The sequence below is a fragment of the Pseudomonas sp. G11 genome (assembly GCF_029457515.1).
GTDB classification, from domain to species: Bacteria; Pseudomonadota; Gammaproteobacteria; order Pseudomonadales; family Pseudomonadaceae; genus Aquipseudomonas; species Aquipseudomonas gorinensis.
On record NZ_CP120377.1, the window covers coordinates 2225128 to 2451781 of the forward strand.

Here is a 226654-nt window from a genome sequence, read left to right on the forward strand (position 1 = left end):
AAGAGGGGGAGGCACATTGCCAGCGACTATAGCTGGGGCGGCATAGTCGTTTAAAGATTAAAAAGAACTTTGCTTATTCCACTTTCTTAAAAAGATTGCTGCCGCAGCGCGAGCAAAATGCTGCGTTGGGCTCGTGGCTGTCCTTCTTGCACACCGGGCAGTCGGTGTGCAGTTGCTCGCCACGCATGGCACTGGCCAGCTCCGCGGTAAAAATACCCGTGGGCACGGCAATGATCGAGTAACCGGTGATCATCACCAGCGAGGAAATCACCTGGCCCAGCGGTGTCTTTGGCACGATATCGCCGAAGCCCACGGTGGTCAGGGTCACGATCGCCCAATAGATGCCTTTGGGGATACTGGTAAAGCCGTGTTCCGGGCCTTCGATCACGTACATCAAGGTGCCGAACACCGTCACCAGGGTGCACACGCTCACCAGGAACACCACAATCTTCTGCTTGCTGCCGCGCAGCGCCGCCATCAGGTAGTTGGCCTGCTTGAGGTAGGGGCTGAGCTTGAGCACGCGGAAAATCCGCAGCATGCGGATGATGCGGATGATCAGCAGGTACTGCGCGTCGCTGTAATACAGCGCAAGGATGCCGGGCACGATGGCGAGCAAATCCACCAGCCCGTAAAAGCTGAAGGCGTAGCGCAACGGCTTGGGCGAGCAGTACAGGCGCAACCCGTACTCGATCAGGAAGATCAGCGTAAAGCCCCATTCAATGTAGGCCAGCACATCGGCGTAGTTCTGGTGGATCTGGTCGATGCTGTCGAGCATCACGATCACCAGGCTGGCGAGGATGATCAACAGCAGGATGCCGTCGAAGCGCCGTCCGGCGACGGTGTCGCTCTGAAAAACCATGACGTAGAGTCGCTGACGCCAGTCGTTGTTGCTGTCCATAAAGCCCGCCTGAATCGAATATCGAGCAAGCCTAGGGGGATTCAAAGGGGCTGTCCATGCGCGGTTTCCGAAGCACGCGAAGGCTGGCGCGCACCAGCCAGCAGGCGAGGATGAACGGCGCGGTCAGCGCTGGCAGGTGCAGGGCGGCAAAGCCGGGCGTGAGGATGATGGTCAGCAGGATGCCAAGCAGCGGCAGCCACGCTTGGCAACGCACCTGGCTGAGCGCCAACGCCGCCAGCGCAGGGTTGTAGCTGTGCAGGCCGAGCAGGGCGCTGGTGGGCTCCTTCAGCCACAGCGCAAGCAGCACGCCGGCACTGGTGCCGGTCAAGGCCCATATCGCGGAGCGTCGATTCGCCAGCCACAGGCCGAGGGCAATCAGGGCGCCGGCCTGGGGCTGATCCAACAGCATGATTTGCGCGAGCCCGGTCAACGGCGCGGCGCTGAGGGAAACGATGTCGGGTTGGGCCGGGGTAAGCGTGCTCGCGGGGACTGTTCCCAGCAGCAACCAACCCAGGCCGACAAAAGGCGCGGTATAGGCCGGCAAGTCATCGGGCTGGCTGGCGCGTTTCAACCATTGCCGCATCAGGATCGCACTCAAGCCGCCGCACGCCAGGATCAACGGTGGCAGCACGGCCGTCCAGGCGAACTGCTGACTGATCAACACGCCCACTAACACGCCGTTGTAGCTATAAAGCCCGGCCTGGCGCTCAGCCTTGGGATAACCGCGACGCTGGGCCGTGAGCAAGCCCGCCACGCCACCCAGCAGCGCGCCACCGAGCAAAGCCGGGGCGCCGATCAGGATTGCCAGCAGGCACAGCAGGCCGCACAGCGGATGGCGTTGCAGGACAATCTGGCTGAAGCCGTTGAGCAGGGCTTCGGCCCAGTCGGGGCAGGTTGGGTTGGGCATGGTGGGTATTCAGTGGGACCGAGTTGCCCCCGATGGGGCCCTGACAGGCGCTAGATCAGCGTCTCGATGCGCAGCGAGTTGGTCGACCCCGGCTGCCCAAATGGCACCCCGGCGGTAATCACCAAGGTATCCCCGCGTTGCGCCATGCCCTGGGCCTGGGCGATCTCCAGCGCCGTCGAGCACACTTCATCCACCTGGCGCAGCCGGTCATTGACCACCGAGTGCACGCCCCACGCCACGCTCAAGCGTCGCGCGGTCGAGAGGTTCGGCGTGAGGTTGAGGATCGGCGCCACCGGCCGTTCCCGCGCCGCGCGCAAGCTGGAGCTGCCCGACTCGCTGTAGTTCACCAGCACCGCCACCGGCAGGATGCTGCTGATGCGCCGGATCGCGCAGCTGATGGCATCCGACACCGTGGCATCCGCCTTGGGCCGGCTGACGTCGAGTTGGGCCTGGTAGTCCGGGCCGTTTTCCACCTGGCGGATGATCTTGCTCATCATCTGCACGGCTTCCAGTGGGTACTCGCCCGACGCCGTCTCCGCCGACAGCATCACCGCATCTGCGCCTTCGGCTACCGCATTGGCAACATCGGTGACTTCGGCGCGGGTCGGCGCCGGGGAGAAGCGCATGGATTCAAGCATCTGCGTGGCCACCACCACCGGTTTGCCCAACTGGCGGCAGGTGCTGATGATGTCCTTCTGGATTTGCGGCACGCTTTCGGCCGGTACCTCCACGCCCAAGTCGCCTCTGGCCACCATGATCGCATCGCTCAGTTCGGCAATTTCGTGCAGGCGCTGCACGGCCGAAGGCTTCTCGATCTTGGCCATCAGGAAGGCTTTGTCGCCAATCAGCTCGCGGGCTTCGCGGATGTCTTCCGGGCGCTGTACGAATGACAGTGCCACCCAGTCCACGCCCAGCTCCAGGCCGAAACTCAGGTCACGACGATCCTTGGCGGTCAGCGGGCTGAGTTCCAGCAGCGCCTGTGGGACGTTCACGCCTTTGCGGTCAGACAGTTCGCCGCCATTGAGTACGGTGGTGTCGATGGCATCGGTGTGCCTGGTGATCACCCGCAGGCGCAGTTTGCCGTCGTCCAGCAGCAGGTCCATGCCCGGTTCCAGGGCCTTGATGATTTCCGGGTGGGGCAGGTTGACCCGGCACTGGTCACCCGGCGTCGGGTCCAGGTCCAGGCGCAACGCCTGGCCACGCACCAGTTGCACTTTGCCCTCGGCAAAACGCCCGACCCGCAGCTTCGGCCCTTGCAGGTCCATGAGGATGCCCAACGGGTAATTGAGCTGGCGCTCCACCTGGCGAATCCATTGGTAGCGCTGGGCGTGATCGGCATGCTCGCCGTGGCTGAAGTTGAGGCGGAAGATATTCACCCCGGCTTCCACCAGTTCGCGGATGTGATCGATACCGTCGGTGGCCGGGCCCAGGGTGGCGAGGATTTTGACTTTCTTGTCAGGCGTCATGTTGGGCAGTCTCAAGAATCAGAATGGCGCGAAAATCGTTGACGTTGGTGCGGGTCGGTTCGGTGATGATCAAGCCGTCGAGGGCGGCGAAGTAGCCGTAGCCGTTGTTGTTATCCAACTCATCGCTGGCTGAAAGGCCCAGCGCTTCGGCACGCGCGTAACTGCACGGGGTCATGATGGCGCCGGCGTTGTCTTCCGAGCCGTCGATGCCGTCAGTGTCGCCGGCCAGGGCGTACACGCCGGGCAAGCCCTTGAGGCTATCGGTGAGGCTCAGCAGGAATTCCGCATTGCGCCCGCCACGGCCATCGCCACGTACGGTGACGGTGGTTTCGCCCCCCGAGAGGATCACGCACGGCGCCGCCAGCGGTTGGCCGTGCTGCACGATCTGCCGCGCGATACCGGCGTGCACCTTGGCCACCTCCCGCGCTTCGCCCTCGAGGTCGCCGAGGATCAGCGGGCTGAAACCGGCCTGGCGCACTTTAACCGCGACGGCTTCCAGGGATTGCTGGGGGCGGGCGATCAGTTGGAAGTGGCTGCGGGTCAGTATCGGGTCGCCGGGCTTGATGGTTTCTGACGCCGGGTTTTGCAACCAGCTGCGCACGGATGCCGGGGTGTCGATGCCGTAGCGGTTGAGGATCGCCAGGGCCTGTTGTGACGTACTTGGGTCGCCAACGGTCGGGCCGGAAGCGATGACCGTGGCCTGGTCACCCGGCACATCGGAAATTGCATAGGTATAGACCGTCGCCGGCCAGGCGGCCTTGGCCAGCCGCCCGCCCTTGATCGCCGAGAGATGCTTGCGTACGCAGTTCATCTCGCCGATGGTCGCGCCGGACTTGAGCAGGGCCTTGTTGACGGCCTGTTTGTCGGCCAGGCTGATGCCTTCGGCGGGCAGGGCCAGCAGGGCAGAGCCGCCACCAGAGAGCAGGAAGATCACGCGATCGTCTTCGCCAAGGTGGCTGATCAGTTCGAGCACTCGCTTGGCCACGGCCAGTCCGGCCGCATCCGGGACCGGATGCGCGGCTTCGACCACTTCGATTTTCTGGCACGGCGCGCCGTGGCCATAGCGGGTGACCACCAGGCCGCTGACTTCACCTTGCCAGCAATTTTCCACCACCAGCGCCATGGCGGCCGCGGCTTTGCCGGCGCCGATCACGATCACCCGACCGCTGCGGTCGGCGGGCAGGTAGGGTTCAAGGACTTGCCGGGGGTGGGCAGCGTCGATGGCTGTGGCAAACAGCTCGCGAAGCAGGTGTTGCGGATCGACCGACATAAGCGGGCTCCGGGGAATTTTTATTATTGGAAAGGTGGTGCAACCTGTAGGAGCGAGCTTGCTCGCGAAGGTCGTTAACGATAACGCGGGTAACCTGATACCCAGTGGCGCTCTCGGGTTTTTCGCGAGCGCGCTCGCTCCTACAGGGGACTGTGTAGAGGGGTTATTTATCGCGAATCGAGAAATTCGCCATATGCTCCAACCCCTTGATCAACGCCGAGTGATCCCAGTTACCGCCGCCAATCGCCGTGCAGGTGCTGAATACCTGTTGGGTGCCGGCGGTGTTCGGCAGGTTGATCCCCAGTTCCTTGGCCCCGGCCAGCGCCAGGTTCAGGTCCTTCTGATGCAGGTTGATGCGAAAGCCCGGATCGAAGGTGCCCTTGATCATGCGTTCGCCGTGCACTTCGAGGATCTTCGACGAGGCAAAGCCACCCATCAGCGCTTCACGTACCTTGGCCGGGTCGGCGCCGTTTTTGGCCGCGAACAGCAGCGCTTCGGCCACCGCCTGGATATTCAGCGCGACGATGATCTGGTTGGCCACCTTGGCGGTCTGGCCATCGCCATTGCCACCGACCAGGGTGATGTTCTTGCCCATGGCCTGGAACAGCGGCAGGGCACGCTCAAAGGTCTGCGGTTCGCCGCCGACCATGATGCTCAAGGTGCCGGCCTTGGCGCCGACTTCACCGCCGGACACCGGGGCATCCAGGTACTGTGCGCCGGTCTCGTTGATCTTGGCGGCGAACGCTTTGGTCGCAGTGGGCGAGATCGAGCTCATGTCGATCACCACCTTGTTCGGCGACAACCCGGCAGCCACGCCGTCGGCGCGGAACAGCACGTCATCGACCTGCGGGGTGTCGGGCACCATGACGATGATGAACTCGGCTTCCTGGGCAACTTGCTGCGGGTTGGCCAGGGCCACGGCACCGGCTGCGATCAGTGCTTCTGGCGCCTTGCCGTGATGCTCGGACAGGAACAGTTGGTGACCGGCTTTTTGCAGGTTGGCAGCCATGGGTTGGCCCATGATGCCGGTGCCGATAAATCCGATTTTAGCCATGATGAAATCCTCTTTTTATTAGCGCGGTCCGCCAGACACCGCAGATTCAAGGTGGGAGGGGGCTTGCTCCCGATAGCGGTGTGTTAGACGAAATGGTGTTGACTGACTCGCCGCCATCGGGGGCAAGCCCCCGCCCACATTTTGGTTTTGGGTGGTGCCTGTCAGATGGCGTTATGGGTTTTGAGCCAACCCAAACCCGCTTCGGTGGTGGTCAACGGCTTGTACTCACAGCCCACCCAACCCTGGTACCCAATCCGATCCAGATGTTCGAACAGGAAGCGATAGTTGATCTCCCCAGTCCCCGGCTCATTACGCCCCGGGTTATCCGCCAGCTGGATATGGTTGATCTCACTCAGGTGCGCGGCCATGGTGCGGGCCAGATCACCTTCCATGATTTGCATGTGATAGATGTCGTATTGCAGGAACAGGTTGGCACTGCCCACCTGCTCGCGGATCGACAGGGCCTGGGCGGTGTTATTCAGGTAGAAGCCTGGAATATCACGGGTATTGATCGCCTCCATCACCAGCTTGATGCCCACTGCTTGCAGTTTGTCGGCGGCGTACTTGAGGTTGGCGACAAAGGTTTTTTCCAGGGTTGCATCATCAACGCCCTGGGGCCGGATACCCGCCAGGCAGTTGACCTGCGTATTACCCAGCACCTGGGCATAGGCGATGGCCAAGTTGACCCCCGCGCGGAATTCCTCGACCCGATCCGGGTGGCAGGCCAGGCCGCGTTCGCCCTTGGCCCAGTCACCGGCCGGCAGGTTGAACAGCACTTGGGTCAGGCCATGGGCATCCAACTGTGCCTTGATGTCGGCTGAGCTGAACTCGTAGGGGAACAGGTATTCCACCCCACTGAAGCCTGCCTCGGCAGCGGCTTTGAAGCGAGCAAGAAAGTCCTGTTCGGTAAACAGCATGGACAGGTTGGCGGCGAAGCGCGGCATAGGGTTCTCCTTAATCGAGCAGGGAAATGGCGGTCGGCGCATCATTGCCGACCAAGGCCAGGTCTTCGAATTCATTGACGGCGTTGATCTCGGTGCCCATGGAAATATTGGTCACGCGCTCCAGAATAATCTCAACGATCACCGGGACCTTGAATTCTTCGATCATCGCCTCGGCCTTGCGCAACGCCGGCGCAATCTGGCTCGGCTCGAACACGCGCAGGGCCTTGCACCCCAGGCCTTCGGCAACCGCGACGTGGTCCACGCCATAGCCGTTGAGTTCCGGGGCGTTGAGGTTGTCGAAGGACAGCTGCACGCAGTAGTCCATTTCAAAGCCACGCTGGGCCTGGCGGATCAGCCCCAGGTAGGAGTTGTTCACCACCACGTGGATGTACGGCAGCTTGAACTGCGCGCCCACGGCCAGCTCTTCGATCATGAACTGGAAGTCATAGTCGCCGGACAGCGCCACCACTTTGCGGCTCGGGTCGGCCTTGACCACGCCCAGCGCTGCCGGGATGGTCCAGCCCAATGGGCCAGCCTGGCCGCAGTTGATCCAATGGCGTGGCTGGTAGACGTGCAGGAATTGCGCGCCGGCAATCTGCGACAGGCCGATGGTGCTGACGTAGCAGGTGTCTTTGCCGAACACCTGGTTCATCTCTTCGTACACCCGTTGCGGCTTGACCGGCACGTTGTCGAAGTGGGTCTTGCGGTGCAGGGTGGCTTTGCGCTGCTGGCAATCATGCAGCCAGGCGCTGCGGTCCTTGAGTAAGCCTGCGGCTTTCCACTCGCGGGCCACTTCGATAAACATCGTCAGGGCGGCGCCCGCGTCGGAAACAATACCCAGGTCGGGGGTGAAGACGCGGCCGATCTGCGTCGGCTCGATGTCGACGTGAATGAATTTACGCCCCTGGGTGTACACCTCCACCGAGCCCGTGTGGCGGTTGGCCCAGCGGTTGCCGATGCCCAGCACCACATCTGACTTGAGCAGCGTGGCGTTGCCGTAACGGTGGGAGGTTTGCAGGCCGACCATGCCCACCATCAGCGGGTGATCGTCCGGGATGGTGCCCCAGCCCATCAGGGTCGGGATCACTGGAATGCCGGTCAGCTCGGCGAACTCCACCAGCAGCTCGCTGGCGTCGGCGTTGATCACGCCGCCACCGCTTACCAGCAGCGGGCGTTCGGCCTGGTCCAGCAGTGCCAGGGCTTTCTCCACCTGGATGCGTGTGGCCAGGGGTTTGGCCAGGGGCAGTGGCTGGTAGGCGTCGATATCGAATTCGATCTCGGCCATCTGCACGTCGAACGGCAGGTCGATCAGCACCGGACCGGGGCGGCCGGAGCGCATTTCGTAGAAGGCTTTCTGGAACGCGTAGGGCACCTGGCCGGGTTCCAGGACGGTGGTTGCCCATTTGGTCACCGGCTTGACGATGCTGGTGATGTCCACGGCCTGGAAGTCTTCCTTGTGCATGCGTGCCCGCGGCGCCTGGCCGGTGATGCACAGGATCGGGATCGAGTCGGCCGAGGCGCTGTAGAGGCCGGTGACCATATCGGTGCCCGCCGGGCCCGAAGTGCCGATGCACACGCCGATATTGCCGGCCTTGGTGCGGGTGTAGCCCTCGGCCATGTGCGAGGCGCCTTCAACGTGGCGAGCAAGGACGTGATCGATGCCACCCACTTTCTGCAAGGCCGAATACAGTGGGTTGATCGCGGCGCCTGGGATACCGAAGGCGGTGTCCACGCCTTCACGGCGCATCACTAAAACGGCGGCTTCGATTGCTCTCATTTTGCTCATTGTTTTGGTGCCTCTTGCGTTTTGTAATTGTATACAAGTGGTGTTTGTCCAAAGTGTATTCACGGCGAGCGACATAGGTCAATGCATTTTATGTGCGGTCCTTTGCGTTCGTCGGAAGGCAGTTTTTCGACGGATGGAGGGTTTGTTAAGAAATATTGTATACAATAAATAAAATAATTGTGTTCTATTTGTTTGATCGAGCATCTGATCAAACAGACCTCCACGGCGTTACCCATAACAAGATAAGGACGGCACCATGAGCGCTTTAACCTTGAAAATTGCCACCCAACTGGCCAGCCAGGCCCTTACCGCTGGCCGTACGATTTCAGCCGCGCCGCTGACCATCGCGGTACTGGACAGCGGCGGTCACTTGATCACCTTGCAACGGGAAGACGGTGCCAGCCTGCTGCGCCCGCAAATCGCCATCGGCAAGGCCTGGGGGGCGATCGCCTTGGGCAAAGGCTCACGCCTGCTGGCGCTGGATGCGCAGCAGCGCCCGGCGTTTATCGCGGCGTTGAACAGCCTGGGGCAGGGCAGCGTGGTGCCGGCACCGGGCGGGGTGTTGATTCGCGATCAGGCGGGGTTGGTGTTGGGGGCGATCGGGATCAGTGGGGATACGTCGGATATTGACGAGCAGTGTGCGATCACGGCGATCGAGGGGGTGGGGTTGATGGCGGATGCGGGGGTGTCAGCTTGAGGATTGGGTGACTGTCAGGGCCTCATCGGGGGCAAGCCCCTCCCACATTTTGAACTGCGAACATGGTCAAAATTGTGGGAGGGGGCTTGCCCCCGATTGGCCCAGGCCCCCCGGTGTATCAGTCCGGCTCACACCCCTTGAGCACCAACCGAATAATCGTCTGCGCCGCGGCTTCATAATCGGCCTCATCCAGCTTGGCTTTGCCGGTCACCGCCGAGATCTGCCAGTCAAAATCCGCATATGTCTGCGTCGCCGCCCAGATGCTGAACATCAGGTGATTTGGATCGATCGGTGCAATCAACCCGCGATCCACCCAGCTCTGGATGCAGTCGATATTGTGCTTGGCCTGGGCGTTGAGCTGTTCAACCTGCTCGGTGCTCAGGTGCGGGGCGCCATGCATGATTTCGCTGGCGAACACCTTGGAGGCGAACGGCAGGTCGCGGGAGATACGGATTTTCGAGCGGATGTAGTTGCTGAGCACCACCGAAGGCTCACCCTCGGGGTTGAACGGCGTGGAAGCCGCCAGGATCGGCTCGATAATGCTCTCGAGCACCTCGCGGTAGAGGTTGTCCTTGGACTTGAAGTAGTAATAGACGTTGGGCTTGGGCAACCCGGCCTTGGCGGCGATGTCGCTGGTCTTGGTCGCGGCGAAGCCCTTGTCGGCAAACTCCTCGCTGGCCGCCCGCAGGATCTTTTCTTTGTTGCGCTCGCGAATGGTGCTCATAAAGTGCTCAGTCTCACAGATACTGTTTTTTTTTGACGGCGTCTGTTGCCGCCATTCTGCGTCGCCGCTCCTCCCCCTAGCGAGCTATGAGTCGTCGCGGCTCCTTGCCTGACGACAACAGCCACTCGCCAAAAGAGAAACGTATCTATGAAACTGAGCACGGGATGTTTCCTTGCCAGGACAGGCGGTCGGGCATGGTAGCACCGGCTTCGCGCGAGCCTCAAGAATGCGCCATTGCCGCGCTTTCCCTGGGCTGCGTTTGCCATTACCGTATCGGCTCTTTTGCAGTGGTCGATTGCCGATGGACACCTCTGAAAAAAACGTGATTACGTCCCTGGATGTGGCCCGGCATGCCGGTGTTTCGCGCTCGGCGGTGTCGCGCACGTTCACCCCGGGTGCCAGCGTGGCCCCCGCCACCCGCGAAAAGGTGCTGGCCTCGGCCAAGGCCCTGGGTTATCAGGTCAATATGATTGCCCGCACCATGAACAAGGGCAGCAGCAACTTTGTCGGTGTGGTCACTGCCGGTTTCGACAGTGCGTTTCGCGCCAGCCTCTTGAGCCCCATCGCCCATAGCCTGAGCCGTCGTGGCTTGATGCCCTTGTTGATGAATGCCGATGACCCGGCGCAGCTTGAGCAGTCGTTGCATGCGTTGCTCAGCTACCAGATTGCCGGGGTGATCCTGACCTCGGCCTCGCCGCCGTTGTCGGTGGTCCAGCATTACCTGGATCGGCAGATTCCGGTGGCGATGATCAACCGTGGCCATGAACTGGCCGGGGCTGAAGTGGTGGGCAGTGATAACCGCGCCGGTGGGCGTATGGCTGCCGATGCCTTGCTCAAGGGCGGCGCGCGGCGCCTGGCGTTTGTGGGCCAGGGCGCGCATAACTTCAGCAGCCGCGAGCGCTGGCTGGGGTTTTCCCAGCGCCTGGCCGAGGTGGGGGTCGAGGCGCAGACGGTGTTTAATGAAACCCCGGGTTATCAGGGCGGCATGCAGGCGTTGCTGGCGTTGTTCAGCCAGGGGGAGGGACCGGACGCGATCTTCTGTGCAACCGATATGCTGGCACTCGGGGTGATGGACGCATTGCGCTTTACGTTGCACCTCCAGGTGCCGCAACAGGTGCAGGTGATCGGCTTTGACGATATCGCCCAGGCTGCGCAATTGGCCTACGACCTGACCACCGTGCGCCAGGACAGTGTGCAACTGGCGCAACGCGCCGTCGGTGCTATTGTCGCGCGGGGGGAGAACTTCATGCGGGTCGCTGAATTCGAGCCGGTGCCTGTGACCTTGATCGAACGCGGCACGACGAAAATTCAGAAATAAAATTTCAATAATAGCTTGAAGAGAAAATTTATTTCGTGTTGTATGGGCAGTAATCGGTGAATGGCCGGCCTCCCCAAAAAGGCGTGCCTTCACTTTTTTTTCCCGAACGATTGCACACGTGTGCAATCGACGCTGAAGGTAAGGCTTATGACACAAGCAGAGACATTACCGCGCCTCGATCATCTGGCCGCGCGTTACGCGCTGGTGCGTCAGGTCGCGATGGAAGCCGCGCGGCGTGGCATGACGTATTACCAGCAGCGCGAGCAATTGCATGTTGAACATAAAGGGGCTGTCCCCCAGGACGTGGTCAGCATCGCCGACCGCGAGTTGGAGGTGTTTATCAAGGCGCGCCTGGCCGAGCAGTTTCCCGAGGATGGCTTCGTGGGCGAGGAGGGCGGCGCGGCCGGCTTGCAAGCGCGTTGTGTGTGGGTGGTCGACCCCATTGACGGTACCAGTTGCTTCGTCAATGGCCTGCACACCTGGTGCGTGTCCATCGGCCTGCTGGTGGACGGTCAACCCTGGCTCGGTGCCGTGGCCGACGCCAACCACAACGAGCTGTTCCACGCCTGCCGCGGCCTGGGCGCCTATGTGAATGACACGCCGATCCGGGTCAGCCCGGCCGCCGATATTCGATACGGTGTGACCGGCGTCGGCACCTCCCACCGGCGTGGCAAGGAGCACTTCATCCCGTTTCTCACTGGCTTGCTGGAGGGCGGCGGCATGTTTATTCGCAATGGTTCCGGCGCGCTGATGATCGCCTACGTCGCGGCTGGGCGCCTGGTGGGCTACTACGAAACCCATATCAACAGTTGGGATTGTGCGGCGGGGTTGGTGCTGGTCAGTGAAGCCGGTGGCCGTTGCAGCGATTTCCTGCGCGGTGATGGTCTGCTCGGCGGCAACCCGTTGCTGGTGGCCAGCGCCCAGGTGTACCCGCAACTGGCCGAGTTGATCGGCCCGTCACTGGAGGCTTGAGCCCTTTTTACGATCTGCGTTTGAACGTACAGCGAATAATAACAATAGGAGACTGTCCGCCATGAATTCCCTGCTGTCCTTGTTCCATGCCGCGCCTGCGCGACCTCTGGTGGCCGACCCCGATGGGCGACGTTTTCGCCGGGTGCGTTGGCTGACCTTTTTATCCATGTCCCTGAGCTATGCGCTGTTCTACGTGTGCCGGCTGTCCTTCAATGTGGCCAAGCCGGCGCTGGTGGGGCAGAACCTGCTCAGCCCAACGCAACTGGGCATGATCGGTTCCGCGCTGTTCTTCACCTATGCCGTGGGTAAGCTGGTCAACGGCTTCCTGGCCGACCATGCCAATGTGCGGCGCTTCATGATGCTCGGGTTGTTGATCAGCGCGGTGGTCAACGCCTGCATGGGCCTGACCACCAACGCGATCATTCTCACCCTGGCCTGGGGTCTGAACGGTTGGGCCCAGTCCATGGGCGTGGGGCCGTGCGTGGTGTCGTTGTCGCGCTGGTACGCCGACAAGGAGCGCGGCACGTTCTATGGCTTCTGGTCGATTGCCCACAGCCTGGGCGAGGCGTTGACCTACATCGCAGTCGCCGCCGTGATCGTCACCTGGGGCTGGCAGTACGGCTATTTCCTGGCGACTGCCATGGGCGTGCTCGGTATGTTGCTGATCTACCTGTTCATGGCCGACTCGCCGCAGAGCGCAGGCTTTGCAGAAGTGGACGGTGGCCGCGAAGAAGTGCTGTTGAAGACCGTCGGCAAGTGGGGCGCGCAATTGGCACTCCTGAAAAATCCGGCGCTGTGGCTGCTGGCCCTGGCCTCCTGCCTGATGTATATCGGCCGCTATGCGGTGATTTCCTGGGGCGTGTTCTTCCTTGAAAACGCCAAGGGCTACAACACATTGTCGGCTTCGGCGCTGATCTCCATCACCGGTGTATTCGGCATTGTCGGCACGGGCCTCAGTGGGCTGGTGTCCGATCGCTTCTTCGATGGCCGGCGTCATGGCCTGGCGATCCTGTTCGGCTTGATGAACAGTGCGTCGCTGGGGATGTTTCTGTTCCTGCCTGGGGGCCACTACTGGCTGGATGCGCTGGCCATGATGTTGTTCGGCCTTTCCATGGGCGCGTTGCTGTGTTTTCTCGGCGGCTTGATGGCCGTGGACATTGCCGCCAAAAGCGCAGCCGGTGCAGCGCTGGGCATGATCGGCATTGCCAGCTACGCCGGGGCAGCGGCGGGCGAGATTCTCACCGGGGTGTTGATCGAACACGGCACCACCCTGGCCCAGGACGGCAGCAAGCTGTACGACTTCCATACCCTGTCGCTGTTCTGGCTGGGCGCTTCGCTGATTTCGGTATTGATGACCGCGCTGTTTTCCGGGCAAGTTCACCGCCGTAAACGAAAACAACAGCTTTTGATCGATACCCCGTTAACTAACTGACTACCTCTTGGTTTCACCCGTTCCGAGTCATCGGAAGCCGTACCGCTGTGCGCGTAAAACAGCAAAGTTGTCGTGTCATCCACAATAAAAATAACAGGTAAAAACATGAAGAAATTGAGCGCTGGACATCATAAGAAAGCATTAAGGCGATATTCGTTTATTGGTCTGGTCATTGCCTCTAGCACCACCCAGGCGCTGGAACTGGACTACCAGCACCAGTATTCGGAAGTGGAGCGTGAGCATAAGGACAAGGTGATGCTGACCCAGGCCCTGGACAATGGCCTGGCGTTCTCCTTCGAAGCGGTGATGGCCACCGCGCCTGACAGCGACGGCCAGCCGGGCAAGGCGTTTTCGCGGCTGACCAAGGAAGAACTCAAGGCCAAGGTCAAGTACAGCCACAAGTTGGGGGCCAAGTGGAAGGTCAAGCCCAAGTTCACCTATGCCGACGGCAAGGATAAGAAATCCTATAAGCCGTCGTTGAAAGTATCCTATGCCATCACTGATAAGTTCTCCATTACCCCGGGGTATTACCACAAACTCACGCGGTATGACGAAGAGGGCAAGGCGGATAAACACGACGATGCGCTGGAGTTGGGCGCCAAGTACAAGTTTGGCCTGTTGTCGGTCGGTGTCGGGCGCAAGCAGATATACAGCAATCAGATTGTCTTCGACGGTACACGCCAGAATTACAGCAATAAGCTGCTGTTCGAATACAAACTCACCAACTACTTGACCCCATACCTGGAAGTGGCCGACGTGTATGTCGACAAGAACACTGACCAGCGCCAGGCCCGCTACCGCGTGGGCTTCTCCTACGAATTCTGATGAAAGGAACCTGAGCATGACCCTATTCAATCGTATGGGCCTGGCTGCGGCTGCGCTGACGCTATGCACCGGCCTCCAGGCTGCCGAAGCCAGCCATTACGTGCTGGAAAAAGCCGTGCAGGTCAGCCGCCATGGCGTGCGCTCACCCACCGATACCGACAAGCTGGTCAAAGCTACCGGCCGTGCCTGGACCCCATGGCTGGTGCAGGATGGCGAACTGACCGGCCATGGCTACCTGGCCGCCAGTTACATGGGCGCCTGGCAAGCGGCGTATTACCGCGATGCCGGCCTGTTGGCCAGTGGCTGTCCGCAAGCTGGGAGCCTGGTCGCCGTGGCCAGTCCCAAGCAGCGCACGCGTTCCACCGCCGCCGCGCTGCTCGATGGCATGTTCCCCGGCTGCGGCGAAAAAGCCCTTGCACGCAACAAGCCAGACCCGTTGTTCCAGACAGATGAAATGCCTTTCGCCAAGATCGACCCGGCCATCGCCAAGGCCCAGATCCTGCAAGCCCTGGGCGGTAACCTGCAAGCCGCCGAGGAGCGCCTGCGCCCGGACCTGGAGCGCCTGAAAAACGCGGTGTGCGAAGTGGGCAAGGCGTGCCCGTTCTTCGACACGCCATGGGCCTTGAAAGAAGGGGATGGCGGGCGGTTCAAGATCAAGGGGCTGGATAAGGCGTCGTCGATGGCCGAGACCATTCGCCTGCAGTACAGCGAGGGCATGCCCCTGACCGATGTCGCCTTCGGCCATGCTCGCGATGCTGCGCAAGTCTCGGCCCTGGGGCGTCTGCACCGGGCCAAATACGACTTCATCAACGACACGCCGCACATTGCCAGCCGTGGCGGCTCGCAGTTGATGAACCAGATTGTGCTGGCCCTGGAACAGGGCACTCCCTTGGAGAAAAATGATCCGCTGGGCAACCCGCCGCCGGCGCGCCTGTTGATGCTGGTGGCCCACGACACCAATATCTCGCACCTGCGCACGATGCTCGGGTTTACCTGGCAACTTGGCGAGTATCAGCCGGGCAATATCCCGCCCACCGGCACCTTGGCGTTCGAGCGCTACCGCGACACCCAGACCGGTGAGCGCTTTATCCGCACGCGGTTTATCACCCAGGGCATGGATCAGATACGCGCCCTGCAACGTCTGGGGCCTGAGCATCCACCGTTGCAAGCCGACTTCGATCAGCCAGGCTGCCAGCACACCGCTGTTGGTACCCTGTGCCCGATGGCGCAGTTTGTCGAGCGCACGGGTCGCGCCATTGACCGCACGGCGCTGACCGCTTACCGCTATCCCTGATCCGGCATGGCCATTCCCGTTCGTCCAGCGTGGGAATGGCCCTCCGTAGACCCGACACAGGACACCGTTATGTTCGCTTGCTTCGTACGATTGACCCCCTTGTTACTGGCCGGTCTGGTTTCACTCCAGACCCAGGCCGCGCCCGCCGACGGTTTTGTGCTGGACAAGGTGGTGCAGGTCAGCCGCCACGGCGTACGCCCGCCCACCGACAGTGCGAAACTGGCCAAGGTCACCGGTCGCGGGTTGCCCAATTGGTCGGTGCCGGATGGGCATTTGACCGGCCACGGTTACGCAGCGGCCGTGGAGATGGGCCGCTATCGTGGCCAGGTCTTGCGCGCCGCCGGCCTGCTGCCCAATGGCTGCCCGGCGCCCGGTGAAGTGTTTGTGCGCGCCAGCCCCCTGCAACGCACCCAGGCCACGGCGTCGGCGTTGCTCGATGGCCTGTTTCCTGGCTGCGGGTTGCAACCGAGCGTGGTGCAGGGCGATAAGGATGCGCTGTTCCAGGCCGACAAAATGCCTTTCGCTCGCCTGGACCCGCAGCGCGCTGAAGACAGCGTGCTGGCCCGCATGGGCGGTAGCGTGGCCGGTGCTCAAGCCCGTTACCACGAGGCTGAACAGCAATTGCGCAAGGTGATCTGCGGTACGTCCGGCGCGTGTGCCTACGCGGCTGAGCCTTGGCAATTGACCCAGGATGAAGACGGTCGCCTGGCGATCAAGGGGTTGAACACCCAAGCCAACCTCGGCGAGACCTTTCGCCTGGAGTACAGCGAAGGCTTGCCGCTGGATCAAGTCGCCTTTGGCCATGGGCGCAGTGCGCAGCAGGTGTCTCAACTGACTGCGTTGACCAAGGCCAAGTACGACTTCATCAACGACAGCCTGTACATCGCCAGCCGCGGTGGTTCGCAACTGATGAACCAGATTTCCCTGGCGCTCAAACAAGGCACGCCACAGGCCGCGCCAGACCCCCTGGGCATGCCGCCCGACGCGCGTTTCACCCTGCTGGTGGCCCATGACACCAATATTTCCTACCTGCGCACGCTGCTGGGGTTTCGCTGGACCCTGGGGGACTACCTGGAGGGCAATATCCCGCCGGTGGGCAGCCTGCAATTCGAGCGCTACAAGCAGGTCGCGAGCGGGCGCTATTTCCTGCGGGTGGCGTTCGAGGCGCAGTCCCTGGAGCAGATTCGTCAGTTGACGCCGTTGTCGATGTCTCAGCCGCCGTTACACGCCGATATGGCCGGTGCTGAGGGCTGTGTCGACACAAACGCGGGCGTACTGTGTCCATTAGCCAGTGCCTTGCAACGGCTGGATCGAAACATCGATCGCACCGCGCTGACGCCTTACCACTATCCATAACCCCCCGAGCCTCCTATCCTCGGCAAAACTTTTCCGAGGAGCGGAACATGGCAGGAAGCAGCTTACTGGTACTGATCGACGACATCGCCGCCGTCCTCGACGATGTCGCCCTGATGACCAAGATGGCCGCCAAGAAGACCGCCGGCGTGCTCGGCGATGACTTGGCGCTCAACGCCCAGCAAGTTTCCGGTGTGCGCGCCGAACGGGAAATTCCGGTGGTGTGGGCGGTGGCCAAGGGCTCGTTTATCAACAAGTTGATCCTGGTGCCCACTGCGCTGTTGATCAGTGCCTTCGCGCCCTGGGCGGTGACGCCGTTGTTGATGCTCGGCGGCGCCTACCTGTGTTTCGAAGGCTTTGAGAAACTCGCGCATAAATTCCTGCACAGCAAAGCTGAAGACCAGGCCGAACACACGCAATTGGTCGAAGCCGTGGCCGACCCGGCAACCGATCTGGTGGCCTTTGAAAAGGACAAGATCAAAGGGGCGATCCGCACCGACTTTATCCTCTCGGCGGAAATCATCGCTATTACCCTCGGCACCGTGGCCGATGCGCCCTTGATGCAACAGGTGATCGTGCTGTCGGGCATTGCCATTGTCATGACCATCGGCGTCTACGGACTGGTGGCCGGTATCGTCAAGCTGGATGACTTGGGCCTGTGGCTCACCCAGAAGCCCGGCCAGATGGCGCGCAGTATCGGCGGCGGGATCCTGCGGGCGGCGCCGTACATGATGAAGAGCTTGTCGGTGATAGGGACGGCGGCGATGTTCCTGGTCGGCGGCGGCATCCTGACCCATGGCGTGCCGGTGGTGCATCACTGGATCGAGGGCGTGAGCCAGAGCACCGGTGGATTGGCGTGGTTGATGCCGACGTTACTGAATGCGGTGGCGGGGGTTATCGCTGGGGCGCTCGTATTGGCGCTGGTCAGCGTGGTGGGCAAGATCTGGAAAGCGCTCAAGGCATAAATCGCCGACACAAAAAAAGGCCATTCAATCGAATGGCCTTTTTTGTCGGCGTTATTTACTCGGCAATCTGCAACTTGCGTGATTCGGTATAGATGTAGCGCACCTTCTCGTACTCGAACGGCGAGTTCATCTGACCGTAGCGGAAGCTGGTCTGGTAGCGCTTGTCCACGGCACGCAGGGCCCAGATTTCCGGGTGGTTGGAGCTGACTTCGGAGACGTTCAGGAAGTTGATCTCGGTTTCGGCACCGTAGTCGACGATCAGGCCGGTGGTGTCGCGCAGGTTCGACGGGCCGAAGATCGGCAGCACCAGGTAGGCGCCGCCGGGTACGCCGTAGAAGCCCAGGGTCTGGCCGAAGTCTTCGCTCTGGCGCGGCAGGCCCATGGCGGTAGCCGGGTCCCACAGGCCGGCGATGCCGATGGTGGTGTTGAGCAACAGGCGCCCGGTGGTTTCCAGGGAGCGATGGCCCTTGAGCTGCAACAGGCTGTTCAACAGATTGGGGACGTCGCCCAGGTTGTTGAAGAAGTTGCTCACGCCGGTCCGCAGGAAGCTTGGCGTGACGTAGCGGTAACCGTCGACCACCGGCAGGAACACCCATTGGTCGAAGCGGTAGTTGAAGTGGTAAACGCGGCGGTTCCACGACTCCAGCGGGTCATACACGTTGAGTGCGGTGAGCGACGAACGCTCGAACTCGCGTTGGTCCAGGCCCGGGTTGAACTTGAGTTTGGTCAGCGGTTCCTTGAAACCGTCGGAATCTACTACGGTCGGTGTGTGGGCCTTGCTGTTGTCGGCATTGGCCACGCCTGCGCACATTAAAGCGGCGAGCAGAAGAAGATATTTAGCCACGGAAGAACTCCAGCATGGCGTCGGCGTTGACGCGGTAATTGAGGTTGCCGCAGTGGCCGCCCAGTGGGTAGACGGTCAAGCGATCGCCGAAGGTTTTACGTAGGAAACCGAGGTCGCCGGGGCCCAGGATCACGTCGTCGGCATTGTGCATGACGGCAATTTTCGGGCTGTCGTGCAGGTAGTCCTTGAGGGCGTACAGGCTGACCTGGTCAACCAGTTGCAACAGACTGCCGCCATCGGAGCGGGCGCGCCACATCGGGATTACCTGCTCAGTGAGGTAGCAGTCGAAGTCGCATTGCAGCGCACGCTTGAGGAATGGCGTGAGGCTGGTGCCTTCGGTGATCGGGTACTTCGGCGGGATGATCAGGCCGCGGCGGTTGATCAGGTCCGAGGTGAAGGCGATGTCGGCCGCCGAGAAGCGAAACGAGGTGCCGATCAGCATGGCCATCTGTTCGTTGGTCAGGTGCTGCTTGGAGTTCTGGAAGTCGTAGAGCAGGGCATCGTTGAGGTCGATGTAGCCCTTTTGCTGGAAGTAGCGGGTCAGTTTATTCAGCACCAGCTCATAGAAAGTGGTGGTGTTGTTGATGCCCTTGACCTCGGTCTGTACCAGCTTGTCGAGGTTGGTGACCGAGGTATACAGGTTGACCGGTGGGTTAAGCAGCAGCACTTTCTTGAAGTTGAAGCTGCGACGGGTCTCGTCGAGCTTGCTGACAAACGCCGCGTCCAGGGCGCCAAGGCTGTAGCCGGTAAGGTAGAAGTCGGTCACCGGCAGCGAGGCGTTCTGTGCGCGCACGGCCTGCATCACGCGGTACATATCTTCGGCATCTTCCTGGCTGATGCCGGGGGTGGCGAAGCGCGAAGCCGAGGCGATGAAGTCGAAGCTGGTCGGCGAAGACAATTGCACCACGTGGTAGCCGGCCTGGTAATACAGCTTTTTCAGGTACTCGTTGATGCTGCTGTCAAAGCGCGCGCCGGTGCCGGCGATCAGGAAGATCAGCGGCGCGGCGCGATCCTGCTTGGCGATGCGGTAGGTCAGTTTCTTCACCGCCCAGAAATTGTCGGGCAGGCTGAATTCGCGCTCGGGGCGCATGTTCAGGGTGTAGTCGGACTGGTTGATCTCGTCGTCGGTCGGCAGTTTGGGCCGAAGGTCAGGCGGAGTGGTGGCGATGGTCGCTTCGAACGGGTTCGTCAAAGGGAAGCCATAGCTGGCTTGGTCAATGTCGACGGCCAGTGCTGACGCACTCAAAAATAGGCTGCCCAGCAAGGCAGCACAGCGCAAGGAACGGAGCATGACTTAATCCCTAAGAGGAAACGTGCTGAATGAAGTTCGCAGGCTATGACCACCGCGTTGCCACCGAAGTGCCAGCCTTCGGCACGAAAAGTCGGAAAAAAACGTCGGAATCGGGGTAATAGTCGGCAGACGATACACTTTGCCACGTATTGGTGAACACTAATTGTGTGTATGTATCTTGCTAACGGCCGCTGGCGCATTAAGCTGAGCGCCGTTTTTGCCTTTCGGAGTGCTCCATGTCCCGCCGCTTGCCGTTGATCCTGCTGCTTATCGCCCTGCCGTTATGGCTGGCTGCCAGTTATGCCGCACGTTACGGCTTCATGGAGGATGGCCAGTGGGTTGGCATCTGTGCCGATGAGGCCAGCCGCTGGGAATGCCAGGTGCGGTCGAACCTGGGCTTGATGATTCACTTCAAAGTGATGGGCTGGGCTGCGTTGGTGACCTCGGTGCTGGCGTTTTTCGTGCCGGGTCGTGCGGGGTGGGGCTTGGCCGTGTTGGGCCTGGTGTTCGGGTTCCCGGCCCTGGCGTTGTACAACACCACGTTTGCGGTGTTTGCGGTAGTGATTGCCGGGTTGCGGTTGGTCAGGCAGCCGCGGGGCGCCTGATAGGGCTGATCCGAAGCGTAGCCCCCTCCCACATTTGTAAGGAGAGGGCGACAGCCGATGGCGGTCTTAAGCCTTGCGCATCCGCAAGCACCGCCACAAGGCCACTACCATCAACACGCTGACCAGCGCCCAGCCCCATGCCTGCTGGTTGAACAGCCCTTCGCGGTACAGCTGCGGCGCAATGCCGGCACCGATGATAAAGGTCAGCAGGGCAATTTCCCGGCGCGGCCCGGTCACCGGGCGAACCAGATAGACCAAGGCGGGCAGTACCAGCGCGGCACTTGGGAAGCTGCGATAACGTGGGTCGAACACCAGTGCCAGCATCATCACCGCGCCCGCGAACCCGGCCGTCGCCACCAGCCAACCGGCGCGGTGCTCCAGCCAGTCGAAGGCACGCGCGCGCCAACCATGGCGAGTGCTCAGGGCCAGGGCGGCATGGGCCAGCACCAGCAGGTTCAGCGCCACCAGCAAGCCGGCCCATACCCACTCATCATTAAAGCGTGCGGTCACGCGGGTGAGTTCGGCCCAGGTGCCGATAGAGCAGGCCGCGACGCCCCCCAGCAGCGGCAACAACCAGGCAGCGCGGGTGCTGCGGACGCGGCCACCGAGCACCAGGGTACCCAGCAGGATAAGCCCGCCCATGCCCAGCCATAGTGGCCAGTACGGCACATTGGTCACCGGGCCAGCAAGGATGCCCTTGTCCTGGCGATCCGCATCGAACAGGCCCCAGTAGCCGCCTACGGCACCTTCGCTGGCGCGCTTCCACGGTTGGTCGAAGGCTTCGATCAGGTTGTAGCGCCAGCCGTTGGCCTCAGCCATGGCGACAAAACCACGCATGAACTTGGCTTCATTGACTCGGCTCGGCACGGCGGTTTCGCGCTGGCGGCCTTCGCTCGGCCAGCCGGTCTCGCCGATCATCACGTCCTTGGGGGCGAACTTATTGCCGAAGGTCTGGCGCACATCCCCTACATGCTTGAGCGCCTGGTCGATGCCCGACGGGTCATCTTCCCAGTACGGCAGCAGGTGAATGGTCAGGAAATCCACCGCCGGGGCGATTTCCGGGTGTTGCAGCCAGAACTCCCAGACATCGGCGTAGGTGACCGGCTGCTTGATCTGGCTTTTGACTTTATGGATCAGCTTCACCAACTGCGCGGCGGTGACTTCCTTGCGCAGCAGGGTTTCGTTGCCGACGATCACCGAGGTCACCACGTCGGCGTTGGCATTGGCCGAGGCGATCAGGGCGTCGACTTCTTTCTCGGTGTCGACGGGGTTGCTGTTGACCCAGGCGCCGATCATCAACTTCAACCCATGCTTGCGCGCCAGGTCCGGCAAGGCTTCCAGGCCGGTCATGGAATAGGTGCGGATGCATTCGAAGCGGGTGGCGAGCAGGGCCAGGTCGGCGTCCATGCGCTCGGGGCGCAGCGTGAACGGCTGGTCGAACGGCGATTGGTCCTTGTCGAATGGCGTGTAGGACGCACATTGCAGTTTGTGGCTGGCGCTGGCGACGTCCGGCAGGACCACCGGCCGGCCGAGGCCATACCAGTAGCCGACAAGGGCAAGCACGGCAAGGATCAGGGCGAAGCAATAGGGCAGGGCAGGGAAGCGGGCATTGGCGGGCATGGTCGGCTTATCTGGGGGAGCAAAGGCGCGCATCTTACCCGGATTTAGCCCGTCCCAGTGCAGCAGCATAATTTTGACATGCAAAGTTCGGGCGGGATTGTGGCGCTATGTCCTACAAAATGACTTGCTGGCGATGTGATGTCGTTTCTTGCTTACCTGAGGTCGCGGACAGAGCAGGTCGAAGATTGGCGCAGGTTGATGATCGAAGTGTCAGCACTCCACTGATGTCGCAACAGCCGAATCGATGCGCGTGAAGGGGGCGCGGTGCACCACATAACAACAGGTTGACGTCGCTCGGCATCCGTCGGGCGCAGCACTTTCGGGGAAGTACTATGAAGATGCGACGACTCTTGGGCGCAGCTGCCACTCTGGTAGTTGCGATGGGCTCCACACTGGCCAGCGCCGACAGCAAGACCCTGAGCATCGGCTACGTGGACGGCTGGTCCGACAGCGTTGCCACCACCCATGTGGCGGCAGAGGTGATCAAGGAAAAGCTCGGTTATGACGTGAAACTGCAAGCGGTCGCCACCGGGATCATGTGGCAGGGTGTGGCCACCGGCAAGCTCGACGCCATGCTCTCCGCCTGGCTGCCCGTGACGCACGGTGAGTACTGGGCCAAGAACAAGGACAAGGTGGTCGACTACGGCCCCAACTTCAAGGATGCGAAGATCGGCCTGATCGTGCCGGAGTACGTCAAGGCCAAGTCCATCGAAGACCTCAAGACCGATACCACCTTCAAGAACAAGATCGTTGGGATTGACGCCGGTTCAGGCGTGATGCTCAAGACCGACGAAGCCATCAAGGCTTATGGTCTGGACTACAAGCTGCAAGCCAGCTCCGGCGCCGCAATGATCGCCGAACTGACCCGTGCCGAAGACAAGCAGGAATCCATCGCGGTCACCGGTTGGGTGCCACACTGGATGTTCGCCAAGTGGAAACTGCGTTTCCTGGACGATCCAAAAGGGATTTATGGTGCTGCTGAAACCGTCAACAGCATCGGCAGCAAGGGCCTGGAGAAGAAAGCGCCGGAAGTCGCGGCCTTCCTGAAGAAATTCCAATGGGCCTCCAAGGACGAAATCGGCGAAGTCATGCTGGCCATTCAAGAGGGCGCCAAGCCTGATGCAGCGGCCAAGGATTGGGTTGCAAAGCACCCTGAGCGTGTAGCCGAGTGGATCGGTAAGTAACAGACCCTGATATACCCTTGTGGGAGGGGGCTTGCCCCCGATGGCAATCTGTCAGCTATCGATGTGCTGGCTGACACACTGTCATCGGGGGCAAGCCCCCTCCCACATTAATTTCATCCCCTGCAAATCCTCCTGCATTCTCCCGATCCCTCGCTACACTCGATCTAAGACTAAGGTCGTCTGGAACCTCTACGGCAGCCGCATACAGTGGATACGTTCCAATAATAAAAAAGCTGTGCTGCGAGGATAAAAACAATGAACGACAGCATTTACCTCTCGATTCAAAACAGCCCGCGCTTCAAGGAGCTGGTGAGAAAAAGGGAAAGGTTCGCCTGGATTCTCTCGGCGATCATGCTAGGGCTTTACTCCGGATTCATCCTGTTGATCGCCTACGGGCCGCAAATACTGGGCGCCAAACTCAGCCCCGGTTCATCCATCACCTGGGGAATCCCCATCGGTGTCGGGCTGATTGTCTCGGCCTTTGTCCTCACCGGCATCTACGTACGACGCGCCAACGGCGAATTCGACGACCTGAACAATGCGATTCTCAAGGAGGCTGCGCAATGATCCGTCGTCTATTGGCTGTATTCGGCGCTTCGGTCTTCGCGCCCGCTGTCTGGGCGGCGGATGCATTGACCGGTGAAGTGCACAAACAACCGCTGAATATTCCAGCGATCCTGATGTTCGTGGCCTTTGTCGGCGCGACATTGTGCATTACCTATTGGGCGTCCAAGCGCAACAAGTCGGCGGCCGACTACTACGCGGCCGGCGGCAAGATCACCGGTTTCCAGAACGGCCTGGCGATTGCCGGCGACTATATGTCGGCCGCGTCCTTCCTGGGGATTTCCGCACTGGTCTACACCTCCGGCTACGATGGCCTGATCTACTCGATCGGCTTCCTGGTGGGCTGGCCGATCATTTTGTTCCTGATCGCCGAGCGCCTGCGTAACCTGGGCAAATACACGTTTGCCGACGTGGCGTCCTACCGCCTCGGGCAAACCCAGATCCGCAGCCTGTCGGCGTGTGGCTCGCTGGTGGTGGTTGCGTTCTACCTGATTGCGCAGATGGTTGGCGCGGGCAAGCTGATCCAGCTGCTGTTCGGCCTGGATTACCATGTGGCGGTAATCCTGGTGGGTATCCTGATGTGCATGTACGTGCTGTTCGGCGGCATGCTGGCAACCACCTGGGTGCAGATCATCAAGGCCGTGCTGCTGTTGTCCGGTGCCTCGTTCATGGCGCTGATGGTGATGAAGCACGTTAACTTCGACTTCAACATGCTGTTTTCCGAGGCGATCAAGGTTCACCCTAAAGGTGAGGCGATCATGAGCCCCGGCGGTTTGGTGAAAGACCCGATCTCGGCATTGTCCCTGGGCCTGGCGCTGATGTTCGGTACTGCCGGCCTGCCGCACATCCTGATGCGCTTCTTCACGGTGAGCGATGCCAAGGAAGCGCGTAAGAGCGTGCTGTATGCCACTGGCTTTATCGGCTACTTCTACATCCTGACCTTCATCATCGGCTTCGGCGCGATCCTGCTGGTCAGTACCAACCCGGCGTTCAAGGATGCGGCAGGTGCCTTGCTGGGCGGTAACAACATGGCGGCGGTGCACCTGGCCAATGCGGTGGGCGGCAGTATCTTCCTGGGCTTCATCTCGGCCGTGGCGTTTGCCACCATCCTGGCAGTGGTAGCCGGCTTGACCCTCGCGGGTGCCTCGGCGGTGTCCCATGACCTGTACGCCAGTGTGATCAGGAAAGGCAGGGTCAACGAGAAGGACGAGATCCGCGTCTCGAAGATCACCACCATCGCCCTGGCGGTGCTGGCTATCGGCCTGGGTATCCTGTTCGAAAGCCAGAACATTGCGTTCATGGTCGGCCTGGCGTTCTCCATCGCCGCCAGCTGTAACTTCCCGGTGTTGCTGCTTTCCATGTACTGGAAGAATCTCACCACCCGTGGCGCGATGATCGGCGGCTGGTTAGGCCTGGTCAGCGCGGTGGGCCTGATGATCCTGGGGCCAACCATTTGGGTCTCGATCCTGCACCATGAGAAAGCGATCTTCCCGTACGAATATCCGGCGTTGTTCTCGATGATCATTGCGTTCATCGGTATCTGGTTCTTCTCCATCACCGACAAGTCGGCGGCGGCAGTCAAGGAACGTGCGCTGTACTTCCCGCAGTTTGTGCGTTCGCAGACTGGCCTGGGGGCGAGTGGGGCGGTTTCTCACTAAGGTAGTAGCTGGATAAGGAAATGCCCCGGTCGAAAGGCCGGGGCATTTTTTTGTCTGGGGTTCCGGGTTGTCTGTACCAATGTCATCGGGGGCAAGTCCCCTCTCACCGTTAACCGAGTACATCATTTGGAATGCAGTTCAATGTGGGAGGGGGGCTTGCCCCCGATGGCGGTAGACCAGGCGGCACAAACAAAAACGGCCTCCACTGAGGGAGGCCGTTTTCGGTGCAACTAAGCGATGCTTACTTGCGATCTTCCAGCTTGGTGATGTCACGCGACTCGTAGCCGGTGTACAGCTGGCGCGGGCGGCCAATCTTGTACGGGCTGGAGAGCATTTCTTTCCAGTGGGAGATCCAGCCCACGGTCCGCGCCAGGGCGAAGATCACGGTGAACATGCTGGTTGGAATGCCGATCGCCTTGAGGATGATCCCCGAGTAGAAGTCGACGTTCGGGTACAGCGAGCGTTCGATGAAGTACGGGTCGGTCAGGGCGATCTCTTCCAGGCGCATGGCCAGTTCGAGTTGCGGATCGTTGTTGATGCCCAGTTCCTTCAGCACTTCGTCGCAGGTCTGCTTCATGACGGTGGCGCGTGGGTCGCGGTTCTTGTAGACCCGGTGACCGAAGCCCATCAACTTGAACGGATCGTTCTTGTCCTTGGCCTTGGCGATGAACTTGTCGATGTTCGAGACATCGCCGATTTCATCGAGCATGGTCAGTACGGCTTCGTTTGCACCGCCGTGGGCAGGGCCCCACAGTGCGGCGATACCGGCGGCAATACAGGCGAACGGGTTGGCACCCGAAGAGCCTGCCAGGCGCACGGTAGAGGTGGAGGCGTTCTGCTCGTGGTCGGCGTGGAGGATGAAGATCCGGTCCATTGCCTTGGCGAGTACCGGGCTGATCGGTTTGATCTCGCACGGGGTGTTGAACATCATGTGCAGGAAGTTTTCCGCGTACGTCAGGTCGTTGCGCGGGTACATCATGGGTTGTCCCATGGAGTACTTGTAAACCATTGCGGCCAGGGTCGGCATCTTGGCAACCAGGCGGATCGCGGAAATTTCGCGATGCTGCGGGTTATTGATGTCGAGGGAGTCGTGATAGAAGGCAGACAGGGCGCCAACCACACCGCACATGACGGCCATCGGGTGGGCGTCGCGGCGGAAGCCGTTGAAGAAGGTCTTCAACTGCTCGTGAACCATGGTGTGGTTCTTGACGGTGCTGACGAACTGGGCTTTTTGCTCGGCTGTTGGCAGTTCGCCATTTAGCAGCAGGTAGCAGGTTTCCAGGTAGTCCGATTTTTCAGCCAGTTGCTCGATCGGGTAGCCCCGGTGCAGCAAAATGCCATTATCGCCATCGATATAGGTGATCTTCGACTCGCAAGAGGCGGTCGACATGAAGCCTGGGTCGAAAGTGAAACGGCCCGTGGCCGTCAGGCCCCGTACGTCGATAACATCGGGACCAACGGTGCCGGTTAAAATGGGCAGCTCGACGGGGGCTGCGCCCTCGATGATCAACTGCGCTTTTTTGTCAGCCATGTGGCCTCCTATTTATGCTTCAAATCATCAGACAGACCCCCCACGCAGGGCCCGCACCACTATAGTGAGATAAATTCAGATGTCAATTTGCCTAAAGTCTTGCTCCAGAAGGCTTTAACCGTACTTTTTCCTCGAAATTGACTGCCATTTACGCCTTTTATCCCGCCAGCGCAATCCGCTATTAGGGTGAGGTGCGCGCGTTGTCATTAGTAACCTAACTGTCTATACTCGGCCACCGACCGCCAAGGGCTTTTGGGCTTGCTTTCATTGGGGGTCGCACTCCCTGGGTGGTGCTTACCTGACCAGTGCACTCCCCTACAACTTTGCCCTGATTGTTAGGGGCTCTTCAGTGTGAAAAAAAAGCCGTGAAGAATAGCCAACGACCTGTAAACCTTGACCTAAGGACCATCAAACTCCCCATCACCGGCGTTACGTCGTTCCTGCACCGTGTTTCCGGCATCATCCTGTTCCTGGGCCTGGGCATCATGCTTTATGCATTGAGCAAATCCCTGGGTTCCGAGGAAGGTTATGCCGAGGTGAAGGCATGCTTGACCAGCCCGCTGGCCAAGTTCGTAGCATGGGGCCTCCTGTCCGCTCTGCTTTATCACCTGGTAGCCGGCGTGCGCCACTTGATTATGGATATGGGCATCGGTGAGACGCTGGAAGGCGGCCGCCGCGGCTCGAAAATCGTCATCGCCATTTCCGTGGTGCTGATCGTTCTGGCAGGAGTTTGGATATGGTAACCAGCGTAACGAATCTGTCGCGTTCGGGCCTCTATGACTGGATGGCACAGCGTGTGTCTGCGGTCGTTCTCGCGGCTTATTTCATTTTCCTGATCGGATACCTCGTCGCAAACCCGGGCATTGGCTATGAGCAATGGCACGGGTTGTTTTCCCACAATGCGATGCGAATCTTCAGTCTGCTGGCCCTTGTAGCCCTGGGCGCTCACGCCTGGGTCGGCATGTGGACCATCGCGACCGACTACCTGACGCCGATGGCGCTGGGCAAGCCCGCGACCGCAGTACGGTTTCTCTTCCAGGCAGTATGCGGCGTCGCGATGTTCGCTTACTTCGTCTGGGGTGTGCAGATTCTTTGGGGTATCTGATCCATGGCTAACATTCCAACTATTTCCTTCGACGCCATCATTATTGGTGGTGGCGGTGCTGGCATGCGCGCAGCGCTGCAGCTGGCTCAGGGCGGTCACAAGACTGCCGTGATCACCAAGGTGTTCCCGACGCGTTCCCATACCGTATCGGCCCAGGGTGGCATCACCTGCGCCATCGCGTCTGCCGACCCGAACGATGACTGGCGCTGGCACATGTACGATACCGTCAAGGGTTCCGACTACATCGGTGACCAGGACGCTATCGAATACATGTGTCAGGAAGGCCCGGCCGCGGTGTTCGAGCTGGACCACATGGGCCTGCCGTTCTCCCGTACCGAGCAGGGCCGTATCTACCAGCGTCCATTCGGCGGCCAGTCGAAGGATTACGGTAAAGGCGGCCAGGCTGCCCGTACATGCGCCGCCTCCGACCGTACCGGTCACGCGTTGCTGCACACCCTTTATCAGGGCAACCTGAAAGCCGGCACCACGTTCCTGAACGAGTACTACGCGGTTGACCTGGTGAAAAACCAGGACGGCGCATTCGTCGGCGTGATCGCCATCTGCATCGAAACCGGTGAAACCACCTATATCCGCGCCAAGGCGACTGTTCTGGCGACCGGTGGTGCAGGCCGTATCTACGCTTCGACTACCAATGCCCTGATCAACACCGGTGACGGCGTCGGCATGGCACTGCGTGCTGGCGTGCCGGTACAGGACATCGAAATGTGGCAGTTCCACCCGACCGGTATTGCCGGCGCTGGTGTACTGGTTACCGAAGGTTGCCGTGGTGAAGGTGGCTACCTGATCAACAAGAACGGCGAGCGTTTCATGGAGCGCTATGCTCCGAACGCGAAAGACCTTGCCGGTCGTGACGTTGTAGCCCGTTCGATGGTCAAGGAAATCATTGCCGGTAACGGCTGTGGCCCGAATGGCGATCACGTGCTGCTCAAGCTCGATCACCTTGGCGAAGAAGTGCTGCACAGCCGCCTGCCAGGTATTTGCGAGCTGTCCAAGACCTTCGCGCACGTTGATCCGGTCGTTGCCCCGGTTCCGGTTGTTCCGACTTGCCACTATATGATGGGCGGTGTTCCGACCAACATTCATGGCCAGGCGATCACCCAGAACGCAGACGGTGTGGACGAGATCATCCATGGTCTGTTCGCCGTGGGCGAAGTGGCTTGCGTATCGGTTCACGGCGCCAACCGCCTGGGCGGCAACTCGCTGCTCGACCTGGTGGTATTCGGTCGTGCTGCTGGCCTGCACCTGGAAAAGGCGCTGACCGACGGCATCGAATACGATGACGCTACCGACGCCAACATCGAAGCGGCCCTGGCACGTCTGACCGCTCTGAACGAGCGTACTGATGGCGAGGACGTGGCTACCCTGCGTCGCGAGCTGCAAAGCTGCATGCAGAACTACTTCGGTGTATTCCGTACTGGCGAATACATGCAGAAGGGTATTGCCCAGCTGGCTGACCTGCGCAAGCGTATCGCCAACGTCAAGATCAACGATAAGAGCCAGGCGTTCAACACCGCTCGTATCGAAGCCCTTGAGCTGCAAAACCTGCTGGAAGTGGCCGAAGCGACTGCGATTGCCGCTGAGGTTCGTAAGGAATCCCGTGGTGCTCACGCTCGTGAAGACTATGAAGATCGCGATGACGAGAACTGGCTGTGCCACACCCTGTACTTCCCGGGTGAAAAGCGCGTTGCCAAGCGTGCCGTGAACTTCTCGCCGAAGACGGTTCCGACGTTTGAACCGAAGATTCGGACTTACTAAGGGTGGCTGCCATGTTGAAAGTCAGTGTTTATCGCTACAACCCTGATCAGGACGCTGCGCCGTTCATGCAGGAGTTCCAGGTCGATACCGGTGGTAAAGACCTGATGGTGCTGGATGTATTGGCCCTGATCAAAGAGCAGGACGAAGGTTTCTCCTATCGTCGCTCTTGCCGTGAAGGTGTGTGCGGGTCCGACGGCATGAACATCAACGGCAAGAACGGCCTGGCGTGCATCACGCCGCTGTCCGCCGTTGTTAAAGGCAACAAGCTGATCGTTCGTCCACTGCCAGGTTTGCCGGTTATCCGTGACCTGGTCGTCGATATGAGCATCTTCTACAAGCAATACGAGAAAGTTAAGCCATTCCTGCAGAACGACACGCCGGCTCCGGCCATCGAACGTCTGCAGTCCCCGGAAGAGCGTGAAAAGCTCGATGGCCTGTACGAGTGCATCCTGTGCGCTTGCTGCTCGACGTCGTGCCCATCCTTCTGGTGGAACCCGGACAAGTTCCTGGGCCCAGCCGCTCTGCTGCAAGCGTACCGCTTCCTGGCAGACAGCCGTGACACCAAGACTGCCGAGCGTCTGGCTTCACTGGATGACCCGTTCAGCGTATTCCGCTGCCGCGGGATCATGAACTGCGTCAACGTATGTCCCAAAGGCTTGAACCCGACTAAAGCCATTGGTCACATCCGTAACATGTTGCTGCAAAGCGGCGTGTAACTGACGTTGTAGCAAAGCAGGACCGTTGTGCCCGTAAATGCTGCGGCGCAGGCTTCAACCGGCGCCGTAGTTTTAACTTGAGCAGCGACTTACAAAGCCGCGGCTCTTATTTTGAAGAAATGAGACAAGCAGGGGCATTCGGGTTGGTACCCGAACTATCAGCGTGATCCTAAGTGGCTTGTTTTGGTCGCTGCACTTGGCCTTTTGCAAGCAAACTCGGTGTTTTCGCCGGTGGTGTCCCCAAATCGAGGGTGACCAAGCATGCAAGAAAGCGTGATGCAGCGCATGTGGAACAGCGGCTATCTTTCAGGTGGTAACGCTGCCTATGTGGAAGAGCTTTATGAGCTCTACCTGCACGACCCTAACGCTGTGCCAGAAGAATGGCGCACCAAATTTCAGACGTTGTCTTCAGACGGCAACGCTGCCACCGATGTATCGCACGCAACAATTCGCGATCAGTTCGTGCTGCTGGCAAAGAACCAGCGCCGCGCCCAGCCGGTTTCCGCCGCAAGCGTGAGCAGTGAGCACGAGAAGAAGCAAGTTGAAGTACTGCGACTGATCCAGGCCTACCGTATGCGTGGCCACCAGGCGGCCCAGCTCGACCCGCTGGGGCTCTGGAAGCGTCCTGCACCTGCAGACCTGTCGATCAATCATTACGGCTTGACCAATGCCGATCTTGATACGACCTTCCGTGCCGGCGACCTGTTCATCGGCAAAGAGGAAGCGAGCCTACGCGAAATTCACGAAGCGTTGCAGCAGACATATTGCCGCACCATCGGCGCTGAGTTTACGCACATCACCGATTCCGAACAGCGCCACTGGTTCCAGCACCGCCTCGAAGGCGTGCGTGGCCGTCCGGTGTTGTCCGCCGATGTGCGCAGCCACCTGCTTGAGCGTGTGACCGCAGCCGAAGGTCTCGAAAAATACCTGGGCACCAAATACCCGGGCACCAAGCGTTTCGGCCTGGAAGGCGGCGAGAGCCTGATTCCGATGCTCGATGAGCTGATCCAGCGTTCCGGTTCCTACGGCACCAAGGAAATCGTGATCGGCATGGCCCACCGTGGCCGCTTGAACGTGCTGGTCAACACCTTTGGCAAGAACCCGCGCGAGCTGTTCGACGAGTTCGAAGGCAAGAAGAAGGTCGAGCTGGGTTCCGGTGACGTTAAATACCACCAGGGCTTCTCGTCCAACGTGATGACCACCGGCGGTGAAGTTCACCTGGCCATGGCCTTCAACCCATCCCACCTGGAAATCGTTTCTCCAGTGGTCGAGGGTTCGGTCCGTGCTCGCCAGGATCGTCGTAACGATTCCACCGGTGAAAAGGTCCTGCCGATTTCCATCCACGGTGACGCGGCATTCGCCGGTCAAGGCGTGGTCCTGGAAACCTTCCAGATGTCGCAGACTCGCGGCTTCAAGACCGGCGGCACCGTTCACATCGTCATCAACAACCAGGTGGGCTTCACCATCAGCAACCCGTTGGACGCGCGTTCCACCGAGTACGCCACCGACGTTGCCAAGATGATCCAGGCGCCGATCCTCCATGTGAATGGTGATGATCCGGAAGCCGTGCTGTTCGTGACCCAACTGGCTGTCGACTACCGCATGCAGTTCAAGCGTGACGTGGTGATCGACCTGGTTTGCTACCGCCGTCGCGGTCACAACGAAGCCGATGAACCAAGCGGCACCCAGCCGTTGATGTACCAGCAGATCACCAAGCAGCGCACCACCCGTGAGCTGTATGCCGAAAGCCTGATCAAGGCCGGTATCGTTGATGATGCGCGTGTTCAGGCGAAGATCGATGAATACCGCAACGCGCTGGACAATGGTCTGCATGTAGTAAAAAGCCTGGTCAAAGAGCCGAACAAAGAGCTGTTCGTTGATTGGCGTCCGTACCTGGGTCACACCTGGACGGCGCGTCACGACACCTCGTTCGATCTGAAGACCCTGCAGGAACTGTCCGCCAAGCTGCTGGAAATCCCGGATGGCTTCGTGGTACAGCGCCAGGTTGCGAAGATCTACGAAGACCGTCAGAAGATGCAAGCCGGCGGCCTGCCGATCAACTGGGGTTATGCCGAAACCATGGCGTACGCGACCCTGGCGTTCGAAGGTCACCCGATCCGCATGACCGGCCAGGACATCGGCCGTGGTACGTTCTCGCACCGTCACGCGGTATTGCACAACCAGAAAGACGCGGGCACCTACATCCCGTTGCAGAACCTGTACGAAGGCCAGCCACGTTTCGACCTGTACGATTCGTTCCTGTCCGAAGAAGCCGTACTGGCGTTCGAATACGGTTACTCGACCACTACGCCTAACGCGCTGGTGATCTGGGAAGCCCAGTTCGGCGACTTCGCCAACGGCGCACAAGTGGTGATCGACCAGTTCATCACCAGCGGTGAGCACAAGTGGGGCCGTCTGTGCGGTCTGACCATGCTGCTGCCACACGGTTATGAAGGTCAGGGCCCGGAGCACTCCTCGGCCCGTCTGGAGCGTTACCTGCAGCTGTGCGCCGAGCACAACATCCAGGTGTGCGTGCCGACCACCCCGGCGCAGATCTACCACTTGCTGCGTCGCCAGGTGATCCGCCCGTTGCGCAAGCCGCTGGTAGTGCTGACCCCGAAATCGCTGCTGCGTCACAAATTGGCCATCTCGACCCTGGAAGATCTGGCGGATGGTTCGTTCCAGACCGTGATTCCAGAAATCGATACGCTGGACGCCGCCAAGGTCACTCGCCTGATCCTGTGCAGCGGCAAGGTCTACTACGATCTGCTGGAAAAACGCCGTGCCGAAGGCCGCGAAGACATCGCCATCGTGCGTATCGAGCAGCTTTACCCGTTCCCGGAAGATGACCTGATGGAGATCATCGCGCCTTACACCAACCTCACGAATGTCGTGTGGTGTCAGGAAGAACCGATGAACCAGGGCGCGTGGTACAGCAGCCAGCATCACCTGCGTCGCAGCATCGGTAACCACAACAAGGCCCTGGGCCTGGAGTATGCCGGTCGTGATGCTTCTGCTGCACCTGCTTGTGGTTATGCGTCGATGCACGCCGAGCAGCAGGAAAAACTGCTGCAAGATGCTTTCACTGTTTAACGCCTTCGCGCTGACTGAAACCGAATTTTAAGGACCCACAGATAATGGCTATCGAAATCAAAGCCCCGTCATTCCCGGAATCGGTTGCCGATGGCACCGTTGCCACCTGGCACAAGAAACCGGGCGAGGCCGTCAAGCGTGACGACCTGATCGTCGACATCGAGACTGACAAAGTCGTACTGGAAGTGTTGGCCGAAGCCGACGGCGTCCTGGGCGCAATCGTTGCCAACGAGGGCGACACCGTCCTGTCCAACCAGGTCCTGGGCTCGATCGAAGAGGGCAGTGCCGCCGCCGCTCCAGCCGCCGCTGCACCGGCTGTCGCTGCTTCGGCTCCAGCTGCCGCACCGGCTGCTGGTGGTGAAGACCCAATCGCTGCCCCGGCTGCGCGCCAGCTGGCGGAAGAAAACGGCATCAACCTGGCTTCCATCAAAGGCACTGGCAAAGACGGCCGTGTGACCAAGGAAGACGTGGTTGCTGCGGTTGAAGCCAAGAAAAACGCTCCGGCTGCCGCGCCTGCCAAGGCTGCTGCCCCAGCTGCCGCTGCGCCTGTGTTCGCTGCCGGCGACCGCACCGAGAAGCGCGTACCGATGACCCGCGTGCGTGCCACCGTGGCCAAGCGCCTGGTTGAAGCCCAGTCGAACATGGCGATGCTGACCACGTTCAACGAAGTCGACATGACCGAAGTCATGGCCCTGCGTTCGAAGTACAAGGATCTGTTCGAGAAGTCCCACAACGGCGTGCGCCTGGGCTTCATGTCGTTCTTTGTGAAAGCGGCCACCGAAGCGCTGAAGCGCTTCCCGGCAGTCAACGCTTCCATCGACGGCAGCGACATCGTCTACCACGGCTATGCAGACATCGGCGTTGCCGTGTCCAGCGACCGTGGCCTGGTGGTTCCGGTTCTGCGTAACGCCGAGCTGATGAGCCTGGCTGAAATCGAAGGCGGCATCGCCGGCTTCGGCAAGAAGGCCCGTGACGGCAAGCTGACCATCGACGAGATGACCGGTGGTACCTTCACCATCACCAACGGTGGTACCTTCGGTTCGATGATGTCGACACCGATCGTCAACCCGCCACAAGCCGCAATCCTGGGCATGCACAACATCATCCAGCGTCCGATGGCCATCAACGGCCAAGTCGTGATCCGCCCAATGATGTACCTGGCGCTGTCGTACGATCACCGCCTGATCGATGGTAAAGAAGCCGTGACTTTCCTGGTGACCATCAAGAACCTGCTGGAAGACCCGGCTCGTCTGCTGCTGGATATCTGATAGAAGCAGCTGCAGGCCTCGAGTGACAGGCTGCCGGAGAAGGCAGCCGGGCTTGGGGCTTGCGGCTTGAAAGCTTGCTGCTAAATAGAGGAACTATTTTCATGTCGCAGAAATTTGACGTTGTAGTGATTGGTGCAGGCCCTGGCGGCTATGTTGCCGCCATCAAGGCCGCACAATTGGGCCTCTCGACTGCTTGCATCGAAAAATACACCGACAAGGAAGGCAAACTGGCATTGGGCGGTACCTGCCTGAACGTTGGTTGCATTCCTTCCAAGGCGCTGCTGGACAGCTCCTGGAAATTCCACGAAGCGCAAAGCGGTTTTGCCATCCACGGCATCAACCACGCTGGCGTGACCATGGACGTACCCGCGATGGTCGGCCGTAAAGCCAACATCGTCAAAGGCCTGACCTCTGGCGTTGCGACCCTGTTCAAGGCCAACGGCGTCACTTCCCTGCAAGGCCACGGCAAACTGCTGGCCGGCAAGAAAGTTGAAATCACCAAGCCAGATGGTTCGGTAGAAATCATCGAAGCCGAGAACGTGATCCTGGCGCCAGGTTCGCGTCCAATCGACATTCCACCGGCACCTGTTGACCAGAAAGTCATCGTTGATTCGACTGGCGCCCTGGAATTCCAAGCCGTGCCTAAGCGCCTGGGCGTGATCGGCGCTGGCGTGATCGGCCTGGAGCTGGGTTCCGTCTGGTCCCGCCTGGGTTCCCAGGTCACCGTGCTCGAAGCCCTGGACACGTTCCTGCTGGCCGCCGATACCGCGGTGTCCAAGGAAGCGCTGAAAACCCTGACCAAGCAAGGTCTGGACATCAAGCTGGGCGCTCGCGTGACCGGCTCGAAGGTTAACGGCGAAGAAGTCGTTGTGACCTACACCGACAAGGATGGCGAACAGACCATCACGTTCGACAAGCTGATCGTCGCCGTGGGTCGTCGTCCAGTGACCACCGACCTGCTGGCTTCCGACAGCGGCGTGAACATCGACGAGCGTGGCTTCATCCACGTTGACGATCACTGCGCTACCACCGTTCCTGGCGTCTACGCCATTGGCGACGTGGTTCGCGGCATGATGCTCGCGCACAAGGCTTCCGAAGAAGGCATCATGGTTGTCGAGCGCATCAAGGGCCATAAAACCCAGATGAACTACGACCTGATCCCATCGGTTATCTACACCCACCCGGAAATTGCATGGGTCGGCAAGAACGAACAGCAGTTGAAAGCTGAAGGCGTTGAAGTTAACGTCGGCACCTTCCCGTTTGCCGCTTCTGGCCGTGCCATGGCAGCCAACGACACCGGTGGTTTTGTCAAAGTCATCGCTGATGCCAAGACTGACCGCGTATTGGGCGTCCACGTGATTGGCCCAGGCGCAGCAGAGCTGGTTCAGCAGGGCGCAATCGGTATGGAATTCGGCACCAGTGCCGAGGACATCGGCATGATGGTCTTCTCCCATCCGACCCTGTCCGAAGCGTTGCACGAAGCCGCGCTGGCAGTGAATGGCCATGCCATCCACATCGCCAACAAGAAGAAGCGCTGAACGAGATAATAAGAAACCACGGCGGTTGCCCGTCGTGAGCCTTGCGCGCAAGACTCACCGCGGAATATCCGCTGGACGCAGTCTTGCGCAGCTTGACCGGGCCCAAGTCCGGCAAGTTGCGTAAGCAGCAGTCACAGGTGGCGCGGCACTCATAATGAGCGCAGCGCCGAATGCGCAGTACCTAACGAAGACGGTAAAAAGCATGAATCTTCACGAGTATCAGGGTAAGCAGCTGTTCGCTGAATACGGCCTGCCAGTTTCCAAGGGCTACGCAGTAGACACCCCGGAAGCAGCAGCAGAAGCTTGCGACAAAATCGGCGGCACTGAATGGGTTGTCAAAGCCCAGGTCCACGCTGGTGGTCGCGGTAAAGCGGGCGGCGTTAAGCTGGTTCGCAGCAAAGAAGACGCCAAGGCCTTCGCACAGCAGTGGCTGGGCAAGCGTCTGGTGACTTACCAGACTGATGCCAATGGCCAGCCAGTCACCAAGATCCTGGTTGAATCGTGCACTGATATCGCTAAAGAGCTGTACCTGGGCGCTGTCGTTGACCGTTCGAGCCGTCGCATCGTGTTCATGGCTTCCACCGAAGGTGGCGTGGACATCGAGAAGATCGCTCACGAAACCCCAGAAAAAATTCTGAAAGCCACGATCGATCCACTGGTTGGCGCTCAGCCATTCCAGGGTCGCGAGCTGGCTTTCCAGCTGGGCCTGGAAGGCAAGCAAGTTGCCCAGTTCGCCAAGATCTTCGTAGGTCTGGCCAAACTGTTCCAGGATCACGATCTGGCCCTGCTGGAAGTGAACCCGCTGGTGATCAAGGCTGACGGCGATCTGCACTGCCTCGACGCCAAGATCAACATCGACGCCAACGCCATGTACCGTCAGCCTAAGCTGAAGACTTTCCACGATCCGTCGCAGGACGATCCGCGCGAAGCGCACGCTGCCAAGTTCGAACTGAACTACGTAGCCCTGGAAGGTAACATCGGTTGCATGGTCAACGGTGCCGGCCTGGCCATGGGTACCATGGACATCGTCAACCTGCATGGCGGCAAACCAGCCAACTTCCTCGACGTAGGCGGTGGTGCTACCAAAGAACGCGTAACCGAAGCCTTCAAGATCATCCTGTCCGACTCCAACGTCGCTGCAGTACTGGTCAACATCTTCGGCGGCATCGTTCGTTGCGACATGATTGCCGAAGGCATCATCGGTGCAGTGAAAGAAGTCGGCGTTAAAATCCCGGTTGTTGTTCGCCTTGAAGGCAACAACGCTGAACTGGGCGCTAAAGTACTGGCAGAAAGCGGTTTGAACATCATCGCGGCTACCAGCCTGACCGACGCTGCTCAACAAGTTGTCAAAGCTGCGGAGGGCAAATAATGAGCGTCCTGATCAATAAAGACACCAAAGTTATCTGCCAGGGTATTACCGGTTCGCAAGGTAGTTTCCACACCCAGCAAGCCATCGAATACGGCACCAAGATGGTTGGCGGCGTAACGCCGGGCAAAGGCGGCACCGAGCACCTGGGCCTGCCCGTGTTCAACACCGTGAAAGACGCTGTAGCTGCCACTGGCGCCACCGCCAGCGTGATCTACGTTCCAGCTCCTTTCTGCAAGGACTCGATCCTGGAAGCGGCATTCGGCGGCATCAAGCTGATCGTGTGCATCACCGAAGGCATTCCTACCCTGGACATGCTGGACGCTAAAGTTAAGTGCGACGAGCTGGGCGTAGTCCTGATCGGCCCTAACTGCCCAGGCGTGATCACTCCAGGCGAATGCAAGATCGGCATCATGCCAGGTCACATTCACTTGCCAGGTAAAGTCGGTATCGTTTCCCGTTCCGGCACCCTGACCTACGAAGCTGTGAAGCAGACCACTGACGCCGGTTTCGGTCAGTCGACTTGCGTCGGCATCGGCGGTGACCCGATTCCAGGTTCGAACTTCATCGACATCCTGAAATTGTTCCAGGAAGACCCGAAGACCGAAGCGATCGTGATGATCGGTGAGATCGGCGGTTCGGCTGAAGAAGAAGCGGCTGCCTACATCAAGGCACACGTGACCAAGCCGGTTGTTTCCTACATCGCTGGTGTGACTGCCCCTGCTGGCAAGCGCATGGGCCATGCTGGCGCAATCATCTCTGGCGGCAAAGGCACTGCAGACGAGAAATTCGCTGCACTGCAAGACGCAGGCGTTAAAACCGTGCGTTCGCTGGCAGACATCGGCAAGGCCCTGGCCGAGCTGACCGGTTGGGCTGTCAAGTAAGCCTCGCGCTTAACTGACGCTTTACCAGGCAAAGGCCACCTTCGGGTGGCCTTTGTGCGTTCTGAGTTTGTTCATTTGCCTGTATTGCCAAATTAGGTATGAAAACGCGACATGAAAGTGTCGCTTATCGGACAGTCCGCCCCGCAACAGTGCGTTCGTCAGGCTAATTCTGTACCCTAGCCGCCTCTTTATGCGCCGACATCCCAAAAGGAAGCCGCGCGCTAGACCCGTCGGTCCCCATAAGGGCCGGCCGTATTTCCCTCATCCATAGGGAATCCCTCTCTAAATTCCGATTCAGTAGTGTGGTATTTCCTCAAATGAAAGTGTTGAAAAGCCAGGATATCCTGGCGTTGGGCTTCATGACTTTTGCCCTGTTCGTGGGCGCTGGCAACATCATTTTCCCGCCTATCGTTGGTTTGCAGTCCGGGCCTCATGTCTGGATGGCGGCGTTGGGCTTCCTGATCACTGCGGTCGGCTTGCCGGTGGTCACCGTGATTGCCCTGGCCAAGGTCGGTGGCGGCATGGACGCATTGAGCAGCCCGATCGGCAAGATCGCCGGCGGCCTGCTCGCGGCGGCGGCGTACCTGGCGGTAGGGCCGCTGTTCGCCACCCCGCGTACCGCGACCGTGTCTTTTGAAGTGGGCCTGGCGCCGCTGACCGGCGAGAGCCCGCTGGCGTTGTTCCTCTACAGCTCGGTGTATTTCCTGGTGGTGTTCTTTGTCTCCCTGTACCCAGGCCGGCTCCTGGACACCGTGGGTCGCTTCCTGGCGCCGCTGAAGATCATCGCGCTGGCCATCCTCGGCATTGCCGCGTTTGCCCTGCCGGCCGGTGAGGTGGGTGTCGCCACCCCGGAATACGTTGCTGCACCGTTCTCTCAAGGCTTTATCAATGGTTACCTGACCATGGATACCCTGGGGGCACTGGTGTTTGGCATTGTGATCGTCAATGCGATCCGTTCCCGTGGTGTTGAATCGCCCAAGTTGATCACCCGCTACGCGATCATTGCCGGGTTGATTGCGGGCGTAGGTTTGGCGCTGGTGTACATCAGTTTGTTCCGCCTCGGGGCGGGCAGCCATGAAGTCGCTGCTGGCGCAGCCAATGGTGCGGCTGTATTGCACGCCTATGTGCAACACACCTTCGGCTCCCTGGGCAGTGGTTTCCTGGCGGTGTTGATTTCGCTCGCGTGCCTGGTCACCGCCGTCGGCCTGACGTGCGCTTGCGCCGAGTACTTCAGCAAAATCCTGCCCCTGTCCTACAAGACCCTGGTAGTGATCCTGGCGCTGTTCTCGCTGTTCGTGTCGAACCTGGGGTTGACCAAGCTGATTGCGTTCTCGATCCCGGTACTCACCGCGATCTACCCGCCGTGCATCGTGCTGGTGGCCTTGAGCTTCTGCAAAGACTTCTGGCAGGAGCAGGGCCGTATCGTCGGGCCGGTGATGCTGGTGTCGTTTATCTTTGGCTGCATCGACGCGCTCAAGGGCGCCGGCCTGGCGGGCTGGATGCCTTCGCAGCTGGCGAACCTGCCGCTGAGCGAGCAAGGCCTGGCCTGGCTGGTGCCGTCGGTGATGACGCTGGGTGTGGCGGTCGTCATTGATCGCATGCTGGGTAAGCGCAGCGAAGCCATCGCGTAACACGCGGGTTTCATGCAATACAGAAATGCCCCGTATCAATCGATACGGGGCATTTTTTATGCTTTATGAAACTACACCTTCTAAAGTTGGAACTGGATCAGTGTGGGAGGGGGCAAGTCCATCCCACCTTTGAACCGCATTCCGCCATCATTCACCCTGTAATAGGACCCGCATGTCGTTCGTCGAAGCCAATCAGATCCACCTGCTTGCTGCCCTCTGGTTCATCCTGTGTTGGGGTGGCTACACCCGTTATGCCACCTGGAAAGCCCGAGACACCGCGTGCCTGGCCAGCGTGCTGCATTTGTATCGCGAGGACTGGATGCGCCGCATGCTGCTGCGTGACAACCGGATCGCCGACGCCAGCGTGATCGGCAATCTGGAGCGTAATGCCTCATTTTTCGCCTCCAGCACCTTGATCATCCTCGCCGGCATTCTCACGGTGCTGGGTGCTTCCGAGCGGGCGGTGTCATTGCTGGCGGACATCCCCATGGTGCAGCAGGCCTCCCAGGGCATGTCGGAGATCAAGCTGCTCTGCCTGGCGCTGGTCTTCGTCTATGCCTTCTTCACCTTCAGTTGGTGCATGCGCCAGTACAACTTTGCAGCGGTGCTGGTAGGTTCGGCGCCGATGATCGGCGAGCGGCATGTGTCCGAGCAGGAGCGAAAGGCATTTGCCTTGCGAGCGGCACGGGTTATCTCGATGGCAGCCAATCAGTTCAACTTCGGCCTGCGTTCTTATTACTTCGGCATGACCATGCTGGCGTGGTTTGTCAGCCCGTGGTTATTCATGTTGATGAGCGGCGGGGTGGTGCTGGTGCTGTATCGCCGAGAGTTTCATTCCGACGTACTGCAAGTGATGGTGTATACCCAGACGGATACGCCACCTCCTGAAGCGCTCAAAGAAGTGGCTTAGGCTGGATCAGCGTATTAATACGGAGAGTAAAGAACAGCAGACAAAGTAAAGCCCGCTATTTAAGCGGGCTTTCTTTTTGCAGCGAAGCTAATTCAAGCCGCGGTCTCAAGAACCGGTGGCTGGGGTAGCGGGTGCAGCTTCTTTCGCAGCGGCTGCGTTCGATTCAGCCTGAGCTTTGGCAGCATCGGCGTTTTCTTTCGCAGCGTCGTTCACTTTATCCTGAGCTTTGGCCATATCTTTCTGAGCTTGCTCAGAATGCGCGGCGGCATCTTGGGCTTTGTCTTCGGATTTTTTATCGCAGGCAGCGAGACCGAGGGCAGCGGCCAACATCATGGAAATAGCTAAAGTCTTGCGCATGGGGTGTTTCTCCTTATTGAAGATATCTACTGGCCTTTCGAACGTGGGGGGCCAGCATTAGTTCCTTTTATTGCGTAGATATATAAACCTCGCGCGCCAAGGAACTTTCGCCCGTGGCGCCCACTCCGCGGATCAACACTAATAAGAGTCTGGAACGAATGACCGAAAATCCACTGTTAGCGCGTGCCACACGCTTTGTATCGGCGTTGCGCCATTGTCAGGTCCTGGGTATTACCGTTCATCACGCAGATGGAGAGGGTATGACGCTGGTCCTGCCCTACGGGCCGCACATAGTCGGAGACCCCCTGAGCGGGGTGATCCATGGCGGCGCCTTGACCTCGTTGATGGACACTGCCTGCGGCATGGCCACCCTGTGTGTCTTGCCGGAATTCGAGGTGTGTCCGACCCTGGATCTGCGTGTGGACTACATGCATCCGGCCGAACCGCACAAGCCGGTGTACGGCTTCGCCCAGTGCTACCGGGTGACCAGCGATGTGATCTTTACCCGTGGCTTCGCCTATCAGGACGACCCCCAGCAGCCCATTGCCCATGTGGTGGGCACGTTCATGCGCATGGGTAAACGCCTCAAGGGCACGCAGGGATTGGGCAGCACTGTCCAGGGAGAGAAAGCATGACGCACCGGTTCAAAACCCGACTCGAACAAGCCCATCAGCGCGGTAACTACGCGGTGCTGCTCGACCTGATCCCCTACGCCAGGCTGATCGGCATCGAGTGCACCCGCCTGGGCGATGAATTGTTGTTCCGCATGCCGGCCAACCAGGACAACATTGGTAACCCCATATTGCCGGCACTGCACGGTGGCGTGATTGCCGGCTTTATGGAACTGTCGGCGGCGTTGCACCTGCTGGTGTTTACCGGTGCGCCGGGGCTGCCGAAGATTATCGATTTCTCCCTGGATTACCTGCGTGCCGGGCAGTTTCGCGACACCTATGCCAAATGCCAGGTATGGCGCCAGGGCCGTCGCGTGGCCAATGTGGCGATCACCGCCTGGCAAAGCACCCCAGCGGAACCGATTGCCACTGCGCGTGCGCATTTCAAGATTGAGGAAGTGGCCCGCCCTTGAAATCCTGGTCTTAGCCCCCAACTTTGATGACAACCCGCCGCCAACCCTCTAGGGCGCGGCCACTGCCATCCAATTGGAGTTTGATGACCATGAGTGTGGAAACTCAAAAGGAAACCCTGGGCTTCCAGACCGAGGTGAAGCAACTGCTGCACCTCATGATCCATTCGCTGTATTCCAACAAGGAAATCTTCCTTCGCGAATTGATCTCGAACGCCTCTGACGCTGTCGACAAATTACGTTTCGAAGCCCTGTCCAAGCCTGAGTTGCTGGAAGGCGGCGCGGAACTGAAAATCCGTGTGAGCTTCGACAAGGACGCCAAGACCGTCACCCTCGAAGACAACGGTATCGGCATGAGCCGCGAAGAAGCGATTACCCACCTGGGGACCATCGCCAAATCCGGCACCGCTGACTTCATGAAAAACCTCTCGGGTGACCAGAAGAAAGATTCGCACCTGATCGGCCAGTTCGGCGTGGGCTTCTACTCCGCCTTCATCGTCGCCGACAAGGTCGAAGTGTTCAGCCGTCGCGCCGGCCTTGACGCCAGCGAAGGCGTGCATTGGGCTTCGAAAGGCGAGGGCGAGTTTGAAATCGCCACGATCGACAAGGCTGACCGCGGGACCCGCATCGTGCTGCACCTCAAGCCCGGTGAAGACGAGTTCGCCGATGGCTGGCGCCTGCGCAACATTATCAAGAAGTACTCCGACCACATCGCTCTGCCGATCGAATTGCCGAAAGAGCAGGCTGCTGCCGAAGGCGAAGAAGCGCCAGCGGTTGAGTGGGAAACCGTCAACCGCGCCAGCGCGCTGTGGACCCGTCCGCGTACCGAGATCAAGGACGAGGAATACCAGGAGTTCTACAAGCACATCGGTCACGACTACGAAAACCCGCTGAGCTGGAGCCACAACAAGGTTGAAGGCAAGCTGGAATACAGCTCGCTGCTGTACGTGCCGGCCCGTGCGCCGTTCGACCTGTACCAGCGTGAAGCGCCGAAGGGCCTGAAGCTCTACGTGCAGCGGGTGTTCGTGATGGACCAGGCAGAGTCGTTCCTGCCGCTGTACCTGCGCTTTATCAAGGGCGTGGTCGACTCCAATGACCTGTCGTTGAACGTGTCGCGGGAAATCCTGCAGAAAGATCCGATTATCGACTCCATGAAGTCGGCGCTGACCAAGCGCGTGCTCGACATGCTGGAAAAACTGGCGAAGAACGAGCCTGAGCAATACAAGGGCTTCTGGAAAAACTTCGGCCAGGTCATGAAAGAAGGTCCGGCAGAAGACTTCGCTAACAAGGAAAAAATCGCCGGCCTGCTGCGCTTCGCATCCACCCAGGGTGACGACGGCGAGCAAGTGGTGTCCCTGGCCGAGTACCTGGCGCGCGCCAAGGAAGGCCAGGACAAGATCTACTACCTGACTGGCGAAACCTACGCTCAGGTCAAGAACAGCCCGCACCTGGAAGTCTTCCGCAAGAAAGGCATCGAAGTGCTGCTGCTGACCGACCGCATCGATGAGTGGCTGATGAGCTACCTCAACGAATTCGACGGCAAATCTTTCGTCGATGTGGCGCGTGGCGACCTGGACCTGGGTAACCTGGACTCTGAAGAAGAGAAGAAAGAGGCCGAAGAAGTCGCCAAGGCCAAAGAAGGCCTGGTTGAGCGGATCAAGGCGTCCTTGGGGGATGCGGTCAGTGAAGTGCGGGTCTCCCACCGTCTGACCGACTCCCCGGCGATCCTGGCTATTGGTGAGCAGGACCTGGGCATGCAGATGCGCCAGATCCTCGAGGCCAGCGGCCAGAAGGTGCCGGATTCCAAGCCGATCTTCGAATTCAACCCGGCTCACCCGCTGATCGAGAAACTCGACGGCGAGCAGAGCGAAGAGCGGTTTGGCGACCTGTCGCACATCCTCTTCGACCAGGCGGCCCTGGCCGCTGGCGACAGCCTGAAAGACCCGGCCGCCTATGTGCGCCGACTGAACAAGCTGTTGGTTGAACTGTCGGTTTAACACCGTTGTAGAAAAACCCGCTTCGGCGGGTTTTTTCGTTTGGAGGCGCGAGCAAGCTCGTTCCTACAGCCCATTTCCGTTCTAGTGATCTTCAACTGGAGAAAATGATGAGCCAAGTCACCGTGCGTTCCGTGGTCTATCAGATTGATGGCCAGTCTTATGAAAGCCGCCTGGCGTTTGATGCCAGCCACAAAGGTCCGTTGCCAGGCCTGCTGATGGCGCCGAACTGGATGGGTGTGAGTGCGGGTGCCGAGGAGATCGCCAAGCGCGTTGCCGCCAAGGGCTACGTGGTGCTGATCGCCGACCTGTATGGGCAAAAGGTTCGCCCATCGAATGGTGATGAAGCCGGCGCGGCGATGATGCCATTGAAAAACGACCGCCCGTTGCTGAATAAGCGTATGCAGGCAGCCTTGGAGCAGTTGCAGGGCCAGGCCGAAGCCGCCGTGGATACCTCGAAGCTGGCGACCTTCGGTTTCTGCTTTGGTGGTTGCTGCTCGTTGGAACTGGCGCGTACCGGTGCGCCGTTGAAGGCTGCAGTGTCGTTCCACGGCACCCTCGATACGCCGAACCCGGCGGATGCCAAGAACATCAAGGGCTCGGTGCTGGTGTTGCATGGCGCTAGCGACCCGTTGGTGCCCAAGGAGCAGTTGCCGGCCTTCGAAGATGAAATGAACGCGGCCGGTGTGGATTGGCAACTGCTGAGCTACGGCGGCGCGGTGCATTCGTTCACCGATCCGCACGCCAATGTGCCGGGCATGATGATGTACGACGCGAAGACCGCTGCGCGGGCTTTCCAGTCGATGCACAACTTGCTGGATGAAGTGTTCAAGGGCTAAATCTTCAGCGTCTGTTCCGGCCTGATCGGGGGCACGCGCCTTCCCACACTTGATTGGATTCACACGGTCAAAATGTGGGAGGGGCGGTGCGACGATTCGACTTGCCCCCGATAGCTATCTCACAGGCAACTCAATTCTTTCTGACTCCCCCGGCACCGTCGGCCAATCCCCTGCGGCCCAGCGCTGCCTGGCCTGCTCAATCCTGGCCGGGTCACTCGCGACAAAATTCCAGTTGATCCTTCGCGGCCCATCCAGCGGCGCGCCGCCAAACACCACCAGGTGGCAATCGCTCTCGACAGACAGCGTCATTTCCTGGCCGGCTGGCAATACCACCAGGCTGTGCACCTCAAGTGGCTCACCGTCCAACTGAGCTTCACCCGCCAGTACGTACACCGCGCGTTCCTCGTGTTCATCCGGGATCAGCAAGGTAGTGGCCGGCTGCATCTGCACCTCGGCATACAACGTGGGCGATAGCACCGGTACCGGCGATGTGAGGCAGAAGCCACTGCCGGCGATCAAGCGGATCTGTACGCCCAGATTGTCACTCACTGGCAGGCTTGCCGCGGGGTGATGGCTGTAATGGCCAGGTCCGCTCTCATGATCCTTGGGCGAGGCCAGCCACACTTGCAGGCCGTGCAGGTTGGATCCCTTGGTCTTGAGCGGCTCCGGCGTGCGTTCGATGTGGGCAATCGCGCTGCCGGCGGTCATCCAGCTGACATCGCCAGCTTGCACCACCTGGTCCGACCCTAGGCTGTCCTTATGCTGCAATGCGCCGTCGAACAGGTAGGTGAGGGTGGACAGCCCGATATGCGGGTGCTGGCGGACATTCATGCCGCTGCCCGGTGCATAGTGGGTGGGCAGCATATGGTCGAAGAACACAAAGGGTCCGACACTGCGGCATTCGCGCGACGGCAGCGGGCGCAGGATGGGTTGGCCTTCGACATCTTCGGCGCGAGGGCGGATCACGGTGAGGGTGGTCATGGTGCGTCCCAGTCTGAGCGGGTTAGATGATGCAGAGCATAACCCGCTCGACGGGAGGTTGCTGCTATTGGCTGAAGGCGCCTTCGGACAATTGAGTCTCAATGGTGACTTCGGCGGTAGTCATCAGCTTGTGTACCGGGCAACGGTCGGCAACACGGTGCAATTCGTTGCGCTGCTCGTCGGTGAGCACGCCCTTGAGGGTCAGCTTGACGTTGAGCTTGTACTTGCCCTTTTGCTCCTCGGTCGCATCGTGGGTGACTTCCACGGTGACGCCCGTCAGCGGGATGTCCTTTTTCTGTGCATAGAGCTTGACGGTCAAGGCCTTGCAGGACGCCAGTGCGGCATCGAAATAATCGTGGGGAGAGGGCGCTGAATCGTCGCCCCCAAGGCTTTTGGGCAGGTCGGTGAACAGCTCATGGTTATTGATATTGACGCTGTGACGAAAGTTATCGTGGTTCAGCGTGTTGACGGTAACAGGCATGGCAAACCTCACTAAGGGGGCAGGATGAAGGTCTTGCAGTTATAGAGCATGCTGGCACTTAGGTGTTCCGTGTTTTTCGTGATGAACCCGGATGTATCACCCAAGGTCTACCCGTATCAGCCCCTATCGAGGTGTTACCGTGCCCTGGACCCGCCTGAGTCTAGCCCTGTTGCTCGCTGCCAGCAGCCTTGCCGTACAGGCTCGCGATTATGCCTACAGCGATGCGCACCTGCATTACGTGGACTTCTTCCAGGAAACGGCGGGCATGGACAAGCTGCTCAAGGCGATGGCGGATAATCGCATTGAGCATGTGATGATTTCCGGCATCCCTGTGGCGAAGAAATGGCATGAAGACGAACCCAAGCGCCCGCGCTACTACGCCGGCGATGACGCGGATGCCTACTGGTACAGCGCCACCGATGTCATCGTCGCGGCAGCGATCAATGCACTGACGCCGGAGCAACGCTCGCGCTTTCATCCGTTTCTTTCCGGCTTCAACCCCAACGACAAGAATTCCGCCGCCCATATCCAGCGTATGCTCGACCTCAACCCGGGGCTGTGGCAAGGCATTGGCGAAGTGTTTACCCGGCATGATGACCTGACCGCGCTGACTTCCGGTGATACACCGCGGGCCAATAACGAAGCCATGACGCGCATCTATCACCTGGCCGCCGAAAATGACCTGCCGGTGATGTTGCATTCCAACATCACCTCCAAGCGCGAGCGCAACCCGCTGTACCTCGCTGAAGTCGAACAACCGCTGCGTAATCATCCGCACACTCGGTTTATCTGGGCCCATGCCGGTACCAGCAAGGAAATCCATCGCCATCAGGTGCAGATGGATTTTTTGCTGCCCACGCTGAGCCGCCTGCTGGAGGCGTACCCCAATCTGTATATCGACCTGTCCTGGAGCATGCTCACGCCGTATTTGCTCGATGAGGCGGGTAAGCCCCGGCCGGAATGGGTTGCGCTGGTAGAGCGCTTCCCGGAGCGCTTTATGCTGGGGTCGGATGTGGTAGGGCGTTTCAACAAGCTGGGTAAGGAAATGCGGGGCTTTGATCCCTTCCTGAATGCGTTGCCTGAGGAGGTTGCGCACAAGGTGGCGCGGGATAACTTTCTGGCCATCCTGCCCAAGCCCCGTCGCGGCGGTTAGATTGAGGCGGGCGTGCTCGCGATGCAGTCGACACCGTTTGAGATTTCATCAGCCAAAAAAAAGCCCCGAACCAGTCGGGGCTTTTTCATGTGATCAACCTGCGGGGCTTACTTGCCCTGCCAGCGTTTCAGCACCAGGGTGGCGTTAGTGCCGCCGAAGCCGAAGCTGTTGCTCATCACGGTGTCGACTTTTACGTTTTCCACGGTCTTGGTCAGGATCGGCATATCGGCCACGACCGGGTCGATCTCTTCGATATTGGCCGAACCGGCCATGAAGTTGCCTTCCATCATCAGCAGGCAGTAGATCGCTTCGTGAACGCCGGCGGCACCCAGGGAGTGACCGGACAGGCTCTTGGTCGAGCTGATGGCCGGGGCCTTGTCACCGAATACCGCACGTACGCCTTCCATTTCCTTGGCATCGCCGACCGGAGTCGAGGTGCCGTGGGTGTTCAGGTAGTCGATCGGGGTATCCACGGTTGCCATTGCCATCTGCATGCAGCGGATGGCGCCTTCGCCGCTTGGCGCAACCATGTCGTAACCATCGGAAGTGGCGCCGTAGCCGACGATTTCCGCGTAGATCTTCGCACCACGGGCCAGGGCGTGTTCCAGCTCCTCGACTACGACCATGCCGCCGCCGCCGGCGATGACGAAACCGTCACGCTTGGCGTCGTAGGCGCGGGAGGCTTTTTCCGGGGTGTCGTTGTACTGGGTGGACAGGGCGCCCATGGCGTCGAACAGGAACGACTGGCTCCAATGTTCTTCTTCACCGCCACCGGCGAACACGATGTCCTGCTTGCCCAGTTGGATCTGCTCAACGGCAGTACCGATGCAGTGAGCACTGGTCGCGCATGCGGAGGAGATCGAGTAGTTCACGCCCTTGATCTGGAACGGCGTGGCCAGGCAGGCGGAAACGGTGCTGCCCATGGTCCGCGTAACGCGGTACGGGCCAACGCGCTTCACGCCTTTTTCGCGCAGGATGTCCAGCGCTTCCATCTGGTTCAGGGTGGACGCGCCGCCGGAGCCGGCGATCAGGCCGGTGCGCACGTTCGAGACCTGGTCAGGGCTCAGGCCGGAGTCGGCGATCGCATCTTTCATGGCCAGGTAGGCGTAGGCGGCAGCGTGGCCGACGAAGCGGTAGATCTTGCGATCAATCAATTCTTCGAGGGGCAGGTCGATGGAGCCGGAAACCTGGCTACGCAGACCCATTTCGGCATATTCCGGGTTGAATCGGATGCCAGGGCGACTTGCACGCAGGTTAGCGGTGACGGTCTCTTTGTCATTGCCCAGGCAAGAAACGATGCCCAGACCAGTGATAACGACGCGGCGCATGCGGATAACCCTTAAAAGTTGTCAGTGGAAGTGAATACGCCGACCCGAAGGCCTTCGGCAGTATAGATCTCGCGACCGTCGACGCTCACCGAACCATCGGCGATGGCCAGGTTCAGCTTGCCCCGGAGGACGCGCTTGATCTGAATGTTGTAGGTGACTTTCTTGGCGGTCGGCAGGACCTGGCCAAAGAACTTCACTTCGCCCGAACCCAGGGCGCGACCGCGGCCCGGCAGACCTTGCCAGCCGAGGAAGAAACCGACCAGCTGCCACATGGCGTCAAGGCCCAGGCAGCCCGGCATGACAGGATCGCCTTCGAAATGGCAGGCGAAGAACCACAGGTCCGGGGTGATATCCAGCTCGGCGACCAATTCACCTTTGCCGTACTTGCCACCCTCTTCGCTGATATGGGTGATGCGATCCACCATCAGCATGTTCGGGGCGGGCAGTTGCGCGTTACCTGGGCCGAACAGCTCACCGCGACTGCAGCGCAGCAGGTCTTCCCGAGTAAAGGCGTTTTGTTTGGTCATGCGAGCTCCTCAATAATCCCATGCGGCAGGGTAGGGCAAATCTTCCCGAACCGACTGAAGCGTTCATGCCTCATCTCGGCAGCCTACACATAGACTATTGCGTTGTAGTGAAAGTCACAGCGTCAAGGCACTGAATGTACACTTGTTCACTGAAATTTTAAACCGGACCCGTTTATAGGCCCGTTCGGGTGCCTAAGACTGCCGCACTTTCGTGTTTCACGCCAGTCGGACTTGGCTGATGGCGCTGAGCTATTGCACCCAGCGCTGCAGGATTTGCTGCAAATCCGTGCGTTTGAACGGCTTGGCCAGGTAATCGTTCATTCCGGCAGCGAGGCAGGCTTCACGGTCGCCCTGCAAGGCATTGGCGGTGAGGGCGATTATCGGCAGGTCGGCGCAGCCCGGCAGTTGGCGAATCTGCCGGGTGGCCTCGTAGCCGTCGATCAGCGGCAGTCGGCAATCCATCAGGATCGCGGTGAATATGAGGCTCTCGGCGCTGCGGATCGCTTCGGCGCCGTCGGTGGCCAGGCTCACCTCGAATCCGAGGCTGCGCAGCATGGCTTCGACCACCGTGCGGTTGACCGGGTTGTCCTCCACCAGCAGCACGTGCCGGCCTTCGCCGGCGCCGGCTTTGCCTTCGGCATCCTGGGCAATGGCCGGCAGGCTGTGCTGGTCGATGGCCAGGGGGATTTCCAGGGTAAACACCGAGCCACGGCCTTCTTCGCTCTGGGCCCGCAGGGTGCCCCCCATGCGTTCGGCCAGGGTCCGGGCGATTGGCAGGCCCAGGCCGGTGCCGCCGTAACGTCTTGAAATGGAACTGTCAGCCTGCTGGAACGCGTCGAACATCAACTCCAGGCGCTCGGCAGAAATGCCGATACCGCTGTCGCGCACGGTGCAGGTAAACCATAGCAGTTCATGGTCGAGGGTTTGCCATTGGGGTTCGACGCTGACCGTGCCGTGCTCGGTGAACTTCAGGGCATTGCCGATCAGGTTCACCAGGATCTGGCGGATACGCGTGGGGTCGCCCAGCACCCGCAACGCCCCCATGCCAGGCGGAATCGGTAGGGTCAGGGCCAGCCCGCGCTGTTGGGCGCTGTGCTGGAAGGCCTGGGCACAGCTATTGATCAGGTCCGCCAGGTTGAATGGAATATGTTCCAGCTCCAGGGCGGCGCGTTCGATGCGCGAGAAGTCGAGGATGTCATTGATGACCTTGAGCAAATGCTCGGTGGACTCGGACGCCAGCGCCGCGTATTCGGTCTGCTCCTCGGTCATTTCGGTGGTTTCCAGCAGTTGCAGCATGCCCAGCACCCCGTTCATGGGCGTGCGCAGCTCATGGCTCATCATTGCCAGGAATTCCGACTTGGCGTTGTTTGCCCGTTCAGCTTCCTCCCGGGTCTGGATCAACTGGGCCATGGCCTGCTGCTGTTCGCGACTGGCCTGGTTGAGGCCTGCGGCCAGGTTGTTGATATGCCGAGACAGGTCGCCCAGCTCCGAATCATCCACAATCGGCAGCGGCGTCTTGTAGTCGCCTTGCTGGATGGCTTTTACCGCGTTGCCCATCGCGCTGATCGGTTGCGACAGGCTCGCCGCCAGGCGCCTGGCGAGCAGGAAGGTAAACAGCAGGGCGAAGAGGGCCAGGATGCCGGCCTTGAATAGGATCTCCTGCTGGCGCTGGCTGAAGGCGTCGTTGGACATGCCGACGATCACCCGACCCAGGTAGTCGGCGCGGGGAGCCTTGGGTTCGTTGAGGTTGTCCTGGAAAAAGTCATTGCCCAGCTGGATATGTTGCAGGCGAATCGGCGCCTGGAACACTTTTACCGACAGCGAGCGGTCGTGTTTTTCCGAGGGTTGTTCGACGTACACCAGGATGTTCTCAGCGCTGTCCTGGATCTCCAGAAAGCGCACATGGGGGGTGGCCAGCGTCGCGCGCAGCAGGCTGTCGAGCACGTCGTTGTTGCCGGAGATCACCCCGTATTCGGTGGCGGGGGCCAGTTGGTTGGCGATCAATTGGCCGGTGTGGTCCAGTTCCTGGCGCAGGTCCTGGATACGCACGAAGGTGAAGAAACTGATCAGCAGCAATGTCAGCAACAGCGCCGGGCCCAGGGTGATGAGCTGGGTGCGGGTGTTGATGTCCCAACGACGACGCAGAGTCATGGGCGTTTTTCTCCTTCGGCCAGGCGGGCGGCGACGTTGGCTTCGTCGACCTGTTCGATGCCCAGTGAGCGTGCGACTTGCGGGTTGCCCACCACTTTGAAGTGTTCCGGGTACAGCGCGCGCGGCCAATTGGCCGGCGAATGGTCAAGCAGGCGGTCGAGCACGGCGAGCCAGTCGGCCTGGTCACTGTAGGTGCTGGCCAGGCTGCCAGCCTTGACGAACCCGGCGTTGGGGCCCACCAGCGGCAATTGCCGGGCGTAGCTGCTCAGCAGCAGGTTCTTCGCGGTTTTCGGGTTATACAGCTGCGGGTCGTCGAGGCCGAGCAGCACGTCACTGTTCTTGAACAGGTTCAACAACGGCCGGCTGTCATTAATGTTGTCCCACCGCTGCGGCACGATCTCCAGGCCCAGGGGCGCTGCGTACTGGGTCAGCTCAGGGAGCAGGAATTCGCTGTCGGTGCCGTAAAGCACGCCGATGCGCCGCGCCTGGGGCAGGATGCCGGTGATCAGGCGTAACTGACGATCCAGGGGCGGGTCGCTCCAGAGCAGGCTGATCCTGGCGGGCAGGTTGCTGCCCAGGCGTTGCCGGGCTTGCAGGCGGCTGATACGCAAGACCAGGGTCGGCGGGCCCTGGGTGTCCTGCAGGCGCCAGTCGAGGCCGGGCAGGTCCAGCAGGATCAGGCGGGTGCCGGCGGGCAAACGGTTCGGCGCCGGCAGGTCCTTGAGGGGAGTAAAGGTCACGTGGTCTTCGGGACGCTGGCGGGCCAGTGCCTGGGCGAAGGCCTGGACGCCCGTGCCGTCTTCGGCGGCGGTCAGCAGGATGTCGGCACCCCAGGCCGACCCGGTCAGCAGCAGGCATGCCAGCAGCACACAGCGCTGGCAAAACCTTGAGATAAAAAAGAGGGTCATCCTTGACTGATCGCCCATGTCAGAACTCTAACTCCGCGCTGAAGTAGAGTACGTGGCGATGGTCATAATTGTTATCGGCCCAGGTGGTGGGCTGGTTGTCGAGGCGTGTTTGCAACATACCGGCCAGCTCCACGTTGGCTTTGCCCAGGGCAAGGCGCTTGGCCACCCGCAGGTCGACCCGTTCGAAGCGATATTGGTTGAGTGCGTCGTCGCCATAGTAGAACAGCGCGCTGGACCAGCCTTGCCCCCATTCGCGCAGCCAGCCCGCCGAGCCGCTGTTGCGCGCAGTCTGCGCCTTGTCCCGCGGGTTGCTGGTGGTGGCGTCGACGTAAGCGTAGGTGAGCCGCAGGCGGTCGGCGTTGCTCATGCGCCAGTCGAACTGTGATTCGGCGCCGGTAAACCGCGAACTGTTGGCGTTGCTGGCAATGTATTGGTTATTGCGCAACGGCGAGCTGATCATGTCGGTGATTTCGTCGTAGAACAGTTTCACGTCCATGTTCAGTCCGAGGTCGGCAAAAAAGCCGTTATAGCCCAGTTCCCGTGATTTCATCAGCTCTTTATCGAGGTTTCCGGGGCCGCGTGTCACTACAAAGTATTGCCCGGAATTCTGCCCGTAGGTCGGGGAGCTGAGGTTGGTGACGCGGTAGCTCCAGTTGACGTTGTTCTCGAACATGTCCGGGGAACGGATGGCTTCGGAGTACACCGCGCGCAGGCCGTGGCGCGGGTTGATCAGGTAGTTGACCGCCACCCGTGGCGTCAGCGAGTTGCCGCTCAGGTGGGTGTCTTCATACATGGCACCGCCTTGCAGCAACCAGTGTTCGCTGGCGCGCCATTCCAGTTGGCCGAACAGGCGCCAGGTGGTGTCGTCCAGGGTGCCATTGAAATAGGTGTCGGAGTCGGCGCGGTCGTAGCGATAGTTCATGCCGCTGACCAGGCGCAGGCTGTCGGAGAGGCTCAGGGTGTCCTGGACCTCCAGGTCGTAGCGGCTTTCGCGAGTGCTCTGGTCGATATTGCCGCATACCGGGTCTTTACCACCATCGCCCCATTGCCTCAGCACTTGCTCGGCTAGCGCCTGCTCGGCGCTACTGCCAGGCGGTGGCTTGTCTGGAGTGTAAGCGTCCATGTGCCGGGCCAACTGTTCGGCGTAGTTGGGGTTCAGTTGCCACAGGCGGGTCAGCTCCGGGCTGAACGACACCTTGGCGTCACAGGCTTTCCAGACCTGCCGGCGGTCCCATTGTTGCGCTGAGCCCTGGACGTAGAGGCTGTGCTCGGGGTTGAAATCGAAGTTCCAGCGCAGCGAGCCGGCATAGTCCTTGGCAGTGACGTCGGAGTTGTCACCGCCTTCGGTAATCCCGGCAAATACAGGTGTGTAGGTATAGGGACGCTGGTTGGTCCCTTCCTTGGCGTTCAGTTGCCAGTCGATACTCTGTTGCGCGTTCAATGTCTGGCTGACCGCCAGGCTGAAGCGGTTAAGACGCCGACCGTCACGGCGGTCGGCGCCCACGGCATCGCTGTCGAAGCCATCGTCCTGCTGCCCGGACATGGACAGGCGCAAGTCACCGGTTTCCCAGCCCACGCCCTGGCTGGCATAGAAATCGTTGATCCCCCGTTCGCCACGAACCACTTTCACCCGCGTGCCATGGCTATTGGCCGGCGCGCGCGTGAGGATATTGACCACGGCCATCAACGCGTTGGCGCCGTAACTGACCGTATTGGGCCCACGGAACACTTCGATGCGCTCGATATCCTCCATGGCCACCGGGATATCGCTCCAGTCCACGGTTGCCAGGCCCGCGCGGTACACCGAGCGTCCGTCGATCAGCACTTGCATGCGTCGCGCATCGCTGGCGCTGGTGCCGTGGTAGTTCACTGCCGCCTGGTTACCGGTGGTGTAGCCCACCATCATCCCCGGCACCAGCCGCAGCAGCTCGGCGATGTCTCGCGCACCACTGGCCTTGATCAGCTCGCTGTCGATCACGGTCATGCTGCCGGGCACGGCGGCGGCCGATTGCTTGAGGCGCGTGGCGGTGAGGACCTGGGGCAGCGGCTGGCTGTCGAGGAACAGGTCGTCGGCACACACAGCGCCGCTGAACAGCAGCAACCACCACAGGGATGAACGGGGAGGAGGGCCCAAATACACGGCACGGCCTTGATAATTACGGATAGCCGCCCATGTTAACTGAGGCGGGGCCATTTGCCAGTCGCCACCCTTGCAATTACTTCACACAGGCATGGCATTTTCCGACAGGCGTGCGAATTGACACGGGGGCTGGCCGCAAGCGGGTCGGCCCGTATAATGCCGCCATCGCCACTGGTATGGATTAACGGATTGCATATGACTGAACAGCGCCCTATTGCGGTCCTGGGAGGCGGAAGTTTTGGTACCGCCGTGGCTAACCTGCTGGCTGAGAACGGTCACCCGGTGCGTCAGTGGATGCGTGATCCCGAGCAGGCCGAGGCCATTCGCGTGCATCGGGAAAACCCCCGTTACCTCAAAGGCATCAAGATTCATCCGGCGGTCGAGCCGGTTACCGACTTGCAGGCCACGCTGGAGGCGTGCGAGCTGTGCTTCGTCGCGCTGCCTTCCAGCGCCTTGCGTTCGGTGCTGGCGCCGCATGCCGAGCGCCTGGCGGGCAAGCTGCTGGTCAGCCTGACCAAGGGCATCGAAGCGCACACCTTCAAGCTGATGAGCGAAATTCTCGAGGAGATCGCTCCGCAGGCGCGCATTGGCGTGTTGTCCGGGCCGAACCTGGCGCGGGAAGTGGCGGAGCACGCGCTGACCGCCACGGTGATCGCCAGTGAAGACGAAGCGCTCTGCGAGCGTGTCCAGGCGGTACTGCATGGCCGGACCTTCCGGGTCTATGCCAGTGGCGACCGCTTCGGTGTCGAACTGGGCGGTGCGCTGAAAAACGTCTACGCCATCATCGCCGGCATGGCGGTGGCCCTGGGCATGGGGGAAAACACCAAGAGCATGCTGATCACTCGCGCCCTGGCGGAAATGACCCGTTTTGCGGTGAACCAGGGGGCCAATCCGATGACCTTCCTGGGCCTGGCGGGCGTGGGCGACTTGATCGTCACCTGTTCGTCGCCCAAGAGCCGTAACTACCAGGTTGGCTTTGCGCTCGGCCAGGGTTTGAGCCTGGAAGACGCCGTCACACGCCTGGGTGAAGTGGCCGAAGGGGTCAATACCCTCAAGGTGCTGAAGGCCAAGGCCCAGGAAGTCGGGGTGTATATGCCGCTGGTGGCCGGCTTGCATGCGATCCTGTTTGAGGGGCGCACCTTGAACCAGGTCATCGAGTTGCTGATGCGCGCCGAGCCGAAAACCGATGTCGACTTTATTTCCACCAGTGGTTTCAACTGAGGAACGCGTCATGAACGATCCGAAAGCAGCTCCCAAGTACGAATCCATTGCCTTGCGCATCCTGTGGATGCTGGTGTTTGCCCTGGTGTGGCAAGTGGCGCAGTTCCTGCTCGGTGCGCTGGTGGTGGTGCAGTTGGTTTACCGCCTGGTCTACGGCGCACCGAACCTGGGCCTGATGAACTTTGGCGATAGCCTCAGCCAGTTTCTCGCGCAGATCGGCCGCTTTGGCAGCTTCCACACCGAACAAAAGCCATGGCCGTTCGCCGATTGGCCAACCCCGCGCGCGCCGGAAGGTGAAGCCGCCCACAGCGTGCCGCCGGCACCGCACCCGGTGCGCGACGAGGAGCCGAAGCTATGAAGTTGTGGGTGTTGCGTCACGGTGAGGCCGAGGGCCATGCCCGTACCGATGCCGAGCGCGAACTCACCGAGCATGGCCGTGCCGAGGTGTTGCGCAGTGCGGCGCACCTGATCGGCCAGCCTGTGGACGCGATCATTGCCAGCCCGTACGTGCGGGCGCAGCAAACTGCGCAGTTGGTGCGGCAGGCGTTGGGTTTTGAAGCGGACATCCGCACGGTGCCTTGGCTCACGCCGGAGGGCAATCCGCTGGAGGTTCTGAACAAGCTCGACAGCGATGACAATGTGCTGCTGGTCAGCCATCAGCCCCTGGTCGGCAGCTTGATCAGCTTTCTGCAGCATGGTCATCAGCGTCAGCCGCAGCCCATGCACACCGCCAGCCTGGCGGAGCTAGAGGGCGACTTCCCGTTGGCGGGGCTGATGAGCCTGGTCAGTGTGAAGAATCCGTAGGCTTTCTCGCGGCTTTGTGTGTGCTATATAGTCAACCAAGCAAGTGCTTGGTTGGCTATCGCCGGATCACAAAGGAGCGCGTCCCATGCCTGTCGCTTTTCGTTTGCCGTTGCAAGTCTTCTACGAACGTGAAGCGCGGCACCCGCGCCAACCTTTTCTTGTCCAGCCCATCGGGGGTGGTGCGGTACAGACCCTCACCTGGGGCGATGTCGGCCACCAGGCACGCTGCGCTGCGCATTGGCTGCGCGCCAGGGAGCTGCCCCAGGGCTCGCATATCGCTCTGATCTCGAAAAACTGCGCGCACTGGATCATCGCTGACCTCGCGATATGGATGACGGGGCATGTCTCGGTGCCGCTCTATCCCAACCTCACCGCCGATTCCGTTACCCATGTGCTGCAGCATTCCGAGGCCGTGCTGGTATTCATCGGCAAGCTCGATGACTGGCCGACCATGGCCCCCGGCGTGCCTGCCGGCATGCCCACCATCAGCCTGCCGCTTTGCCCGGCCGGCGACTTTGATTACCGCTGGGCCGACCTGCAAGCCTGTTCACCGATCCAGGATGATCCGCTACCGCCGGCCTCGGCCCTCGCCACCATCATTTATACCTCCGGCACCACCGGCCTGCCCAAAGGCGTGATGCACAGCTTCGGCGCCCTGGGCTTTGCCGCTACGCACGGCACTGAGTTGTTTGGCCTGGGGGAGGGCGATCGGCTGTTGTCCTACCTGCCGCTGTGCCATGTGGCGGAGCGGATGTTTGTGGAAATGGCTTCTATCTATACCGGGCAAACCGTTTATTTCGCTGAAAGCCTCGATACTTTTCTGACGGATCTGCGTCGGGCGCGGCCCACGGCGTTGTTTGGCGTACCGCGTATCTGGACCAAATTCCAGATGGGCGTCTATGCCAGGATCCCGGGAAAGCGCCTGGACAGGTTGTTGCGCCTGCCATTTATCGGTAAGCGCGTGGGCCATAAAGTCCTCGCCGGCCTGGGGCTCGACGCGCTGCGCATTGCACTCTCCGGCGCGGCGCCCGTACCTGAGGCCTTGCTGCGCTGGTATCAGCGCCTGGGTCTGGATGTGCTGGAGGTGTATGGCATGACCGAGAACTGTGGCTACTCCCATGTGTGCCGCCCTGGCCAGCAGAAGATCGGCTGGATCGGCCTGCCGTGCCCCGGCGTTGAAGTGCGCATTGACCAGGCCGGTGAAGTGCAGGTGCGTAGTGGCGCGACCATGCTGGGCTACTTCAAGGACGCGCAAAGAACGGCTGAAGTGCTGACCGAGGATGGCTTCCTGCGCACTGGCGACAAGGGGGAGCAGGACGCCGACGGCCGCCTGCGCCTGACCGGACGGCTCAAGGAAATCTTCAAGACCAGCAAAGGCAAATACGTGGCCCCGGCACCGATTGAAAACCGCCTGGCCGAACATGCGCGCATCGAACAGGTATGTGTGGTCGGTGACGGCCTTACCGCGCCCATGGGCCTGTGCGTGCTGTCAACGGTGGGCCAGCCCGATGCGCGCCATGCCTTGCAGGACAGCCTCGAGCGTTGGCTGGAACAGGTCAACGCGGCCTTGGACAAACATGAGCGTTTGCGGCAGTTGGTGGTGGTAAAAGACACCTGGGCGGTAGAAAACGGCTTTCTGACGCCGACCCTGAAGATCAAGCGCAACGTGATTGAATCGACTTACGGTCCACAGTTTCAGGTGTGGAGCGAGCGCACCGAAGTGATTCTGTGGCAGGATTAGGGCCATCATAAAACCAACAAGGACAACGGTATGAGCCTGTGGCGCACCCAACCCAATATCGAGCAACTCAACGCGAGCCAGAAAAACACCATTGGTGAGTTGCTGGATATTCGTTTCGAAAGTTTCGACGACGAGTCCCTGACCGCCAGCATGGTGGTTGACCATCGCACCCACCAGCCCTACGGCTTGCTGCACGGCGGGGCGTCGGTGGTGCTGGCCGAAAGTGTCGGCTCCATGGCCGCCTACCTGTGCATCGATGCCAGCAAGTTCTATTGCGTGGGCCTGGAGGTCAACGCCAACCACCTGCGCGGGGTGCGCAGCGGGCGGGTGACGGCGGTGGCCAAGGCGATTCATATCGGCCGCACCACGCAGGTGTGGGACATCCGCCTGACCAACGATGAAGGCAAGACCAGTTGTGTCTCGCGCCTGACCATGGCCGTGGTGCCCCTGGGCGAGACCCCGCCGGCGCGATAGGCGTGGCGTGAGTGTCATCATTCCTGGCGGTTACGGTCATTGCTGTCCGAGCCAGGCGTGGGACAATCAGTGTCTGTTTTTTGTCGATGGAACCGGTATGTCGCAGCCTGTGTTTTTTGCCCACGCCAATGGCTTTCCTTCCGCTACCTACGGCAAGCTGTTTGCCGCCCTGGCGCCGGAATATGCCGTGGCCCATCTGCCGCAGCACGGCCACGACCCCAGGTTCCCAGTGGACGATAACTGGCAGAACCTGGTGGACGAACTGATCCACCATCTGGAGCAACAGCCAGAACCGGTGTGGGGGGTAGGCCATTCCCTGGGCGGTGTACTGCATTTGCATGCGGCCATGCGCTGCCCGCAGCTGTATCGCGGTGTGGTGATGCTCGATTCGCCAGTGCTGACCCGCGCGGACCGTTGGGTGATCCGTGCCGCCAAGCGCTTTGGCTTTATCGATCGCCTCACGCCGGCCGGGCGCACCCTGGGGCGTCGCGAAGAGTTCACAGACCTGGAGGCCGCGCGCAGTTATTTCGCGGGCAAGACCCTGTTTCGCGGCTTCGACCCGGAATGCTTCGACGCCTATCTGCAACACGGCCTGCACCAGGTGGGTGATCGCCTGCGCCTGCGGTTTGACCCCGCTACCGAAATCAGCATCTACCGAGGCGTGCCCCACACCAGCCCAGGTCAGGTGCGCCAGTTGAAAGTGCCCTTGGCAGTGGTGCGAGGTCGCCAGAGCCGGGTGGTGATGCGTCATCATGCCAGCGGCGTCGACCGCTTGCCCATGGGCGAAATGCTCACCATGCCGGGCGGCCACATGTTTCCCCTTGAACGCCCCCAGGACACTGCAACCTTGATCAAGAACCTGTTCACTCGTTGGCAGACCCGCGAGCGCAGTTGCGCATGAGTACGCCGGTCGAAGAGGTTCGCCTGAGCTTGCCGCATATCGAATTGGCGGCGCACCTGTTCGGCCCCGAGGATGGCGTGCCGGTGATCGCCCTGCATGGCTGGCTGGATAATGCCAACAGCTTTGCGCGGTTGGCGCCGAAGCTGCAGGGCTTGCGCATCGTCGCACTGGACATGGCCGGGCACGGGCATTCGGCGCATCGCCCTGTCGGAGCCGGTTATGCCTTGTGGGATTATGTCTTTGACGTGCTGCAAGTCGCCGAGCAACTTGGCTGGAAACGTTTTGCATTACTTGGCCACTCTCTAGGCGCCATCGTCTCGTTGGTACTGGCCGGCGCCTTGCCGGAGCGCGTGACGCACCTGGGGTTGATCGACGGCGTGATCCCGCCGACCGCCAGTGGCGAGAATGCCGCTGAGCGCCTGGGCATGGCGTTGCAGGCGCAACTGAACCTGCGGGACAAGCGCAAACCGGTCTACAGCACCCTGGAGCGTGCGGTCGAGGCGCGCATGAAAGGGGTGGTGGCTGTCAGCCGCGAAGCCGCGGAACTGCTGGCCCAGCGCGGTTTGATGCCGGTGCCGGGCGGTTACACGTGGCGTACCGACAGCCGCCTGACCCTGGCGTCGCCGATGCGTCTGACTGATGAGCAGGCGATGGCGTTCGTGCGCAGAGTGAGTTGCCCTACGCAATTGGTGGTCGCGGCTGACGGCATGCTGGCGAAACATTCCGAATTGCTTTCTCAACTACCCTTTACGGTCACAACGCTGCCGGGAGGCCATCATTTACACCTGAATGATGAGCCGGGCGCGGTCCTTGTTGCAGACTGTTTCAATCGGTTCTTCCACGCGCCTTGACTTGGCGCGGGCAACTGCCGAGGCTGGGCGGATTGAAAGGGAGTCAACCATGTACGATCTCAACACCGATCTTGAAACTGCTGTGACCTCCGATGGCCAGGGCTTGCCGATCCGATGAGCCTGCGTAAAGGATGTATCCGTGCCCTCGGCCTGTGCTGTTTCAGCCCCTTGGTGTTCGCCGCCGATGTGCCGGGAAGCCAGGATTTACCTGCCGTGTCCCGCCAGGTTGATGCGCAAATCGTCGATTACCGCCCCGCTGAAGAAAAGGAACGCATCTACCCCATGGGCGCGATCCGCAAGATCAGCGGCCAACTGCGCTACGAAGGCCAGGCCACTGCCCGCGGGCGAACCACGGCGATCACCTATGAACTGCCCGCCGAACACACCTCCAGCGCCGCTTTCACTGCCACGCGCGAAGCCTTGCAGGCCAAGGGCGCGCAACTGCTGTTCTGGTGCCAGGCCCGCGATTGCGGCGAAAGCAGCCTGTGGGCCAATGAAGTGTTCGGTAATGCCAAGCTGGTCGGCGCCGACGGCCAGCAGGAGTACCTGCTCTTGCGCCTGGCCGCCCCGCAGGAAAACTCCCTCGTGGCGCTGTACGGCATCACCCGGGGCAATCGCCGGGCTTATCTGCATGTCGAGCAAATAGACGCCGGCGCACCGCTCGGCGAGCTGCTGCCAACCTCCGCCACGCTGTTGCGAGAGCTGAAAAGCACCGGCGAACTGGACTTCCCGACCTTGGGCACAGACCCTGACGCCACCTGGTTGACCTTGATATCCCGCGGGTTGAACCTCGACACCACCTTGCGTGTCAGTTTGACCGGCCCTACTGCCGAAGCGTGGCGCCAGGCCCTGGTTGACAGCGGTGTGCGGGCTACGCGGCTGGAGACCGGCACGGATCAAGCCAAGGGTCTGCACCTGCATCTGATACGCTGACCGTAACAGGGCGAACGGACCCGTGCCGTTCGCCTAAGCTCTCCTCCTACAGCCTTTTGCTAGAGATACCCCATGCTCAATAACGATCGCCTGCTGGTGCAAATCCTGCTGCTGGTGCTGTTCGGTGCCAGCTTCTGGGTGATGGCGCCGTTTTGGTCGGCGCTGTTCTGGGGCGCGGTGCTGGCGTTTGCCAGTTGGCCGCTGATGCGTCTGCTCACCCGTTGGCTCGGCGGTCGTGAATCCCTGGCCGCCGGCATCCTGACCCTGGGCTGGATGCTGCTGGTGGCGGTGCCATTGGTGTGGCTCGGGTTCAACCTGGCGGACCATGTGCGTGATGCGGTGGCGCTGATCAAGGATATTCAGGTCGACGGTTTGCCCGCGGCGCCGACCTGGCTGGGTTCGATCCCGTTTGTCGGCGAGCGGTTGGTGGCGATGTGGGACAGCATTGACCAGCAGGGCGCGGCGCTGATGGTCAGCCTCAAGCCGTACCTGGGGCAGGTCGGGAATTGGCTGCTGGCGCGCAGTGCGCAGATCGGCGGCGGCATTCTGGAGCTGACCCTGAGCCTGGTGTTCGTGTTCTTTTTCTATCGTGACGGGCCGCGCCTGGCGATGTTCGTGCACCGCTTGCTGGAGCGCCTGATTGGTGACCGTGCCGGTTATTACATCGAGTTGGTGGCTGGCACCGTGCAGCGCGTGGTCAACGGCGTAATCGGTACCGCCGCCGCCCAGGCGTTGCTGGCGCTGATCGGCTTCCTGATCGCCGGTGTGCCGGGCGCACTGGTATTGGGTATTGTCACCTTCCTGCTCAGCCTGATCCCCATGGGGCCACCGCTGGTGTGGATTCCGGCCACGGCCTGGCTGGCGTGGAAGGGCGATTACACGTATGCGGTGTTCCTCGGCGTGTGGGGCACGTTCATCATCAGCGGCGTGGACAACGTGCTCAAGCCGTACCTGATTAGCCGTGGCGGCAACCTGCCGCTGGTTATCGTGCTGCTTGGGGTGTTCGGCGGGTTGATCGCCTTTGGCTTTATCGGCCTGTTTATCGGCCCGACCCTGTTGGCGGTGGCGTACAGCCTCTTGATGGATTGGAGCGCGACCCAGGCCCAGGGGCGGCGTGATGACAAAACGCTGTAGAGGCTTGCAGTCGCTACGGCTTCAACTCCCCCTAGCGGCGGGGGAGCCACATGACGGCGGTGAGGCCGCCGCCCGGAGTGTCTTCCAGGCTCAGGCGGCCGCCGAGGCGCTCTACCGCGTCCTTGGCGATTGTCATCCCCAGGCCGACGCCGCCGGAGTTGCGGTTGCGTGAGCCTTCCAGCCGATAGAACGGTTCGAACACCGCTTCGCGTTTATCCGCCGCAATCCCCGGCCCGTGGTCGATCACACGGATAATCAGGGCCTCGCGGCTATCCTGCAGTTCCACACGCGCCGTGCCAGCGTAGCGCAGGGCGTTGTCGATCAGGTTGTTCAGGCAGGAGCGCAGCGCCATGGGCTGCACCTGCAAAGGCGCGCAGGTGCCGGCAAACTGCACATCGGAACCTTGGTCCTGGGCGTTCTCGCTGAGGGACTCCACCAGTGCCTGGACGTCGAGCCAATGTCGGGTTTCGCTGGTGCGTTGTTCGTGCAGGTAGCTCAAGGTAGCGTCGAGCATGCCGATCATGTCGTCCAGGTCCTGGCGCATCTGGCCTTGCAGCTTGGTGTCTTCGATCTGCTCCAGGCGCAGCTTGAGGCGTGACAGCGGGGTGCGCAGGTCATGGGAGACCGCGCCGAGCATGCGTGCACGCTGGCTGACCTGCTCGCGAATGCGCTTTTGCATCAGGTTGAAGGTCGATGCCGCCTGTCGGGCTTCCCTGGGGCCGGATTCGTCGAGGGGCGGGCTGTCGAGGTCGAGGCTCAAGCGTTCGGCCGCCGCACTCAGGCGCTGGATCGGTCGGCTCAACAGTTTGGCGCCGTACCAGGCCGCGATGATCAACGAGATGAACTGAAACGTCAGCGGTACCACCGGGCCACCAAACCACGGGCGACGATGCTTGTGCAGGGGCTTCATCGTGCCATCGGGCTGCTGCACAAAGGTTTCTGCAGGCGGTGGCGGCGGCGGGCCGTAGTGGTGAAACCAAAAGAACGCCAGGCCATGGGCCAGCACAATCGCAATCAGCAACACGCCGAACAGCCTGCCGAACAGCGTGTTGAAGGTGTTGCGCATCAGCCGATATCCCGCGCGTCGAACAGGTAGCCTTCACCACGCACGGTCTTGATCAATTGCGGTGCCTTCGGGTCATCGCCCAGCTTCTGGCGCAGGCGTGAAACCAGCAAGTCGATGCTGCGATCAAACGCCTCGATAGAGCGCCCACGGGCGGCATCCAGCAATTGTTCGCGGCTGAGCACCCGACGCGGCCGCTCGATAAATACCCACAGCAGGCGGAATTCGGCGTTGGACAGCGGTACCACCAGGCCATCGTCGGCCACCAGTTGGCGCAGCACACTGTTCAGGCGCCAACTGTCGAAGCGGATGTTGGCGCGCTGCTCAGTGCGGTCATCGCGTACCCGGCGCAGGATGGTCTGGATACGCGCGACCAGCTCACGGGGTTCGAACGGCTTGGACATATAGTCGTCGGCGCCCAGCTCCAGGCCGATGATGCGGTCAGTGGGTTCGCAGCGGGCGGTGAGCATCAGGATCGGGATATCCGATTCGGCGCGCAGCCAGCGGCACAGCGACAGGCCGTCTTCGCCCGGCAGCATCAGGTCGAGCACCACCACGTCGAACGTTTCCGCTTGCATGGCCACGCGCATCGCGGCGCCGTCGGTCACGCCGCTGGCGAGAATATTGAAACGCGCCAGATAGTCGATCAGCAGTTCTCGGATCGGCACATCGTCGTCTACGATCAGCGCTCGGGTATTCCAGCGCTTTTCATCGGCGATCACCGCGCTTTTTTGCTCGTCGTTCACAGAAGCCGAAGGGGTATGCATAGTGCGATCATCTGCCTGGTTGTAGCGGTCAGCATAGGCGCCCAGCCCCATGGCTGGAAGTGCTGCACGGTGGGTCGTGCGGGCGAGCCTAGCCTTGGGGCGTGTTGAGGGCATGTCGTGAATGTATCGGCTTTGAAATAATTCGCCGAAAAGGCCTGTCCGACGGCGCCTGGTCAGTATTTACCGATCATCGGATCCCGCAACGGCGCCGCTTGCGCTACAATCCGCGCCGATTTCGACTTGCCTGAGAGCCTATTCCAATGTCCGTCTGCCAGACTCCTATCATCGTCGCCCTGGATTACCCCACCCGTGACGCCGCACTGAAGCTGGCTGATCAGTTGGACCCGAAGCTTTGCCGGGTCAAAGTCGGCAAGGAACTCTTCACCAGTTGCGCCGCGGAAATTGTCGGCACCCTGCGTGACAAAGGCTTCGAAGTGTTCCTTGACCTGAAATTCCACGACATCCCCAACACCACTGCGATGGCGGTCAAGGCTGCGGCTGAAATGGGCGTGTGGATGGTCAACGTGCACTGCTCCGGCGGCCTGCGCATGATGACAGCCTGCCGCGAAGTGCTGGAACAGCGCAGCGGCCCCAAACCCTTGCTGATCGGTGTCACCGTGCTGACCAGCATGGAGCGTGAAGACCTGGCCGGCATCGGCCTGGACATCGAGCCTCAGGAACAAGTGCTGCGCCTGGCCGCCCTGGCCGACAAAGCCGGCCTGGATGGCCTGGTTTGCTCGGCGCTGGAAGCCCGGGCCCTGAAGACCGCTCACCCGTCGCTGCAACTGGTGACCCCGGGCATTCGCCCGGCGGGCAGTGCCCAGGATGACCAGCGTCGTATCCTGACGCCGCGTCAGGCACTGGATGCAGGCTCTGATTACCTGGTGATCGGCCGTCCGATCAGCCAGGCAGCCGATCCGGCCAAAGCGTTGGCGGCGGTAGTGGCCGAGATCGCCTGATCAGTCACCGATCAAAAATATGGGAGGGGGCAAGCCCTTCCCATATTTACAGCGGTTGTCGATCAGTCGACCTTGAGCACCAACTTGCCAAAGTTTTCCCCGTTGAACAGCTTCATCAGCGTCTCCGGGAATGTCTCCAGCCCCTCCACGATATCTTCCTTGCTCTTGAGCTTGCCCTGGGCCATCCAGCTGGCCATTTCCTGCCCGGCCGCCGCAAAGTTCGCCGCATGGTCCATCACCACGAAGCCTTCCATACGCGCGCGATTGACCAGCAATGACAGATAATTGGCCGGACCTTTCACGGCCTCCTTATTGTTGTACTGGCTGATGGCGCCGCAAATCACCACACGGGCTTTGAGTGCCAGGCGGCTGAGCACGGCGTCGAGAATATCGCCGCCGACGTTATCGAAATACACATCCACGCCTTTGGGGCACTCGCGCTTGAGAGCGGCGGGCACGTCTTCGTTCTTGTAGTCGATGGCGGCGTCGAAGCCCAGCTCATCCACCAGGAACTTGCACTTGTCGGCACCGCCGGCAATGCCTACCACGCGACAGCCTTTGATCTTGGCGATCTGCCCGGCAATGCTGCCGACCGCGCCGGCCGCGCCGGAGATCACCACCGTTTCGCCAGCCTTGGGCGCGCCGGTGTCCAGCAGGGCAAAGTAGGCGGTCATGCCGGTCATGCCCAGTGCCGAGAGGTAGCGGGGCAGGGGCGCGAGTTGCGGGTCGACCTTATAGAAACCACGCGGCTCGCCCAGAAAGTAATCCTGCACGCCCAGGGCACCGTTTACGTAGTCCCCCACTGCAAAGTTCGGGTTGTTCGAGGCAATCACCTTGCCCACGCCCAGCGCACGCATGACTTCGCCGATACCGACGGGGGGAATGTAGGATTTGCCCTCATTCATCCAGCCGCGCATGGCCGGGTCGAGGGACAGGTATTCGTTGTGCACCAGCACCTGCCCTTCCTGGGGCGTGCCCACGGGCACTTCCTGGTAGGTGAAGGTTTCCCGCGTGGCTGCGCCGACCGGGCGTTTGGCAAGCAGGAACTGGCGGTTGGTCTGGGCGGTCATGGCAAGGACTCTTTAGAAATGAACCTGAGTGATAGACCCAAGATGGCCTGGAAGCAAGGTTGTCCGAGGCGGGCGAATGCCCGCCGATAGGCCGTGATGATAGTGCACCACGACGCCTTATCACTGCGACGCATACAGCCTCAACCGGCCTTCTGATAGTGCTGACGCGCCTATCCGGCTGTTGGCTAGACTCGTCCCACGGTAACTTTTCCTAAAGGACATCCTCCATGAGCATGACGTTTTCCGGCCAGGTCGCCCTGGTCACTGGCGCCGCCGCCGGTATCGGCCGCGCGACCGCCCTGGCATTCGCAGGTGAAGGCTTGAAGGTCGTGGTAGCCGACCTGGATGTGGCAGGGGGCGAGGGCACCGTCGAGCTGATCCGGCAGGCCGGTGGTGAAGCGCTGTTTGTGCGTTGCAACGTCACGCTTGAAGCGGATGTGCAGCAACTGATGGCGCAGACCGTCGCCGTGTATGGCCGCCTGGACTATGCCTTCAACAATGCGGGCATCGAGATCGAGAAGGGCAAGCTGGCCGACGGCAGCCTGGATGAGTTCGACGCCATCATGGGCGTCAACGTGAAAGGGGTTTGGCTGTGCATGAAGTACCAACTGCCGTTGCTGCTGGCCCAGGGCGGCGGTGCGATCGTCAATACCGCATCGGTGGCGGGGTTGGGCGCGGCGCCGAAGATGAGCATCTACGCTGCCTCCAAGCATGCGGTGATCGGCCTGACGAAGTCGGCGGCCATCGAATATGCGAAAAAGAAAATTCGTGTCAACGCGGTATGCCCGGCGGTGATTGATACCGATATGTTCCGCCGTGCCTATGAAGCCGACCCGCGCAAAGCCGAATTTGCAGCGGCCATGCATCCGGTAGGGCGCATCGGCAAGGTCGAGGAAATCGCCAGCGCCGTGTTGTACCTGTGCAGTGATGGGGCTGCCTTCACAACTGGCCATGCGCTCGCGGTGGACGGTGGCGCGACGGCAATCTAGGACTCCGTGCAGCGCGCCATTCGAAAAGGCATGAGGCGCTGTGGGGCGTTTCCAGAGCTGGCAAAGCGCCGCGTGTGAATGTGTATCACCAGGTAAATAAGCTAATAAAATCAATACTTTAATAAAAGTTGTCGGCCGGTTTGGCTGGGCTTCTGTGCTTAACTGTTTGAGGTTGAATAACAGACAGTTGAAGTGAGTGGCTCATGGATTTAGGGATCGATCGACAAGCCCTTGTACCGGTGGTGCAGCAAATCGTCAGTGCGGTGGCGGAATGGATTCGCAAGAGCGGGGTCAGCCCCGGTACCCGCTTGCCGTCCATCCGCCAGTTGGCCCTCGACAACTTGCTCAGCCAGTCCAGTGTCATCGAGGCATTCGAACGCATGGTGGCCCAAGGGGTGCTGGCCTCGAAACAGGGGGCGGGGTTCGTGGTCGCGCGTCCTCCCACCGTCCACGAATACCACTGGTATGAAGGCGCGGAACGGGAATGGGGGGACTTTACCGATAGCCCATTGGGTGAACTGAAACTGGGGTGTGGCTGGTTGCCGGACGCCTGGCGCGAAAGTGATGACATCAGCTATGCGATTCGCGAAATCTGTCGCACCGATACCGGCGGTTTGTTCAACTACAGTACGCCGCTGGGGTTGCCGGCGTTGCGCGAGCAGTTGCTCAAGCGCCTGACCCAGATCCGCGTGGCCACCAGCCTCGATCGCATTCTCACCACCCAGGGCGCCAGCCATGCCCAGGACCTGTTGATACGCACCTTGCTCAAGGCGGGCGACACCGTCGTGGTCGAGACCCCAGGCTATGGCAACCTCTATCGCCAATTGGCGCATCATGGCGTCACGTTGCTGGAAGTGCCTCGGACCCGTGGCGGCCCGGACATCCCGGCGCTGGAGGCGCTGCTGCAACGGCATCACCCCACGTGCCTGTTCATCAACAGCCTCTATCACAACCCCACCGGCACCAGCCTGTGCCGCGCGGTCGCCGAGCGTTTGCTCGAACTGGCACGCCGCGAGGATTTCCTGATCATCGAAGAGGATGTCTACGGCGACCTGCAACACGCCAGCTGCACGCGACTGTCGGCGCTGCCCCATGATGACCGGGTCATCTATGTCTCGAGTTTTTCCAAGACCCTCAGTAGCGCCTTGCGGGTGGGCTACCTCAGCGCCAGCACCGCGCTCATTGCCCGCTTGGCTCACCTCAAGACCCTGACCGGCATCGGTACTTCGCGCTTTGCCGAGGCGGTGGTTGCCACGTTGCTGGCCAATGGTACCTACCGCAAGTGGGTGCAGCGCCTGCGCAAACGCCTGGGCACGCAGATGACCGCCACCTTGCAGGTACTGGAGGATGAGGAATGGCAGGTGTTTGCCGTGCCGGCCGGCGGGATGTTCCTGTGGGTGCGGCCTGCCGTGGCGGATCGTTCGCGGCTGCAGGCATATGCGCGCAAGTTCGGCGTCTTGTTGTCACCGGGGGCGCTGTTCAACCCGACGGGTGAATCCAGTGAGTGGCTGCGCATCAATGTGGCCTATGCTGATGATCAACGGGCACTTGCGTTATTCCGCGCCTTGGGCCCTACCAGATCGACCTCGACCATTCTGAAAACGACGAGCGTGTAGCTTTTTGCCATTATTCCGGCGCCAACAGCTTGTGCTCAATGCCTTGGGGTTGCGAATCTCGCTTCTTGTAAACCGGGCTTATGGCATCTGCCATTGCAAGAGGATTCAAGTGCAATGATTTCGGCCGTGCAACGACGTTTCGCCAACCTCGGTATGGCGAAAAAACTGGGCTTGGGCTTCCTTCTTGTCCTGCTGCTGACAGCTTTGGTGGCGGCCATCGGTGTGTGGTCCCTGCAAACCGTTGGCCAGCGTTTCGAAGGCCTCAAGGCAATGTCTTCGCTCAACAACGGCCTGTTCAAGGTGCGCTTGATCGAGCAGGACTACGCGCTGCACGCCGACCCCAAGGCTGTCGATGCCCTGCATGAGAGCGTCGACGCGTTGGCGGCGCTGGCGGCCAGGCTCAAGGCAGAGTCCGCCGCCAATGTGCCAGTGATGACCGATGTGGAGCAGGCCCTGGCGGCTTATCGCAAGGCATTCGATGAGTTTGTCGAGCTGACCCAAACCAAGGACCTGGCCCTGGAAATGGCCACTTGGTCGGTGTCCAGCGTGGCCAATAACCTCGACGTGTTGCAGGCCGGCCTGGCGGACGATGGCGCGTATGGTCTCAAGGAGAGCCAGGGCAAGGAAGGTGCCGAGTTTATCGAGCAGGCGGGGCAGGTCAGCCAGGTCTCGCGCCTGATGTTGCAAGCCATGAACGAAGCCCATGTGCGCCTCGACCAGAGCCGCAAGGCCGACGCCGATGACTCTCAGCAGGGCAAGATCGAGCAGGCCGACCAGGCCCTGGCCCAGGTCGAACAACTGAAAACTTCGGTCAAGGACCCGGGTTACCAGACGGTGCTTAACGAAGTGTCCGGGCATATTGCCTCGTTCAGTGAAAAGCTCGGTGAATACACCGGCCTGCTGGCCCAGGAAAAGGTGGTCTACAAGCAGTTGCATGACCGCGCCGATCAAGTGGTCAGCCGAGTCAACCAGGCCTACGCCACCGAAGACCAATCGATGCAGGCGCAACTGAAGGAAAGCGCGATGTTGATCGTTGGCTCGTCAGCCTTGGCATTGTTGGTGGGGCTGATCGCTGCCTGGGTGATCACCCGGTTGATCGTGGCGCCGCTGCGAAGTGTGATTGCGGTGGCCCAGCAGATTGCCGCCGGAGACCTGAGTGGGCGCATGGAGGTTGATCGCCGCGATGAGATCGGCCAACTGATGCAGGCCATGCAGCAGATGGGCAATGGCCTTAGCCATATGGTCAGCGGGTTGCAGGCGGGTATTGAGCAACTGGCCAGTTCGGCGCATACGTTATCCAGCGTGACTGAGCAGACCAACGTCGAGGTCAGCAGCCAGAAGGAAGAAACCGAGCAAGTGGCGACCGCGATGAACCAGATGACCGCCACGGTGCACGATGTGGCGCGCAACGCCGAGGAGGCTGCACAAGCGGCGCAGACGGCGGATGACAAGGTCGACAGTGGCCAGCAGGTGGTACGCCAGAGTTTGCAGCGCATAGAGTTGCTGGCCACCTCCAGCGCCCACGCCAGTGCCAGCATCGACAGCCTGAGTACGGAAATCCAGAACATCGGCACGGTGTTGAGCGTGATCAAAAGCGTGGCCGAACAGACCAACTTGCTCGCCTTGAATGCGGCAATCGAAGCGGCCCGAGCCGGCGAGCAAGGCCGTGGTTTTGCGGTGGTGGCCGATGAAGTGCGCGCGCTGGCCAAGCGCACCCAGCAGTCGACCGAGGAAATCGAGCGTCTGGTCAGCACTCTGCGTGCTGCGGCGCAGTCGTCGGTGCAGCAGATCCAGCAGAGTGGCGAGCTGGTGAAACTGGCGGTGAGCGATGCGCTGGAAACCGAAAGCGCCTTGGGCAGCATTGCCGTCGCGGTGTCATTGATCCAGCAGATGAACCAACAGATCGCCGCCGCTGCCGAGCAGCAGAGCTCGGTGGCCGAAGAGATCAATCGCAGTGTCACCAGCATCCGCGCGAGTGCCGATCAATCGGCATTGAGTATGCAAGGCAACGCCGCGTCGAGCATCCAGCTGGCGCAGTTGGGGGCGGAGCTGAAGGGGATGGTGGGGCACTTCCGCCTTTGATCGCCGCGTGCTGGCGGCGATCAAAGGGCAGGGCAATCAGGCGTGGTTGGCGAGGAAGGTCAGCAGGGCTTCATTGACGAAGTCCGGATTCTCCCGGCTGGAGATATGCCCGGCGTTTGGGATCAGGGTCAGGCCGCAGCCAATCAACTTGGCCATGGCGTCGGACTCGGCGGGTGGGCGCGGTTTGTCCTGCTCGCCGCACATCACCAGGGTGGTGTCGGCATCCAGGCGTGGCAATTGCTCCAGCACATCCGAGCGGCTGAAGATCAGCCGGCCCAGGGGCACGATGCTGTGCAGCAGGCGTTCCCGGGAGAATGACTGCAGGGCCCTGCGATAGTCCTGGTACAGCGCGGATTCGCGGTCGATGCCGGGGCGGAAGAAGATCGGCGCGATGACATCCAGCAAGGGCTCGGGGATCGCGCCGGTGTCTTCGATCATCTTGAACAGCGAGAAATAGTACTGGCGCGTGGCTTCGGGCTCGGCGCCGAGGTAGGTGTCCATCAGCACCAGGCTGTTGACGCGCCCAGGTGCCTGCAACGCCAGGCGTGCGCCCCACATGCCGCCGACCGACAGGCCGACCAGGTTGACCTGGGCAATTTCCAACTGGTCGAGCAGGGCCAGGGCCTGGCGCGCCAGGTCGTCGAGGGAGCGGGTTGACGCGGGCAGCGGGCCCGACTCGCCGTGCCCCCACAGTTCGGGGACGAGCACGCGGTACTGTTGCGACAGGGCTTCAATCTGCGGCGCCCACATATCGCGATCCCACAGGTAGCTTGAACCCAGGAGCACCGCTGGGCCGTTACCCAGGTCGAGATAGTGCAGCGGTTGTCCATCAATCACGGCGACAGGCATAGCAGGCCTCTAACTTCACGGAGTGAGGGGCACTTTTTTACGCTAGTCGAGAGCGGGGGGATAGGTACAAAGTGATGGCATGTGGCGACGGCGGTCGCCACATGGCGGTGGGGATCAGTCGTAGATGACTTTCTTCTTCCACTCGGCGTCGGCGTCGACGACTTTCAGGCCTTCCGTCAGTTCGTTGACTTCGTCTTCGGCAGGCTTGCTGTTGGTCAGCACCGTGGAGTTGGCGCGAGCCAGCTGCGACTCCAGCAATTGCAGCTGCGCACTGTACAGCACCGGTTCGGGCTGTTTGCGCAGGTACTGTACGCCACGTTCGAAGGCCAGGCGTGCCTGGCCCGGCTGGCCTTGCTGCAAGGCATGCTGGCCGAGGTTATTGAAGAACTCGATATGCAGCAGCACCAGGATATGCCGAATTTCCTTTATCCAGTGCTTGGCCTCGTTGGTCGGCAGGAAACCATCCTGGGCGGCGCGGGTGACCTGGCCGTGCAGGGCTTCCAGCAGGAAACGCACGTCCTTGGCTTTGGTTTCGGTCTGGATCGGGGCGGGCGGGTTGTTGACCGGAATCGACTCACCCTGGGCCACCAGGGCATTGAGCTCGGCGATCCGTGCCTTGACCGCGGCGTTGGTCCTATTGAGGTGCAACAGGCGTTGGTTGACGTTGAGTTCCAGGCGGGTCAGCAACAACTTGAGCGCCGGGGTCATCAACTGGCCAGGGAAAGTCTCGGTGATTTCACCGCAGCGACGCAGCCGATCATTGAGTTCGATCTCGGTGCGCTTCTTTTCCAGTTTGTTGTTTTCCACCACGTGGTTCATGTAGCCAATGGCGATCAGTATTACGATCCCGGCTATTACCAGCAGGGTGATCATGAGTGGTGTCACCGGTGTGACCTCTTTATAGGGTTTGCTGTTGAGTGTAGTGACTGGAACAACCGACGGATAGGACTCTTCGACCAGTTGCCCAGGTAGTTTCTTCTATATAGGTCAGCGCTCCCTGCATGGATGCACATTGCCATCATTTGCTGGAGCGAACTATAGCGTCTTGTAGGGCGTCAGAATATAGGCGTCAAGGGGCGGACGGGCAGAATGCCTGAGCAGGCCGGTAAACGGGGGCGAAGTCATTGATTTAAATAAATTTATCCTTGGGGGTTGACGACCTTTCAATCCATCCATAGAATGCGCGCCACTTACAGCGTAAAGCACACAGCGAAACGCGGTAGGGAGTGAATGTTGTACGTGTGTCCCCTTCGTCTAGTGGCCTAGGACACCGCCCTTTCACGGCGGTAACAGGGGTTCGAGTCCCCTAGGGGACGCCAATGCGGGAATAGCTCAGTTGGTAGAGCACGACCTTGCCAAGGTCGGGGTCGCGAGTTCGAGTCTCGTTTCCCGCTCCAGATAGTGATCTACAGACTTCTACTGACGTCTGTAAGTCGTTGAAAAGAGGGGCTTTGGCCCCTTTTTTCATTCCAGCGAGCGCCACGGAAATCCACCCACAGCTACCGTTTTTGAGTGACCAATTGAGGCACAAGAATACGGTTGGGACGGCTACCGGATAGTTGCTGGGGCTGAGCGGGAACCATGACGAGCATTAGGCCTAAGTCATAACTTAGGAGCCTCGAAATGGCACTCTCTGATCTGACAGTCCGGCAGGCAAGAACCACCGGCAAGCGCTACACCCTCTCCGATAACGACTGCCTGGGCCTGATGGTCTCTGCCGCAGGCGGCAAGTCGTGGATCTTCCGATACTACTGGCTGGGCAAGCAAAAGCGCATGTCCCTGGGTGGCTATCCCGCCCTCAGTCTGCGCGAGGCCCGCGCCGAGCGGGACAAGGCTCAGGTTCTGCTCGCCAAGGGCATTGATCCCCAAATCGAACGCGACCAGCGCCGGCACGCGGCCAAGCTGGCGGGCGAATACACCTTCAAGAACGTCTTCGATGCTTGGGTCGAGCATCGCCGCAAGGAACTCAAGGAAGGCCGTCAGAGCACGCTTTCGCAGATCCTGCGCATCTTCAACAAGGACGTGCTGCCTACCCTGGGGAAGATGTCGATCTACGACATTCGACGGCCCCAGCTCGTGGGCGTCGTGGCGGCGATCGAGAAACGCAAGGCGTTCACCACCGCCGAGAAGGTCCGCACCTGGTTCAACCAGATGTTCCGCTATGCCCTGGTCATCGCCGAAGGGCTGGAAGTCAATCCGGCCGCGGACCTGGACGTGGTGGCCGAGCCCAAGCCCCCGGTGGCCCACAACCCCTATCTGCACCTGCCCGAGCTGCCCGAGTTCCTTCAGAAGCTCCGGCGCTACAACCCCCGGGGCTGGCAGACCCAGCTTGGCGTCCGGCTGCTGTTCCTGACGGGGGTGCGCACGGGCGAGTTGCGCCTGGCCGAGCCTGAGCAATTCGACCTCGACCGCGGCTTGTGGATCATCCCGCCGCAGGTCGTCAAGCAACTCCAGGACGAAATGCGCAAGGCCGGCAAGCGGCCGCAGGACGTGCCGCCCTACATCGTGCCCCTGTCCCTGCAGGCCATCGAGATCGTGCGCTATCTCCTGGGCGTGATGCGTCCAGCGCAGAAGTACCTGCTGTCGCATCGCAGCGAACTCAAGAAGCGCATCAGCGAGAACACCCTCAACAAGGCCGTGCAGCTCATGGGCTACGAGGGGCGCCTGACCGGCCACGGCATCCGCGGCACCATCTCGACCGCGCTCAACGAGATCGGATACCCGAAGATTTGGGTGGACGCTCAGCTTTCGCACTCCGACCCCAACAAGGTGAGTTCGGCCTACAACCACGCCAAGTACGTGGAGCCTCGGCGTCGCATGATGCAGGACTGGGCAGACCGTCTTGACCTGCTCGAACAGGGTGAAGTCGAAGCCGCGAGCGCGCATCTGACCATCCGTATCGACGGGGTGCCGGCAATGGCGGAAGTGGAGGAAGTGGTGGGCGCGGTCTCCACGACTGCTGAGCCTGTTGTCCCCGGCGTGCCGCCCGTGGTGGCCACGCCTATCGTCGTGACCCCCAACAGCGGCGGAATCATGTTCCAGCGGCTGTCGCAGGTGCCGCCGCCTCCGGTGCATGCCCCGGAGCCGGAAGTCTCCGCGATCCAGCGCGAGCGCGAGGAAATGCTGGCCATCTACGAGTCGCCGAACAATCTGCCGGTCCCGCTGTTCGGCAAGCTGGCCGGGAAGTCCAAGGACCAGATCAACCGCGAGCTGAAGGCGGGCAAGCTGCTGTCGATCAGCCTGGGCAACCGGGGGCAGCGGGTTCCCGACTGGCAACTGGTGCCGCTCAAGCACAAGCTGGCCCAAGTGCTCATGAACCAATGCCCGCACGCCGATTCGTGGGACCTGTACCGCATGCTGACCCAGCCTCACCCCGACCTGGGTGATCGTGCGGCCATTGATGCGGTCACGCCAACGAACGTGCCCGCAATCATCCGGGTTCTCATGGGCGACTACCAGCACCATGCGGATGTGCCCGAGGCCGTTGCCCCGCGGCCCATCCCCGAGGACGTGCGGCAGAGCGTCCGCCGACTGGTGGACAGCGCAGCGGTGCTTGAAGGGGTCTAGTCCGGTCTAGTCCCATGCTGCAACCTATGGCCGGGATGAGACGGCTCCGGCCTATAGGAGTGCCTGCTACAGGGCGCCTGCCTCGGCGATCTGCAGCGCCCTGCGCTCGAAACGCTTGGCAGCAGAATCTGCTTGCGCGTGGGGCCGTTGGAGGTACGTCACGATCTCATAGGGGCCATCGGCGAGCGGTCGCATGCTTACCCCCCATTGATGGGCACGCTCGATGCGCGATTGCGCGCATACGCCGATGCCGTAGCCGGCTGAAACCCACAGCGCCATCATCTCGAATGAAGTTGCAGGCAGGATGTTCTCTTGGTCCACTGGCATCAGGGAGGCCAACCTCTCGTCCAGCAAGGGACAAGCCTCCGCCTGCCAGCGATAGATTGGATAGTCCTGAAGATCGGAGATGGTGAGCTTCGCCTGATCAACCAAACGGAACCGCGGTGGTATCGCGACGGCCATGCTTTCGCACCACAGCCTCCGGCTACTCGTCAGGTGATCCCCCGCACTGCTAAGAGATAGCCCCGCGTCGTAGCGGCCCTCATGCAGGCCCGTTACCAGCTCTTGATCCGAAACTTCACGCACGGCGATCGCGACACCCGGCTCGTGCGCTCGCTGCAGTGCAAGCAGCGCCGACAGCCGTGAAGACGGCACACCTGGCGCTATGGCGAGTGTGAAATTCGGGGACGGTCTGATGGCGTTGTGCATGGATGCCCCCAAGAGGCAACGGGATCGAAAAGAGCAGCCGACATCATACTCAAGAGATATCTTTAACGTGGTTAAAGATCAGTGATTCCATGACGCTTCTGCGAATGCAGAAGCGCACTATTCGGCCTGGACGGCCCGCCGGAGTAACCACCTATGAGTCCGCACCGGCGTTGGCGTTCGGGCAAGCGGTGCGAGCCGCTCGCCTGGCTCAGGGGATTGCTCAGGATGAGTTCGCGGGCTTGGCGGGGATCGCGCGCTCGCACATGGGCAAGATTGAGCGCGGCGAGCACATGCCGACACTCGCTCTCATTCTAAAAATTTCCCTGGCTCTCAAGATCAGCTCGGCCGAACTGATGACGGCCACGGAGCGCAACCTCTACCTTCAGGGCGATGCGTGACGCCGGATGTGGCGCAGGCGTCGTAGCTAATCGCTCTTTGGCGAACGCAAACGCTCGATGAAGCGCTCTACGGGTGCGGATAGTCCGCTACCGCCTTCGGGCCGAAGCAGGTAGGTGATGATGACGGCCGAATCGAGCGCCAACGGCCGGATCACCACGTCGGGACGTTGACACGCCGCGATTCGGGTCGCCGTTGCGAAGCCGATGCCGTAACCAGCTCCGACCAATGTGAGCATCATGTCCAGCGACGAGACATGCTCAACGATGGTGGACTCGCGCTCCAGGGGATGTAGCAGCCGGGTCAATTCGCGGCAGTAGCCCTCGCAAAGCTGCGGATCGCACATCACCAGCGGGTAACTCACGAGTTCACGTAGCGACACTTCCTTGTGGGCCAGCAACGGGTGCCGGATCGGCACGGTCACCACCAGCGGGTCCTGCCAGATGGGCTCCGTCACCAGTCCGTCGCCGACGTCCGCGGTGTGTGCGAAACCGATCGCGAAGTCGCCGGATCGCAGTCCCCGCAACTGTTCCGCCAGGGTGACCTCGGAGAGCCGTATTTCGATCTCCGGCTCCTCCTGGCGGCACAGGGCAAGAAGTGCAGACAGCCGCGGGTCGATGGCGCCATCGGAGATGGCGATGCGCACGCTGCCTCTTAGGCCTGCGGCGATCGCCCTGACGTTTTCTCGTGCCTGCTCCAGGTTGGTGAACAGCCTGCGAATGTCCTGAAGGAAGGTGGTGCCCGCTGGCGTCAACCGCGTTCCCCGCCGATCGCGGTCAAAGAGCAGCACCCCCAGTTCGTCTTCCAATTCCTTGATCGTGCGGGACAGCGGCGGCTGCTCGATGTGCAAGCGCTCCGCAGCACGGGTGAAATGCAGCTCTTCGGCGAGAGCCACGAAGCAGCGCAAATGACGAAGTTCCATGGGCACGTCCTTCAGCAATCCTGGTCATTGGGTTGGCCACGGCGCATTGCTGCCGAAGTGCGCTTAGAGGGGGCGACGTAGTGCTGGGTCCCTCTTCAGGGCGAGGAAAAAGGCCATCGGTGTATCTGAATAAGAATACATATGTTCATGTATTAACTCAAGTCAAGGGCGGTAGCAACTGTTTCGGAACGTGACGCCGAAGCCAACCCGCTCAATGCTTGAGCGGCTAAGGCAGTACTGACGCCAAAGTAGCGCGAGCCCACAGAGGGGCTCGCGAGATGTAGGACTGAAGGCGCTCTGCCTTCATGGAAAGGCCCAAATCAGGCCGGGTTGATTTCCAACGAGCCACGGTTGATCTGGTCGCGTTCCATCGACTCGAACAAGGCACCGAAGTTTCCTTCGCCGAAGCCCTCGCGGTAGTTGCCCTTGCGCTCGATGAACTCGAAGAACACCGGGCCAAGCAGCGGCTCGGAGAATATCTGCAGCAGCAGGCGGGGCTGGCCGCCTTCGGTCGTGCCGTCGAGCAGAATGCCGCGCGCCTGCAACTCGGGTACGGGCTGGCCATGGCCGGGCAGGCGCTTTTCCAAGTTTGCGTAATAGATGTCGTTGGGGGCGGTCAGCAGCGGGATACCGGCCATCTGCACGCGGTCGAGCGCATCGAGTAGGTTGTCGCACAGCAGGGCGATGTGCTGGATGCCCTCGCCGCTGAACTGCATCAAGAATTCCTCAATCTGGCCGCCGCCCTGGCGTGCTTCCTCGTTCAGCGGGATGCGGATCAGGCCGTCCGGCGCGCTCATCGCCTTGGAGGCTAGGCCGGTGTACTCGCCGTTGATGTCGAAGTAGCGGATCTCTTGGAAGTTGAAGAACTTCGTGTAGAAGTCGGCCCAGTACTCCGACTCGCACAAGCGCAATCCCATGGACGTGTTCCGCGCGTCTGTCCAGAACTGGCCAGAGGTTGTGGAGTGCCATGCGCTGACCGGCGACATGGACTATCTGCTGCGGGTGGTCGTCATGGACATGGCTCACTACTCCCGCTTCGTGCTCGACACGCTGCTCAAGCACCCCAGCGTGCAGGACTGCAAGACCAGCTTCGTGCTGGATCGCGTAAAGAGCACCACGGCCTTGCCCCTATGAGCATTCGGCCGGTTGGTGTGGCGGGGATGCAAATAGCGATTGACCTTCCAACGGTGGCAAGGAGCACACTTCAAACACCCCAACCCGAAAGGAGTTTTCCATGCAATTCCATCTCGAAGACATGACCTGCGGCGGCTGCGCCCGCACTGTGACGAAAACGATCCAAATGATCGACCCCAACGCCAAGATCGTCACGGACCCGCCGACCCGCCGTGTCGAGGTCCAGACCTCGGCCTCGCAAGAGCAGATCGCCGCGGCCCTGAGCGAAGCTGGCTTCCCGCCGCGCGCGCAGTAACACCGCATCGTGGCCGGCATGCACACAGGACGGCCGATGCGAGCACGTGCGCTGCGCCGTACCTGGCGCGGCGCTCAGTGCATCCCAAGGTAGGCCGACCTTGGCCACAGGGCCATCGCCACCATCATCAGGTTCTCGGTCAGGGACACGAAGCCCAGCGGCACGTTGCTGTCCCCGCCCACGCAGGCGCACTTGAGTTCCCGGCGATCGACATAGACCGCCTTGAAAACCGACACGGCCCCGACGGTCCCGATGAACAGCGCCAACGGAATCGACACCCACATCCCCACGCCCGCGACCATCTGGACGCCTGCGATGGCCTCCGCGAACGGGTAGAAATAGGCATACCGAACCCAGCGCTTGGCCAGCAGGTCGTCGCGAAGCCGTCCACGTCCTTGAGCTTCTGCAGCGCCAGGAGGCACATGGCAAAGGCCACGAACCACTCTGCCGCCTGAATGCTCTAGACTTGGCCGAAGGCCGCCCAGCTCGCCGCCAGCGCCATTGCGGCCGCCGTGGCGAACAGCGCGATCACAGGGGTCTAGGTCACGGCGTTCTTGTCCTTCACGGACATGCCGAAGAATTTGCGTAGGTCGTCGTAGCCGCCCACGCGCCGCCCGTTTATGAAGACCTGGGGCGTGGTCTCGATGCCATGCTCCTTCTTGAACGCATCCGTCTGCTCGCGGCTTGCCAAGTGTTTGTCCTCGACCTCGTAGCCCTTGCGGTTGAGCAGATCGAGCGACTTCAGCCCGTAGGGGCAGGTATGGCCGGGCATGACCATTCGGTAGAGCGTGGCTAGCTTGGGCGCAGACATGCAGGACTTCTCCTGTGGGACTTTCCATGGGCCGGCCGTCACGGATTTAAGGACGTTGATGACCTTTCCAGCCTAACCGACGACCGTGCAAAGGGAGTGTAGACACCTGGCTCGCGGGTTGGTCTGGCCCACGGGTTGGTTATCTGGCGGCAATGCCGTCAGTCCTCCATCTGCCAGAGCAACCCTGCCGCAGGCCGGTGCGCCTGAGGCAGCACGCAGGCTCCTAGTGGTTCTCCTTGGCATGGTTGATCGTGTACTTGGGGATCTCGACGGTCAGGTCTTCGGTCGCAACGATGGCCTGGCAGCTCAGCCGCGACTGCGCCTCCAGTCCCCAGGCCCGGTCGAGCAGATCGTCCTCGCATTCCTCGACTTCGTTTAGAGAATCGAACCCCTTGCGCACGATGCAGTGACAGGTCGTGCAGGCACAGCTCATGTCGCAGGCATGCTCGATCTCGATGCCGTTGTCCAGCAGGGCCTCGCAGATCGAAGTGCCTGCTGGCACGTTCAGTTCGGCTCCCTCAGGCGCCAGTTCAGGATGGGGCAAGACGGTGATTTTGGGCATATCTCTCCTGGCTGCTCAGTGCGCACACGGCTTTTTTCCTGCTGCGTTGGCTCGCGCGCGGCGCGGCACTGCGCCAGTGCGCGCTTCGGGCTTGTTGTCACTGATATCGGGCTGCTCCAGCGTGTGCAGGATCGGGCAGTCGGGCCGTTCGTCGCCGGCGCAACACCGGATCAGCGCCTTGAGCGTCGCGGCCATCTCCAGCATGCTCTCGATGCGCCGGTCCAACTCGTCGATGTGTTGCTGGGCCAGACGCTTTACATCAGCACTCTGGCGCGACTTGTCATTCCACAGTCCCAGCAAGTCCGTGATCTCGGCCACCGAGAAGCCGAGGTCGCGCGAACGCCGGATGAAATGCAACCGGTGAACGTCGTCCTGGGTATAGGCGCGGTAGCCCGAATCGGTGCGGTCAGCCGGAGGGATCAGACCGATTTGCTCGTAGTAGCGGATCATTTTGGCCGAGACCTTCGAGGCCTTGGATGCTTCACCGATGTTCATGGTGTTCCTCCTTTCTCAATGAGCGGTATCCGCCGCCAGCGGCGGCTGGAAGCGGCGCAGGCGCAGCGCGTTGCCGAGCACGAACACGCTGGACAGCGCCATCGCGCCAGCCGCGAAGATCGGCGACAACAGCACACCGTATGCGGGGTACAGGACGCCAGCGGCCACCGGGATCAGGGCCGTGTTGTAGCCAAACGCCCAGAACAGGTTCTGGCGGATGTTGCCGATGGTCGCCTTGGACAGCGCGATGGCGTTGGGCACGCCCTGCAGGTTGCCCGACATCAGCACTACGTCGGCCGACTCCACCGCCACGTCGGTGCCGGTGCCGATGGCCAGGCCCACGTCGGCCTCGGCCAGCGCCGGGGCGTCGTTGATGCCGTCGCCCACGTAGGCGATCTGGCCGTGGCTGGCTTTCAGCCGGCGCACGGCTTCGACCTTGCCCTCGGGCAGCACTTCGGCCACCACCTCGTCGATGCCCAGTTGCTTGGCGATGGCCTGCGCGGTACGCGCGTTGTCGCCGGTGATCATCGCCACCTTCAGGCCGAGCTGGTGCAACGCGGCAATGGCCGCGGGCGTGCTGGACTTGATCGGATCGGCCACCGCGATGATGGCGGCCAGCCGGCCGTCGATCGCGGCGTACAGCGGTGACTTGCCCTCGTTGCCCAGGCGCTCGGCCGTGCGAGCGAAGCTGCCCACGTCCAACCCCAGCTCACGCATGAAGCGATCGGCACCGACCTCGACACGCGCGCCGTCCACGGTGGCGCGCACGCCCATGCCCGTGACCGAATCGAAGTCTGTCATCGTCGGCAGCGCGATGCCACCTTCCACGGCCGACTCGACGATGGCGCGTGCGATCGGATGCTCCGAGCGCGATTCGACAGCGGCGACCTTCGCCAGCACCTGGTTGCGGTCAAAGCCGTCGGCAATCTCCAGGTCGGTCAGGACCGGGCGGCCCTCGGTCAGCGTGCCGGTCTTGTCCACGGCCACCACCTTGGCGTCCTTGAGCAGTTGCAGGGCTTCACCCTTGCGGAACAGCACGCCCATCTCGGCGCCCCGGCCCGTGCCGACCATGATGGAGGTCGGCGTCGCCAAACCCATGGCGCAAGGGCAGGCAATGATCAGCACCGCCACGGCATTGACCAGCGCGAAGGACAGCGCGGGCGACGGGCCGAACACCAGCCAGACCAGGAAGGTCAGCACCGCGGCCAGCATGACGGCGGGCACGAACCACAGCGTCACCTTGTCCACCACGGCCTGGATCGGCAGCTTGGAACCTTGCGCCTGCTCGACCATGCGGATGATCTGCGCCAGCATGGTCTGACCGCCCACGGCGGTGGCACGCAGCGTCAGCGCACCCTTCTGGTTGACGGTGCCGCCGACCACGGTGCTGCCTTCCGCCTTTTCGACGGGAATCGGCTCGCCGGTGATCATCGACTCGTCCACGAAGCTGCGGCCCTCGGTCACTTCACCATCGACCGGCACGCGCTCGCCGGGGCGCACTTCCACGATGTCGCCCTGCGCCACGTCGTTGATCGGGATGTCCACGATGCGGCCGTCGCGCAGCACGTGCGCCTCCTTGGCCTGCAGGCCGATCAGGCGCTTGATGGCCTCGGAGGTGCGGCCCTTGGCCCGTGCCTCAAGAAAGCGGCCCAGCAGGATCAGCGCCACGATGACGGCTGCCGCCTCGTAGTACACGTTCACCGTGCCGGCCGGCAGCAGACTGGGCGCGAACGTGGCGACCATCGAATAACCGAAGGCCGCGGCCGTGCCGACCGCGACCAGCGAGTTCATGTCGGGACCCAGGCGGAACAGCGCCGGGAAGCCCTTCTCATAGAAGCGCCAGCCCGGAATGGCGAGCACCAGCAGGGTCAGCACGAACTGCAGATACCAGCTCTGCTGGATGCCAATGGTGGAAGCCACCCACTCGTGCATGCCGGGAATCATGTGCGAGCCCATTTCGAGCACGAACACAGGCAGCGCCAGCACGGCGGCCAGGGTCAGGTCGCGCTTGAGTTCGGCGCGCTCGGCGTCCTTTTTCTCGGCAGCTTCCTCGTCGGCCTGCATGCCTGTATCGACCGGGCTGGCCTCGTAGCCGACCTTATCGACAGCAGCAATCAGATCCTGCACGGATGCTACGCCACGCACGGTAGCGCGCTCGGTCGCCAGATTGACCACAGCCTCAGTGACGCCCGGCACCGCCTTGAGCGCCTTCTCGACGCGGCCCACGCACGAAGCGCAGGTCATGCCTCCGATCGCCAGCTCGATGGTGCCCTGAGGCACGTCGTACCCTACCTTCTCGATCGCCTGGATCAGCGCCATGCGATCGACAGGACGGTTCAGGCGAATGTCCGCTCGCTCGGTGGCGAGATTGACAGACACGCTTGCCACGCCCTCGACCTTGGCAAGGGCGGCCTCGACTCGGCCGACACAGCTTGCGCAGGTCATGCCCTCGATGGGCAGGCTGATTGCCGCTGCTTGGGCGCCAGCACTACTCGTTGTTGCCATGCTCATGGTGTGCTTCCCATAGTTGAAATTCGACATGGAGGGAGCTTAGGGTTTACCATCGTGGGAAGGTCAAGCGCTTTTTCGGATGCTGTCAGGTTTCAGAAATGACCCGGTGCACGGGGAACGGAGGCCTTGCCTGCCAGGCTCGCACTGGTTCTTTGCTGCGCGCGCCTAAGCGGCCGCTGCCTTGTTAATTCTGAAGGGCGAAAACAGCCATTCGAGGTTAGGAAATATTTTAAAAATGAATACAAGTAAGCCATTCAGTACCCCACCGAAGGGTCCCAGCGCCGATTTGGAATCGCTGTCACAGAATGACGTGACCATCTTGGCTGAGACATTCCGCCTCCTGGGTGACCCGTCCCGGCTGAGAATCATGCTGTGCTGCATGAAAGGCTCTTCCTCGGTCGGGGACATCGCTGAAACCCTCGAACTCTCGCAGTCGCTGGTGAGCCACCACCTGCGGCTGCTGCGCGGTGCTCGCCTGGTCAAGGGCGTGCGCCAAGCCAAACAGATCTTCTATGAGGTGGCGGACAAGCACGTGAACCAGGTGCTGCTGGATATGGCCACCCACATCGCGGAAGACCACAACGACGAGTAACTGTTGGGCATAGCATGCCGTTGCGGCGTGGCCTACGTTCCATGGCGATATGCGCCCCACCGCCCGCAGCTGCGTTCGGTGAGGTGGTTTGGATGCCGCTTCCGATCAATCAGAAGTTGAGCGCGCGCTTGTCCACGGCCAGCGAGGCCTCTTTGAACGTCTCGGAGAGGGTCGGATGGGCAAAGCAGATGCGGGCGATGTCTTCGCTGCTGGCCTTGAACGCCATGGCGATCACGGCCTCGGCCACCAGTTCACTGGCCTGCGGGCCGACCACATGCACGCCGAGTATCTCATCAGTGGCAGGATCGGCGATCACCTTGACGAGGCCCGGCGTGTCGCCCAGCGCACGCGCGCGGCCATTGGCCATGAACGGGAAGGAACCGATTCGATAGGCGGTGCCCTGCTCTTTGAGCTGCTGCTCGGTGCGGCCTACCCAGGCAATCTCTGGGCTGGTGTAGATGACGTTGGGGATCGTATTGAAATCGACGTGACCGTGCTGGCCGGCAATGCGCTCGGCCACTGCGACACCTTCCTCTTCCGCCTTGTGCGCCAACATCGGGCCACGCACCACGTCACCGATGGCCCAGATGCCGGGCACACTGGTGCGGCATTCATCGTCCACCAGCACGGCGCCGCGCTCATCCAGTTGGAGTCCCACGGCGGCCGGATTCAGGCCTTCGGTGTTGGGCACACGGCCGATAGCCACGATCACTTTGTCTGCCTGCAAGGACTGCGTCTGGCCCTGGCTGTCGGTGTAGTGAATAGTCACGCCAGCCTCGGTTGCATTGACTTCGCGAACCTTCGCACCTAGTTCGATCTTCAGGCCTTGCTTGTCGAACGCCTTCTTCGCCTCCTTGGCGATGGCTTGGTCGACGATTGGCAGGAAGCTGGGCAAGCCTTCGAGGATCGTGACATCCGCCCCCAGGCGGCGCCAAACGGAGCCCAGCTCCAGGCCGATCACGCCGGCACCGATGACGGCCAACCGATCGGGCACGGCCGCGATGTCCAGCGCGCCGTCGTTGGAGAGCACGACCCGCTCATCGAACGGTAGGTTGGGGAGTGGCCGCACGTTGGAGCCTGTGGCAACGATGATCTGCTTGCCCACCAAGGTAACAGCCTCATCGGCGGCGACGCTCACCTCGAAGCCACCATCGACAGTCCTGGTGAAAGACGCCAGGCCGTTGAAAAACTGGACCTTGTTTTTGCGGAACAGATAAAGGATGCCTTCGTTGCTGGACTTCACGACCTGATTCTTACGTTCCAACATCGTGGTCACATCCATGCGCAGATCACCCGTGGAGATGCCGTGCGTGCCAAAGTGGTGCTTGGCTTGTTCAAAGTTCTCTGACGACTGCAGTAGCGCTTTCGAAGGGATACAACCGATGTTGTTGCAGGTGCCGCCAGGTGCTGGCTTTCCGTCCTTGTTCTTCCAGGCATCTACACAAGCGACCTTCATGCCTAATTGGGCAGCGCGAATGGCCGCGATGTATCCGCCTGGGCCGGCACCGATAACAATGACGTCGAAATGCATTTCCATGATTTACATCTCCAAAGTTTTTGAGGAAATAGTGAGCGCCTATGTCGCGCCTTTTGTCAGGTGGTCGCCAGATTACAGCTCGTTCCCTGACGATCACGTTGAACACTACGGCAGAACGAACCGGGCGCTCGCGGTATTGCCCCCACGTTCGACTTGGACGACGGCCTTCGTGCCCTTGGCTGCGGCGAAGGTCCCGCTGCCTTCGAGGCGGCTTCCGTCCGCGGCAGGCGTGAGTTGCACCTCCTGCTTTTGTGAGCCGGTCAACAGTGTGAGCTTGGCTTTGGTGTTGCTTACATTGACCTGCTTGCCGTGGTCGCGCAGGTAGAGTTGCGCTGCTGCGGGCTGAACGACCAACTCGTAGTCCACGTCCCGGACTTCGGTCACGACGCCACCATGCAGCGGCTTGTGGTCATGCGCGTGGTCATGGTCGCCTGCGGCGAAGGCGGTGACGGATGCCAGGGCGAGGGCGGTGCCGGCCGTGAGGGAACGAAATCGAACAGACATGAAAGCTCCTATAGGGTTACGGTGGTTGAAATCGGGTGACAGAAGGCGTTGCATCAGAATGCCTCCGCGTCGCGGTCGTCCAGCAGGCGTTCGGCAGGCTTGCGGCCGAACAGCCAGAACATGGCGGGTGTAAGGAAGGTGTCTAGCAGCGTGGAGCTGACCAGCCCCGAGAAGATCACCACCGCGACGGGGTGCAGGATCTCAGTACCGGGTCGGGACGCCTCGAACAGCAGCGGGGCCAGCGCGAAGGCCGTGACCAGCGCGGTCATCAGAACCGGGGAAAGCCGTTCGAGCGAGCCACGCACGATCATCTTCTGGTCGAAGTCCTCGCCCTCCATGCGCATGAGGTTGAGGTAGTGGCTCACCTTCAGGATGCCGTTGCGCACAGAAATACCCGCGAGCGTGATGAAGCCGACCAGGGCGGCCACGGACAACGGCTGGCCAGACAGCCACAGCCCCAACACGGCGCCGACCAGGGCCAATGGAATGTTCACCATGATGAGCGCTGATAGGACGACCGACTTGTAGCGCGTGTACAACACCACGAACATGAGCGTCAGGGAGACGATGGACAGCAGGCCCACCAGTCGCGAGGCTTCCTCTTGTGCCTGGAACTGGCCGCCCAGCGTGATGAAGTAGCCTTCGGGCAAGCGCACTTCTTGGACGACGCTGCGTATGTCGGCCACTACTTCGGACAGCGGCCGTCCCTGAGCGTTGGCCGACAAAACTATGCGTCGACGGCCATCGTCGCGGCTGACCTGGTTGGGGCCGTCGCTGTCTTCGATGGTGGCAAGGCGCGACAACGGGACCCGACCCATGGGCGTGTCGATGAGGATGCGGCTCAAGCCCTCAATCGACCGCGCCTGCTCGGGCAGGCGAACCACCAGCGCGAAGCGGCGGTTGCCCTCGATGACCTCGGTGATCTTTTCGCCTTCGACCAGGCTTTGCAGCGTGGACAGAATTTGCGGTGCGGCCACGCCGTAGCGTCCCGCCGCCGCATAATCCACGCGGATTTTGATCTGCGGCGCTAGGACCTGCTTTTCGATCTCCAGGTCAGCAAGCCCCGGAATTCCGGCCAGCTTGGCGCGCAGCAGATCCGCCTGCCCGCGCAGGACGTCCAGGTCCTCGCCGAACACCTTGATGGCGATCTGCGAGCGCACCCCCGACAACATGTGGTCGATGCGGTGCGAGATCGGCTGGCCAATGCCGATGGAGCCGGGCAAGTGAGCCAGACGCGAACGGATGTCGGCGGTGATCTCCTCCATGGAGCGCTTTAGCTCCGAGGCGGGCAGCAGGCCCACGTCCAGCTCGCTGACATGCACGCCTTCGGCATGCTCGTCCAGCTCGGCCCGTCCGCTGCGCCGGCCCACGTGCTGCACCTCTGGCACCTGCGCGACCAGCAGCTCGGCTTGCTGGGCAAGCGCCGAAGATTCGGCCAGCGTCACACCGGGATTCAGGCGCAGGCCCACCAGCAACGTTCCTTCATTGAACGGGGGCAGGAACGTGGTCGGGAAGAATGGCACCGCGGCGACAGCCAGTGTGACAGCCACAGCGGCCATGCCAAGGGCGGCACGCGGCCGCTGCAAGACCCGCTGCAGGCCGCCCTGATAGCGCGTCTTCAACCAGGCTAGAAGCCGAGTGTCGCCATGGTCCAGCGTCCTCATCTTGGGCAGCAGGTAGTACGAAAGCACCGGAGTGACCGTCACAGAGACCAGCAGCGAGGCCAGCGTGGAGACGATGAAGGCGATGCCCAGCGGCACGAACAAGCGCCCCTCCATCCCCGGCAGCGCGAACAGGGGCAGGAACACCAGCACAATGATCATCGTGGCGTAGAGAATCGCCGAGCGAACCTCCATCGAGGCCCTGGCAACGATGACCAGGGGCGTCAGCCGGTTCTCAGGGTGGCGGGTGCGGTCCTCCTTGAGCCGCCGCATGATGTTCTCCACATCGACCACAGCATCGTCCACGAGACCGCCGATGGCGATCGCCAGCCCACCGAGCGTCATGGTGTTGATTGATAGGCCGAAATAGTGGAACACCAGCCCGGTCACGAAGATCGAGGCAGGAATCGCGGTCAACGCGATCACCAGGGGGCGCAAAGTGCCCAGGAAGAAGAACAGGATCACCGCCACGAAGACCGATGCGCCGATGAGCTTGCCTTGCAGCGTGCTGATGGACGCCTCGATGAAGTTGGCTTGTCGGAAGGTCACCTGTGGCTCGGCCATGCCAGCCGGCAGTGAGCCCTTCATGTCCGCCAACGCTGACTCGATCGAGCGGGTCAGTGCAATCGTATCGGCCGTGGGCTGCTTTTGGATGCCCAGGATCACGGCTGGCAGGCCCTCGAAGCCCGCATCGCCGCGCTTGATGGCTGGCGCAAACTGAACATCGGCGACCTGGTGGAGCAGGATGGGTTGGCCCGCACGCACCGCGAGAGGCAGGTTACGCAGGTCGTCGAGTCGGGACGTGCGGCCCAGGTTGCGGATCAGGTACTCGCGGCCATTGATCTCCAGGAAGCCGCCGGAAGTGTTCGCGGAGAAGCCCTTGAGAGCCGCATCCAGATCGGACGCAGTCACGCCCAGCTCTGACATTCGCGTGGTGTTGGGCTGGACCTGGAACTGACGGACCTCGCCTCCGATCGGGATGACTTGGGCAACACCAGGTATGGCCATCAGCCGGGGGCGTAGCACCCAGTCCGCGTACTCGCGAGTGTCCATGGCCGACAGCGGCGGGGCTGCGTTCTTCTGCCCTGAGGGCTTGGCACCGATGGGGATTGCAATCTGCATGATCTCGCCCATCACTGAGCTGATTGGCCCCATAGTGGGCGTCACGCCCGGGGCTAGCCCTTCCTCCATGGACGTCAGGCGTTCGGAGACCATCTGGCGCGCCCGGAAGATGTCGGTCTTCCAGTCAAATGTCACGTAGATGAAGGAAAGCCCGGCGCTGGAGACCGAGCGCACGCTTTCGACGCTGGGCAGGCCGTTCATGGCCGTTTCGAGCGGGAACGTGATGAGTTGCTCGACTTCTTCGGCAGCCATGCCGCCAGCCTCCGTCATGAGAGTGACGGTCGGCTTGTTGAGATCGGGAAAGACATCTACCGGCGTGCGCGTCAGGGTGAACGCGCCATACGCCATCAGCACCAGCGCCCCGATGATGACCAGGAGCCGGTTTCGTAAGCTATTTTCGAGAAGCCACTTGAACATGGAATGGTGCCCCTCAACGAACTTGATTGATCAGGGACGCGCCCTCGACAACCACGCGGTCGCCGTCCGCCAGGCCCGAAGTGACAGCGATGGATGCACCATCCAAAGGAGTGATGTTCACGACACGCGGCTCGAAGCGCTCGGCCTGGTCTTTGACCCAGACGATGTTCTGGTTGGCAGGGTTCTTCATCAGCGCACCGGAAGGCACGCGGTAGCCAGGTACCGTCGTCGCCTCTTGCACGAAGACCACCACCGGCATACCGACCGCCAAGCGCGAGAGGCTTTCGCTGGTGCCCTTGAACAGCATGGGCAGGGCCTGCTCGCGCAGGCTGCTGGCGGCACCGACGAAGCTCAGCGGCACCTTCTGACCGCCTACTGCGAGTGCAGCACCGGCCAGGTTCTGTGCCATTGCCGGATCGTAGGCAAGCGCCTCGATGCGCAGTTGGGTCGGATCGACCACCTCAAACACCAGTTCGCGCGCATCCACGACCTGCCCGGCAACTGCGGGGCTGGATGCGATGACGCCGCTGACTGGGGCCTTCAGTACGTCCCTGCCGGCGAGGCCCCCGCTCAAGGCGCGGGCGCGTTCGGTCAGGCTGTTCACTTCGCTTTCGGCTGCTTCGATCTCCTTGCGGGGCACGGTCTCCGACAGCTCGCGCAGCCGGGCCAAGCGCTTCTGCGCGAGCGCTTGGCCCGCACGCAGCTCGGCAACCTGGGCCATCTGGCCTGAGCGCTCCAGCACACCGCTGGCCGGTTCGATGTAAGCCAGCACCTGGCCCTTGCGCACGGATTGGCCGATCTGCGGCAGACCATCCGGCCCGGGCACCAGCCGGCCCATTACCATTGCCTGGACCTTGCCGCCTGTCGTCGGGTCCATGATTACTTTGCCAGCCAGTTCATGGCTGCGGGCCAAGGGCTCCTGCTTGATCAGCTGGGTGCGTACACCGATCTGACGTTGCGACGGTTTCGGAAGAAACACGCTGCCATCAGGCTGGCGCTGGGGGCCATTGGAAGACGCAGCCGGCGCTTCGTCGCCGTGGTCATGGCCGTCGTGAGCGAACGCGGGAGCAGCCAGAGCCAATGCAGCCGCCATGGCCGTCGTCATTAGGAAACGGAAGTTGCGCTTCATGCTGCACCTCGCAGTGCACCGTTGGTGCGTGTACGTCTGCGCAGCGCCCACGCTAGGACACCGACGCCGAGGACTGCGGCACCGCCACCTAGTACGACCACACGGCCGGATGCGACGGCATGCTCGTGTTCGGCGTCTTCGCTATGAACATCGAGAACGCCCGTCAACAGGTCCGATTGGCCCTGCGCAGTAATAGTGGCCATGATTGAGGTCTCGCCATCGGATAGCGGCTCAGTCAGATCGGCCTCGAACTCTCCAACCCCGTGTGAGCTGACCTTTACCTGTTGACCACCCAGCTCGAGGGTCAGCTCGCCATCGGTCACCGGCCGGTTGTCGGCAGCATGGTCGAGGTAGAGTGTGAGACGCTGGCCGTTCAGCACACCCACCAGTTCGAAGTCATCGGAAACTGCGGCAAAGCGCGGAAGCGCGGCCGCTGCGGGGGCAGGAGCGGCTTCGCCATGGTCATGGCCGTCGCCGGCCCACGTTGCGCTACTGCCAAGCAGGAGGCTGGACAAGGCAGCTGCACGCCAGAAAGAGGATTGCGACATTTCTAAGGTTCCAGGATGGTTGAGCGCGCGCCGATCAGCGCGTGCCGGAGATGTCAGTGAAAGTCTCGGTCGGCTGCGGCAGCGTGCCTTGTGCCTGCAACAGGGACGAGATGGCCGCGGCATGCTCCACCTTGGCGAGCAGCGCCGCGCGCTCGGCCTCGGTGGCCTCCTGCTCGATGCGAAGGCGTGTCGGCATGTCCGTCTCGCCCATCGCGAACGACTTTTGGTAGAAGGTGCGCGTTTGTTGGGCTAGTCGCTGGCGCTCCGAAGCGGCCTGCATCTGGGTGCTGGTTGCCAGTTCGCGCGATTGGGCAGTTCGAATTTCCGAGAGTAGCCGGGTGCGCTGGGCCGCGAGTGCCGACTCAGCCTCCAGTGCCTGCGCATTGGCGCTGGACAATTACTCGGTATGACGGCTACCCGTACCGAAGGGAATGCGCACACCCACCGTGATCGTCTGGTTGTAGCGTTCGCCGTAGCCGCCCCGATCCCGCGTGGTCGCCAGGGTCAGTTCGGGGTTGGCGTACTTCTGATGGGACACCAGTTCCGCAGAGCGGCGGGCCGCCAGCGCCTTGTGCTGCAGTTCCAGCAGCGCAGGGTGGTTACCCAACAACGCGCCGGACGGCTGTGCCGATGCCGGTTGAACTCGGACACCTGACTGCTCCGGCTGCGCGGAATCGGCCTGCGACGGGATACTCTCGATGCCGGTCAGTGCCAACAACGCCTCGCGCTGCGTGATTTCTTCGGCCTGAGCAATGGCCAGGGCACTACGAGCCGACGCCAAGGCGCCATCGGCCTGGTTTCTGTCGGCTTGCGCCAGGTCGCCCGCGCGAACCCGGCGAGCCACATCTTGCGCCAACTCGTCCGCGCTGCGGGTGCGATCCTGCGCCGCCACCAATTCGGCCTGGGCACGCTGCCATGCCCACCATGCCTGGCGAACCTGTCCGGCCGTGCGTAGCTTGGCGGCCAGCATCCGGCTGGATAGCGCGAGGCTTTCCGCGTCCGCCCAGCGTGCCGACGAGGCGCGCTCACCAGGCATCCAAAGGGGAATAGCCACCCCGACTTCATATTCGCGCTGTCCGTTGCGGTTGTTGAACCGATCAGTTTTGGTGGAGGCTTCCAGCGCCATCGGACCTGCCACCCAACTGCCGGCCGTCTCTTGGCGTGCTTGGGCGGCCTGCTGCCAGGCGCCTTCTCCAGCGGCTTCTGGCTGCCGCTGCCAAGCTGACTCCCACAATTGGGCGACCATGTGGCTGTCTGGTCTGGATGGGACGTGAGGGGCGGCTACTGGCTGGGCTAGCACGGTGCCGGCCCAAAGCGTGGATACCGCCCATATCCATCCCTTGCGTATGTCTTTGCGAAGCATTCAATTCTCCATCGGTGTTGCATCAGTACTTACCCCCGGCTGGGTGTTCTCTTTCCGAGCAAGTGCTTGTCGTTGAAAAGCCACTGTTCACTGGCTTAGATATGAACAATTGTATATCTATTCATATGAATGGGAAAGAAAACCTTACATCCTTTGAGCACCAATCGCCTTAGAGAGGGCGTCGGGCGCAAGACATCGAGAGGCGAGGTGGGGCTAATCCACTGCGCAAACAGCTATGCAGACTCCTTGAGCATATCCCCCGGGGGGGGATATGATTGCTGCATGAAAGAGATGCACAAGCACACCAGCCACCCAGATCTCGTGAAACGGCTCAAGCGCGCCGAGGGTCATCTGCGACACGTCATCGGGATGATCGAAGGAGAAGAAACCTGCCTGGACATCGCTCGCCAGCTCGCTGCGGTGGAGAGCGCCGTCACAGCGGCCAAGCGCGTCCTGATCCATGACCACATCGACCACTGCCTATCTCATGATGAGGACTCCGTTCTAGCCGAAATGAAGGCGCTAACCAGACTGCTCTGAGGTCTCTCGATGCTCTCCGTCCTAAAGAACCGCACCTACCGCCACCTGTTCACCGCGCAGGTGATCGCACTCGTCGGCACAGGCCTGATGACGGTAGCGCTCGGCCTACTTGCCTACGAGCTGGCCGGGGCCGATGCAGGTGCGGTGCTCGGGTCGGCGCTGGCTATCAAGATGCTGGCCTATGTGGGAGTCGCTCCAGTCGCACAGGCCTTCGCCGACCAGTTCCCGCGACGGTCATTGCTCGTAGCGCTGGACCTGGTACGAGCGGTTGTCGCGATCTGTTTGCCCTTTGTCACCGAGGTCTGGCAGATCTATCTGCTGATCTTTGTCCTGCAAGCGGCATCCGCCGGCTTCACGCCGACTTTCCAAGCCACTATCCCGGACATCCTTCCCGATGAAGAGGACTACACGAAGGCGCTGTCGCTGTCCCGGCTGGCCTATGACCTGGAAAGCCTGATTTCCCCGATGCTGGCTGCTGCGCTGCTGACCGTCATCAGCTTTCACAACCTGTTCGCGGGAACAGTGCTCGGTTTCCTCGTTTCAGCCGCGCTCGTGGTCAGCGTGCGGTTGCCCACAACTATTCCCGGACCGCGCCGCGGCATTTGGGATCGCACGACCCGCGGCACACGCATCTATCTCGCTACGCCACGCCTGCGGGGCCTGCTGGCGATCAGCTTGGCCGTCTCGGCGGCGGGCGCCATGGTGATCGTGAACACGGTGGTTCTCGTGAAGGCGCGCTTTGGCCTAGGCGAGGTCGAAGTGGCGTCGGCACTGGCGGCATTCGGAGGCGGTTCGATGGTGGCAGCCTTCGTTCTGCCATCCTTACTGGAAAAGGTGGCCGACCGAACCGCGATGCTCACCGGCGCTACCGTACTGGTCGTGGGCACGGGGATCGGCGCACTGCTGCCGAGCTATGCATTGTTGCTGCCGCTGTGGTTGATCATCGGCTTTGGCTACAGCGTGGCGCAAACGCCATCCGGCCGTCTTCTGCGCCGCTCGGCCCATGCCGAGGACCGTCCTGCGATCTTCGCGGCACACTTCGCGCTGTCGCACGCCTGTTGGCTCATCTGCTACCCACTTGCCGGCCGCTTCGGCGCGGTCATGGGCTTGCCATCGACCTTCATTGTCATGTCCCTGGTCGGCTTGGCCGGCGTGGCGCTGACGCTCTGGCTGTGGCCGGCCAGCGACCCTTCTGACGTGGCGCATGACCACCCCAGCTTGCCGCCGGATCACCCTCATTTACGCACACACGCAGACCAAGGCAGGCACCATCACCAGCTGATTCTGGATGACCTGCACCGTATCTGGCCGAAAGGATAGGCACATTTTCTCGTTGCGGCATCACAACGCATGGCTTCGGAGGCTGAGAAGGGTGAGCGAAAATATATCACATGAACACATATTCATGTGTTATATTTCGCCATAGTCAAACACTCAACCAGCAGAGGCGCCCATGTCCCAATCCAATGCACATGACCATGGTCACGACCATGATCACGACCACACCCCCACAGTGACGAGCGCCAACGAGCGCAAGGTTCTGGTTTCCTTCTTCCTGATCTTCGGCTTCATGCTCGTGGAAGCTGTCGGCGGCGTGCTGTCGGGCTCGCTAGCCCTACTTGCCGATGCTGGCCACATGCTGACCGACGCCGTGGCACTTGCCCTGGCTTACGCTGCCTTCCGATTCGGTCGCCGCGCAGCCGACAGCAAACGCACATTCGGTTACCTGCGCTTCGAGGTCATCGCCGGCTTCCTGAACGCCGTGACCCTGTTCGCGATCGTCGCATGGATCGCCTACGAGGCGTGGGAGCGGCTGCAGGCGCCGCCCGTCATCCTCGCCGGCCCGATGATGATCGTCGCCGTGCTCGGCTTACTGATCAACGTCCTCGTGCTGTGGATCATGACCCGCGGCGAAACCGATCACGTCAATGTGAAAGGTGCCATCCTCCACGTGATGGGTGACCTGCTCGGCTCTGTCGGCGCCATCGTTGCAGCGATCGTCATCTACTTCACCGGCTGGACTCCGATCGACCCCATCCTGTCGGTTCTAGTAGCGGCGTTGATTCTGCGCAGCGCCTGGAAGCTCCTGGCCAAGTCGATCCATATCCTGTTGGAGGGTGCGCCAGAGGACGCTTCGCCGGAAAAGGTGGAACAAGGCCTGATGAGCACTGTGCCCGGCCTGGCGGCTGTCAGCCATGTTCACGTGTGGCAACTCACTTCCGGTCGCACGATGGCCACGCTACACGTTCGACCCAACGTGGACGAGGAGGCGCGAGCTGTGGTCAAGCGCGTCGAGGCGGTGCTGCGAGAGCAGTTCAGCATCGAACACGCCACAGTCGGAATCGACTGGAACTCGGAGGCTGACGAGAACATCTGCAGCCTGCAACCCACGACAGGCCGTCAGGACCACAGCGGCCACGACCACAGTGAGCACAATCATGACCATGACCACTCCGCTCCCGGTCACAAGCATTGAGGCCGTGCTAGACGGTTCGCAGTTCACTTGAGGGTTTGAATCCATGACATCCCGCAAAACCACCAGCGCCGCTATTGTGCAATGTTCGACCTCTAACCACGGCACGACCACTGATGTCCTCGCACTATCGCAAAGTGACGTCGCTGTTCTGGCAGAGACCTTCCGCCTGCTGGGCGACCAATCGCGATTGAAAATCCTGTTGCAGTGCATGCGCGGATCGGTCGCAGTGGGCGACATTGCTGGCTCGCTAGACCTGTCGCAGTCCTTGGTCAGCCATCACCTGCGCCTGTTGCGCGGCGCGCGCCTCGTGCGCGGCGAGCGCCAAGCCAAGCACATCTTCTACGGCATTGCCGACCAGCACGTCAGCCAGGTACTCCAGGACATGGCGGTTCACATTTCGGAGGACAGACACGACGATTGACTGAACATGTGAGTGCGCGCCGGCCTACGCCTTCAAGGGGTAGGCTTTTTTTGGCTATTAATCTAGAGAGACACCGGCGCGCCTTGCTGAATGCCTAGAAGACCCCAAGCAAAAAGCACTCTAAAAATAAACACTTGAACATATCTTCATGTGTGTTATTATTTGTCTACGGGGTATCCGAAAGGCGTAAGGACCACGCCATTATTTTTAACGTCAAGGAGTATTGACCATGTCCAAGAAAATTCGCTTTGCTGTTCTGCTTTCCGCACTTTTTGCTGCTGGAGTAAACGCTCAACCGTTCGCCGCAGATATGACACGGCAACAGGTCCAGGAGGATCTGGCTGCTTGGAGGCAATCTGGGTTGGAAGCGTTGTCTCGCGGCGAAAGCGGCCCGGATACGTTCAGCCCTCAATACCAGGCTGCCTTTCAGCGCTACTTGCAATTGACCCAAGGTGATATGTATCAGGCGCCCTCAGCAGGAAAGACTCGTGCTGAAGTGATGGCTGATTTGGAACTGTGGAAAATCTCCGGCATGCACGCGTTCACCTCGCGCGGAATCACCACCGCTTCGCACACCCAAGCCTACCAACAAGCCTACGAGAGCCATCTCCAGCTCAAGCTGGGTGCGGCTTACAAGGCTCCGGTGGCATTGACTCGTGCTCAAGTAAAGAGTGATTTGGCAGATTGGCAGGTTGCGGGAATGGCTGGATTCTGGGCTGGTGAGCAGACGCCTGATACCTATAGTGATGCCTACCGCACCGCATTTGAAACCTACCAGATGCTGCGCAACAAAAAATGACTTAATGGCAGCTGCATAAAGCAGCGGTCGGATGGTTCAGCCAGAAAGAGATTCTTTCTTTTTTTTGAATAAACATACAAACAAGTGTTCATTTGTTTGCATAACATTCCGATCGCTGATTTGTGCGTCCTGCCACGGCGATTACTCAGAGAACCAGGAGATTGATATGTCTTTGGAAACATTGGACGGCACAGGAGCGCAGGACGAACAACTGGGCTTTCGGGTCGAAGGTATGGATTGCGCCAGTTGCGTCGGCAAGATTGAAACAGCGCTTGGTCGAATTGATGGCGTATCAAATGTACAGGTTAATTTTACAAATGAGACGCTGACGTTGACGCGCAGCACAAGTAGCCGAAATACTGCACGCGACATTGCCAAGAAAATCCGGTCCCTGGGCTTCGACGTGCAGGCACTGCCCGCGTCCGAAATGTCCGCAGCACCTGCACCGTGCCATGCGGCCCACGCGCATGACCACGCCGGCTGCGGCGGCCACCATGACCATGGGCATGCCCACGACCACGGGCACGATCATTCGCACGGCAAAGCGTGCGGTGATGACCATGGGCATGGCCATGCTCACGGCCATGCCCATGCCCATGACCACGGTCACGATCACGGGGCCTGCAGCGGGCATGACCATGCGCCGGCCTCTGCCTCCCGTGGAGCACCCAGCACGCCCCCCAACGTGTCCATGCGCGTCGAGGGCATGGACTGCGCCAGTTGCGTCGGCAAGATCGAAACGGCGCTCGCTCGCATGGATGGCGTGTCCGATGCCCGCATAAACTTCACCGCAGAAACGCTGGAATTGACGCTCGCGTCTGGCGGCCCCACGCAGCTCGGCCACATCGAGAAGACCATCAAGAGCCTGGGCTTCGGCGTCTCCGACGTGCGCCGCCATGATGGCTCAGCACCCGCGGCCCCAGCAGCAGCATCGACGGCGCGCCATCAGCGCTGGTGGCAGACGAAGAAAGGCAAGCACGTGCTGGGCCTGGGCGGCCTGATGGGCTCGGCCTACGCGATCGCGCAGTTCGTTCCTGGCTACGCTGAATGGATCTTCGCCGCTGCGGTGATCGCGGGCGTGCTGCCGTTCGCTCGCAAAGCCTTCGCGCTGGCTGTGTCAGGCTCGCCGTTCTCTATCGAAACGCTGATGGTCGTCGCCTCGCTGGGCGCGCTCGTGATAGGCGAGGCCGAGGAAGCTGCTGCCGTGGTGTTCCTGTTCGCGATCGGCGAGCTGCTGGAAAGCGTGGCCGCCGGCCGCGCGCGCGCCGGCATCAAGGCGCTGGCCTCCCTGGTGCCTAAGACGGCGGTACTGCTCGATGCCGCGGGCGGGCAGCGCGAAGTGCCCGCCGCTTCCCTGCGCGTGAGCGACCGCGTGCTGGTGCGCCCTGGTGACCGGGTGCCTGCGGACGGCAAGATCCTCCGCGGTGAAAGCAGCCTGGACGAGTCGCCTATCACCGGCGAGTCCGTACCGCGTCAAAAGGCTATCGGTGCCGACGTGTTCGCCGGCTCCATCAACGTCGATGGCGTGCTCGAAGTACAAGTCGAGAAGACGGCATCGGACAACACCATTTCTCGCATCATCCAACTGGTGGAGCAGGCGCAGTCCTCCAAGGCGCCCACGGCTCGCTTCATCGAAAAGTTCAGCCGCTACTACACCCCTGCCGTCATGGCCATCGCGGCGTTGATCGTGGTGGTTCCGCCACTTGCCATGGGTGGCGACTGGGGTACCTGGCTGTACCGCGGCCTCGCACTGCTGTTGATTGCCTGCCCATGTGCGCTGGTGCTCTCCACACCGGCGGCCATCGCCTCGGGCCTTGCGGTGGCCACGCGACGGGGCCTGCTGATCAAGGGTGGCAACGCGTTGGAAACCATCGGCCGCGTGCGCGCCATTGCCTTCGACAAGACTGGCACGCTGACCGAGGGCAAGCCGCGCATCACCGAGGTCCTGCCCTTCGGGCTGTTCAAGCATCAACAGGTCCTTGCGCTTGCCGCCGCTGTCGAGTCCGGCTCAAACCATCCCTTGGCGAAGGCCATTGTCGCCCATGCCAAGAGCCTGGACGTGGCGATTCCCCAGGCCACGGGCGCATCGGCCATTGCCGGCAAGGCGGTGCGCGCCACCGTGAACGGCAGTGCGCTCGCTGTCGGATCGCCCGCCCATGCGGAACAGACGGCCACGCTGACAGCCGCGCACCGCAGGGAAATCGACAAGCTGGAGGATGGCGGCAAGACCGTGGTGGTCCTGTTCGACGAAGCCAGCAAGAACGTTCTGGGCCTGCTGGCCCTGCGCGACGAGCCCCGCCGCGACGCGCGCGAAGGCGTGGCCCAGCTCAACGCCATGGGCGTGCGCTCGGTCATGCTGACCGGCGACAACCGCCGCACCGCGCAGGCGATCGCCGGCAAGCTGGGCATCGAGTGGGAGGCCGAGCTGCTGCCGCAGGACAAGCTGCGCTTGGTCAACGAGATGAAGCGTGATGCCAAGGTGGCGATGGTCGGCGACGGCATCAACGACGCGCCGGCCCTGGCGACCGCCGACGTGGGTATCGCCATGGGCGGCGGCACGGACGTGGCGCTGGAAACCGCCGATGCCGCGCTGCTCAAGAGCCGCGTCACGGACGTGGCCCACCTGGTGGCCCTGTCGCGGGCGACGATGGCCAACATTCACCAAAACGTCGTATTCGCCATTGGCCTCAAGGGCTTGTTCCTGGTCACCACCGTGTTGGGTATCACCGGCTTGTGGGTTGCCGTGCTGGCCGACACCGGCGCCACGGCCCTGGTCACGCTGAACGCACTGCGCCTGCTGCGCTTCAAGGGCGCGCCGGAGGCCAACCACGGCGACGACGCCGGGCGTCCCACCACCTTGTCCGTGCCGTCTGCCCGCTGAGGCAACAAGAGGGCTTGACCTTGCCGTCGTTGTAACGCCTAGCCTCCACACAAATGTCTGCAGAGCGCTTCGGAAGGGCCGGAGTCCTGCATCCAAGAAAGGGTCACTTCCATGCGTAAAAAAAATCAGAATCATTGTGGTGGCAGGCGTCATCGCAGCCGTCGGGGGGATAGCGATCGCTGCCCGCGACGCCAAGGACGAGGGCAAGGCCGCGGCGCCCCCGGCGGGCGCGCCGATGGCGCCGCAGGTGCCCGTGGCCGAGGTCATTACCCGCACGGTCGCGCCATCGGCCGAGTACACCGGCTTCCTGGCCGCGCCCAAGACCGTCGAGCTGCGCTCGCGGGTCGGCGGCGCCGTCGATGCGGTGAGCGTTCCCGAAGGTAGCCTCGTGCGCAAGGGCCAACTGCTGTTCCAGATCGACCCGAGGCCGTTCCAGGTTGCGCTCGACACGGCCGTGGCGCAACTGCGTCAGGCCGAGGTGCTGGCCAGCCAGGCCCAGGCCGACTTTGACCGCGCCGAGCGCCTGGTGGCGACCGGCGCCGTCGCGCGCAAGACCTATGACGATGCCGCCTCCGCACGCAACGCGCGCCAGGCTCAGGTGCAGGCGGCTAAGGCCGCCGTTGCTGCGGCTCAGCTGGACCTGTCCTACGCCCGCGTCACTGCGCCCATCGCCGGGCGCGTCGACCGCGTGCTCGTGACCGAGGGCAACTTGGTCAGCGGTGGCGGCGCCGGCGCGGCCACGCTGCTGACCACGATCGTATCCATCGACCCGTTGCACGTGTACTTCGACATTGATGAGGCCACCTATCTCAACGTCGTCAGCCGCTCGCGGCCCGCTGCGGGCGCCGGTAGCAAGGCTTCGCTGCCCGTGCAGGTCGGGCTGACCACGGACAAGGGTTTCCCGCACAGGGGCGCGCTCGACTTCGTGGGCAACACCATTGACCGAAGCACCGGCACGATCCGCGCGCGCGCCGTTGTGCCCAACCCGGATGGGCGCATGGCACCCGGCATGTTCGCCCGGGCCAAGCTGTCCACCGGCGCGGCGCGCGAGGCCGTCCTGATCGACGATCAGGCCGTGGGCACCGACCAAGGGCGCAACTACGTGCTGGTCGTGGGCGAGAACAACCAGGCCCAGTACCGGCCCATCGAACTGGGGCCGGTGGTGGACGGGCTGCGCGTCATCAACGGCGGCCTGCAGGCCGGTGAGAAGATCATCATCAAGGGCCTCGTGCGCCCCGGCATGGCGGTCACGCCGCGCATGGTGCCCATGCAGGCGCCCGCGGCACCGGCCGCCGGCGCGACCGGCGCGACCAAGGCTGCGGCAAACGCTCCGGCTCCCGCTGCGGCGCCTGCCAAGGCCGGTGGCGCGGACCCCGCCAAGGCTGACGGCGCGGCCGGCTCGGCGGAGGCCCGCAAATGAATTTCCCCCGCTTCTTCATCAACCGGCCGATCTTCGCCATCGTCCTGTCGGTGCTGATGCTGATCGCGGGCGCGATCAGCTATTTCCAGCTCCCCCTGAGCGAGTACCCCCAGGTCACGCCGCCGACGGTGCAGGTCACCGCCAGCTATCCCGGCGCCAACCCGCAGGTGATCGCCGACACCGTGGCATCGCCGCTGGAGCAGGCGGTCAACGGCGTGGAAGGCATGATGTACATGCAGTCCCAGATGTCCACGGACGGGCGGATGGTGCTGACCATCTCGTTCGAGCAGCACATCGACCCCGACGTCGCGCAGATCCAGGTGCAGAACCGCGTCTCACGCGCGCTGCCCCGGTTGCCGCCCGAGGTCCAGCGCATCGGCGTGGTCACCGACAAGACCGCGCCCGATATTCTCATGGTGGTGCATATGCTCTCGCCGGGGGACCGCTACGACCCGCTGTACGTGTCCAACTACGCGATGCTCAACGTGCGCGACGAACTGGCGCGCCTGCCGGGCATCGCCAACGTGATCATCGGCGGTGAAGGCGAGTACGCAATGCGCGTCTGGCTCGACCCCGAGAAGGTCGCATCGCGGGGCATGACCGCCAGCGATGTGGTCGCCGCCATCCGCGAGCAGAACGTGCAGGTCGCAGCCGGCTCGATCGGCCAGCAGCCGAATGCGTCGGCCGCCTTCCAGGTCAGCGTCAATGCGCTGGGGCGCCTGACCACCGAAGAGCAGTTCGGCGACATCGTGATCAAGGCCGGCGCCAACGGCCAGGTGACCCGCCTGCGCGACGTCGCACGCCTGGAACTGGGCTCGGACAACTACACCATGCGCGGCCAGCTCGACGGCGAGAACGCGGTCGGCCTGCAAATCCTGATGACGCCCGGCTCCAATGCCCTGGACACGTCCAGCGCGGTGCGCGCGACGATGGAGCGGCTGCAGGCCAAGTTCCCCGAAGGCATCGAGTACAAGATCGCCTACGACCCCACAGTCTTCGTGCGCGCCTCGCTCCAGTCCGTCGCCGTCACGCTGCTGGAGGCCATCCTCCTGGTGGTGATCGTGGTGGTGCTGTTCCTGCAATCTTGGCGCGCGTCGATCATTCCACTGATCGCCGTGCCGGTCTCGCTGGTCGGCACGTTCGCGGTGATGCACATGTTCGGCTTCTCGCTGAACACGCTGTCGCTGTTTGGCCTCGTGCTCTCCATCGGCATCGTGGTGGATGACGCCATCGTGGTGGTGGAGAACGTGGAGCGCCACATGGCGCTGGGCGAATCGCCCAAGGATGCGGCGCGCAAGGCGATGGATGAAGTGACTGGCCCGATCCTGGCCATCACCTCGGTGCTGGCAGCGGTCTTCATCCCCTCGGCGTTCCTGTCGGGGCTGCAGGGCGAGTTCTATCGCCAGTTCGCGCTGACCATCGCGTTCTCGACCATCCTGTCGGCGATCAACTCGCTTACGCTGTCGCCAGCGCTGGCCGCCATCCTGCTCAAGCCGCACCACGGCGCGGCCAAGCCCGATCGTCTCACGCGCATCATCGACGGCGTGTTCGGCGGCTTCTTCCGCCGCTTCAACCGCTTCTTCGATCGCGCCTCGAATTCCTACGTCGGGGGCGTGCGCCGCGCGGTGCGCGGCAGCGCCATCGTGCTGCTGCTCTACGTCGGCTTCCTGGGCCTGACCTGGCTGGGCTTCCACAAGGTGCCTGCGGGCTTCGTGCCGGCCCAGGACAAGTACTATCTCGTGGGCATCGCCCAGCTTCCGACCGGCGCCTCGCTGGATCGCACCGAGGCGGTCGTCAAGGAGATGACCAAGATCGCACTGGCTGAGCCGGGCGTCGAGAGCGTGGTGGCCTTCCCGGGCCTGTCGGTCAATGGACCGGTGAACCAGCCGAACACCGCGCTGATGTTCGCCATGCTCAAGCCCTTCGATGAGCGCAAGGACCCGTCGCTGTCGGCCTTCGCCATCCAGGGCAAGCTCATGGGCAAGTTCAGCCAGATCCCGGACGGCTTCGTTGGCATCTTCCCGCCGCCGCCGGTGCCGGGCCTGGGTTCGATGGGCGGCTTCAAGCTGCAGATCGAGGACCGGGCGGGCCTGGGTCCCGAGGCGCTTGCGCAGGCACAGGGCCAGATCATGGGCAAGGCCATGCAGGCGCCCGAGCTGGCGAACATGCTCGCCAGCTTCCAGACCAATGCGCCGCAGTTGCAGGTGGACATCGACCGGGTGAAGGCCAAGTCGCAGGGCGTATCGCTGACCGAGGTGTTCGACACCCTGCAGGTCAACCTTGGCTCGCTCTACGTCAACGACTTCAACCGCTTCGGTCGCACCTACCGGGTCATGGCCCAGGCCGATGCGCAGTTCCGCATGCAGGCTGAGGACATAGGCATGCTCAAGGTGCGCAATGCAGCGGGCGACATGATCCCGCTGAGCGCGATCGCGACCATCGAGCGCAGTTCCGGCCCCGACCGGGTGATGCATTACAACGGCTTTCCCTCGGCCGACATCAGCGGCGGGCCAGCGCCGGGCTACTCGTCCGGCCAGGCCACCGCCGCGATTGAGAAGATCGTGAGCGAATCGCTGCCGGACGGTATGACCTACGAATGGACGGACCTGACTTTCCAGGAAAAACGGGTTGGCAACACGGCGATCTACATCTTCGCGCTGGCGGTGCTGCTCGCCTTCCTGTTCCTGGCGGCCCAGTACAACAGTTGGTCGCTGCCGTTCGCTGTGCTGCTGATTGCACCCATGGCGCTGCTCTCGGCGATCGCCGGCGTCTGGCTCTCTGGGGGCGACAACAACATCTTCACGCAGATCGGTTTCGTGGTGCTGGTCGGCCTGGCTGCCAAGAACGCGATCCTGATCGTGGAGTTCGCCCGCGCGAAGGAAAGCGAAGGGGCCGATCCGCTGGCAGCCGTGCTCGAAGCCGCGCGCTTGCGGCTGCGCCCGATCTTGATGACGTCGTTCGCCTTCATCGCTGGCGTGGTGCCGCTGGTGCTGGCCAGCGGTGCGGGCGCCGAGATGCGCCACGCCATGGGCATCGCGGTGTTCGCCGGCATGCTGGGCGTGACGGTATTCGGCCTGGTGCTGACGCCGGTGTTCTACGTTGTGGTGCGCAAGCTGGCGCTGCGCCGCGAAGCGCGCCATGCCCGTGGCGGCATGACCGACCAGCACGCATGACGGCCAGGAGGACATACGACATGAAAACATCTTTCGCATTCACACGACCCGCCAGGACGCTGGCGCCGCTCGCCCTCGCGGCGGCGCTGGCTGGCTGCTCCATGGCACCGAAGTATGACCGGCCCGCAGCGCCGATCGACACGGCCTATCCCTCGGGCGCGGCCTATGTGGAACTGGCGGCCGCGACGCCCGACGACGCGATCACGGCCGAGATCGGTTGGCGGGACTTCTTCCGCGACCCGCTGCTGCAGCAGTTGATCGGCATTTCGCTGGAGAACAACCGCGACATGCACAAAGCCGCGCTCAACGTGGAGGCGGCTCAGGCGCTGTACCGTATCCAGCGTGCCGAGATGCTGCCGAACCTGGGCGTTTCCGCCCGCGGCGCGTCAGAGCGCGTACCGGCCGACCTCAGTACCACGGGGCAAAGCGACGTGCTCCGGCGCTACGACGTGGCCGGGGTGACGGCCGCCTGGGAGCTGGACCTGTGGGGCCGCATCCGCAGCCTCAACGACCGGGCGCTGGCGTCCTACCTGGCCCTCGACGAGACCCGCATCGCCACGCAGATGAGCCTGGTGTCCGAGGTGGCCAGCGCCTACCTCACGCTGCGCGCCGACCAGGAACTGCTGCGCCTGACGAGCGACACCCTCGCCACACAGAAGCGCTCCTATGACCTGACCACCCAACTGGTGGAAGCGGGAAATTCCACGCAGCTCGACCTGCGCCGCGCGGAGATCGCGCTGCGCACCGCCGAGGCCAACCGCGCCGCCTACACGCGGCAGGCGGCCAAGGACCGCAACGCGCTGGTGCTGCTGCTGGGCCAGCCGCTGACGCCGGAGCTGTCCCGGCAGCTTGACGAGGCCGTGGCGCTGCCGGACGACATCGTGCCGACCGACCTGCCGAGCGGCCTGCCGTCCGAACTGCTCGCGCGTCGGCCGGACATCCGCGCCGCCGAGCAGATGCTGATCGGCGCCAACGCCAACATCGGCGCGGCGCGGGCCGCGTTCTTCCCGACGATTAGCCTCACGGGCTCGGCGGGCACGGCCAGCGCTTCGCTGGACGGCCTGTTCGATTCGGGCTCGCGGGCCTGGAGCTTCCTGCCGCAGATCACGCTGCCCATCTTCCGCGGCGGCGCGTTGCGAGCCAATCTGGACGTGGCACAGGTACAAAAGAGGATCGAAATCGCCAACTACGAGAAGTCTATCCAGGCGGCCTTTGCTGAGGTGGCTGACGGCTTGGCGGGCAAGCGCACGCTTGATGAGCAGATCCGCTCGGAGCAGCTCCTGGTAGCGGCTAGCCAGAAAGCCTACCAACTAGCCGAGCAACGCTTCCAGGAAGGCGTGGACGACAACCTCACCTTGCTCGATGCGCAACGCACACAGTACGGTGCGCAGCAGACCCTGGTGCGCACGCGCCTGACGCGGCTGAACAACCTCATCCACCTCTACAAGGCGCTGGGTGGCGGCTGGACTGAGCACACGGTGCAATCGGGCGCCACCGGGCAACCATCCGCCCGGTCGCCGGGATAAGGGCTATGCGCAACGGCGGCGTTCCCCATCGTTGCGCACGGAGAACCGGATGAGGATCGGTGAACTTGCGCGCTTGACGGGCACCCCCCCGGAGAACATTCGGTTCTACGAGCGGGAGGGCCTGTTGCAAGCCCCGGAGCGGTCACGCAACAACTATCGGCGCTATGGCCCGGCCCATGTCGAACGGCTTCACCTGATTCGCAACTACCGTGCCTCGGGAATCGGCCTGGATGACGTGCGCCGCCTACTGGGTTGGGCACATGAGGGGTTCCTGGAACCTGAGCTGCTAAGGCAGGCTGTCCAAGGCCATCTCGCCTGTGTTGAGGAACGCATGGAGCAACTGATCCAGGTGAAAGAGCACCTGCTCGCATTGGCCCTGCACGGTGCTGCTTCCGCCGGGGCTTCCGAGGATGGACCGGCTCGCGATGGTTCGTGAGCATCGCATGTCCATATAACTGAATATATATTCATGCGTGTAATATTTCCGGCCAGACAAACGAATAAGAAAGACGCCCATGACCGACCAGAGCATCACGCGCCGAAACATCGGCGTTCTCACCGCCGCGCAGGCGCTCGGCGGCGCCAGCGCGCCCATCGTGATGTCGCTGGGTGGGCTGGTCGGCCAGCAGCTTGCCAAGAATTCGGCCTGGATCACCTTGCCCGTGAGTCTGTTCGGCCTGGGTCTTGCCATCGGCACCTTGCCTGCCGCCTTCATCATGCGGCACCATGGCCGCCGCAACGGATACGTGGTGGGGGTCGGCTTCGGCGTGGCCTCGGGCCTGATCGCCGCGTTGGGCATCATGCTGGCCTCGTTCTGGATCTTCTGCGCCGGCACCTTCCTGGCGGGCTTCTACGGCGCGTATGTGCAGAGCTACCGCTTCGCAGCCGCCGACACCGCCGAGGACGCGCTTAAGGCCAAGGCCATTTCCTGGGTCATGGTGGGCGGTCTCGCGGGCGCCATCATCGGGCCGCAGTTGGTGATCTTCACGCGCGATGCGGTAGCGGGCACGCCCTACGTTGGCAGCTTCCTCAGCCAGGCGCTGCTGCCGCTGATCGCCTTGCCGATCCTGCTGATGCTGCGCACGCCGAGCCAGACCCAGGCCGAAGCAGTCGCCGATAGCGGTCGGACGGTGCTGCAGCTCTTGGCGATGCCGCGCTATCTGCTGGCCGTGGCTGCGGGCGTGGTGTCCTATGGGGTGATGGCGTTCGTGATGACGGCCGCGCCGGTGGCGATGGTCAACCACGGGCATTCGGTGGACAACGCCGCCCTAGGAATACAGTGGCACCTGCTGGCGATGTTCGGGCCGAGCTTTTTCACAGGACGACTGATGGTGCGCTACGGCAAGGAGCGCGTGACCGCCGTCGGCATGGTGCTGCTCGCCGCCTCCGGGGTGGTGGCCCTGGGCGGGCTCGGCCTGTCCCACTTCTGGGGCTCGCTGGCGCTGCTGGGCATCGGCTGGAACTTCAGCTTCATCGGCGCGACGGCGATGGTCACCGATTGCCACACCCCGGCCGAGCGCAGCAAGGCGCAGGGCATGAACGATTTCTTCGTCTTCGCCGCCACGGCGGCCGTGTCGTTCCTCGCGGGATCGATCCTGCACAGCTCGGGCTGGCAGGCGGTCAACTGGATGATCTTCCCGGCCCTGGCGCTGATCCTGGTGCCGCTGCTGTGGCAGGCCGCGCGAAAGCCGGCGCTGCCAGCTCCGGTCTGATCGGAGCGGTGCAAGAGGCGCTCCGCGCAGTGGGTCGCCTCGGCCGCTACAGCACCTGCTTCCACTGGCGCAGCCTCGACAGCGCGTCGTCGTAGGCGGTGGAGGTGAAGAACTGGATCTTGCGCCCGAGGGTCTTCATCGGGCTCAACGCGGGATCGAAAAGCGAGGCGTTCGAATGGTGCGCCACGCAGTCGAGCACCCGGTCCTGTCCCTCCGTGAGCATGGCTTCCAGCTCGCGAAGGTCTCTGCCCGCGAAACGGCGCTGGAAGCCGGCAGAAAGACGCTCGGCCCGCTGCGCCATCGCACTCGGCGAGTAAAAGGACGCCGAAGGTCCAGGCGTCCGATCATGCGCGAACTGCAGGATCATCGTGTTCCAGACGATGACGTCCACCAGGATCATTGCAGCGCTGGTGTGACGGCGCTGTTCTTGCCAGATCATGGCGATGTGCCTGTAGTGGTCCGCGGGGACCGTGGCGGTTACCACCTCCAGCTTTCGGTGGCTGGTGCGAACCTTATCTAGGAGTTCTTGTTTTGTAGTCGGTAGCTTCATTCGGAATCCTTAATCCATTGAGAATGCGCGTGTTTGTTGGTCGGCATGCGCTCCCCTATTCGAGTGTTGAGATAACGCATGCGTAACACTGAGTATTCCGACGTGGCTAGTTGCGCTCCCTGCGACTAATAAGCCACTGATGGCACTATGGGGCTTGCCATCGTTGTAACGTCAAGCGGGTGATGCGCGACTGCTCGGCGAGGTCAGCTATTCATGGAACGCCGAATGCACGGGTCCGACTTGTGCTACGGCTGAAGCTGCTTCTGCATGGTGTTGTGGTTGTAGTAATCGCTTGCGTAGACAATTTTTCCGTTCAAAACGCGGAAAAAACTCGCACCGAAATAACTGATATTCGTGCTGGAGGGTGACGTCTCGCCACTGTTTCTCTTGGTGGCGGTGAATTCCCATTCAATCGCTACGCCATCGTCGGATGAAATCGGTTGCGAGCGGATTTTCATTTTTCGATCAGGCAAAATTTGCTTCAGAAACTGCGAGACTTCGGTGATGGATTCCGGCCCGGTGCGGGGTACTTCATTACTAGTATTGAAATAGACGACGTTGGAGTCGAGAACTTTTTTCATATCATTGGTTTTCCCGCTATTCCAAGCTTCAAGGTATTGTCGAACCACTTTCACATTCTCTGGCTCTTGTGCTTCCTGCGAGGTGGCGCTATAGGCGAACGGGGCCAGGATAAGAAACATGGCTCCCAACGCCTGCACTGAGCGATGGCGCAGGCCCTTTGACGATTGAAATGAATGGGATGCCCAAGTGTGCTGCATGTGTTTCATAGCCGAGATTTTCTAAAGTCTGTTGAAATGAAGCCCGATTCAAAAAAATCGGTAGGTAATTTCTCTGCCATTAAGCTAATAAGGTTATGCTGTGATTGACTCCGAGTTGCTGTAACGGGACAACGGATTTCTATATGTACTTCGGTGAATAATGTCGGTTAATAGCGTTGGTGAGATGGTGTATCCCTGTGTCGGTAATTGGCTCGAGACTTGGGCTAATTGATTGTGCTCTGCTTGGTGGATTGCGCGGTTTCGGAAGGGGTTTCTGGATAAGCCGTTTGCCACCCCCCACCTAATGCCTTGGCTAGGCTGACCATGTTGAGCGCTTTCTTGGCCTTACTTTCGATCAACTGGTCTTCAGCCAAATAAAGCGACCGTTCGGCGGTTAGCAACGTTAGGTAATCAATCGTTCCAACCTTGCGTTCTCTCAAGGCGCGATCGTAGGTCAGTTGGCTGTCTTCCTGTGCCCTCATCAAGGACTCCTCGCGAACACCTTCCTGATGGGTTTGGGTCAACGCATCTTCGACATCGCGGAAAGCGATCTGGACCTTTCGCTGGTAGTCCAGCCTTTGGCCTTCCGTGGTTGCCTTCGCGGCACGAATGCGCGCCTCGCGTTGCCCTGAGTCAAACAAAGTTTCCGAGCCTGCCAGCGTCACGCTCCAGATCAGGCTCCCGGCTGAAAAAAGTGAACCGTAACCGCTCGCCGCTGTTCCCAGTGTCAGTGGGATCCGGAAGCGGGGAAAGAGATCGGCAACGGCGACATTGGCTTTGGCTGTTGCCGCGGCAAGTTTTCGTTCCGCTGCCCGAATGTCGGGTCGATCCCGTAGAACCTGGGAGGGAATGGACACAGGCAACGCTGGGGGGGCGGGAACCGGAGAGGTGGATTGCGCCAACTCGACTTGCCAATCGCCGGGAAATCCGCCGACGAGAACGGCAATTGCGTGAGAATGTTTGCTCACCCTGGCATGCCAGATCGGCAACTGCGCGACCGCGGCCTGCCATTCCGCGTGTGCCTGCGTGAGACTAGATGCGTCAACGATCCCTGCACTGCGAAGACGCACATTCGTGTCGTAGGTGGCCTTAGTACGTGCGACATTGCGTTCAGCGATCGCCAAGCGCTGTTGCTCCGAACGCAGCTCGATGTAGTTTGACGCAATTTCGGCCAGCAGGCTCGTGAGAATGGCCCGCCGATCCTCCTCAATGCTTCCTGCGGTAGCATCAGCCGCCTCAATAGACTGCTTGATTCGCCCGAACAGATCAGGCTCCCAACTTGCCTCAAACTCGACTGTTTGGGCGTTAGACACGCCAATTCCTCTAGGCCAATCAACGAGTGGACTACTGCGTTGATCCAAGGTACTCGCTGCAATGCCTAACTTCGGCCCACGATCCGCAGAAATGGCATCGCGCTCGGCGCGCGCTGCCAGCAGGCGCTGCGAGGCGATTTTGAGGTCAAGATTGTTTGCAAGCGCGCGGTCAACGAGACGATTGAGTAGAGGGTCGTTGAAGGCTTTCCACCACGTCTGAAGCTCGGCCACATTGTCGGAGGCATGCTGCATTTTCTCCTGCTCGGCCCAAGCGTTCGGCACGAGTGGTACCGGCTTTTCGTAGCGAACGGCGTGAGGAACTGCACAACCGGATAACAATGCGAGGACGATGGCAGCTGTAATTGGAATTCGCATGGCAACCTCACAGGACCTGTTGAGCCCAAGCGAGCAGACGCCCCTTGGGGATTGACGTGCCCACGGCAACACTGCACGTCATGCCGGCAGCAAGCCTCACGTCGGGAGGCACCTTGTCGATATGCACACGCACCGGGATGCGTTGGGCCAGTCGAATCCAGGTGAAGACTGGACTGACGCTCGGCAGGCCATGCTGATCGGAGTAGTCGTTGGTGTCCGCCACGCCGCGACCAATACTGGAAACGTGACCTTGGATCAGTGAATCGAAGCCCATGAGACGAATTTGCGCTTGGTCTCCGGGAGCGATATGCCTGAGCTTGGTTTCCTCGAAATATCCGGTAATCCAGAAACTGTCCGGATCTAGGATCGCGACCTTGCTGGTACCCTTGGTCGCATAGTCGCCAGTGCGTAGGTGGAGATTTGTGATATAGCCGTCAACGGGTGCCACGACCGTCGCTCGCCTGACATCTAGCTCGGCTTTGGCCAGCTCAGCTCGTACACGATCCACTGCCGCCCGCACTGCACGCACGTCACCGTTGGCTTGATCGATTCTTTCGTTGGCGATGATGTCGCCACCGAGCGTATTGCGCCGTTTAGCAAGATTCATCTTAATTGCGAGGTCGGCTTCATGCTGCTCAAGCTCAGCCTTCTTCTCCATAACTTCAAGTTCGAGATCCTCAGTGTCAAGCCGGTAGAGCACGTCTCCCCGGTTCACATGCTGGTTGTCCTTGATCGCGACTTCGACAACGGTGCCGGAAACTTCCGGGGCAATCTGTACAACTTCGGCACTCACGCGCCCGTCGCGCGTCCAAGGGGAAACTACATACTCGCGCCATAGCACCGAGATCAGCCATGCCATTCCAGCGACTGCCAGAAGCGTGAGAGAAATCCTGAATAGAGGTTTTAATGTCATTTTCATAGAAGACTCGGAATCAGAATAAAAGGACGAAGGCTGTGATGATCGATACGAGTAGGGAGAACTCAAACAATGCCGGATGCCAAAAAAGCCGTATCACGCCTGTCCTCGCCAGCACCGGGCGGATTCCGAGAAATAGCAGCCACGCTACGACGATGTAGAAGAGCAGCGGAGGCATGTAAATGCCCGCGACTGAAAATTCACTTAACATTGCGAGTTTCTATCGTTGGTGGCGAACCAGTCGCCGTGAAGTTCGACTAACCCACCCATATCTCGGATGCAGGCGGAAATACGATGGATAGCCCTTCGATTCGTCTGGTGGGTATCTGCAGAAGCGTGGACGACTTCACTGATAACGGCCAGACGCTTGCCCGTCCCTTGCGTGGGATTCCCGGCCTCGTTCAACGCCTCGGACGCTTGTTGTCGCACCGAGGCGGGCACCTCAGTATCCTGCAGCGTTAGGTGCAGCCTCGCCGAGGACCGACCTAAATGCAGCACACCAACACACTTGCTCAGCAGCGTAGAGGCGTAATCTTTATCTCCTTTTAGGTTCGCCACAATCCCGGCCAATCGATGGTGCTGCAGGTGTTCCCACACTAGCCGCGGCCCGCTGTATCCGCTACTGATCAACTGGCGGACATCGTTGCGAATCGCATTGCTTAAGCGGCCGGCATTTCTGCGCGGATCGTGCGGTAGGATCAGTTTTAGGACATAGACGGTTGCGATAACTGCGATCATCCAGCCAAGCGCGTAATTGAAGAACGCTGACATGTCGTAACTCATCAGGTTTTTCTCTCCAATCAGCGTGTTGAAGGCGACCAGGTATCCCATTCCGGCAAACGCATAGTTTGGTTTCGTGATTGCGTAGAAGCCAGCGATCCAGAATGGCAGCATCACAGCGATCATCAACGGAAAGCCCTGCACATGTGGTAGCAGGAAAAATCCGCATAAGAAGGCAGGCGCTATGGCTGCCGCCGTACCTTTGACGAAGGACACTGCGCCTGCAACCGGGTTGCCTGTCATCGCCATGAGAATGCCGTAAGGAGCAAGCAGCAAGATCGCAGTTTGCCAATTGCGCCAGCCCGTCAGCAAACCCAGTTCGCCGACGAGAGTGATGAAGATCAGTGCGCGGATTCCGTTTTTGATCGCGCTATGCCAGTCCCGATGAAAGCGAAAGCTGGCAGTACGGTGCGCACGCGGGCTGTGCAGTTGGACCAACCCGATGAGTGCAGCCTCCCAGTCGCTGATCACTTCTATCAGACGGTCCAGTTTGATGAGTGCGGTGGAACTTCCTCCTTGCGACTCGGTCTCGTCCACCATCCGGTTTAGCCTTCGACGAAGCTGAGCCACTTTTTTAAGGGCCTCTTTAAGTTGGCTTTCTTCGCCACTCTCGACCAGCTCGATGGCTTGGGCTAGCAACTCGACAGTTTGGCCCGCTGCCGCGCGCTGGGTGTGGTCTTCCATATCCAGTCGTATGGAGGACTCCGTCGCTCCTAGGAGTGCGCCAAAGAGTGCGGCCAGGCCATCCCTGACGGCAACGGCACGAACGGCGACCTCCGGTGACTCCGCGCGGCTGACTTCGAGGAGGTCGTCAATGGCAAACAGTGCGGCGATCTGCTCGGGTGTGGCTTGGGAGGCAGGTTCGCCGCCATTACGAGTCCGCGCAAGGATGAGCCGACCCACTTTCCCCAATTGCAAAGCGATGGCCGACTCCAGCTTCTCACGTGTTGCACGGCGTGAGAACAGGGCGCTGACCACGCCAAGACAGACGACACCGACTGCAACAGTCGCTATACGGGTTGCCACACCGTTGAAGGCATGTGCGGGATTTTCCAGTACCTCATAAGCCGCGAACCCAACGGTGTAGCCAAGGACCGCAAAGGTGGTCGAGCGGAAGTGGCGCGATACGGTCGCCGCAGCGCTGCACATGCCCAGCCACAGGCCATAGCCGATCAGAAAGAGTGCCGGCGCCTGAATGGTCAGACCCAGCAGAACGATAGCGGCAATCCCGCCAATGATCGTTCCGGCCAGGCGCGACGCGCCCTTGCCGAGCGTGGCACCTTGACTTGCGCTGGCGACGAGCATGACCGAGTTCGCCGCTGAATAGGCGCGGTCTAGTTGGAGCGAATAGGCCACGGCATAAGTCAGCGCGACCGCAGCCGCGGAGCGGAATACATAGGCCCAACCCGGCGTAAGCACGTTCACAGAAGTCAGCGCCGTGAGCGCATGTTGCGCATAGCTCCGACCTTTCAGAAGCAACATGTTCATTGATATTTAGATCCGTGGGCTCGAGGCTCAGGCAAGCCAATCGTTAGGAGTCGTTGAGCAATATGAATGATTGCAACTATTGCTATTTAAACATACTAACATCCTATGTATAGGAAGGGAAGTGACAGCCTAGGAAGGGGGGCATGGCGAGATCGCCACACGTGTAGCGCTGCGTTTGGGGGCGGCTTTCACAGCCGAGGCATTCGAATGTTTGCGGTCGCCGGAGGCCGTGTGGAAACCCCTTGTCAACTTGAAGATACGTCCGGTAAAGTTTGCGGACGTATTGAACGCAGAGGTCAACATGCCCAGATACATCGAGAGTCAAGACAGGCAGCAGGTCATGCTGCTGCCGGAGTGCCTGGGCGGCTCATGAACGAGTTGGAGTTGCGGCCTTGGAGTTCAGCGGCATACAGCCCCCCTCCAACGCCCCTCTGCGCTGTTGAAGCTCCACCTATGCGGTTAGATGCATCACCAGATGCGAATGCGCTATTATTGGGTGAATCCATGTTGGATGATCCTATCTTTTGAGTATTACCGAATCGCGATGACTGATGGCACCACACTTCCGCACGCGCCGAGGCGCTCCCTGGTCGACACGACGATTGAGCTGATCCGCCGTCAGATCGAGAATGGCGTCTGGCCGGTGGGTGAGAAGATTCCGAAAGAGCAGGAACTGGCTGACATGTTGAACGTAGCTCGCAACACCGTGCGGGAAGCTATTCGCGTGCTGTCGCATGGGCAGGTGCTTGAAGTTCGGCAAGGAGATGGCACCTATGTGCGCACCAATGTCGATCCTGTCGAGGTCGTGCGTCGTATTGGCCGTTCGAGCCTGCGCGAGCACCTTGCGCTACGCTGCATGCTCGAAATCGAATCCGCGCGGCTGGCAGCTATCAACCGCTCCAAGGCGGACTTGGCGATGTTGCGCCGTCTCCTGAAGGCGCGCGGGGAGCAAAGCGATCATGAATCGCGCGCCTTGTTCGTGGACGCCGACACGGCCTTTCACTGTGCCATTGCGCGGGTATGCGGCAATAATGCGCTGTCCGAGTTGTACCGCTACTTTTCGAACTCCGTTCGAATGAACACTTTGGCCGTACTGGAGGATGAAGACTTGCCTGAGCCTGGCCTGGATGTCCATGAGGCGATCGTCGATGCGATCGAATGCCAAGACCCAGACGGAGCCGCAGAGGCTGTGCGTAATGTCATGGCACCGCTGGTCACCGCGCTGAATCATCGTTCGGCGTAAGGCGAACTGCCCCCGTTTCACCCCAATACGGAGCCTTGCCGATCCTTCGCCGTCGACACGCCGGGTGCTCAGGTTAGTCGCGCCTTTAAGCAGTTTTGTTCAGAACGATCCGGAAGACCACATCCAGCTTGTCGTGGGGCAGGAAGCAGCATCACGAGACTTCTATCGGGCGATAGGATTCACTGCAGCTTGCACATTTCTCGCTCCATCGTCAGGCTATCTTGTCGCCCGACGATGGATAGCGAGGGATAGATCGTGCAGTCAGAGCTTGTAGCTCAGCGTCAGCATAAAGTTGCGCGGCGCGCCATAGACGACTTGGTTGTAGAACCCGCTCATAAGCGTGTAGCGCCGATCGGTTAGGTTGTTGACGGTCAGCATCAGGTCTATGTTGCGTGTTGCCCGATACTTGGCCATCAGGGATGGCTAGTGCGTAAGATTTCTGTTCCACATTGACGCTGGCACCTTGCGGGTTTGTTGCGCTCTGGTAAGTGCCGCTTTGCCACGTCACCCCCCCGCCAACGGTCAACTTAGACCAATCGCCGGGAAGCCGATAGGTGGTGAATAGACGCGCAGTTGTGCGCGGAAGGTACGCACTTAGCCGCTCGCCCGTAGCGTCAGTGGAATTGAAGTGGGCAACGCCCCCATAGATGTTCCAGTCATCGGCCAGTTCCCCCTGGAGGTCGAATTCGACACCTCTCGACTTTGTCCCATTCACGGTGTGATACGCCCACGTACCATTTGGTAGTGCGTAGTTTTCCGCCTGCGCCAAGTTATCGAGCCGCGTTTCAAACAAGGCGATCGAAGCATTCAGGCGCCCGTCTAAATATTCACCCTTCAACCCGACTTCGGTGTTTTTCCCATTGGTTGGCGGGAGCACCTGGTTGTTGACATTCCGGTAAGACGACTGCGGATTGAAAATTTCCGTGTAACTCGCATAGGCTGAGTAAGTGTCGTTGATGTCGTACACGACACCTGCATATGGGGTGAACTTGGCAGTCTTTTTGTAATGCGTAGATGTGATGCCGTCGAATTCGTCGAGTTTATAGTTGTTGAATCGCCCGCCTAGAATAGCTTTCAGGGAATCCGTTAGGGAAAGGCGCACGGCGCCATAGACGCCGCTTTGTTCGATAGTGGTATGCGTGCTGGTGAAACCGTTCGCTGCGAAATTTGGTTCAGGATACTGGCCGTCATAGCCGAAAATACTCGGCATAGGCGTTAAAGGATAAACAAATCCACTGTTGTATTCATCCTCCGTTCGACGAGACGCCAGAACCCCTAGGACCAGTTCATGCTTGCGGCCAAGTAACTCGAATGGACCACTGACCATTGTATCGAAGCTGTTCTGCCTGGACGGAGTTGAATCAGAGATCGCCAGCGGGATCATCCCCAAGCCAGTGTCTCGGTCTGGATAACCGAGTGGCGAGAGGAGTCGAGCATTGGACTTCGACCGCTGATTGGTAATGGTCGCGTTCAGTTTCCAGCCATTTTCGAATCCGTGTTCGATACCAATGAACGCGTTTTCTAACCGGTTGTCCCAGCGGGCCCAATCAGGCGCCATGGATTTCGAGCGCGACCAATTTGTGTTTGATCCATCGCTAAACCAAAGCGGCACGCCGCCCCAGGTGACGCCTTTGGGCTTGATGTCCTGATAGTCATAGCCCATGCTCAGCACGGTATCGGGAGTGAGATCGACCTCGACTAAACCAAAGAAGGCGTTCTTCTTCTGCTGGTATCGATCTTGATATGAATGCCGATCTTGAGTGACGCCCACGATTCTGGCGCGAACACGGCCATCCTCGGTCATCGGAGTGGAGACATCTAGCATGCTGCGATAGTTGTCCCATGATCCTGCGCTCACCGAGGCATTTGCTTGGAACTCGCGCGTCGGCCTCTTTCTCACCAGGTTGATCGATGCAGACGGGTTGCCTGCGCCCGTGAGCAAGCCCGTGGCGCCGCGCACGATTTCGATGCGGTCATAGAAGGCCGTGTCTAGAAAGCTTGCGCCATTGACGAAGCCGGTCGGGATACCGTCGTATTGGAAGCTATCAATAGAAAAGCCCCTTGCATGGAAAGTCACTTGCTCGCTGCCCAAGGTGCGAGAGCCGACGCCTGTTGACTGTGCTAAGGCATCCTGAATTGTGTTGAGCTGCTGATCCTCCATGTGCTGCCGGGTTATGACAGTTACAGCCTGGGGCGTGTCCCTGATGGCAAGTGGCAGTCGCGTGGCGGCAGACGTGCGTGGTGTGGTGTAGGAATTTGAACCTTCGGTGGTCTCCGAGGAGGTTTCCCCGGTGACCGTTACCGCTGGGAGCGTTACAGCCTCAGGCACCTCGCCCTTTCCCGGGTCACCCAGCCCTTGTGCATCTGCCCCTGGCGCGGCCAGCACCAGCGCGAGACTGAACGGGCCGATGACCTTGCGACCCACGTAATTCGTGCTTGTAGCACGCGATTTATGTTCTGACTTTTTCATGGCGCGGGCCGCTCATACCGAATCGTTCATGCGACCACCGGCGAGAACGTGCCGGCCCAGACTCTCTGCCTCGTCACGGCTGGCGCGCGCGGCTTGCGGCGTGCCAAAGGCCTTTACGAGCATCGGCAGCATTTCCTCCAACTGCGCTCGCTTGGTCGGTTCGGGTTCTACATGTATGAGCGCCAGCAAGATGCCGTCCAGCATCTCCTTGTGGCTTTTCAGCCAAGCACCGCGCATGACGCGATCGTCGTGTGCCTCGTCCGGCCCGCCTGCGACGTAGATGAGGACAAAGGGCTTGCCGCGAGCGAGGAACTCATCCATCTCCGCGCACCAGGGGGCGCCGTAGCCTTCGTAGATGCTGGAGCCTTCGAATCGGACTATAGGGAAGTCGCTGGCGTCGTGAACTTTTGGCTGTTGCTGTTGCGACATGGTCTATTCCTTTCAGTTGATTTACATCCTAACATCCTACCTTATATTGAGATCTATTCGCAATTGGAAAATGGTTACTTGTCCTAGTGTTGCATCCGGGCACATGTGAGTCCGCCATATTGACCTTCCAACCATTGGAAGCAATACAGTGACCACATCATCAAGGTCCAAGGAGAATTTTCATGAATCTAAACAAGCTCAGTCTCATGTTCATTGCTGGCGCCGTGCTGGTTGCTGGAGGTTTGACAGTCGTCCAAAGCGGCCTGGAGTCCTCCGGCAAAATTGAACCGCCGACCAGTGCCAGCGGCGGACATGGGCATGACATACCTTCCAGCATGTCCGCGATCAATAGCCCCTCCACCATTGCCTATCGTGCCGTGACCAATGAGATGCACGCGGGAATGGGAGCGCAGTTCACTGGCAACGCCGACGGCGATTTCATGCGCGGCATGATCCCGCATCACCAGGGCGCGATCGACATGGCCAAGGTGGCGCTGCAGTACGGCAAGGACCCGGAGGTTCGCAAGCTCGCCCAGGACGTCATCACCGCGCAGGAAGACGAGATCGCCATGATGAAAAAGTGGCTGGGCGACAACGGCCAGCAGGCGACGACCGGCAGCTCGGGCGATGCCTCGACGGCCGCCTATCGTGCCGGCAACGACCGCATGCATGCGGACATGATGATCGACTTCAGCGGCGACGCAGATGTGGATTTCATGCGCGGCATGATCCCACACCACCAGGGCGCGATCGACATGGCCAAGGTGGCGCTTCAATACGGCAAAGATCCAGAGGTCAGCAAGCTGGCCCAGGAAGTCATAACCGCGCAGGAAGGCGAGATTGCCATGATGAAGAGCTGGCTAGCCGCTCGGGGCAAGTGAAGGTGCGACTATGCCCCAGGCCAACACCCCGTACATCCTCATCTACAGCACTCCGACGTGCCCGGACTGCCGGGCGCTGAAGGCGTGGCTGTCCCAGCAGGGCATCGCGTTTGAAGAGCGCGACCTGACCGACCCGAAGATTTCCGCGGAGGCTAAGTCACGAACCGGCGTGCGTGTGGCCCCGATCACGATCGTCGGCGACGACGTGTTCTATGGCACCTTCGCGAGCCAGAAGCCGAGGCTGATGAAGGCGCTCGGTCTTCAGTGAACCGCTGAAGGAAGACCGTGGTCACAGGCGGAGTCGCCGGTGCGGACCCCAGACCCTGTAAGCGCTGTTGCGGACGCGTCTGCACGCAAAGTCCAAGACCGTGGGGCATTCTTCGCCGACGACGCTCGGAGCTTTCACCTGCGGTCGTTGACATCACGAGAGGAAGTTTTATGCGATCGATATCATCAGCCACCTCCCTGCACGTCGCCATTTCGGAGGGCATCACAGTCGCCAACGACCTGCCGTTCGTGCTGTTCGGCGGCATCAACGTCATCGAGGATCTCGATACGACCCTGGCTGCGGCCGAGCACTTCGTGGAGGTGACGCGCAAGCTGGAAATACCCTTCGTTTTCAAGGCGTCATTCGACAAGGCCAATCGCTCGTCGATCCATTCTTTCCGAGGTGTCGGCCTGGACGAAGGGTTGCGGGTCCTCGATGCGGTCAAGTCGCGGTTCGGATGCCCAGTCTTGACCGACGTGCATGAGGTTGAGCAGGCCGTGCAGGTCGCAGCCATTGCCGATGTACTGCAAGTTCCGGCCTTCCTGGCCCGGCAGACCGATCTGGTGGTCGCCATTGCTCGCACCGGTCGGGTAGTGAATGTCAAGAAGCCGCAGTTCCTGAGCCCGGGCCAGATCAGGCATGTCGTCCACAAACTGCACGAGGCTGGCAACCCGCGCGTCCTGTTGTGCGAGCGTGGCACGCAGTTCGGCTACGACAATCTCGTCGTGGACATGCTGGGCTTCCGCGAAATGAGCCTTGCCAGCGGTGGCCTGCCACTGGTGTTCGACGTCACCCATAGCCTGCAGCGGCGAGAAGCGGATGCGTTGGCTTCGGGTGGGCGTCGCCAACAGTTGCCCGAACTCGCGCGGGCCGGCATGGCGGTCGGCATCGGCGGTTTGTTCCTCGAAGCACACGCCGACCCGGCGCATGCACGCTGTGACGGACCCAGCGCTCTGCCACTGGACGCGCTCGAACCGCTGCTGCGGCAGGTCAAGGTGGTGGACCAACTCGTCAAGTCGTTCGAGCCTCTTCGGATCGACTGAAGCCTGCCACCCGCTCAAACAGAACGTGTGGCACTTCCCCCTTAGTCGGCTATTTGAGCGACAGATAAGGATTGTTCGGTGGAACGGCATCGAATATGTGCGATGGATCTTCGAGCAAATATCCATGCACCTGGCGCGTTTTGCGAGGCCCCATGACCTCGCACGTCCTGATGTTCAGACCCGATGGCTGTTTCCTGTGGAGTCCGAGTTTTTCAAAGCGCTTCTGCACCCACTGCCAGTTCTGCAGGGCCGCGTCCTTTGCAAGCGGCCCAATGTTTGGATGCTCTTGTGCGTAGCGCTGGAAAATACCAGGGCTGATCAGGTAAACCGTGTCGGACACGGTATGTACCAGGGCCTTGGCGTCATTGATGATGAGCTTGCGGGTCTGGACGGCCTGTTTCAGCCAGGCCATGAAATGCTCGCCCGATGGCCGCCCGGTAAATGAGGCGGAATCGTGCGCGGCAGGCGCGGCGGTCGGCGCCGAAGGACCAGGGGCCGATGCGGGATGGTCGAGCGGCGCCGCTGCATCGTCGGCACCCTCTGGCGGGGCTTCGACGGACTGCTCCGGCTCAGGCGTTGCCTCGAACATCGCCAGCATGCTTTCCAGCGGGTCGGCCGGATTGCGCTGCGGGCTGGGAGGTATGGCGCGACTCCCGCCCGACTGATCTGGATGGCTGCTTGCTGCAGGCTCCTTCTCTGTTGCCGCCGCTGTTCCGGGTCGCAGTGCAGCGTCGTGCGCGGACGGGCGCGGCCCGTCCTCGGCCTCGCCGGCGTTGTCCACGGTCACGGTTCCCGCAAATGGGCTGGGTCGCTCCGAGGGCTCCCAGATCAGCGCCGGGGCCAGGCGCAGGAGCGTGAAGGCATGGGACCAGCCACTCTCACTGGTAATAGTTGCGCGCCAGATGGCCTTGCCGGAGGCGGTGGGCTGCAACATGGCATGATCCTGTAGCACGTTGAACACGGCCGTGTTGTTCGCGGGGATGCCATCGACCCCCTGGGACAGCAGGTGCGCGCGCAGCTTGTCCGAGACTGTCTTGCTCACCAGCCACAGCGCGTCCTCGGTGAGCCAGCCATCGGAGGCTTCGGGCTGGTTCAGTTTCAGCTCTTCCTTGAGCAGGTAGCGCAGCCCGTTGACCAGCTTGCGTTGGAGCGAGTGCTTGGGCGCGGCCATGGCACGCGCGGGATCGCCGCCCAATTCCTGAGCGACGGAGGCGCGGTCAGCCTGCACGACCAGCTCGCCCAGTACCCCGGCGTGCTCGTACTGCCCGGCCAGAACGTAGAGTAGCGGCGCCCACAGGGAAGGATAGCCACTGAGCCAGTCCAGCAGATCGCGGTCGAGCAGTTGCCGGTAGAGCAAGCCTGTCGCGGCGCTATGGAGCCGGTACTCGCGGTCGTCGCGGTAGCGGAAGCGGTACGGTTGGCGCAGCGGGCCGTGCCATGGGTGCCAGGTGCTCCCGTCGGCCAGCTCGACGTGCAGATCGACGGCAACCTTGCCGATGTCATGAAGCAGTGCGGCATAGGCGACGGCCGCAGTCCAGGCTTCGGCCTGCGCCGCTTGGTCTTCGGGGCTGGCCCCGATGGGCAGCAAATGGGACTGCCGCAGCTTCAGGCTGTAGGCGACGATTTCGAGGCCGTGATCGAGCATACCGCCCGGGTAGGCGTGGTGGTGCGCTTCGGAGGCCGGGAAGACCTGGACCAGCTCGGCGTATCGCTCCAGTGGCGCGCGGTACAGGGTGGCGAACTGCCGGCGCGAGAGCGAGGTGCGCTGCCAGATGTGTTCCAGCAGCTTCTGCCGGCGCGGGGTGGCCAGCAGCGATGCGGCCGACTCCGGCCGCATCAACCCTTTCGGGAGGTCGATGGCGGGGGCTGGAGACGTCGCGGCAGCGACCGGAGGCCGTTTCCGCTGGAACAGGGAGAGCATGTCGATGTCCTGATAGCGGGCCGGGCGGGAGGCCTTTTTGCCTTTTCGGGATAGGGCCTTTCCCCTTGCATCCCATTCCCTTGCCGTTTCGACCCTTTGGCCTTTCACCGTTTCGGTATAGCTGGGCCTGAGTTGCGGCTCCAGCGTCAATGCGGAACCCGCACGAATGGATTGGACGGCGAATTGGCGCTGGCCCCGGCCTATGCTGCCGGGACGCTACACCGCCAGGTGGGCTCCCACTCAGGCGATCAAGTTGACAAAGGCGACAAAGGCGACTAGAGTGAGTCTTGTCTCAAACCTACCTGGGAGTTGACCATGCCCACTGCGATCGAATTCATTGCCGACCGGCTGCCGCGCGTCACGGTGGAGGATGTGCGACGCTTCGCCGATACCGTCGAAATCCGGGATGCCCCGGCTTTCGCGGCCGAGTTGCAGGCGTTCATCCACGAGCGCGTGGAGGCTGTGACGCTGCCCGCTAACCTGGAAGGTGAAACGGTGGCGCAGGCCTTGCAGCGCAAGGCGGCCGCGTTGCGCTCCGACACGCGCTGGGCACCGACTGAAACCGACGTCCAGAGAGGCCGCGCCGTGCTGCTGGAAGCCTTCAATCAGCCGGACAACCTGCCGCCTGCCGAGTTCGCCAAGCTGGCGGACAAGTCGCGCCAGCAAATCTACAAGGACATCCTCGCCCGTCGGCTACTGGCGCTGAACGTGGGGCCGCGCGGCCAGAAGCTGCCCGACTGGCAGCTCGACCCGGTGAAGCAGCAGTTGACCCAAACCGTGCTCCAGGAGGTCGAGGGCATCGACCACTGGACGATCTACAGCGCGCTGTCCGAGCCGCTCGAAGGCTTGGGCGGTCGCTCGCCGGTGGATGCGGTGACGCATGGCACGATCGATGACGTGGCCGAGGCCGTGTTCAACGTGCTGGGCGTCCAGGTGCATTGAAGCGAGATCGCCATGAGCCACGAGCTGCCTTCGTTCCTGATCGATGACGGTGAACTGCTCCAGCATGTGAGCCGCGTCGTCTATCGGGGCAGCCCGCTGTACTATGGCCGCAGCAGCACGAATCGCTACGATGACCCGGCGGGGGCCTACGGCGTGCTCTACCTGGGGCGCGACCTGCCCACGGCGCTGATGGAGTCGGTGTTTCACAAGCACCAGTGGCTTGCGGACACGCAACGCTCGATCGCGCTGAAAGAAGTCCAAGCCCGGATGGTGCGCGCAGTAGGCGTGATGGACGACGTGCTTCTGGCCGATATCACGACGCCGGGCGTCATGGCGGGCTACTTCGGCCTGAACCTAGAGCAGTTGGCCAGCCGCGACTACACGCACACGCAGCAGGTGTCCGCCCAGGTGCATGCGATGCTCGCAGATGACGGCCAGGCGCTGTTCGACGGGGTGCTCTATCCGTCGCGCAACAACTATCCCGCTAAGAGCATCGCCCTGTTCGAGCGTGCGGGAGCGAAGGTTGGCGTCATCGAGGACATCGACCTGGTGGACCACGTGGACTGGCCGCATTTTGTTGCCACCTACCGCATCGGCGTTGAACCTGACCCCGGCCCGGTGGGGCCGGATGACGAAGCGTCCTGAAGCAGCAAGAAAACACATTGAAGCCGCAAACCGAATGAAGTGGAGCAAACTGGAATAGGCATTCCTTAACAGCAGGATACGACCATGAACACGACGACCCGCACCAGCACCGCAGAACGCCTCGGCCGCGCCTTTGGCCGCGGATGGCGCGCCTATGCGCGCGGCGAACGGCGGGCGTCGAATTGGCTGGTATTCAGGGGTGTGCCGCGAGCTGGTGCTACCGCACTTGTGTGGGTCTTCAAGCTGGCTGTGCTCGGGGTGCTGCTCTACGTTGCTTTCTGGTTCGCACTCGTGCTGCTGGGCGTGGTGGTGGCAGGATGGGCTATGAATCAGCACCATCCCGATGAAGAAGGGTTTGAACTGCAGTACCCAACCATTGAGGAACTGCGGGCCACGCCTGGCTACGATCCCAACCTGTACAACGATACCTCCCACGAGATGTACCAAGACGACTGACGCCGAAGGTCATTCGATCATTTGAGCTTGCCGCCTGAGACAGCACCTGCTCCTTTGCCGCCAGCGCTTCCTGCATCCTTTGTGGCAGTGGCGAAGGTGTTGGCGATTGCACCGGCACGTACACCGACCCAGGTGAGTGCGCCAATCCAGAACGTAGGCAGGACGATGAACATGGTGCCCATGACGAACATCAGAAGCATGTCGCCAAAGGCATTGTTCAATCCCACCAGCGGGTCGAAGTTGGTGTGCGGCCGATTCCACCCGAAGCCCCAGCCGTAAAGCGCATCGAGGATGGTGCTGTCGATCCAGCGGGCGAGCTGGAACCAGAAGTCCACGAAGAACAGCGCGAACTGCACGACGCTGACGGTGACGACCGTTTTCAGGTCATAGGTGCCGATGACCAGCACGAGCGGGATGCAGATGACCAGCGCCATCTTGAGCAAGGCGAGGACCATGGGCAGAGCCTGTCTCACGACGTCCATGGCAGGAAACGCGGCAATCGCGCCGACTGCCATGCCGACGTCGCCCGTGGCGCGCGTCACGATGTTCGGCAGGGTCTTGTCGATCTGGCCGCCGTAGTCCGTATAGACGCTGCCCTGGTTCAACTTCTGCTGCCGCGGGGAGGCGATGGCGCGGATCACCGAGTCGTCCACCTCGGCCCGGCTCAGGAACCCGGCCCAGCCCGCCAGGCGATTCAGCAGGCTCGGGTCCACCTGTCCCAGCAGGCGTGCCCGCAGGCCGTTGCTGCCATCGGCCCACCACTGCCTACAGTTCGGATAGCCGCCGCCGCTGGCCACCTGCGCAAGCCCGGCATCGCGGTTGCTGTCGTAGGGCCAGTCGTCGCGCGGCGTGCTGGAACGGTACGTGTCGTAGTAGCCGTTGGTGTCGGTGAAGAACCTCGATCCGATCCAGGTCACGTCGTGCATCTGCTGCTCATCGAGCTGAGGGCGCTGCATGAACAGTTTGGCCCGCGCAGGCCCATAGCAATCCCGCGAGAAGTCCGCCACTTCCTGGGCCAGCACCGGGTCGTCAATGCGGGTCGCGTCGATCTCCATGCGCATTTGCCGCAGGTCCGTACCACATGGGATCGCCGCCACCGAGGCGCTCGTGACAGCGCGCGAGAGCGCGTGCATGAAGGCCCACCAGACCGGCACCTTCGCGGACTGGTTGTTGATGGTGCTGAAGGACTGTGACCAGCCGGTATCCGTGGGCTGTGGCACGCTGACCTGGCACTGGGCCGAGCGCGAGCTGTCGTACTGGATGGTGTTGAGGTCCACGTCGATGAACGGAATGCCCGCGAACATCACCACCACGATGGCGACGAAGACCCGGTTCTCGATGCGGACGGCCGAGAGCAAGCCCTTGTTGCCTTCGTCGGCACCTTCCGCACGGGCCTTCAGCCACTCCTGCACGATGATGGCGACGAAAGGCAGCGCGAATACCCCGCTGGACACCAGCACCGCCCAGATGCCGTTGTTGACGATCCAGGACACGAGGGTGAGGTAGTACTCCAGATAGTCGGTCGTGAAGAGCGTCATGGTCCCGATCTCCCCTCAAGCGGCCTCCATCAACAGGCTGGTTTCCAGCGCGACGATGGCGACGACGCTGGCGACCTCGGTGCGGATCAGCCGGCGCCGCGCCTGCCCATCTGTCCCGCTTTGGTCTTCGCGGGCGAGCACCCGGCGGCGCATCCAGAACCATCCATAGGCCGTTGCCGCGTACACGCACAGCCGCCAGATGAAGAAATACCCTGCGGAGGCCGTCAGCCACCGTTCCCAGCCTGCAACGCTGCCGACTAGGTAGATGCCCGCGACGTTCGCCCCCACGGCGGCGGCAACGATCAGCACCAGCCACAGCAGCGTCTTCGCCGCGCGCCGGCTGAACAACCAGCGCAGCGGCCGCCAGGCCATGCGCGCCGGGCTCATGGCCGACTCCCCGGGTTGCCCTTCTGGAGCTGGTCGAGACGGTCCGGCACAGGATCGCCCTCGTAGATGCCGCGCGAGCCGGCCGCACGTGCGCCGTGGCGCTGGATGATCGCCATGGGTGAGTTGTTCGCCAGCTCGCGCCGCAGCTCCAGTTCGGTCTTGAGGTTGCGAATCTCACGGTCGAGCGTGTCGCTCTCGTGGTTCACCGCCTCAACGGCAAGCTCGTTGGCCGCGACGTTGGGCTCCTTCTTGCCCGTGAGCAGCGTGCGCTGCAGCAGCAGCGCTTTCTCCAGCACGGACGCCAGCGCGACTTCGGACGCCAAGCGCTGCGACAGCAGGTGCTGGTCGGGCTCGTCGCGCAGCGCCTCGATCACGCCGCGCGTGATCGGCAGCGACGCGCTGCCAGCTTCGCGCAGGTTCTCCGGCGTCGTGTTCTTGGCCTTGGTCACCAGGTCCTGGAGCGCCTGCAGCTTGGCGTCGTACTCCTCCTGGATCAGCGGCGTGAGCCCGACGCCCGGCGTCGTCTCGGTCTTGGTGCAGGCATCGCACGTGCGCTGCTCCTTCTCGCCGAGCACGCGCGTGGCCCACTCGACGGCGGCCTGCGGAGAGGCCCAGGTCTGGCACGAGAGGCTGCTGCAACTGGCCGGCGCGATGGATGAGGTGTCGGTCACGCCGCGGCCGTTGACCAGGTTGTAGCCGGCGCGGGTGACATCGCCGACGACCTTGATCGCGGGCTGGCCGGAGCCGCCCGCGTTGCTGCCCCCGACCCACGGCACGCCGTCATTGCCGCGGCGCGTCTCGGCTTGCTCGATGGCCGAGACCGCATCCGTGCTCGACACGGCATCGCGCAGCGCCAGCCCTTCGGCCATCTGGCTCCAGCCGAGCTGGCCGCCCGCCATTTCGGCCATCTTCTCGGCCATGGCACGGCACGTCAGCTTGCTGCGGTCGAAATCGAGTCGCGCCTGCAGCACGCCATTGGTGAGCAGGTTGTACAAACCGGGATCGGCCCGCTGGATGATCAGCGCGGGCAACGATGCCACCGCACTGGTGGCACTCTGGATCACCGACGACATGATTTGCTGGAAGCCGTTGGTGATGCCGTTAAGTTGGTTCTTCAACGTGGTCTGGATGCTCATGTCGCCGCAGATCAAGTTGCTGTTCCAACCCACGCCGACACCGAGAGAGCGCATGCCGGCCGCACGGCCCATCGACACGGCGTTGCCGCCACCGATCGAGTACATGACGTCATCGCCGATGACACTGCCGCTGGTCTGGTAGCCCAGTTGACCCCAGGCCACGCCGCTGCCCAGCGCGAGGGCGCCGGCCAGCGCCAGGACGATCTCCGTGCGACGTGCCCGGCGGGAGAACGGATTGAATGCAGGACGGAACTTCATGGCACCACCTCAGAGAAAATCGACGCTGCCCAGGAACACTTGGCCCCGGCGTTCGCAGCAGGCATACGGCCGCCACAGCGCCCATGCGTAGTCGCCTTGCTGCGCCTGGGTAAGAAAGCCGCTGCGCGGGAAGACCGTGCAGGACGACGACAGGACGGGCGTGAGTTCTTGCCACTTTCCGGTCGAGGCATCGCCCTCCATCAGCGCGCCTGCCGGCCAGTAGCCGTCGCGGGAGTTGGCAAGCAACGGCTGATAGACGTGGATCTGCCCCCGGCGCGTGACCACATCGCCTGCACGCTGGGCCACCACTGCGCCGGCCTTGAAGTCGTCGGTCTGGTGCAGGAAGCCGCCACGGGGATACACGTTGCCCCACAGGTTCATCGTGGTGCGTGCGCCGACCTCACGCCGGCCCGGAATCAGCGCTTCCGGGTAGGCCATCTCGGGCACGTTGTAGCGCCAGGCCAGCGTGTCCAAGGTGCTGAGCAAGTACGGCATGAACGCCGTGCCCGCGCCCTCGCAGAAGTAACCCGACGACGAGACGAACTGGTTGAACACCTCGACGCCGGGGTGGCCGATAACGTCCGAGTTTTTGAACTTGGCGAGGTTGTTTTCGTGATCCTCGTTCGTGGTTCCATCGCCGCCCGCTTGGGCGGACGGGTTGGGCGTGCTCATTGCCCGGACCTCGACCCAGGGGTTTTCGCCGGTATTCGAGTACGACGACACCACCGCATCGGGGATGTAGTGGCGCACCTTGATGGACGTGCGCACCGTGCAGCCGGTCCAGGTGCAATAGAGCCAGTAGCAGATGCCAACGACGCGGTATTCGAGGCAGTCGGGTGACGCTACCGAGCCGACGATGGTGGCAGTGTTGAGGGCGTAGCTGCCCGTGGCGCTGAGCAGCAGCAACGAAGCCACGCCAGCATGCAGACGGCGCATCAGGTCGAATGGTCGGGTCACGGCTGGGTCCTCCGGTGCTGCTCGATGCGCGCGACAGCGCGAGCCACATCCGACTCGCCATAGACCACATAGCGCCTGTCCACCACCACGGCCGGGAGGCTGGTGATGCCGAGACTCCATGCGTCGGTAACGCTTTGGTATGCGGAAGCGATGCGTCGCTGCAGATCGGCACCGCCGCCATTCAGCCGGCGCTTGACGATGGCCGTCGCCTGTTCGGGGTCGGTGGGCAGTCCCGCGGAAAGCTCCGCTTCAATCCTGTGGGCTTCGTTCAGTTCGATCAGCCGCTCGCCGCCCATGGTCTTGACCGGGTGGCGGCTGTCGGTGACGACCACCACGTCGGCGGCGAAGGTGGCCGGGCTGAAAACGGCCAGGGCTGCCGGCAGCGCCACGGCCAGGCCGAGGGTTCGCCAGCCCGGCGCGAACCTGGAAAGAGATGCTGGCATGTCGCGTGCCCTTGAAGTTGATCAGAGCAGTAGTCAAACGCGAAGCCGACGCGGCCCCAACAAACAATGCGCATCGCGCACTGCCCGCATACCTGCTTGTCTCGCGCCCATGAAAAAGCGGAGGCCGAAGCCTCCGCGTGGATCAAGGAGCGGGCTACAGCAGACCGGATTCCGCGAACGAGTATGGAGCGCCTTGGCCGACGATGATGTGGTCCAACACTCGCACATCGATGAGCGCCAACGCAGCCTTCAGTCGGTCGGTCAAAGCGCGATCCGAGCTCGACGGCTCAGTGCATCCCGAGGGATGCTGGTGCGAAAAAATCACCGCGCCGGCATTCAGCTCCAATGCACGCTGCACGACAGCGCGCGGATAAACTGCAGTCGAATCGAGCGTGCCCTTGAACATCGGCTCATAGGCCAACACCCGGTGCTGGCTGTTCATGAACACGATGGCGAACACTTCGTTCGGTTCTGCGACGAGTTTCAGACGCAGATAGTCCTTCACGGCCTGTGGCTGGCCAAGAAGCGGCCCGGCCTTGAAAACACGTTGTTCCAGCAGCGCGATGGCCTGCCGGATGATCCAATCATCAGATTGGGACGCTGGGGCAAAACGTGGCTCCACGCAGGAGTCATTTACGACGAGAGACATGGCGGACCTCCAGAATGTGAACGGAGGACGCCACCCCAGGAGGGCAAGCCCTCCTGGGGATGGAAACAGCGGAACAAGGTGCATCCACCACCGCGCAGCGGTGATTGTTCGCAGCCAGGATGCGAAGCGAACGGGTAGCGGTCAGTGCGGCAAGCCGCGCCGTAGCCTCCAAGACCGAGGGCTACCTGGGCATGTCGCCGACAACGTCGGCAGGCATTTCGGATGTGGGGATGGTGGGTGCGGCCGCCGTGTCGCTGGCCGAGTTCCCGGTCGCCAGCATGTCAATGGCCGACAGCAAGGCATCGCCCTCGATCGGCCCCTGCAGCAGGATGGTCTGACCCGTCTGGCGATCGAGCAGCCGCAGCGACGGCGTGGCGGTCACACCGCTCTTGGTGGCTTCAGCGGCCTGGGCGCGAATAAGCACATCTGGCCGCTCGCTCGCCAGGCACCGCTCGACGGCCGGCGTCGATGCGGGGTAGCGCAGGCCATCGGGCAAGCCCTGGCCGTCGCTGCGCGTGTGGGCATAGACCCATTCGATCGCCTGCCAGAACGCCGCATGCCCGCCACCTTCGGCGGCGCACTCGGCCAGACGCGCCTCGGCCGACGCGGCGGGCTCGTGTGCGGCCAGCGGCTGGTGGTGCCATTGCAGGGCCACGTCGGTGTTGTTGCCGACCCAGCGCTTGAGCTGCGGGAAATACTCCCGGCAGAACGGACATTCCAGGTCGGCATAGAGCGTCAGCGTGAAGCGGCCCTCTGGGTTGCCCATCTGCCAGGGTGACCCCGGCGTCTGCGTCATGCTGACCGGCGAGGGCGACGGCGCTGAGGATTCATCGGGCGACCGGGGGACGAGCCAGATCAACAGCAATGCGACCAATGCAGCGGCCAAGGCCCAGGGCCAGCGGGGACGCCCGTTGCGACGGCGGAACACCTGGACCTGCATCGGAATGGAAGGACGTTTCGGTTCCATGGCGTTCTCCGGCTTAGTAGGGCAGTTCCAGGGCTGGCGAATCGATGCCGCGTGCCTGGTCGATCTTCTCGGCCACCTTGAAGGCCGCCTCCAGTTCGGAGCAGCCGTATTGCTGCATGAGCTGGTAGCGCTCGGCCTTCTCTTCGGGTTCGGTCTGCGCGAGCGCGAGGTACAGGCTCGGCGGCACGGCACGGAACAGCACTTCCATGCTCTTGGAGAGGATGACGCCCTCGGTGAATTTCCCCGCCTCTTTGCGCGCCGACAACATTAGCGCCTTCTGTGCTGGGCTGAGTTCGCGGAACCGCGCGATCTTCTCCACCTCATCCGGGGGCATCGACAAGCAGATCCACCACTCGATCATGTTGAGCATGGGCTCAGCTGCGCGCGGCAGATCGTCGATGTTCTGCGTGGCCAACCAGAACCATGCGCCCAGCTTGCGCCACATCTTCGTGATCTTGACCACGTAGGGCGCGAGCAGTGGGTTCTTCGTGATGATGTGTCCTTCGTCGGTGACGTTGATGATCGGGCGTCCAAGGTATTGGTCGCGCTCGGCGATGTTGTTCACCGTGCTGATCAGGCTGATGTAAGCGATGGAGAGCTGCGCGTTGTAGCCCTCGCGGGCGTATGTCGCGAGGTCAACCAAGGTGATGTCGGCTTCGGGCCACGGCGTGCCGTCGCGGTCGAACATTTCGCCGTCCGTGCCTTGACAGAACATGTCCATCGCATCCGCCATCTCCAGCAGCCGCACGCGGCGCATTTCGGGCAGCGTCGGGTCCTGGCCGCGGGCGCGCAACGCGTTGCGCACGTCGCGCGTAAGCACCGTGCGTTTGTCGGCCACGCAGTGCTCGGCGGCGTCGAGGATGCACTGACGGATCAGCGAGCGGTCAGCCCGTGTCATCCGGGCTTCCTCCTTGTCCTCTCCGCCCGTGATCATCAGCCGCGCCGTGATCTCCAGTTCGCCGAGCACGTCGCGCTGCTCGTCCGCCTCCATGGCCGAGGCATCTGGTGGCGGGTCTTCATCCAGCGCGTCGGCGTCGAGCGTCTGCACGTCGCTGGGCGTCTCGATCAGCCGACGCGCGTCTGCGAATGGCGCGAGGCTGATGCCCGAACCTGGGGCCAGCTTGACCCGGTTTACCGTCAGCCCGAGCCTGCGTGCGAAGTCGCTGAACAGGCCGAAGCTGTTGCCAGCCTCCACGATGAACAGCCGCGGTCGGTAGATGGCCGTGACCTGATTCAAGAGGTTGTTGAGCGTGGCGCTCTTGCCGGAGCCGGTGGGGCCGAACAGGAACAGATGGGCGTTCATCTGCCGATCCAGGCGGCTGAGCGGGTCGAAGGTGATCGGCCCGCCACCGCGGTTGAACATCGTGATGCCCGGGTGCCCCGTACCTTGAGCGCGGCCCCACACCGGCGACAGGTTCGCCGCGTGCTGAGCGAACATCAGTTGGGTGTACCACTTGCGCCGATCCTGGCCGGGGTTGTAGCAGCATGGCAGCCACCGCAAGTAGCTGTTGAGCGGCGCCACCTCGTCGTCCTCGCGCACCGGCTGCAAGCCAGCATTGAGCATCACGTTCGCCAGGTCCAGGCCGCGCCGGTCCAGTTCCGCTTCGTCGCGTCCGCGCAGGTAGAATGCCAGCGTCCCCCGGTAGAGCTTGTGCGCGCTGCCGATGAGGGAGCGGGCTTCCTGCACGTCCTTCAACGTCTGCTCCGACGCCAGCGTCTCGCCCACGGCCTTCTTCGCCAGGTGGTTGAGATCCGCTTCCAGGACATCCTGCGGCGTGGCGACCATCGTGAGACACAGCAAGGTGTCTTCCGGCATCTGGTCGAACAGCGTGTTGATGGCATCCCCTTTGCGGGTCTCGCCGGTCAGGTGTCCGGTGCCGGGCGGCATGCGCAGCCGGTCGGTGATCAGCACGCGGTGCGGCATGCCGTCGAAATACCAGGTGCCGTGCTCCACGTCGGAGCGTGGCTGGCCGAAGAACAGCCGCTGACTGAAATCCCGCCCGCTCGCCAGCTCGATTTCGCCGGCCTCGCTTTCTTCGGTGCTGTCGGGGTAGCGCGCCAGTGCATAGAAGCGCTCCTGATCCTCGGCTCCAGGCCCGAGCATCGCGGGGCGCGGATTGAACCACCGCAGCAGCCAGTCGTGGACGTCGGCTGCGACCATGCGCCGTGCCTGGATGCCGGCGTTCGCCAGGCCGCCGCACAGGCGGTCGCAGACGATGTTCAGCATCTGCTCGGGCGTCTGGCCGCGGCGGCTTGCCTGCCCGGTGGCACGGCGATAGATCACCATGCGCACCCGCCGCGTCTGGCCGCGCCAGCGCAGCCGCGTGACCACCGTGTCCTCGAACAGGCCGCCCGGCTTGGCGACCGCGCGCAGATGGTGGCCGAAGAAGCGCAGGTAGAACTCGGTGAACGCAGTATCGCGGGCGCGCGGCTGCACATAGTCGCGCAGGGTCTGCATGTACTGGTCGAAGCTGGGCTCGTCCTGGGCGTAGAGCTGGAGCACCCAGGGGTTCTCGTCCAGCTCATCGAACGAGTCCTGGAGCGCGTTCTCCAAGGCATCGCGGGCATGCGCGAGCCAGCCGGGCTCCCGCCCCTCGGTGCCCAGCGGCACCAGCTCGTAGAAGGCAGCGACCGACTGCCCATCCTCCAGCAGCATGGACTTCGACTGCGGCAAGAACTCCACCCAAGGCAGCAGTTCCGCGAACGACGGCGCGACGTCGTACAGCGCCTGCTCGTCGGCTACCGTCGCCGGCCTGCGGCCCTGGACCGCTGCGCCGGGTTCAGGGACGCCGGCCTGGCGCAAGGCCTCGACGTGGCGCTGCCAGCCGTCCGGCTTCTCTTCGTCGCCGGTGCCGGATGCGGCCAGCTTCGGCCAGGGAAGTTTCCAGCGCATCAATAGTCCTCCAGCCGTTCACCGGGCATGGCGTACTGCACGCGCTGGTACAGCGGGAAGACCGTCGTGTAGCCCGGAACCGGCACGGGGTCCGTGCCCGCTAGGTGCGGGTACACATACATGACGAGATCGGGGTTGGGCAGGCGCTGGAACTGGCGATAAACCTCGTTGCGCGCCAAGCGCGTGTAGCGCATCTGCTCGACGGGCGCAGCCTGCACATCGGCGTCGGTCAGCGGCCGGCGCAGGCTCTGGCGCGCGTCGAGCAACTGCCGGCGCGCGACCTGGCCGGTGCCACTGCCGCCGCCACCCGTTTCCTGCTGCCAGATGTCCATCATGGTGCGGTCGCTATGGGTCAGCAGTTCTTCCTTGCTGGTGGCGCAACCGCCGAGCACGGCGACGGCCGCGGCCAGCGCGAGGCCCTTAATCGAGTTCGAGCGCATGGCTTTCTCCTGCACGGTGATCGACGCGCCGGCCTTCGGGGTCGTGATCGATGGCCAGCGGCTTTTCGAGGTGGACGGCAACCTTGGCACCAGGCTGGACATAGACGGAGGCGAAGGCCTGGCCGTAGAGCTTGTTGACCCAGGCCGACATGTCCCGGACGCCGCCCGCGAGGATCTGGCCGACTGCTTCCTTGCCGCTGATGCCCACGGTGCCGATGGCGCCGTCCGAGCCGACGTAGGACATGCGGCCGCTGTCGCTCTCGATGAGCGAGGCCACGCCGGCACCGGCCGCCGTGATCAGGGCCTGCGAGCCGAGGTACTGCTGGGCGTTGCTGCGCCGTTCGCCACTGACGCAGGGGATGCCGTGCGGATCGCTGATCCAGCCCAGGCCGTCGCGCTGCTGGTTGTTCTGCTGGTTGCCTTCGCGGTCTTCGGGGATGGTGCGGATCGTGCCGTCGTTGAAGACGAAGGTGATGCTGCGTACCTGGCCGCGCACGCACGAGAGCGTCCAGTCACCCGATGCGGTTCCGCTGAACACGGCGCCGGCCACGTCGGGAATATCAATCCCGTTGGCCGTGAGGTTGTCCGGGCCGACCAGCACCTTGAAGGGGTACGGATCGTTCACCGTCCCGTCGATCGGCACACGACCGATCAGCGCGGTCATCGCGACCGACCCCATCAGCGTTGAGTTGGTTGGCACGGTATAGACCGGCTTGGCGCTCTTGACGCCTGCCGCACGTGCGCCGGCGTTCGCCACGGTTTCCGCGGTCGTTTCCAGCGTGCTTTGCGCCGGGCCGAAGCTCGTCGGGAAGCTCATGCCGCTGCCCGTGCCACGACTGCCGTTGCGTCCCTCGGCCTTCTTCGCGTCGTCCGGTTCGACCCAGCGCATGCCGCCTTCCATGTCGGCCTCGTCGCCATCGCGCAGCCCCAGGCCCACGGGCAGATCGGCATGGCCGCCGCCGCGCCCGCCGATGCTGTCCAGACGCCGCTGCAGGTCGGCGAGCAGCCCTTCGGTCTGCTGGCGCGCGCTGGCCGCCTGTTCCTGGTCGCGGCGCAGGTTGGAGCGCTCGGATTCGAGGGCCGAATTGATGCGCTGATCGATGGAGTTCTCGCGCTGGCGCAGCCGCTGGTTTTCCTCGCGCTGCGACTTGTTGTCGGTCAGCGCGGTCTGAAGCTCGGTGCGCAACTGCTTTACCTGGGCGACGAGCGTTGCCACTGTATCGCGGGGGGTATCGCCTTCGATGCCCAACGCCTTCATTTCCTCGGGTGTGAGCTTGGCGCCGGCATCCGGGGCGAGCGGCGCCGACGAGCTTCCACCCGAAAACAACCGGATGGCGACGAACAGCACTAGCAAGGCGACCGGGATCATCAGCCACTTGAGCAAGCCGTTACTGCGCATGGCGGGCCTCCTTGCCGTCGCCGGCTTCAGCTTCCGGTTGCGGCAGATGCACGGCCGGGTCGAAGCGGTGGATCGCCGGCAGCAGCGACTGCGCCAGGCCGTGCCCTCGCGTCACCAGGTACAGGACGGTCGTGTCCTCGGGCGTTCCGCGCGGGCCGAGCGCCTCGTGCTGGAAGGTGGCGGTGAGGAAGTCGCCTTGCAGCACGCGCGGGTCGAGCGTGATCCTGCCCGCGCCGGTGTTGGTCAAGCGCACGGCAGTGACCCACTGGTCTTCCAGACGCCACGACGCGAGCGCGACCGCGCGCACCGGCAGCGTCGGCATCAGCGTGCCGAGGTCGAGGTCACGGCGCAGGTTGACCCGCATGACACCCGGCAGCGGCTCCACGGTGCGCAGCGGCGCATAGAGGTTCTGCGCAGCGAAGCGCGTCAGGACGACCGGCACGGGGGTTTCGCGCCGCGCCGCTTGAGCGCCTGTCTGATCCTGGGCGCGTGCCGGGGCCTCATCGGCACCGCCTGCCTGATCGCCGTAGCGCGCCGGGGTGCTGCTGCCCTCGACGATGCGCACCGGCTCCAGCTCGGCCTCGCCGTCCTTGGGCGGCTCGGCCGCGATGTCGAGCAGGATCAGCGCGCCCGTGTCGGCGTCCTGCAGTTGCAGCCGCGTGGGCTCGATCGGTTCGCTGGCGCGCAGGTACACCGCGCCGCCCGCGCTCTGCACGCGCAGGCGTTCGCCCGCGCCCGCAGGCACGCCCACGCGGACGTTCCGGTCGATGAACACGATGCGCTCTTGGCCCACCCTCAGCGGCACCGCGAGCGGCATGCGTTCCCAGCGCAGAATTTCGACCGCCTGGACAGCGGCGGGCATGGTGGCCGAGGCAGCCACGGCTAACAGCCCAAGCAGCGTGAATACAGGATGCTTCATGGGGTGTTTCCTCCTTGGGGCGCTTGCGGAGACAGGCCGCCAGGCGCCGGGCGCGACGGCTCCGGGGCGCTGATGCGCTGGGGGGCACCGTCGTAGCAGTCAAGCGCCAGACCGAACGGGTTGCGGGCGGGATCAACGTCCACCCGCGTGACCTTCACCGGGTAGCGCACCAAGGCCCGCTTGACCTGCTCGGCGCCGTAGTACTCGTCGGCGGTGATGTCCAGCCTCACCACCCAGTCGCGGTCGGAGACCACGCGCACGCGCGCCGTGGGGTCGTCGCCGTAGCCGCGGCCGGGGATTTCGTAGATACCGCGCACGCGCTGGCGCAGCTCGCCCGTGCTGCGGCGATAGTCGTAGTCCGCCCGCAGGAAGGCCTGGCAGGACGGGGTGAGGTACGGCGAGAGCGTGTGGAGGTTGCGCGCGTAGTCCTCTTCGCCGTTCGTCGGCCAGCGGTTGAGGGTCTGGAACACGTAGAACGTGAACGCATAGACCGATTCGGGCGGAACTTCCCACCACTTGCGGGTACTGCCGGAGCGCAGGTCGGGCGGGACGTGGATGGTTAGGTCGCGCGGCGCGCTCCACCAGCCGCCGCCCATGACCAGAGCGACGATGACCAGCGCGCCGGCACCCAGGCGGAGCGTCTTGATGTGCGCCTGCAGATGGGTGATCTCGTTCTTGAAGCGGCTCATCGTGCCCCCCTTGCAACAGACCTTCGGGTGGTCCAGAAGCCGGAGCGTGAGATCAGCACATGGCCGCCCACCCAGCCCGCCGCCAGCGGGTGGCGCGTGGCGATGCGCCATTGCAGTTGCCGGTACAGCCAGGTGTCGGGGCGCCCGCGCTTGAGGCGACGCAGGATGCCGCCCCCGATGAAGACGCCGAAGGCCACGCCCAGCACGACGAACGTGGGCGCGAGCGCGATCGTGCGGAACACCCAGGACAGCGGCGCACCGACCAGCAGGCCGGCGGCGCCGGACAGGCCGCAGCAGATCCACAGCTCGTCGGCGGTGAGGCCGCGCACAACAACGGGATGGCGGTTGAGCCGGTGCGGAAGGAACGTGACCGTCCCGTCCGCACGGACGTGCTGCTGCTCGGACATACCAGCCTCGCCTTACAGGATGCCGGTGGCTTCGGTGAGCAGCCAGATGCCGATCACGAGCAGCACGGCGCCGATGGCGACCGTGAGGCCGAACTGGCCCCACGTCTTGCGGCCGGTGTGGATCTCCGCGTAGGTGCCGTAGGCGTGGTAGCAGACGCCGATAAACATCGACGCCACGACCAGCAGGGCCACGAGCATGATGATGTCGTAGCCGTAGTTGCGGATCGTTTCCATGATGCCGTTGCCGGTGCCGCGGGTCGGGTTCTCCAGTTGCGGCAGCCCCTGCGCGAACGACAGCGCGGGCAGCGCGGCGGCGCCCAGGGCCACGGCGGCACGCTGGGAAAAACGGGACGTGAGGATGCGGTTTTGCATGGTCAGGCCTTTCAGGTCAGGAGAGGAGGAAGAAACTCAGGACGAGGTACATCGCGACAAAGCGGATGCAGACGCCGAGGAACTGGCGCTGGTTGAGGCGGCTCTCTGACCACCCCACGTAGGCCGTTCGGATGGCCCAGACGCCCCAGACGAGCAGGACCGCGAACACGACGCCGACCAGGACGGTCGCCATCGCCGAAGGCGCGATGCCGCTGTTGGCTTGAAATGCCGAGACCTGGGCGCCGTTCATGGCTTGGCCTCCGCGGTCGTCGGCGATGGAGCGACGGTCCGCTCGGTGCGGTAGTCGCCAGCCAGTTCAGCGGGGTCGCGCGGCTGGGCACGCGACGGTGTGAGGTGGGCCTGGATGCCGGCGCGCACGCGCGCCAAGTCAGCCAGCAGCCGCGGGTAATCGAAGTGGTAGCGCTCGCCCGGCTGGATGGGGGCATGCGCGGCGCTGTTGGTGACGGTGCGCTCCAGCGCGTCGAGTTGACGCAGCGCGGCGACCAGCTCCTGGCGCTGCGCGGGGGGCTCGGCCAATGTCATCGGGGACTGGCCCAGCAGGAGGGCCGTCACGAAAAAAGTGGGCACGCCGCGATGCGCGGCGCGCTGCCAGATCGGAGCCAACATCGCGCCATTCCTGTGTGATCAGCAATGGGTTGATCGTGGGCAACGAGGGGCTTTTAGGCCGCAAACAATAGGAACCTGCGGATGACCGGATTGATGGTCTAGAGGTACTTCTTGAAGCTGCCTGCGGTCAGGCTCACGGCCAGTCCCAGCAAGGCGGCGCTCGGCAGCAGGATCAGGAGTGGATGCACCGAGATCGGCAAGGCCAGGTACGTGACCCACGGCAACACGGCCAGCGGCATCAGGCTCGCCTTCGCCCGGTGGTAGATGAAACCGGATTCCCGGCCCGCGCCGAACCGGCGCACGTCCCGCCGTACCAGGCCGTCGATCAGACCGACGAATGCCGCGGTGAAGATCAGCGGCAGCGTGAGCACCAGGACCAGCAGGCGCACCAGGAAAGTGAGCGTCGTGAAGGCCGCAGCGATCAGGTAGCTCTCGGTCCAGACATAGACCTGGCTGATGTAGTACCGGAAGTTGCGGGTCTGCCCATGGCTGGGCGCGCGGGCGCGCTCGGCGGTCTGGCTCATGCGCTCCAGCAGCCCCGAGCGCACGAACACCCATTCGTAGCCGGTATCCACCAGCTCGTGCGCCGTTCGGCCCGGCTCCTGCACGACGACGCTGCGCGTGAAATGGTTGGACAAATGCCCCAGCTCGTACTGCAACATCTGCTGGGAGTGGCGCCAGCCTTGGTCCTTCCAGAACAGGTGCATGCCGACGCACTCGACCACGATCGAGAACAGCAGCGAGCCGATCAGCACCCCGAGCAGCCGGAACGGCAAGGTGATGGTGCCGACGATCAGGCCCTGGCGCTGGTTCTGCTCCCGCTGCGCGGTCGAGGCGGCGTCCTTCATGACGAGGCCTCGTTGCCGGCGCTGTCGTCGGTGGCTGCCGGGCCAGCTTCGGTCGGCGTAGCCTCATCCAGCAGGTCCTTGGGCAAAGCCCCGTCCTGCGGGGCCGGAGAACTGGTGAACTCCCACCACTGCGTGGCTTCGCTGTAGCTCTGGCGCATGTACCCGGCCAGTTGCTGCAAGTCCGCCGGCATCACCTCGTCCGGGTCCGGCGCCGGCAGCGGCATGCGCACTTTCCAAAGCTGACCACCCTGCAACAACGCGAAGCACTGGCCCTTGGGCAAGCCGACGACGTGCGACGGCTCGATCATCGGCACGCTGGACATGCTGATGCGGTCCTGGGTGTTCGACGTGAAATCCGTCGCCCCGCGAATGTCCGAGCTGTCGGTCGCGCCGCTGACGATGGTGGTCGTATAGACCTCGACCTTCGGTAGTTGCCGGGTCAGCAGTTCAGCGGTCGCGGTCTCGCGCACGCGCAGCATGAACAGGTTGTTGAAGTTGCCGATCACCTGACCGGCCTTGGCGCGGTTGCCAATGCGGGCCTCGATGTCCGAGAGGGTCTGCGTGTACGCGGTGACCTGGAGGCCTGCGCCACCGCCCTTGTTGATCAATGGGATGAACTCATCGCCCATCAATTCGTTGAACTCGTCGGCGTGGACATTGATCGGCACGCGCGCACCGGCTGAAGCGCCCGGCAAGCCATCGTCAATCCCGTGCTTGTAGATGTGGCCTGCGACCGAAACCAGGTCGGAGAACATGGAATTGCCGACCGCTGCGGCGACCTCGGCGTCGGACAGCGCGTCCAGGCCCACGTAGACGACGGCGCGCTTTCGGATGACCTGCATCCAATCGAAGATCGGGCGCGGGTCGGCCAGGTCGGAATAATTCGGGGCCAGAAGCTGGGAAATCTTCCCGCTGGTGAGCTTCTCCAGCAGCGGCAGCAGGCTGGCGACGATCTTGTCGAAGTACGTCTTGTCGTAGCGGACGGCAGAGCGCAGGCCGTCCAGCACCGGGTCGTAGTTGCGGGCCTGGGAGAGGTACTGCTCCAGCGCCACCACGCGCTTCTCGCGCCCGATCATGTTGCGCGGGATGTTCTTCTCATTGAGCTTGGCCTCGATCTGAACGATCACCTCCCAGGCCTTGGGCTCGGTCTTGGCGAAGTAGTGCTGGGCGTACTCGATGAACAGCGCGTCGATGTTGATGACGTGCCGCTGGATCAGCATGTAGTCCGGGCGCTGCCCCAGTTCCACCAGGGCGCGGGCGATGATGTTGACGAAGCGCCACGCGAACTCCCTGAAGGCTGCGCTGTTGCCTTCGCCGGAGAGCTGGCCCGCGATGCGGGTGGCGACTTCCGAGATGCGACCGAAGCGGCCTACGGCGTTGTAGCGCGCGGAAATGTCCGGCCAGCCCAAATGGAAGACATAGAACTCGCCTTCGCGGCCCGCGCGCTTGGCCTCGACATACATCCGCTTCAGGAGATCGGCATCTCCTTTGGGGTCGATGAAGATCACGACCTCGTGCTCGCCCGCAGAGTTCGTGCGCCGGATGTCCTGCGTGACGAACAACTCGGCCAACCGGGTCTTGCCCACGCGCGTGGTGCCCAGTACCAGCGAGTGCCCGACGCGCTCGCCCAGCGGCAGGCTGACGTCCACCTCCTCCGGTTCGATTCCGTGCAGGCGCGGCAGGCCGCCCACTGGCGGCAGCGGCCGCACCGGGTTGCAAGGTACGTCCCAGCCGGTGAGTTTCGACAGCCGGGACAGCGGGAACGGCGCGAACTCCAGCCGTTCCTCCAGCCTGCGCGCCAGCCGATAGGCCGGCGTCGGCTCGACGTAGCGCCGAAACTCCGGCCGGTACGTCTGCATGAGCCTATGGGTGTGTTTCTGCTCCCACAGGAACCCGCGCCCCACGAATAGGCGCTGCTGGCTGACCGGCACGTCCTTGCTGGTCATCACGTAACGCGGCAGACGGCGGATGTTGCGCCGGTAGCGCAGGATGATGCGGGCATCGCGGTAGCGGATCGCGCCGTAGGCGCCGAACGCCAAGGCGCTGCCGATGCCCATGGCCGGGCTCAGCGCGAGCGACCATGGGGCCACCAGGCACAGAAACGCGGCGCCTGCACACGCCGCGACGGTGTATAGCTCCACCGCTGGGCGTAGCAGAACCTCGACCGGCTGTTTGCCCGACATGGCTTCATTGCTCGATGCCGGTGGCCGTGATCAGCGCCGGGTAGTGCCGCAGGCCCAGGCGATCGGCCAGGTCGTCGCCGGCCACGGGCGCGAGCGGCACGCCCGGCACCAGGGCGCGCAGCCGCGCCAGGCCCTGCGCGGTCTCGACGTTGACGACCAGGCCGACCGCGCCACGTTCGCGCAAAGCGGCGGCGCGGCGCTGCAACCAGGCCCGGGAAGCCTCGTCGTCGCCGATGACCACGAACGGCCGCAGGCCGGGCGCTTCGATCACCCGTCGCGCGACGGTGCCGGGCGTGAGCTTGGCGCTGCGCACCGGCAGCATCGCGGCTTCGTCCGCCCGTGTGGCAGGAACCTGGGGCGTCGGGATGGACGGCCGCGCCGGTGCGTTGGCGCGCGGCTGGAGATTCAGGGCTTCGTAGTACGGCAATGCCGACGTGCCGCCACGGTCCTCGACAACGATCAGTGGCTCGCCGGCACGCGAGGCCAGCGGCAGGCCTGACAGCAGCATGAGTAGGCCCGTGAACGCGAGATGGGCGGGATGGGGTTTCGTCATGGGGAGGTCTCCTGGCGCGCCGCGAGGACCGCGGCGGCTGGTCGCGTGCCCTGCACGCGGGCAAGGTGGCGCGACACGCTGCGCCGATAGCGGGCGGCGGGCTCGCCGCCTGCGGGGCGGTGGTAGCGGCCGATCGCCAGCAGCCAGTCCTCGCCGGGGGTGTGCTGCTCCTTCAGGATCTCGGCGGCAACGGCCAGGTTGCGATACGGATCCAGCAGGTCGCACGCGCCGGTAAAGCGGTGCTTGTGGTAGCCGAGGTTGATCTGGCCCAGGCCCGCATCAATGCGCGTGTGCGGCGTGGCGCGCATCGCCTGCTGCAGGCCAGCGCAGGCGTCGGCGCGCGTGGCGAAGCGGCGCGACTGGCCGGCGACGTTGAGGGACCACGGCCACGGCACCAGGCGCCCGTTGCGCCGGATGCCGCTCTCCTGCAAGGCCACGGCGTAGAGCACGGTCGAGGGGATGCCTGCGCGCTGGGCGGCAAGCTGGTAAGCCGGTGGCGGAACCTCCTGGGCCAGGGCGGCAACGGCATACAGGCCGGCAGTGAGCACCAGTGCGCGCAGGGGCATGGCTACGGCTGGCGCTGCCATTGGCCGTTCACTTCGCGCACGGCGGCGGGCAGATCGCCGGGCAGGCCCAGTGACAGCCAGCGGCCGCCGTCGTGGTTGAGCGTGATGCTGCCGGCGCGCACGCGCGCCGGGTCGATCTGCGCGCGCTTGGCCCAGTCGCGGATGCGCGCGTCATCCTGGCGGCTGCCCACCATGTACAGGTCGAACTCCGCGCCCGAGGATTGCAGGCGCTGCACGAGCTGTCCGCAGGCTGCGCAGCCGTCCTTGACGAACACCGCCATGCGGCCGCTGCCGCGCAAGGGACTGCTGGATGGGCCGGCGCCCGGCTTGTCGTCGGGCAGGTTCACGCGCTGCATCCCCGGATTCAGGCGCTGCCAGGCCTCGTCGTAGGCGCGCTGGTAGGCGAGCAGCTTCTCGACGCGGCGCGCTTCCACCTGCACCTGCAGTTCCGCATAGCGGCGCCGTTCTTCGTCCGTGCGAGCTTCGATGCCCAGGGCGGACAGCGGGTCCAGGTTGGGCGAGTAGATACCCAGCGGCCCATCCATCAGCTCGCGGTAGCGTGCCCATTCTTGTGGCTGCAAGCCCCATTCGGTTGCCACCCGGTCGTCCAGCACGCGGGCGGCCAGCGGGCGCTCCTGGCTCTGTGCGTTGCGCGCCGAGGTCGTTGCGGGCTGCTGCGCCCAGGCGGGCCATTGCGACGACGCCACCAGGACCGCGAAAAGGAGGATCGACGGCTTCATGGGGTGCTCCGGTCAGGGAATCGCCACGCGGCGGGTCTGGTTGCCGGCCTGGAACACTGCGGTGTTGCCCTCGATCGCCTGCAGGCGCCACGGGCCGACCGCATCCCCGGGCAGCAGCACCTGAAGTTGGGCGGGCGTGAAGTCCCCGATGCTCGGCGCGACGGACACGCTGCGCTGGCCGGCGCGCAGTTCGGCGCCGACGACGCGGAATGGCAGCGGCGGCAGCTCGGTCTTGGAGGCGGCGGACGTGCGCGATGCGCGCCGCTGGGCGGGTGCGGTGGCACGCGCGGCGGCTTGGCGCGCCTTGATCTGCTCGACCTCCGCGCGCAGCGCCTGGAGGTCGTCGGCCGCTGCGTAGCCACTGAGAGATTTCTCGACCTGGGCCGCGCGTGCTTCCAGAATCTGGCGGGTGTCTTTGAGGTCAGCGTCCGTCGCGACGGCCGGGCGCTGCTGGATGGCCTCGATCGTCTCGGCCAAGCCAGTTGCCTGCGCTTCCAGGCGTTGCAGGCGGGAATCCAGCCGCTCCTGGTCGGCCTGGTCGCTGAGGGCCTGGTAGCCCAGGGCCGCCAAGACGCTGAGGAAGATCAACCAGAGCCACATCAGGCTCTGCACCACCACGGCGGCGGTCGATCGCTGGGCAGGTTGCGGGGCGTTCATGGCTGGCCTCCCGAAACCATGGGTGCCAGCGGGAACGTCTGCACCGCCTCGGTGGCGGGTGGCTCGGATGGGGACTCGGCGACCGCGCGATCGCCGGGCCGCTCGAAGCAGATTTGCCGTGCGCGGTCATCCGCGTGCAGTTCCCAGGCCGGGCCAGCCAGCGTGAGCAGCGCATCGCGCAAGGTCATGGGGCCGAGGTGCAGGTGTACCGCCGGCAACGGCAGCGCGTACAGCTCGATCACGGCATGCGCGGTCTGGCACAGGCCATAGCCGCTGCGTTTGAGCACGTGCCGAAGCCCATCCCCGACCGTGGCGCGGGCATCCTCGGGCATGGACACGTCGATGGTCTGCAACAACAGGTCGCGCTGCGCCGCCATGGGTGCCAGTTCGACCAGTGTGTAGCGGGCGTAGCGCACGACCGGGATGTACTCGGAAGCCTCGGGTTCAGGCGCGGCCAAGACTTCCGCGATGGTGTCGGGCGCGACCGGCGCAGTCGTCGTCGCGCAGCCACCGGCCAGCACCGACCACAGCAGGCCGAGAAATCCCGCCAGAAGGCGGCGTTCGGGATAGTGAAACCACGGTGGAGAGGGGCACATAGCTCGGCGTCCTGAAACATCCAGCCCTCACCATCGCCGCTCAGGCCGCGAGCGGCAGCAAACAATGCGAACCAGGCAGCGTCCGATTTACCGGGAGCGGCAAAAAAAACGGCCCCGAAGGGCCGTAAGTGGAACGTGTCATGCGGCGACAAGCTGCCGGGCCAGTGCGACCTCGACGGAATCACCGTCCTGGTTCAGGACATCGAGCCCGGATTCGGGCACGTCGCCCGAGGTGGACTGCGAGACCATGATCTTCTTGGCCATCAGCTCCAGGCAGGTCATCTGCGAGGAACCGGCGTAGCCGAGGTAGATCACACGCACGGGCTGCTTCTGCCCGATGCGCCAGGAGCGGCGTGCCGCCTGCTGGAGCGAGTACACGTTGTAGCCCGACTGCATGAACACGATCGTCGGGAACTCCAACAGGTCCAGCCCCGTCTTGACCAACTCGGGGTTGGTGATGAGCACGTCGATGCCACGGTCCAGTTGCTCGGCGATCCAGTCTTCGCGGCGGCTGGCATCCACGCTCGCGCGCAGCACCGCCACCTTGAAGCCTTCCTGCTCCAGCAACACCTTCAGGCGCGACGTGGTGTCGCGCGTGCCGGTATAGACCGTGTAGGCCAGGACCTTGCGGCCCTGCGCCTTCTCCTCTTTGCAGATGTCGATCAGCTCACGCTCCTTGGGGCTGATCTCGAACTCGTTGAACTGAGCCGGGACAAACGCCAAGGTGTTGCGCGTGCGCGGATGCACCACGGTCTCCGACCGGAAGCAGCAATCCGGCCAGGCCAGCAGCACGTTGAGGACCACACCCAGCAAGGTCGTATCGCGTCGCGCCAGAGCCTGTTTCAGCTCCGCGGTCAGCCGACCCGCCAGATCGCGGTAGGCCGCGGCTTGCGCCGTGTCCATCGCGACTTCACGGAACTCCTCGTCATACGGCGGCAGGACGTTGCCACCGATGTCCTTGAGCTTGAGAAAGATCGTGAACGGCAGGATGCAGCGCAGCACGCCCTTGGGGCCAAACCCCGGGGCCTTGACCGTGCGCACCGATACCTTGGTGCCCTTGGCCGTCTTGTGCGCCGTGCCGGTGCTCTCGGAGTAGATGTCCTTCAACACCCCGTGATCGCGCATGAACGCCATCGCAGCCGAGGTCATGCTGCCGCTCGTGGTCGGGCGGTAGCCGTCTTCGATCATCCGCCCCGGAAGGGCTCGGAACAGCAGGTGGAACAGGTCGTCCCCGTAGCCGCCCATCAACGTGCCGGTCAGCAGCAAGGTCTTGCGAGCCTTCGCCGCCAGCACGCCCATGGCCTGGCCCTGGGCACTGCCCCCGTTCTTGTACTCATGTGCCTCATCGGCGATGAGCAGGTCGAACGTGCCTTGCGGCAGGTAGCGTTTGATGAACTCGGACGGCTGATAGCCGCCCTCGCCAAAGCCGAACTCCATGTTGGCCATCGCACGTTCCATGCGCGTGGCCTGACGGTCGGAAAACACCAGCTCGCCGTTGCCATCCATGAGGTTGATGAACTCATGGATGTTGTCGCCGAGCATCGACGCCAGGAACCCGTCACCGAACTTTTGCATCAGCTTCTGCGCGGTGACCTCTCCGATGGTCGGTATGCGCTTTAAGGCTTTGAGCACGGCCGAGGACTGGTCGCTGCCGGACAGACTGCGCGGGCGGATCAGTGTCCACAGGGGCGCGGCGCAGTGGCCGCACTTCCTGCGGCACTCCTCGGCTTGGAGCGCGATCGGGTTGACCGGCTCGCCGTCGAGGTCGGTGATGACCGTGCCGCAGTCCGGGCAGGCCGCCACGTCGCCGTGGCGGGTGCGCCGCGTGGTGAAGACAGGCTTCCAGTGAAAGCCCATCCGCATCCTGACGCGCCCCAGGACGAAGAACTCCTGGCCCGTGGGCTGCACGCCCAACTGCTCGCGCAGCTTGATGAGCTTGACGAGCGTATCCGGCCCGTTGAGTACCCACACCTTGGCACCGGCCACCGTCTCCTGGATCTCGCGCCGCCACTTGTAAACCAGGTGGGGCGGCGACAGCACCAGAGTGCGGCGATAGCCTTCGGCGTTGAGCACGGCGGCCGTGGCAATGCCGACGGTCGTCTTGCCGCAGCCCATCTCGCCATTGACGATCGCAGCACGTTCGCCACGGTCGATCAGCAGCTCGGCGGCGGCGTGGACGACTTCGGCCTGGGCTGGGAACAGCTTGCGCTTGAGGCTGGCGACCACCAGTTGCCGGTGCGCCTGCGGTTGGCCGGTATAGACCGGCGGATTAGCGCTGTTGAGGGCGTCGAGTAGTTCGTCGCCGAACTCGCCGACAAAATCCTGAAGGCTCAGGGTCAGAGGGGAAGATTCCGCGTCGAGCAGTTCGCCCTGTACGGGCGCGGATTCAGCGGCAGTGGTTTCGAGATCGAGGGACATGGTGATGCTCCAAAGAAAAATGGGGCATGCACCACCCCCAGCGGGGCAATGGCATGCCCCGTGGTGGGAAGAGAATCGACGCGTGGCTGAGGGTGGTTGAAGGTGCTGGCCTGGGCGGCCCGCAGGTGAACCGTGCTCAGTCTTCGGACGGAAGCACGATGACGGTTGCGCAGCGCTGCGAATCGGTGACGATGCGAATGGCGAGCCCCGGATGGATCACGTAGTGCGATTCCAGCGACGCGCCCGATTGAAGCGCGCTGCTGTTCGTCTGCCATTGCTGGATGTTGACGTCGCCCCAGTCGCCACGGGTGTGGCGCCTGAAGTACGGGATCGGGTCCAGGCGACCCGCGCGGACCAGGCGGTCTACACCTCTGCTGAAGATGAGCGCCCCGATGGGGAACGCCAGCCGCTGGCAGTAGGTTTCGATGCGATGCGATGCCATGGGCTCCTCCTTGATGAGTCATTGAGCCACGACACCCCTGCCGGAGTGAAGTGGCTCCGTCAGGTGGATGAGGATGACGATGTGGGGCCTCAGATCAGGTCCCGCTCTTCGGGAAGCTGGACCACCGTGGTCTGGTGGTCCTCGCTGGTCTTGACGATCAGCGCCAGGTCCGGCGTGATCCTGAACTGCGAGATCATTAGGTTGTCCTGTTGGATCGCCACGTCGTTGGCTTGGCGTGTGGCCTCATCGATCTCGCCCCAGTCCCCGCGCACATGGCGCTGGACATAGGCCAAGGGGTCGATCAGGCCTCGCCGGGCCAGCCAATGCACCTTCTCGCTCAACTTCAACGTACTCGGTGCGAACAACGGTTGCTTGTGCGGCGCAGGCCGCTTGAACGGATTGGGGATCATGGTGTTTCTCCTTCGAGTTGGTACAGCAGGACGGCAGCGCGTCCGGTGGATCAGCGAATGGTCAACACCTCGCCCCGTGTCGCGGAGCCAGGTGTCATGTCCCACGCGCGGATGACGGGAACGAACTTGTCGGTGAGGATGCGGGTCTCGGCGATGGAGCCGTCTTCGCGTTCGGTGAACTCCCGCTGGAGCGTCTTGTCCTTGTGGGTGTCACCTTTGACGACGAGCACGCGCCCGGTCTTGGAGCGCACAACCCCCGAGATCGCACCCGCGGCCAGAGCCAGGGCGAGATGCCAGCGGGACAAGGCCCGCGCCGGTGGACGCAGCGATTGCTGCGCAGCCCCCAGGTGCGTGTCCTGCGATGGCCACAAGCCTTGCAGCCTGCCAACCTCATCGGCGAACTGCTCGGGCTCCATCGTCACGCGGAAGAAATGCTCTGGCTCGGCCGGGCTGGCGGGGACGATGTACGGCAGGAACGGCCACTCGCTCGGCAGTTCCTCGGCTTCGACTTCGCCTTGCCCTACCTGCAACAGCAGATTGCGCACGGCCTTGACGCCATCGGGCACCTGCTCGCGCTGGCGCACCCGGCGTCCGAAGATCACCACCTGCTTGAACTGCGTCTCCACCGCTCGGTAGATGCGCAGGTCCGTGTAGTGGCGCGTCAGCCAGCCGACCAACTCCGCGTCGAGCACGTAGCCGGGGACGATGAAAACCAGCACGCCGCCGTATTGCAGCAGCGAGAGCGTGCGCTGGTAGAACAGCTTTTCAAGGCGGGCACGGCCCTGGCCCTGATAGCCGATGTTGCCGTTGACGTCCTTGGACAGGTCCCCATACGGCGGGTTGAGCCAGAGCAGCCCGAAGGACTGCTTGGAGACCATCGTGTCCATCAGGTCCGCGTGCAGGCAGTGATCGACCAGGCCGCGGGCATGGCGCGCCCGCTCCGCGTCGAACTCGACGGCGAACGCCTTTGCCTGCTCGCGCCCGAGGGCATGGGCGGCTTCGGCGATCGCCACGCCTTCGCCGGCGCAGGGATCGAGGATGCACATCGGCCCGTCGCTGGGCATCAGTGCGTTGAGCGCTCTTTCGAGCGTGGGTTCGTCGGTCGGGAAATATCCGTTCTTGACGAAATTGCGGGCGAGCCGCGGGAACATGAGGGCCATGGAAGTCTCCTGGTTGGCGGGGATGAAACACGGAAGTACGCCAAGGCGTGCCTCCGAGGGTGGGTCAAGCCGCTACCGCTTCCGGCGTCCAAATCTTGGCCGGATACGGATAGGCGGTGAGCGCGTCGCTGCGGATCAGGGAGCCGAGCGCCAGGGTCAGCGCCGGCACGTCGATGGCGAGCCGATGGCCTTCCAGCGGCCCGAGGGCGAACGGAAGGCGGGCCAGCATCTCGCGGGTTTGCAGCAGTTCCAGCACGGTCTCGCGCCAGTGATCGAGCAGCGGCAACGGGCAGGTGTCCCGCACCAGCATCCACAGGCGGTCAAGCCTGTGGGCGCTGTCGCGTGGCAGCAGTGCCAATGCGCTGGCGTTGGCCTTGTCGGGCTTGACGCAGCGCCGGTCGAACAGCCACACGTTGGACAGCGAGCCGAACAGCGTCCGCCGGTACGCGCGCGTGATGCGCTTTTCCAGGCGATCGACGTTGCCGATGAATACCGGGACGCTGCCGCCCTGGTCGGTGATGACGTGGAACTGGTCCAGTCCCTGCTCGTCGCGCCCGAGGGTCAGGCGAGCGAGGAACTGCTGGACGGCGGTGTCCCGCGCCCAGATGGACAGGAAGATCAGGTTGCCCTGGTCATCGCCGACGCAGGCGTCGGCCATCACGTCCGGGCATTCGTCGATGCGGTACAGCGTGGAAGAAGTGTTTGCGGGCATGGTGGTGTCCTCGGATGAACGGGAACAGCACCGCCCGCTGGGGCAAGTACTGCCCCAGGGGGTGGAAGAAAACCGCTCAGTCCGGCTCGAACTGCCGGGTGTGCGGGTTGAAGTGAAGCGGCTCGTCCGCCGAAGTGATCGGCGTGAAGCCTTCCAGGTAGATGTTGTTGAGGTACTGGTCGCGGTAGGTCAGTGCCTGCCGTGCCTGGTCCTCGGTGAGGCCGTTGTCGATGAAGTACGCCAGCATTTCCTCGTCGGAGGACACTTCGTCGTTGGACAAACTCCCTTCAACGAGTGCCAGCAACGAGGGCGGAAGCGTTGCCAGGATCGGGTCCATGTCGGTTCCTCCTGGCTCAGGCCATCGACGCCGCGGCGGATGCCGCGGATGCCGTGGGTGTGCGCCGCCGGGCGTGGTAGGCGCGAACGCCTGCACGCCAGTCGGCGGACTGCTCCGGTGCGAGGTCCAGATAGGACAGCGGGCACGTGTAGTAGTACGGGTGCATGGACTCGTCCAAGGACTTGTAGCCCCACTGGCCGCCGCTTCGTTCAAGCAGATCGCAGCGGATGTAGCGCAGGGACTGGCCCGGTGCGAGATCACGATGCACGCCTTCGACCTTGGCGGTCACTTCGGCGACGGACCACAGCACGTTGCCGCGCAGGGTGTGAGCGATGACCTTGACGCTGGCGCGCTCGGTCTCTTGCGGTGCGATCAGTTCCGCGATCAGTTCGGACCGCGATTGGTTTGAGAAATACCAGCCCATGAGAGGCCTCCTCGAAAAGTTGAGCTGAAGGCCTCCCCGTGGGGAAGAACCCCCAGCGGGTGATGGAATGCCGCATCTGCGGCGAAGGAACCTATGCGTCGCCCTCAATCCCAGTCGTCATCGTCTCGATCACAACCGGCCGGGCAGTAGCCGAACTCGATCCCGTGCGAGCAATAGCCATGCTCCGCATTCCAGTCCTGGGTTTCCTGCCGTTCGGCAGGTGTTGCGTAGTCCCATTCCTGGGCCGCGATTTCGAGAGCCTGAGCACGTTGCTCATCCGGCAAACGATTGGCCTGTGCGTCGATCGCCGAACTGAAGAGCGTCACGTAGTGGTCGTAGGACAAGCCGCAACCGCGCTGGGCGTGTGCGGCGGCCGCTTTGCAAAGGTCCCGCCACGCGGGTTCATCCAGCGTTGAACGCGGGGTATCGCAAGCGATGGTGGACATGATGGAGACCTCCAGAAAATGGCCAGGGCCTCCCCCGCATGGGAAAGGAACCCCGGCGGGTGGATGAAGAACACCGCGCATGCGGCGTCTGCGATCACGCAGGTTTTGGTTCGGCCTGGCGGCTCCACTCCTGCGTCTTGAAGTCCAGCGCGTAGCCCAGCTCGCCCAGGCGGGCGATCTGCGCGCGCAGGGTGCGGCGGTCGATGGTCGAATCCAGTTTCACGGACTCGCCCAGCGGCCACAGCAGGCCGAAGAGCGCGGCGTCACCGTCTTCGGTGCTGCCGGGGGCAGCGGCCGTAGCAGGCGGTGGCGCATCCACGCCGAAGGGCGTGGTATCGACCAGCGGGTCCGCGGACGCCTGCACGGGTGCGGGCTTGGCGGGCCTGGACGCTTTGGTGGGCTTGGCCGGCGTTGCCGCAGGCTGCGCCCCTTGCTCTTCATCGAGCGGATCGACGTCCTGGGTGGCGAAGCTGCGGGCTTCGTCGCGGCTGAGTTTGTCGATGCCGTTGAGCGTCATGCCGTCGAGGCTGGCACGGATCTCGAACCGCATGCCGCCGCCGACCGGATAGGACTTCGGGAAGATGTACCTGATGATGAATTCCCCGTCGTACTTGCCTTCGGGGTACTGCTCCAGCTCCGGGTCTTTGACCTCGAAAGTACCGAGGTGCGTCGCGAGGCGGCCAACCGTGAACGGGCCGTTCTTGCCGCGGATGGTACGCAGCGTGAGCTGGCCGGGGACGACGATGGGCGCAACAGATTTCTCGGAAGCCGATGGGGTTGCCATGATGGTTCTCCTGATGATGAATGACGGGCCGCCGACGGCACCCGGTGGATGAGAGGAAATGGCCTCGCCCGAGGTGGGCGAGGTCCGCGTGGCATCACGCCTTGAGCTGGCGCATGCCTTCGGCCAGCAGCCACAACGCCCGGTTCAGGCGCAGGTTCTGGTCGATGCCTTGCACCGGACGGGTGCGCTGATTGCGGCCGTTGGCCGTGCGTCCGTTCAGGCCCCCTTTGACTAGGTTCTCCTGGACGCGGTTGAAGACGGCCCACAGGTCGTTCTTGCGGTCGTCCCATCGCCGAGGGGCCAGCAGTTGGCTCTCGGTGACAGGCGTGGACTTGGCCGGATCGTCGTACTTGAGTGCGAGCGCAGAGTTCGCAAAGACCTCCGCTTCGCCCTCATCGAGGGTGATGGTGCGCATCGCATCGCGCGCGTTATGCACGCGCTCGAAACCTTCGAGGACTCCGTAGGCACCTTCGATCACCTGGCTGGCCACGTCGCCCTTGTGGGGAACGCGGATGTCTGCGGTGGTGTCACCGCAAACCAGGCCGTTGTGGCAGACGAACCGGAACATGCCGGCGAGCATCTGATAGCTGCTCGTGCCGTCATGGCTGTTGAGCAGGATGATCTCGTTCGCCTCGTCGCCGTTGATCTGGCTTGCATGGCGAAGTCGGATGAGGTGCTTCGTGTACTCGCGCCGGTCTTCGTTGCGCACGCGCGTCTGACACACCATGAAGGGCTCGAAGCCCTCCTGGCGCAGCTTGGTCAGCACGGTCGAGGTCGGTATGTAGGCATACCGATCGGACCGGCTCCCATGTGGAGCGTCGGCGAAGATCGACGGAACGACGGCACGAATGCGGTCGTCCGAGAGTGGGCGATCAGAGCGCAGGATCGGGGATTGCGGAGCAAAGCGGGATACCAGAGACATGGCTGATCTCCTTTGAGAAATTCGACAACCGCGTGGCCGTGAGACCACGCGGAACTCGGGGGATGAAATGCGCAAGCACGCGTCCTGGGGACGCGGCGTACGTGGGGAGGAAAAGCGACAAGGCCCCGTGAGAGGCCGTGCCGGATCAGAACGAAGCAGCCAATGCCGGCTCCTGCTCCTGGACTTGCGCCTCGGGCTCGCGCTCGGCGGGCTCGGTGGCCGTGTCGATGGCATCGTCGGCTTCGGACGCGGATGCGTCTTCGGCCGGCGGCGCCTCGGCTTGCGCCTGGCTCGTCGGATAGACCTGGGTGCCGTCGATCTTGATGAGACCGATGTGGACCAGCGTCGATTCCAGGCTGGCGGCCGGTTCCCCGGCGTGCTCACCCTTGGTGCGGATGTACGGATCGATCTTCATGTCGTTCAGACGGAAGGCGATCAGCACCTTGCGGTCACCCTCGACGGCCTGAACGCACCGGCGAACCAGGTGCTCGGCTTCCGGGGTGGCGACGATGGTGTCGAAGTACCGATACTCCGGTTCATCGACAGGCCCGGCCAGTGCCGCGACGGTGCAAGAGAGGAACGAGTCGCCAGCTTTTGGGGTGACGTCCTTCACACGATTGAGATAGCCGATGCCGCGGGTGATCAACTCGTGCTGCTCGATCGAAGCCAGTTCGGCCCGGTCGATCAGTTCGGCCTTGAGCAGTCGCGCCTTGAGGGACGCGGCGGCCTGACCCTTCTGCTCACCCTTGTCGCGGATGTACACATCGCCCCACAGGTCACCGAGGCGAAAGCGCACCAGCGGGCGCTGCTTGGGATCGTCAACGCCGATGTAGCGCTGAACGAGCTTCTTGGCCTCGGCACCCGAGACCTTGACGTCGAAGTAGCGGTAGCTGGGGTCCCGGGCGGGGCCGACCAGCGCGGCGATGGTGCATGCCAGGAAAGGCTGCGCACGGCGGCCGCCCCGGACGGGCACTTCACGGACACGCTGGATGTAGCCGATGCCCGAGGTGTGGAGGTCGAAATACGATTTCTCGTTGGACGTGGTGTTCATGGTGAATCTCCATTGGGATGAAGCGGAGACACACCGGCCCACGCATGCGGGGAAGGTGCGTGACCCCGCGGTGGGTTGATAAGGCGAAAGCATCCGCCACCAGAGGCTGGTGGCCGCTCGCGGAAGGATGCGGTGCGAGCTGGCTCGGTCACGCAGTGGGAACTGCGCCGCAACCTCGAAGACCGATGGTTGCCTGGCATGTCGCTGACGACGTCAGCAGGCATGGGGCCAGCATGGCGGGGCCTCGCGCGCGCGGCAGCAATCAATCGGCACCCGGGCGCTTCCCTTTGTCCGCGCCACCCGGCGCCTGTCACAGGCACTTGGCGCCGCGCAGGTGCTCGGGGGTATCGGCGCGCGGACGGCCGGGACGGCTCCAGGCGCCGCCACCGCGCGCGCCGATCAGCCGCCAGCCGGCGGCGCGCAGGCTGGCGCCACCTTCGTCGGGCATGGTGTAGGTGAGCAGGCGTATGTAGCCCAGCGCCCTTGCCGCCTGCCAGGCCGCGCCGTAGAGCTTGCTGCAGGCGCTGGGTGTGCCGTCGGTGCACAGCCGCGTGACTTCCAGCGTCCAGGTGCCGCGCGACCGGGCGGCCGACAATGGCCACGCCGTGGATCAGGTCGCTGTCGCTCAGCGTGACGGCCAGGGCGAACTTCGCGCCCTGGACCGGGCGGTGGTGGCGATGGTGCGACAGAACGAATGCATTGGCCGTGCGCAGCGACACCGGTAGGAGGTGCAGCCTCGGCGAGGTCGATGGCGTGTTCATGCGGTTGTCTCCGGTGGCATGCCGGCGTTGTGGCCGGCGGGGCGTGCCTCGGCGGCTGGAGACAAACGCGCACGCGCGGCGATGGCGGCGGTGCGAACAAAAGAAGGCCCCCGATGCGGGGGCTGCGAGGCGGTTGCCGCGTCAGGCGGGAGGCACCACTGCTAAGGACAGGTGCGTGGCGGTGGCGGAAAGCACGAGATCGTCCGCCGAGTGCTGGAGGCGCGTGAACAGGCCGTCCTTCGGGTCGAAATACTCCGCGAAGTCATCGCCGCCCAGCTCGCGGCCGGCGAGGTGCCACCAGTCATCGAACGGGTCGGTGTCCGGGTTGCATCCGACGGCGTAGGCGAGCAGTGCCTGGCGCCCATCCGGGCGACGCTCCCCACGCTCGGCGAGGAAGTACACGCCCTGATCCTTGACCAGGACAATGCGGCACTGATTGGGGACGTCTCAGAAAACGGAAAAAATCGTACGCTAAGCCGGTTGCAGCGGTCGTAGCGGCCTGAACTTGCCCGCGCCGATCTTGGCGCTGCTGCGCCAGAGGTAATCGCCGGTCAGGTTGATGTGCTCCCAGCCCAGCGGCGACAGGTACTGCAACAGGGCGTCATCGACAGTCTGGCCGTGACCGCGTAAGGCGTTTGAGGCCCGTTCCAGATAGACCGTGTTCCACAACACTATGGCCGCCGTCACCAGGTTGAGGCCGCTGGCCCGGTAGCGCTGCTGCTCGAAACTGCGGTCGCGGATTTCGCCCAGCCGGTTGAAGAACACGGCGCGGGCTAGCGCGTTGCGGGCTTCGCCCTTGTTCAGTCCGGCATGCACGCGGCGGCGCAGCTCGACGCTTTGCAGCCAGTCCAGGATGAACAGCGTTCGCTCGATGCGGCCCAGCTCGCGCAGCGCCACGGCCAGGCCGTTCTGGCGCGGGTAGCTGCCGAGTTTCCTGAGCATCAGCGAGGCCGTCACCGTGCCCTGCTTGATCGAGGTGGCCAGCCGCACCTTGGCGTTGATCGCCTTGCCGGACGCCTGGAACTGCTGCTGATGCTTGTGCTTGGCAGCGTTGAACAGCTTGCCCAGGATGCGGTCGTGCAGGTCGATGATTTCGTCGGTGACGGTGGCCATGCCCTCGATGGCGAGCGCACCAGGGTCGCGTAGCGGCGCTGTGCCTCGAACTTGGCCAGATCGGCGGGCGTCATCTGGCCGCCTTCGCGGGCGATCTTGAGCAGGCGGTTCTGGTGCACCGACCGCTCGATGCCGGAAGGCAGGTCGAGCGCCTGCCAGGCTTTGAGGCGCTCGATGTGTTCGAGTATGTGGCGCGAGTTCGGCTTGACGGGCGACTGGCGCAGCCAGGCCAGCCAGGTCGTCTTGCCGTTGTCGTGGCGCTTGAGCAGATCGTCGAGGCGGTGCCGGTGGGTGGCCGACAGGGGATCGGACAAGGCCGCGTAGATGCGGCGGTTGGCGCGGCTGTAGGCGTTCATCGAACACCTCCCTTTTCCTCATCCGGCGCAACAGGACAGTTGCTTCACGTCCTTGTTGAAGGTCTGCGCCGCGAGCTTCAGTCCCTCGACCATGGTCAGGTAGGGGAACAACTGGTCGGCCAGCTCCTGCACGGTCATCCGGTGGCGGATCGCCAGCGCGGCCGTCTGGATCAGTTCGCCCGCTTCCGGCGCGACCGCCTGTACGCCGATCAGCCGCCCTGAGCCAGCTTCCGCCACCAGCTTGATGAAGCCGCGCGTGTCGAAGTTGGCGAGCGCCCTCGGCACGTTGTCGAGCGTCAGCAGCCGGCTGTCGGTCTCGATGCCGTCGTGGTGCGCTTCCGCCTCGCTGTAGCCCACGGTCGCCACCTGCGGATCGGTGAACACCACCGCCGGCATCGCCGTCAGGTCCAGCGCCGCGTCGCCGCCGGTCATGTTGATCGCGGCGCGCGTGCCGGCCGCCGCCGCCACATAGACGAACTGCGGCTGGTCGGTGCAGTCGCCGGCAGCAAAGATGTGCGGTGCGCTCGTGCGCATGGCGCGGTCGATGACGATGGCTCCCTGCGCATTGACTTCGACGCCTGCCGCTTCAAGGTTCAGGCTGCGCGTGTTCGGCGCGCGACCGGTGGCGACCAGCAGCTTGTCGGCGCGCACTTCCCCCTGCCCGGTGGTGAGCACGAATTCCCCGCCCGCATAGGCAACGTGGCTCGCCTGGGTGTGGTCCAGCACCTCGATGCCCTCGGCGCGGAAGGCGTCTGTTACGGCTTCCCCGATGGCCGGGTCTTCTCGGAAGAACAGCGTGCTGCGCGCCAGGATCGTGACCTGGCTGCCCAGCCGGGCGAAGGCTTGCGCCAACTCGACCGCCACCACGGAGGAACCAATCACGGCCAGCCGCTCGGGGAGCGAGCTGCTTTCCAGCGCCTCGGTGGAGGTCCAGTGGGGTGTGTCCGCAAGGCCCGGGATTGGCGGAAGCGCCGGGCTCGCGCCGGTGGCAATCAGGCAGCGGTCGAAGTTCACCTCGTGCGTGCCGCCGTCAGCGGTCGCCACGGTCAGCGTGCGCGTGTCCCTGAACCGGGCCTCGCCGCGCAGCACGGTGATGGCCGGAGTGCTTGCCAGGATGCCTTCGTACTTGGCATGGCGCAGCTCCTCGACGCGGCCTTGTTGCTGGGCCAGCAGCCGCTCGCGCAGTACAGCGGGCGCTGCGGCCGGCAGGCCAGCATCGAACGGGCTTTCGCGGCGCAGGTGGACGATGTGCGCGGCGCGGATCATGATCTTGGACGGCACGCAGCCGACATTGACGCAGGTGCCGCCGATGGTGCCGCGCTCGATCAGCGTGACGCGGGCGCCTTGCTCCACGGCCTTCAAGGCAGCCGCCATCGCCGCGCCGCCGCTGCCTATCACAGCCACGTGCAGCGCTTGTTCACCGCCAACATGCTTCGTTTCGCCACCGAGCCAGCCCAGCGCCTTGTCTAGCAGGCCGGCAGGCTTGTTCGGCGTGTCGGTAAGCCGTGCGCGATAGCCGAGCGTGGCCACTGCGGCAACCAGCGGGGCCACGCTCACGCCTGCATCCGCCTCGATTTCGGCCTGCCGCTGCGGATAGGACACCGAGGCCGCGCGCACGCCGGGCACGTTCGTCAAAGCCTGCTGGACGTGCTCGGCGCACGACGTGCAGGTCATGCCTTCGATGTGGAGGGTGATCGCCTCGGCCATGATTACGCCCTCACTGCTTGACGCTGGACGGGTAACCCGCGTTTGCGGTGGCCTTGGTCAAGGCGTCGGCATTGGTCTTGGCCTCGTCGAAGGTGACGACGGCCTCCCGCTTCTCGAAGCTGACTTCGGCCTTCTCGACGCCGGCGACCTTGGACAGAGCCGTCTTGACCGTGATCGGGCACGCGGCGCAGGTCATGCCGGGCACCGACAGGGTGACGGTCTTGGTGGCAGCCCAGGCGGGCGCGCTTAGAGCGGCGGCCAGGGCGATGAGGGTGGTGAGGGTGGTGAGTTTCTTCATGGTGATCTCCTTTCAGTAGAACAGCGGCAGGACGTAGGGAAACGCGAGGGCAACCAGAACCAGGGCGGCCACGATCCAGAAGATCACCTTGTAGGCAGTCCGCACTTGGGGCACGGCGCAAACGTCGCCGGGCTTGCAGGCATGGGCTGGTCGGAAGATGCTGCGCCAGGCGAAGAACAGCGCGATGAGCGCTGCGCCGATGAAGATCGGCCGATACGGCTCCAGCACGGTCAGGTTGCCGATCCACGCGCCAGAGAAGCCGAGCGCGACCAGGACAAGGGGGCCGAGGCAGCAGGCCGAGGCGAGGACGGCCGCGACGCCGCCGGTCGCCAGTGCGCCGCAGCCGTTCTTGGGTTCCGACATAAGGTTCTCCTTCCGGGACTTCGCTTGATGCTGTAACGTTACTTCCGTAGTCAACTACGGAGTCAAGCGCCATGGAGAACGCTCAAGAGAATCTGACCATCGGGGCCTTCGCCAAGGCAGCCCGGGTCAACGTGGAGACGATCCGCTTCTATCAGCTCAAGGGCTTGCTACCCCAGCCGGAGCGGCCCTACGGTCGCATCCGCCGCTACGGGCAGGCGGACGTGGCGCGGGTGAAGTTCGTGAAGTCAGCCCAGCGCCTGGGATTCAGCCTGGATGAAGTCGGCCAGCTCCTGAAACTGGAGGACGGCACCCATTGCAGCGAGGCGGCCGAACTGGCTGCTCACCGGCTGGCCGATGTGCGCGCACGCATGGCGGACCTCACGCGGATGGAAGAGGCCCTGTCGACGCTAGTGAGAGAGTGCAACGCGCACCATGGCAATGTTTCCTGCCCGTTGATCGCAGCTTTGCATTGCTGCTAAAGGGCCCACTTCGGCTCTTAGCGTACGATTTTTTTCCGTTTTCTGAGACGACCCCTGATTGGCGATGGCTTCGGTCAGCACGGGGCGCAGGTCAGCGCCTTTGAATCGCAGTGACATGGATGAAATCTCCTGTGTGGAAGAATGAGAAAGGCCTCCATCCGATGGGATGAAGGGCCTGTAGTGCACGCGGCCGGAACGGCTGGAACGCCGTGGCGGATGCCTCGGGTCAGCCGCAGGACCGCCCGGTTTCGCTGCGGGGCGTCATGCCGGGACGGCCTGGCGCTTGCGGGCCGCTTTCGCGTCGAGGATGCTCACGTCGATCTGGCGCCAGCGCCCGTCGTCGATGAGCCTCTCCAGCACTTCGCCGAGCATGTCGAAATACACCTCGTCGTGCCGATCGACCAGTTCGACCGATTCACCGTTCTGACGGTGCAGTTCCACCACGTAGGTGTCTCCGCCGCGGTCGTAGAGGATCGTCACCCGGCCCTCGAACTTCGCGGTCGAGACCGTGAAGCTGATCGCCGGCGGGGTCTCGATGATCTTGGAGGGCGTGGGATCGACCCAGGTGAAGTCGCGGGCACCGGCATCCACCAGCATGTGGGTGATGCGCCGGAAGCGATCGGGGGCCGGCATCTCCTCCAACTGCTCGATGAGCTGGCCCAACTCCATGCACTGCGGCGTGGGAATGGGCAGCTTGGCCGGCGCCGAGCCGAGGATGTGCCTCGTGATGGTGTACGGCGTGCCGTCCGAAGTCTCCTCGGTGATGACCTCCGGCGTGTCCGCGCGCAGTCCGTCGAAGCGACGACGGGCATAGGGTTGGACATGCACCTTGGCGCCTTCGGCAGGAACCGTGGTCACCAGGCTGGGATCGAGCACCGCGAACTCGGAAGGCTTGAGCTTGACGACGATGGCATCGTCGGTCGCGGCGACCACCTTGCCGTCGAAGGGTTGGGGGTCGATGGCGAAGCCCAGCGTTGAGGACAGCGGCTGATCATCGAACACGCGGTACTTGAACGACCGCACGTTGCGGGGCACATGGCCTGCGACCAGCGAAGGCATCATGGATTTGATGAGGGAACGATCCATGGGGAAACTCCTTGAGGAAAAACAAGGGATTCCCCGCCCGCAAGGGAGAGGTCCCTTGTGGGTGGCGTGGATGGACGCGGTAGGTCCGTAGGAAGAAACGACCAGCACGGTTTCCCGCGCTTGCAGCCTCGAAGGTCTCGACTGCCTGGGCATGTGCCGGCAACGCCGACGAACATGGGGCAAGCATGGCCCTGGGGCGGTCTGCCTGCCCGCAGGAAACGGCACCGCACCACAACCGTTTTCCTGTGCTGCGGGCAAGAAAAAGCCCCTCGAAAGGGGCTGGAGGAATCAGGCTTGGTACACGAAGTAGTGCTCGCGCTGACGCGGAAAGAACACGTGTTTCCACGTGTCGCCGCTTGTGTTGCCACCGTCGAAGACGACCATTTCGTAGTCGTCCACGTCGGTGTCCACCAGGTCGGCGCTGGCGATATGGCGCATGTGCAGCGTGCCGCTCATGCGCTCGAATACCAGGATCTGGCCGATGGCATCTTCCTGGCTCATGGCGTTGACGCAGGCTCCGAGTTGGTGCTCGAAGTCGGATGCGGGTGTGATGAGGTCGGGGAACATGGGATCGCTCCTGTGAAAGTGCGCCGGCCCGGCTCTCTGGCGGGAGACCGGGCCGGCATGCGGTGAGGACAAGGAAGGCCGGGGATGTGTGTGGCAGCTATTCGCCGGCCAGCGATAGGCCCGGCAACACGGGTGCGTCGGCATCGAGGATGAGGATGCGCACGTCGGCCTGGCCGGCCAGTTCAAGGATCTGTGCCAGCTCGTCCGGCATGCCCTTGCTGCGGTGCTCCTGCCGAAGCTGCTCGGCGGCGATCCCCTCGACGTCCTGCAGGTGCTGGTCCGTCCAGGGCGTGGAGATCAGCTTGACGCCGATCGCCGGGCTGTAGGGAATCCGGAACGCGATGAACAAAAAGGCCTCCGGCGTCGCGAGGTCAGCCAGGTTGGCCAGGTACTGGCCGGTTTCGCGGCTGATGTGCGCGCTGCTGATTTCCCAGCACCGGCTGTAGTAGCCGGTCTCGAAGCTCAACCGCTGCACGACTTCCCGTGCGGCCTCGGCCGAATAGGTGTCGCCAATGTGGACGGGGCGGCCGTCGAAGTCGTCGCCGTGGATCGCGTACACCACGGCACCCACCATGCCTTCGCCGCTGCCCCCTTCAGCCGCGTCGCATTCGGCGATCAGTGCGGCGCCGACAGGTTCGGTGCCAGTCCTGACCACCGCGAAGTCGCTGGTGATGATGCAAGGAGAAGAAACCAGCGCCGCGTCGCAGAGGTGCTGCTGGCTCGGGTGGATGTTTCGCCAAACATGCGGGCTTCCGTCCTCGTAGCTGATGGACAGCGTGCGGACGATTTTCAGATTCCAGTAGCCGCGTAGAAAGGGATTGGGATTCTGGGACATGGGATTTCTCCAACAGAATAATGATGGAGCAAATCCCCGCCACCGGGAATTGACCCCGGTGGGTGGAAAGAAAGGAAACAGCGTCAGGTGACGCTGATCGTTGGCGTTTGGGCCAATCGCTCGGCGACGCGCCGGCGCAAATTCATGCGGAATGGCTCGTCGCTGACGCCCGCCAGCAGATTGATGGTCTCCAGCGCGATCAGGGCCGAAGCCTCTTCGATGTCGGCGGCCACAATGGTCTTGCGCAATTGGTCGCCGAGCTGGAGGGCCTGGGAGGAGGAGCTGATGAAGCGGACCTCGCGGCTCAGGTAGCAGCCGTTGCCGCCGAACTCGAACAGCCGCGGCTTGCTGCAGTACCAGCAGCCCTCGAACTGGATGGCGGTCAGGTGGTGCCCGTCATCGAACCGGGTGGCGATCAGAAACAATGCGTCGAGATCGGCGGTGTCCTCGAACGAATGACGGTCGATCAAGTTCCCCAGCTCTTCGTCCTCATCGGCACGGAAGTGCACGGCGAGCAGTTCGAGCAGCGGCGGGATCGACAGCCCTTCGTCGTCCGGCATCGGAATACCGAGTTGCGTGGCCAGGTCTTCCAGGCCATCGAGCACGTCCGGCCATTGCGGATTGGTGGTCTCGGCGATCTGGGCGATGTAGGCCTGCCCGTTGCCGGGGTGGCTCTCGTCCAGCGCGAAGGCGCCGAACAGCGCCTGGATGACGGGCGTCACACGGTCGAGCACGAGAACGCCGGTGGCTTCGTAGTAGTTGTTGGCCATGAAGGCTCCTTTCGATGAATGAACGGAGCCAGCCCTTGCGGACGATGGCATCCGCAGGGGAAACCGCCTGATGCCGGATGGCGCTGGGCGGGGAGAAAACGCGAGGGACATGGCCTCGAACGAGGCGCATGTCCCTCATGGGGTCCCGTGAACGCAGTGATGAAGGTGTGCCAGGGACCGGCTCACCAACCGCTGTAGTTCAGCAGCAGGTCGGCGATCACCTGGCGACGTTGCAGATCGAGACCATCGAAGTCCGACAGTCCTTGGAAGTGGCAGCGCTTGAGCATGGCACCGCCCTCGCGCGCGTTGTAGAAGCTGAACATGGCGGACAGGAACATGCGTTCCCCGCTGCTCAGGACGCCGAGTGCGTCGTTGGCACGCAGCATGTCGGGACGCAGATCCCACTTGCTCTTTGCCTGGTTCAGGCCTTCGCGCGTGCCGTCGCCAAACCATTGCGGGCCTGCGATCTCGACGCCGCGCTTCCAGACCTCGAAGAAGGCTTGGGGCGCGGCGGCGAAATGCTGCTCTTCCCGCATGATCTGATCGACGACTTCCTGGGGCAAAAGCTGGTTCATGACGTGGTTCCTCCAGTTGGATCAGGGTGTGGCGAGCTGGGACCAGCCGCCTCTTTCGAGGGCACGTTGAGCCGCGGCATAGCTGCGGAAGTACTGGCAGGATTCCCGCGAAACGGGACCTTCTGTATCGCGCGTGCCGATGTAGTGGCCGGCGGCGCTATGCAGGATTTCGAGCGGCAGGAACTTGCCGCAATGGATCAAGGCCAACTGGCCGAAAGAGGCTTGCTGGGACATGGACGGGCTCCTTGGAAAAAGCGGGGCCTCGTCCCTCACGGGATGGCAGCTCCCGCACGCGGTTGAGAAAAAAGCATCGGCGTCACGGGTGACGCGCGTCCGCAGACTCGATGCGATGGCGGACTGGCGGGTAGCGCGGAAAGAATCCGCGGCAGCCTGGAAACTCTGGCTGCTGGCATGGTGCTGACGAATCAGCGACACATGCGGGCAGCTTCATGCGCGAGGCGAGCCGCGTCAGCCGGAAATCGGCATTTGCAACAGCCCCGATTGGCGAACGCGGAAAAAAGAAAGCCCCGCAATAAGTGCGGGGCTGTCAGGAGGATGAGGCGAAACTGGGTCAGCGAGGCCTGTCGCCCAGTACATGCTGCTTCCACAGGGCGAATGCCTCGTCCGGTCCCAGCTCTGCGAGGATGACGATGGGCTGGCCCCGACGGGCACGCAGCGATGCGAAATACGCTGGCCGGTCGGCGATGGCGTTGAGCTTGATGCCCTTTAGGAACAGCAACTGGCGGGGGCGAACTTTGGTGGTAACGCAGGCATGATTGCGCTTGTTTGGGGCAAAAGGGCCAGCGAAGCGGGCGGACACGGCCAGAAAACCGCGACGAACTACTTGTACTTGCCAGGCGAGGCGAACGGGTGACATCAGCATATCGCTATGCGGTAAAGAAGACCGTCCTAAAGCTTGCAGGATCCCGGCATAGCTTCATCATCACCTCTCCGTGACGGCTCATTGGAACGAAAAAGGCCAGCATCGCCGTGATGGACTTTCATAATTGCCAGGTCAACTGGCTTGCGTGCTGTTTATTCACAGCAAGGCATTGCGACGTCGTTGCAGCAATCGCCGCCATCGCAACAGGGCGTTGCAGCAAAAGCGGCGGTGGGCGCTAGCATGAGGGCCAAGCCGCGGCCGCTCATGCTGGGGGCCGTTCTCTTCAGATTGGTGTCCTGCACCGTGTGCATTGCGAATTTCCGGATCGTCCCAATGTCACTGGGACTCCTTTGTGGCGGCCGGGTTCTCCACGCTCATGAACGACTGGGCCACCAGCGCGATCGCCCCGCCCACGATGGCCATGTCAGCGATGTTGAAGGCGGGCCAGTGCCAGCCGTGCAGGTGAAAGTCGATGTAGTCGATAACGTGCCCGCGCGTGGCGCGGTCGAACGCGTTGCCCAATGCGCCGCCCAGAATGAGGCTGTACGAAAGGCCTTCCGTTTTGCGCAGCGGCCGGGAGAGCAGCCATGCGAGCCATGCCGATATTGCGAACGCGATCGCCAGAAAAAACCACCGCTGCCAGCCGCCCGCGCCAGCAAGGAAGCTGAACGCCGCGCCGGGATTGAGAGCGTGAACTAGGTTGAAGAATGACGCCACCTCGTGCGACCAACCCAAGGGAGTTGTCGCGTCAATGTAGCTCTTAGCTGCCTGATCGCCGGCGAATATAACGATCGCGAGTGAGTACCACTGCGTCTTGCGAAGAGATGGTTCATCCATTGTTCATGCCGCCTTGAACTTCAGGAGGCGCAGCCCATTGACGACAACCAAAAGACTTGCCCCCATGTCAGCGAACACAGCCATCCACATGGTGGCATGCCCTGTGAACGTCAACGCAAGGAACACCGCCTTGATGCCAAGGGCCAGAACGATGTTCTGCGTGAGGATCGCCGCAGTGCTACGCGACAGCCGGATGAAGGCGGGGATCTTGCGCAGGTCGTCGTCCATCAGGGCGACGTCGGCTGTTTCGATCGCGGTGTCGGTGCCGGCCGCGCCCATGGCGAAGCCGATGTCGGCACGGGCGAGCGCGGGCGAATCGTTGATGCCGTCGCCCACCATGCCCACCTGGCCCTCGCCGCCGACCAGGCTTTCGATGGTCTTGAGCTTGTCTTCGGGCAGTTGGTCACCACGGGCTTCAGAGATTCCGACCTGGGCAGCGATGGCCGCGGCCGTGTGCTGGTTGTCCCCCGTCAGCATCAGCGTGCGCACACCCAGCGCCTGCAGGTCGGCCACCGCCTCACGGCTGGTTTCCTTCACGGTGTCGGCCACTGCAAAAATGCCGAGCACGGTCGCATCGTCCATCAGCAGGATCGCTGTCTTGCCTTGGCGCTCCAGGGTCTCCAGCCGAGCCTGGAGCGTCGCTTCGCTCAGGCCCAGCTCCTGGGCGAGCCTGTGGTTGCCCATGTGCAACATGCGCCCGGCGACGCGGCCGCGCACGCCGCGGCCAGGCAGCGCCGCGAAGTCGTCGACCTCGTGCAGCGCGATGCCGTCACGGTTCGCCTTGCGGGCGATGGCCTGAGACACAGGATGGTCCGAGCGTGCCGCGAGGCTTGCGGCCCAGGCGGCAACTTCCTGCGCCTCGCCGATCAGCGGCACGAAGTCGGTCTGCTCGGGCTTGCCATGTGTGAGTGTGCCGGTCTTGTCCAGGGCCAACGCCTTGAGCTTGCGCCCGCCCTCCAGGTAGACGCCACCCTTGATCAGGATGCCGCGTCGGGCGGCAGCGGCCAAGCCGCTGACGATGGTGACCGGCGTGGAGATGACCAGAGCGCAGGGGCAGGCGATCACCAGCAGTACCAGGGCCTTGTAGACCCAGTCAAACCATGCGCCGCCGAAGGCGAGCGGCGGCACGACGGCAACCAGCACGGACACCGCGAACACCGCCGGCGTGTAGACGCGGGCGAACTGGTCGACGAAGCGCTGCGTGGGCGCACGGCTGCCCTGCGCGGACTCCACGGCATGGATGATGCGCGCGAGCGTCGAGTCGCTGGCGCCTGCGGTCACCTTGTATTCGAAAGAGCCGGTCTCATTGATGGTTCCGGCGAAGACCTGGTCACCTTCGGCCTTCTCGACGGGCAGGCTCTCGCCGGTGATGGGCGCCTGGTTGATGGCCGATCGACCCGAGGTGATCAGGCCGTCCAGTGCGATGCGCTCGCCAGGACGCACGCGGACCACCGCGCCCTTTGCGACCTCCTTGGCCGGCAGCTCTGTCCATGAGCCATCGGCCTGCCGCACGGTCGCGGTCTCGGGCGCCAAGTCCATCAGCCCCCGAATGGCGTTGCGGGCGCGGTCCAGCGACTTCGCCTCGATCACTTCCGCCAACGCGAACAGGAACATGACCATGGCGGCCTCCGGCCAGTGGCCGATCGCCATGCCGCCGGTGACCGCGATGGCCATCAGGGCGTTCATGTTCAGGTTGAGGTTCTTCAGCGCGATCCAGCCCTTCTTGTAGGTGCTGAGGCCGCCGGTGAAGATCGAAACCAGTGCCAGCACGATCACGGCCCAATGATTGCCGTCGTTGACCCAGTACACGCCTTCGGCGGCCACCGCCGCAACGCCCGAAACCGCCATCGGCCACCAATTGGTCTTGTGCGCGGCCACCGGGGCATCGCGCGGCTCATCAGTCCTCTGGACCTCGGCTTCCATGCCCAGCGATTCGATGGCTTCGACTGCCGGCTTGATCGCGTCGGGTGTGTGCCGAACCGTGAGCGTGCGCTGCATCAGGTTGAAATCCATTCCCTGCACGCCCGGCATGCCTTGCAGCTTGCCGCGGATCAGACTTTCCTCGGTCGGACAGTCCATCTTCGCGATGCGAAGTACCGTGGTGGCTGTCTGCATGTCCTGCCGCGCAGCCTGCATTCCAATGGAAGCAAGCGCCTTCTCGATCGGCGCTGAGGTCGCCAGCGTGTGCTGGACTCCCAGCACACGCTGCATCAGATTGAAGTCGAGCGCGGTCACACCCGGCAGCTTGCCCAGCCGGTCGCGGATCAGCGCTTCTTCCGTCGGGCAATCCATGTTCTCGATCCGGTACGTCACCCGCTCGCCGATCGGCGGCGCGGAAACGGCAGCGGTTGGTTGCTGCTGCAGGGCCGAGGATGGGATCACAGCCGCGGCTTCGATCGGCCCCGTGTGGCCGAAGGTCTGCTCCTTGGCGCGCATGCCGATCGAGGCCAGGACCTGCTCCATCTGCGCGCGTGCCTGAGCGAGGTGTTTCACCGACAGGGTGCGCTCAGCGAGGTCGAAGTCGAGGTCCTGAATTCCCTCGACTGCCCCGAGGTGCGAGCGGATGAGTTTCTCCTCGCTCGGGCAGTCCATGTTCTCGATGCGGTAGGTGGTCGACACGGCGGCGTCTCGGACAGCCTGAGCCTTCATGCCCACCGAATTCAGCGCTTGCTCCAAGGCATCGGCCGAGACTTCGCGGTGCGAAATGGTCAACAAACGCTGCGGAAGATCGAACAGGAGCCGCTCGACACCGGGCATGCCCTCCAGCGTTCGCCGCACCAGTGCTTCCTCATTGCGGCAATCCATGTTGCTCACGTGGAAAACGGTGGTTTCAGTGCTGGCCTGCTCACTGGCGCACGCCGTCTGTTGGCCATTGCCGCCGGAGCAGGCGCATGGGCTGGAAGGTTCTTTGTTCATAGATCGCTCTTCATTGACAAGGTTTTCCCCGGATGCCATCATTAGAAAACCTCTAGTAGATATAGAGTCAAGTTTTTTATAGGAAGCAACCATGATGCGGATCGGTGAACTGGGCAAGAAGGCAGATTGCTTGGTGCAGACCGTGCGCTTTTACGAGTCAGAAGGCTTGCTGCCCGAGCCTGCACGTAGCGAGGGCAACTTCAGGCTCTATGACGAAGTCCATTTGCAGCGCTTGCTGTTCATCCGCCGCTGCCGGGCGAAGGACATGACGCTGGATGAGATCCGTCAACTGCTGAACTTACGGGATCGGCCAGAGTTGGGCTGCGGCGAGGTGAACGCGCTGGTCGACGCTCATATCGCGCAAGTGCGGACCAAGATGAAGGAATTGCGCGCCTTGGAGCGCGAGTTAATGGATCTGCGACGCTCCTGCGATAGCGCCCGAACCTCGCGCGAGTGCGGCATTCTCAACAGCTTGGCCGAGCCCGCCTGAAGCTCGAGCGTGTCATCGGTGCTGGAAGTGATCGGGTCCAGTTCTGAGAGCCACGTGCCGCGCTCCATCATGCGAAAGCGCGCGATTCTGACGTTTTGAGACGGCGTGCGACCGAGGGCGTGGCCCACAGGAGCCAGCGCGAGCCGGACGACCTGCGCGCCGCAATCTCCGCCACCTTACGGGTTCTCCAGGCCAGACCGAGCATCGCGGCGTGGCTGCGCAGGTGCAGGTGCAGGCCAAGGTAGCAGTGCGCCACGACGCGGCCCGACTCATGGGCACGCCACGCAACTCGCGATCGCTTCGCAAGAAGCCGCAAGGCCCGACTCGCGCAAGAATGCGACGTGGGCAAGATCGTATAGCCAGCAGCGCAAGCGTTTGCCGCTGCTGGCCGGCTCCGGAAGGGATAGACAAGCTGCGGGCCGTAGTCCATTGGAAAGTCCATCTTTCTTGAGTGTCACTCTTTGGCGCCCAGCGTGTGCTTTTGCGACCGGAAAGCGCTGAACAAGTGGCCCCCGGGCATCCAGAAATCGCCGTAGTTGACTTGGGCGTCTTCGTGCTCACGCTTGTGATGCCAGCGATGGGCTTCAGCCACCCCGATCAACAATCCCAACGGCCCGACCCGGTATCCCAGATTGGAGTGCTGGAAGGCCAGATGCACGACCAAGAAGCCGAGCCATGCGCCGACGGCCAACCACAGCTTGGAACGCCGCTACTGGCTCAACGGGGAGTGGAAAGGCCGCCCGCCCTCTAGCAAGGCGGCACAAGCGAGCGCGACGATCACTGTGAGTAGCTCCGTCGGAAAAGACGGCCGGCCGGTCGCGAGCTCGCCGAAGAGCACAACCGCAGTGGCGCCACGGATCAGTGGATAGCAGCCATACCGGATGACAGTCGCAATGAAGGGGGCGCATTGGTGCTCATCTGTTCTGTCCTAAAGCTCTGACTGGATTGGAAAACCTTCTAGCTACGGTAGAGTCAAGGGCGTCCGGGAAGACCCTGTGGCAAGTTCGTTGCATCTGCGCCTTGACTCTCCAGCCGCTACAGGCTTCAGCATCCATCGATTTGGAAGGAACAATGCATGGCTGAAAACCACAGAAATCACGAAAACGACGAGTTGGGCCGCCTAGATGCGAGCGATGCGAAGGACCGAAAGATTCTTCTGACTGTGTTGCTGATCAACCTGACGCAGTCCGCCGCCGGCATTGCCCTTGGCATCTGGGCTGGCTCTACGGCGCTGATGGGCGCCGGGTTGGACAACCTCGCCGATGCGTCGGTCTATGCGGTTAGCCTGTATGCCGTCGGTCGTGCGGCAACGGTCAAGGTGGGCGCGGCCCGCTTGTCGGGTTTCTTGCTAATCGGCCTGGCCGCGCTGCTGCTGTTGGAAGTCCTACGCCGCTTCGCTGGAGGGGAAGAGCCTGTCGGCCCAGCCATGATGGCCATGGCCGCGCTGAACGCGGCTTTGAACCTAGTGTGCCTCAGACTACTGCGCCGCCATCGCGGGGAAGATGTGAACTTCAAGGCGTCAGCGATCTTTACCAGCAACGACTCCATCGTCAATGGTGCGATTGTGCTGTCCGGGGTGCTGGTGATGGGGTTCGGGTCGAACATCCCGGATCTGGTGCTGGGCGTCATCGTGGCCGCAATCGCAGCGAATGGGGGGCGGGAAATCCTGCGCGAAGCATCGGAAACAGCTCGCCGTAAGGCGGGCACATAAGGCATGTTTTCGCCCAGTTCATCCCGAGGTTTACCTCTGCAAAAGAGGTAGTCCAGCCTTTGGGCTACGGCCTCGGCTGCAGCCGAGCGTACCATTGGCGATGGCCGCGCGATAGGCGGGCATGCCGTTCTCGACCTCCGTCTGCCGTACAGCAGCGGTGCGCAAGGTTGAGGGTGCATGTCGTCTCTCCTGTTCGTGTGGCCCAGGCCAATGGCCGGGCCGGGACGTTGATGGGCAGGAGAATGGCGCCGAAGGCCCAACGGCCTTCGGCTCGGGAGAAAAGAGGAACCACCCGTGGGCTGATTGGCAGGCCCGGTCGTCGCTAGAACCGTCTGCTCATCAAGCAATCACACCCGGCCCATGTCGTGGCTGGGGCCGGCATCGTCTGGCGCACATCCGCGCACAAAGGGAGCCCGTTTTTGCACCGGCGGGCACCGGCACCGATTACCGCTGACCACGAAGGGTCTCCCGGTGGCTCGTGCAGCCTGGCAAGCCACCGGGAGACCCTTCGCAGAGGGCGGAAGAAACGCAGATCAACAGAACGCGCGTGGTGCGGCTCGCAGAGAAGCTACCTTCAGGTCCCGCGGCCGGGGACGGCTGGGCGGGACGCGCACACGGATCAAGAAGGCGTTGCGCGCTGGGCGTCCCGCAGGGCATGCGGCGGAGTGCGGGACAGGGGCCACGCCGCCGAAGGCGGGCACGGCTCACGGGGAACGGGGGCGGTCAGGAGCCTTTGCGGCCGCTACGGCGCGGGCGCGAGGCGCCGCGCTTGGAGCTGCCGGATTCGACTGGCAGCGTGCCTTTGCAGTCCGGGTAGCGGCTGCACGACCAGAACGGGCCGCTCTTGCCGCTGCGCTGGCGCGTGGGTGCGCCGCACTGCGGGCATGCCGGCCCTTGGGGAACCTTGATGGACAGGGAGGCGCTGCCGTACTGCGCAATCAACTGCGAAATCCACGCGGCCTGCTTGCCGATGAACACGTCCAGGGTGAGCTGTCCGGCCTCGATCATGTCGAGCGCCTGTTCCCAGACGGCGGTGGTGCCAGGGTCGGCAATCGCCGCAGGCACGGCATCGATCAAAGTGAAAGCCGCATCCGAGGCGCGGATGGCGCGCCCCTTCTTCACGAGGTAGCCGCGAGCGATCAGGCCGCCGATGATGTTGGCCCGCGTCGCTTCGGTGCCGATGCCAACCGTATCCTTGAGCTTCTGCTTCAGGCGGGGATCGGACACCAGCTTGGCGACGCCTTTCATGGACTTGACCAACTCGCCTTGCGTGTACGGTTTGGGCGGCAGCGTCTTGAGTGCCTTGAGATCGACGTCGGCCACCTGGCATGCCAGGCCCTCATACAGTTTCGGCAGCGCGGGCAGCACCTGGGCGCGGACCGCAGTATCGCCCTCGCCATCACCGTCTTCGGCCTGCGGCTCGGCGAGCACCTGGCGCCAACCCGGGATGACAACCTGCTTGCCCGTGGCCGCCAGGTTCTGCCCCCCGCACGAAAACTTGGCCACAGTGCGGTCGAACTCGTGGTGAGGGAGGAACTGCGCCAGGTAATGCGACCGGATGAGCCTGTACACGGCCAGTTCCTTCTCGCTCATGGCGGAGAGCTTCGCCGGTTCGAGCGTCGGGATGATGCCGTGGTGCGCCGTGACCTTGCCATCGTTCCAGGCGCGCGAGCGCTGCGAGCGGTCGAGCTGGCCCATGATCGAGCGCAGCGAGGGATCGGTCTTGAGCAGGCTGTCGAGAACGGTGGGCACTTCGGCAAACATGCTCTCGGGCAGGTAGCCGGAGTCCGAGCGGGGGTACGTCGTGGCCTTGTGCGTCTCGTACAGGGCTTGGGCAATCTCCAAGGTTTCCTGCACGTCCAGCCCAAGCTGCTTGGAACACACTTCCTGCAAGGTGCCCAGGTCGAACGGCAGCGGCGGGCCTTCGCGGACACGCTCAGTCTCCACCGACACGACGTGGGCACTGCCCGCAGCGCGGATCTGCTGCATGGTCTGCTGTGCGACCGGCTGCCGCAGGCAGCGGCCTGCGTCGTCGGTGCACGCATCGGGTGGAACCCATTGCGCGGCGAAAGTCGAACCGCCTGCGAACAGGGACACGGCGATGGCCCAGTATGGTACGGACACGAAGCGCGCGATCTCGCGGTCGCGGTCCACAACGAGCTTGAGCGTCGGGGTCTGTACGCGGCCGACCGACAGCACGCCGTCGTAACCCGCCTGTCGCCCCAGCACCGTGAACAGCCGGCTCAGGTTCATGCCCACGAGCCAATCCGCACGGGAGCGCGCCAGCGCCGAGTGGTACATCGAAAGCGTCTCGGCCGAAGGCCGCAGCTTGCCCAGTGCCGCCCGAATGGACGCATCGTTGAGCGCCGACAGCCACAGGCGTTCGATGGGGCCGCGGTAGCCGCAAAGCTCCACGATCTCGCGGGCGATCAATTCGCCCTCGCGGTCGGCATCGGTGGCGATAACCAGGTGAGTCGCCTTCGCCAAGAGCGCCTTGACGACCTTGAATTGCGTGGCGGTCTTCGGTTTGACCTCGACCCGCCAGTGCTGGGGAATGATGGGCAACTGCTCAACGGACCATCGTTTGAGCTGCTCGTCGTAGGCCTCGGGCGGCGCCGCCTCCACGAGATGGCCGATGCACCAGGTGACCGTGACGCCGGAACCGTTGAGGCAGCCTTCACCGCGCTGCGTGGCGCCGAGAATCCGGCCAATGTCTTTGCCCTGGGAGGGCTTCTCGCACAAGAACAGCCGCATATCCGTCCATCCCGATTCCTGTTGTTCATGGAGTTGCTGGGATCGAGGATGCCGAGCGCAGCCCCTGGCAGCAGCAAACAAGCCGCATGCGGCAGCGACCGCTTTCACGCCGATGAAATGGCGAGTGCGGGGAAGGTGCGTGGCCGGAAGTGTGCGGGCCGAGAGCCGCGATTTCCGGGAGCGCGCGTGGAACTCGGTGGACGTTGGTGGAGCTATCCCCTGGGGATAATTCGCAGCGCATGGAGGGCGGCGAAGCACTGCGGCAGCCGCCCTCCATGCCCGATCACTTCCTGCGCTTGGTCTCTTTCGGCGCCGTCGATTCCTGGGTGGCCTGGGGCTTCGGCTCTGCCTCCTGTGGCTTCGGGCTGAGGGCCACAGACTCGATGCGGTACGGCAGGATGCCGACACTGCGCGCGTTGACCTGCCAAGTCTCACGCGGCTGATCTTCGTTGTCCGTCCAGGGGTCGCGCTCCATGCGGCCGACGACCAGCACCCGCATGCCCTTCTGGTAGAGCTGCTGCCAGCGGTCGGCGTCGTGGTGCCAGAGTTCCACCGGCGCCCAGAAGCCGCCGCGGTCCTCGAACTCGCCGCCCTTGGTGGGGACGGGGTTGTCGAAGTACACGTTCAGCCGGAGCAACCGGCGAGGATCGTCGTTGCCATTGGGGAATTCGCGGTACTCGGGAGGCGATCCGATGTTGCCCTCGCCGATGAATTGTGTGCTCATGTTGGAATCTCCGTGGTGGTTGAAATACCCGTGCCTCGTTGGGCTCGGGCGCGTGCTCGGATGGCAGGCGCAATCACCGATCGCGCACTGCGGCAGGAACGGACGCGAGCCGGCGCAGGTAGGTGTTGTCCGCCTGCGCGGCCTTGCTGGCGCATTCCTGTGCTTGCCTGCCCAGGGTGTGCAGCAGGCTGATCTGCATGTTCAGCATGACGCGCTGCAGTTCGATCTCGTGCAGGTCGTGCAGCAGGTTGACCGGCGTGCTGGGGCTCGCCATCAGCTCCTGCCACAACGCCACGCCCATGGCCGATCGATCGTGCTTGCGCCAGCGAAGAAAGGTCGTGCCTGCGCCAGTGGTCTGCTGGGCCAGCTCGACGGGAAGCAGGTGGAAGGGATGCCCGCACGCCTGTGGCAGCACCTGTCGCTGCGCCAGGGCAATCAACTCGTCGCGCATGGCGAAGCACTGGCTGGCCCAGGCCTCGAAGTCCCCTTTACCTTTAAAAGGCTTTAAAAGGCCTTTTAGAGAGGCCGCGTGTTCCAGCCGCATGAAGGCTGGCTGTTCCAGACGACGGAAGTAGCGCGGTTCGCGGTTCGGGTCGCTCATGCCGGTTCGTCCTCGCCGGCGGCTGTGGACTTGGCCTCGGCCGAATCGGCGGCAGCGCCTTCGTCGGTGGGAGATGCGGCTGCGGCAGCGCTATCACCACGCTGTTGCAGACCACGGCGCACGACGGGCGGCGCAAACTTCGAGCGGCGCATGCCTTCGAGCACGTCCTGCGGCAGTTCGCCGAACTTCTCCAATGCTGCCCGAGCTGCGGCGTTCTTGGCCGCGAAGTCGTCGCGGGTGCAGCCCGAGTAGCGGTATTGCTGGGCCAGGCTGAACAGGCTGCGCAGCGCGTGGGCACCTTCGTTGAGCCAGCGCTCCAACGTCGAGCGATCGATCAGCGCGGTGTGGTGGGCGAGGATCAGCTTGCGGGCGATGTCGTCGTAGTCGGCCAGCAGATAGACGGCGGCAAAGCCGAGCTGCGCGTTCACGAACAAGGGGAGCTTCACCGGCTGCACGTTGAGGTTCTCACCCAGGCTCAACGCCGCAGGCACGCCGGCCAGTGCCTGGTCAACCTGCTCGCGCAGCGATTGCAACGTGGTCCTGGTCTGGTCGAGCTTTTCCTCGATGCGCAACATCCACCAGTCGCTGTACGGGTCGTCCTGCTCCGAGCCGCGCTTCATCTTGTTCATCACGGCGATGTAGCCGTTCAGGCCGACGATGCCGGGTCGCCCCTCGGCGGCGGCGCGGCCATGCCAGATGCGCGAGGCGTGGTGGGTGTGCAGCGTCAGCGACATCGCGCTGCGCAGGGAGCCGAGGTTGAGTTGCAATGGTTCGTTGCTGGTTGCCATGGTGATCGCTCGCTGGTGGACAGGGAGCCGCCAGCATCCGCATGCAGCGGAAGGCAGTCAGTCAACAAACCGAAATGAGCCGACCCCCGGTTCTGTGCGCGCTGGCGGCGCAGCGCGCAACGGTCCCCTGGGGACCGCTCCGCAGATGGGCACTCACATCGGCGTTCCCGTCCTCGGTTGTTGACGGTATGCGTGCTGCACCGCACGTCGCGCTGCCGTTCGACACGATCCTTCGCCGCGCAGCCGTCCCCAGGGGACCGTTCCGTTGAGCGCCATGGAGGTCTGCTTCATGGTCTTGCATGCGCTCTACTCAGGTTTTGCGCAGCATGTCGCGCCGTCGCCCGGCGCTTCACCGCACAGCCGTCCCCAGGGGACCGTTTCTGCCGACCGCCATGGAGATCTACTTCACGGCTTTGACAAGCCCTGTGCTCAGGATTTGCGCAGCAGATCGCGCAGGCGCTCGATGTGCTGCCGGGCCACCTCGGGCGGCACGACGTTGCGCGGCGGCTCGGTTGGTGGCGCTCGCGCCGCCGATGGTGTTGGCGGTGCCGGGCCGGTCTGCTTGGCCCAGGCATTGAACTCGCCGCGCATGGCGCGCTGGATGATGCCGAACAGATAACCGGCGGGGTTGCGGATGCCATGCTTGCCGCACCGTGCGGCCCATTCGTCCAGCACGGCCTGCCGCAGGGCAGCGTCCACCTGCTGCAACGCCATCTTGGCTCCGGCCTGCTGTTCCGCCTTCAGTTCCGCGAAGCGCTTGGGCCATTGCAGGTCGCCCAGCGCACGCGCCTGCGCGGTAGTACGTACTTCATCAATACGACTACTACGTACTGTACGGTCCTGCTTCGAATTCCGAAGAGCGCCGTCTGGCGCGGGTTTCGGCCCTGCTTCGGATTCCGAAGATGGGCGATCGCCATTCCGAAGAAGGCTCGCGGGCCCTTCTTCGGAATCGTGGACCGCATCCTCCTGTGGATAACTTTCGGAGGCGGTGATGCCCTGGTCGGCCAGGCGCTCGGCGAGCACTTGCAGCCGCGACGGCAAGGTGCGTCCGGACAGCATCGGGTCGTCCGCGATCTCCTGGAGGGTGTTGAGTCCCACCACCTGGACGGCCTTGGCCGAATGCCCCAGCGACTGGCTGACCAGGGCCAGGTAGTCGGCGTCGAGTTGCATCGCCTCGAACGGCGTCAGCGGTTCGTCGTGCAGGACGTAGAGGTTGCCGAGGATGCGACCGGTCTTGGGGTCGCGCCGTCGTCGCACGAGGCTCAGCCAGCGCGTCAGGCGCAGCAGCGTCAGCGCCCGCGCCACGGTCTCATGGGAGGCCTGGCCTGCGCAGGGCATCGACGCCAGCCAGGGGCGCAACTGCTCATAGGTGGGAAATGCCGTGACGCCATCGTCGTTGAGCATCAATCGGAACACCTGCCAGGCGTTGCGCTCCAGCGGTGTCAGGCGGCGGTCGAGGAACAGCCGCCGCGGCACGCTCTCGTGCCGATTGCCACTGAACAGGAAGGCGTCGCCGGACGTAGGAGGCGTGGGCGTTGGAGCAGGCAGGGACGCGGGAGCGCCAGAGCTGGACTTGGGCGCGAGGTCCTTCAGCGCAGCGTCGAACAGGTCGGCGAGTGCGATGGGGCCAGGGCGCTGGGCTCGTGGGGCGGTGTCGTCCACGGCCATGGCCTAGCCCAATCCCTGATCGACCCAGTTCCTGATCGCGGCCCAGACCACCGAGAGCGGCAGCGACATGCCCTCGGCCAGGTCCATGGCCGCATCGAGAATCGAGGTCTCGTCCTCCAGATCGACGTTCCTGCTGCTGGTCACGGCTTTCCATTGCCGCCACAGTTCGGTGTCCTGGGTCTCGTCCAGGACGGGGTGGCGCCCCTTGCGCTTGGGCAGGCCGAGGATCTCCCGCCGCAGGGCGACTTCCTGATGGGTCAGGCCATAGAAGCGGCTGACCATCTCCGTGCTGGCCCCCAGCCGCAGCATGCGATCGACCGTGGCGATTTCCTTCTCCACGTCCTGTGCCTGGTTGAGCAGGCGCTGCAGCACTTCGCGGTTGACCGTGACCGAGCACCACGAGACGCTGGCGTTGGCCAGCACGCTGATCAGCGCGGGGTGCTTGAGCGCATCCAGCTCGGCCTCGCCGAAGCCCATGGCCTTGCAGCGGCGCAGTTGGCCGTTGCGAAGGTCATACAGCGCCTGGGCAATCACGGCCTGGTTGAGCGGATGCGATGTGGACATGCGGCCTCCCTCGCTCACGTCCCGGGCGCCGTGGTGCCGGCTTCCAGGTCCAGCAGACGCCGGGCGAGGCGCAGCAGCCGAAAGAGCTTGACCAACGCCGTGTCGCTCAAGCGCCTTGCGCCGCTGCCATGGCCTTGGCTCTGGCCGTGCAACAGGGTCGGCAGGTCGGCGGCGAGCTGCGCGCCGTCCAGGCCCGCTTCGGCGACGGGCTGACCCGTCAGGGAAGTGAGCAGCGTCAGCACCGCGCGGCCGAGCGGCGACGGGGCTTGGCCGCGGGCGCGGCACGCAAACCCGATGCCATCGGCGCGATCCTCGATGCACTCGTCCAGGCCTGCCTCCCCGGCGATCTCGCGCGCGAACTGCGCGATGTGGATGCGCAGCCGATCGGGCGTGTCCAGGCCGGCGTCGATGTACCAGACGTCGGAGATCGGATAGAGTCCGCCGGCTTGCACCGGGATGGACTGCAGCACGCTCGCCGAGAAGTCGGGCGGCAGCGCATCGCCCAACTGGTCGGCGACCATGCGCTGGATCGATTGGAGCCGTTCTGTCGTCGGTGCTGGCGAGACGATGTGCTCGCGAAGCAGATCGCCCGGTGCGGCCGGCTGGCTTCCCGTGGCCGCTTCGCCAACCGCCGTGTCGTCGTGGCGCAAGGTGGGCTCGGACGCCGGAGGGCTGGCGGGTGGAGGACCGGCCGCCGCTGCAGGCGTGGCGATGGACGATGCTGCGCCCGGCGGAGTCGGCGTGCCGGCGGTGGGCGAAGGCAACGCCGGCTGCGCCGCAGGTGGCGTCGGGTCACTGACCAGCGCCCGGTGGCGGCTTTCCGATTCGGTCAGGTCCAGCGCCAGCACGTCGTAGCCGATGCCCAGCAGCTCGGACATCTGGCCGATCAGCTCGTCTTGCACGCGCTGCGGCGCGAACTCGTCGCCCTGCGTGTCGAACTGCGCCAGCACCTCCTGAAAGAAACTGTCGAAGTCCAGCGGCAGCGAACGGTCCTTGGCGTAGTGCTCCCAGGTGCGTTTGCAGGCCGTGCGCATGACCGACAGCCGCTCGACCTGGTGGCGCCCCAGGCCGCCATAGAGCACAGTGGGAATGGCGGGCAGCAGGTAGCGCACCGCGTCGGCCATGCGGGTGATGTGCGACCGCTGGACGGGGAAGCCATCGGCCGCCAGGCGGCGGGCCAGTTCCGACTGGCTCAGGGCGGCGCCGCTCTCCTGCTCGTAGAACTCCCGTGCTTTCTCGACGCCGAGCGCGCGCTCGATGAACGTGAGGCCGCCGCGCAGTTCGTTCTCGGCAAGATGCCCGGTCAGCGCGACGATTTCACCGCGCTCCGGCCATGGTCGGAACAGGCACGATATGCGGAAGAAGCGTTCTTCCTTGGTCTCCGACCAGAGTTCGCGCAGGATCGCCAGTCGCGTGTTGCCGCCGTTGCGGATGATGTAGTGGTCCTCGCCGGGCCTGCGCGTGATGGCCGGCGCCGCGTCCAGGCCGCGCTCGCGGATGGATGCCTTGATTTCCTCGTAAGCCGGGTTGCGCTTCATGCGCGGGTCATGGTCGTAGGGCCGCAACTGGTCCAGCGTCACGACCATGGGCGTGTCCGCGATCGGGTCGCTCAAGGCCGTAGCCGCTGGGCCGCTGCGCTCGAAGCCGGCCGCGAGCAGCTTGCCTGCCATGTCCTGCGAGGTCATGTCAGCCATGGCCGCACCCCTCGCAGTCCCCACGACCGCCGGCCGGCGCCATGCGGGCCTCTCGCTCGGCGCGGCGGATCTGCGCACGGGCGTTCAATTCGGCCCGGTGGTCACTCGCTGTCGAACTCGTGTAGATCGCCGCGCAGCCGGCCTTGGTGAACTTGAGGTGCCCGCCCGGCGTGCGCTTGACGTGCCAGCCCTCACCGACCGCGAACTCGATCAGGGCGCGCAGCCGCTTGTGGCCGCGGGCCAGCTCATGTGCGTTCGCCATGGGGCCTCCCAGGATCAAGAGGTCGCTGCGGGCGGCCGGATACTTGAGCCAGTCGGTCCTGCCATTGCGGGAACAACTCGCTGGCGAGCGCGCGCATCGTGTCGAGCGCGGCAGGGGCGACTCTGCCGGGCGGCTGGCGGTGCTCGACCCGATGCACCGGCAGGCCGCGCGTTGCGGCACGTGGATACGCTTCTATGGCCGGCACGTCGGTGGCGAGCACGCGGATGCCGGCGCTGTCCTGGAACAGGTCGCGCAAGGCCTGCTGGATCAGCCGTGCGTTGGCGGACACCGGGTGGACGCGGTTGATGAGCAAGTGCAGCGGCGGCGGTTCGATGCCCAGGTGCCGGTACGGCGCAATGTCTTCGAGCAACTGCATGGTGCCGCGCCGCAGCTCGCGTGCCGCGAGGATCTCCGGCGTGACGGGCGACAGCGCGAGATCGGAGGCGAGCACCGCCATCTCCAGCAGCACGGAACGCGCGCCCTGGGTGTCGATCAGCACCAGGTCGTAGAGGGGAGCAAGTGCTGGCAGCAGATGCCGCAACCGCAGGCGGCCATCCGGCGCATGCAGCAACAACGTGTTCAGCTCGCCCCGGTGGTCGTCGGACAGCACCAGGTCCAGGCCCGCGATGATCGTGCGGGACACGAGCTGGCCAAGGTCGCGCTCGTTGAAGGCCAACAGCTCATAGATGCCGCCCGGCGCGCGCTGGGTCAGTTCGTAGTAGGAGGACAAGGTGGGCTGCACGTCGAGATCGAGCAGCAGCACGCGCAGGCCCGCGTCCGCGGCGAGCCCGCCCAGGTTGGCGGCCGTCGTGGTCTTGCCGACGCCGCCCTTCGTTGAAATGATGGACACGACCTGCATGGCGCTCTCCGGCTGGGAATGGGAAGTCCGCGGGAGAGCGGGTCAGGTCCGGTGGTTGAGGCGCTCGGCGATCCACTGGTCGATTTCGATCGAATCCCAGCCGACAGCGCGCACGCCCAGGCGCAGCGCCTGAGGGAACTGGCGCTTCTTCATCAGGTTGTAGATGTGGGCGCGTTTGAAGCCGGACTTCGCTTCGACTTCATCGAGCCGCAGGATGCGGCGCTCGTTCGGCGGGAGTACAGGGGTCTGCGACATGGCGGTCACTCCTGAACGCTCGGTGGCGTTTGTTGGCGTGACCTCTATTCAATAGACCTGGCTGCGGAAAGACATTGCAAATGCAATCTCCGCGATTGCACATACAAGCTGGATAACCTCATGCGCTTGCGCTACGAACGTACCTCTTAGCGTTGGCGAACTTTCCGTTTAAGGTGCGCTCAGTGATGCCCATGGTGCCGCCGTAGTGGGCGACCAATGCAGAGACAAGGGCCTCCTGCGTTTTGAAGCTGGAATAGGGCACGCCTGAAGGCGACTGGCTCAGCATCAGCGTCAACATCCCTCCAATGATGTTGAGATAGGTCGTTTCCGCCCGTTCGCTGATCTCGCATTGCTTGGATGCCAACAGCACCGAGGATTGCTTGAGTAGCGTGTCGTGCTGCTCCTGCAGTTCTCGCATCTCACGTCGGGCTTGTTCAAGCGCGGCCTGAAGGGCCAGCCGCTCCACGAGGATCGCCTGTCCTGTTTCCATGGTGATGAAAGGATGCGCCATGCGTTCGCCACGGCTGAACAGAAATCCTGGCCGGTGCTCGGGATAGTGGGTGCGCATCCAGCGTTTTAGATCGACATGGCGAACAGTCAGATCCAGAGAATTGAGCAGGTTCGGATCATTGAGCGTGATCCCGTTCTTGCCGTAGGGCAGCTCTCCGTTGAGGATGCCGTCATAGATACGTTCCGAGTGCAGCCGGCACTCATTCCATCGAGGGCAGTTCAGCGACCGAGGCAGGACACGCGGTGACGCGATCGTGGCCAGGATCATCGGGAGATACCGCAGCAACCCAGCCCATCGGATGGCCGCCTCGATGGGACGATAGAACACCTTTGATGTTGAAATGTCCTTGTGCATGTCTTCGTCTCCTTTCGGGTGCGCTACATCACCGGCTCCTTTCTTGCCCAAGGGCTGTTGTGTCGTTATGGCCTGCGACGGACGCTTGAGGCGATGCCCTAAGCGAAGGCGGAGGAGGCCATTGGCGTCCGCCGCAGGTGGCCTTGTCTTGCTTGATATGCAAGAATCGATCAGTTGCCGGCCCATCGAGCGATGAGGACGCAAGCTCGATATTGGCGCTCACGGTACCAGCGTCATAGGTGGCGCAAAGCCCATCAAGACCGATTTGGTATGGTCTGATATCCAGACGGTTCAAGACCAGCGAGTTGAAGCGTTCGACGCCCCTACGTCCAGTTGGGGACTGGAAATCAGCGGTTAGTGATGCATCGCTCCACATGCTGATATATCGACAAAGTATCTGCCGCAGTACCAGTGACCCTGCCAGGTTGCCCCAGCACATAGGAGACGGAGATGGCTGAACATTCCCATGAACATCAACATCACACATCCGGTCAGATGGGTAAGCACGGCCGACCATACGCCAAGTTCTGGGTGAACATGGTGTTGGGCCTCGTCGTCATGTACTTCGTAATGTTCAGCATGATCGACGGCGCCAGGGACTTCAGAAACAATCTCAACATGCTCTACATGGCGGTCACTATGTGGGCGCCAATGGGCATCTTCATGCTAGCGACAATGCCCGGCATGTTTCCAAACCGGCGGCTCAATCTCGTGCTGTACGGCTTGTTTGCCGTTCTCACACTCGGTTCTTTTGCCGCTACCCGTGCTCAAACCGGAATCGGCGATCGACAGTTCATCGCGTCTATGGTCCCGCACCATTCGGGAGCGATCCTCATGTGCCGCGAGGCGCAGCTCTCAGATCCGGAACTCGTCAACCTATGCCAAGCGATTTCCGATGGCCAGCGCGCGGAGATCGAGCAGATGAACCGGATTGCTGCACGCCTTCGTTGAGGCTGGCTGCCACTACACTGGCGCCGCGTTGCGCTCCGGCGAAGTTAGCCGCAGCGATGTAAAGATGAGTACTTGCGGTGTTCCGATGCCGGCGGTTGTGTCCTACAGCCGTCCAGGTGCCAGGTAGTCCACGCGACACCACCCCGCGCTGCCTGCGGAGCGAGCGCAAGTCATGATCGTCGCAAGTTGGAGTTCGATAGCGAACCCGCTCAGCAGCTGGACGCATCAGGCGTAACGACGGGTGGATGGATCATCCTTGGACGCTGGTGGAAGTGGTTGGATGAACTTTGTTGCCGAGGGCGAAAAACAAGGCTATAATTGAGTTCTTCGCTGATCACCACAGTGGAGAAAGTGATTGGGAAACAGAGACTTAGCGCTCTAGTGCATGACTCGTTTCCCGCTCCAATTTTTAAGCAGTGTTGCCCTCGGGCGGCACTGAGTGAAACCAGGACCACATCTTCGGGTGAGGCCTCTGGGCACTGGAATACACACCATGTGTTTCAGTAGCGTGTCCCCTTCGTCTAGTGGCCTAGGACACCGCCCTTTCACGGCGGTAACAGGGGTTCGAGTCCCCTAGGGGACGCCATTTGCGGGAATAGCTCAGTTGGTAGAGCACGACCTTGCCAAGGTCGGGGTCGCGAGTTCGAGTCTCGTTTCCCGCTCCATATTCAATGAAAACGCCGATCAGTGATGATCGGCGTTTTTTTTTGCGTGGGATTTATGCCGGCCGAAAAAAGCCCGCCATCGCGGCGGCCTCATTCGGCTATCAGAGCTTCGGTAACTGCCCGATACGCCCCATCATTTCAGTAACGATCTGCAGATCCAGCAAGAACTGGTCGACCGTCTTGAACTCTTTATTGGTGTGGCCTGTGTACTTAACGTCGAGCCTGGCCAGGCCGAACTGCACGCCATTGGGTAGGTCATGCACCGAGGTTGAGCCGGCAGAGGCGCCGAATTTTCGCGGCATGTCGAGGTTTTCGCTGGCTACGTCCAGCAAAGCCTTGACCCACTCACCCTCGGGGTCGCGGAACATCGGTTCGGTCATCAAGTAGTCCACGTCCATTGCAATGGCGTTCTTCGTGCTCCAGGCGCCCAACTTGTCGGCAATCTCGGCTTTCAGCACGTCCAAACGTTTTCCCTTTGGTACGCGTAGGTTGACCGTCAGCGTGAAGGTCTTTTCGTTCATTCCGATGAAGGTCAGTGATGTAGTCAGAGGCCCCATGAAAGTGTCCGAAAAGCCAATACCCAGTTTGCCTCCCAGATAATCCAGCCCCCAGTTGTCGGCAGCGTAACGCGCGGCATCGGAAATATGGTTTTGCTTGAGTGCGATGTTCCCGTCCAGGCTGTGGATGAAGCCCAACATCCTGGAGACGGGGTTCACACCGGATTCGGGTTCTGATGAATGCGCAGACACGCCGGTAACGGTCAGTTGGACTTCCTTGCCGACGACTTGGGCGATTACGTTGAAATTATCGCCATTGCGCCTCGCATATTCGTTACCCGTCTTTTGCAGGCGGGCTGCCAATTCAATCGGATTTTCCCCCACCAGTATGGCAACCGAGGTCAGCGGGATCTGGTTGGCGGCGAGACCTCCGGTCATGGAGATGATTTCGGCGCCGTCGCCCTGTGCAGTACGTCGGGCAAAGTTCGCGGTGACAGTGCCATAGCCTTTCTCGGCAATGACCACCGGATAACCGCCATCCAGAGCCACGTTGTAGTGGGGCGTAGGGTTGCGTTCAAAGTAGTAGGCGATTGCATCGCCGGCGATTTCCTCAGTGGTATCGACCAGCAGCTTGAAGCTTCTCGCCAGCGGTAGCCGCTCCTCCTGGATGACCTTCATGGCGTAGAGCGCCACCACGATGCCATTCTTGTCGTCCTCCGTGCCTCGGCCATACAAGCGGTTGCCGACCTGGGAAACCTTGAATGGGTCGAGCCGGGTGCCGTCTTCCAATACCCAGTCCTGCGGATTGGCGGGCACGACGTCGGCATGCGCGTGAATGCCCACGACTTCATCGTCGGCGCCGTTGAGCGAGACCTCGAAAACGCGGTTGTCGATGTTGCGAAAGGAGAGGTTGAATGATTCTGCCAACGTCTTGAGTGTGTTGCCCATCTTGATGAATTCAGGGTTATCGTGCTGGGCAACCCCCTCCACACGAAAGGTCGGAATGGCCACCAGTTCGCGCAGGGTGCCAATGGCCGCGTCGCCGTACTTCAATCGGGCATAGAGGCCAAGCAGGCGATGAATCTGGTTTTGCTGTGCGGTGGAAAGTGCCTTGCCGTCAAGGAAACCGCTGATTGCCGCGCCGAGGTCGCTTCTCATGGGTGGGGCGCTCACGCCCAGCTGTCTCAGGAACTCACGGAAGTCAGTGGGCAATGTTTCGCTGAAGTGCGTGAGGATGGCGCGGCTTTGTTGCGGGGAAATATTGGCCTGTACGGGCAGGGTGAATGCTGCAAGGGGGACTACCAGGGCAGCGATGAGCAGGTGCTTAAGTGATGACTTCATTGTTGTGGCACTCCTATCTTCGTAGGCAGTTGAGATTGCCTGCCGAAGCTAACACCGTGAGGTAGAAGGACGGGTGCTCAAAACAAAATGAGATGTTTCCTACGAGCGTCTTACCCATGCAAAAACGCCGCTCGGTCAAGGGCGGCGTTTTTGTTTGTGCGCGGCCAGGCAGCCAGCGCGATGGACCCGCCAGGACGGCGGATCCGAGGGGGGTCAGAGCTTCGGCAGTTGCCCGATACGGCCCATCATTTCGGTAACGATCTGCAGGTCCAGCAAGAACTGGTCGACGGTCTTGAACTCGTTGTCGGTGTGCCCGGTGTATTTCACTTCCGGGCGCGCCAGGCCGAACTGCACGCCGTTCGGCAGCTCATGTACCGACGTCGCGCCGGCCGAGGTCCCGAACTTGTGTTCCATGCCCAGGTTTTCGGTGGCCACCGCCAGCAGGGCCTTGACCCACTCGCCTTCGGGGTTGCGGTACATCGGTTCGGCGATTGAGTAGGTGAAGTCCACTTTGACTTTGGTTTTCTTGTCCCAGGCGCTCAGCTTGTCGGCAATCTCGGCTTTGAGTTTTTCCGGCGACTTGCCCTTCGGCACGCGCAGGTTCACCGCCAGCTTGAAGGCTTTGTCATCCAGGCCGACAAACGTCAGCGAGGTGGTCAGCGGGCCCATGAAGTCATCGGCGAAACCTACGCCCAACTTGCCCCCCAGGTAATCCAGGCCCCAGTTATCCGAGGCATACCGCGCGGCGTCGGTGATGTGGTTGTGCTTGAGGGCGATCGTGCCGTCGACGCTGTGGATCAATTCCAGCATGCGCGCCACCGGGTTGACGCCGGACTCCGGTTCGGACGAGTGCGCGGACACGCCGGTGACGGTCAACTTGACGTCTTTGCCGTCGACCTTGGCGGTGACCTCGAAATCGCCGCCGTTGCGCTTGGCGTATTCAGCCCCGGCCTTTTGCAGGCTGGCGGCCAATTCGGCCGGCTTGTCGCTGACCAGGGTGGCGACTGAAGCCGACGGAATCTGGTTGGTGGCCATGCCGCCGGTCATCGAGATGATTTCCGCGCCTTTGCCTTCCCCCTTGCGACGCGGGAAGGTGGCCATGACCGTGCCATAGCCTTTCTCGGCAATCACCACCGGGTAACCGCCATCCAGTGCCAGGTTGTACTGCGGCGTCGGGTTGCGCTCGAAGTAATACGGGATCGCATCCCCCGACGTTTCCTCGGTGGTGTCCACCAGCAGCTTGAAATTGCGCGCCAGTGGCAGTTTCTCCTCCTTGATCACCTTCATCGCATACATCGCCACCACAATACCGTTCTTGTCATCCTCGGTGCCGCGGCCATACATGCGGTCGCCAATCAGCGTGACCTTGAACGGATCGAGCTTTGTGCCGTCCTTGAGTACCCAGTTTTCTGGCGTGACTGGCACGACGTCGGCGTGGGCATGAATACCGACCACTTCATCGCCGCTGCCCTCCAGAGAGATTTCGTACACGCGGTTGTCGACATTGCGGAAGCTCAGGTTGAAAGCTTTCGCCAGGCCTTGGAGCTTGTCGGCGATCTTGAGGAATTGCGGGTTTTTGTACTGCGGCAGGCCATCCACGTTGAAAGTCGGGATTTCCACCAGCTCGCGCAGGGTTTCGAGGGCGGCCTTGCCGTACTTCACGCGGGTGTAGATACCCAGCAGGCGATGGATTTCGTTTTGCTGCTCGGCGGTGAGGGGCTTGTTGTCGAGAAATGCACTGATGGCCGGGCCCACGTCGCTGGTTTTGCCCAGCTCGCCCTTGGCCAGGGTGCCGAGGAAACCACGAAAATCGGTGACGGAGGTTTCGCTGAAACTCTTGAGAATCGCCGTGCTCTGTTGCGCGGTGATGTTGGCGAAGGCGGGCGAAGTAAAGGCCGAAAGACTGGCCGCGAACAGGGTCGCAACGGCCAATTGCTTAAGTGGAAAGTGCATGGAGGGACGCATTCCTTTGCAGGTAGTGAGTAGGACGTTTCTGATCGATCTGTCAGAAACATTTCCACACACTACCATTACTCAGGTGTCCCTGGTCAATGCTGGCCAGGATGGGGCGCCGGGTACTCATCGGTGACGTTCAAGGCTCTTGCGTAGGGCCCGTCCCACAGCTGCTCATGCAGATCCCCTATACGCCTGGCCATCATTTCACTGCGCATCACCACTTCCAGATTGCGCGAGTTATCCAGGTAGCCACCCAGCCAATTGCTGGTACCCACCCACGCCACTTTCCCGTCGATCTCCAGGGTCTTGCTGTGGATGACCCGCGCGTAGGGAATAAACCCTTGCTTGGCCTCGGGCAGGGTGACGATCTTGATCTGCACGTTGGGCAGTACCGCCAGGCTTTTCAGGTACGGCAGCTCCAGTGCGTCGGTGTTCCAGTTCGACACCATCAGCTTGATCGACACCCCCCGCGCGGCGGCCGCTCGCACGGCGTTGTCGATCACGGCGTAATACGGGCGGGTTTTATCCGGGCCGTAGGACAGCGGCGCGTAGTCGAGCAACTGCACGCGGACTTCGTGTTGTGCTTCGCTGAGCAGGCGTGGCAGTTCGAGTTGTGAATCACCCACGCCCGGCGGGTTGTAGCGTTGCGGGCTGGCCACCAGGTAGTTGCCGGTGCGCGCGGGTGCTGTACCGGCGGCCGGCAGGGGCACGGGTTGGTGCTCGGTGAGGGCGGCCTGCGCTCGCCAGTCCTGGTCAAAGATCGCCTGTACCTGGCTTACCACCGGGGCGTCGGTGATCCGCAGTCCGGTTTCATGGATATGTTCCAAAGAACGCCAGTCGAAATTCTGGCTGCCGATAAACGCCTGTTTGCCATCGACCACCATGTATTTGGCGTGGAGGATCCCGCCGCTCAGTTGTCCGTACGACAACACGCGTAAGCTCAGGTTGGGAATCGCGCGTAAGCGTTCCAGGGTGGAGGCTTCTGACAAGCGAATGCCTTTTTCCTCCAGCAGGAAGCGAATCTTCACGCCGCGTTTGCCAGCGGCTTCCAAGCGTTCGATGACGCTGTCCATCACCGAGCCGGGGTGATCCACCGCGTAGAACTGGCCGATATCGATCGTACTTTTGGCGCCGTCGAACAGCTCGATCCACACCGGGCCCGGCTGGCGCAGATCGGCGGTGCCCAACGCGGTATCCACCGGCACGGTGTGCACCAGTTCAAACCCCGGAATCGAAAAATCCGCCTGGACCAGCGGACTCATGAGCAAGCCGGCGAGGCCTGCGATGCGCACTTTCAAGGAGAGGGACATAGCGGTCTCGAGTCAGAAAAAGAAGACGGGCGCATCACGCGCCCGTCCCAACACTTACGCAGTACGGCTGTGCAACGCCGCAGGCACCAGATGCGGCACTTCACCCTGCACACGGGCACCGGTGGCGGCGCGAATCAGCAGGATCTTCAACTGATCGTTGATGCGCTCCAGGCTGTCCTGGAAGAAGTTGTGGAAGACCACGCAGAACAGTGCAATGGCGATCCCCAAACCGGTGGCGAACAACGCGGTACCGATGCCACCGGAAATCTGCCCTGGGTCGGACACACCCGCCGAGGCCAGCGCCTTGAACGTGTCGATGATGCCGAGGATGGTGCCCAGCAAGCCCAGCAGCGGCGCGGCGGTGGTGATGGTCTCGATGATCCACAGGCTGCGGGCGAGTGGCGCGCGGGTGGTCAGGTATTGGGTTTCGATCACGTCATCCAGGTCCTTGCGCGAACCGTGGGAGGCCTTCTGTGCCAGCACCGGCACCACCATGCTTAATGGCAGGCTGTCGCGACGCGTCAAGCTATCCGGCAAGTCGCGCTCGCTGTGCACCTGGGCGCCCAGTGCCGCGGTCAAGGCGCGTGCCTGGCGGCGGACGTAGGCGAAGTAGATGCCTCGTTCGATGGTGATGAAGATGGCGATGGCCATCGCGGCATACATCACATAGAAGGTGATGTCGTGGAGCAGGTTCATGTCCATGTTCACTTACCTCGCAGTTAGAAATTGGCTTCCAGGGACACCGTCACGGTGCGTTCCAGGCCGACGATGTAGGCCGGGTCGCCGTCGCGGAAACCACCGTAGGTGGCGGCGTTGGTCTTAGTGGTGTACACCCCGTCCAGGTACTTCTTGTCGAACAGGTTGTCGACGTTCAGGCGCAGGGTCGCGTCCTTGACCACCTTCTTGTCCACCGGCAGGTAGATACCGGCGCCGGCGTTGAACACGGTGCGCCCGGAGATGGCTTCGTCGTTGGTCAGGTCGCCATAGAGCTTGCTGGTGTATTTGCCGCCGAAGGTGCCGTAGAAGCGCCCGTCGTCATACCCGATGTTGGCTGCCAGCATGTTTTTCGGCACGTTGGCGAACTGCTTGCCGCTGGTGGGCAACAGGATCGCTTTGCCGGCGTTGTAGACGGTCAGGTCATCCTGCTGCTCGGCCTTGGTGTAGGTGTAGGAGGTGTAATAGTTGAAGTGGTTGGGCAGCAGGCCGCTCCACTCCAGCTCCAGCCCGCTGTTGTTGACGGAGCCGGCGTTGATGTCGGCGAAGTCGCCGTTGATGTCCTTGGACGACACCTGGCGATCCTTGAACTGCATGTAGAACAAGGTGGCGGCCACGGTCATGTCGTCGCCGGTGAAGCGCCAGCCCAACTCATGGTTCCAGCTGGTTTCCGGCTTGGAGTTGATCGAGTCCACACCCTTGTCGTACAGCACGTAGTTCTGCGGGATACGCATGTTGCGCGACAGGCTGTAGAACAGTTGGTCGCGTTCATCGAGCTGGTATTTGAGGCCAGCGTTGGGCAGCAGTTTGTTGTAGCTCTGGTTACGTTTTTCGGCTTGTTCGGTGAGGCTGCCGTGGTTGGTACCGTCACGCTTGACGTTCATGTACGCCAGGCCGGCCACCAGGGTCCAGTCGGGGGCGAAATACCAGGTGTCCTGTGCCCAGACTTTCTGTGCTGGCGTGACGGTGAAGCGGTCGCGACCCTGCACGGTATTGCCGTTGGCATCGACCACGGCGTCGCCGTCCGGCCAGGTGTCGGTGGGTTTGCCGTTGTTCTTGAGCGCAATGAACGGTTGGGTCTGGCTCTGCCGCGCGCGTTCGTACCAGTAGCCGAATTGCAGGCTGTGTTCTTCCAGGTCCCAGTTCAGCTTGGTGGTAATCCCTGGTCGCCACGTCTGCGTGCGCGAAGGGCGGTAGTACACGCCGGTGGTGGAGGAACCGTCGGCGTTGTATTGCGCTGCGGTAGGCAGGTTGCTCAGGTCGAATACGCCGCCAGCGTTCGAGCCACGGTTGAGTGCGTAGCTCGACGAGTTGACGCCGCTGCCGTTACCCCAGAAGTAATACGGGATCACCGACAGGGCCAGGTTATCGGCCAGTTTGAACTGGGTGTTGAGCACGCCGGTAAAGGTCTGGAACGGGTTCTGCGCCAGGGCGTAGTAGCTATTGAGCTTACCGTTGCTACCCACGGTCGGCGTGGCGGGGTAGGGGTCGTACTTAGGGCCGTTCTGTTGGAATTGGGCCTTGGTCAACTGGCTATAACTGTTGTTGTCCTGCTCGTGGTACTTGAGGATCAGGTTGGCGGTGTTGCCGTTGCCCGCATCGAAGAAACTGTTCCACTCGACCTTGTCCGCCCGCACGGCACCTGAACCACGCCACATCTCGCCTTCGGTGTGGGACACCGATAGCCAGTTGCTCAGGCCATTGACCTCGCCGGTATTGAGACGGGCGAAGGTCTTGCGCGTGGCGTTGCTGCCCATGATCTGTTTGACGAACGCGCCGGTTTCCTTGGTCGGGCGAATGGTCACGATGCCGATATTGCCGCCGCTGGAACCGATGTGCGGGCCGTCGGATTCGGCCGAGCCCTGGGTGACGAAGATCTGGTCGATGTTTTCCGGGTCGCCCAGCAGGTTGGAATACAACGCGTAGTTGCCGGAATCGTTGATCGGCATACCGTCCACGGACATCCCCACCTGATCGGAGTTAAGCCCGCGCATGGTGAAGCGAAAGCCCGAGAGGCCGGTGTTGTCTTCACTGGAGATATTCAAGCCCGGGGTGTACTTGAGCTTGTCGATCGCATTGCCGGTGGCGGTCTGTTTATCCAGGGCCTCCTTGGTCACGGTGGAGCGAGCCTTGATGCTTTCTTCCTGCACCATATAACCGCCACCGGCAGTGGCTTTGCCCTGAACCCCAATGGTCCCGACATCGCTGTCGCTGGTGTCGGCCATGGCCATGCCGTGGCCCATGCTTGCGGCAACGAGTGCCAGATGAATCCGTGTGAACCTCATCACTGTCGTCCTGGTGTCGGGTGCTTATTGCACGCTGTAGTTGAAGGTGGCGGTGAAGCGCTGCTCATTGCGCCCCCCGAAGGCTTGCTCGGGGAACGGCTTGACTTGCTTGATACGACGCAAGCTGTTGGTGGCGGCCCGGTTGAGCAACATGCTCGAGGCCTGGGTTTGCAAGCCGGAGTCGAGTACCCGACCCTGGCGGTCTACCAGCAGCCAGATCACGACCTCGCCGGTGGGGCGTTCGAGGGAGGCCTGGCGTCCGGTGGGGTATTGCTTGTAGGTGTCCAGCTCATTGCGCAAACCCTTGAGGTAACCGCCTTCCAGGGCCTGGCTGTCGACTTTCGGTGGCGCAGGCGGTGCGGGTGTCGGCGCCGCCGGGGCAATCACGGGGGGTGCCGGTTTGGCGGCGGCTACCGGTGGCGCGGTGGGCGCGGTTTTGGTGATCACCGGTTTGGGTTGCGGTTTTGGCTTGGGCTTGGGTTCCGGCTTGGGCGGTGGCGGCGGTGGGGCCTCTTCGTCCTCGATCACGGGGGGTGGCGGCTCTTGTTCCACCACCGGTTCCGGCACCACTTCGGGCTCCGGTTCGACCAATGCCAACTCGACCGCCGACTCGTCGTACACCGGCTCGACTTTCAACGTCTGGGACTGGATACCCAGTGCAATCAGCACCAGGGCGATCAGGGCCGGCACACTGCCGAGCAGCTGACGCGCACGAAACAGGACGTACATGATCAGGACTTACGCGTGGCAATGGACACGGAGGTAAAGCCACCCATACGCAGGGTGTCCATCACCTCGACCAGGCGCGACACTTCCACGCCCTTGTCGCTGTTGACGATGATCGTCGACTTGGTATCGGGCTTTTCTGCCGCCTTCAGCGCCGGTACCAGAGCGTCGACCGTAAGGTCTTTGCCGTCGAGTTGCAGTTGGCCTTCCAGGCCCAAGGTCAGGATGAATTTGTTCTGTGGCTTGAGCTGTTGTGAGCTGCTGGCGCTGGGCAACTGGGTCTTCATACCGAGCGCCGGAATCACGTTCAGGCTCACGAGTACGAAAAACACCAGGAGGAACATCATCACGTCGATCATCGGGATCAGTTCGATGTGTGCCTTGCGCTTCTTGGGTTCATCCCAGGTTCTCATTCCGCTACCCCGTTATTGAATTAGGGGCGACACGCTAGCAATGAAAAATGACCGAACGGTTAACTTTAGTTGACGTTTTGAGGGCTCTAGGACGCGTCTTACAGACGACTTACCGGTCATTTACGGGGTGTAACCAAACTGACACTCACCGGGGGCATTCTCAAAAAATTTACATCGAGGCGCCCCTGGAATGAGTAGCCAATTGCCACATCTCTCCACCTCGCGACTGCTGTTGCGAGCGCTGGAAAAAGCCCAGGCCGAGACGTTGTGCGCCCTTGCCAACGGGCCGAACGTTGCCGACAACACGGCCAGCATTCCGTCGCCGTACACGCTGGAAGACGCCCATGGTTTTATCGACGGCATGCAGGAAAAATTTCGTTCCCTGGGCTTGATTAGCCTGGGCATGCATCGGCGTGACATAGACGCGTTGGTGGGCATCGTTAGCCTGCGCATCAACGCTACTCATCACTACGGGCACTTGGGTGGCTGGGAGTCTCGGTCATGAGCGGCGAGATTGATCTTGGCCGCCGCCGGGTACTTGCCGGGCTGGCGGTGGCTACCACGTTTTCGATTCTCAGCCCGTTCGCCCGCAGTGCGGGAGTCGACTATCCGTTCACCTTGGGCGTGGCGTCTGGCGATCCGCTGCCAGATGGCTTTGTGATCTGGACACGCCTGGCGCCGTTGTTCAATGCGGTCGATGGCCAGGGTGGCTTGAGGCGTGCGGTGCCGGTGCGTTGGCGAGTGGCCAGCGATGCGGCGATGACACGCATTGTGCGCCAGGGCGAGGTGATGGCCACCGAGCGGTTTGCCCATTCGGTGCATGTGGAGGTCGCGGGGTTGGTGGCGGGCAGGCCGTATTGGTACCAGTTCGAGGGGCTGGGGGCGCAGAGCCCGGTGGGGCAGTCGCGTACGGCGCCGCCACGGGATGCGATGGCATCGGCACACGTGGGGTTTGTTTCGTGCTCGCACTGGGAGCGTGGTTATTTCAGCGCCTATCGCCACTTGGCGGCGGAGCAACCCGACCTGGTGTTCTTCCTCGGCGACTACATCTATGACAATTCCTATGCGGCCGATTCGGGCAAGATCATTCGTCCCCATGGCAGTGGCAATGCGGTGAGCCTGACGGATTACCGCAACCGCTACGCCCTGTACAAAACCGATCCGGACCTGCAGGCGCTGCACGCCGCGGCCCCCAGCGTGGCCACCTGGGACGATCATGAGGTGCAGAACGACTACGCCAACCGCTGGTCCCAGGACCCCAGGATTCCAGTGGCACAATTTCTCCAGCAACGCGCAGCGGCCTACCAGGCGTTCTACGAACATATGCCGCTGCGCGCCAGCAGCCTGCCCCACGGCTCGGACATGCGTATCTACCGACGCCTGGACTATGGACGATTGGCGCGTTTCCACGTACTCGACGGCCGCCAGTATCGCTCCGAACAACCGTGCATCCTCGCCAATGGCAGCCACCAGGGGCATGTAGCGGCCAATACGTGCGCCGACTTGCGTGACCCAGGGCGCACGATGCTGGGGTGGCAGCAGGAGGCCTGGCTGGACCAGGGCTTCGCCCAGTCCAAGGCGCAGTGGAATGTGATCGCCCAGGACCTGCTGGTGGCACCGCTGACCCAACGCGACCTGACCAGCCACATGCCTGGGCGCTGGACCGATGGGTGGGATGGCTATATGGCTAATCGTTCGCGGATGCTGGCGTCCATCGAGCGTCATCGGGTCAAGAACCCGGTGTTCTGGGGCGGCGATATCCATTCGTTCTGGGTCACGGACCTGCATGCCGATGGCGATCGCCCGGATTCACCGGTCGTCGCCACCGAGTTTGTCGGCACGTCGGTGACGTCCGACGGGCCGCCCTATGACGCCTTCACCCAGATCCTGCCGCTGAACCCCCATGTGAAGTTTTTCGACAGTCGCCAGCGGGGCTATGTGTCGGTGGCATTGGAGGCGCGAAAGATGCTGACGAACTTTCGGGTGATTACCGATCCTCGCGACCCGGCAGCCACCGTTTCGACGCTCAAGTCGTTTGTAGTGGAGCCGGGGCGGGCAGGGGCGATCATGGTCTAGGGCGTGCTTTTATCACTGAGTTTGCCGCTGATGGGTTGTGTCAGTTGATTTCGTAGCGAACGGACAACGCGCCCTTTTTCTCCGACAGCGCCAGGATCGTCACCTGGCCCAGCTCGCTCAACGCTTGCACATGGGTACCGCCGCAGGCATAGGCGGGCAGTTCGCCAAAGCCGACTTCCCGGGTGCCATCTTCCAGCGTCATATGGCGCGGGAAGTCGGCGGCGATCCATTGGTTGACCTGCTGCTGAATGGCTTCGGCGTCCATGGTCTGGGCCTGTTCGCCACGAATAAACGTGATCTTGCCTTCGCCTGGCCAATGGTGCGCCTTGATCGGCATCCAGCCGAGTGTTTCGCCGACATTGCCGATCAAGTGGCCGGCGGAATGCAGGCGGGTATGCAGGGTGCGACGTTGCTCATCGACCCGCGCCGTGATCGGGCCCGGTTCCACCGGCTGGTCGACATAGTGCACCACGCGATCGGCCTCTTGGGTGACCCGCACTACCTGACTGCCGCCAAGCCAGCCCGTGTCGAACGGTTGGCCACCGCCCTGGGGGTGGAAAATCGTCGATAGCAGGATGACGGCAAATTGCCCTGCGTGCGGCGTGCAGCTCAGCACTTCAAGCTCGGCTGTGAGGTGGTCGTGGGTGAAAAACAGGCGCTCGGTCATTCTCTACATCCGCATCAAGGTTCTGCGGGCAGTATAAATAGTGCGTGAATGAGTGATAATCCGCTGAATTATCAATGGACCTGTGCGTCATGAGCATCAATCTTCCCTTGCCGCTGCTGGGTGAAATGGCGATCTTCGTCAAAGTGGTGGAAGCCGGCAGTTTCTCCGCAGCGGCGCGGCAATTGAGTGTTTCGCCGTCGGCGGTGAGCCGGAGTATTTCGCGACTCGAACAGGCGCTGGCGACTCGCCTGCTGCAGCGCACCACGCGCAAGTTGCGTTTGAGCGAGGGCGGCGAAGAAGTGTTCAAGCGTTGCCAGGAGATGGTCAACGCGGCGCGCTCGGTGATGGAAATCAGCGGCCAGTTCACCCACGAGCCCGAGGGCCTGGTGCGGGTCAGCGTGCCCAAGGCGGTGGGGCGTTTTGTGGTGCATCCGCATATGCCGGAGTTTCTGCGGCGTTATCCCAAGGTGGATGTGCAACTGATCCTGGAGGATCGGCATGTGGACCTGATTGACGACAACGTCGACCTGAGCATCCGCATCACCGACAGCCCGCCGCCTGGGCTGGTGGGGCGGCAACTGCTGCCCATCGAGCACTTGCTGTGCGCGACACCCCAGTATCTGGCCGAGCACGGCACGCCTGGCCATCCCCAGGATTTGTTAGGACACAGTTGTATCTACCTGGGGGAAACCCCGGGGGATTCACGCTGGAAATTTCGCCAGGGCGGCAGGGCGGTGACGGTCGGCGTGCGTGGGCGTTATGCGGCAAACCACACGGGCGTGCGGCTCGATGCCGTGTTGCAGCATGTGGGGATTGGCAGCTTGCCGTATTTCACCGCGCGGCATGCCTTGGAGGAAGGGCGCTTGGTGCAGGTGTTGCCCGCGTGGGATTTTATTGCGTCCTACCATGGCCAGGCGTGGTTGCTGCATTCGCCAACGCGGTATCTGCCGCCGAAGTTGCGGGTGTTTATCGATTATCTGGTGGCGTGCATGGCGAAGGAGCCGACGTTGAGCCCCCGCTGAATCTCTGACGTAGCGCTGTCGTACAGCAAACTGGAAACCCTGTGGCGAGCGGGCCTGTTGTGGCAAGCAGGCCTGTTGTGGCGAGCGGGCTTGCCCCGCGTTGGGGCGCGTAGCGGCCCTAATACCAGTCTCCCAGTTCTACCAGAAGAAATGCGGTGGCCTTATTGGGGCTGCTTCGCAGCCCAACGCGGGGCAAGCCCGCTCGCCACAACAGGCCTGCTTGCCACAACAAGCCTGCTTGCCACAACGGGCCCGCTCGCCGTAAAAAAGCCGTCATTTAAGAAGATATTTTAATTCTTAATCATCAGTGACTTATTTGAGGGTTGAGGGGCTTGCTCCCACATTCAGTTCAGCAGTGCCTTGAAGGATCAGTGCTTGCTCTGGTCCTGTGGCATGGCCAGCAGTTGCTTTTCCTGGTTCCAGTCGAACGGTTCGTCGTTCTGTTCGGCTTCGAAGCGACGTTCTTCCAGGGCCTCGTACAGGTCCAATTCTTCGTCGGGCATGAAGTGCAGGCAGTCGCCGCCAAAGAACCACAGCAGGTCGCGCGGCACCAGGTGGGCGATCTGCGGGTAGCGCAGGATGACCTGGCTCATCAGGTCCTGGCCCAGGTACTGGCTTTCGATCGGGTCGATCGGCAGCAGGGCGCGCAGTTCGTCAAAGCGTTCGAGGAACAGGGTGTGGCTTTCCTCGGGCACCTGTTCGGCTTCGCCGACGGCAACCAGGATACTGCGCAGGTGGTCGAGCAAGACGAGATGATCGGCAACGACGTTGGACACGAGATAAGTCCTCTAAAGCAAAAACGGGCGCAGGAGTATATAGCCCCAGCGCCCGTTTTTATATGACCGCTGGACTCAGCGGACCTTGCCCTCTGCCTGGGCCAGTTCTTCCTTGCTGAAATCATCCACGTCGATCACCTTGCGCCGTGCCGCCTCGGCGTCGCGCAGGGTCTGCGCTTCGGCCGGTTGCAGCACCCCGGCGTGCAGCGCCGCGTCGATGGCAGGCTCGCCGGACGTCGGTTTGACCTGGCCGCTCTTGAGCGCAGCATGCAGTTTCTTTTGCAGCGGATGACTGGCGCCGAGCAGGTCGTAGGCGTGTTGCAGGGCGCCTACGGGATCGTCCACCGATTGCGGGCGATAGCAGCCGGCCAGCAACTCCTCGAGCGTCGGGTCGCCCTTGGCACGGCCGATGACCGCGGCCACCTCGGCATCCAGCGCATCGGATGGCCCCGTATGGCGACGGCCGAACGGGAATACGATCACCCGCAGCAGGCAGCCAAGCACCTTGCTCGGGAAGTTGCTCAGCAGTTCATCCAGTGCGCGCTCCGACTCGCCGAGGCTTTCTTCCATGGCCCAGGTGAACAGCGGTTCGAGGTGGTCCGGCGAATCCAGGTCGTGGTAACGCTTGAGCGCCGCCGAGGCCAGGTACATATGGCTCAGCACATCACCCAGGCGCGCTGACAGGCGTTCGCGGCGTTTCAATTCGCCGCCCAGCAGCATCATGCTCAGGTCGGCGAGCAGCGCGAACGCGGCGGCCTGGCGGTTCAGCGCACGGAAGTAGCGCTGGCTCAAACGGTTGCCCGGGGCTTTTTCGAAATGCCCGACACCGAGGTTGAGTACCAGGGTGCTGGCCGCGTTGCTCACGGCAAACCCGATGTGCTGCATCAGCAGGCCGTCGAACTCCTTCAGGGCCTGGTCGTGGTCTTCGCGACCGGCCAGGGCCATTTCCTTGAGCACGAAGGGATGGCAGCGAATCGCGCCCTGGCCGAAGATCATCAGGTTGCGCGAGAGGATATTCGCGCCCTCCACGGTGATGAAGATCGGTGCCCCCTGCCAGCTGCGACCCAGATAGTTGTTCGGGCCCATGATGATGCCCTTGCCACCGTGAACGTCCATGGCGTGGCTGATGCACTCGCGGCCGCGCTCGGTCAGGTGGTACTTGAGGATCGCCGACAGCACCGAGGGTTTTTCCCCGAGGTCGACGGCATTGGCGGTGAGCATCCGCGCACTGTCCATCAGCCACGCATTGCCGCCGATACGTGCCAGGGCTTCCTGGATACCTTCGAAGGCCGACAGCGGTACGTTGAACTGTTCGCGCACCTGGGCGTATTGGCCGGTGACCAGGCTGGTGAACTTGGCGGCGCCGGTGCCGACGGCGGGCAGGGAGATCGAGCGGCCTACCGACAGGCAGTTCATCAACATCATCCAGCCCTTGCCGAGCATTTCCTGGCCGCCGATCAGGAATTCCAGGGGGATGAACACATCCTTGCCCGAGTTGGGGCCATTCATGAATGCCGCGCCCAGGGGGAGGTGGCGGCGGCCGATGTTGACCCCGGGCGTATCGGTCGGGATCAGCGCCAGGCTGATGCCGAGGTCTTCTTCTTCACCCAGCAGGTGGTCCGGGTCATGGGCCTTGAAGGCCAGGCCGAGCAGGGTCGCGACAGGGCCGAGGGTGATGTAGCGTTTTTCCCAGTTCAGGCGCAGGCCCAGGGTTTCCTTGCCTTCCCATTCACCCTTGCAGATCACCCCGGTGTCGGGCATGGCGCCGGCGTCGGAGCCCGCCAGCGGGCCGGTGAGGGCGAAGCACGGAATATCGTCGCCACGGGCCAGGCGTGGCAGGTAGTGGTTGCGTTGTTCGTCGGTGCCGTAGTGCAGCAGCAGTTCGGCCGGGCCGAGGGAGTTGGGCACCATCACCGTGGAGGCCAGGTCGCCGCTGCGGGTGGCGAGCTTCATGGCCACCTGGGAGTGGGCGTAGGCGGAGAAACCCTTGCCGCCATATTCCTTGGGGATGATCAGGGCGAAGAAACCGTGGGTCTTGATGTGCTCCCAGGCAGCGGGTGGCAGGTCCATGGCCTGGCCGATTTCCCAGTCGCTGACCATGGCGCAGAGGGCTTCGGTGGGGCCGTCGATGAAGGCCTGCTCTTCTTCGGTCAGTTGCGCCTTGGGGTAGGCCAGCAGTTTGTCCCAGTCGGGGCGACCACTGAACAGTTCGCCGTCCCACCACACGGTGCCCGCATCGATCGCGTCGCGCTCGGTCTCGGACATCGGCGGCAGGACTTTCTGGAACCAGCTGAACAGCGGCTTGGTGAAGTATTGGCGGCGCAGGTCTGGCAGCAGCAGCGGCGCGGCGACAAGGGCGATCAGCACCCAGAAGATCAGCAGCAGCCAACCCGGTGCGTGGCTCCAGGCGCCCATCGCCAGCAGGTAAACGGCGACCACGCCCAGGGCAGGCAGAGGCGCGGTGCGGCGGTGTGCCAGGTAGGCAATGCCGACCACCAGAACCAGTATCCACAACAACAGCATATTCAATCCTCCATGAAACCAGGGGCAAAACCACCATTGAGCTTAGTCGGCATCCGAGAAAGCGCGGTGATCAGGCGTTACGAGTGGTACTGGGAACACCGTGGGATCACCGATCACCAGGCGCCGACATTTGGCCGATTCGTCGTTATCTCCATGGCACACCTGTCGTTAAACTCCAGGCTTCCCTCGGAGATCAAGCTCATGGATACGTACCTGAGTCCCAGCCGCTTCATCGATAGTGACCACCCTGCCGTGGTGGAGTTCGCCGAAAAACACCGCGGTACCCGCACGGTTTTAAGTGACCAGGCAGTCGCCCTGTATTACGCCGTACGGGAGGCGGTGCGCTACAACCCCTACACCTTCAGCCGCGACCCAGGCACCTTGAACGCCAGCTTCGCCCTGGCGGCTGCCGAAAGCTATTGCGTGCCCAAGGCCACCTTGCTCGCCGCCTGTGCGCGGCACTGCGGCATTCCGGCGCGCATCGGCCTGGCGGACGTGCGCAATCATCTGTCGACGCCGCGCCTGATTGCGCTGCTCAAAAGTGATGTGTTCGCCATGCACGGCTACACCGAGCTTTATTTGAACGGCCGCTGGGTCAAGGCGACGCCTGCGTTCAACCAGCAATTGTGTGAGCTGTTCGATGTGCCGCCGCTGGAGTTCGACGGGATCAATGACAGTGTTTTCCATGCGTTCAACCGCCAGGGGCAACGCTCGATGGAATACGTGGTGGATCATGGGCAATTTCCCGATGTGCCCGAGGCTTTCTTCTTCGCCCATCTCCAGCAGTGTTACCCGCACCTGTTTACCGACGACATGCCGAGCCTGCTGGGCGATCTGCGCAGTGATTTAAGCCGCGCGTGAAGCGGCGTATGCTGCTGCGTTCATCCAGCCATGTTCATTCACAATAAGGCACGGTCATGCTGAAAATCTGGGGTCGTAAAAATTCATCAAACGTCAGGAAAGCACTGTGGTGCGCCGAGGAACTCGGCCTGGACTATGAGGCAATTGATGCGGGCGGGGCTTTTGGCGTGGTCGACACGCCGCAATACCGGGCGTTGAACCCCAATGGCCGGGTGCCGGTGATCGAAGATGGCGATTTTGTCCTGTGGGAGTCCAACACCATCGTGCGTTACCTCTGCGCCAAGCAGGCATCCAGCTGGTACCCGAGCGACCTGAAGGCGCGGGCCAACGCGGAAAAATGGATGGATTGGACCACGTCGACCCTCGCCGAACCGTTCAAGAGCGTGTTCTGGGGCATTGTGCGCACGCCCGCTGACAAACAGAACTGGGACACCATCCACGCCGGGCGCCAGGCCTGCATCGATGCGCTCAAAACCGTCGACCAGGCCCTTGCCACCCAACCCTACCTGTCAGGTAATGAGATCGGCATGGGTGATATCCCCCTGGGCTGCTTTATCTACGCCTGGTTTGAAATGCCCATCGAACGCCCTTCGATGCCCCATCTAGAGGCCTGGTACCAGCGCCTGCAACAACGGCCGGCCTACCGCAAAGCGGTCATGACCGCGTTGACTTAATACTGACTATTAATACAGGTGACTGTACTTGTGCGGCGCGGGCAAGCACCATGCTTGTCATGCGCCGCCGTTGAACTACGTGGGCTGCGCCCTCATCTATTGTTCCTATTCCCTTCTTTGGTGCGTATTCCGATATGAGTTCCGCTCTGTCCATCCGGCAGCTAACCAAAACCTACGGCAACGGTTTCCAGGCCCTGAGTGGTATCGATCTGGACGTTGCCGAAGGTGATTTCTTCGCCTTGCTTGGCCCCAACGGTGCCGGCAAATCCACCACCATCGGTATCCTTTCGACCCTGGTCAACAAGACCAGCGGCACGGTGAATATTTTTGGCCACGACCTGGACCAATCCCCGGCGGCGCTCAAGCGTTGCATCGGTGTGGTGCCCCAGGAATTCAACTTCAACCAGTTTGAAAAGACCTTCGACATTGTCGTGACCCAGGCCGGTTACTACGGCATTCCGGCGAAAATCGCCAAGGAACGCGCCGAACAGTACCTGACCCAGCTGGGCCTGTGGGACAAGCGCGACGTGCCTTCGCGTTCGCTCTCCGGCGGTATGAAGCGGCGCCTGATGATCGCCCGCGCGCTGGTGCACGAACCGCGCCTGTTGATCCTCGATGAGCCCACCGCCGGGGTGGACATCGAACTGCGTCGCTCGATGTGGACCTTCCTCACCGAGCTGAACGAGAAAGGCATCACCATCATCCTCACCACCCACTACCTGGAAGAGGCCGAGCAGCTGTGCCGCAACATTGGCATCATCGACCACGGCACCATCGTCGAGAACACCAGCATGCGTAACCTGCTGAGCCAGTTGCATGTGGAGACGTTCGTGCTCGACCTGAAAAACAACCTGTCGGTACCGCCGCAACTGGTTGGCTACCCGACTCGCCTGGTCGACGGCCACACCCTGGAAGTCCAGGTGGACAAAGCCATGGGCATCACTGCGTTGTTCAGCCAATTGGCGACCCAGAACATCGAAGTGTTGAGCCTGCGTAACAAAACCAATCGCCTTGAGGAGTTGTTCGTGTCCCTGGTGGAAAAAAACCTGGCGAAGGTGGCGGTATGAGTTCTGAACTGCAACCCAACCTCGTCGCGCTGCAGACCATTGTCTATCGCGAAGTGAAGCGCTTCACCCGGATCTGGCCGCAGACCCTGCTGCCACCGGCGATCACCATGGTCCTGTACTTCGTGATCTTCGGTAACCTGATCGGCCGGCAGATCGGCGACATGGGTGGCTTCACCTATATGGAGTACATCGTGCCCGGCCTGATCATGATGTCGGTGATCACCAACTCCTACGGCAACGTGGTCTCCAGTTTCTTCGGCAGCAAATTCCAGCGTTCCATCGAAGAACTGATGGTCTCGCCGGTGTCGCCACACACCATCCTGATCGGCTACACACTGGGTGGCGTGCTGCGAGGCTTGATGGTCGGTGTGATCGTGACCTTGCTGTCGCTGTTCTTCACCCACCTGCAAGTGCACCACCTGGGGGTCACCCTGTTGGTGGTGGTGCTGACGGCGACGATCTTCTCGTTGCTGGGGTTTATCAACGCAGTGTTTGCACGCAACTTCGACGATATCTCGATCATCCCGACGTTCGTGCTGACCCCACTGACCTACCTGGGCGGGGTGTTCTACTCCATCACCTTGCTGCCGCCGTTCTGGCAGACCGTGTCCCTGGCCAACCCGGTGCTGCACATGGTCAACGCGTTCCGCTACGGCATCCTTGGGGTGTCGGACATCAAGATCAGCGTGGCGATCACCTTCATGATCGTGGCCACGGTGGTGTTGTATATCGGTTGCGCGAAGTTGCTGGTGAGCGGGCGCGGGATGCGTACCTGAGCACCGACCTGAACGTGGGGAAAAATGGGGGGAGGGGGCTTGCTCTCCGATAGCGGTGGATCAGTCAGTGCAAGGCTGACTGTCAGGCCGCTATCGGGAGCAAGCCCCCTCCCACATTTAGATGTGTGTCAGGTCTGCAATGCCAGCTCGATCAGCTCGTGCAGTTCTTCAACCGTCAGCGGTGTGCTCGAGAACAGAATACGAAACACCGTCGGTGCCGCCAGCAGGTTGATCAGGTGATCCACGCTGGGCGGTGGCGGCGTGTCGTGCGGGTAGCGATCGACAATCGCCTGGAACTGCCCGCTGAGGATGCTCACGCAGTACCCAGGCGTAGCCCGGCACTGCACATCGCGCATCATGTTGCGCCCCGGCTCCGAACTCATTTCATCCAGGTATTGCTCGGCCCAGGCTTGCAGGTCGCCACGCAGGCTGCCGGTGTTGGCCGGCTCGCTGTCGGGGCGCATGCGGGCCAGGGCCACGTCCGCGAGCAACACGGAGAGGTCGCCCCAGCGTCGGTAGATGGTTGAGGGGGTGACGCCCGCGCGCGCGGCAATCATCGGCACGGTGACACTGGAACGCTCATGGGTTTCCAGCAGTTCACGCACCGCCGAATGGACGGACTCTTGTACCCGGGCACTGCGGCCCCCCGGGCGGAGGCCTTCTTTTATCGCCATGGGTGTGACCTTAACACAAAGAATTTGCTTTAAGCCCTGATCGGTCGCACACTGCGCAAAAGCAAAATATTAGCTTTAGCGGAGCGTGCCCATGTCCAACCTGACTTCACACCGTTCCAGCCTGGTGTTCCTGGCGATCACTTTGCTGACGTTCCTGGCGGCTTCCAGTGCGCCGACGCCGTTGTATCACCTGTATCAGGAGGGCCTGCATTTTTCAGCGGGCATGCTGACCCTGATCTTCGGGGTATACGCTTTGAGCCTGCTGGTGGCGTTGCTGACCGTAGGTTCGCTGTCGGACCACCTGGGGCGCAAGCCGGTGATCTTCACCGCACTGCTCCTCGAGATGCTGGCGATGCTGCTGTTTATCCATGAAGACAGCGTGGCCTGGCTGATCGCCGCGCGGACCCTGCAAGGTTTCGCCACCGGCATGGCCACGGCGGTACTGGGTGCCGCGCTGCTCGATACCGACCGCCAGCACGGGCCGCTGATCAACAGCGTCGCGCCCTTGCTGGGGATGGCGTGTGGCGCCATGGGGTGCAGCCTGCTGGTGGAATTCGCGCCGTTTCCCACCACCTTGATCTACTGGACACTCTTGAGCCTGATGGTGTTGCAGGCCGTGTATGTGTGGCGCCTGCCGGAAACCGTCAGTCGGATCCCTGGCGCGTTGGCCTCGTTGTGGCCCACCTTGCATGTGCCGCTCCAGGCGCGCCGCGCGCTATGGATTGCGCTGCCGGTGGATATCGCCGTGTGGGCCATGGGCGGGTTCTATCTGTCCCTGGCGCCTTCGCTGGTGCGGGCGGCCACGGGGTCGACGTCCAATCTGATCGGCGGCGGGCTGGTAGCGGTGTTGACCTTGAGTGGTGCGCTGATGATTTTCAGCCTGCGCAATCGCCCGGCGGACAAGACCTTGCGCCTGGGCGCCGTGTTGCTGGCGGTGGGCGTCGCGCTGATCCTCAGTGCCGTGCACGCTGCCAGCCTGCCGTTGTTTTTCCTTGCGACGCTGATCGCCGGCAGTGGTTTTGGGGCCGGGTTCCTCGGCGCCTTGCGCAGCGTTGTACCATTGGCCTTGCCCCATGAGCGCGCCGGCTTGATGTCGGCGTTCTACGTCCTGAGTTACCTGGCGTTCTGTGTGCCATCGCTGTTGGCGGGCAACCTGACGCGCACCTTCGGGTTGATCGCGACCACCGATGCGTATGGCGTGTCGCTGATCGTGCTGGCACTCAGTGCCTTGGCGGCGCTGCTGCTGCAGGATTACACCCGCACCAAGGCGACATCGAGCCCGTGATGCGCTCATAATCGGCGATCTCCGACCGCCTTGAGATTCAAGCATGAAGATCATCCGCAGCAAGGACTTCACCGGCAGCCGCGCCTGGGAGGCGCTGGATATCGCCAACATGAACGGCATCACCACCCGTTTGCACTGGACCGACCAGCCGTACCGCTGGCACGTCAACGATGGTGAGGAAGTGTTCGTGGTGCTCGATGGCCGGGTGCATATGCACTACCGCGACGGCGGCATGGAGCAGTTGGCTGAGTTGGCCGTGGGCGATATTTTCTACGCCGGCGTCGGCACCGAACATGTGGCGCATCCCCAGGGCCCTGCGCGCATCCTGGTGATCGAAAGCGAAGGCAGCGTTTGAGTGCATATCGGTAAAACAGATAACAGTTAGAGATATTACCCGTTATATAGATATTCGATCAGGTTCTACCATGGCCTCAACCTCATGCGAGGAAGAGGATTGCCATCATGACCTGCTCGAATACCATCAGCTACAAGCCCTTCAGTCACCTGGCCCGTCCCCGGGAAGTGATTCGCCAGTTCACCCCCAACTGGTTTGCCGCGACCATGGGCACCGGCGTGCTTGCGCTGGCCCTGGCTCAATTACCGTTCGACCTGCCGGGTTTGCGCGCCATTGCCGAAGGGCTGTGGCTGTTCACCATAGGCTTGTTCCTGCTGTTCAGTGCCCTGTATGCGGCGCGTTGGGTGATGTTTTTCCACGAGGCCCGGCGGATTTTCGGGCACTCCACCGTCTCGATGTTCTTCGGCACTATCCCCATGGGCCTGGCGACCATCCTTAACGGATTGTTGTTGTTCGGCCTGCCACGCTGGGGGAGTGATGTGCTGCCCCTGGCCGAGCTGCTCTGGTGGCTGGATGTGGCCATGTCCCTGGCCTGCGGCGTGCTGATCCCGTTCATGATGTTCACCCGCCAGGAACACAGCATCGACCAGATGACCGCCGTATGGCTGTTGCCGGTGGTCGCGGCCGAAGTGGCGGCGGCCAGTGGTGGCCTGCTGGCGCCGCATCTGGTCGACGCCCATTCGCAACTGGTGATGCTGGTGACCAGCTACGTGCTGTGGGCGTTCTCCCTGCCGGTGGCGTTCAGTATCCTGACCATCCTGATGCTGCGCATGGCCTTGCATAAATTGCCTCACGCCAATATGGCCGCATCGAGCTGGCTGGCCCTCGGCCCCATCGGTACCGGTGCCCTGGGTATGTTGGTGCTGGGCGGCGATGCGCCGGCGATCTTTGCCGCCAATGGCTTGCCCGGCGTCGGTGAAATGGCCAACGGCCTGGGCCTGGTGGCGGGTATGACCCTGTGGGGCTTCGGCTTGTGGTGGATGCTGATCGCGGTGCTGATCACCCTGCGTTACCTGCGCGCCGGTATCCCGTTCAACCTGGGGTGGTGGGGTTTTACCTTCCCGCTGGGGGTATATGCCCTGGCCACGTTGAAGCTGTCGAGCCTGTTGCACCTGGGCTTCTTCAGCGCATTTGGCAGTGTGCTGGTGGGCGCGTTGACGCTGATGTGGCTGGTCGTTGCCAAGCGCACTGTGCAGGGCGCCTATAAAGGTGAGCTTTTTGTTTCGCCGTGTATTGCAGGACTAGGGAATAAGTAAGCGCGATTAGGTAAAGTCGTGGCCTGATCAATAACAGGCCACGCAGGAACACGGACGATGAGCCACCCCTCACAATTCACCTTGCTGCGCACACGGCGTTTCCTGCCGTTTTTCATCACCCAGTTGCTGGGCGCTTTCAACGACAACATCTTCAAGCAATCGCTGATCCTGGCGATTCTCTACAAGCTCACCATCGACGGTGACCGCTCGATCTGGGTCAACCTGTGCGCGCTGTTGTTCATCTTGCCCTTCTTCCTGTTCTCGGCGCTGGCCGGCCAGTTTGGCGAGAAATTCAACAAGGATGCGTTGATCCGCGCGATCAAGATTGGCGAGATTGTGATCATGGCCGTCGGCGCGACGGGCTTTCTGTTCAATCACCTGGAACTGATGCTGCTGGCGCTGTTCGCCATGGGCACGCACTCGGCGCTGTTCGGCCCGGTGAAGTATTCGATCATGCCCCAGGCCCTGCACGACGATGAATTGGTGGGCGGCAACGGTCTGGTGGAGATGGGCACGTTCCTGGCGATCCTGGCCGGCACCATTGGCGCAGGGATCATGATGTCTTCCACCCACTATGCGCCGGTGGTGTCGGCGGCGATCGTCGGCGTGGCGGTGCTGGGTTACCTGGCCAGCCGCAGCATTCCGCGCGCGGCGGCGTCCACCCCGCAACTGCGCCTGGACTGGAACATCTTCAGCCAATCCTGGGCGACTTTGCGCCTGGGCTTGGGCCAGACCCCGGCGGTGTCGCGCTCCATCGTCGGTAACTCATGGTTCTGGTTTGTCGGCGCGATCTACCTGACGCAAATCCCAGCCTATGCCAAGGAGTGGTTGTACGGCGACGAAACCGTGGTGACGCTGATCCTTACGGTGTTCTCGGTGGGCATCGCCCTGGGCTCGATGCTGTGCGAAAAACTCTCCGGGCGGAAGGTGGAGATCGGCCTGGTGCCGTTTGGCTCCTTTGGCCTGACCGTGTTCGGCCTGCTGCTGTGGTGGCATTCGGGCGGCTTCCCGCAGAACGTCCAGGCCAATGACTGGCTGGCGGTGCTCAGCTACGGCCAGGCGTGGTGGGTGTTGTTGGATATCCTCGGCCTGGGGGTGTTTGGCGGATTCTATATCGTGCCGCTGTATGCACTGATCCAGTCGCGCACCGCCGAGCACGAACGAGCGCGGGTGATCGCCGCCAACAACATTCTCAACGCGCTGTTCATGGTGGTCTCGGCGATTGTCTCGATCCTGCTGCTGAGCGTGGCCAAGTTGTCGATTCCTGAGCTGTTCCTGGTGGTGTCGTTGCTCAACATCGCGGTCAACGCCTACATCTTCAAGATCGTCCCCGAGTTCACCATGCGCTTCATGATCTGGCTGCTCAGCCACTCTATGTATCGCGTGGAGCATCGCAACCTTGAGCTGATCCCGGATGAAGGCGCGGCGTTGCTGGTGTGTAACCACGTGTCGTTTGTCGATGCGCTGTTGATTGGCGGCGCGGTGCGTCGGCCGATTCGCTTCGTCATGTACTACAAGATCTACCGCTTGCCGGTGCTGAATTTTATCTTCCGCACCGCGGGGGCGATCCCGATTGCCGGGCGCAATGAGGATATCCAGATCTACGAAAAAGCCTTCACGCGGATTGCCCAATACCTGAAGGACGGAGAGTTGGTGTGTATCTTCCCGGAAGGCAAGTTGACGGCTGACGGCGAGATGAACGAGTTCCGTGGTGGCGTGACGCGCATTCTTGAGGAGACCCCGGTGCCGGTGATCCCGATGGCGTTGCAGGGGTTGTGGGGGAGTTTCTTCAGTCGCGATCCGAACAAAGGCTTCTTCCATCGCATCTGGTCGCGCGTCGTGCTGGTGGCGGGTGAGCCGGTGGAGGGTCCGACGCCTGCCAGATTGCAGGAGGTCGTTGGCGCTTTGCGGGGGAGTGTCAGGTAGTTCTGTGCTGGATGTACCGGCCTCATCGGGGCATGCCCCCTCCCACATTTGATCACGTTGTTCTGACGATCGCGGTCTAGTGTGGGAGGCGGTGCGACGATTCGACTTGCCCCCGATGGTGGTAGTGGCCTAAGCGCTGATCTTGAGCCCGACAAGCCCGCAAATGATCAACGCCACACTGGCCAGCCGGAACAACGCCATGGATTCCCCGAACAGGATAATCCCGGCAATCACCGTGCCCACCGCTCCCACGCCAGTCCAGATGGCATAGGCGGTGCCCAGCGGCAGCTCCTTCATGGCCAGGCCAAGCAGGCCGAGGCTGATGGCCATGGCGGCAATCGTCAGCGCCGTGGGCAGCGGCTTGCTGAAACCGTCGGTGTACTTCAGGCCGACGGCCCAGCCGACTTCAAACAAGCCGGCAAACAATAGAATGATCCAGGACATGATGACCTCCCTTGCAAAAGCGGGGTCGTCCCCTGATGTGCGCTCGAGAGCGTCGCGAGGTCGTCCCCGCGAAGCTCGGTAGAGTGCCGAAAATGGATCATGCGATCAAGTTTGCGGGGTGTTTTCCAGCATGCGACGGTCTTCCTTCTCGCTCATGCGGCGGAAGTAGGTCGATAGCAACGCCCCGGAAATATTGTGCCAGACACTGAACAGCGCGCTCGGCACCGCCGCCAACGGAGAAAAGTGCGCGCTGGCCAATGCGGCGCCCAGCCCGGAGTTCTGCATGCCCACCTCCAGCGCCAGCGACTTGCGTTGGGCTAATGGCAGTTTGAACACGCGGCCGGTGAAGTAGCCCAGCAGGTAGCCGAAGCTGTTATGCAACATCACCACGGCCATGATCAGCAGGCCCGATTCGGCGATCTTCGCCTGGCTCGCCGCCACTACTGCGGCGACGATGATCACGATGCTGACCACTGACACCAACGGCAGCACCTCCACCGCATGGTGCACCCGCTCGCCGAGCACGCGTTGCGCGACAACGCCGAGCACGATCGGCAGCAGCACCACTTGCAGGATCGACCAGAACAACTCCATGAACGACACCGGCAGCCAGGCCGAGGCCAGCAGCCAGATCAGCGCCGGGGTGAGCAGCGGGGCGAGGAGGGTGGTGACGGCGGCGATGGCCACCGACAGCGCCAGGTCGCCACGGGCCAGCCAGGTCATCACGTTGGATGAGGTGCCGCTTGGGCAGCAGCCGACCAGGATCACCCCAACGGCAATTTCCGGCGGCAGGTGGAAGGCCTGGCACAGCAGCCAGGCCACGCCCGGCATGATCACGAAGTGTGCGACTACGCCCAGGGCCACGCGCCACGGGTGGCGAGCGACTTCGGCGAAGTCTTCAAGTTTGAGGGTCAGCCCCATGCCGAACATCACCAGGCCCAGCAGCGGGACGATGGCGCTTTTCAGGCCGATGAACCCGTTGGGTTCGAAGAAGGCCAGCACGGCAAATATCAACACCCAGTAGGCGAAGGTATTGCCGACGAAGCGGCTCAAGGCGGCGAGTGCGCGCATGGGGGTGTCCTTTTTTATTCGATTTTTGAAATGCAAATGCGATCAAATGTGGGAGGGGCGGTGCGACGATTCGACTTGCCCCTCCCACATTTTGATCTTCACACGGCTTAGATGCCCTGCGGGGTTTCTTCGCCGCCGAGGGCTTCGATCAACGCCGGCAGGAAGTCACCGAAGGTCAGCATCATCAGGGTGAAGCTGGCATCCAGTTGGCCCAGGGCTTCTTCACCACCGTCCTGTTCCGCCTGGTCTTGCAGCAGGTCTTCGAACTTCAGGCGCTTGACGGTCATCTTGTCGTCGAGCATGAAGGACAGCTTGTCCTGCCAGGCCAGGGACAGTTGGGTCACGACTTTGCCGGTGCTCAGGTGCAGCTGGATTTCTTCGCTGGTCAGGTCCTGGCGCTTGCAACGCACGATGCCGCCGTCTTCGTGGGTGTCGCGCAGTTCGCATTCGTCGAGGACGAAGAAGTCATCGGCCGGTTTCTGGGTGGTGACCCAGTCGGTCATGATGGCGGTTGGCGCGGTTTTTACGGTGAGTGGGCGCACCGGCAGGGTGCCGATCACTTCACGCAGGGTGGAGAGCAGGTCTTCGGCGCGTTTCGGGCTGGCCGAGTTGACCAGGATCAGGCCCTGTTTCGGCGCGATGGCGGCGAAGGTCGACGAGCGGCGGATAAAGGCGCGCGGCAGGAACGCCTGGATGATTTCATCCTTGATCTGGTCCCGTTCCTTTTTATAGACCTTGCGCATTTGCTCGGCTTCGATTTCCTCGACTTTCTCTTTGAGGGCATCACGCACCACGCTACCCGGCAGGATGCGTTCTTCCTTGCGCGCGGCGATCAGCAGGAAGTCACCGCTGACGTGGACCAGGGGAGCATCCTCACCTTTGCCGAAGGGGGCGATGAAACCGTAAGTGGTCAACTCCTGGCTTGCACATGGGCGCGCCAGTTTGGTGGCCATGGCCGCTTCCAACGCCTCGGCATCAACAGGCAGATCTTGGGTCAGGCGATAGATAAGCAGGTTCTTGAACCACATGGGGTGAGTCTCTCCTTTATACAAAGGGGGGCATTATTCTCTTGATAGCGGCTGAGGCCAACCCTGCCTAAGCCATTGGAAGCTATCAAAAAAAAGATTTAAGAAAGTGCTTGCCAGACCTGGGGTCGCTCCGTAGAATGCGCGCCACACCGAAACGAAGGGTGATTAGCTCAGCTGGGAGAGCATCTGCCTTACAAGCAGAGGGTCGGCGGTTCGATCCCGTCATCACCCACCATTCGCTTCAAGTGTTACGCGCAGCGGTAGTTCAGTCGGTTAGAATACCGGCCTGTCACGCCGGGGGTCGCGGGTTCGAGTCCCGTCCGCTGCGCCATATTCGGTCACCTGGAACGCTGAACGCCAGGTACCACAGGAAGCCCGCTCATCGAGCGGGCTTTTTGCTGTCTGGGGTTTATGAACACGCTCCGGCAGACCAAAACGCCGCCGATCATTTCCGATGATCGGCGGCGTTTTTTAGGCGCGGATCAGAAATCCCACCGCGTGCTGACCATGAAGTTACGCGGTTCACCGTACAAACTCGGTGTTTTCGGGGCCGCGCGCGCTGGTCGAAAATTTATTTCAAATAAATTGCATTTAAATCAACACATTGCAGATTTTTCGTATATGATGCGCCCCACACCGAAAGTGAAGGGTGATTAGCTCAGCTGGGAGAGCATCTGCCTTACAAGCAGAGGGTCGGCGGTTCGATCCCGTCATCACCCACCATTCGCTTCAAGTGTTACGCGCAGCGGTAGTTCAGTCGGTTAGAATACCGGCCTGTCACGCCGGGGGTCGCGGGTTCGAGTCCCGTCCGCTGCGCCATATTCGGTCATCTGGAACGCTGAACGCCAGGTACCACAGGAAGCCCGCTCATCGAGCGGGCTTTTTGCTGTCTGGGGTTTGGCAAAGCGGCTGGAAGAATTCGTCCGGCAAGCAGTAGAACGCGATGCGCTGTTCATCGGGCTTGACCCCGAAAATCCACGTGTTCCTGGATGTCGCCGCCGAACGCCTGTTCACAACCCCATCAGCCGATAGCCCACCTGCAACTCGGTAATGAAGTACTGCGGTTGAGCGGGGTCCTCCTCCAGTTTCTGGCGCAGGTGCGCCATGTGCACCCGCAAGTAGTGGGCGCGATCCACGTAATCCAGGCCCCACACCTCCAGCAGTAGCTGGCGATGGGTGAGCACCCGGCTTTGGCCGCGCACCATCGCGCAGAGCAGGCGGTATTCGATGGGTGTGAGGTGTACCGGTTGGCCCTTGCGCCAGACCTCATGGGTGGCGAGGTCGACTTCAATCTCGCCAAACGCCACTTTGCTGGTGGCCGCCACGCTGCCAGTCTGCCCGTGCCGGCGCAGTTGGGCGCGGATGCGGGCGAGCAACTCGGGCACGCCGAAGGGCTTGGTCAGGTAGTCATCGGCACCGGCGTCCAGGGCGGCGACTTTTTCTTCTTCGCGATCACGTGCCGACAGCACCAGGATCGGCACCGCCAGCCAGCCGCGCAGCTCGCTGATCAGTTGCTTGCCATCGCCATCCGGCAGGCCGAGGTCGACGATCACCAGGTCCGGCTGACGGCTGGCGGCGTGGATCAAGGCGCGCTTGACGCTATCGGCTTCGAACACCTGGAACCCTTCGTCTTGCAGGGCGATGCCGACAAAGCGCCGGATATTGGCTTCGTCCTCAACAATCAGAATACGTGCAGTGTTCATAGGGATTCCATGGACGGCGGAGTGCCCGCCGGTAGCGTGATGATGAAATGCATGCCGCAGGTACGCCCCGGGTTGGCCTCGATACGCCCGCCGTGTGCCTCGACAATACGTTTGGCCAGCGCGAGGCCCAGGCCGATGCCCGTCACGGAAGACTCCTGTTGGCCGCGCGCAAACGGTTCGAACAGATTGGCCGGGGCCCGACCCGGGCCGGTGTCGCTGACCATCAGCACGATGCTGTCCGACGTGGCGTGGGCCGCGACGCTGATGGTGGTGCCCGGTGGGGTGTACTTGGCCGCGTTGTCCAGCAGGTTGACCAGCACGCGTTCGATCAACAGCGCGTCGACGTCCACCAGCGGCAACCGCGCGTCGAGCGAGGTGTGCACCTGATGCCGCGCCAACGGCTCGCGCAACTGGCGCAGGGCGCTGCCGACGATTTCTTCAAGGGAGTGCCATTGCCGGTTCAGGCGCACGCCGCGTTCCTGCATGCGCGCCATGTCCAGCAGGTTTTCGATCAGGCGCTGCATCGACGTGGCTTGTTCGTGGATGCCGTGCAACAACTCGCGCAACGGCCCCGGTGGGGCGTGGGGCAGGGCGGTGTCGGCGGCACCGATCAAGGTAGTCAATGGTGTGCGCAGGTCGTGGGAAATCGCCGCAAGCAGGGTATTGCGCATTTTTTCACCCTCCATCTGCACCAGGGTGTTTTGCGCCACCTCGACAAAATGCACGCGCTCCAGGGCAATCGCCAGTTGGCTCATGCAGGCTTCCAGCAGGCGGCGTTCCTGTGGGTCGTTCAGCCGTTCGCTCTGGGCCAGTTCCAGCACCAGCACACCGCGTACGCGCATAGGCGCCTTGAGCGGCAGGTAGCAGCCCTTGGCCGCCGATAGGGTGTCGGTGCCGTGGCCGGCGGCATGGCCGTGGTCGTAGGTCCATTGCGCGATGCTGTCATCCATCGGCAGCCCGCCTGCGCCCACGCTGTGTACGCCATCGGCGGCGTCCGGCAGGGCCAGGCCGACGCGGGCTTCGAACACGCCGCTGAACGTGCGCAGCGCGACTTCGCTGATTTGTTCCACGGTCAACGCTGCCGACAAGTCACGCGCCAGCCGCGCCAGGGAGGTGGCACGGCGTTCGCGCGCGGCGGCGGTGCGCGCTTCGTGGCGCAGGCGTGCGGTGAGTTGCCCGGTGATCAAGGCGATGCCGAGCATCAGCGCAAAGGTGAAAAAATACTGGGTGTCAGTGACCGTGAAGGAATAGCGCGGCTGCACGAAAAAGAAGTCGAAACACAGCACCGCGAGCATCGCTGCCCACACGCCGGGGCCGCGTCCATACCGCAAGGCCACCAGCACCACCGTGAGTAAAAACAGCATGACCACGTTGGCCAGGTCGAACACTTGCAACAGCAACGCGGCGACGGCGCTGGCGGCGAAACAGGCAAGGCTGGCCCACCCATAGGCCAAGGCCCTGCCCGGCACGGGCGCAGGTTTTTCGAGGATCGGGGGCCTGTCGGGCACAACCCCGTGGGCCATCACGATCTGGTCGATTTGCGGATGATGGTGGCTGATCCGGTCGCTGACCGATTGATGCCAGAACCGCCAGGCCTGGCGCGGGTGATGGCCCAGCACCAGACGATTGGCGTTGTGCTCACGGGCACAGGCGACCAAGGCTTGCGCCACGTCCATGCCCGGCAACGTGGCCGTATCGGCGCCGAATTCGCTGGCCAGGGCCAAGGTTTTAATCGCGCTCAGGTAGCGCCTGGCACCGCGCCCCTGGGCGGAGGCGACATGCACGACAATCCAGTCCGCCTCCAGCTTTTGCGCCAGGCGCGCCGCTTCACGCACCAGGCGTTCATCGCCGGCATCACCGGCCACACCCACCAATAGCCGTTCGCGGGCGGGCCACAGGGTCTTGATCGACTGTTCGCGACGGTACACGCGCATCTGCGTGTCGACCCGATCCGCCGTGCGCCGCAATGCCAATTCGCGCAGGGCCAACAGGTTCCCCTTGCGGAAAAAATGCTGCGATGCGCGTGCCGCCGCAGGGCCCAGGTACACCTTGCTGTCCTTGAGGCGTTGCAGCAGATCGTCCGGCGGCAGGTCGACCACCACCACTTCGTGAGCGTTATCGAACACATGGTCCGGCACGGTCTCGCGCACGCGAATGCCGATAATGCCGCTGACCAGGTCATTCAGGCTTTCCAGGTGTTGCACGTTGAGGGTGGTCCATACATCAATGCCGGCGCTGAGCAGTTCTTCCACGTCTTGCCAGCGTTTGGGATGGCGCGAACCGGGGATGTTGCTGTGAGCCAGTTCATCCACCAGTACCACGGCGGGATGGCGCAGCAGGGCGGCGTCGAGGTCGAATTCGGTGAGGGCGAACTCACCGTGCAGGCGGTGGGCGCGGGGCAGTTGCTCCAGGCCGTGGAGCCGTTCGGCGGTCTCCGCACGGCCATGGGTTTCCACTACGCCAGCCAGTACGTCACGGCCCTGGGCGACCTCGCGTTGCGCTGCTTCGAGCATGGCGCAGGTCTTGCCCACGCCGGCGTTGGAACCGAAATAGATACGCAATTTGCCGCGCAAGGCGGCCTGTTCTTCCTGTTGCACCCGCGCCAGCAGGGCGTCGGGGTCGGGGCGTGCATCGTTTAAGGCGGGCATATTCTTCCTCTAGTTGTCTGTAGGCGCGGGCTTGCCCGCGAAAAACCTGAGGGTGCCGTTGGGTGTCAGGTTTCCCGCGTTATCGTTAACGCCCTTCACGAGCAAGCTCGCGTCTACAGTGGATGGGGCGCTATACGAGGCCCAATCCCGTCAGCAGCAGGTCGATCAGCTTGATCCCGGCAAACGGCACCAGCACCCCGCCCAGGCCATAGATCAGCAGGTTGCGGTTGAGCAAGGCCGCCGCGCCGATCGAGCGGTAAGTCACGCCGCGCAGGGCCAGGGGAATCAACGCGACAATGATCAGCGCGTTAAAAATCACCGCGCTGAGAATCGCCGAGTTGGGGCTGCTCAGCTGCATCACGTTCAACGCACCGAGCTGGGGATAGGTCGCGACAAACGCCGCCGGGATGATCGCGAAGTACTTGGCCACGTCATTCGCCACGCTGAAGGTGGTGAGGGCGCCGCGGGTCATCAGCATCTGTTTGCCGACCTCGACCACTTCGATCAGCTTGGTCGGGTTGCTGTCCAGGTCGACCATGTTGCCGGCCTCTTTGGCGGCCTGGGTGCCGCTGTTCATCGCCACCGCCACGTCGGCCTGCGCCAGTGCCGGCGCATCGTTGGTGCCGTCGCCGGTCATGGCCACCAGCTTGCCCTGGGCCTGGTAGTCGCGGATCAGTTGCAGCTTGTCTTCCGGGCGGGCTTCGGCGAGGAAGTCATCCACGCCGGCCTCCACGGCAATCGCGGCGGCGGTCAGGCGGTTGTCACCGGTGATCATCACGGTCTTGATGCCCATGCGCCGCAACTCGGCGAAGCGCTCCTTGATACCGCCCTTGACCACATCCTTGAGCTCGACCACGCCCAGTGCCTTGGCGCCATCCGATACCACCAGCGGCGTGCTGCCGCGGCGTGCCACTTCATCCACCTTGGCCTGCAAGGCAGCCGGAAAGCTGCCCCCCAAGGCTTCGATATGACTGCGGATCGCGTCGGCTGCGCCTTTACGAATCGCCCGGCCTTCGGGCAGGTCGACGCCGCTCATGCGCGTCTGTGCAGTGAAATGTACGAAGCTGGCGCCCAGGGCGTTGATGTCCCGCCCACGGATGTCGAACTTTTGCTTGGCCAGGACCACAATGCTGCGGCCTTCCGGGGTTTCATCGGCCAGCGAGGCCAGTTGCGCGGCGTCCGCCAGCTCGGCTTCTTTCACCCCTGGCGCCGGCAAAAAGCTGCTGGCCTGACGGTTGCCCAAGGTGATGGTGCCGGTCTTGTCCAGCAGCAGGACGTCGACGTCGCCCGCCGCCTCGACCGCCCGCCCGGAGGTGGCGATGACATTGGCCGACATCATGCGGCTCATGCCCGCCACGCCGATGGCCGAGAGCAGGCCGCCGATGGTGGTCGGGATCAGGCACACCAGCAAGGCCACCAGCACCGTGGCGCTGACCACGCTGCCCGTACCGCTCATGGCCACGGCGAAGATCGAGTAGGGGCTCAGCGTGGCAATTACCAGCAGGAACAACAAGGTCAGGCCCACCAGCAGGATGGTCAGGGCGACTTCGTTCGGGGTTTTCTGACGCTTGGCCGATTCGACCATCGAGATCATGCGGTCCAGGAACGATTCGCCAGGGTTGACGCTGATGCGTACGACCAGCCAGTCCGACAGTACCCGCGTGCCGCCCGTGACCGAGGAAAAGTCACCACCGGCCTCGCGAATCACCGGCGCCGATTCGCCGGTGATTGCGCTTTCGTCCACCGAGGCGACGCCTTCGATCACGATACCGTCCAGCGGCACCAGGTCGCCGGCTTCGATCAGCACCACCTGATCTTTGCGCAGCAGCGTCGCTTCCGTCGGCAGCCACGCCGCGCCGTGCTTGGGCTGTTGCAACAACTTGGCCAGTGTCTGGCGTTTCATCCCGCGCAGGCTCGCGGCCTGGGCCCGGCTGCGGCCCTCGGCCAGGGCTTCGGCAAAGTTGGCGAACAGCACGGTGAACCACAGCCACAAGGTGATGCTGAGGATAAAGCCGCTGGGCGCTTCACCCTGGCCACCGAGGGACTGGAACCACAGCAGCGTGGTAAGGATGCTGCCCAGGTACACCACGAACATCACCGGGTTTTTCCACTGGGCCTGGGGCAGCAGTTTCTTGAACGCGTCCGCACAGGCGGTCAGCACGATACTGCGATCAAACAGAGGTAAACGAGCATTCTTCATGGGGGAAATCTCTTACTCACTGGCCGCAATGGGGGGCTGACGCGATGGCAGGCGAGCGTCCAGCGCAAGGTTGAGTTGCAGCACATTGACCCGTGGTTCGCCGAGCAAACCGAGGGTGCGCGCGGTGGTGTGGGCGTTGACCAGTTGCAGCAGCTCGGCTTCGGGGAGTTGCCGCAGGCGGGCGACCCTTGGCAGTTGCAGCCGCGCGTTGGCCACCGAGATATGCGGGTCGAGGCCGGAGGCGGAGGCGGTGACGGCGTCCACCGGCACTTGCGCGTCGGTGGCCAGGCCGTTGTCCTGGCGATAGGCCTGGACGCGTGCGGCGACCTGGTCCACCAGCTTCTGGCTGGTGGGGCCCAGGTTGCTCGCGCCGCTGGAGCCTGCGTTGTACGGCTGCGAGACGCTTTTGCTCGGGTCTTGCGGGTCGGCGCCGAGGGTCATGCTCGGGCGGCCGTGGAAGTATTCCGGGCGGGTGAAGTGCTGGCCGATCAGCGCCGAGCCCATCACCAGGCCGTCGCGTTCAAGCAGCGAACCCCGGGCCTGGAACGGAAACAACAGCTGTGCGGCAACGGTGGTGAACGCCGGGTATGCGAGCCCCGTCAGCAGCATGAAAAAAACCGCCGAAACCAGCACTGGGCGCAACAGCCCTTTGAATATCGATTGAGTCGTCATCCAGGTGTCCTCAGTTGTACGTCTGGCCGGACAGCAACTGCAGTTGCTCCACCAGCGGGCCGAGCGCGAGCGCCGGCAAAAAGGTCAGGCCGCCCACCACCAGCACCACGAACACCACCAGCAGCATGAACAGCGGGGTTGCGGTGGGGATGGTGCCGGCGCCGGCAGGCACGGTTTTTTTCATCGCCAGGGAGCCGGCCACGGCCAGCATCGGCAGCAGGGTGAAGAAGCGCCCGATCAACATCGCCAGGCCGATGGTGGTGTTGAAAAACGGCGTGTTGGCGTTCAATCCGGCAAAGGCCGAACCGTTGTTGGCGGTGCCCGAGGTGTAGGCGTACAGCACCTCACTGAAACCATGCGGGCCAAGGTTATTGAGGCTGGCCATGGTGTCGGGCCAGAGGGCGGCGAGGGCGGTGAAACCAAGGATGCTGATGGGGTGCGCGAGTACCGAGAGCATCACCAGTTTCATCTCCCGGGCTTCGATTTTCTTGCCGAGGAATTCCGGGCTGCGGCCAATCATCATGCCCACCAGGAACACGGTCAGCAGGGCGTATTGGATCAGGTTGATAAAGCCCACGCCGTCGCCGCCGAACACACAGTTGAGCATCATCTGTGCCAGGGGCACGAAGCCGCCCATGGGGGTCAGCGAGTCATGCATGGTGTTGACCGAGCCGGTGGTGGCCGCGGTGGTGGTGGCGATAAACAGGCTGCTGTCGGCGATACCGAAACGCAGTTCCTTGCCTTCCATGTTGCCGCCGCTTTGTTCCAGCGACAGGGTCTGGTTGGCACCTGCCTGGGTCAGCAGCGGGTTGCCGTTTTGCTCGGCGCCGTAGACCAGTGCGAGGAAGCCGATGAACAACACCAGGAAGGTGCCGAAAAACACCCAGCCCTGACGGCGCTGCAACAGCATGCTGCCAAAGGTGTAGGTCAGCGCGGAGGGGATCAGCAACATGCTGAGGATGTGCAGGGCGTTGGTCAGCGGTGTCGGGTTTTCGAAGGGGTGGGCGGCGTTCATGCTGAAGAAGCCGCCACCGTTGGTGCCGATATGCTTGATCGATTCAAAGCTGGCCACCGCACCGACAATCAGTTGCTGCTGCGCACCTTCCAGCGTTGTCGCCAGTGCCTGGGAGGCGAAGGTTTGCGGCATGCCCTGCCACACATAGACCAGCGCCATGCCCACGCACAGCGGCAGCATCACGCGGTAGAGCGTGCGGGTGAAGTCGACCCAGAAATTACCGATATCGCCCGAACTGGAACGGCTCAAACCGCGAATGAAGCCGGCTGCCGCGACCACGCCGGAGGTGGCGCCGACGCACATCAGAAAGGTGATGACCGCCATCTGGCTGAAGTTCGACAGGCTGGTTTCACCCGAATACGCCTGCCAGTTGGTATTGGTAATAAAGGACACTGCGGTGTTGAACGCCAGGTCCGGGGTTTGTGCGGCCAGCCCCAAGGGGTTGATCGGCATCACCGCCTGCAGGCGCAGGATGAAATAACCGAGCAGCATCATCGCCGCGTTCGATAACAGCAGCGCCGAACCGTAGCGAGCCCAGTTCATGCTCTCCCGTGGGTCAATGCCCAACAGGCGATAGGTACAGCGTTCCGGCAAGGCATGCTGCGTCCCGGTAAACACCCGGGTCAGCCATTTGCCCATCAATACGGCGAGCCCCGTCATCAACCCCAGGACCAGCGCAAATTCCAGCACAGTGCTTAACATGTCGTGGCTCCGTTCAAATCTTGCCCATGGCGACAATGGCCATGGCAGTCGCAACAAAAAACACCAGGGAGATGCCAATAAACATCAGGTCGTACATGGCGAACTCCCTAGAATTTTTCTGCGCGAATAAGGGCATAGCCCAAGTAAGCGAACAGCCCCACGGCACAGAAGCCGCTGGCGATATAGATGAACGTGAGTGTGAGCACGGTGTAACTCCCCTGAATGAATAAGCCGCAATGGCGGACGCGGGGGAGGTTAAGCGCTGGGGTATCAAGCTCGGGCACTGATTAGTGGCCCCGGTATTAAGACGGTATATAGACGAGGTTTTGCCGGACGAACGAAAACAAGGGATAGCCCGCCGCCCGGGTATCCCTTGAAAAACTGGGGTTCTGCTGATTTTGATGGCCTGCTTATTTGGCCTTCTTTTTCTTCTCGCTACGGGTGGCGAGGTGTTCGAAACAAAACGCGGCGGTGCCAAAGAGCGCAATCATTGACAGGACAACCATGCCTAAAGTTGAACTTTCCACGATGACTTCCTACGGGGGGTGGGGGGTAGGAAGTGACGGTAGAGTGTCCGGGGTTAGTTGCTCAATAGAGGCGACATAATCGTTATGGCGAATGGGCAAACTATACGAACTCTTTACGAAAAGCAGAACAGCACAGCCTCTGCCTGATCTAATGCAATCTAAATGGGGGAGGCTCCCCTACCCCTGTGGCGAGCGGGCTTGCCCTAATGCCGTTCAGTTAAGGCTTTTTTTGTAGGAGCGAGCTTGCTCGCGAAGAACTCACAGGCGCCGCGTTCACTCAGGAAACACGCGTTATCGTTGACGTTTTTCGCGAGCAAGCTCGCTCCTACAGAAGGCGATGTACGCTTAACTGAACGGCATTAGGGCAAGCCCGCTCGCCACAACAACCCGGTCGTTTAATGGGGAGGTTTCAATTCTTAATAATCAATAAGTTATTTTTGAGGGGCGTGCTCCCACCACTTGACGGAGTCCAGCCCCCCCAACCTTACAAGTTGCGGTTGTGCCGATAATCACTCACCGCCTCATACACGGCTTTACGCAAGCGATTGATCCCCCCGATGGGCCGGTGCGCCTCTACCCCAAACCACGGGTTGAACGACTGGTTGTCGCACGCCAGGTTAAGCGCGGGTGTATCGAAATCCTGTGGCGGGATCTTCACCTTCGCCACGGTTTCATAGGGCGCATCGCTTTCCTTCCATTCGATGCTGGTGTCTTCGATCGGCATGTACTTCTGCGGGTTCTGCCGCTGGATCTGCAGCACGAAACACGCCGGTACGCGATCGGTGGACAACTGCTGGTTCAAGGCACTGCGCAGGAAATTCGGCAGGTCCTGGTTCTGTTTCGGCAGCACGTATTCCGGGCAGCTCTGCGGGTCGGGCGCGACACGGAACTTGGCGTTGGCCGCACCGAACTTATAGGGCGAAACCGAAAAGTAGGTGGTCTGCGTTGGGCTGGCCGGCGCGGGGGCCAGGGTCGCCAGGGCGATAAACAGGTGGCGCACTTGCCAACTGCGTGGGTCGGCCTTGGGGAAGAATGCCAGGACCTTCTTGCCGTCGGCCTGGGCGCCGATGTTCTGCGCGTATTCAGCCACATCGCTGACAAAGAAGTTCGGGTGGCTGAACATCACGAAGTCCTGTTCGGCCCGCGCCTGCTGGTCCGCCAGCAGCTGCTTACCTGGCACATCGAGCAGTTTGAGCGCCATGCCGCGCGCATCGCGGATGCTGTCGAACTGCGGGTAGGCGTTGCCGTTGGACAGGCGCATCATCGCTTGCCAGGTCTTGCCCGGCTCAGCGAAGACGCCCTGGCGCAATGCCGGGTCGAGGTCGGCGGGCACGCTGACTTCGGCCTTCACGCAACCGTGGGCCTTGGCATGGGCATCGCGCAGGTAACGCGTGCCTTCGCGGTGCTGGTCAACGATGCGCACAGCGGTCTGGATAATGCCTTGGGTCATCGCCGCTTCACCGGGCGGGATCTGCTCATCCGGCGACACCGGGCCGCTGTGCTGCCAGGCAAACCACGCCGTGCTCGCCAGCCAGCCGAGCAGGCCCAGGCCCACCAGCCACAGCAGGGTCTTGCCGAGAAACGCGCCGATGCGCAGCCACAGGCGGGCAAGCAGGGAAGGTTGGTCGTATCGAGATCGGATCATCATGGCAGTTGTTGCTCCAGCGGGCCGCCCAGCACTTTCAGGTATTCCAGCAGCGCCCAGCGTTCCTGCGGCAACAAGCCACGGCCGATGACGCCATTGCCACGTTGGCCGGCACGGAATTCGTGGCCGCTGTTGTGGTTGCCGGTGATTTTGGTATCGAACAGGAAGGCATTCTTGAAGGCTGCGGTCTCAAAGCCCAGGTGACGCGGGTCGTAGTTGAAGGTGCCTTTATAGAAGGTGGTACTGCGTTCGTCCTGGGGCGAGAGCAATTGGTAGATCGTCGGCACGGAGCCGTTATGCAGGAACGGTGGGGTGGCCCATACGCCGGCCAATGGCCGCGCCTTGTAGGCGCGCAACTCGCGCACGCCGATAGGCAGGCCGTAACCGTCCAGGCGCGGCCGCTCGGCCGGGGTCACACCGGCAGCGCGGTAGGCGTGGTCCTCAACGAAGGCGGTGACGTAGGCCAGGCCCTTGGCCACCGAGACTTTTTTCAGGTCCAGTGGTTCGGTGGGCGTGGGGTGCAGTTCGACATTGAGCTTGGCCAGTTCCGCAGGGTCCCATTGCAGGGCGCTGAGGTCATAGCGCTGGTCGGCAATGTTGCTGGCGGTGCCCGGGTCGGTCCCGATGTAGTCCACCGGGAGCATCTTCAGGTGCTGCACCGGGCGGCCCTGTTCCTGGGTGACGGCCGGCACATGGCAGCCGGCGCAGTTCTCGGTGAACAGCGCACGGCCTTGGGCCGCGAGGGGCTTGTCGATGGCGCCGAACAGATCTTCCGGCCAGGTGGGGGGCTTGAGGCGTTGCAGGGTTTCTTCGATCAGGTTCAGGTCGCGCACGCGTACGCTGGACGGGTAGCGCGCATCGCCCTGGAGCGGCTGGCCGGCGCCGTCGAAGAACGTCAGGGTAGCGCCCACGCCGAGGGCTTCGCCGATATTGCGGGCCATGGGTTGCTGGGCTGAACCGTTCCATTGCACCCAGTCGAAGGTCCAGATATCCCACAGTTGCGGGTAGTCCACAGGTGCGTTGGCGACGCGGTAATTATCCGGAGAAATGGCGTCGCCGAAGCTGGCGTTGGCGATGCGGCCAAAGGCGTCGGTGCGTCCCGGGCCTTCTTCGGTGGGGTAGAGGCCGCGATGGGTGTCATTCCAGGCGACTTTGAGGAACCGGTTCAGCGACTGTTTGAAGTCCTGGCGCAGTTGCTCCTTGTTGTGATCGTCGTAATCGTGACCCAGCACGTGGCGGGCGAAACGCTCGAATTTCCACGGGTTGTAATACGTTGCCGCGAGGCTGGCCACCAGGGCCTGGCCGAAACTGCCGCCGCGCAAGGTGGGCACGCTGGAGGGCAGCACGTGCTGCGCGGAACCCCCGTCGATACGCAGGGCCTGGCCGTTGAAGTGAAGCTCGCCGGTGTGGCAGGCGGCACAGGTGATATCCAGGTATTCGCTGGGGTCGTCGGCGTTCTTGTGTCGGGCGAAACCCACGGGCAGGTTGCCGGGGTTCTGCGCGGTGGGCACTTGCTTGGGGTCTACCAGGAAACCGAAGCGCGCCAGGTACTCGGGCGTGGCAAAGCGCTGATCGGAAAACGGCAACTCCAGGGCAGTGAACCAGTCGTAATGCAGGCCCTTGACCTGGGTGCCCTGGGGCGTGAAGTAATAGGTCTGGCGGTCGGTGGCACTCCATTGATCCTGGTAGTGCACCTGCTTCACGGGGACGTAGTCCGGCAACTTGGGATTGACGGTGTAATAGATCACCACGGCCAGCAATAAGGCAAAAATGGCGAATATCAGCAGTAAAACACGGGAAAAAATGCGCAAGATGGCTATCCTTGTCTCGGCCTTGTCGAGGGGTTGCGTTGTTATGCCACTACGCCACAAGTGCGGCAAGTGGCCATGAGGCTGGTAGTAGGCGGACCCACGATCCATCGCGGGGGCCCATCATGAATGAAAATGCTTTTAAACACGTGAACTTATCAGAAGTTTCCTGCTCACATGCCGGTAGCCATTGGTCGTGGCCGCCTGATAAGCTCGCGACTTTATTCAAATGCCCTTTTGGCGCATGAACAAGGAAATAGCATGAAACAGCATCGGTTGGCGGCGGCGGTGGCCCTGGTTAGCCTGGTACTTGCGGGTTGTGATTCGCAGACCAGCGTAGAGCTGAAAACCCCGGCGCAGAAAGCTTCCTACGGCATCGGCCTGAACATGGGCAAGAGCCTTGCCCAAGAAGGCATGGATGACCTGGACTCCAAAGCGGTAGCCCAAGGCATCGAAGATGCCGTTGGCAAGAAAGAACAGAAGCTGAAAGACGACGAACTGGTTGAAGCGTTTGCCGCACTGCAGAAGCGTGCTGAAGAACGCATGGCCAAGATGAGCGAAGAGTCGGCAGCCGCCGGCAAGAAATTCCTCGAAGACAATGCCAAGAAAGACGGCGTCGTCACTACCGCTTCCGGTCTGCAGTACAAGATCGTGAAGAAGGCCGATGGCCCTCAGCCTAAGCCTACCGACGTGGTGACCGTTCACTACACCGGCAAACTCACCAACGGCACGACCTTTGACAGCTCCGTGGATCGCGGTAGCCCGATTGACCTGCCGGTCAGCGGTGTGATCCCAGGTTGGGTCGAAGGCCTGCAACTGATGCACGTTGGCGAGAAGGTCGAGTTGTACATCCCGTCCGACCTGGCTTACGGCGCCCAGAGCCCGAGCCCTGCGATTCCAGCCAACTCCGTGCTGGTATTCGACCTGGAGCTGCTGGGCATCAAGGACCCGGCCAAGGCTGAAGCCCCTGACGCACCAGCCGCCAAGAAGTAATCGGCGCCTGAACACCCAACGCCCCGTCTCGACGGGGCGTTGTCGTTTCTGCGGTTCCCCCATTCACGGCTCCGCCAATCCAAACGAACGTCCGCAACGTGAAACAGTCTGATATAAGGTTCGAGTACGGCTATCCGCACGCAAGCGCCAAGTCAATGAATTCTTGGGTTTTTTTCATGTGCGCAAAAAACGCCCGATCTGACTGCAAGCCTTGTAAACCGTGGCTTTCAGCCAGGAAAACGGGCTCTGTTCACAAGGTTATCCACAATTTGTGTGGATAACCTTTTCTGTTGCCTGGAACTGGAGTGACGAATGAAACCACCCTTCAATTTCACCCGCTTCCTGCCCATGGCCGCTCGCCTGCTCGGCCGTGGACGGTTGCCGACCCTGCTGTTCGCCGTTGCCGCCAAGGGCTCAAGCCAGGGGAACCGCTTGGGCAAACTCAAGGATGACCTCAAGCTGCTCCAGTCCCTGTGCCTGGCCTACTGGCGCGGCGAGTACCGTGCGATCAGTCCCAAGGCGCTGGTTTCGGTGGTGGCGGGGCTGATGTACTTCCTCAGCCCGGTTGATGCGATCCCGGATTTTATCCCCATGTTCGGCATGCTCGACGACATTGCGGTGCTGGCATGGGTCATGAAGACCCTGGAAGGCGAACTCAGCGCCTTTCGTGCCTGGCGTGAGGCGCAGCGCCCGGAAAAGCTCGCCGTGGTCGAGCGGCTGCCTGCGACACCGGCCTTGCTGGCCAATGAAAACCCGCAAAAAAACTGACGACAGTGCTATCCCCCTGCGACCTTTGTGGCTGTTAGGATTACACTCTTAAGAAGGTGCTTAAGGAAAGTGCTTACTTAGTAAGTGTTGTTATCCTACGGGGCGGTCATGGATATTCAGATAATTTCACGGAATGGCGAACCCGAATATGCGGTGTTGCCATGGGATCAGTACCAGGCGCTGCTAAAAGCTGCCGGTCAGCAACAGCCTACGTCACCTTCGCCTTCTACTGCCCAAGCCGCTGTCGCCCAGGACCTGCGCCCGCTCGCTGACCTGCGCGGCTTGCGCGAAGCCAAGGGCCTGGCCATCGAGACCCTGGCGCGTACCGTGGGTATCAGCCCCTCGTATCTTGGATTGATCGAAAGTGGTGAACGCCAGCCGGATGCCGCGATCCGCCGCAGCCTGGCCTGGGAACTGGGCGTTGCAGGTTGGAGGGACGAGTCTTGAGCTTACGTATCAGCCGTCAACACTGGGATGGGTTATTGAATGAACTGGACCAGGCGCGCCGCCAGCGCCATCTGCTGACCTACCGCGCACTGCTGGAGCGCCTGCAATTTCCCACGCCGGCCATGCAAACCCTGGCCGCCGCGCTGGAACACCTGGCTGCGCTGGACGCCAAGGCCGAGCAGCCGTTACGCAGCTCCCTGGTGATCAGCCAGGGCGCCAGCCGCCTGCCGCGCACCGGCTTCTTTGAGTGCGTGGAGCGCCTGGGGCGTTTCAGCGGGCCATCCGATGGGGTGGCCGCCGCCTCCTGGCACGCCTCGGAAGTGGTGCGCGTATTCGAATACGAGTACCCGGAGTCCGCCGAGGCCTAAAGCGCCTGTGGCAGTAAATCCAGGCTGTCGATCACGTGGATGCTGTAGCCGGCCACATCCTTGGCGTGGTGTTTGGCCTGGGATGCCAGTTCGGCCAACTGGCTGGCATCGAGTTGTCCACAGGCCTGTGGATATAAATGCACCACGCCGATGGACAGCGACAGCAACGCAAACTCCTGGCGTATACCTTGGCGGTTCAGGGCCACGAAGCAGCCTGCATCCAGATGCTCGGCGCGGTAGAAACGTCGGCACTGGGTGTGAAAGTCGTCCAGCAGTTGGTTGAGCCGCTTGCGCCAATCCTGCGGCCCCAGCACCAGCAAAAAGTCATCGCCACCGATATGCCCGACGAAGTCGCGGCTGGGGTCGACCCGGTCGTTCAGGCATTGTGCCAGGCACAACAACACCTCATCCCCACGCCCGTAGCCGTAGATATCGTTGAACGGCTTGAAGCTGTCGATATCCACATAGCAAATCACCGACTCCCGTTGCTGTTGCAACAGCCGCGTCAGGCACTGCTGGATCGGCACATTGCCCGGCAACAGGGTCAACGGGTTGGCGTAGCGCGCTTGCTGGATTTTCAGTTCGGTGATCAGCTTGAGCACGTCGATCACCCGGCCCAGGCCCAGGTAGTCGCCGTTGAGCGTGATGATGAAATCCTCTTCGATGCGTTGCCGGGCGCGGCTGGTGAGCAGCCGGCTGACTTGCTGCAAGGATTGGCTCAGTTCCACCGCCAGAAAATCAGTGCTCATCAGGCGGCTGATCGGCTTGCGCGCGAAGAGGTCGGTGGCAAACGGCTTGAGCAGCGCATCGGACAACGAATGCCGATGCACGATACCGACCGGATGGCCACGCCCATCCAGCACCGCCAGCGAATTGAGGTTGGCCTGGCGCCGGAAAGATTCCAGCACTTGGGCAGTGGCGGTGTCCTGATCCACCGCCGGTTGTTCGTTGAGCAGCGCGCTGAGGTCGCTGGCTTCCTCGCTGAGGGCAATATTGGCGTTGTCGGGCTTGGGCAGCATCAGGCGTGCTTCTTGCGGCGGGTGTTCCTGCGGGCGGCAAAGCAGGTACCCCTGGACCAGGTCGACCCCCATCTCGGTCAGCACC

General features: G+C 62.4%; 210 protein-coding genes, 8 tRNA genes and 5 pseudogenes (1 of these 223 cut by a window edge). 92 read left to right on the forward strand and 131 right to left on the reverse strand.

Going from position 1 to position 226654, the window contains the following annotated elements:
• Positions 1 to 73: 73 nt before the first annotated feature.
• From P2T68_RS10235 to gcl, 7 genes are all read right to left on the reverse strand, one after another.
• Positions 74 to 898 carry an ion transporter gene (locus tag P2T68_RS10235; protein WP_024074276.1) on the reverse strand — a complete coding sequence of 275 codons (825 nt, stop codon included), beginning with the start codon at positions 896 to 898 and terminating at the stop codon, positions 74 to 76.
• A gap of 31 nt (positions 899 to 929) precedes the next feature.
• Positions 930 to 1805 carry an urea transporter gene (locus P2T68_RS10240; protein ID WP_069075575.1) on the reverse strand — a complete coding sequence of 292 codons (876 nt, stop codon included), beginning with the start codon at positions 1803 to 1805 and terminating at the stop codon, positions 930 to 932.
• Between the two features lie 50 nt (positions 1806 to 1855).
• A complete protein-coding gene (pyk, locus tag P2T68_RS10245; protein WP_024074278.1) occupies positions 1856 to 3271 on the reverse strand; it encodes a pyruvate kinase in 1416 nt (471 codons plus the stop codon).
• Positions 3261 to 4541 (reverse strand): glycerate kinase, encoded by a 1281-nt coding sequence (locus P2T68_RS10250; protein WP_024074279.1) that lies wholly within the window; start codon positions 4539 to 4541, stop codon positions 3261 to 3263. The genes pyk and P2T68_RS10250 overlap by 11 nt, the downstream gene beginning before the upstream one ends.
• Positions 4542 to 4704: 163 nt before the next feature.
• Entirely contained in the window at positions 4705 to 5595 is an 891-nt protein-coding gene (locus P2T68_RS10255) for a 2-hydroxy-3-oxopropionate reductase (RefSeq protein WP_024074280.1), read from the reverse strand.
• A gap of 161 nt (positions 5596 to 5756) precedes the next feature.
• Complete coding sequence (hyi, locus tag P2T68_RS10260; RefSeq protein WP_069075577.1) at positions 5757 to 6539, reverse strand: hydroxypyruvate isomerase; 783 nt, start codon at positions 6537 to 6539, stop codon at positions 5757 to 5759.
• 10 nt (positions 6540 to 6549) lie between these two features.
• Positions 6550 to 8325, reverse strand: a complete 1776-nt coding sequence (gene gcl / locus P2T68_RS10265) for a glyoxylate carboligase (protein ID WP_024074282.1) — start codon at positions 8323 to 8325, stop codon at positions 6550 to 6552.
• 256 nt (positions 8326 to 8581) lie between these two features.
• Here gcl and P2T68_RS10270 point away from each other — a divergent pair, with 256 nt between their 5' ends.
• Positions 8582 to 9022, forward strand: coding sequence for a heme-binding protein (locus P2T68_RS10270; RefSeq protein ID WP_024074283.1), 441 nt, complete (start codon positions 8582 to 8584; stop codon positions 9020 to 9022).
• A 118-nt stretch (positions 9023 to 9140) separates the two neighbouring features.
• Here the strand turns inward: P2T68_RS10270 and P2T68_RS10275 are convergent, their stop codons facing one another.
• Positions 9141 to 9746, reverse strand: coding sequence for a TetR/AcrR family transcriptional regulator (locus P2T68_RS10275; protein ID WP_024074284.1), 606 nt, complete (start codon positions 9744 to 9746; stop codon positions 9141 to 9143).
• A gap of 301 nt (positions 9747 to 10047) precedes the next feature.
• On the opposite strand from P2T68_RS10275, the gene P2T68_RS10280 reads away from it, so the two are divergent.
• The 7 genes from P2T68_RS10280 to P2T68_RS10310 all read left to right on the forward strand — a co-directional run bounded on the left by P2T68_RS10280 (position 10048) and on the right by P2T68_RS10310 (position 17905).
• Positions 10048 to 11064: a LacI family DNA-binding transcriptional regulator gene (locus P2T68_RS10280; protein WP_024074285.1), complete on the forward strand. Its 1017-nt coding sequence runs from the start codon at positions 10048 to 10050 to the stop codon at positions 11062 to 11064.
• Between the two features lie 147 nt (positions 11065 to 11211).
• A complete protein-coding gene (locus tag P2T68_RS10285) occupies positions 11212 to 12036 on the forward strand; it encodes an inositol monophosphatase family protein (protein ID WP_024074286.1) in 825 nt (274 codons plus the stop codon).
• A gap of 61 nt (positions 12037 to 12097) precedes the next feature.
• Complete coding sequence (locus P2T68_RS10290; RefSeq protein WP_024074287.1) at positions 12098 to 13468, forward strand: MFS transporter; 1371 nt, start codon at positions 12098 to 12100, stop codon at positions 13466 to 13468.
• A 105-nt stretch (positions 13469 to 13573) separates the two neighbouring features.
• Positions 13574 to 14293 (forward strand): oligogalacturonate-specific porin KdgM family protein, encoded by a 720-nt coding sequence (locus tag P2T68_RS10295; RefSeq protein WP_277379326.1) that lies wholly within the window; start codon positions 13574 to 13576, stop codon positions 14291 to 14293.
• Between the two features lie 16 nt (positions 14294 to 14309).
• A complete protein-coding gene (locus P2T68_RS10300; RefSeq protein WP_024074289.1) occupies positions 14310 to 15587 on the forward strand; it encodes a histidine-type phosphatase in 1278 nt (425 codons plus the stop codon).
• A 69-nt stretch (positions 15588 to 15656) separates the two neighbouring features.
• Positions 15657 to 16943 (forward strand): histidine-type phosphatase, encoded by a 1287-nt coding sequence (locus P2T68_RS10305; protein WP_041160877.1) that lies wholly within the window; start codon positions 15657 to 15659, stop codon positions 16941 to 16943.
• A 47-nt stretch (positions 16944 to 16990) separates the two neighbouring features.
• Positions 16991 to 17905 carry a DUF808 domain-containing protein gene (locus P2T68_RS10310; RefSeq protein ID WP_069075579.1) on the forward strand — a complete coding sequence of 305 codons (915 nt, stop codon included), beginning with the start codon at positions 16991 to 16993 and terminating at the stop codon, positions 17903 to 17905.
• Positions 17906 to 17960: 55 nt separating this feature from the next.
• Here the strand turns inward: P2T68_RS10310 and P2T68_RS10315 are convergent, their stop codons facing one another.
• Positions 17961 to 18749: a VacJ family lipoprotein gene (locus tag P2T68_RS10315; protein WP_024074292.1), complete on the reverse strand. Its 789-nt coding sequence runs from the start codon at positions 18747 to 18749 to the stop codon at positions 17961 to 17963.
• Positions 18742 to 20040: a serine protein kinase PrkA gene (locus P2T68_RS10320; RefSeq protein WP_024074293.1), complete on the reverse strand. Its 1299-nt coding sequence runs from the start codon at positions 20038 to 20040 to the stop codon at positions 18742 to 18744. The genes P2T68_RS10315 and P2T68_RS10320 overlap by 8 nt, the downstream gene beginning before the upstream one ends.
• A gap of 236 nt (positions 20041 to 20276) precedes the next feature.
• Here P2T68_RS10320 and P2T68_RS10325 point away from each other — a divergent pair, with 236 nt between their 5' ends.
• A complete protein-coding gene (locus P2T68_RS10325) occupies positions 20277 to 20645 on the forward strand; it encodes a hypothetical protein (RefSeq protein WP_024074294.1) in 369 nt (122 codons plus the stop codon).
• A 66-nt stretch (positions 20646 to 20711) separates the two neighbouring features.
• Here the strand turns inward: P2T68_RS10325 and P2T68_RS10330 are convergent, their stop codons facing one another.
• Positions 20712 to 22265: a glycosyl hydrolase family 17 protein gene (locus tag P2T68_RS10330; RefSeq protein ID WP_024074295.1), complete on the reverse strand. Its 1554-nt coding sequence runs from the start codon at positions 22263 to 22265 to the stop codon at positions 20712 to 20714.
• A 332-nt stretch (positions 22266 to 22597) separates the two neighbouring features.
• On the opposite strand from P2T68_RS10330, the gene P2T68_RS10335 reads away from it, so the two are divergent.
• The 3 genes from P2T68_RS10335 (at position 22598) to P2T68_RS10345 (ending at position 25671) form a co-directional block, all read left to right on the forward strand.
• On the forward strand, positions 22598 to 23449 hold the full coding sequence (locus P2T68_RS10335; RefSeq protein WP_024074296.1) for a glycine betaine ABC transporter substrate-binding protein: 852 nt from the start codon (positions 22598 to 22600) through the stop codon (positions 23447 to 23449).
• 255 nt (positions 23450 to 23704) lie between these two features.
• Positions 23705 to 24016, forward strand: coding sequence for a DUF485 domain-containing protein (locus P2T68_RS10340; protein ID WP_024074297.1), 312 nt, complete (start codon positions 23705 to 23707; stop codon positions 24014 to 24016).
• Positions 24013 to 25671 (forward strand): cation acetate symporter, encoded by a 1659-nt coding sequence (locus P2T68_RS10345; protein ID WP_024074298.1) that lies wholly within the window; start codon positions 24013 to 24015, stop codon positions 25669 to 25671. Before P2T68_RS10340 ends, P2T68_RS10345 begins: the two co-directional genes overlap by 4 nt.
• Positions 25672 to 25912: 241 nt before the next feature.
• On the opposite strand, the gene gltA is transcribed toward P2T68_RS10345, so the two are convergent.
• Positions 25913 to 27202 (reverse strand): citrate synthase, encoded by a 1290-nt coding sequence (gene gltA / locus P2T68_RS10350; RefSeq protein ID WP_003222994.1) that lies wholly within the window; start codon positions 27200 to 27202, stop codon positions 25913 to 25915.
• A 332-nt stretch (positions 27203 to 27534) separates the two neighbouring features.
• On the opposite strand from gltA, the gene sdhC reads away from it, so the two are divergent.
• From sdhC to P2T68_RS10405, 11 genes are all read left to right on the forward strand, one after another.
• Positions 27535 to 27945: a succinate dehydrogenase, cytochrome b556 subunit gene (gene sdhC / locus P2T68_RS10355; protein WP_172831341.1), complete on the forward strand. Its 411-nt coding sequence runs from the start codon at positions 27535 to 27537 to the stop codon at positions 27943 to 27945.
• Complete coding sequence (gene sdhD, locus P2T68_RS10360; RefSeq protein ID WP_024074300.1) at positions 27939 to 28307, forward strand: succinate dehydrogenase, hydrophobic membrane anchor protein; 369 nt, start codon at positions 27939 to 27941, stop codon at positions 28305 to 28307. The genes sdhC and sdhD overlap by 7 nt, the downstream gene beginning before the upstream one ends.
• A gap of 3 nt (positions 28308 to 28310) precedes the next feature.
• Positions 28311 to 30083 (forward strand): succinate dehydrogenase flavoprotein subunit, encoded by a 1773-nt coding sequence (sdhA, locus tag P2T68_RS10365; RefSeq protein ID WP_024074301.1) that lies wholly within the window; start codon positions 28311 to 28313, stop codon positions 30081 to 30083.
• A gap of 11 nt (positions 30084 to 30094) precedes the next feature.
• Positions 30095 to 30799 carry a succinate dehydrogenase iron-sulfur subunit gene (locus P2T68_RS10370; protein WP_024074302.1) on the forward strand — a complete coding sequence of 235 codons (705 nt, stop codon included), beginning with the start codon at positions 30095 to 30097 and terminating at the stop codon, positions 30797 to 30799.
• Between the two features lie 261 nt (positions 30800 to 31060).
• Positions 31061 to 33892: a 2-oxoglutarate dehydrogenase E1 component gene (locus tag P2T68_RS10375; RefSeq protein ID WP_024074303.1), complete on the forward strand. Its 2832-nt coding sequence runs from the start codon at positions 31061 to 31063 to the stop codon at positions 33890 to 33892.
• A gap of 44 nt (positions 33893 to 33936) precedes the next feature.
• Positions 33937 to 35160, forward strand: coding sequence for a 2-oxoglutarate dehydrogenase complex dihydrolipoyllysine-residue succinyltransferase (odhB, locus tag P2T68_RS10380; RefSeq protein WP_024074304.1), 1224 nt, complete (start codon positions 33937 to 33939; stop codon positions 35158 to 35160).
• Positions 35161 to 35261: 101 nt separating this feature from the next.
• Positions 35262 to 36698: a dihydrolipoyl dehydrogenase gene (lpdA, locus tag P2T68_RS10385; RefSeq protein ID WP_024074305.1), complete on the forward strand. Its 1437-nt coding sequence runs from the start codon at positions 35262 to 35264 to the stop codon at positions 36696 to 36698.
• Positions 36699 to 36900: 202 nt separating this feature from the next.
• Positions 36901 to 38067, forward strand: coding sequence for an ADP-forming succinate--CoA ligase subunit beta (gene sucC / locus P2T68_RS10390; protein WP_003233235.1), 1167 nt, complete (start codon positions 36901 to 36903; stop codon positions 38065 to 38067).
• Positions 38067 to 38948, forward strand: coding sequence for a succinate--CoA ligase subunit alpha (sucD, locus tag P2T68_RS10395; RefSeq protein WP_003172813.1), 882 nt, complete (start codon positions 38067 to 38069; stop codon positions 38946 to 38948). The genes sucC and sucD overlap by 1 nt, the downstream gene beginning before the upstream one ends.
• 317 nt (positions 38949 to 39265) lie before the next feature.
• Positions 39266 to 40579 (forward strand): branched-chain amino acid transport system II carrier protein, encoded by a 1314-nt coding sequence (brnQ, locus tag P2T68_RS10400; protein WP_024074306.1) that lies wholly within the window; start codon positions 39266 to 39268, stop codon positions 40577 to 40579.
• A 172-nt stretch (positions 40580 to 40751) separates the two neighbouring features.
• Positions 40752 to 41489 carry a DUF599 family protein gene (locus tag P2T68_RS10405; protein ID WP_024074307.1) on the forward strand — a complete coding sequence of 246 codons (738 nt, stop codon included), beginning with the start codon at positions 40752 to 40754 and terminating at the stop codon, positions 41487 to 41489.
• A gap of 105 nt (positions 41490 to 41594) precedes the next feature.
• On the opposite strand, the gene P2T68_RS10410 is transcribed toward P2T68_RS10405, so the two are convergent.
• Complete coding sequence (locus P2T68_RS10410) at positions 41595 to 41846, reverse strand: hypothetical protein (protein ID WP_012723095.1); 252 nt, start codon at positions 41844 to 41846, stop codon at positions 41595 to 41597.
• Between the two features lie 158 nt (positions 41847 to 42004).
• Between P2T68_RS10410 and P2T68_RS10415 the strand changes: the two genes are divergently transcribed.
• The 4 genes from P2T68_RS10415 to P2T68_RS10430 all read left to right on the forward strand — a co-directional run bounded on the left by P2T68_RS10415 (position 42005) and on the right by P2T68_RS10430 (position 45760).
• Positions 42005 to 42481 carry a PaaI family thioesterase gene (locus tag P2T68_RS10415; protein ID WP_024074308.1) on the forward strand — a complete coding sequence of 159 codons (477 nt, stop codon included), beginning with the start codon at positions 42005 to 42007 and terminating at the stop codon, positions 42479 to 42481.
• Positions 42478 to 42930, forward strand: a complete 453-nt coding sequence (locus P2T68_RS10420) for a PaaI family thioesterase (RefSeq protein ID WP_024074309.1) — start codon at positions 42478 to 42480, stop codon at positions 42928 to 42930. Before P2T68_RS10415 ends, P2T68_RS10420 begins: the two co-directional genes overlap by 4 nt.
• An 89-nt stretch (positions 42931 to 43019) precedes the next feature.
• Positions 43020 to 44924 (forward strand): molecular chaperone HtpG, encoded by a 1905-nt coding sequence (htpG, locus tag P2T68_RS10425; protein WP_041161130.1) that lies wholly within the window; start codon positions 43020 to 43022, stop codon positions 44922 to 44924.
• A 107-nt stretch (positions 44925 to 45031) separates the two neighbouring features.
• Positions 45032 to 45760, forward strand: coding sequence for a dienelactone hydrolase family protein (locus tag P2T68_RS10430; protein ID WP_024074311.1), 729 nt, complete (start codon positions 45032 to 45034; stop codon positions 45758 to 45760).
• A 114-nt stretch (positions 45761 to 45874) separates the two neighbouring features.
• On the opposite strand, the gene P2T68_RS10435 is transcribed toward P2T68_RS10430, so the two are convergent.
• Positions 45875 to 46741, reverse strand: coding sequence for a pirin family protein (locus tag P2T68_RS10435; protein ID WP_150293188.1), 867 nt, complete (start codon positions 46739 to 46741; stop codon positions 45875 to 45877).
• A gap of 64 nt (positions 46742 to 46805) precedes the next feature.
• Positions 46806 to 47222, reverse strand: coding sequence for an OsmC family protein (locus P2T68_RS10440; RefSeq protein ID WP_024074313.1), 417 nt, complete (start codon positions 47220 to 47222; stop codon positions 46806 to 46808).
• Positions 47223 to 47361: 139 nt separating this feature from the next.
• Between P2T68_RS10440 and P2T68_RS10445 the strand changes: the two genes are divergently transcribed.
• Positions 47362 to 48375 (forward strand): amidohydrolase family protein, encoded by a 1014-nt coding sequence (locus P2T68_RS10445; RefSeq protein WP_024074314.1) that lies wholly within the window; start codon positions 47362 to 47364, stop codon positions 48373 to 48375.
• A 107-nt stretch (positions 48376 to 48482) separates the two neighbouring features.
• Here P2T68_RS10445 and fabB read toward each other — a convergent pair whose 3' ends face one another.
• From fabB to P2T68_RS10470, 5 genes are all read right to left on the reverse strand, one after another.
• Positions 48483 to 49703, reverse strand: a complete 1221-nt coding sequence (gene fabB / locus P2T68_RS10450; RefSeq protein ID WP_102624104.1) for a beta-ketoacyl-ACP synthase I — start codon at positions 49701 to 49703, stop codon at positions 48483 to 48485.
• Between the two features lie 11 nt (positions 49704 to 49714).
• Positions 49715 to 50230: a 3-hydroxyacyl-[acyl-carrier-protein] dehydratase FabA gene (gene fabA / locus P2T68_RS10455; RefSeq protein WP_024074316.1), complete on the reverse strand. Its 516-nt coding sequence runs from the start codon at positions 50228 to 50230 to the stop codon at positions 49715 to 49717.
• 249 nt (positions 50231 to 50479) lie between these two features.
• On the reverse strand, positions 50480 to 52381 hold the full coding sequence (locus P2T68_RS10460; protein WP_024074317.1) for an ATP-binding protein: 1902 nt from the start codon (positions 52379 to 52381) through the stop codon (positions 50480 to 50482).
• Positions 52378 to 53307, reverse strand: a complete 930-nt coding sequence (locus tag P2T68_RS10465) for an ABC transporter substrate-binding protein (protein WP_024074318.1) — start codon at positions 53305 to 53307, stop codon at positions 52378 to 52380. Before P2T68_RS10465 ends, P2T68_RS10460 begins: the two co-directional genes overlap by 4 nt.
• Position 53308: 1 nt before the next feature.
• Positions 53309 to 55429, reverse strand: coding sequence for a TonB-dependent receptor (locus P2T68_RS10470; protein ID WP_277379745.1), 2121 nt, complete (start codon positions 55427 to 55429; stop codon positions 53309 to 53311).
• Positions 55430 to 55624: 195 nt separating this feature from the next.
• Between P2T68_RS10470 and P2T68_RS10475 the strand changes: the two genes are divergently transcribed.
• The 9 genes from P2T68_RS10475 (at position 55625) to P2T68_RS10515 (ending at position 63488) form a co-directional block, all read left to right on the forward strand.
• A complete protein-coding gene (locus P2T68_RS10475; RefSeq protein WP_024074320.1) occupies positions 55625 to 56650 on the forward strand; it encodes an NAD(P)H-dependent glycerol-3-phosphate dehydrogenase in 1026 nt (341 codons plus the stop codon).
• A 10-nt stretch (positions 56651 to 56660) separates the two neighbouring features.
• A complete protein-coding gene (locus P2T68_RS10480; protein ID WP_024074321.1) occupies positions 56661 to 57008 on the forward strand; it encodes a DUF4389 domain-containing protein in 348 nt (115 codons plus the stop codon).
• Positions 57005 to 57454 carry a phosphohistidine phosphatase SixA gene (gene sixA, locus P2T68_RS10485; RefSeq protein ID WP_024074322.1) on the forward strand — a complete coding sequence of 150 codons (450 nt, stop codon included), beginning with the start codon at positions 57005 to 57007 and terminating at the stop codon, positions 57452 to 57454. The genes P2T68_RS10480 and sixA overlap by 4 nt, the downstream gene beginning before the upstream one ends.
• Before the next feature lie 85 nt (positions 57455 to 57539).
• Positions 57540 to 59195, forward strand: a complete 1656-nt coding sequence (locus P2T68_RS10490) for an AMP-binding protein (RefSeq protein WP_277379329.1) — start codon at positions 57540 to 57542, stop codon at positions 59193 to 59195.
• Positions 59196 to 59225: 30 nt separating this feature from the next.
• Positions 59226 to 59669 carry a hotdog fold thioesterase gene (locus tag P2T68_RS10495; RefSeq protein ID WP_024074324.1) on the forward strand — a complete coding sequence of 148 codons (444 nt, stop codon included), beginning with the start codon at positions 59226 to 59228 and terminating at the stop codon, positions 59667 to 59669.
• A gap of 97 nt (positions 59670 to 59766) precedes the next feature.
• Positions 59767 to 60570, forward strand: coding sequence for an alpha/beta hydrolase (locus P2T68_RS10500; RefSeq protein WP_024074325.1), 804 nt, complete (start codon positions 59767 to 59769; stop codon positions 60568 to 60570).
• On the forward strand, positions 60567 to 61421 hold the full coding sequence (locus P2T68_RS10505; RefSeq protein ID WP_102624107.1) for an alpha/beta fold hydrolase: 855 nt from the start codon (positions 60567 to 60569) through the stop codon (positions 61419 to 61421). The genes P2T68_RS10500 and P2T68_RS10505 overlap by 4 nt, the downstream gene beginning before the upstream one ends.
• Before the next feature lie 114 nt (positions 61422 to 61535).
• Entirely contained in the window at positions 61536 to 62354 is an 819-nt protein-coding gene (locus P2T68_RS10510; RefSeq protein WP_024074327.1) for a DUF4892 domain-containing protein, read from the forward strand.
• Positions 62355 to 62426: 72 nt separating this feature from the next.
• Positions 62427 to 63488 (forward strand): AI-2E family transporter, encoded by a 1062-nt coding sequence (locus P2T68_RS10515; RefSeq protein ID WP_024074328.1) that lies wholly within the window; start codon positions 62427 to 62429, stop codon positions 63486 to 63488.
• Between the two features lie 31 nt (positions 63489 to 63519).
• Here P2T68_RS10515 and P2T68_RS10520 read toward each other — a convergent pair whose 3' ends face one another.
• A complete protein-coding gene (locus P2T68_RS10520) occupies positions 63520 to 64554 on the reverse strand; it encodes an ATP-binding protein (RefSeq protein WP_069075588.1) in 1035 nt (344 codons plus the stop codon).
• Positions 64554 to 65318 (reverse strand): response regulator, encoded by a 765-nt coding sequence (locus tag P2T68_RS10525; RefSeq protein WP_041161131.1) that lies wholly within the window; start codon positions 65316 to 65318, stop codon positions 64554 to 64556. The genes P2T68_RS10520 and P2T68_RS10525 overlap by 1 nt, the downstream gene beginning before the upstream one ends.
• 260 nt (positions 65319 to 65578) lie before the next feature.
• Between P2T68_RS10525 and pyrF the strand changes: the two genes are divergently transcribed.
• Entirely contained in the window at positions 65579 to 66277 is a 699-nt protein-coding gene (pyrF, locus tag P2T68_RS10530) for an orotidine-5'-phosphate decarboxylase (protein WP_024074331.1), read from the forward strand.
• Positions 66278 to 66339: 62 nt separating this feature from the next.
• Here pyrF and P2T68_RS10535 read toward each other — a convergent pair whose 3' ends face one another.
• On the reverse strand, positions 66340 to 67347 hold the full coding sequence (locus tag P2T68_RS10535) for an NADP-dependent oxidoreductase (protein ID WP_024074332.1): 1008 nt from the start codon (positions 67345 to 67347) through the stop codon (positions 66340 to 66342).
• Between the two features lie 227 nt (positions 67348 to 67574).
• On the opposite strand from P2T68_RS10535, the gene P2T68_RS10540 reads away from it, so the two are divergent.
• From P2T68_RS10540 to P2T68_RS10550, 3 genes are all read left to right on the forward strand, one after another.
• Positions 67575 to 68336 carry an SDR family oxidoreductase gene (locus P2T68_RS10540; RefSeq protein ID WP_024074333.1) on the forward strand — a complete coding sequence of 254 codons (762 nt, stop codon included), beginning with the start codon at positions 67575 to 67577 and terminating at the stop codon, positions 68334 to 68336.
• Positions 68337 to 68539: 203 nt separating this feature from the next.
• Positions 68540 to 69952, forward strand: a complete 1413-nt coding sequence (locus tag P2T68_RS10545; RefSeq protein WP_069075590.1) for a PLP-dependent aminotransferase family protein — start codon at positions 68540 to 68542, stop codon at positions 69950 to 69952.
• A gap of 114 nt (positions 69953 to 70066) precedes the next feature.
• The gene (locus tag P2T68_RS10550; protein ID WP_069075591.1) at positions 70067 to 72034 is read left to right on the forward strand and encodes a methyl-accepting chemotaxis protein; all 1968 of its coding nucleotides are present in this window, start codon (positions 70067 to 70069) and stop codon (positions 72032 to 72034) included.
• A 36-nt stretch (positions 72035 to 72070) separates the two neighbouring features.
• On the opposite strand, the gene P2T68_RS10555 is transcribed toward P2T68_RS10550, so the two are convergent.
• Both P2T68_RS10555 and P2T68_RS10560 read right to left on the reverse strand, forming a co-directional pair.
• Positions 72071 to 72883, reverse strand: a complete 813-nt coding sequence (locus P2T68_RS10555; RefSeq protein ID WP_277379331.1) for an alpha/beta fold hydrolase — start codon at positions 72881 to 72883, stop codon at positions 72071 to 72073.
• Positions 72884 to 72997: 114 nt separating this feature from the next.
• Positions 72998 to 73756 carry a hypothetical protein gene (locus P2T68_RS10560; RefSeq protein ID WP_041160879.1) on the reverse strand — a complete coding sequence of 253 codons (759 nt, stop codon included), beginning with the start codon at positions 73754 to 73756 and terminating at the stop codon, positions 72998 to 73000.
• A gap of 370 nt (positions 73757 to 74126) precedes the next feature.
• On the opposite strand from P2T68_RS10560, the gene P2T68_RS10565 reads away from it, so the two are divergent.
• From P2T68_RS10565 to P2T68_RS10575, 3 genes are all read left to right on the forward strand, one after another.
• Positions 74127 to 74202, forward strand: a tRNA-Glu gene (locus tag P2T68_RS10565).
• 2 nt (positions 74203 to 74204) lie between these two features.
• Positions 74205 to 74280 (forward strand) — tRNA-Gly (locus tag P2T68_RS10570).
• A gap of 226 nt (positions 74281 to 74506) precedes the next feature.
• On the forward strand, positions 74507 to 76450 hold the full coding sequence (locus tag P2T68_RS10575) for an integrase arm-type DNA-binding domain-containing protein (RefSeq protein WP_012614046.1): 1944 nt from the start codon (positions 74507 to 74509) through the stop codon (positions 76448 to 76450).
• Positions 76451 to 76516: 66 nt separating this feature from the next.
• Here the strand turns inward: P2T68_RS10575 and P2T68_RS10580 are convergent, their stop codons facing one another.
• Entirely contained in the window at positions 76517 to 77158 is a 642-nt protein-coding gene (locus tag P2T68_RS10580) for a LysR substrate-binding domain-containing protein (RefSeq protein ID WP_012614047.1), read from the reverse strand.
• A 104-nt stretch (positions 77159 to 77262) separates the two neighbouring features.
• Between P2T68_RS10580 and P2T68_RS10585 the strand changes: the two genes are divergently transcribed.
• Complete coding sequence (locus P2T68_RS10585) at positions 77263 to 77556, forward strand: helix-turn-helix transcriptional regulator (protein WP_024082527.1); 294 nt, start codon at positions 77263 to 77265, stop codon at positions 77554 to 77556.
• Between the two features lie 26 nt (positions 77557 to 77582).
• On the opposite strand, the gene P2T68_RS10590 is transcribed toward P2T68_RS10585, so the two are convergent.
• Together P2T68_RS10590 and P2T68_RS10595 are read right to left on the reverse strand one after the other, a co-directional pair.
• A complete protein-coding gene (locus P2T68_RS10590; protein ID WP_012614048.1) occupies positions 77583 to 78476 on the reverse strand; it encodes a LysR family transcriptional regulator in 894 nt (297 codons plus the stop codon).
• A gap of 320 nt (positions 78477 to 78796) precedes the next feature.
• A pseudogene (locus P2T68_RS10595) lies at positions 78797 to 79366 on the reverse strand (VOC family protein); the annotation flags it as partial.
• A gap of 25 nt (positions 79367 to 79391) precedes the next feature.
• Here P2T68_RS10595 and P2T68_RS10600 point away from each other — a divergent pair.
• Together P2T68_RS10600 and P2T68_RS10605 are read left to right on the forward strand one after the other, a co-directional pair.
• On the forward strand, positions 79392 to 79610 hold the full coding sequence (locus tag P2T68_RS10600; protein WP_017511446.1) for an Lrp/AsnC ligand binding domain-containing protein: 219 nt from the start codon (positions 79392 to 79394) through the stop codon (positions 79608 to 79610).
• Between the two features lie 100 nt (positions 79611 to 79710).
• Positions 79711 to 79905, forward strand: a complete 195-nt coding sequence (locus P2T68_RS10605) for a heavy-metal-associated domain-containing protein (RefSeq protein WP_012614049.1) — start codon at positions 79711 to 79713, stop codon at positions 79903 to 79905.
• 74 nt (positions 79906 to 79979) lie between these two features.
• On the opposite strand, the pseudogene P2T68_RS35175 reads toward P2T68_RS10605, so the two are convergent.
• The 4 genes and pseudogenes from P2T68_RS35175 to P2T68_RS10630 all read right to left on the reverse strand — a co-directional run bounded on the left by P2T68_RS35175 (position 79980) and on the right by P2T68_RS10630 (position 84284).
• A pseudogene (locus P2T68_RS35175) lies at positions 79980 to 80716 on the reverse strand (glutaredoxin).
• 223 nt (positions 80717 to 80939) lie between these two features.
• Positions 80940 to 81278, reverse strand: coding sequence for an ISC system 2Fe-2S type ferredoxin (fdx, locus tag P2T68_RS10620; RefSeq protein WP_012614051.1), 339 nt, complete (start codon positions 81276 to 81278; stop codon positions 80940 to 80942).
• 15 nt (positions 81279 to 81293) lie between these two features.
• Positions 81294 to 81773, reverse strand: a complete 480-nt coding sequence (cueR, locus tag P2T68_RS10625) for a Cu(I)-responsive transcriptional regulator (protein ID WP_012614052.1) — start codon at positions 81771 to 81773, stop codon at positions 81294 to 81296.
• 15 nt (positions 81774 to 81788) lie between these two features.
• The gene (locus P2T68_RS10630; protein ID WP_017511447.1) at positions 81789 to 84284 is read right to left on the reverse strand and encodes a heavy metal translocating P-type ATPase; all 2496 of its coding nucleotides are present in this window, start codon (positions 84282 to 84284) and stop codon (positions 81789 to 81791) included.
• A 235-nt stretch (positions 84285 to 84519) separates the two neighbouring features.
• Here P2T68_RS10630 and P2T68_RS10635 point away from each other — a divergent pair, with 235 nt between their 5' ends.
• Positions 84520 to 84876 carry a metalloregulator ArsR/SmtB family transcription factor gene (locus P2T68_RS10635; protein ID WP_015912826.1) on the forward strand — a complete coding sequence of 119 codons (357 nt, stop codon included), beginning with the start codon at positions 84520 to 84522 and terminating at the stop codon, positions 84874 to 84876.
• A gap of 109 nt (positions 84877 to 84985) precedes the next feature.
• Here P2T68_RS10635 and lpdA (P2T68_RS10640) read toward each other — a convergent pair whose 3' ends face one another.
• From lpdA (P2T68_RS10640) to P2T68_RS10670, 7 genes are all read right to left on the reverse strand, one after another.
• Complete coding sequence (gene lpdA, locus P2T68_RS10640) at positions 84986 to 86413, reverse strand: dihydrolipoyl dehydrogenase (protein ID WP_015912827.1); 1428 nt, start codon at positions 86411 to 86413, stop codon at positions 84986 to 84988.
• 105 nt (positions 86414 to 86518) lie between these two features.
• A complete protein-coding gene (locus P2T68_RS10645; RefSeq protein ID WP_015912828.1) occupies positions 86519 to 86917 on the reverse strand; it encodes a hypothetical protein in 399 nt (132 codons plus the stop codon).
• Between the two features lie 53 nt (positions 86918 to 86970).
• Positions 86971 to 90117, reverse strand: coding sequence for an efflux RND transporter permease subunit (locus tag P2T68_RS10650; protein WP_012614056.1), 3147 nt, complete (start codon positions 90115 to 90117; stop codon positions 86971 to 86973).
• A gap of 13 nt (positions 90118 to 90130) precedes the next feature.
• Complete coding sequence (locus P2T68_RS10655; RefSeq protein ID WP_003821159.1) at positions 90131 to 91246, reverse strand: HlyD family efflux transporter periplasmic adaptor subunit; 1116 nt, start codon at positions 91244 to 91246, stop codon at positions 90131 to 90133.
• Entirely contained in the window at positions 91243 to 91794 is a 552-nt protein-coding gene (locus tag P2T68_RS10660; protein WP_015912829.1) for a hypothetical protein, read from the reverse strand. Before P2T68_RS10660 ends, P2T68_RS10655 begins: the two co-directional genes overlap by 4 nt.
• 34 nt (positions 91795 to 91828) lie before the next feature.
• Positions 91829 to 92191, reverse strand: a complete 363-nt coding sequence (locus P2T68_RS10665; protein ID WP_235583804.1) for a hypothetical protein — start codon at positions 92189 to 92191, stop codon at positions 91829 to 91831.
• Positions 92192 to 93157, reverse strand: a complete 966-nt coding sequence (locus tag P2T68_RS10670; RefSeq protein WP_346772498.1) for a TolC family protein — start codon at positions 93155 to 93157, stop codon at positions 92192 to 92194. It lies immediately after the preceding gene.
• Positions 93158 to 93439: 282 nt separating this feature from the next.
• Here P2T68_RS10670 and P2T68_RS10675 point away from each other — a divergent pair, with 282 nt between their 5' ends.
• The 11 genes from P2T68_RS10675 to P2T68_RS10725 all read left to right on the forward strand — a co-directional run bounded on the left by P2T68_RS10675 (position 93440) and on the right by P2T68_RS10725 (position 108105).
• Entirely contained in the window at positions 93440 to 93697 is a 258-nt protein-coding gene (locus tag P2T68_RS10675; RefSeq protein WP_003821156.1) for a metal-sensing transcriptional repressor, read from the forward strand.
• A gap of 9 nt (positions 93698 to 93706) precedes the next feature.
• Positions 93707 to 95017: an MFS transporter gene (locus P2T68_RS10680; RefSeq protein WP_003821155.1), complete on the forward strand. Its 1311-nt coding sequence runs from the start codon at positions 93707 to 93709 to the stop codon at positions 95015 to 95017.
• 133 nt (positions 95018 to 95150) lie between these two features.
• Positions 95151 to 96173: a cation diffusion facilitator family transporter gene (locus P2T68_RS10685; protein ID WP_003821153.1), complete on the forward strand. Its 1023-nt coding sequence runs from the start codon at positions 95151 to 95153 to the stop codon at positions 96171 to 96173.
• 43 nt (positions 96174 to 96216) lie between these two features.
• Positions 96217 to 96594, forward strand: a complete 378-nt coding sequence (locus P2T68_RS10690) for a metalloregulator ArsR/SmtB family transcription factor (protein ID WP_003821152.1) — start codon at positions 96217 to 96219, stop codon at positions 96592 to 96594.
• A 229-nt stretch (positions 96595 to 96823) separates the two neighbouring features.
• Entirely contained in the window at positions 96824 to 97393 is a 570-nt protein-coding gene (locus P2T68_RS10695) for a DUF4148 domain-containing protein (RefSeq protein WP_058144080.1), read from the forward strand.
• 166 nt (positions 97394 to 97559) lie between these two features.
• Positions 97560 to 100274, forward strand: coding sequence for a heavy metal translocating P-type ATPase (locus P2T68_RS10700; RefSeq protein WP_012614060.1), 2715 nt, complete (start codon positions 97560 to 97562; stop codon positions 100272 to 100274).
• A gap of 139 nt (positions 100275 to 100413) precedes the next feature.
• A complete protein-coding gene (locus P2T68_RS10705) occupies positions 100414 to 101694 on the forward strand; it encodes an efflux RND transporter periplasmic adaptor subunit (RefSeq protein WP_234493403.1) in 1281 nt (426 codons plus the stop codon).
• Positions 101691 to 104867 carry an efflux RND transporter permease subunit gene (locus P2T68_RS10710; protein WP_012614062.1) on the forward strand — a complete coding sequence of 1059 codons (3177 nt, stop codon included), beginning with the start codon at positions 101691 to 101693 and terminating at the stop codon, positions 104865 to 104867. The genes P2T68_RS10705 and P2T68_RS10710 overlap by 4 nt, the downstream gene beginning before the upstream one ends.
• A 20-nt stretch (positions 104868 to 104887) precedes the next feature.
• Complete coding sequence (locus P2T68_RS10715) at positions 104888 to 106393, forward strand: efflux transporter outer membrane subunit (protein WP_003821143.1); 1506 nt, start codon at positions 104888 to 104890, stop codon at positions 106391 to 106393.
• A 49-nt stretch (positions 106394 to 106442) separates the two neighbouring features.
• Positions 106443 to 106829 (forward strand): MerR family transcriptional regulator, encoded by a 387-nt coding sequence (locus tag P2T68_RS10720; protein WP_015912830.1) that lies wholly within the window; start codon positions 106443 to 106445, stop codon positions 106827 to 106829.
• 79 nt (positions 106830 to 106908) lie between these two features.
• Positions 106909 to 108105 carry an MFS transporter gene (locus tag P2T68_RS10725; protein WP_021204989.1) on the forward strand — a complete coding sequence of 399 codons (1197 nt, stop codon included), beginning with the start codon at positions 106909 to 106911 and terminating at the stop codon, positions 108103 to 108105.
• 46 nt (positions 108106 to 108151) lie between these two features.
• On the opposite strand, the gene P2T68_RS10730 is transcribed toward P2T68_RS10725, so the two are convergent.
• From P2T68_RS10730 to P2T68_RS10750, 5 genes are all read right to left on the reverse strand, one after another.
• Positions 108152 to 108655, reverse strand: a complete 504-nt coding sequence (locus tag P2T68_RS10730; RefSeq protein ID WP_058143954.1) for a ClbS/DfsB family four-helix bundle protein — start codon at positions 108653 to 108655, stop codon at positions 108152 to 108154.
• 245 nt (positions 108656 to 108900) lie between these two features.
• Positions 108901 to 109443 (reverse strand): ester cyclase, encoded by a 543-nt coding sequence (locus P2T68_RS10735; RefSeq protein WP_058143955.1) that lies wholly within the window; start codon positions 109441 to 109443, stop codon positions 108901 to 108903.
• A gap of 215 nt (positions 109444 to 109658) precedes the next feature.
• Entirely contained in the window at positions 109659 to 111122 is a 1464-nt protein-coding gene (locus tag P2T68_RS10740; protein ID WP_063893102.1) for an efflux transporter outer membrane subunit, read from the reverse strand.
• Positions 111123 to 111129: 7 nt separating this feature from the next.
• Complete coding sequence (locus P2T68_RS10745; RefSeq protein WP_058143957.1) at positions 111130 to 112041, reverse strand: HlyD family secretion protein; 912 nt, start codon at positions 112039 to 112041, stop codon at positions 111130 to 111132.
• A gap of 201 nt (positions 112042 to 112242) precedes the next feature.
• Positions 112243 to 114306: an FUSC family protein gene (locus P2T68_RS10750; protein WP_058143959.1), complete on the reverse strand. Its 2064-nt coding sequence runs from the start codon at positions 114304 to 114306 to the stop codon at positions 112243 to 112245.
• Positions 114307 to 114850: 544 nt separating this feature from the next.
• Between P2T68_RS10750 and P2T68_RS10755 the strand changes: the two genes are divergently transcribed.
• A complete protein-coding gene (locus P2T68_RS10755) occupies positions 114851 to 115549 on the forward strand; it encodes a FadR/GntR family transcriptional regulator (protein WP_058143991.1) in 699 nt (232 codons plus the stop codon).
• Positions 115550 to 115760: 211 nt separating this feature from the next.
• Here P2T68_RS10755 and P2T68_RS10765 read toward each other — a convergent pair whose 3' ends face one another.
• Both P2T68_RS10765 and P2T68_RS10770 read right to left on the reverse strand, forming a co-directional pair.
• Positions 115761 to 118019 carry a TonB-dependent siderophore receptor gene (locus tag P2T68_RS10765; protein ID WP_323540057.1) on the reverse strand — a complete coding sequence of 753 codons (2259 nt, stop codon included), beginning with the start codon at positions 118017 to 118019 and terminating at the stop codon, positions 115761 to 115763.
• Positions 118020 to 118031: 12 nt separating this feature from the next.
• Positions 118032 to 118448 (reverse strand): hypothetical protein, encoded by a 417-nt coding sequence (locus P2T68_RS10770; protein ID WP_058143960.1) that lies wholly within the window; start codon positions 118446 to 118448, stop codon positions 118032 to 118034.
• Between the two features lie 182 nt (positions 118449 to 118630).
• On the opposite strand from P2T68_RS10770, the gene P2T68_RS10775 reads away from it, so the two are divergent.
• The 3 genes from P2T68_RS10775 to kdsA all read left to right on the forward strand — a co-directional run bounded on the left by P2T68_RS10775 (position 118631) and on the right by kdsA (position 120640).
• Complete coding sequence (locus P2T68_RS10775) at positions 118631 to 119329, forward strand: DUF305 domain-containing protein (protein WP_058143961.1); 699 nt, start codon at positions 118631 to 118633, stop codon at positions 119327 to 119329.
• 10 nt (positions 119330 to 119339) lie between these two features.
• Positions 119340 to 119597, forward strand: a complete 258-nt coding sequence (locus P2T68_RS10780; protein WP_058143962.1) for a glutaredoxin family protein — start codon at positions 119340 to 119342, stop codon at positions 119595 to 119597.
• 170 nt (positions 119598 to 119767) lie between these two features.
• Entirely contained in the window at positions 119768 to 120640 is an 873-nt protein-coding gene (kdsA, locus tag P2T68_RS10785; protein WP_058143963.1) for a 3-deoxy-8-phosphooctulonate synthase, read from the forward strand.
• A gap of 49 nt (positions 120641 to 120689) precedes the next feature.
• Here the strand turns inward: kdsA and mobH are convergent, their stop codons facing one another.
• Positions 120690 to 122561 carry a MobH family relaxase gene (mobH, locus tag P2T68_RS10790; protein WP_058143964.1) on the reverse strand — a complete coding sequence of 624 codons (1872 nt, stop codon included), beginning with the start codon at positions 122559 to 122561 and terminating at the stop codon, positions 120690 to 120692.
• A gap of 315 nt (positions 122562 to 122876) precedes the next feature.
• Here mobH and P2T68_RS10795 point away from each other — a divergent pair, with 315 nt between their 5' ends.
• From P2T68_RS10795 to P2T68_RS10805, 3 genes are all read left to right on the forward strand, one after another.
• A complete protein-coding gene (locus P2T68_RS10795; RefSeq protein WP_047219624.1) occupies positions 122877 to 123503 on the forward strand; it encodes a hypothetical protein in 627 nt (208 codons plus the stop codon).
• A 12-nt stretch (positions 123504 to 123515) separates the two neighbouring features.
• On the forward strand, positions 123516 to 124148 hold the full coding sequence (locus P2T68_RS10800; RefSeq protein WP_058130708.1) for an RES family NAD+ phosphorylase: 633 nt from the start codon (positions 123516 to 123518) through the stop codon (positions 124146 to 124148).
• Positions 124149 to 124232: 84 nt separating this feature from the next.
• The gene (locus P2T68_RS10805; RefSeq protein WP_058130706.1) at positions 124233 to 124604 is read left to right on the forward strand and encodes a DUF3742 family protein; all 372 of its coding nucleotides are present in this window, start codon (positions 124233 to 124235) and stop codon (positions 124602 to 124604) included.
• A gap of 17 nt (positions 124605 to 124621) precedes the next feature.
• Here P2T68_RS10805 and P2T68_RS10810 read toward each other — a convergent pair whose 3' ends face one another.
• The 40 genes and pseudogenes from P2T68_RS10810 to merT all read right to left on the reverse strand — a co-directional run bounded on the left by P2T68_RS10810 (position 124622) and on the right by merT (position 158532).
• Positions 124622 to 126142 (reverse strand): conjugal transfer protein TraG N-terminal domain-containing protein, encoded by a 1521-nt coding sequence (locus P2T68_RS10810; RefSeq protein ID WP_047219618.1) that lies wholly within the window; start codon positions 126140 to 126142, stop codon positions 124622 to 124624.
• Between the two features lie 15 nt (positions 126143 to 126157).
• On the reverse strand, positions 126158 to 126529 hold the full coding sequence (locus P2T68_RS10815; protein WP_047219619.1) for a hypothetical protein: 372 nt from the start codon (positions 126527 to 126529) through the stop codon (positions 126158 to 126160).
• Positions 126526 to 127923 carry an integrating conjugative element protein gene (locus tag P2T68_RS10820; RefSeq protein WP_039016603.1) on the reverse strand — a complete coding sequence of 466 codons (1398 nt, stop codon included), beginning with the start codon at positions 127921 to 127923 and terminating at the stop codon, positions 126526 to 126528. The genes P2T68_RS10815 and P2T68_RS10820 overlap by 4 nt, the downstream gene beginning before the upstream one ends.
• Before the next feature lie 9 nt (positions 127924 to 127932).
• Positions 127933 to 128880: a TIGR03756 family integrating conjugative element protein gene (locus P2T68_RS10825; RefSeq protein WP_017640439.1), complete on the reverse strand. Its 948-nt coding sequence runs from the start codon at positions 128878 to 128880 to the stop codon at positions 127933 to 127935.
• Complete coding sequence (locus P2T68_RS10830) at positions 128877 to 129323, reverse strand: TIGR03757 family integrating conjugative element protein (RefSeq protein ID WP_026083770.1); 447 nt, start codon at positions 129321 to 129323, stop codon at positions 128877 to 128879. The genes P2T68_RS10825 and P2T68_RS10830 overlap by 4 nt, the downstream gene beginning before the upstream one ends.
• Before the next feature lie 154 nt (positions 129324 to 129477).
• Positions 129478 to 129972, reverse strand: a complete 495-nt coding sequence (radC, locus tag P2T68_RS10835; RefSeq protein WP_017640437.1) for a DNA repair protein RadC — start codon at positions 129970 to 129972, stop codon at positions 129478 to 129480.
• A gap of 181 nt (positions 129973 to 130153) precedes the next feature.
• On the reverse strand, positions 130154 to 130939 hold the full coding sequence (locus P2T68_RS10840; RefSeq protein ID WP_017640436.1) for a thioredoxin domain-containing protein: 786 nt from the start codon (positions 130937 to 130939) through the stop codon (positions 130154 to 130156).
• A 13-nt stretch (positions 130940 to 130952) separates the two neighbouring features.
• A complete protein-coding gene (locus tag P2T68_RS10845) occupies positions 130953 to 133832 on the reverse strand; it encodes a conjugative transfer ATPase (RefSeq protein WP_017640435.1) in 2880 nt (959 codons plus the stop codon).
• Positions 133832 to 134272, reverse strand: coding sequence for a TIGR03751 family conjugal transfer lipoprotein (locus P2T68_RS10850; RefSeq protein ID WP_017640434.1), 441 nt, complete (start codon positions 134270 to 134272; stop codon positions 133832 to 133834). The genes P2T68_RS10845 and P2T68_RS10850 overlap by 1 nt, the downstream gene beginning before the upstream one ends.
• Positions 134253 to 135671, reverse strand: a complete 1419-nt coding sequence (locus P2T68_RS10855; RefSeq protein WP_047219621.1) for a TIGR03752 family integrating conjugative element protein — start codon at positions 135669 to 135671, stop codon at positions 134253 to 134255. Before P2T68_RS10855 ends, P2T68_RS10850 begins: the two co-directional genes overlap by 20 nt.
• Entirely contained in the window at positions 135661 to 136590 is a 930-nt protein-coding gene (locus P2T68_RS10860) for a TIGR03749 family integrating conjugative element protein (protein WP_017640432.1), read from the reverse strand. The genes P2T68_RS10855 and P2T68_RS10860 overlap by 11 nt, the downstream gene beginning before the upstream one ends.
• Positions 136587 to 137279 (reverse strand): PFL_4703 family integrating conjugative element protein, encoded by a 693-nt coding sequence (locus P2T68_RS10865; RefSeq protein WP_017640431.1) that lies wholly within the window; start codon positions 137277 to 137279, stop codon positions 136587 to 136589. Before P2T68_RS10865 ends, P2T68_RS10860 begins: the two co-directional genes overlap by 4 nt.
• Complete coding sequence (locus P2T68_RS10870; protein WP_004566561.1) at positions 137276 to 137686, reverse strand: TIGR03750 family conjugal transfer protein; 411 nt, start codon at positions 137684 to 137686, stop codon at positions 137276 to 137278. The genes P2T68_RS10865 and P2T68_RS10870 overlap by 4 nt, the downstream gene beginning before the upstream one ends.
• A 12-nt stretch (positions 137687 to 137698) precedes the next feature.
• Positions 137699 to 138058, reverse strand: coding sequence for a TIGR03745 family integrating conjugative element membrane protein (locus tag P2T68_RS10875; protein WP_017640430.1), 360 nt, complete (start codon positions 138056 to 138058; stop codon positions 137699 to 137701).
• Positions 138059 to 138074: 16 nt separating this feature from the next.
• On the reverse strand, positions 138075 to 138308 hold the full coding sequence (locus P2T68_RS10880; protein ID WP_003050225.1) for a TIGR03758 family integrating conjugative element protein: 234 nt from the start codon (positions 138306 to 138308) through the stop codon (positions 138075 to 138077).
• Entirely contained in the window at positions 138305 to 138685 is a 381-nt protein-coding gene (locus P2T68_RS10885) for an RAQPRD family integrative conjugative element protein (protein WP_017640429.1), read from the reverse strand. Before P2T68_RS10885 ends, P2T68_RS10880 begins: the two co-directional genes overlap by 4 nt.
• Positions 138686 to 138783: 98 nt before the next feature.
• On the reverse strand, positions 138784 to 139533 hold the full coding sequence (locus tag P2T68_RS10890) for a TIGR03747 family integrating conjugative element membrane protein (RefSeq protein ID WP_017640428.1): 750 nt from the start codon (positions 139531 to 139533) through the stop codon (positions 138784 to 138786).
• Entirely contained in the window at positions 139530 to 141716 is a 2187-nt protein-coding gene (gene traD / locus P2T68_RS10895; RefSeq protein ID WP_058143965.1) for a type IV conjugative transfer system coupling protein TraD, read from the reverse strand. Before traD ends, P2T68_RS10890 begins: the two co-directional genes overlap by 4 nt.
• Positions 141717 to 141720: 4 nt before the next feature.
• Positions 141721 to 142269 carry an integrating conjugative element protein gene (locus tag P2T68_RS10900; protein ID WP_003109779.1) on the reverse strand — a complete coding sequence of 183 codons (549 nt, stop codon included), beginning with the start codon at positions 142267 to 142269 and terminating at the stop codon, positions 141721 to 141723.
• A complete protein-coding gene (locus P2T68_RS10905; protein WP_003109780.1) occupies positions 142266 to 142856 on the reverse strand; it encodes a transglycosylase SLT domain-containing protein in 591 nt (196 codons plus the stop codon). The genes P2T68_RS10900 and P2T68_RS10905 overlap by 4 nt, the downstream gene beginning before the upstream one ends.
• Entirely contained in the window at positions 142838 to 143575 is a 738-nt protein-coding gene (locus tag P2T68_RS10910) for a TIGR03759 family integrating conjugative element protein (RefSeq protein ID WP_003098886.1), read from the reverse strand. The genes P2T68_RS10905 and P2T68_RS10910 overlap by 19 nt, the downstream gene beginning before the upstream one ends.
• A 12-nt stretch (positions 143576 to 143587) precedes the next feature.
• Positions 143588 to 144232, reverse strand: a complete 645-nt coding sequence (locus tag P2T68_RS10915; protein ID WP_003098888.1) for a hypothetical protein — start codon at positions 144230 to 144232, stop codon at positions 143588 to 143590.
• A complete protein-coding gene (locus P2T68_RS10920; RefSeq protein WP_003098890.1) occupies positions 144229 to 144828 on the reverse strand; it encodes a PilL N-terminal domain-containing protein in 600 nt (199 codons plus the stop codon). The genes P2T68_RS10915 and P2T68_RS10920 overlap by 4 nt, the downstream gene beginning before the upstream one ends.
• Positions 144829 to 144966: 138 nt before the next feature.
• Positions 144967 to 147246 (reverse strand): helicase-related protein, encoded by a 2280-nt coding sequence (locus P2T68_RS10925; RefSeq protein WP_004350563.1) that lies wholly within the window; start codon positions 147244 to 147246, stop codon positions 144967 to 144969.
• Between the two features lie 136 nt (positions 147247 to 147382).
• Positions 147383 to 147688 carry a hypothetical protein gene (locus tag P2T68_RS10930; RefSeq protein WP_003116817.1) on the reverse strand — a complete coding sequence of 102 codons (306 nt, stop codon included), beginning with the start codon at positions 147686 to 147688 and terminating at the stop codon, positions 147383 to 147385.
• An 89-nt stretch (positions 147689 to 147777) separates the two neighbouring features.
• On the reverse strand, positions 147778 to 148098 hold the full coding sequence (locus tag P2T68_RS10935) for a hypothetical protein (protein WP_003116818.1): 321 nt from the start codon (positions 148096 to 148098) through the stop codon (positions 147778 to 147780).
• Between the two features lie 50 nt (positions 148099 to 148148).
• A complete protein-coding gene (locus tag P2T68_RS10940; RefSeq protein WP_223224654.1) occupies positions 148149 to 149282 on the reverse strand; it encodes a DUF6094 domain-containing protein in 1134 nt (377 codons plus the stop codon).
• Positions 149283 to 149322: 40 nt separating this feature from the next.
• Positions 149323 to 149970, reverse strand: a complete 648-nt coding sequence (locus P2T68_RS10945) for a hypothetical protein (RefSeq protein ID WP_003116820.1) — start codon at positions 149968 to 149970, stop codon at positions 149323 to 149325.
• A 76-nt stretch (positions 149971 to 150046) separates the two neighbouring features.
• On the reverse strand, positions 150047 to 150307 hold the full coding sequence (locus P2T68_RS10950; RefSeq protein WP_003090124.1) for a hypothetical protein: 261 nt from the start codon (positions 150305 to 150307) through the stop codon (positions 150047 to 150049).
• Between the two features lie 16 nt (positions 150308 to 150323).
• A complete protein-coding gene (locus P2T68_RS10955) occupies positions 150324 to 150731 on the reverse strand; it encodes a hypothetical protein (RefSeq protein ID WP_003116821.1) in 408 nt (135 codons plus the stop codon).
• A gap of 104 nt (positions 150732 to 150835) precedes the next feature.
• Complete coding sequence (locus tag P2T68_RS10960; protein ID WP_003116822.1) at positions 150836 to 151177, reverse strand: hypothetical protein; 342 nt, start codon at positions 151175 to 151177, stop codon at positions 150836 to 150838.
• A 94-nt stretch (positions 151178 to 151271) separates the two neighbouring features.
• Entirely contained in the window at positions 151272 to 151961 is a 690-nt protein-coding gene (locus P2T68_RS10965; protein WP_003116823.1) for a DUF3275 family protein, read from the reverse strand.
• Between the two features lie 94 nt (positions 151962 to 152055).
• Positions 152056 to 152883: a DUF932 domain-containing protein gene (locus tag P2T68_RS10970; protein ID WP_003116824.1), complete on the reverse strand. Its 828-nt coding sequence runs from the start codon at positions 152881 to 152883 to the stop codon at positions 152056 to 152058.
• A 145-nt stretch (positions 152884 to 153028) separates the two neighbouring features.
• Positions 153029 to 153934, reverse strand: coding sequence for a DUF3577 domain-containing protein (locus P2T68_RS10975; RefSeq protein ID WP_003116825.1), 906 nt, complete (start codon positions 153932 to 153934; stop codon positions 153029 to 153031).
• 310 nt (positions 153935 to 154244) lie between these two features.
• Positions 154245 to 154695 (reverse strand): annotated as a pseudogene (locus P2T68_RS35180) (XF1762 family protein).
• 141 nt (positions 154696 to 154836) lie between these two features.
• Positions 154837 to 155121 (reverse strand): DUF3085 domain-containing protein, encoded by a 285-nt coding sequence (locus P2T68_RS10985; RefSeq protein ID WP_031629745.1) that lies wholly within the window; start codon positions 155119 to 155121, stop codon positions 154837 to 154839.
• Between the two features lie 45 nt (positions 155122 to 155166).
• A pseudogene (locus P2T68_RS10990) lies at positions 155167 to 156158 on the reverse strand (Tn3 family transposase); the annotation flags it as partial.
• Between the two features lie 24 nt (positions 156159 to 156182).
• Positions 156183 to 157871: a mercury(II) reductase gene (merA, locus tag P2T68_RS10995; protein WP_003098932.1), complete on the reverse strand. Its 1689-nt coding sequence runs from the start codon at positions 157869 to 157871 to the stop codon at positions 156183 to 156185.
• Positions 157872 to 157881: 10 nt separating this feature from the next.
• Entirely contained in the window at positions 157882 to 158169 is a 288-nt protein-coding gene (gene merP, locus P2T68_RS11000) for a mercury resistance system periplasmic binding protein MerP (RefSeq protein ID WP_003116826.1), read from the reverse strand.
• A 12-nt stretch (positions 158170 to 158181) separates the two neighbouring features.
• Positions 158182 to 158532 (reverse strand): mercuric ion transporter MerT, encoded by a 351-nt coding sequence (merT, locus tag P2T68_RS11005; RefSeq protein WP_003116827.1) that lies wholly within the window; start codon positions 158530 to 158532, stop codon positions 158182 to 158184.
• 71 nt (positions 158533 to 158603) lie between these two features.
• Between merT and merR the strand changes: the two genes are divergently transcribed.
• Positions 158604 to 159011, forward strand: a complete 408-nt coding sequence (merR, locus tag P2T68_RS11010) for an Hg(II)-responsive transcriptional regulator (protein ID WP_003098939.1) — start codon at positions 158604 to 158606, stop codon at positions 159009 to 159011.
• A 261-nt stretch (positions 159012 to 159272) separates the two neighbouring features.
• On the opposite strand, the gene P2T68_RS11015 is transcribed toward merR, so the two are convergent.
• The 9 genes from P2T68_RS11015 to P2T68_RS11055 form a co-directional block, all read right to left on the reverse strand.
• Positions 159273 to 160097: a hypothetical protein gene (locus P2T68_RS11015; RefSeq protein ID WP_003098941.1), complete on the reverse strand. Its 825-nt coding sequence runs from the start codon at positions 160095 to 160097 to the stop codon at positions 159273 to 159275.
• A gap of 288 nt (positions 160098 to 160385) precedes the next feature.
• Positions 160386 to 160664: a hypothetical protein gene (locus P2T68_RS11020; protein WP_003116828.1), complete on the reverse strand. Its 279-nt coding sequence runs from the start codon at positions 160662 to 160664 to the stop codon at positions 160386 to 160388.
• A 97-nt stretch (positions 160665 to 160761) separates the two neighbouring features.
• Entirely contained in the window at positions 160762 to 161499 is a 738-nt protein-coding gene (locus P2T68_RS11025) for a hypothetical protein (RefSeq protein WP_003116829.1), read from the reverse strand.
• An 83-nt stretch (positions 161500 to 161582) separates the two neighbouring features.
• On the reverse strand, positions 161583 to 162269 hold the full coding sequence (locus P2T68_RS11030; RefSeq protein WP_003116830.1) for a hypothetical protein: 687 nt from the start codon (positions 162267 to 162269) through the stop codon (positions 161583 to 161585).
• Positions 162270 to 162451: 182 nt separating this feature from the next.
• Positions 162452 to 162844 carry a hypothetical protein gene (locus P2T68_RS11035; RefSeq protein ID WP_003116832.1) on the reverse strand — a complete coding sequence of 131 codons (393 nt, stop codon included), beginning with the start codon at positions 162842 to 162844 and terminating at the stop codon, positions 162452 to 162454.
• Positions 162845 to 162865: 21 nt separating this feature from the next.
• Positions 162866 to 163078, reverse strand: coding sequence for a hypothetical protein (locus P2T68_RS11040; RefSeq protein ID WP_003116833.1), 213 nt, complete (start codon positions 163076 to 163078; stop codon positions 162866 to 162868).
• Positions 163079 to 163415: 337 nt separating this feature from the next.
• On the reverse strand, positions 163416 to 163727 hold the full coding sequence (locus P2T68_RS11045; protein WP_003108988.1) for a hypothetical protein: 312 nt from the start codon (positions 163725 to 163727) through the stop codon (positions 163416 to 163418).
• A gap of 336 nt (positions 163728 to 164063) precedes the next feature.
• Positions 164064 to 164564, reverse strand: a complete 501-nt coding sequence (lspA, locus tag P2T68_RS11050; protein ID WP_003098955.1) for a signal peptidase II — start codon at positions 164562 to 164564, stop codon at positions 164064 to 164066.
• A gap of 3 nt (positions 164565 to 164567) precedes the next feature.
• Positions 164568 to 167480 carry a heavy metal translocating P-type ATPase gene (locus P2T68_RS11055; protein WP_003098961.1) on the reverse strand — a complete coding sequence of 971 codons (2913 nt, stop codon included), beginning with the start codon at positions 167478 to 167480 and terminating at the stop codon, positions 164568 to 164570.
• A gap of 91 nt (positions 167481 to 167571) precedes the next feature.
• Between P2T68_RS11055 and cadR the strand changes: the two genes are divergently transcribed.
• On the forward strand, positions 167572 to 167970 hold the full coding sequence (cadR, locus tag P2T68_RS11060; protein ID WP_003098965.1) for a Cd(II)/Pb(II)-responsive transcriptional regulator: 399 nt from the start codon (positions 167572 to 167574) through the stop codon (positions 167968 to 167970).
• Positions 167971 to 168424: 454 nt separating this feature from the next.
• On the opposite strand, the gene P2T68_RS11065 is transcribed toward cadR, so the two are convergent.
• Positions 168425 to 168628 (reverse strand): hypothetical protein, encoded by a 204-nt coding sequence (locus tag P2T68_RS11065; protein WP_023657334.1) that lies wholly within the window; start codon positions 168626 to 168628, stop codon positions 168425 to 168427.
• Between the two features lie 417 nt (positions 168629 to 169045).
• On the opposite strand from P2T68_RS11065, the gene P2T68_RS11070 reads away from it, so the two are divergent.
• Positions 169046 to 169681: a cation transporter gene (locus P2T68_RS11070; protein ID WP_003098972.1), complete on the forward strand. Its 636-nt coding sequence runs from the start codon at positions 169046 to 169048 to the stop codon at positions 169679 to 169681.
• A gap of 723 nt (positions 169682 to 170404) precedes the next feature.
• Here the strand turns inward: P2T68_RS11070 and P2T68_RS11075 are convergent.
• From P2T68_RS11075 to P2T68_RS11125, 11 genes are all read right to left on the reverse strand, one after another.
• Positions 170405 to 172435: a DNA topoisomerase III gene (locus P2T68_RS11075; protein WP_003116834.1), complete on the reverse strand. Its 2031-nt coding sequence runs from the start codon at positions 172433 to 172435 to the stop codon at positions 170405 to 170407.
• A gap of 283 nt (positions 172436 to 172718) precedes the next feature.
• Positions 172719 to 173159 carry a single-stranded DNA-binding protein gene (locus P2T68_RS11080; RefSeq protein WP_003098976.1) on the reverse strand — a complete coding sequence of 147 codons (441 nt, stop codon included), beginning with the start codon at positions 173157 to 173159 and terminating at the stop codon, positions 172719 to 172721.
• A gap of 73 nt (positions 173160 to 173232) precedes the next feature.
• A complete protein-coding gene (locus P2T68_RS11085) occupies positions 173233 to 173760 on the reverse strand; it encodes a DUF3158 family protein (protein ID WP_003098978.1) in 528 nt (175 codons plus the stop codon).
• Positions 173757 to 174548 (reverse strand): PFL_4669 family integrating conjugative element protein, encoded by a 792-nt coding sequence (locus tag P2T68_RS11090; protein WP_003116836.1) that lies wholly within the window; start codon positions 174546 to 174548, stop codon positions 173757 to 173759. Before P2T68_RS11090 ends, P2T68_RS11085 begins: the two co-directional genes overlap by 4 nt.
• Before the next feature lie 429 nt (positions 174549 to 174977).
• On the reverse strand, positions 174978 to 176216 hold the full coding sequence (locus P2T68_RS11095; RefSeq protein WP_003116837.1) for an STY4528 family pathogenicity island replication protein: 1239 nt from the start codon (positions 176214 to 176216) through the stop codon (positions 174978 to 174980).
• Positions 176217 to 176219: 3 nt separating this feature from the next.
• Positions 176220 to 176780 (reverse strand): DUF2857 domain-containing protein, encoded by a 561-nt coding sequence (locus P2T68_RS11100; RefSeq protein ID WP_003090097.1) that lies wholly within the window; start codon positions 176778 to 176780, stop codon positions 176220 to 176222.
• Between the two features lie 14 nt (positions 176781 to 176794).
• Positions 176795 to 178474 carry a ParB family protein gene (locus P2T68_RS11105; RefSeq protein ID WP_004350508.1) on the reverse strand — a complete coding sequence of 560 codons (1680 nt, stop codon included), beginning with the start codon at positions 178472 to 178474 and terminating at the stop codon, positions 176795 to 176797.
• The gene (locus tag P2T68_RS11110; RefSeq protein ID WP_003050422.1) at positions 178467 to 178736 is read right to left on the reverse strand and encodes a hypothetical protein; all 270 of its coding nucleotides are present in this window, start codon (positions 178734 to 178736) and stop codon (positions 178467 to 178469) included. Before P2T68_RS11110 ends, P2T68_RS11105 begins: the two co-directional genes overlap by 8 nt.
• Positions 178720 to 179595, reverse strand: a complete 876-nt coding sequence (locus tag P2T68_RS11115; RefSeq protein ID WP_003098988.1) for a ParA family protein — start codon at positions 179593 to 179595, stop codon at positions 178720 to 178722. Before P2T68_RS11115 ends, P2T68_RS11110 begins: the two co-directional genes overlap by 17 nt.
• Positions 179596 to 179637: 42 nt before the next feature.
• Complete coding sequence (locus P2T68_RS11120; protein WP_003090093.1) at positions 179638 to 179850, reverse strand: AlpA family transcriptional regulator; 213 nt, start codon at positions 179848 to 179850, stop codon at positions 179638 to 179640.
• 118 nt (positions 179851 to 179968) lie between these two features.
• Positions 179969 to 180715 (reverse strand): hypothetical protein, encoded by a 747-nt coding sequence (locus P2T68_RS11125; RefSeq protein ID WP_003098991.1) that lies wholly within the window; start codon positions 180713 to 180715, stop codon positions 179969 to 179971.
• A 450-nt stretch (positions 180716 to 181165) separates the two neighbouring features.
• On the opposite strand from P2T68_RS11125, the gene P2T68_RS11130 reads away from it, so the two are divergent.
• The 3 genes from P2T68_RS11130 to P2T68_RS11140 all read left to right on the forward strand — a co-directional run bounded on the left by P2T68_RS11130 (position 181166) and on the right by P2T68_RS11140 (position 182331).
• Positions 181166 to 181666 (forward strand): DUF305 domain-containing protein, encoded by a 501-nt coding sequence (locus P2T68_RS11130; protein ID WP_003098996.1) that lies wholly within the window; start codon positions 181166 to 181168, stop codon positions 181664 to 181666.
• A 510-nt stretch (positions 181667 to 182176) separates the two neighbouring features.
• Positions 182177 to 182252, forward strand: a tRNA-Glu gene (locus P2T68_RS11135).
• A 3-nt stretch (positions 182253 to 182255) separates the two neighbouring features.
• Positions 182256 to 182331, forward strand: a tRNA-Gly gene (locus P2T68_RS11140).
• Positions 182332 to 182432: 101 nt separating this feature from the next.
• Here the strand turns inward: P2T68_RS11140 and P2T68_RS11145 are convergent.
• From P2T68_RS11145 to P2T68_RS11175, 7 genes are all read right to left on the reverse strand, one after another.
• Positions 182433 to 184169 carry a dipeptidase gene (locus tag P2T68_RS11145; RefSeq protein ID WP_277379338.1) on the reverse strand — a complete coding sequence of 579 codons (1737 nt, stop codon included), beginning with the start codon at positions 184167 to 184169 and terminating at the stop codon, positions 182433 to 182435.
• A gap of 213 nt (positions 184170 to 184382) precedes the next feature.
• A complete protein-coding gene (locus P2T68_RS11150; RefSeq protein ID WP_069075594.1) occupies positions 184383 to 186122 on the reverse strand; it encodes a dipeptidase in 1740 nt (579 codons plus the stop codon).
• 95 nt (positions 186123 to 186217) lie between these two features.
• Positions 186218 to 187435, reverse strand: coding sequence for a phospholipase D-like domain-containing protein (locus P2T68_RS11155; RefSeq protein ID WP_069075595.1), 1218 nt, complete (start codon positions 187433 to 187435; stop codon positions 186218 to 186220).
• A 54-nt stretch (positions 187436 to 187489) separates the two neighbouring features.
• Complete coding sequence (locus P2T68_RS11160) at positions 187490 to 188137, reverse strand: MotA/TolQ/ExbB proton channel family protein (protein WP_069075596.1); 648 nt, start codon at positions 188135 to 188137, stop codon at positions 187490 to 187492.
• 17 nt (positions 188138 to 188154) lie between these two features.
• Positions 188155 to 190434 carry a TonB-dependent receptor gene (locus P2T68_RS11165; protein WP_024074347.1) on the reverse strand — a complete coding sequence of 760 codons (2280 nt, stop codon included), beginning with the start codon at positions 190432 to 190434 and terminating at the stop codon, positions 188155 to 188157.
• 24 nt (positions 190435 to 190458) lie between these two features.
• Positions 190459 to 191163 (reverse strand): energy transducer TonB, encoded by a 705-nt coding sequence (locus P2T68_RS11170; protein ID WP_024074348.1) that lies wholly within the window; start codon positions 191161 to 191163, stop codon positions 190459 to 190461.
• Positions 191164 to 191165: 2 nt separating this feature from the next.
• On the reverse strand, positions 191166 to 191573 hold the full coding sequence (locus P2T68_RS11175; RefSeq protein WP_017254317.1) for a biopolymer transporter ExbD: 408 nt from the start codon (positions 191571 to 191573) through the stop codon (positions 191166 to 191168).
• A gap of 190 nt (positions 191574 to 191763) precedes the next feature.
• On the opposite strand from P2T68_RS11175, the pseudogene P2T68_RS11180 reads away from it, so the two are divergent.
• Together P2T68_RS11180 and P2T68_RS11185 are read left to right on the forward strand one after the other, a co-directional pair.
• A pseudogene (locus P2T68_RS11180) lies at positions 191764 to 192063 on the forward strand (GNAT family N-acetyltransferase); the annotation flags it as partial.
• Between the two features lie 11 nt (positions 192064 to 192074).
• Positions 192075 to 193649 (forward strand): alkaline phosphatase D family protein, encoded by a 1575-nt coding sequence (locus P2T68_RS11185; protein ID WP_024074350.1) that lies wholly within the window; start codon positions 192075 to 192077, stop codon positions 193647 to 193649.
• Positions 193650 to 193689: 40 nt separating this feature from the next.
• Here P2T68_RS11185 and P2T68_RS11190 read toward each other — a convergent pair whose 3' ends face one another.
• Positions 193690 to 194316: a serine-tRNA(Ala) deacylase AlaX gene (locus P2T68_RS11190; protein WP_024074351.1), complete on the reverse strand. Its 627-nt coding sequence runs from the start codon at positions 194314 to 194316 to the stop codon at positions 193690 to 193692.
• Positions 194317 to 194405: 89 nt separating this feature from the next.
• On the opposite strand from P2T68_RS11190, the gene P2T68_RS11195 reads away from it, so the two are divergent.
• Positions 194406 to 195338, forward strand: coding sequence for a LysR family transcriptional regulator (locus P2T68_RS11195; protein ID WP_041161134.1), 933 nt, complete (start codon positions 194406 to 194408; stop codon positions 195336 to 195338).
• 368 nt (positions 195339 to 195706) lie between these two features.
• Here P2T68_RS11195 and P2T68_RS11200 read toward each other — a convergent pair whose 3' ends face one another.
• Both P2T68_RS11200 and P2T68_RS11205 read right to left on the reverse strand, forming a co-directional pair.
• Positions 195707 to 196114 (reverse strand): PA2817 family protein, encoded by a 408-nt coding sequence (locus tag P2T68_RS11200; RefSeq protein WP_277379339.1) that lies wholly within the window; start codon positions 196112 to 196114, stop codon positions 195707 to 195709.
• Positions 196115 to 196189: 75 nt separating this feature from the next.
• Positions 196190 to 198637 (reverse strand): acyl-CoA dehydrogenase, encoded by a 2448-nt coding sequence (locus P2T68_RS11205; RefSeq protein WP_193690381.1) that lies wholly within the window; start codon positions 198635 to 198637, stop codon positions 196190 to 196192.
• Between the two features lie 201 nt (positions 198638 to 198838).
• On the opposite strand from P2T68_RS11205, the gene P2T68_RS11210 reads away from it, so the two are divergent.
• The 4 genes from P2T68_RS11210 to P2T68_RS11225 all read left to right on the forward strand — a co-directional run bounded on the left by P2T68_RS11210 (position 198839) and on the right by P2T68_RS11225 (position 202015).
• Positions 198839 to 199498, forward strand: a complete 660-nt coding sequence (locus P2T68_RS11210) for a transglutaminase family protein (RefSeq protein ID WP_277379340.1) — start codon at positions 198839 to 198841, stop codon at positions 199496 to 199498.
• Positions 199499 to 199554: 56 nt separating this feature from the next.
• Positions 199555 to 200172, forward strand: coding sequence for a glutathione S-transferase (locus P2T68_RS11215; RefSeq protein ID WP_150055851.1), 618 nt, complete (start codon positions 199555 to 199557; stop codon positions 200170 to 200172).
• Between the two features lie 134 nt (positions 200173 to 200306).
• Complete coding sequence (locus P2T68_RS11220; protein WP_024074356.1) at positions 200307 to 201239, forward strand: ABC transporter ATP-binding protein; 933 nt, start codon at positions 200307 to 200309, stop codon at positions 201237 to 201239.
• Positions 201236 to 202015 carry an ABC transporter permease gene (locus tag P2T68_RS11225; protein WP_024074357.1) on the forward strand — a complete coding sequence of 260 codons (780 nt, stop codon included), beginning with the start codon at positions 201236 to 201238 and terminating at the stop codon, positions 202013 to 202015. The genes P2T68_RS11220 and P2T68_RS11225 overlap by 4 nt, the downstream gene beginning before the upstream one ends.
• 128 nt (positions 202016 to 202143) lie before the next feature.
• Here the strand turns inward: P2T68_RS11225 and P2T68_RS11230 are convergent, their stop codons facing one another.
• Positions 202144 to 202689, reverse strand: a complete 546-nt coding sequence (locus P2T68_RS11230) for a TetR/AcrR family transcriptional regulator (protein ID WP_102625528.1) — start codon at positions 202687 to 202689, stop codon at positions 202144 to 202146.
• A 91-nt stretch (positions 202690 to 202780) separates the two neighbouring features.
• Between P2T68_RS11230 and P2T68_RS11235 the strand changes: the two genes are divergently transcribed.
• From P2T68_RS11235 to P2T68_RS11250, 4 genes are all read left to right on the forward strand, one after another.
• Positions 202781 to 203974 carry an MFS transporter gene (locus P2T68_RS11235; RefSeq protein ID WP_069075600.1) on the forward strand — a complete coding sequence of 398 codons (1194 nt, stop codon included), beginning with the start codon at positions 202781 to 202783 and terminating at the stop codon, positions 203972 to 203974.
• 43 nt (positions 203975 to 204017) lie between these two features.
• Complete coding sequence (locus tag P2T68_RS11240) at positions 204018 to 204329, forward strand: cupin domain-containing protein (RefSeq protein ID WP_277379341.1); 312 nt, start codon at positions 204018 to 204020, stop codon at positions 204327 to 204329.
• A gap of 107 nt (positions 204330 to 204436) precedes the next feature.
• Positions 204437 to 205585, forward strand: coding sequence for a TDT family transporter (locus P2T68_RS11245; RefSeq protein WP_024074361.1), 1149 nt, complete (start codon positions 204437 to 204439; stop codon positions 205583 to 205585).
• Positions 205586 to 205642: 57 nt separating this feature from the next.
• A complete protein-coding gene (locus tag P2T68_RS11250) occupies positions 205643 to 207511 on the forward strand; it encodes an MFS transporter (protein WP_102625527.1) in 1869 nt (622 codons plus the stop codon).
• 129 nt (positions 207512 to 207640) lie between these two features.
• Here P2T68_RS11250 and sugE read toward each other — a convergent pair whose 3' ends face one another.
• The 3 genes from sugE to rdgC form a co-directional block, all read right to left on the reverse strand.
• Entirely contained in the window at positions 207641 to 207955 is a 315-nt protein-coding gene (sugE, locus tag P2T68_RS11255) for a quaternary ammonium compound efflux SMR transporter SugE (RefSeq protein ID WP_024074363.1), read from the reverse strand.
• A gap of 105 nt (positions 207956 to 208060) precedes the next feature.
• Positions 208061 to 209026, reverse strand: a complete 966-nt coding sequence (locus tag P2T68_RS11260; RefSeq protein WP_069075602.1) for a bile acid:sodium symporter family protein — start codon at positions 209024 to 209026, stop codon at positions 208061 to 208063.
• 107 nt (positions 209027 to 209133) lie between these two features.
• The gene (gene rdgC / locus P2T68_RS11265; protein ID WP_277379342.1) at positions 209134 to 210054 is read right to left on the reverse strand and encodes a recombination-associated protein RdgC; all 921 of its coding nucleotides are present in this window, start codon (positions 210052 to 210054) and stop codon (positions 209134 to 209136) included.
• 159 nt (positions 210055 to 210213) lie between these two features.
• Between rdgC and P2T68_RS11270 the strand changes: the two genes are divergently transcribed.
• The 5 genes from P2T68_RS11270 to P2T68_RS11290 all read left to right on the forward strand — a co-directional run bounded on the left by P2T68_RS11270 (position 210214) and on the right by P2T68_RS11290 (position 210873).
• Positions 210214 to 210289, forward strand: a tRNA-Val gene (locus P2T68_RS11270).
• Positions 210290 to 210308: 19 nt separating this feature from the next.
• Positions 210309 to 210385: transfer RNA gene (locus tag P2T68_RS11275), tRNA-Asp, on the forward strand.
• A gap of 80 nt (positions 210386 to 210465) precedes the next feature.
• The gene (locus P2T68_RS11280; RefSeq protein ID WP_277379343.1) at positions 210466 to 210711 is read left to right on the forward strand and encodes a hypothetical protein; all 246 of its coding nucleotides are present in this window, start codon (positions 210466 to 210468) and stop codon (positions 210709 to 210711) included.
• Positions 210702 to 210777: transfer RNA gene (locus tag P2T68_RS11285), tRNA-Val, on the forward strand. Before P2T68_RS11280 ends, P2T68_RS11285 begins: the two co-directional genes overlap by 10 nt.
• 19 nt (positions 210778 to 210796) lie before the next feature.
• Positions 210797 to 210873 (forward strand) — tRNA-Asp (locus P2T68_RS11290).
• Positions 210874 to 211064: 191 nt separating this feature from the next.
• On the opposite strand, the gene P2T68_RS11295 is transcribed toward P2T68_RS11290, so the two are convergent.
• From P2T68_RS11295 to P2T68_RS11330, 8 genes are all read right to left on the reverse strand, one after another.
• Complete coding sequence (locus P2T68_RS11295; protein ID WP_024074372.1) at positions 211065 to 211757, reverse strand: response regulator; 693 nt, start codon at positions 211755 to 211757, stop codon at positions 211065 to 211067.
• On the reverse strand, positions 211754 to 214405 hold the full coding sequence (locus tag P2T68_RS11300; protein WP_277379344.1) for a sensor histidine kinase KdpD: 2652 nt from the start codon (positions 214403 to 214405) through the stop codon (positions 211754 to 211756). The genes P2T68_RS11295 and P2T68_RS11300 overlap by 4 nt, the downstream gene beginning before the upstream one ends.
• Before the next feature lie 130 nt (positions 214406 to 214535).
• Positions 214536 to 216605, reverse strand: a complete 2070-nt coding sequence (gene kdpB / locus P2T68_RS11305) for a potassium-transporting ATPase subunit KdpB (RefSeq protein ID WP_024074374.1) — start codon at positions 216603 to 216605, stop codon at positions 214536 to 214538.
• Positions 216606 to 216617: 12 nt separating this feature from the next.
• Positions 216618 to 217277: a K(+)-transporting ATPase subunit C gene (kdpC, locus tag P2T68_RS11310; protein ID WP_069075607.1), complete on the reverse strand. Its 660-nt coding sequence runs from the start codon at positions 217275 to 217277 to the stop codon at positions 216618 to 216620.
• 10 nt (positions 217278 to 217287) lie between these two features.
• Positions 217288 to 218994, reverse strand: a complete 1707-nt coding sequence (gene kdpA / locus P2T68_RS11315; RefSeq protein WP_024074376.1) for a potassium-transporting ATPase subunit KdpA — start codon at positions 218992 to 218994, stop codon at positions 217288 to 217290.
• A 107-nt stretch (positions 218995 to 219101) separates the two neighbouring features.
• Complete coding sequence (gene kdpF / locus P2T68_RS11320; RefSeq protein ID WP_069075609.1) at positions 219102 to 219200, reverse strand: K(+)-transporting ATPase subunit F; 99 nt, start codon at positions 219198 to 219200, stop codon at positions 219102 to 219104.
• An 805-nt stretch (positions 219201 to 220005) separates the two neighbouring features.
• Entirely contained in the window at positions 220006 to 221169 is a 1164-nt protein-coding gene (locus tag P2T68_RS11325) for a catalase family protein (RefSeq protein ID WP_277379345.1), read from the reverse strand.
• Positions 221166 to 222977 (reverse strand): di-heme-cytochrome C peroxidase, encoded by a 1812-nt coding sequence (locus P2T68_RS11330; protein WP_193690385.1) that lies wholly within the window; start codon positions 222975 to 222977, stop codon positions 221166 to 221168. Before P2T68_RS11330 ends, P2T68_RS11325 begins: the two co-directional genes overlap by 4 nt.
• A gap of 258 nt (positions 222978 to 223235) precedes the next feature.
• Here P2T68_RS11330 and P2T68_RS11335 point away from each other — a divergent pair, with 258 nt between their 5' ends.
• From P2T68_RS11335 to P2T68_RS11350, 4 genes are all read left to right on the forward strand, one after another.
• Positions 223236 to 223967 carry an FKBP-type peptidyl-prolyl cis-trans isomerase gene (locus tag P2T68_RS11335; protein WP_024074379.1) on the forward strand — a complete coding sequence of 244 codons (732 nt, stop codon included), beginning with the start codon at positions 223236 to 223238 and terminating at the stop codon, positions 223965 to 223967.
• Between the two features lie 312 nt (positions 223968 to 224279).
• Positions 224280 to 224735, forward strand: coding sequence for a YkvA family protein (locus P2T68_RS11340; RefSeq protein ID WP_024074380.1), 456 nt, complete (start codon positions 224280 to 224282; stop codon positions 224733 to 224735).
• Positions 224736 to 224843: 108 nt separating this feature from the next.
• Positions 224844 to 225182 carry a helix-turn-helix domain-containing protein gene (locus tag P2T68_RS11345; RefSeq protein WP_024074381.1) on the forward strand — a complete coding sequence of 113 codons (339 nt, stop codon included), beginning with the start codon at positions 224844 to 224846 and terminating at the stop codon, positions 225180 to 225182.
• Entirely contained in the window at positions 225179 to 225550 is a 372-nt protein-coding gene (locus P2T68_RS11350) for a hypothetical protein (RefSeq protein WP_005786715.1), read from the forward strand. The genes P2T68_RS11345 and P2T68_RS11350 overlap by 4 nt, the downstream gene beginning before the upstream one ends.
• Here the strand turns inward: P2T68_RS11350 and P2T68_RS11355 are convergent.
• Positions 225547 to 226654 carry the 3' portion of a bifunctional diguanylate cyclase/phosphodiesterase gene (locus P2T68_RS11355; RefSeq protein ID WP_024074382.1) on the reverse strand. The gene runs 662 nt beyond the window's last position, so the window shows 1108 of its 1770 coding nt (coding positions 663-1770); its start codon lies off the right edge, out of view; the stop codon is at positions 225547 to 225549. The genes P2T68_RS11350 and P2T68_RS11355 overlap by 4 nt on opposite strands.

Bases quoted from the DNA above. Each gene is read 5' to 3' on its own strand.
- P2T68_RS10235 (WP_024074276.1), bottom strand. From the start codon at position 898: ATGGACAGCAACAACGACTGGCGTCAGCGACTCTACGTCATGGTTTTT.
- P2T68_RS10240 (WP_069075575.1), bottom strand. From the start codon at position 1,805: ATGCCCAACCCAACCTGCCCCGACTGGGCCGAAGCCCTGCTCAACGGC.
- pyk (WP_024074278.1), bottom strand. From the start codon at position 3,271: ATGACGCCTGACAAGAAAGTCAAAATCCTCGCCACCCTGGGCCCGGCC.
- P2T68_RS10250 (WP_024074279.1), bottom strand. From the start codon at position 4,541: ATGTCGGTCGATCCGCAACACCTGCTTCGCGAGCTGTTTGCCACAGCC.
- P2T68_RS10255 (WP_024074280.1), bottom strand. From the start codon at position 5,595: ATGGCTAAAATCGGATTTATCGGCACCGGCATCATGGGCCAACCCATG.
- hyi (WP_069075577.1), bottom strand. From the start codon at position 6,539: ATGCCGCGCTTCGCCGCCAACCTGTCCATGCTGTTTACCGAACAGGAC.
- gcl (WP_024074282.1), bottom strand. From the start codon at position 8,325: ATGAGCAAAATGAGAGCAATCGAAGCCGCCGTTTTAGTGATGCGCCGT.
- P2T68_RS10270 (WP_024074283.1), top strand. From the start codon at position 8,582: ATGAGCGCTTTAACCTTGAAAATTGCCACCCAACTGGCCAGCCAGGCC.
- P2T68_RS10275 (WP_024074284.1), bottom strand. From the start codon at position 9,746: ATGAGCACCATTCGCGAGCGCAACAAAGAAAAGATCCTGCGGGCGGCC.
- P2T68_RS10280 (WP_024074285.1), top strand. From the start codon at position 10,048: ATGGACACCTCTGAAAAAAACGTGATTACGTCCCTGGATGTGGCCCGG.
- P2T68_RS10285 (WP_024074286.1), top strand. From the start codon at position 11,212: ATGACACAAGCAGAGACATTACCGCGCCTCGATCATCTGGCCGCGCGT.
- P2T68_RS10290 (WP_024074287.1), top strand. From the start codon at position 12,098: ATGAATTCCCTGCTGTCCTTGTTCCATGCCGCGCCTGCGCGACCTCTG.
- P2T68_RS10295 (WP_277379326.1), top strand. From the start codon at position 13,574: ATGAAGAAATTGAGCGCTGGACATCATAAGAAAGCATTAAGGCGATAT.
- P2T68_RS10300 (WP_024074289.1), top strand. From the start codon at position 14,310: ATGACCCTATTCAATCGTATGGGCCTGGCTGCGGCTGCGCTGACGCTA.
- P2T68_RS10305 (WP_041160877.1), top strand. From the start codon at position 15,657: ATGTTCGCTTGCTTCGTACGATTGACCCCCTTGTTACTGGCCGGTCTG.
- P2T68_RS10310 (WP_069075579.1), top strand. From the start codon at position 16,991: ATGGCAGGAAGCAGCTTACTGGTACTGATCGACGACATCGCCGCCGTC.
- P2T68_RS10320 (WP_024074293.1), bottom strand. From the start codon at position 20,040: ATGCTCCGTTCCTTGCGCTGTGCTGCCTTGCTGGGCAGCCTATTTTTG.
- P2T68_RS10325 (WP_024074294.1), top strand. From the start codon at position 20,277: ATGTCCCGCCGCTTGCCGTTGATCCTGCTGCTTATCGCCCTGCCGTTA.
- P2T68_RS10330 (WP_024074295.1), bottom strand. From the start codon at position 22,265: ATGCCCGCCAATGCCCGCTTCCCTGCCCTGCCCTATTGCTTCGCCCTG.
- P2T68_RS10335 (WP_024074296.1), top strand. From the start codon at position 22,598: ATGAAGATGCGACGACTCTTGGGCGCAGCTGCCACTCTGGTAGTTGCG.
- P2T68_RS10340 (WP_024074297.1), top strand. From the start codon at position 23,705: ATGAACGACAGCATTTACCTCTCGATTCAAAACAGCCCGCGCTTCAAG.
- P2T68_RS10345 (WP_024074298.1), top strand. From the start codon at position 24,013: ATGATCCGTCGTCTATTGGCTGTATTCGGCGCTTCGGTCTTCGCGCCC.
- gltA (WP_003222994.1), bottom strand. From the start codon at position 27,202: ATGGCTGACAAAAAAGCGCAGTTGATCATCGAGGGCGCAGCCCCCGTC.
- sdhD (WP_024074300.1), top strand. From the start codon at position 27,939: ATGGTAACCAGCGTAACGAATCTGTCGCGTTCGGGCCTCTATGACTGG.
- sdhA (WP_024074301.1), top strand. From the start codon at position 28,311: ATGGCTAACATTCCAACTATTTCCTTCGACGCCATCATTATTGGTGGT.
- P2T68_RS10370 (WP_024074302.1), top strand. From the start codon at position 30,095: ATGTTGAAAGTCAGTGTTTATCGCTACAACCCTGATCAGGACGCTGCG.
- P2T68_RS10375 (WP_024074303.1), top strand. From the start codon at position 31,061: ATGCAAGAAAGCGTGATGCAGCGCATGTGGAACAGCGGCTATCTTTCA.
- odhB (WP_024074304.1), top strand. From the start codon at position 33,937: ATGGCTATCGAAATCAAAGCCCCGTCATTCCCGGAATCGGTTGCCGAT.
- lpdA (WP_024074305.1), top strand. From the start codon at position 35,262: ATGTCGCAGAAATTTGACGTTGTAGTGATTGGTGCAGGCCCTGGCGGC.
- sucC (WP_003233235.1), top strand. From the start codon at position 36,901: ATGAATCTTCACGAGTATCAGGGTAAGCAGCTGTTCGCTGAATACGGC.
- sucD (WP_003172813.1), top strand. From the start codon at position 38,067: ATGAGCGTCCTGATCAATAAAGACACCAAAGTTATCTGCCAGGGTATT.
- brnQ (WP_024074306.1), top strand. From the start codon at position 39,266: ATGAAAGTGTTGAAAAGCCAGGATATCCTGGCGTTGGGCTTCATGACT.
- P2T68_RS10405 (WP_024074307.1), top strand. From the start codon at position 40,752: ATGTCGTTCGTCGAAGCCAATCAGATCCACCTGCTTGCTGCCCTCTGG.
- P2T68_RS10410 (WP_012723095.1), bottom strand. From the start codon at position 41,846: ATGCGCAAGACTTTAGCTATTTCCATGATGTTGGCCGCTGCCCTCGGT.
- P2T68_RS10415 (WP_024074308.1), top strand. From the start codon at position 42,005: ATGACCGAAAATCCACTGTTAGCGCGTGCCACACGCTTTGTATCGGCG.
- P2T68_RS10420 (WP_024074309.1), top strand. From the start codon at position 42,478: ATGACGCACCGGTTCAAAACCCGACTCGAACAAGCCCATCAGCGCGGT.
- htpG (WP_041161130.1), top strand. From the start codon at position 43,020: ATGAGTGTGGAAACTCAAAAGGAAACCCTGGGCTTCCAGACCGAGGTG.
- P2T68_RS10430 (WP_024074311.1), top strand. From the start codon at position 45,032: ATGAGCCAAGTCACCGTGCGTTCCGTGGTCTATCAGATTGATGGCCAG.
- P2T68_RS10435 (WP_150293188.1), bottom strand. From the start codon at position 46,741: ATGACCACCCTCACCGTGATCCGCCCTCGCGCCGAAGATGTCGAAGGC.
- P2T68_RS10440 (WP_024074313.1), bottom strand. From the start codon at position 47,222: ATGCCTGTTACCGTCAACACGCTGAACCACGATAACTTTCGTCACAGC.
- fabB (WP_102624104.1), bottom strand. From the start codon at position 49,703: ATGCGCCGCGTCGTTATCACTGGTCTGGGCATCGTTTCTTGCCTGGGC.
- fabA (WP_024074316.1), bottom strand. From the start codon at position 50,230: ATGACCAAACAAAACGCCTTTACTCGGGAAGACCTGCTGCGCTGCAGT.
- P2T68_RS10460 (WP_024074317.1), bottom strand. From the start codon at position 52,381: ATGACTCTGCGTCGTCGTTGGGACATCAACACCCGCACCCAGCTCATC.
- P2T68_RS10465 (WP_024074318.1), bottom strand. From the start codon at position 53,307: ATGGGCGATCAGTCAAGGATGACCCTCTTTTTTATCTCAAGGTTTTGC.
- P2T68_RS10475 (WP_024074320.1), top strand. From the start codon at position 55,625: ATGACTGAACAGCGCCCTATTGCGGTCCTGGGAGGCGGAAGTTTTGGT.
- P2T68_RS10480 (WP_024074321.1), top strand. From the start codon at position 56,661: ATGAACGATCCGAAAGCAGCTCCCAAGTACGAATCCATTGCCTTGCGC.
- sixA (WP_024074322.1), top strand. From the start codon at position 57,005: ATGAAGTTGTGGGTGTTGCGTCACGGTGAGGCCGAGGGCCATGCCCGT.
- P2T68_RS10490 (WP_277379329.1), top strand. From the start codon at position 57,540: ATGCCTGTCGCTTTTCGTTTGCCGTTGCAAGTCTTCTACGAACGTGAA.
- P2T68_RS10495 (WP_024074324.1), top strand. From the start codon at position 59,226: ATGAGCCTGTGGCGCACCCAACCCAATATCGAGCAACTCAACGCGAGC.
- P2T68_RS10500 (WP_024074325.1), top strand. From the start codon at position 59,767: ATGTCGCAGCCTGTGTTTTTTGCCCACGCCAATGGCTTTCCTTCCGCT.
- P2T68_RS10505 (WP_102624107.1), top strand. From the start codon at position 60,567: ATGAGTACGCCGGTCGAAGAGGTTCGCCTGAGCTTGCCGCATATCGAA.
- P2T68_RS10510 (WP_024074327.1), top strand. From the start codon at position 61,536: ATGAGCCTGCGTAAAGGATGTATCCGTGCCCTCGGCCTGTGCTGTTTC.
- P2T68_RS10515 (WP_024074328.1), top strand. From the start codon at position 62,427: ATGCTCAATAACGATCGCCTGCTGGTGCAAATCCTGCTGCTGGTGCTG.
- P2T68_RS10520 (WP_069075588.1), bottom strand. From the start codon at position 64,554: ATGCGCAACACCTTCAACACGCTGTTCGGCAGGCTGTTCGGCGTGTTG.
- P2T68_RS10525 (WP_041161131.1), bottom strand. From the start codon at position 65,318: ATGCATACCCCTTCGGCTTCTGTGAACGACGAGCAAAAAAGCGCGGTG.
- pyrF (WP_024074331.1), top strand. From the start codon at position 65,579: ATGTCCGTCTGCCAGACTCCTATCATCGTCGCCCTGGATTACCCCACC.
- P2T68_RS10535 (WP_024074332.1), bottom strand. From the start codon at position 67,347: ATGACCGCCCAGACCAACCGCCAGTTCCTGCTTGCCAAACGCCCGGTC.
- P2T68_RS10540 (WP_024074333.1), top strand. From the start codon at position 67,575: ATGAGCATGACGTTTTCCGGCCAGGTCGCCCTGGTCACTGGCGCCGCC.
- P2T68_RS10545 (WP_069075590.1), top strand. From the start codon at position 68,540: ATGGATTTAGGGATCGATCGACAAGCCCTTGTACCGGTGGTGCAGCAA.
- P2T68_RS10550 (WP_069075591.1), top strand. From the start codon at position 70,067: ATGATTTCGGCCGTGCAACGACGTTTCGCCAACCTCGGTATGGCGAAA.
- P2T68_RS10555 (WP_277379331.1), bottom strand. From the start codon at position 72,883: ATGCCTGTCGCCGTGATTGATGGACAACCGCTGCACTATCTCGACCTG.
- P2T68_RS10560 (WP_041160879.1), bottom strand. From the start codon at position 73,756: ATGATCACCCTGCTGGTAATAGCCGGGATCGTAATACTGATCGCCATT.
- P2T68_RS10575 (WP_012614046.1), top strand. From the start codon at position 74,507: ATGGCACTCTCTGATCTGACAGTCCGGCAGGCAAGAACCACCGGCAAG.
- P2T68_RS10580 (WP_012614047.1), bottom strand. From the start codon at position 77,158: ATGCACAACGCCATCAGACCGTCCCCGAATTTCACACTCGCCATAGCG.
- P2T68_RS10585 (WP_024082527.1), top strand. From the start codon at position 77,263: ATGCAGAAGCGCACTATTCGGCCTGGACGGCCCGCCGGAGTAACCACC.
- P2T68_RS10590 (WP_012614048.1), bottom strand. From the start codon at position 78,476: ATGGAACTTCGTCATTTGCGCTGCTTCGTGGCTCTCGCCGAAGAGCTG.
- P2T68_RS10600 (WP_017511446.1), top strand. From the start codon at position 79,392: ATGGACGTGTTCCGCGCGTCTGTCCAGAACTGGCCAGAGGTTGTGGAG.
- P2T68_RS10605 (WP_012614049.1), top strand. From the start codon at position 79,711: ATGCAATTCCATCTCGAAGACATGACCTGCGGCGGCTGCGCCCGCACT.
- fdx (WP_012614051.1), bottom strand. From the start codon at position 81,278: ATGCCCAAAATCACCGTCTTGCCCCATCCTGAACTGGCGCCTGAGGGA.
- cueR (WP_012614052.1), bottom strand. From the start codon at position 81,773: ATGAACATCGGTGAAGCATCCAAGGCCTCGAAGGTCTCGGCCAAAATG.
- P2T68_RS10630 (WP_017511447.1), bottom strand. From the start codon at position 84,284: ATGAGCATGGCAACAACGAGTAGTGCTGGCGCCCAAGCAGCGGCAATC.
- P2T68_RS10635 (WP_015912826.1), top strand. From the start codon at position 84,520: ATGAATACAAGTAAGCCATTCAGTACCCCACCGAAGGGTCCCAGCGCC.
- lpdA (WP_015912827.1), bottom strand. From the start codon at position 86,413: ATGGAAATGCATTTCGACGTCATTGTTATCGGTGCCGGCCCAGGCGGA.
- P2T68_RS10645 (WP_015912828.1), bottom strand. From the start codon at position 86,917: ATGTCTGTTCGATTTCGTTCCCTCACGGCCGGCACCGCCCTCGCCCTG.
- P2T68_RS10650 (WP_012614056.1), bottom strand. From the start codon at position 90,117: ATGTTCAAGTGGCTTCTCGAAAATAGCTTACGAAACCGGCTCCTGGTC.
- P2T68_RS10655 (WP_003821159.1), bottom strand. From the start codon at position 91,246: ATGAAGCGCAACTTCCGTTTCCTAATGACGACGGCCATGGCGGCTGCA.
- P2T68_RS10660 (WP_015912829.1), bottom strand. From the start codon at position 91,794: ATGTCGCAATCCTCTTTCTGGCGTGCAGCTGCCTTGTCCAGCCTCCTG.
- P2T68_RS10670 (WP_346772498.1), bottom strand. From the start codon at position 93,157: ATGCTTCGCAAAGACATACGCAAGGGATGGATATGGGCGGTATCCACG.
- P2T68_RS10675 (WP_003821156.1), top strand. From the start codon at position 93,440: ATGAAAGAGATGCACAAGCACACCAGCCACCCAGATCTCGTGAAACGG.
- P2T68_RS10680 (WP_003821155.1), top strand. From the start codon at position 93,707: ATGCTCTCCGTCCTAAAGAACCGCACCTACCGCCACCTGTTCACCGCG.
- P2T68_RS10685 (WP_003821153.1), top strand. From the start codon at position 95,151: ATGTCCCAATCCAATGCACATGACCATGGTCACGACCATGATCACGAC.
- P2T68_RS10690 (WP_003821152.1), top strand. From the start codon at position 96,217: ATGACATCCCGCAAAACCACCAGCGCCGCTATTGTGCAATGTTCGACC.
- P2T68_RS10695 (WP_058144080.1), top strand. From the start codon at position 96,824: ATGTCCAAGAAAATTCGCTTTGCTGTTCTGCTTTCCGCACTTTTTGCT.
- P2T68_RS10700 (WP_012614060.1), top strand. From the start codon at position 97,560: ATGTCTTTGGAAACATTGGACGGCACAGGAGCGCAGGACGAACAACTG.
- P2T68_RS10710 (WP_012614062.1), top strand. From the start codon at position 101,691: ATGAATTTCCCCCGCTTCTTCATCAACCGGCCGATCTTCGCCATCGTC.
- P2T68_RS10715 (WP_003821143.1), top strand. From the start codon at position 104,888: ATGAAAACATCTTTCGCATTCACACGACCCGCCAGGACGCTGGCGCCG.
- P2T68_RS10720 (WP_015912830.1), top strand. From the start codon at position 106,443: ATGAGGATCGGTGAACTTGCGCGCTTGACGGGCACCCCCCCGGAGAAC.
- P2T68_RS10725 (WP_021204989.1), top strand. From the start codon at position 106,909: ATGACCGACCAGAGCATCACGCGCCGAAACATCGGCGTTCTCACCGCC.
- P2T68_RS10730 (WP_058143954.1), bottom strand. From the start codon at position 108,655: ATGAAGCTACCGACTACAAAACAAGAACTCCTAGATAAGGTTCGCACC.
- P2T68_RS10735 (WP_058143955.1), bottom strand. From the start codon at position 109,443: ATGAAACACATGCAGCACACTTGGGCATCCCATTCATTTCAATCGTCA.
- P2T68_RS10740 (WP_063893102.1), bottom strand. From the start codon at position 111,122: ATGCGAATTCCAATTACAGCTGCCATCGTCCTCGCATTGTTATCCGGT.
- P2T68_RS10745 (WP_058143957.1), bottom strand. From the start codon at position 112,041: ATGAAAATGACATTAAAACCTCTATTCAGGATTTCTCTCACGCTTCTG.
- P2T68_RS10750 (WP_058143959.1), bottom strand. From the start codon at position 114,306: ATGAACATGTTGCTTCTGAAAGGTCGGAGCTATGCGCAACATGCGCTC.
- P2T68_RS10755 (WP_058143991.1), top strand. From the start codon at position 114,851: ATGACTGATGGCACCACACTTCCGCACGCGCCGAGGCGCTCCCTGGTC.
- P2T68_RS10765 (WP_323540057.1), bottom strand. From the start codon at position 118,019: ATGAAAAAGTCAGAACATAAATCGCGTGCTACAAGCACGAATTACGTG.
- P2T68_RS10770 (WP_058143960.1), bottom strand. From the start codon at position 118,448: ATGTCGCAACAGCAACAGCCAAAAGTTCACGACGCCAGCGACTTCCCT.
- P2T68_RS10775 (WP_058143961.1), top strand. From the start codon at position 118,631: ATGAATCTAAACAAGCTCAGTCTCATGTTCATTGCTGGCGCCGTGCTG.
- P2T68_RS10780 (WP_058143962.1), top strand. From the start codon at position 119,340: ATGCCCCAGGCCAACACCCCGTACATCCTCATCTACAGCACTCCGACG.
- kdsA (WP_058143963.1), top strand. From the start codon at position 119,768: ATGCGATCGATATCATCAGCCACCTCCCTGCACGTCGCCATTTCGGAG.
- mobH (WP_058143964.1), bottom strand. From the start codon at position 122,561: ATGCTCTCCCTGTTCCAGCGGAAACGGCCTCCGGTCGCTGCCGCGACG.
- P2T68_RS10795 (WP_047219624.1), top strand. From the start codon at position 122,877: ATGCCCACTGCGATCGAATTCATTGCCGACCGGCTGCCGCGCGTCACG.
- P2T68_RS10800 (WP_058130708.1), top strand. From the start codon at position 123,516: ATGAGCCACGAGCTGCCTTCGTTCCTGATCGATGACGGTGAACTGCTC.
- P2T68_RS10805 (WP_058130706.1), top strand. From the start codon at position 124,233: ATGAACACGACGACCCGCACCAGCACCGCAGAACGCCTCGGCCGCGCC.
- P2T68_RS10810 (WP_047219618.1), bottom strand. From the start codon at position 126,142: ATGACGCTCTTCACGACCGACTATCTGGAGTACTACCTCACCCTCGTG.
- P2T68_RS10815 (WP_047219619.1), bottom strand. From the start codon at position 126,529: ATGAGCCCGGCGCGCATGGCCTGGCGGCCGCTGCGCTGGTTGTTCAGC.
- P2T68_RS10820 (WP_039016603.1), bottom strand. From the start codon at position 127,923: ATGAAGTTCCGTCCTGCATTCAATCCGTTCTCCCGCCGGGCACGTCGC.
- P2T68_RS10830 (WP_026083770.1), bottom strand. From the start codon at position 129,323: ATGCCAGCATCTCTTTCCAGGTTCGCGCCGGGCTGGCGAACCCTCGGC.
- radC (WP_017640437.1), bottom strand. From the start codon at position 129,972: ATGTCTCTCGTCGTAAATGACTCCTGCGTGGAGCCACGTTTTGCCCCA.
- P2T68_RS10840 (WP_017640436.1), bottom strand. From the start codon at position 130,939: ATGGAACCGAAACGTCCTTCCATTCCGATGCAGGTCCAGGTGTTCCGC.
- P2T68_RS10845 (WP_017640435.1), bottom strand. From the start codon at position 133,832: ATGCGCTGGAAACTTCCCTGGCCGAAGCTGGCCGCATCCGGCACCGGC.
- P2T68_RS10850 (WP_017640434.1), bottom strand. From the start codon at position 134,272: ATGCGCTCGAACTCGATTAAGGGCCTCGCGCTGGCCGCGGCCGTCGCC.
- P2T68_RS10855 (WP_047219621.1), bottom strand. From the start codon at position 135,671: ATGCGCAGTAACGGCTTGCTCAAGTGGCTGATGATCCCGGTCGCCTTG.
- P2T68_RS10860 (WP_017640432.1), bottom strand. From the start codon at position 136,590: ATGAAGCATCCTGTATTCACGCTGCTTGGGCTGTTAGCCGTGGCTGCC.
- P2T68_RS10865 (WP_017640431.1), bottom strand. From the start codon at position 137,279: ATGAGCCGCTTCAAGAACGAGATCACCCATCTGCAGGCGCACATCAAG.
- P2T68_RS10870 (WP_004566561.1), bottom strand. From the start codon at position 137,686: ATGTCCGAGCAGCAGCACGTCCGTGCGGACGGGACGGTCACGTTCCTT.
- P2T68_RS10875 (WP_017640430.1), bottom strand. From the start codon at position 138,058: ATGCAAAACCGCATCCTCACGTCCCGTTTTTCCCAGCGTGCCGCCGTG.
- P2T68_RS10880 (WP_003050225.1), bottom strand. From the start codon at position 138,308: ATGAACGGCGCCCAGGTCTCGGCATTTCAAGCCAACAGCGGCATCGCG.
- P2T68_RS10885 (WP_017640429.1), bottom strand. From the start codon at position 138,685: ATGTTGGCTCCGATCTGGCAGCGCGCCGCGCATCGCGGCGTGCCCACT.
- P2T68_RS10890 (WP_017640428.1), bottom strand. From the start codon at position 139,533: ATGAAGGACGCCGCCTCGACCGCGCAGCGGGAGCAGAACCAGCGCCAG.
- traD (WP_058143965.1), bottom strand. From the start codon at position 141,716: ATGTCGGGCAAACAGCCGGTCGAGGTTCTGCTACGCCCAGCGGTGGAG.
- P2T68_RS10900 (WP_003109779.1), bottom strand. From the start codon at position 142,269: ATGACGAAACCCCATCCCGCCCATCTCGCGTTCACGGGCCTACTCATG.
- P2T68_RS10905 (WP_003109780.1), bottom strand. From the start codon at position 142,856: ATGGCAGCGCCAGCCGTAGCCATGCCCCTGCGCGCACTGGTGCTCACT.
- P2T68_RS10910 (WP_003098886.1), bottom strand. From the start codon at position 143,575: ATGAAGCCGTCGATCCTCCTTTTCGCGGTCCTGGTGGCGTCGTCGCAA.
- P2T68_RS10915 (WP_003098888.1), bottom strand. From the start codon at position 144,232: ATGAACGCCCCGCAACCTGCCCAGCGATCGACCGCCGCCGTGGTGGTG.
- P2T68_RS10920 (WP_003098890.1), bottom strand. From the start codon at position 144,828: ATGTGCCCCTCTCCACCGTGGTTTCACTATCCCGAACGCCGCCTTCTG.
- P2T68_RS10925 (WP_004350563.1), bottom strand. From the start codon at position 147,246: ATGTCCCTCGATCTCGAAACCACTGCCGCTGAATCCGCGCCCGTACAG.
- P2T68_RS10930 (WP_003116817.1), bottom strand. From the start codon at position 147,688: ATGGCATCGCATCGCATCGAAACCTACTGCCAGCGGCTGGCGTTCCCC.
- P2T68_RS10935 (WP_003116818.1), bottom strand. From the start codon at position 148,098: ATGATCCCCAATCCGTTCAAGCGGCCTGCGCCGCACAAGCAACCGTTG.
- P2T68_RS10945 (WP_003116820.1), bottom strand. From the start codon at position 149,970: ATGCCCGCAAACACTTCTTCCACGCTGTACCGCATCGACGAATGCCCG.
- P2T68_RS10950 (WP_003090124.1), bottom strand. From the start codon at position 150,307: ATGGACCCGATCCTGGCAACGCTTCCGCCCTCGTTGCTGGCACTCGTT.
- P2T68_RS10955 (WP_003116821.1), bottom strand. From the start codon at position 150,731: ATGGGCTGGTATTTCTCAAACCAATCGCGGTCCGAACTGATCGCGGAA.
- P2T68_RS10960 (WP_003116822.1), bottom strand. From the start codon at position 151,177: ATGTCCACCATCGCTTGCGATACCCCGCGTTCAACGCTGGATGAACCC.
- P2T68_RS10965 (WP_003116823.1), bottom strand. From the start codon at position 151,961: ATGGCAACCCCATCGGCTTCCGAGAAATCTGTTGCGCCCATCGTCGTC.
- P2T68_RS10970 (WP_003116824.1), bottom strand. From the start codon at position 152,883: ATGTCTCTGGTATCCCGCTTTGCTCCGCAATCCCCGATCCTGCGCTCT.
- P2T68_RS10975 (WP_003116825.1), bottom strand. From the start codon at position 153,934: ATGAACACCACGTCCAACGAGAAATCGTATTTCGACCTCCACACCTCG.
- merA (WP_003098932.1), bottom strand. From the start codon at position 157,871: ATGGCCGAGGCGATCACCCTCCACATCGAAGGCATGACCTGCACGTCG.
- merP (WP_003116826.1), bottom strand. From the start codon at position 158,169: ATGAAGAAACTCACCACCCTCACCACCCTCATCGCCCTGGCCGCCGCT.
- merT (WP_003116827.1), bottom strand. From the start codon at position 158,532: ATGTCGGAACCCAAGAACGGCTGCGGCGCACTGGCGACCGGCGGCGTC.
- merR (WP_003098939.1), top strand. From the start codon at position 158,604: ATGGAGAACGCTCAAGAGAATCTGACCATCGGGGCCTTCGCCAAGGCA.
- P2T68_RS11015 (WP_003098941.1), bottom strand. From the start codon at position 160,097: ATGGATCGTTCCCTCATCAAATCCATGATGCCTTCGCTGGTCGCAGGC.
- P2T68_RS11020 (WP_003116828.1), bottom strand. From the start codon at position 160,664: ATGTTCCCCGACCTCATCACACCCGCATCCGACTTCGAGCACCAACTC.
- P2T68_RS11025 (WP_003116829.1), bottom strand. From the start codon at position 161,499: ATGTCCCAGAATCCCAATCCCTTTCTACGCGGCTACTGGAATCTGAAA.
- P2T68_RS11030 (WP_003116830.1), bottom strand. From the start codon at position 162,269: ATGGCCAACAACTACTACGAAGCCACCGGCGTTCTCGTGCTCGACCGT.
- P2T68_RS11035 (WP_003116832.1), bottom strand. From the start codon at position 162,844: ATGAACCAGCTTTTGCCCCAGGAAGTCGTCGATCAGATCATGCGGGAA.
- P2T68_RS11040 (WP_003116833.1), bottom strand. From the start codon at position 163,078: ATGTCCCAGCAAGCCTCTTTCGGCCAGTTGGCCTTGATCCATTGCGGC.
- P2T68_RS11045 (WP_003108988.1), bottom strand. From the start codon at position 163,727: ATGCTGATGTCACCCGTTCGCCTCGCCTGGCAAGTACAAGTAGTTCGT.
- lspA (WP_003098955.1), bottom strand. From the start codon at position 164,564: ATGGATGAACCATCTCTTCGCAAGACGCAGTGGTACTCACTCGCGATC.
- P2T68_RS11055 (WP_003098961.1), bottom strand. From the start codon at position 167,480: ATGAACAAAGAACCTTCCAGCCCATGCGCCTGCTCCGGCGGCAATGGC.
- cadR (WP_003098965.1), top strand. From the start codon at position 167,572: ATGATGCGGATCGGTGAACTGGGCAAGAAGGCAGATTGCTTGGTGCAG.
- P2T68_RS11070 (WP_003098972.1), top strand. From the start codon at position 169,046: ATGGCTGAAAACCACAGAAATCACGAAAACGACGAGTTGGGCCGCCTA.
- P2T68_RS11075 (WP_003116834.1), bottom strand. From the start codon at position 172,435: ATGCGGCTGTTCTTGTGCGAGAAGCCCTCCCAGGGCAAAGACATTGGC.
- P2T68_RS11080 (WP_003098976.1), bottom strand. From the start codon at position 173,159: ATGAGCACACAATTCATCGGCGAGGGCAACATCGGATCGCCTCCCGAG.
- P2T68_RS11085 (WP_003098978.1), bottom strand. From the start codon at position 173,760: ATGAGCGACCCGAACCGCGAACCGCGCTACTTCCGTCGTCTGGAACAG.
- P2T68_RS11090 (WP_003116836.1), bottom strand. From the start codon at position 174,548: ATGGCAACCAGCAACGAACCATTGCAACTCAACCTCGGCTCCCTGCGC.
- P2T68_RS11095 (WP_003116837.1), bottom strand. From the start codon at position 176,216: ATGGCCGTGGACGACACCGCCCCACGAGCCCAGCGCCCTGGCCCCATC.
- P2T68_RS11100 (WP_003090097.1), bottom strand. From the start codon at position 176,780: ATGTCCACATCGCATCCGCTCAACCAGGCCGTGATTGCCCAGGCGCTG.
- P2T68_RS11105 (WP_004350508.1), bottom strand. From the start codon at position 178,474: ATGGCTGACATGACCTCGCAGGACATGGCAGGCAAGCTGCTCGCGGCC.
- P2T68_RS11110 (WP_003050422.1), bottom strand. From the start codon at position 178,736: ATGGCGAACGCACATGAGCTGGCCCGCGGCCACAAGCGGCTGCGCGCC.
- P2T68_RS11115 (WP_003098988.1), bottom strand. From the start codon at position 179,595: ATGCAGGTCGTGTCCATCATTTCAACGAAGGGCGGCGTCGGCAAGACC.
- P2T68_RS11120 (WP_003090093.1), bottom strand. From the start codon at position 179,850: ATGTCGCAGACCCCTGTACTCCCGCCGAACGAGCGCCGCATCCTGCGG.
- P2T68_RS11125 (WP_003098991.1), bottom strand. From the start codon at position 180,715: ATGCACAAGGACATTTCAACATCAAAGGTGTTCTATCGTCCCATCGAG.
- P2T68_RS11130 (WP_003098996.1), top strand. From the start codon at position 181,166: ATGGCTGAACATTCCCATGAACATCAACATCACACATCCGGTCAGATG.
- P2T68_RS11145 (WP_277379338.1), bottom strand. From the start codon at position 184,169: ATGAAGTCATCACTTAAGCACCTGCTCATCGCTGCCCTGGTAGTCCCC.
- P2T68_RS11150 (WP_069075594.1), bottom strand. From the start codon at position 186,122: ATGCACTTTCCACTTAAGCAATTGGCCGTTGCGACCCTGTTCGCGGCC.
- P2T68_RS11155 (WP_069075595.1), bottom strand. From the start codon at position 187,435: ATGTCCCTCTCCTTGAAAGTGCGCATCGCAGGCCTCGCCGGCTTGCTC.
- P2T68_RS11160 (WP_069075596.1), bottom strand. From the start codon at position 188,137: ATGGACATGAACCTGCTCCACGACATCACCTTCTATGTGATGTATGCC.
- P2T68_RS11165 (WP_024074347.1), bottom strand. From the start codon at position 190,434: ATGAGGTTCACACGGATTCATCTGGCACTCGTTGCCGCAAGCATGGGC.
- P2T68_RS11170 (WP_024074348.1), bottom strand. From the start codon at position 191,163: ATGTACGTCCTGTTTCGTGCGCGTCAGCTGCTCGGCAGTGTGCCGGCC.
- P2T68_RS11175 (WP_017254317.1), bottom strand. From the start codon at position 191,573: ATGAGAACCTGGGATGAACCCAAGAAGCGCAAGGCACACATCGAACTG.
- P2T68_RS11185 (WP_024074350.1), top strand. From the start codon at position 192,075: ATGAGCGGCGAGATTGATCTTGGCCGCCGCCGGGTACTTGCCGGGCTG.
- P2T68_RS11190 (WP_024074351.1), bottom strand. From the start codon at position 194,316: ATGACCGAGCGCCTGTTTTTCACCCACGACCACCTCACAGCCGAGCTT.
- P2T68_RS11195 (WP_041161134.1), top strand. From the start codon at position 194,406: ATGAGCATCAATCTTCCCTTGCCGCTGCTGGGTGAAATGGCGATCTTC.
- P2T68_RS11205 (WP_193690381.1), bottom strand. From the start codon at position 198,637: ATGCTGTTGTTGTGGATACTGGTTCTGGTGGTCGGCATTGCCTACCTG.
- P2T68_RS11210 (WP_277379340.1), top strand. From the start codon at position 198,839: ATGGATACGTACCTGAGTCCCAGCCGCTTCATCGATAGTGACCACCCT.
- P2T68_RS11215 (WP_150055851.1), top strand. From the start codon at position 199,555: ATGCTGAAAATCTGGGGTCGTAAAAATTCATCAAACGTCAGGAAAGCA.
- P2T68_RS11220 (WP_024074356.1), top strand. From the start codon at position 200,307: ATGAGTTCCGCTCTGTCCATCCGGCAGCTAACCAAAACCTACGGCAAC.
- P2T68_RS11225 (WP_024074357.1), top strand. From the start codon at position 201,236: ATGAGTTCTGAACTGCAACCCAACCTCGTCGCGCTGCAGACCATTGTC.
- P2T68_RS11230 (WP_102625528.1), bottom strand. From the start codon at position 202,689: ATGGCGATAAAAGAAGGCCTCCGCCCGGGGGGCCGCAGTGCCCGGGTA.
- P2T68_RS11235 (WP_069075600.1), top strand. From the start codon at position 202,781: ATGTCCAACCTGACTTCACACCGTTCCAGCCTGGTGTTCCTGGCGATC.
- P2T68_RS11240 (WP_277379341.1), top strand. From the start codon at position 204,018: ATGAAGATCATCCGCAGCAAGGACTTCACCGGCAGCCGCGCCTGGGAG.
- P2T68_RS11245 (WP_024074361.1), top strand. From the start codon at position 204,437: ATGACCTGCTCGAATACCATCAGCTACAAGCCCTTCAGTCACCTGGCC.
- P2T68_RS11250 (WP_102625527.1), top strand. From the start codon at position 205,643: ATGAGCCACCCCTCACAATTCACCTTGCTGCGCACACGGCGTTTCCTG.
- sugE (WP_024074363.1), bottom strand. From the start codon at position 207,955: ATGTCCTGGATCATTCTATTGTTTGCCGGCTTGTTTGAAGTCGGCTGG.
- P2T68_RS11260 (WP_069075602.1), bottom strand. From the start codon at position 209,026: ATGCGCGCACTCGCCGCCTTGAGCCGCTTCGTCGGCAATACCTTCGCC.
- rdgC (WP_277379342.1), bottom strand. From the start codon at position 210,054: ATGTGGTTCAAGAACCTGCTTATCTATCGCCTGACCCAAGATCTGCCT.
- P2T68_RS11280 (WP_277379343.1), top strand. From the start codon at position 210,466: ATGAACACGCTCCGGCAGACCAAAACGCCGCCGATCATTTCCGATGAT.
- P2T68_RS11295 (WP_024074372.1), bottom strand. From the start codon at position 211,757: ATGAACACTGCACGTATTCTGATTGTTGAGGACGAAGCCAATATCCGG.
- P2T68_RS11300 (WP_277379344.1), bottom strand. From the start codon at position 214,405: ATGCCCGCCTTAAACGATGCACGCCCCGACCCCGACGCCCTGCTGGCG.
- kdpB (WP_024074374.1), bottom strand. From the start codon at position 216,605: ATGAAGAATGCTCGTTTACCTCTGTTTGATCGCAGTATCGTGCTGACC.
- kdpC (WP_069075607.1), bottom strand. From the start codon at position 217,277: ATGACGACTCAATCGATATTCAAAGGGCTGTTGCGCCCAGTGCTGGTT.
- kdpA (WP_024074376.1), bottom strand. From the start codon at position 218,994: ATGTTAAGCACTGTGCTGGAATTTGCGCTGGTCCTGGGGTTGATGACG.
- P2T68_RS11325 (WP_277379345.1), bottom strand. From the start codon at position 221,169: ATGATGATCCGATCTCGATACGACCAACCTTCCCTGCTTGCCCGCCTG.
- P2T68_RS11335 (WP_024074379.1), top strand. From the start codon at position 223,236: ATGAAACAGCATCGGTTGGCGGCGGCGGTGGCCCTGGTTAGCCTGGTA.
- P2T68_RS11340 (WP_024074380.1), top strand. From the start codon at position 224,280: ATGAAACCACCCTTCAATTTCACCCGCTTCCTGCCCATGGCCGCTCGC.
- P2T68_RS11345 (WP_024074381.1), top strand. From the start codon at position 224,844: ATGGATATTCAGATAATTTCACGGAATGGCGAACCCGAATATGCGGTG.